Genomic DNA, 229,121 nt, shown 5'->3' with positions numbered 1-229,121 from the left:
AGTTTATGCGCGCGCATGGCGTGGTGATTTATCTCAACGTACCGGTTGAGGTACTGGCGCAGCGGCTTGAAGCCTTCCCGGAAGCGGGGCAGCGCCCGACGCTTACCGGCAAGCCGGTGACGGAAGAGATCGCTGACGTGCTGGCGGTGCGCGATGCGCTCTATCGCGAGTGCGCCCATCATGTGATTGACGCCGCCGATGCGCCCGCGGTCATTGTTGCCCGTATTATTGACGCGCTGCAGGTTGCCCACGCCAGCTAACTGACGGGATTGTCTATACTTAACGCTTCTGACCGATAAACAAGGAAGCGCTATGCCGACCAGACCCCCTTATCCGCGCGAAGCGCGCGTGGTTCCCGTTGAAAAAGGCGTGCCGGGCAAAACCGTCACCAGTTATCAGCTCCGTGCCGATCACCCCGAGCCTGATTCGCTTATTAGTGAACACCCTACCGAGCAGGAAGCGCTGGACGCCAAGCGCCGTTACGAAGACCCGGACAAATCCTGACCCCGACCAGCGGAAAGCGCGCGCGTTACGCTGCGCTTTCCGCCACTCCGAAAATGAGTCGTTACCGCTTTGCATCACACCTTTCATCCAAACCTAATGTTAACGATACGTTATGATTATTGTTAAGCGGCAGAGGGCTTTTTTCTCCGGATAAGGCCCGGAAGCTGCTACGCTTTGTGATCCATCTTTCGCTTGCGCTCAAGTTCCGGGCGAAAGGTGTCGTTAACTGTTTGAGAAGCTGTAAACCAAGGCGATAAAAATGCGTGCGACTCTGGCCATACTTACCATCGGCGTAGTGCCCGTCAGTGAGATTCTCCCGCTGTTAACCGAACATATCGACGAACAGCACATCACCCATATCAGCCTGATGGGGAAACTGTCGCGCGCCGAGGCGATGGACGATTATGGCGCGTCGGGCCATGAAGAGACGATCATCACCATGCTCGCCGACGGTGAAAAAGCGACGGTATCGAAAGCCAAAACCGAAAGGGCGCTGCAAAGCGTGATTGAAGTGCTCGATAACCAGGGTTATGACGTCATTTTACTGATGAGTACGCAGCGTTTTTCGGGGCTTCGCGCGCGCAACGCGATACTGCTGGAGCCCGAACGCATTATTCCGCCGCTGGTCGCTTCCATTGTTGACGGGCACCAGGTGGGCGTGATTGTGCCGATCCCGGAGCTTATGGATATCCAGGCGCAGAAATGGCAGGTGCTGGAAAACCCGCCGCTGTACGCGCTGGCGAACCCGTTTTACGGTACAGAAGGTGAGCTGGTTGGTGCCGGGCGCGATCTGCTCGCGCGTGGCGCGGATGTATTGCTGCTCGACTGCCTCGGCTTTCATCAAAAACACCGCGATCTGCTGCAAAAAGCGCTGGATGTGCCGGTATTACTCAGTAATGTCCTGGTGGCGCGTCTCGCTTCCGAACTGCTTATCTGAGCCGTTGTCACAATTTGCGTGACAGCGCTCCAGCTGGCCCTCTATATTGTTTTTCCAACCATTTTTTCAGTAAGGGCCTGCTTATGCTTCAGAGTAACGAATACTTTTCCGGTAAAGTGAAATCTATCGGCTTCACCAGCAGCAGCACGGGCCGCGCAAGCGTCGGCGTGATGGCGGAAGGGGAGTACACCTTTAGCACGGCCCAGCCGGAAGAGATGACGGTGGTCAGCGGCGCGCTGCATGTGCTGCTGCCGGGCGAAACCGAATGGAAAACGTATGAAGCGGGGCAGGTGTTTCACGTGCCTGGGCACAGCGAGTTTCACCTGCAGGTGGCCGAGCCGACATCCTATCTCTGCCGCTACCTGTAAGCGCGCCGCCCCGGGCGGGGCGACGCGAGCGTCTTAACGCTGGGCTTCGCCGCCCAGCGCTTCCACTAAGTTCTGGATCAGCGCCGCCAGTTCGCCGGTCATCAGCGTGAAATCGGCGTCAAAGCGTTGCGCCACATCTTCACGGGCGATGTCGTCGTTCTGATCGCGAAGCTCATCGGCAAATTTCAGGCGTTTCAGCGAGCCGTCGTCGCACAACATAAACTGCACGCGCTGCTGCCAGTCGAGCGCCAGTTTGGTGACCACTTTCCCTGCTTCGATATGCACCGCGATTTCGTCGCTCACCAGCTCCTGCTTTTTACAGCGGATCACGCCGCCATCTTCCAGAATGGCCTTAAGCTCCGCTTCGTCCAGCAGCTGAAAACCCTGCGGCACGTTATTGGCGCGCACCCACTCGGTGAGCGTCAGCTCAATCGGGTTTTCCAGCGTCAGCGGCACCACCGGCAGCGAGCCGAGGCTTTTACGCAGCAGCGCCAGCGTATCTTCCGCTTTTTTGGCACTGGCGCAGTCCACCACGATAAGTCCGCTGGTGGTATCGATCCACATCATGGTCTGGCTGAAGCGGCTGAAGGCGCGCGGCAGCAGCGAATGCAGCACTTCATCTTTCAGCGAATCTTTTTCCGTCTTTTTAAGCTTGCGGCCCTGATCGGCCTCCAGACGGGCGATTTTCGCCTCCAGCGCCTGTTTGATTACCGGCGCAGGCAGGATTTTCTCTTCTTTGCGCGCGCAAATCACAATCTGGCCGTTGGCGGCGTGGGTAAGCGCGTCGCTGCCGCCGCCCATGGGCGGCACCCAGCCGGTTTTCGCCATATCCTGGCTGCCGCACGGGGTGAAGGTAAACGCAGCTAACTGTTTTTCCATTTCATCCGCACGCAGCGCGGCGTCGCGGTTTAAACGGTAAACCATTAAATTTTTGAACCACAGCATGTTAATTTCCACGGCCTGGTAGTTAAACGCAGCGGGCATGATAACGAATCAGCCGCGGCGTTTCATTGCCTTTCACGGGCAGGTTATCTACTCTCCTGGTAAGTCATTGAATATGAGGAAGCAGACGTGCGTATTGGGATCGATTTAGGCGGCACCAAAACCGAAGTGATTGCGCTTGGCGATGACGGCGAGCAGCGTTTTCGCCACCGCGTGCCGACGCCGCGTGACGACTACCCGCAAACCATCGAGACGATAGCCGGTCTCGTGGAGCTTGCCGAAAAAGAGACCGGCGAGCGCGGCACTGTCGGCGTCGGCATTCCGGGCACGCTCTCGCCGTATACGGGCGTCGTTAAAAACGCCAACTCCACGTGGCTGAACGGTCAGCCGCTGGATAAAGACCTCAGCGCGCGGCTTTCTCGTGAGGTGCGGCTTGCCAACGATGCTAACTGTTTTGCCGTGTCGGAGGCGGTCGATGGCGCGGCGAAGGGCGCGCAGACGGTCTTTGCGGTCATCATCGGCACCGGCTGCGGCTCCGGCATCGCGCTTGGCGGCATGAGCCATATCGGGGCCAACGGCAACGCGGGCGAGTGGGGCCATAATCCGCTGCCGTGGATGGATGAAGACGAACTGCGCTACCGGGAAGACGTGCCGTGCTATTGCGGCAAGCAGGGCTGTATCGAAACCTTTATCTCCGGCACGGGCTTTGCGACCGACTATCATCGCTTAAGCGGTCAGCCGCTTAAGGGCAGCGAAATCATCCGGCTGGTGGAGGCGCAGGACGCGCTGGCGGAGCTTGCGCTCAGCCGCTACGAGATGCGGCTGGCGAAATCGCTGGCGCATATCGTCAATATTCTCGACCCGGATGTGATTGTGCTGGGAGGTGGCATGAGCAACGTCGACCGACTCTATAAAACCGTGCCGCCGCTGATGAAACACTGGGTGTTTGGCGGCGAGTGCGAAACGCCGGTGCGCAAAGCGGTGCATGGCGATTCGAGCGGCGTGCGCGGTGCGGCGTGGCTCTGGCCGGTGGTACGTTAATATAAAAAGAAAGGGGCGCAACGCCCCTTTTTATCGGCCTTAATCGACCTGATACTCGCGCGCCAGGCGGCTCACGCCAAGGCCGTTAATCTTTCTGACCTTGATCTGCACCGGGATACGCTCTTTCATCGCCTCCACATGGCTGATGACGCCGATGGTTTTGCCGCTGGCGTTCAGCGCGTCAAGGGCATCCAGCGCCGTATCAAGCGTCTGGGCGTCCAGCGTGCCGAAGCCCTCATCCAGAAACAGCGAATCGATGCGGGTTTTATGGCTCACCAGATCCGAGAGCGCCAGCGCCAGCGCGAGACTCACCAGGAAGCTTTCGCCGCCGGAGAGCGTGCGGGTGTCGCGCACCGCGTCCGCCTGCCAGGTGTCGACGACTTCCAGCTCCAGATCCTCACTCAGCTTGCGTTTAAGCAGGTAGCGGCCATGCAGGCGCGTCAACTGGTTATTGGCCAGCCAGACCAGATTATCCAGCGTCAGCCCTTGTGCGAACTTACGGAATTTATCGCCTTTCTGCGAGCCGACCAGATGGTTTAGCTGGCCCCATTCGTCGGCCTCGCGCCTGGCCTCGTCAATCTGCCCAAGAAGCGCTGCCAGTTGCGTACGGCTCTCTTCATCCTGGCGTAACTGCTGGCGCAGTTCCCCCTGGCGCGTGGTGTTATCGCGCAGTTGCTCCGTGACCGCCGCGAGCGCGGCTTCGCTCTGCTGAGCATCAGCCTGTTCATCCAACGATTCCGGGCGCGCGCCCAGGTGGCGCTCCAGCGCCTGCTGTGCCTGCGCAAGCAGCGTGTGCTGCGTTTCGCGCTCGCGCTCCAGCCGCTGTTTTTGCGCTTCGAGCTGGCTGCGGGCGGCGTCGTCCAGCAGGGCGGCGAGAAACGCCGCTTTGTCCGCAAACGGGCTTGCGGCGAGCGCCGCCTCAAACGCCTGCACGGCGCTCTGGTAGCGCGCGCGCTCCTGGAGAAGCTGCGCGCCGAGCGTCTGCCACTGCGCTTCCAGCGATAAACAGCGCGTATGGATCTCCTGGCCCGCGCGCGGCAGGTCGTCTGCAGCGAGCGACGCCGCCTGCGCATCACCCTCCTGCGGCAGCAGGGTCAGCAGCGCTTCACAGGCGGCAAGCTGTTCGCGCAGGCGCTGCTGACGCTCGTGATTTTGCTGCCAGCGGCGCGCCTCTTCTTCACGTTCGGCGAACCACGGCGCGGGGTTGTCGTTATCCGGGGCGGGCAGGGCGAAGGCGTCAAGCTGGTCGCGCAGCGCCGCCTGCTGCGTCTGCCAGGCCGCTTCCAGCGATGTGACCTGACGCTGCGTGCCTTCAAGCGTGGCCTCCAGCATCTGACGCTCGCGCAGCAGGTGTAACTGCTGTTCGCGGCGGGTCTGCTCGTCAAGCCAGGGGGTGAGATCGTCGCCCGGTGTCTGGGTGAGCCCTGCCGCCGCGCAGAGCGTCTGCCATTGTGAGGTGAGCGCTTGCTCTTCTTCCAGCAGGCTTGCCGCTTCGCTTTCCTGCTGCTGGCGCTGTTTCATCAGCGCATCGAGCTGGCCGCGCAGCGCCGCGCCCTCGGTGCCGAGCTGCTCTTTCTCCTGCTCCAGTTGCGCAAGACGCAGGCGGCTCGCGTCGGGCTTCAGCGCCTGATACGCCTCCACGGCCGGGTGCTCGGTCGCGCCGCACAGCGGGCAGGGGCTGCCGGGTTGCAGGCGCGCGCGCTCCTCAACGAGGCTTGCGATACGCTGTTCCAGATCGCAGATCGCTTTCGCGCGCTCCACCTCCTGTTGTTTGGTTTTGTAATCCTGACGCTTTTTCGCCAGCTGCTGTTCGGCGTGCTGAATTTGCGTTTGCAGCGCGCTGTTCGTCTCCTGCAGGCGCGTTTTACGGCGCGTCAGGGGCGCAAAGGATGACTGGAGCGTTGCAAGCTTCTGGCGCAGCGGGCGCTGCTCGTTAAGCTGCGCCAGCGCCTGCGCGGCGTCCTCCGGCGAAAGCGTAAGCCCGGCGTCCGGCAGCGCGTCGCGCTTGCGGCGGGTGGCGTCGAGCGTCTCGTTCAGCGCGCGTAGCTGGTCGCGGTCGCGTTTCTGCTGCGCCAGCACCGCGCGCCAGCCCGCGAGCTCGCTGCTCCAGAGGCGAAAGCGGTCATGCTCCGTCAGCCACTGACCGAGTTGCGTGAGTTCTGCCGTCTGCGCCTGCGCCTGTTGCGCGGCGGCCTGGCGGATTTCCCGGCGGCGCTGCTGGCTTTCCTGTAAGCGAACGCTTACTTCTTCATGCTGACGACCGGTGGCGGTAAGGGCGGTTTCCAGCTCCTGACAGCGCAGCCAGGCCGGGCGCAATTTTTCCGCCGGTAGCGCCGCTTCAAGCCGCGCGAGGTCCGGCGCGGCGGCCTGTAGCGCTTGATCTGCCGCCGCTGCGGCATGGCGCGCCGCGTCGAGCGCGCTGGCAAGCGCGGTACGCTGCGTCAGCCACAGGTGTTCTTGCTGTAACTGGCGCTGGCGGGCAAGCAGCGTTTTTTCCTCGTCAGTAAGCGCCTGCAAACCTGTGGTTAAGCTTTCCCGTTGCGCTTCGTCCAGCAGCCGCACACCCTGCGCCTGCGATTCAAGCTTCTCAAGCTGGCTACGGGCTTCTTTATGCTGTTCGAAAATACGCGCCGAGACCTGGCCGTAGATTTCGGTACCGGTCAGCTCTTCCAGCAGTTCGGCGCGCGCTTTGGCTTCGGCATTGAGAAACGCGGCAAACTGCCCCTGCGAGAGCATCATCGAACGGGTGAAACGGTCGTAATCCAGCCCCGTCAGCGCGGCAATTCTGTCGAGTTTGTCTTTGATTTTATCGGCGACGATTTTGCCGTCTTCGCAGCGCGCCAGCTCCACGCGCGGCGCCTGCAAGTTACCGTCCGGCTGGCCGCGCGCGCGGCTCTGGCTCCAGAAGGCGCGCCAGGCGACGCCTTTGACTTCAAACTCCACTTCCGCCAGACACTCGGCGGTGTCGCGCGTCATCAGGTCATTCTGGCTTTGCGACAGCGCGTTCAGGCGCGGCGTGCGGTGGTAGAGCGCAAGGCAGATGGCGTCGAGCAGCGTGGTTTTGCCCGCGCCGGTCGGGCCGGTAATGGCGAAGAGCCCGTTGCTCGCGAACGGTTCGGCGGTAAAGTCGATTTTCCATTCGCCTTTAAGGGAGTTCAGGTTTTTTAGCCGCAGGGTTAAGATTTTCATGCCTCGTCCTCCTCGTGCAGGCTCTCCAGGGTGCGGGCGAAGAGCGTGCGCAGGCGCGCTTTCTCCGGCTCCTCAAGCGCCTCCAGCTCCATGCGGCGTTCAAACACCTCTTCCGGCCCCAGCTCGCTGAGCGTTTCGGTGCTGAGCGTGCCGAGCACTCGCTCGCGCATTTCGCGGCTGCGACGCAGAAGGACGACTTCCACCGGCAGGCTTTCGGTGAGCTGGCTTATCTGACGGTGCATATCATGCAGAAATTCAGCGGTGTCGATTTCGATATCGAGCCAGACTTTCGGCTCATCCGGCGCGTCGCGCCACTGTTCGAGCTGCGCGGTAATGGATTCCAGACTGCCTTTCAGCACCGCCAGCGGCTGGCTGACCGGTACCGGCAGGGCCGTGACGTCGCGCAGTTTGCCGTCTGCAAACTCCACCAGATAAACGCTTTTCTCTTTGCCGGTTTCATCAAAGCTCAGCGCAATCGGCGAGCCGCTGTAGCGGATATGCTCGCAGCCCGCCACTTTCTGGGCGCGGTGAATATGTCCGAGCGCGATATAATCGGCGGGCGGAAAGCGGTCCGCCGGAAAGGCGTCGAGCGTGCCTATATAGATGTCGCGCACCGCGTCACTTTTGGTCACGCCGACGGTGGTCAGATGGCCGGTCGCGATAATCGGCAGGTTACGCTCGCCGCGAAGCGCGCACGCGGCCTCATAGCTCTGCTGGTAGTGCAGGCTGATGGCTTCCAGCAGTTGCTGCTGCTTTTCACGGCCTGACTGCCCGCTGAGGCTTCGCAGTACGTCGCGCGGGCGTAAAAACGGCACCGGGCAGAGCACGGCACCTGGCTCGCCGTCGCGGCGGTACAGGAGCGTGGCCTGCGTTTCTGGCGTAAGCTGCGCGCTCGCGATAACGTGGGTATTGAGGCAGGCCAGCAGTTCGCGGGATTCATTGAGCGTCGCGACCGAATCGTGGTTGCCGCCAAGCACGATAAGCGGGCAGTTCGCCGCCTGGAGTTTGACCACAAAGCGGTTGTAGAGCTCACGCGCATAGCTTGGCGGCGCGCCGGTATCGAAGATGTCGCCCGCGACGATAATCGCATCCACCTGATGCGCTATCGCCGCCTCCAGCAGCCAGTCGAGAAAAGCTTCATGTTCGGCGGCGCGGCTTTTGGCGTAAAAATTTTGTCCAAGATGCCAGTCTGAGGTATGCAGAATACGCATGGAATGCCCTGTGGCGAAAAAGCGAGAAGGGGATTATAAACATCCAGTACGGCGGGTGTCCTGTTTCGTCGCGCCGCCAGGTTTAACCGCCTGCGCTGACAGGTCATCTAACGGTCATCTTTTTCATAAATCTGTCATAAATCTGACGCATAATGGCGCCGCATAACATACTGTTTACTTTATTTAACAGGGCGAATCATGGCGAGACGTATTCTGGTCGTTGAAGATGAAGCACCTATCCGCGAGATGGTGTGTTTCGTACTGGAACAAAACGGCTTCCAGCCGGTGGAAGCGGAAGATTATGACAGTGCGGTGAATCAACTCAATGAGCCCTGGCCCGATCTGATTTTGCTGGACTGGATGCTGCCCGGCGGATCGGGGATCCAGTTTATTAAACATATCAAACGCGAAGCGCTGACCCGTGAAATTCCGGTCGTCATGCTGACCGCGCGCGGCGAAGAAGAAGACCGCGTGCGTGGCCTGGAAACCGGGGCTGACGATTACATTACCAAACCGTTCTCCCCGAAAGAGCTGGTGGCGCGTATTAAAGCGGTCATGCGCCGTATCTCGCCGATGGCCGTTGATGAAGTTATCGAAATGCAGGGCTTAAGCCTCGATCCGTCATCGCACCGCGTGATGACCGGCGAAAATCCCCTTGATATGGGGCCGACCGAATTCAAGCTGTTACACTTCTTTATGACGCACCCGGAGCGCGTTTACAGCCGCGAACAGCTGCTGAATAACGTCTGGGGCACCAATGTGTATGTCGAAGATCGCACCGTGGATGTGCATATCCGCCGCCTGCGTAAGGCGCTGGAGCAGAGTGGTCATGACAGAATGGTTCAGACGGTGCGCGGCACGGGTTATCGGTTCTCAACCCGTTTTTAAACCCAAAACAGGAGTGTGACGCGTGCTGGAACGGCTGTCATGGAAAAGACTGGTGCTGGAGCTGTTGCTCTGCTGTATTCCGGCGCTGGTGCTCGGGGCGATATTCGGCTATCTGGCATGGTTTTTACTGGCGGCAGTGACCGGATTGCTTATCTGGCATTTCTGGAATCTGCTGCGGCTCTCCTGGTGGCTGTGGGTGGATCGCAGCATGACGCCGCCGCCCGGCAGCGGGAGCTGGGAGCCGCTGCTCTACGGCCTGCACCAGATGCAGTTGCGCAATAAAAAACGCCGCCGCGAACTGGGCAATCTTATCAAACGCTTTCGCAGCGGCGCGGAATCCCTGCCGGACGCCGTGGTGCTGACCACGGAAGAGGGCGTCATCTTCTGGTGTAACGGCCTTGCGCAACAGCTTCTCGGCCTGCGCTGGCCCGACGATAACGGCCAGAACATTTTAAACCTGCTGCGCTACCCGGAATTCACCAGTTATCTGCGCGGCAAGGAGTTCAACCGGCCATTGCATCTGGTGCTCAATAACGGGCGTCATCTTGAGTTTCGCGTGATGCCGTACAGCGAAGATCAGCTGTTAATGGTGGCGCGCGACGTCACGCAGATGCATCAGCTCGAAGGCGCGCGGCGCAACTTCTTCGCTAACGTCAGCCATGAGTTGCGCACGCCGCTCACCGTGTTGCAGGGGTATCTGGAGATGATGCACGAGCAGACGCTCGAAGGGCCGCTGCGTGAAAAAGCGCTGCACACCATGCGCGAGCAGACCTTCCGCATGGAAGGGCTGGTGAAACAGCTACTCACGCTCTCGAAAATCGAGGCGGCGCCCGCGATGCAGCTTAACGAAACCATCGACGTGCCGATGATGCTGCGGGTGGTGGAGCGCGAGGCGCAGACGCTGAGCCAGCAGAAGCATACCTTCACGTTTGAGGTCGATCCGCAGCTTAAAGTGCTTGGCAACGACGAGCAGTTGCGCAGCGCGATTTCAAACCTGGTGTATAACGCGGTCAACCATACGCCTGCCGGGACGCACATCACGGTGCGCTGGGAGCACGTGGCGAACGGGGCGCGCTTTAGCGTGGCCGACACCGGGCCGGGGATCGCCGCGGAGCATATCCCGCGCCTCACCGAGCGTTTCTATCGCGTGGATAAGGCGCGTTCGCGCCAGACGGGTGGGAGTGGGTTAGGGCTTGCGATTGTGAAACATGCGCTGACGCACCACGACGCGCGTCTGGAGATTGAAAGTACGCCTGGCAAAGGCACGACGTTTTCCTTCCTCCTGCCGGAGCGATTAATCGTCTCCGCGCCTGCCAAAGCGCTTTCTGACGCTTAATTCGTCAACCTTTCTTTCCAGGGCCAGCCATAAGCTGGCCTTATTCATTTTTTCTCCATCTCTGAACGCTTTTTACAGCGTTTGACGCTTTTTTGCTCGCGCGAATCGCCGGAGGTTTTTTACGATTTTAGATTTTATCACTGCTCTGAAACTTAGATCTGGCATAAAGGTCTGGTTTTACGATCCCGTCTTGCCTTTAAACGTTATAAGCGTTTAAATTGCGCCCCTGCTATTGCCAGACCGACTGTTTTTACCTGGTAAATCGAAAAACAATTCTTCGCCAGCGTAATCGGGAAGCATATCCCGCTGTCAGCTCTGCAAATAGCCGCGTTTTCGTCAGGTGACTGGCGATAAAAAATTAGTCAATTTCAACACCACATCCACAGGCAGTAAATCTTATGACCCATCGTTTAAAATCGCGCGACATTATCGCACTGGGGTTTATGACCTTTGCGTTGTTTGTCGGCGCGGGCAATATCATTTTCCCTCCCATGGTTGGTTTGCAGGCCGGTCCGCATGTCTGGACGGCGGCGATCGGCTTTCTTATTACCGCCGTGGGTCTGCCTGTGCTGACCGTGGTGGCGCTAGCGAAAGTTGGCGGTGGCGTCGACAGCCTGAGCCATCCGATTGGCCGCGTGGCGGGCATTCTGCTGGCGACGGTGTGCTATCTGGCCGTCGGGCCGCTGTTCGCGACGCCGCGCACCGCGACCGTGTCGTTTGAAGTGGGCATTGCGCCGCTCACCGGCGACGGCGCGCTGCCGCTGCTCATCTACAGCCTGGTCTATTTCGCGCTGGTGATTCTGGTGTCGCTCTATCCGGGCAAACTGCTGGATACCGTGGGTAACTTCCTGGCCCCGCTGAAAATCATCGCGCTGGTGGTGCTGTCGGTGGCGGCGATTGTCTGGCCGGCGGGTGATATCAGCGTGGCGACAGATGCCTATCAGAAAGCGGCGTTTTCTAACGGCTTCGTGAACGGGTATCTGACGATGGATACGCTCGGCGCGATGGTGTTCGGGATTGTTATCGTCAACGCGGCGCGTTCGCGCGGCGTGTCTGATTCTCGTCTGCTGACGCGCTACACCATTTTCGCGGGCCTGATGGCGGGCGTCGGCCTGACGCTGCTCTACCTGGCGTTGTTCCGTCTGGGCTCTGACAGCGCGACGCTGGTGGATCAGTCCGCCAACGGCGCGGCGATTCTGCATGCCTATGTTCAGCATACCTTCGGCGGCGCGGGCAGCTTCCTGCTGGCGGCGCTGATCTTCCTCGCATGCATGGTGACGGCGGTCGGCCTGACCTGCGCCTGCGCCGAGTTTTTCGCGCAGTATCTGCCGCTCTCTTACCGCGCGCTGGTGTTTATCCTGGGTCTCTTCTCGATGGTGGTGTCGAACCTTGGCTTAAGCCAGCTTATCCAGTTCTCCATTCCGGTGCTGACGGCCATCTATCCGCCGTGTATCGCACTCGTTGTGCTGAGCTTTACCCGCGGCTGGTGGCATAATTCGGGCCGTGTTATCGCCCCGGCGATGGCGGTCAGTCTGCTGTTTGGTTTGATTGATGGGGTGAAAGCCTCCGCGATAAGCGGTATCCTTCCGGCCTGGACTCAGAAACTGCCGATGGCGGATCAGGGGCTGGCCTGGCTGCTGCCGACCGTCGCGATTACGCTGGCGGCGGCGCTCTGGGATCGTGCGGCCGGACGGAGCGTGACAACCACCGCTCACTGATCGTCGGTTGATTGTTGAACCACGGGGCCTGGCTCCGTGGTTTTTTATTGTATGACGTGGTACTGGAAAGATGGAAAACGAGAACAAGCTCAAGCGCGGATTGAGTACAAGACACATCCGCTTTATGGCGCTGGGTTCAGCGATTGGCACCGGCCTGTTTTACGGCTCGGCGGACGCCATCAAAATGGCGGGTCCGAGCGTACTGCTGGCTTACATTATCGGCGGCGTGGCGGCGTATATCATCATGCGCGCGCTTGGCGAAATGTCGGTGCATAACCCGGCGGCGAGCTCATTTTCTCGCTACGCGCAGGATAACCTCGGCCCGCTTGCAGGCTATATCACCGGCTGGACCTACTGCTTTGAAATTCTGATTGTCGCCATTGCCGACGTCACCGCGTTCGGCATCTATATGGGCGTCTGGTTCCCGACGGTGCCGCACTGGGTCTGGGTGCTGAGCGTGGTGCTTATCATCTGCGCCATTAACCTGATGAGCGTGAAAGTCTTCGGCGAGCTGGAGTTCTGGTTCTCGTTCTTTAAAGTCGCCACCATTATCATCATGATCGCGGCCGGTATCGGCATCATTGTCTGGGGTATCGGCAACGGCGGTCAGCCGACCGGCATCCATAATCTCTGGAGTAACGGCGGCTTCTTCGCGAACGGCTGGATTGGCACCGTCATGGCGCTGCAAATGGTGATGTTCGCCTACGGCGGCATCGAGATTATCGGCATCACCGCCGGTGAAGCGAAAGATCCGGCCAAATCCATTCCGCGCGCCATTAACTCTGTGCCGCTGCGTATTCTGGTGTTTTACGTCGGCACGCTGTTCGTGATTATGTCTATTTACCCGTGGAATGAAGTCGGCACCAACGGCAGCCCGTTTGTGCTCACTTTCCAGCATATGGGGATCACCGTTGCGGCGGGCATTCTGAATTTCGTGGTGCTGACGGCCTCGCTGTCGGCGATTAACAGCGATGTGTTTGGCGTGGGCCGTATGCTGCACGGCATGGCCGAGCAGGGCAGCGCGCCGAAAGTGTTCGCCAAAACCTCGCGGCGCGGCATTCCGTGGGTGACGGTGGTCGTGATGTGCTTTGCGATGCTGCTGGCGGTGTACCTCAACTACATCATGCCGGAAAACGTCTTCCTGGTGATTGCGTCACTCGCGACCTTTGCGACCGTCTGGGTCTGGATAATGATCCTGCTCTCGCAGGTGGCGTTCCGTCGTCGCCTGAGCGCGGATGAAGTCAAGGCGCTGAAATTCAAAGTGCCGGGCGGCGTGGCGACGACTATCGTCGGCCTGATTTTCCTGGCGTTTATCATCGCGCTGATTGGCTATCACCCCGATACCCGCATTTCGCTCTACGTCGGTTTCGCGTGGATTGCGCTGCTGCTGGTGGGCTGGGTGTTTAAACGCCGCCGCGACGCCCGACTTTCCGCATAACGCGCCCTCTCATCCCCGCCGCCTGGCGGGGATGTCATTTTCGCTCTACGATCAACGTCGTTTCTCCGCCTCCCGTCTCCTCCCCCAATAAAATCCAGAATGAGGAAGGCGCGCGGTTGCCCGTATGGAAAGATGCGCCTGTTTTCTGTCGATTAAGGATCAAAGTGTATGTTGAATGCCTGGCATCTCCCCGTTGCGCCCTTTATTCACCGGCAGGGGGAGAAATTACTGATCACCCTCTGGCTTGCGGGCGACGCGCTGCCGGAAAAGGTCGTACTGCGTTACGAGCGCGATAACGAAGAAACGCCATTTGAGATGAAGCGCCTGGCCGCCGCGCCGCATCCTCAGGTCAGCGCGTGGCAGGCGAGCATTCCGCTCGGCGATGGCCAGCCGCGTCGCCGCTACTGCTTTAAGCTATTATGGGGCGATCGCCAGCAGTGGTTCAGCCCGCTGGGGCTGAGCGAGTTTCCGCCCGCCCGGCTGGCGCTCTTCGCCATCGACGCGCCGGATGACGGCCCGCAGTGGGTGCAGGATCAGGTCTTCTACCAGATCTTCCCTGACCGCTTCGCCCGCAGCACGCCGCGCGGGGCGCAGCAGGACAACATCTACTATCACCACGCTCAGGGGCACGACATTATCCTGCGCGACTGGCACGAGCCGGTAAGCGCAGAGGCAGGCGGGTCGACGTTTTATGGCGGCGATCTCGACGGGATCGGTGAAAAAATCCCCTACCTCAAAAAGCTGGGTGTCACGGCGCTCTACCTTAACCCCATCTTTAGCGCGCCGAGCGTGCATAAGTATGACACCGCCGATTATCGCCATGTCGATCCGCAGTTCGGCGGGGATGAAGCGCTGCTGCGCCTGCGTGAAAAAACGCGCGAGGCGAATATGCGCCTGATTCTGGACGGCGTCTTTAACCACACCGGCGATACGCATCCGTGGTTCGATCGCCACAATCACGGCACGGACGGCGCCTGCCACCACCCGGATTCGCCGACGCGCAACTGGTATAGCTTTACCGATGACGGTCACGCGTTCTGCTGGCTCGGTTACGACAGCCTGCCGAAACTCGATTTCGCCGAGCGCGGCGTGGTGGAGGAGATCTATCAGGGCGAAGAGAGCGTGGTGAAGCACTGGCTGAAAGCGCCGTGGAGCATCGACGGCTGGCGGCTTGATGTGGTGCATATGCTCGGTGAAAACGGCGGCGCGAAAGCAAACCTGCGCCACGTTGAGGGGATTACCCGCGCGGCAAAAGCCGTAAACCCGCAGGCGTTCGTCTTCGGTGAGCATTTCGGCGACGCGCGCCAGTGGCTGCAAAACGACGTGGAAGATGCGGCTATGAACTACCGCGGCTTTACGACGCCGGTGTGGAGCTTTCTTGCGGGCGTCGATCACGGCCTTGAGCCACAGCAGCTTGACGCCGCCGACTGCGCGCGGTGGATGGATGAGTATCGCGCCGCGCTCTCGCACGAGCAGCAGTTGCGAATGTTTAACCAGCTCGACAGCCATGACACCGCGCGTTTTAAAACGGTCGCCAAAGGCGACCCGGCGCGCATCAGGGCGGCGGCGGTGTGGCTTTTCTGCTGGCCCGGCGTGCCGTGCGTTTTCTATGGCGATGAAGTGGGCGTGGAAGGCGGTAACGATCCGTTCTGCCGCCAGCCGTTCCCGTGGGATAAAACACAGCAGGACGGCGAGCTGCTGGCGCTCTATCAGCGGCTCGCGCGCCTGCGCCACCGCAGCCGGGCGCTGCGTTCCGGCGCATGCCAGGTGGTGTATGCGAAAGGCGACGTCTTTGTGTTTACGCGTGTCTTCCGGCAGGAGCGGGTGCTGGTGGCGCTGAACCGCGGCGCGGCTTGTGAAATCACACTGCCGTTCTCGCCGCTCCTTGATGACCGGGCCTGGACGCGTGAAGAGGGCGACGCCGCGCTGGAAGGGCAGACGCTGCGGCTCGCCGCAGGCGCGGCGGTGATTCTGCATTCGCGATAAGCGTAACGAAACGCGGTAAAGGAATACCGCTTTTCATTCAGATATGGGAAAGTAGCCGCACTTCTGCCGCAGGGTCTGAAATCAATGGATGAGATTTTTGTATTTGCTGCTCTGATTGCGCTCTTCTGCGTGGTTGTGGTGCCGGTGATAGCCATCATGGCGCTAAAACGCAGCGCGCGTAACGAAACCGAACTTCATCGCCTGCGTAATCGCATAGAGACGCTGGAAGCGCGGCTTGCCGCGGCGTCTGCGCCGCCGGGTGTGGAAACCGCGCCAGTGGCAACGCCTGCGCCGGAGCCTGCGCCCGTGTTTGTCGCGCCAGAACCTGAACCGGTGCCTGAAACCGCGGCAGCGCCGGAGCCTGAACCGCAGCCGCCTGCGGACGCGCCGCCGGTCTGGTCGCAGGCGGTGCGCAACGCGGCGAAAGCGCCTGCATCCGTCGCCACGCCGCGCCGCGAGGAACCCGCGCCGGAACCACGCCATGCCGCGACGTCAGGCGGGCTTATCACCAGCCTGACGCGCTGGTTTATGCAGGGCAACCCGCTCGCCAAAATCGGTGTCATTCTTCTCTTTTTAGGGATTTCCTTCCTGCTGCGCTACAGCGTTGAGCGCGATCTGCTGCCGCTTGAGCTGCGCGTGGCGGGCGCGGGCGTCGCCGCGCTGGTGCTGCTGGCGTTCGGCTGGCGGCTGCGCCACAAAACGCCGGTCTATGCGCTCATCCTTCAGGGCGGCGCGGTGGGCGCGCTCTATATCACGATTTTCGGCGCGTTCCGGCTCTGGCAGATGCTGCCGATGCCGCTCGCCTTCGGCCTGATGCTGGTGGTGTGCGCCGCGAGCGTCGCGCTGGCCGTGCTGCAACGGGCGTTAAGCCTCGCGATGCTGGCGAGTCTCGGCGGCTATCTCGCGCCGCTGCTGCTCTCAACTGGCGGCGGCAATCACATCGCGCTTTTCTCGTTCTATCTGCTGTTGTCGGTGGGCATCGCCGCCGTCAGCGTCTGGCAGCACTGGCGCGAGCTTAATCTGCTTGGCCTGCTGTTTACCTTTGGCGTGGCGGGCCTGTGGGGCATCAACGGCTATCAGCCGGACGAGTGGCTCAGCTGCCAGCTCTTTCTCATCGCCAATGTTCTGCTCTTCGGCGTGGTCTGCGTGGCGCTGTCGCTGCGCGCGCAGGGGCGCAAGAAAATCGTCGACGGCGTGATGCTGTTTGCGCCGCCGCTGGTCGGCTTTGGGATGCAGTATGCGATTACCCGCCACTGGACGTATGGCCCGGCGTTTTCGGCGCTCGGCTTCGGGCTGGTCTATTTGCTGCTCGCGCGCGCCGCGCTGCGTCACTATCCGCAGGAGGGGCGGATACTGGCGCTGGGCGGGCTGGCGCTCGGCGGTACGTTTGTCACGCTCGCTATTCCGCTGGCGCTGTCGGCCCGCTGGACGGCGCTTGCCTGGGCGCTGGAAGGGCTGGGGCTGCTGTGGTTTGGCATGCAGCAGACGCAGCGTCGGATGAGCTACAGCGGCAGCGCGCTGCTGACGCTTGCGGCGGCCAGCGCTGTTTACGCATGGGTTGATGGTATTACGCTGCTTAACGCGGCGTTTATCAGCGCGGTGCTGGCGCTCTGTTGGCTGGCGGGCGGCTGGCTGTGGCGAGAACCGCAGCGGCAGGTGAGCCGGGCGCATCTTGGCGCGGGCATCGCCTTCTGGCTGGTGGCGCTGCTGCAGACTGCCCGCTGGGCGTTTACGGATATCTCCACCGGGCTTGCCCTGGCGCTTGCGCTGCTGACGCTCTCCGCCTTGCTGTGGCGCGCCGCATCGCGCAAAGCGGCGTGGCCGGAGCTCGCTTACGCCGTCTGGCTGCTGTGGCCGGGCATGGCGCTGATGCTGGCTTGTCACATCGTTATTGACGGTGCGCTGGTGCTGGCGGGCTGGCACAGCCTCGTCTGGTGTCTGGCGCTGCCGTGCGCGCTCTGGCTGCTGCGCCGTGATGCCAGCGCGTTGCCGGTTCGCCTTCAGCAGGCGCTGCATCTGTCGCTGTTCTGGATGCTGCTCCTTGCCGCTGGCGCGGAAACCTGGTGGTTTACCGACAGCCTGCCGTGGGGCAGCGAGGCGTGGCAGACCGGCATTATCCTCGCCGTCAGCGCCGCTATTGTGTTGCTGGTGAACGGCGCGATCCGGCGCGGCCTGTGGCCGTGCGCGCAGTGGCCTGCGCTTTACAGCGGGCCGGGGCTGTTGCCGGTCGCGCCCGTACTGGTGTTCTTACTGCTTGCGGGCAACCTGATGAGGGGCGTAACAATCGACTGGCCATACCTGCCGCTGATCAACCCGCTTGAGCTTGGCGCAGGTTTCGCGCTGCTGGCGGTGCTGGGCTGGTGGCGGCGGCTTACGCGCTTCTGGTCGCCGCTGTTACAGCAGGCGCAGCCGTGGGCGCCGCTCGTCTGGTATGCGCTGCTGTTCTGGTGGGGCAATGGGCTGGTGCTGCGTACGCTCGCGTGGATCGGGGATATTCCGTGGCAGTTCGACGCGCTGTGGGATTCTCGTCTGGTCCAGACCACATTTGCGCTGCTCTGGATGCTGCTGGCGCTGCTGGTGATGGTGAGCGCCACGCGTAAAGGCGCGCGTCAGGGCTGGTTCTGCGGCGCGGGCCTGCTCGGCGTGGTGATTGTGAAGCTGATGCTGGTGGACAGCGCAGGCGGCGGTGGTCTTGCGCGCGCCGTGGCGTTTATCGGCGTCGCGGTGCTGGTGCTGATTGTCGGTTATTTCTCACCGCTGCCGCCGAAAGCGGCGCGGCCAGTTAACGCCCGTCAGGGAGAGGCAGAATGAAACAGTTATGGGTGGCCCTTGTCTGGGCGTTTGCCGCAACGTGCGCGGCCAGTGACGACACTTCTCGCGCCGAGCGTCCGCAGGATTATGCGCGCGGTGTGGAACTTGCGGTGGAAGGGCAGTCGCCGTGGTATCGACTGCCGCTGCCGGAGGCCGTCTATTCGCAGAGCGCCTGGCCGGATCTGCGCGATATTCGCGTGTTTAATGCGCAGGGCGCAAGCCTGCCTTTTGCGCTCGACACCACCACGCCGCCCGCGCCTGCGCCGCAACGCGCGCCGCTGACGGTCTACAGGCTTGACGCACAGCCGGTTAAAACCAGCGAAGAAGAGCAGCGCACGGTGCTGTTAACCTCGCCGTCCGGCGTGCAGATCCGCATGGAAAACGCGCCGGTAGAGCAACTGAGCGCCAGCTGGCTGATCCCGCTTGGCGAGAACAACGGCGAGCGCGCACTGACACAGCTGCAACTGGCGTGGCCACAACAGGTTAACGGCTGGCAGGCGCGCGTGGACGTGCTCGCGAGCGAGACGATGCGTGACTGGCAGCCGATCATCGCGGATGCGCCGCTGCTGGATTTAGCCTCCGGCAATCAGCGGCTGTTGCAGAACACGGTGGATTTCAGCGGTGCGCCGTCGCTCTTTGGCGCGAAATACCTGCTGGTAGTGGTGAAAAACGCCAGCGCGCCGATTGATTTTACCTCGGCTACCGGGCTGTGGCAGGCACCGCACGTACAGCCTCGGCGCGTCACGCTTGCCGCGCATGGCGAGAAAGAAAACGATAACACCGCCGTCTATCGCTGGGCGCGGCCACAGCCATTCGATGCCCTGACGCTGCGCCCGCAGCTTGAGAACGCCGTTGTGCCGGTGGAGATTGACTATCGCAGCGCGGATAACATGGCGTGGCAGCCGCTCGCCCGCACGGTTATTTATCGCCTGCCGGAGAGCCCGGCGGTGACGCTGCCGCTGCACGGCGAGCTGATTTCCGCGCTCCGCGTGCGGGCGGTGAACCAGCGCTTTGGCGACACTTTCCCGGAAGTGACCGGCGAGCGCGACGAAAAAACGCTGGTGTTTAATGCCCAGGGCAGCGGTCCGTTCCTGCTCGCCTGGGGCAATGGAGCCGCTAAAACGCAGGCGCTGGAGCTACAAACGCTGGTGCCGGGCTCTCACGATCCGGAGATGCTGCCTTACGCGCAGGCGGTAAAAGCGGTGACGCTCGGCGGCGACGCGCGGCTGACGGCCAAAGATGCCAGCGCGCAGCGCAACGCGTTCTATACCTGGATTATCTGGGCTGTGCTGTTGGCGGGCGCCGCCGGGCTGCTGCTGCTCGCCTGGCGGCTGTGGCGCGAGATTCGCGGCGAAAAAGCGGCGTAATCAGAGCGTTTGCTCGCGCGCCATCGCCATCATGCGCGGATAAAAGCGCCAGAACTGGCGCTCCAGCGCGGCGTAATGGGTATTGAGATCGTCCCAGGAGTCGCGCAGGGCCGCGAGTTTCGGCCGTCGGGTCGCCATGCCGTTAAGCACGCGGGCGATGTAGTCCATTTCGCGGTAGCGCTCCATCCAGCGCTCGCGCCAGAGGTAGTTGTTAAGGTTCACAAAGCGCTCCGGCGCGTCGGGCAGCGTCGGTAAAATCTGGGCGTGCGCGTGCGCGATAAATTCCGCAAGCGGGATCTCCGGTGAGATTTGCGGCCAGTGGCGCGAGAGAAAGTGATCCCACATGACATCCAGCGTGACCGGTGCCACGCGGCGGGTTTCCGGGCGGAACCACTCGCGCGCCTCGCGCACTTCCGGCAGGTTATCGGTCAGCACATCCACGCGCCGGTGCATGTAAATTCCCGCCACGACATCCGCCGGGTAGAGCTCATCCGGTTTGCCGCGCACGAAGTCCGCCATCAGATTGCCGGGCAGCGAACTTTGCGCCAGATGCGCCAGATGCAGATGGGCAAGAAAATTCATAACGATCCTTTCCTTAAAGAGAGATAAAGCGGCTTATCAGTTGCAGGGAGCGCGCCCCGGCACTAGACTAGCCGCCTGTTTTTTAAGTCAGAGTTCCAGCCATGCGTTTGACCGATTTCTCCTTTGAATTACCCGAATCCCTGATAGCTCACTATCCGCAAGCCCAGCGTAGCGCCTGTCGCCTGCTGTCGCTCGACGGGCCGACGGGAGATCTCACGCACGGCACTTTCACTGATTTGCTCGATAAGCTCAACCCCGGCGATCTGCTGGTGTTTAACAATACCCGCGTGATCCCGGCGCGCCTCTTTGGCCGCAAGGCGAGCGGCGGCAAAATTGAAGTTCTGGTAGAGCGTATGCTCGACGATCATCGCGTGCTGGCCCATATCCGCGCCTCTAAAGCGCCGAAGCCGGGCGCGGAACTTCTGCTGGGCGATGATGAAAGCGTAAACGCCACGATGACCGCGCGCCACGACGCGCTGTTCGAAGTGCAGTTTAATGACGCGCGCCCGGTGCTGGATATTCTGAACAGCATCGGCCATATGCCGCTGCCGCCTTACATTGAGCGCCCGGATGAAGAGGCTGACCGCGAGCTTTATCAGACCGTTTACAGCCAGAAACCGGGCGCTGTCGCGGCACCGACCGCAGGCCTGCATTTTGATGAGCCGCTGCTTGAGCGCCTGCGCGCGAAAGGCATTGAGATGGCGTTTGTCACGCTGCACGTCGGCGCGGGGACGTTCCAGCCGGTACGCGTTGAGAGCATCGAAGATCACGTGATGCACTCTGAATACGCCGAAGTGCCGCAGGAGGTGGTCGACGCGGTGCTGGCCGCGAAAGCGCGCGGTAATAAAGTCGTCGCCGTGGGCACGACATCGGTACGATCGCTTGAGAGCGCCGCGCAGGCAGCGCAAGACGCGCTTATCGCGCCGTTTTTCGGCGATACCCAGATCTTTATCTATCCGGGCTATCAGTACAAAGTGATCGACGCGCTGGTGACCAACTTCCACCTGCCGGAATCGACGCTAATCATGCTGGTGTCTGCGTTCGCGGGCTATAAGCACACCATGAACGCCTACCGCAAAGCGGTAAAAGCGGAGTATCGCTTTTTTAGTTACGGTGATGCGATGTATATCACGTACAATCCGCAGGCCATTAACGAGCGTCCGGGCGAATAACCGGGCGCTTGCCGCTTTTTTCTCTCTCCTTAACGGGAGAGGGCCGGGGTGAGGGGCGCCCTCACTCTGTAACATTAATCATCAGACTGTCTCTCTGATGTGGAGAAAAACGTGAAATTCGAACTTGATACGACCGATGGCCGCGCGCGCCGCGGCCGCCTGGTATTTGATCGCGGCGTCGTGGAAACCCCGGCGTTTATGCCCGTGGGCACCTACGGCACCGTCAAAGGCATGACGCCGGAAGAAGTGGAAGCCACCGGCGCGCAGATTATCCTCGGCAATACCTTTCACCTCTGGCTGCGTCCAGGCCAGGAGATCATGAAACTGCACGGCGACCTGCACGATTTTATGCAGTGGAAAGGCCCGATCCTGACCGATTCCGGCGGCTTCCAGGTCTTTAGCCTGGGCGATATTCGCAAAATTACCGAGCAGGGCGTGCATTTCCGCAACCCGATCAACGGCGATCCTATCTTCCTCGACCCGGAAAAATCGATGGAGATCCAGTTCGATCTCGGTTCTGACATCGTGATGATCTTCGATGAGTGCACGCCGTACCCGGCAGACTGGGATTATGCGAAGCGCTCTATGGAGATGTCTCTGCGCTGGGCGAAACGCAGCCGCGACCGCTTTGACAGCCTCGGCAACAAAAACGCGCTGTTCGGCATTATTCAGGGCAGCGTTTACGAAGATTTACGCGATATCTCCGTGAAAGGTCTGGTAGAGATAGGCTTTGATGGCTACGCTGTCGGCGGCCTGGCTGTCGGTGAGCCGAAGGAAGATATGCACCGCATTCTTGAGCATGTCTGCCCGCAGATCCCGGCGGACAAGCCGCGCTACCTGATGGGGGTGGGCAAGCCGGAAGATCTGGTCGAAGGCGTGCGTCGCGGCATCGATATGTTCGACTGTGTCATGCCGACGCGCAACGCGCGTAACGGCCATCTTTTCGTCACCGAAGGCGTAGTGAAAATCCGCAACGCGAAGTACAAAAGCGATACGGGGCCGCTGGATCCTGAGTGTGATTGCTATACCTGTCGCAATTATTCACGCGCCTACTTGCATCATCTTGACCGTTGCAACGAAATACTGGGCGCGCGGCTCAATACCATTCATAACCTTCGCCACTATCAGCGCTTAATGGCTGGTTTACGCAAGGCTATCGAAGAGGGTAAATTAGAGCACTTCGTCGCGGATTTCTACCAACGCCAGGGGCGGCCGGTGCCACCGTTGAACGTTGATTAATTTAATAATGAGGGAATTTGAATGAGCTTTTCTATTTCTGACGCGGTAGCCGCTGGCGGTGCGCCGGCGCAGGGCAGCCCGATGTCTCTGATCCTGATGCTGGTCGTGTTTGGTCTGATTTTCTATTTCATGATCCTGCGTCCGCAGCAGAAGCGTACCAAAGAGCATAAAAACCTGATGAACTCCATCGCTAAAGGGGATGAAGTGCTCACTAACGGTGGTCTGGTGGGTCGCGTGACCAAAGTAGCGGAAAACGGCTACATTGCTATCGCTCTGAACGACACCACCGAAGTGGTTATCAAGCGTGACTTCGTCGCAGCCGTCCTGCCGAAAGGCACCATGAAGGCGCTGTAATTCATTGTTTTCCCAAAGGGAACTGCCGTGTTAAACCGTTATCCTTTGTGGAAGTACCTCATGCTGGTCGCCGTGCTTATCGTCGGCCTGCTTTATGCACTTCCCAACCTGTATGGTGAGGATCCGGCTGTTCAAATCACTGGCGCGCGCGGCGTCGCCGCCAGTGAGCAAACGCTGATCCAGGTCCAGAATACGTTACAAAAAGAAAAAATTTCCGCGAAATCTGTGGCTCTGGAAGAGGGCGCAATTCTTGCGCGCTTTGACTCCACCGATACTCAGCTGCGCGCTCGTGAAGCGCTGATGAGCACGATGGGCGATCAATTCGTCGTCGCGCTTAACCTCGCGCCTGCCACCCCACGCTGGCTTACCGCTATTTCCGCCGAACCAATGAAACTGGGTCTCGACCTGCGCGGCGGCGTTCACTTCCTGATGGAAGTGGATATGGACACCGCGCTTGGCAAGCTCCAGGAACAGAATATGGACAGCCTGCGCAGCGATCTGCGCGAGAAAGGGCTGAGCTGGACGAACGTGCGTAAAGCCGATAACTACGGCGTGACGATTCAGTTCCGTGACAGCGATATCCGTGACGCCGCGGTCTCTTACCTGACGAGCCGCCACCGCGACATGGTTATCTCAAGCCAGGGCGATAACAGCCTGCGCGCGGTGATGTCTGATGAGCGTCTGCGCGAAGCGCGTGAATACGCTGTTCAGCAGAACATTAACATCCTGCGTAACCGCGTGAACCAGCTGGGCGTAGCCGAGCCGCTGGTGCAGCGTCAGGGCGCTGACCGCATCGTGGTTGAGCTGCCGGGTATTCAGGATACCGCTCGCGCGAAAGAAATCCTCGGCGCGACCGCGACGCTGGAATTCCGTCTGGTTAACAGCTCTGTTGACCGTTCTGCCGCCGCGGCAGGCCGTGTTCCAGGCGATTCTGAAGTGAAGATGACCCGTGAAGGCCAGCCGGTTGTGCTGTACAAACGCGTTATCCTGACCGGTGACCATATTACCGATTCCACCTCCGGCGTTGACCAGTACAACATGCCGCAGGTGAATATTTCGCTCGACAGTGCGGGCGGTAATATCATGTCCAATTTCACCAAAGACAACATCCATAAACCGATGGCGACGCTCTTTGTGGAATATAAGGACAGCGGTAAGAAAGACGCCAACGGCCGCAGCATCCTGGTAAAACAGGAAGAAGTGATCAACGTTGCGACGATTCAGGCGCGTCTGGGTCAGAACTTCGTGATTACCGGCATCGACAACCCGAACGAAGCGCGTCAGCTTTCGCTGCTGCTGCGTGCGGGCGCGCTGATTGCGCCGATTCAGATTGTGGAAGAGCGCACCATTGGCCCGACGCTGGGTATGCAGAACATCACTCAGGGTCTGGAAGCATGTCTGGCGGGCCTCGCGGTCTCCATTCTGTTCATGATTCTGTTCTATAAGAAGTTCGGTCTTATCGCCACCACGGCGCTGCTGGCAAACCTGGTGCTGATCGTCGGCATTATGTCGCTGCTGCCGGGCGCGACGCTCACCATGCCGGGTATCGCGGGGATTGTGTTAACCCTTGCGGTCGCGGTGGATGCGAACGTGCTGATAAACGAGCGTATTAAAGAAGAGCTCAGCAACGGCCGTTCGGTGCAGCAGGCGATTGACGAAGGTTACCGTGGGGCGTTCAGCTCGATTTTCGACGCCAACGTCACGACGCTGATTAAGGTCATCATCCTGTACGCAGTGGGGACCGGCGCGATTAAAGGGTTTGCTATCACGACCGGTATCGGCGTGGCGACCTCCATGTTCACCGCTATTGTCGGTACCCGTGCCATTGTGAACCTGTTGTACGGCGGCAAACGCATCAACAAGCTGTCTATCTGAGGAGTGCGTTGTGGCACAGGAATATACTGTTGAACAATTGAACCACGGCCGCAAAGTCTATGACTTTATGCGCTGGGACTACTGGGCCTTCGCCATTTCCGGCCTGCTGCTTGTCGCCTCTATCGTGGTGATGGGCGTACGCGGGTTTAACTGGGGTCTCGATTTTACCGGCGGTACGGTTATCGAGATTGGCCTGGAAAAACCGGCGGATCTGGATGTAATGCGCGAGTCGCTGGTAAAAGCGGGCTTTGAAGAGCCGCTGCTGCAGAACTTCGGCAGCAGCCGCGACATCATGGTTCGTATGCCGCCTGCCCAGGGGGAAACCGGCGGTCAGGCACTCGGCACCAAAGTGGTGAACGTCATTAACCAGGCCACTGGCCAGAACGCGGCGGTGAAGCGTATCGAGTTTGTCGGCCCGAGCGTAGGCGCTGACCTCGCTCAGGCGGGCGCGATGGCGCTGCTGGTCGCGCTGCTCTCCATTCTGGTTTACGTCGGGTTCCGCTTTGAGTGGCGTCTGGCAACTGGTGTGGTTATCGCGCTGGCGCACGACGTCATTATCACCATGGGCGTGCTGTCGCTGTTCCAGATTGAGATTGACCTGACCATCATCGCCTCGCTGATGTCAGTTATTGGTTACTCTCTCAACGACAGCATCGTGGTTTCTGACCGTATTCGTGAGAACTTCCGCAAGATCCGCCGCGGAACGCCTTACGAAATCTTTAACGTGTCGCTGACCCAGACGCTGCAAAGGACGTTAATCACATCCGGTACGACGCTTGTCGTGATCCTGATGCTTTATCTGTTCGGTGGCGCGATGCTGCAGGGCTTCTCGCTGACCATGCTTATCGGTGTCTCTATCGGTACGGCGTCGTCAATTTATGTCGCTTCCGCTCTGGCGCTGAAGCTTGGCATGAAGCGTGAACATCTGTTGCAGCAGAAGGTGGAAAAAGAGGGCGCGGATCAACCGTCTCTTCTGCCGTAATCGCGCAGCAGCGTTACACGTTAATAAAACCGTAGGTTCAGGCCTGCGGTTTTTTTTCGCCTTGATAAGGGATAAAGAGGGCAGAAGAGGCGGTGCGCGTACATCTGTGGCGTAACAGCAGGGCGCGATAATCAACGCCCATAAAAAAAGCCAGCAGAGGCTGGCTTTTTTACACGTTCACCGGGGTAAAGCTTAGAAGTTGTAACCTACCACCAGGTAACCACCCCAGCCCGTAGTGCGGGTGTTGTAGTTGGTGAAGGCTAACTGCGCATCATCGTTCCACTGACCGCCGTTGTGCCAGTAACGCGCGACCACGGAGTAGTGCCAGTGATCGTAATTCAGCGCCAGAATATGGCTGGAGGCGATGGAATCGTTAGTGCGGGATTTCACGCCATTGAGCGCATAACCGCTCTTATCGCCGAGGTCTGAACCCCAGTCAAAGTTGGTGAAACCGATATAGCTCAGGTTGCCGCCCCACAGCTGGGTGATCGGCACGAAGTATTTCACTTTAAAGCGGTAGCCATCCCATTCGTTCTGGTTTTCTGCACCGTAGTTCTGCCACTGGTATTTAGCGTACACGTTCAGGGAGAGGCTCATCGGCAGGCCGGTGTCGATATCGGTACCAAGACCCATATACCAGGTGCTCTGACGGCCAGAAGCGTTGCGGCCCATATCGTAGATATAGTTATTTGCGAAATACCACTCTTTGAACGGGCCAAACGCCAGGCTGGTGCCGGTCAGCTTATCGATAGAGAAGCGCGGTTCGATCTCCACAAACAGCGGGGAACCGTGGTTCCAGATCCCTTTGGCATCGGTGTTACCCCCGAAGAAGACCGGGGCATCAGCGTAGCCGTAGAAATCAAACCAGTCTTTTTTGGCGAACGCTTCATATTCCAGATAGGTATCGTTGCGGATGGTCGGTCCGAAGCGCGTGTGGTAGCTGCCCACCACGTTAACGCTCTGGTGCCACCAGTCGGAAACAAACTCACTATTGCTGGTTTCTGCCGCGCCGGCAGTAAAAGAGGTGGAGAGCGCCAGGGCTGCACCGGCAGCTAAAACAATTTTTTTCATAATAGAGCCACTGTTTTCAGGAAATCCCCATTTCTGGGTGGAGTAATGCTTTCGCGCAACGCGGATAATCCGCCGCCGCATAAATTGTGCTGCCTATTATAAGTATCCAGCCTCACAAAAATATGTGGCGTTTCACATTCTTGTCATGTACGTAATCGATTGCGTTCACGTTTGCGTACATCGGAACGCGGATTCTAGCGGCATAAGGGAACTAAGCCAACTCCTGTTACACCATTTTTGCGAAGCGGCAGGGATGAAATGAAGAATTTACGACGCGAGAAAAGCAAGAAAAGCGAGCGGCGCGAATGTAACAAACCCCGCGCCGCAGATGGTGAGGCTCTCAGGGCGTGACGACGGCGTCACCAGCGATAAGCGGCTGAATATCATGCACGCGGATAAAGCCCAGTTGTTCTGGCGTAATGCCGGTCAGCGTCAGGGGAATGGAAACATCACTCGGTGCCAGCGTGCTGGCGGGTGCGCTGAACGGCTGGTTCTGCACGTTCACTTCCTGATAATTTTCGGTGGTGCCCTGTAACTGGCCCCATTCGACGGTGCCGGTAAAGGCGGGCAGCGCCTCGCTGGATTCGCTCTGGATAAACAGCGTCGCCTGTGTGCCGTTTGCGCCCGCCGTGACGTTACGCAGCGACATTTTCAGCATACCGAGCTGGCTGCTTAAGCGAGCGGGCGTGTTGGAGCCCGGCAGCAGGTAAACGCCGCTTTTCGATTTCACATTCAGCGCGTTCTGTTGCGTGATTTTGACGGTCTCCTGCTTGAGCTTCGTCATCTCCTGATTGAGCGTGCTGACATTCTGGTGCATCTGGCGTACTTCGCTTTGCGGGGCGCAGGCGCTCAAAGCCAGCGCGCTGGCGACGATAGACCATTTCAGATAACGTGTTGTCATTGTTCGCTTTTCCTGAAAGAGTGGCGGTCTTTTTATGGTAGAGCGTAACGGCGCGTCCGGCATAGCGCCTTTGTCTCAAAAAGGTTGCGTCTTTGTAGTCCTGCCAGTTCAGGGTAAACTGTTGTTCAGTTAACTTTTTCAGTCAGGAAGCGCTATGCATTGCCCGTTCTGTTTCGCCGTTGACACTAAAGTGATCGATTCCCGCCTGGTGGGAGAGGGCTCCTCGGTGCGCCGCCGCCGCCAGTGCCTGGTGTGTAATGAACGTTTCACGACCTTTGAAGTCGCGGAACTGGTCATGCCGCGCGTGGTGAAAAGCAACGACGTGCGCGAGCCTTTTAATGAAGACAAACTGCGCAGCGGCATGCAGAAAGCGCTGGAAAAACGCCCGGTCAGCTCCGATGACGTGGAGATGGCCATCAACCATATCAAATCCCATCTGCGCGCGACCGGTGAGCGAGAAGTGCCGAGCAAACTTATCGGCAATCTGGTGATGGAGCAGCTTAAAAAGCTCGATAAAGTCGCCTATATCCGTTTTGCGTCGGTCTACCGCAGCTTTGAAGATATCCGCGAATTCGGCGAAGAGATCGCCCGCTTACAGGATTAACTGATGTCTGACGAATTTTACATGGCGCGCGCGCTTAAGCTCGCGGGCCAGGGACGTTTTACCACGCATCCGAATCCGCGTGTGGGCTGCGTGATTGTTAAAGAGGGCGTAATCGTCGGCGAAGGCTTTCATCTGCGCGCTGGCGGGCCGCACGCCGAAGTGCATGCGCTGCGTATGGCGGGCGACAAGGCGCGCGGTGCTACCGCGTATGTCACGCTTGAACCCTGTAGCCACCACGGACGCACGCCGCCATGCTGCGATGCGCTGATTAACGCGGGCGTCGCGCGCGTTGTCGCGGCGATGCAGGATCCGAACCCACAGGTGGCGGGCCGCGGTTTGTATCGTCTTCAGCAGGCGGGAATTGAGGTCAGCCACGGTTTGATGATGAGCGAGGCCGAAGCGCTCAATAAAGGCTTTCTCAAGCGCATGCGCACCGGTTTTCCGTTTATTCAGCTCAAGCTCGGCGCGTCGCTTGACGGCCGCACGGCGATGGCGAGCGGCGAAAGTCAGTGGATAACCTCGCCGCAGGCCCGCCGCGACGTGCAGCGTCTGCGCGCTGAAAGCCATGCTATCCTCACTACCAGCGCCACGGTGCTGGCCGACGATCCGTCAATGACCGTGCGCTGGGACGAACTCGGCGAAGAAACGCAGGCGGTTTATCCGCGTGAAAACCTGCGCCAGCCGCTGCGGATCGTGCTCGACCGGCAGAATCAGGTCACGCCCGCGCATAAGATTGTCAATCAGCCCGGCGAGACCTGGCTTGCCCGCGCCTGCCCGGACGACACCGTCTGGCCAGAGGGCGTGGAACAACTGCCGACGCCAGTGCACAACGGCAAGCTCGATCTGGTATTGCTGATGATGCAGCTTGGCAAACGCCAGGTGAACAGTCTGTGGGTTGAAGCGGGCCCGCAGCTCGCCGGTGCGCTCCTGCAGGCGGGGCTGGTGGATGAGCTGATTGTTTATATGGCGCCGAAACTGCTCGGCAGCGAGGCCCGCGGGCTATTTGCGCTGCGAGGACTTGAGCGGCTCGCCGACGCGCCGCGTCTGGAATTTCGCGATGCCGTTCAGGTCGGCCCCGATTTGCGCCTGCGCCTGACGCTCGCCTGACTGGCGGGATGTAAAACGTAAGCAGTGCGCGAAAGAGTATGATAAAATCCGCCCCCCTGCGGGGGCTACATAACCCTAAGGTAAGAGTATGAACATTATTGAAGCTACCGTTGCTGCCCCGGACGCTCGCGTCGCCATCGCCATTGCGCGTTTCAACAACTTCATCAACGACAGTCTGCTGGAAGGCGCTATCGACGCCCTGAAACGCATTGGTCAGGTAAAAGATGAAAATATCACCGTCGTGTGGGTGCCGGGCGCTTACGAGCTGCCGCTGGCGGCTCAGGCGCTGGCGAAAACCGCAAAATATGACGCGGTGATTGCGCTCGGTACGGTGATTCGCGGCGGCACCGCGCATTTCGAATATGTTGCCGGCGGTGCCAGCAACGGTCTGGCCCACGTGGCGCAGCACAGCGAAATCCCGGTAGCTTTTGGCGTACTCACCACTGAAAGTATTGAACAAGCCATCGAACGCGCTGGCACTAAAGCCGGGAACAAGGGCGCCGAAGCGGCGCTGACCGCGCTTGAAATGATTAATGTCCTGAAGGCTATCCAGGCCTGATTTTTTTGTAAGGGGAATTCCGTGAAACCTGCTGCTCGTCGCCGCGCCCGTGAGTGTGCCGTCCAGGCGCTTTACTCCTGGCAGTTGTCCCACAATGACATCGCCGATGTTGAATACCAGTTCCTGGCGGAACAGGATGTCAAAGATGTGGACGTGATGTATTTCCGCGAACTGCTCTCCGGGGTGGCGACCAACAGCGGCTATCTCGACGGCCTGATGAAGCCGTACCTGTCCCGTCAGCTCGAAGAGCTGGGCCAGGTGGAGAAAGCGGTGCTGCGCATCGCGCTGTTCGAACTCTCAAAACGTGATGATGTGCCGTACAAAGTGGCCATCAACGAAGCGATTGAGCTGGCGAAAGTCTTCGGTGCTGAAGACAGCCATAAGTTCGTCAACGGCGTGCTCGATAAAGCCGCGCCGCACATCCGCCCTAACAAAAAGTAATTTCCGCCTGCCATCGGCAGGCGAGACCTGACGCTCGTTTTCTTTTACCGTTCTGTGCTTAAGGCAGACGAAAAGCTGGCGATTGTCTACTATGGTCATCAATACGAAGAAACTGCGGTTCTTCTTCTGCTTTCTGAGGCCGGGATCCCGGCCTTTTCTTCTTCTTATCTGTTGAGGCGTAACCTTATGTCATGCGGTGAGTTTTCCCTGATTGCACGTTACTTCGATCGGGTCAGAAGCTCTCGTCTTGATGTCGAGACCGGCATTGGCGACGACTGCGCGCTATTGACCGTGCCGGAGAAGCAAACCCTGGCTATCAGCACCGACACGCTGGTGTCGGGTATTCACTTTTTACCGGATATCGATCCGCGCGATCTCGGCTATAAGGCGCTGGCGGTGAATGTCAGCGATCTGGCGGCGATGGGTGCCGATCCGGCGTGGCTGACGCTGGCGCTGACCCTGCCGGAGGTGAACGAGACCTGGCTTGAAGCGTTCAGCGACAGCCTTTTTGAACAGCTTAACTATTACGATATGCAGCTTATCGGCGGCGATACCACCCGCGGCCCGCTCTCCATGACGCTCGGCATTCACGGCTTTGTTCCCGCCGGACGGGCGCTGAAGCGCTCCGGCGCACGGCCTGGCGACTGGGTGTTTATCACCGGCACGCCGGGCGACAGCGCGGCCGGGCTCGCGATTTTGCAAAAGCGGCTTCACGTCGAAGATACCAGCGACGCAGGCTATCTGGTCAAACGCCATCTGCGCCCGACGCCGCGCGTGCTGCATGGTCAGGCACTGCGCGGGCTCGCCAGCGCCGCTATCGATCTCTCGGACGGGCTGATTTCCGATCTCGGGCATATCCTAAAGGCGAGCGACTGCGGCGCGCGCATTGAGCTTAACGATCTGCCTTACTCCGACGCGCTCTCCCGCCATGTTGATCCGGAGCAGGCGCTGCGCTGGGCGTTGTCGGGCGGTGAGGATTATGAACTCTGCTTTACGGTATCGGAGCTTAATCGCGGCGCGCTGGAGGTGGCGGTGAGCCATCTTGGCGTGCCCGTAACCTGCATCGGCCAGCTGACCACGGCGTCGGAAGGCATGGTATTTTTACGTGATGGCGCGCCGGTAACGCTCGACTGGAAAGGATATGACCACTTCGAAACGCACATTTAATAAGGATGTTGCTAAAAGCCGCTTAAATTTACGCAATCCGTGGCATCTGCTCGCCACCGGCTTTGGCAGCGGTTTAAGCCCGTGGGTACCGGGCACGATGGGGTCGCTTGCGGCGATCCCGTTCTGGTACCTGATGACTTTTTTACCCTGGCAGCTCTACTCGCTGGTGGTGATGTTTGGCATTAGTCTTGGCGTCTATCTCTGTCATCAGACCGCCAAAGATATGGGCGTACATGACCACGGCAGTATTGTCTGGGATGAGTTTATCGGCATGTGGATTACGCTGATGGCGCTGCCGACGAATGACTGGCAGTGGGTCGCTGCCGGGTTTGTGATTTTCCGTATTTTCGATATGTGGAAACCCTGGCCTATCCGCTGGTTTGACCGTAACGTTCACGGCGGTATGGGGATCATGGTGGATGATATCGTCGCGGGGATTATCTCGGCGGGGCTTCTCTACTGGATTGGGCATCACTGGCCCATCGGCCTGATTTAACGAAAACAGCCCTCTGCGACGAGGGCTGTTTTTTTACTGGCTTATTTAAAACCCACCACCGGGTGCGCTTTGTAAGGCGTCTCCAGCTCGGCCATCTCTTCACGGGTGAGCGTCACGTCAACCGCCTCAATCAGCTCCTGCAACTGCTCTTCGCGCGAGGCACCGATAATCGGTGCGACAACGCCGGGTTTGCTTAAAAGCCAGGCCAGCGCCACCTGGGCGCGGCTCACGCCTTTATCTTCAGCGATGAACGCCAGCCGTTCAGCGATTTTCGCATCGTTCTCTTCGGTTTCGCTGTAGAGCGTTTTGCCGAACTCATCGGAAACCAGACGTGCCGTGGTTTCGCCCCACGGGCGGGTCAGACGCCCGCGCGCCAGCGGGCTCCACGGAATTACGGCCACGCCCTCGCGATAGCAGAGCGGCAGCATCTCCTGTTCTTCTTCACGGTAAATCAGGTTGTAGTGGTTCTGCATGGTGACGAACGGCGCCCAGCCGTTCTCTTTTTGCAGCCGCAGCGCCTGTTCAAACTGGTGCGGGTGCATGGACGACGCGCCGATATAGCGCGCTTTACCGGCTTTCACCACTTCGTTCAGGGCTTCCAGCGTCTCTTCAATGGGCGTGTCGTAGTCCCAGCGATGGATTTGCAGCAGGTCGACATAGTCCATACCGAGGCGGCGCAGGCTGTCGTCAATCGAGCGCAGGATCAGCGGGCGGGAAAGCCCCTGCGGCAGGTCGCCGACCTGGTGATAAACTTTGGTGGCGACGACGACCTCTTCACGGCGCGCGAAATCGCGCAGCGCGCGGCCAACAATCTCTTCGCTGCTGCCGTCGGAGTAGCTGTTGGCGGTGTCGAAGAAGTTAATGCCGCCGTCAATGGCGTGTTTGATGATAAGGCGGCTGCTTTCTTCGGGGAGAGTCCAGGCGTGATTACCGCGGTCCGGCTCGCCAAAAGTCATACAGCCCAGGCACAGACGGGAAACCTGAAGGTCGGTTTTTCCTAATTGCTTGTATTGCATGGTTCCGCTCCTGCTTTAGGGTCACAAAGGTCACCGTTAAGCATAGCAGGAGCGGAAACAGAGCAGGGATCAGGCGAGCCAGTCCCGCACGCGTTGTTCGATGCCCGACGCGGTCAGGCCAATTTCGGCGCGCGCTTCGTCCTGCGTACCCTGTGGAATGAAGTGATCCGGCAGGCCAATATTCAGCACCGGCACCGGTTTGCGCTTCGCCATCAGCACTTCGTTTACGCCGCTACCGGCACCACCCATCACGGCGTTTTCTTCGATGGTGACCAGCGCCTCGTGACGCCCGGCGAGCTCCATAATCAGCGCTTCATCAAGCGGCTTCACAAAACGCATATCCACAAGCGTGGCGTTCAGCGCTTCAGCGGCCTGCGTGGCCTCCGGCAGCAGCGTACCAAAGTTGAGCAGCGCTACTTTTTCACCGTGGCGTTTCACCACGCCTTTGCCGATGGGGAGTTTCTGGAGCGGCTCCAGCGTCACGCCAAGCGCGTTGCCGCGCGGATAGCGAACGGCGCTCGGGCCGTCGTTGTAGTGATAGCCGGTAAACAGCATCTGGCGGCACTCGTTTTCATCGCTCGGGGTCATGATAACCATATCCGGGATGCAGCGCAGATAGGAGAGATCGAACGCGCCCTGGTGCGTCTGGCCGTCAGCGCCGACGATGCCTGCGCGATCGATAGCGAACAGCACCGGCAGCTTCTGGATAGCGACGTCGTGGATAACCTGGTCATACGCGCGTTGCAGGAACGTGGAGTAAATCGCAACGACCGGCTTATAGCCGCCAATCGCCAGCCCCGCCGCGAAGGTCACCGCATGCTGCTCGGCGATCGCCACGTCGAAGTATTGCGCCGGATATTTGCGGGAGAACTCCACCATGCCGGAGCCTTCGCGCATGGCGGGCGTGATAGCCATCAGCTTGTCGTCTTTGGCTGCGGTTTCGCACAGCCAGTCGCCGAAAATCTTCGAATAACTCGGCTGACCGCCGCTGCTTTTCGGCAGCGTGCCGCTTTCCGGATCGAATTTCGGTACGGCGTGGAAGGTGATCGGATCTTTTTCCGCTGGCTCATAACCACGGCCTTTTTTGGTCATGATGTGCAGGAACTGCGGGCCTTTCAGATCACGCATGTTTTTGAGCGTATTCACCAGCCCCAGCACGTCGTGGCCATCCACCGGGCCGATATAGTTAAAGCCCAGCTCTTCAAACAGTGTGCCCGGCACGACCATGCCTTTGATGTGCTCTTCGGTACGCTTGAGCAGCTCTTTGATGGGCGGAACGTTAGAGAACACGCGCTTGCCGCCTTCGCGAAGCGTCGAATAGAGCTTGCCGGAAAGCAGCTGCGCCAGGTGGTTATTAAGCGCGCCCACGTTCTCGGAAATCGACATCTCGTTGTCGTTCAGGATAACCAGCATATCCGGGCGAATATCGCCCGCGTGGTTCATCGCCTCAAACGCCATCCCTGCGGTGATAGCGCCATCGCCGATCACGCAGACGGTGCGGCGGTTTTTCTCTTCGCGCGCCGCGGCGACGGCGATGCCGATACCGGCGCTGATGGAGGTGGACGAATGGCCGACACTCAATACGTCATATTCGCTCTCGCCGCGCCACGGGAACGGGTGCAGGCCGCCTTTCTGGCGGATAGTGCCGATGCGGTCCCGGCGGCCAGTCAGGATTTTATGCGGATACGCCTGATGACCCACGTCCCAGATAAGCTGGTCGAACGGCGTGTTGTAGACGTAATGCAACGCCACGGTGAGTTCCACCGTGCCAAGCCCGGAGGCGAAGTGTCCGCTGGAGCGGCTTACGCTGTCGAGCAGGTAACGACGCAGCTCGTCGCACAGCTTCGGCAAACTCTCTTTTGGCAACAGGCGAAGCTCCGCAGTGGAGTCCACCAGCGCCAGGGTCGGGTATTTGGCAGTATCAAAACTCATCAGAGACTCATCGTGGTGTTATACGTTTATTTATCACGTTGGATTATGAAATTCGCTAACGCTTCCAGTGTCGCGGTATCCAGCGCTTGTGCTTTCAGCGGCGCCAGCGCCGCCAGGGCGTCATCGCACAGACTGCGCGCTTTCGCCTGGGCTTGCTCAAGACCCAGCAGGGCGGGGTAGGTGCTTTTGCCAAGTTGCTGATCGGCCCCCTGGCGTTTTCCAAGGGTTGCAGTATCGCCCACCACATCCAGAATGTCATCCTGTACCTGGAAGGCAAGGCCGATGCTGTCTGCATAGCTGTCGAGATAAACCAGCGCGTCGCGGCCTTTATCGCCCGCGCACAGCGCGCCCATTCGCACGGCGGCGCGAATAAGCGCGCCCGTTTTATGGCGATGAATACGCTCAAGCGCGTCGAGATCCACCTGCTGGCCTTCGGCTTCGAGATCGAGCGCCTGGCCGCCGCACATGCCTGCCACACCGCTGGCTTTCGCGAGCTCAGACACCATCGCGAGCCGGTCGCGCAGCGCCACGTTTTCCATCGGCGCGTCGCTTAAAATCGAAAACGCCAGCGTTTGCAGGGCGTCGCCCGCAAGAATAGCGCTCGCTTCGCCAAAGCGAATATGGCAGGTCGGCTGTCCGCGACGCAGATCGTCATCGTCCATGGCGGGCAGATCGTCATGCATCAGCGAATAGGCGTGAATACACTCAATCGCTGCCGCCGGGGCATCCAGCGCGGTCGGGTTAACCCCAAACATCTCGCCAGTGGCGTACACCAGAAACGGGCGCAGGCGTTTACCACCTAATAATGTGCCGTAGAGCATCGCCTCAACCAGTGGACTCTTCTGAAACGGCAGCTCGCCGATAAAGTGCTGTAACGCGCGATTGGCCCGCTCGGCCTGCGCCTGAAGCTGTTGACTGAAATCCATGTTTACTCGGCGTCCGGCGTGAAGGGGGTAAGAGGCGCGTCCTCATTCTGAGACAACAGGATCTGAACGCGCTGCTCAGCCTGCTGCAGTTTTACCTGGCCCTGGCGCGCGAGCTGCACGCCGCGCTCAAATTCATTCAGCGCTTCTTCCAGCGGCAGGTCGCCGCTTTCCAGACGGGTGACTATCTGCTCAAGCTCCGTCAGGGCCGTTTCGAAACTGGCCGGCTGTTCATTTTTCTTCGGCATAGTAAATATCTGACTCTATGGGTTAACGGTCATGTTAGCGACACTGCATGGTAGCGGAGACGCAAAGATTAGCAAATAACGCCTTGTGGGTTGGTAATAGGCGCAGTGACATCGCGATGATGATATACTGCCGGGCTCACGATGCAGGCGCGGTTCTGCCTGCTGTACCATTTTCTAAGCCCCGGTGGGCTTGCCAACGAATCATAGCCACCATGAAGTTTATCATTAAATTATTCCCGGAAATCACCATTAAAAGCCAGTCTGTGCGCTTGCGCTTTATAAAAATCCTGACCGGGAATATTCGTAACGTCCTGAAACACTACGATGAAAATCTTGCCGTGGTCCGCCACTGGGACCATATCGTGGTGCGTATTAAAGATGAAACTCAGCACGACGCGGTGCTTGACGCCCTGACCCGTATTCCCGGCATTCACCATGTGCTTGAGGTGGACGACGTCCCGTTCACGGACATGCATGACATTTTCGAGAAGGCGCTCGCCAACTGGCGTGAGCAGCTCGAAGGGAAAACGTTCTGCGTGCGCGTTAAGCGACGCGGTCAACATGAGTTTAGCTCGATTGAAGTGGAGCGCTACGTCGGCGGCGGTTTAAATCAGCATATTGAATCTGCCCGCGTCAAACTCAAACAGCCTGACGTCACCGTGAATCTTGAGATTGAAGATGACCGCCTGCTGCTTATCAAAGGCCGCTACGAAGGCATCGGCGGTTTCCCGATCGGCACCCAGGAAGATGTGCTGTCGCTGATCTCCGGCGGTTTCGATTCCGGCGTCTCCAGTTATATGCTGATGCGTCGCGGCTGCCGCGTGCACTACTGCTTCTTTAACCTGGGCGGCGCGGCGCACGAAATCGGCGTGCGTCAGGTCGCGCACTATCTGTGGAGCCGCTTTGGCAGCTCGCACCGCGTGCGTTTTGTGGCGATTAACTTTGAGCCGGTCGTCGGCGAAATCCTTGAGAAAGTGGACGATGGCCAGATGGGCGTGGTGCTCAAGCGTATGATGGTGCGTGCCGCCTCGAAAGTGGCGGAGCGCTACGGCGTGCAGGCGCTGGTCACCGGCGAAGCGCTGGGCCAGGTCTCCAGCCAGACGCTGACCAACCTGCGTCTTATCGATAATGTCTCCGATACGCTGGTGCTGCGCCCGCTTATCTCTTACGACAAAGAGCACATCATCGATATCGCCCGTAAAATCGGCACCGAAGATTTTGCCCGCACCATGCCGGAATATTGCGGCGTGATTTCAAAAAGCCCGACCGTGAAGGCCGTGAAAGGAAAAATCGAAGCCGAAGAGGCGAATTTCGATTTCTCTATCCTCGACCGCGTCGTGGCGGAAGCCACCAATGTGGATATCCGTGAAATCGCCGAGCAGACCGAACAGCAGGTGGTGGAAGTGGAAACCGTTAACGGTTTCGGCCCGAACGACGCGATTCTGGATATCCGCTCCGTCGATGAGCAGGATGAGAAACCGCTGGTGGTTGAAGGCGTTGAGGTCGTTTCGCTGCCGTTCTACAAGCTCAGCACGAAATTTGGCGATCTCGACCAGAGCAAAACGTACCTGCTGTGGTGCGAGCGCGGCGTGATGAGCCGTCTGCAGGCGCTTTACCTGCTGGAGCAGGGCTTTAAGAACGTGAAAGTCTACCGTCCGTAACGTTATGGCGTTGCGCTGAGACAAAAATCCCCTCGACCGAGGGGATTTTTTTGCGGCAATTCAGCACTAACGCCGATTCAGCGCTAATCCTTAGTAATCGCGATAGCTGTAAATACCCGCGGCCAGCACCAGTTGCCCGGCCACCTCATGCGCTTTTTCGCGCCCGACCAGTAGATCGATAATCTTGAGCGCGAAATCAATCGCGGTGCCCGGCCCCTGGCTGGTGAGCAGGTTGACGCGCGGATCCCAGACCACGCGCTTATCCTGCCACTGATCGTCCGGGATCGTCTCTTTCAGCGCCGGAAAGCCGGTCATATTGCCGATCGGGAAGAGCTCGTGCGGCACCAGTACCGTGCCCGCCGCCGCGCAGATGGCCGCGACAATCCGCCCTGAGAGATGAAACTGGCGCACGGTTTCCACCAGCAGCGGGCTGTCGCGAAACGCTTCGGCACCTTTCAGGCCGCCCGGCAAAACAATCACATCGAAATCGCCGTCGGCGACTTCCACCAGCGGCGCATCCGCCAGCAGGCGGACGCCGCGCGAGCAGGTGATCGTCAGATTGCCGTCGCTGGCGACGCTCGCGGTGGTGACATTAATCCCGCCGCGCACCAGCAAATCGATGGTGGTGACCGCTTCGGTCTCTTCAGTGCCAGGGGCGAGGCATACCAGTGCCGATGCGCTCATACTCATTCTCCTTGCGTTTAATCTGTTCATACAGACGGCTGTTAACCGGCAGCGTCAGGCCATGCGCTCTGGCGCGGCGCAGCAGATAGCCGGTGATGTAATCTATCTCGGTGTGACGCTGCTGGCGGATATCCTGCAGCATCGAGGAAATATTGGCGGCGGTGCTCTCGATCACCTGATTAATGTAATAGAGCAGGCTATCCGGCGACGTATGGTGTCCTTCACGCTGCATCACCAGGGCGACTTCGGCGCAGATCTCGCGTACCTCGTCCTGGCGCATGCGCAGGTCGCCGTTCGGGCAGTTATAGAGCGCCGTCAGTGGGTTAATCACGCAGTTGGCCGCGAGCTTTATCCAGCGCGAGGCATTGACGTTATCGTGCCACGCGACATCCGGCAGCGCCTGCTGAAGCAGCTCCGCCAGCCGGGAGTCATCCTGCGCGCCGGGCGTAACCGGGCCAATGTGCGTAGTACCGCAGGCGACATGAATCACCTGATTGCCCTCGCGCCGCGCCGCGTGGGTCGTCACGCCCGCCAGCAACGGCTGTTGCACGGCGCGCAGCTCATCAAGCGTGCCCATGCCGTTATGCAGCAGCAGAATCGGGCTGGCGGCCGGTAGCCGTGTCGCCAGCATGCTTACCGCATCTGAAACCTGCCAGGCTTTCAGCGTCACCAGTAACAGCTCACTTTCTGCCAGAAATCCGGTGTTGTTAGTCGTAAAGGTGTGCTGGAACACGCTATTGTCGGTTTCCAGCAGATTCACGCTGTATGACGATTGCGGCACCCGCAGCCATCCCTGCACCTCGTGACCTTGTTTATGCAGCGCGCTCATCCAGAGCTGGCCTAACGCGCCGCAGCCAAGCACGGTAATTTTCATGGTTCCTCCTCGCCCGCAACAGCGCCGGGCGTTATGTCATACGTCTATTATAACGTGAGCGCTTAGGCTTTCGCCTGCCGCCGGTTTCCGGGTTGTGTTATGCGCCTTTGCGGGTATTATGCAACGCACATACTGTGAGGGAGATAGAAAACATGCCATCTTTTGACATTGTCTCTGAGGTCGATATGCGCGAAGTGCAGAACGCGGTAGAGAACGCGACGCGCGAGCTCGAGACCCGTTTCGACTTTCGCAACGTGACCGCAAGCTTCGAGCTGAACGAAAAAAATCAGACCATCAAAGTGACGAGCGAATCCGATTTCCAGGTGAACCAGCTGCTGGATATCCTGCGTGCGAAGCTGCTTAAACGCGGCATCGAAGGCAGCTCTATTGAGGTGCCGGAAGAGTTCGAGCACAGCGGAAAAACCTGGAGCGTGGAAGCGAAGCTTAAACAGGGCATCGATTCCGCGATGGCGAAGAAAATCGTGAAGCTGATTAAAGACAGCAAGCTGAAAGTCCAGGCGCAGATCCAGGGCGAGCAGGTGCGCGTCACCGGTAAAGCCCGCGACGATCTCCAGCAGACCATTGCGCTGGTGCGCGGCGGCAATCTTGGCCAGCCGTTCCAGTTCAATAACTTCCGCGACTAAGCGGTAAGTTGAACCGACGGCACAAAAAAGGGCGGGTTTTCCGCCCTTTTTCTTTGTTCATGACTTAAACGCCGAGCATTCGCTGCTCTATCTCAACGCGGTTCGTCACTTTGGTGTCGATTTTCAGATACGCGCTACGCTCATCGGCCACCACAATCGCTTCGCTGACGCCCAAGCTTTCACGTAAACGCTGCGCGAGCGCCTCATCGGCGGCTACTTCAGGCGGGATTTCCACGCGAATACTGCTGACATAGGGCGGCTCTTTCATGGTCGTACTCACCAGCAGCCAGACGGTCGCCAGCAGCGCGCCCACCAGAAACACGGTTTGCGAGTCAAACAGGCCATCGACCCAGCCGCCGAGCGATCCGCCAATGGCCACGCCCAGGAACTGACTGGTGGAATAGACGCCCATCGCGGTGCCTTTATAGCCCGCCGGCGACTCTTTACTGATAAGCGACGGCAGCAGCGCTTCCATCAGGTTAAACGCCACGAAAAAGAGCTGAACGCCGACGATAAGCTCCCAGAAGTGCGGGCCCGCGCCCCACAGCACGATTTCCGCAATCAGCAGCAGCGCCACGCAGAAGAGAAACACGCGTTTCATTTTGCGCTTCGCTTCGGCGTAGATGATAAACGGCACCACCGAGACAAACGAAATCAGCATCGTGCAGAGATAGACTTTCCAGTGCGCCGCCGCCGGAAAGCCTGCCGCTTCAAGCTGGCCGGGCAGCGCGACGAAGGTCGACATCAGCAAAATATGCAGACACATGATGCCGAAGTTAAGCTTCAGCAGCGTCGGCTCCGCCAGCACTTTACGAAAGCAGCCCTTCACCATGCCGGAATCGCGGTTCAGCACGTGATTGCTGCTGTCAGGCACGACCCAGAGCGTAATGATGATGCCTGCGGTGGCGAGCACTGCGATCATCCAGAACAGCGCATGCAGGCCGAGCGCGTGGGTGATAATCGGCCCGAGCACCATCGCGATGGCGAACGTGATGCCAAAGCTGACGCCAATAAACGCCATCGCTTTGGTGCGGTTCTGTTCGCGGGTGAGATCGGAAAGCAGCGCCATCACGGCGGCGGCAATCGCGCCGGAGCCCTGCAGCGCGCGCCCGAGAATAATGCCCCAGATGGAGTCGGTCAGCGCGGCGACCAGGCTGCCGATAACGAATATCGCCAGGCCCCCGACAATCAGCGGCTTGCGACCGATGCGGTCAGAGAGCAGGCCAAACGGCACCTGGAAAATCGCCTGCGCGAGGCCGTAAATACCGATAGCCAGGCCAATCAGCGCTTCGCTTGCGCCCTGTAGCGCCATTCCGTAAGTAGTAATGACCGGCAGTACCATAAACATACCGAGCATGCGCAAAGAAAAGACCGTCCCTAAACCCCATGTCGCGCGCAATTCGACTGGCGTCATTTTGTTATCGTTCATTACCACCTCAGATAAAAAGCAGGTCTTAGTGTAGTGCGAGGGCAGGGGAGGGTAAATGCCGGGTTATTTAGAAAATATTTCAAGGGTTAACTATTAATGCTGCCAATAAAACGAGCGCCAGATTGCAGCAATAAAAAAGGGTGCCGCAGCACCCTTTTTCGCATCGATGACTTACCAGACGTAAGTCAGCAGATTATGTGAATCCGGCACCATGAAATCGACGGACATCATCACGCTCAGCGAGGTGATGGCGACAATCGAGAACACAAACAGCTTACGCGCCCAGACTTTGTCGTTTTCAGCCTTATAGCCACGCAGGGCCATGCCAAGCCACCAGACGCTGACCGCTGCCGCCACCACCAGGTATTTATACCCGGCATAACCACCCAGCGAGAGCATCAGGGTCGCCACGGCGAAGGCGATGATATAAAGGGTGATGTGGTTTTTCGCCACAGAGATCCCTTTAACCACCGGCAGCACCGGAATATTGGCGGCCTGATAATCCTTAAAGCGGAAGATAGCAATCGCATAGGAGTGCGGCATCTGCCACAGGCTGAAAATCGCAAGCAGGATCAACGCGCCGGTATCGAACTCGTTGGTCACCGCGCAGTAACCGATAACCGGCGGCGCGGCGCCCGACAGCGAGCCAATCAGCGTGCCATAGACCGAGTGGCGTTTCATGTAGAGGCTATAGACCCCGACATACACCACAAAGCCCATGACCGCCAGCCACATCGCCAGCGGGTTCGCGCCGAACCAGAGCAGCATAAAGCCAGCAATACCCAGCAAGGTGGCGTACACCAGCGACATTTTCGGCGAAATCAGTCCCTTCACCAGCACACGGTTTTTCGTGCGCTCCATTTTGCGGTCAATATCACGGTCGATGTAGTTGTTGAACACACAACCGGACGCCACGACCAGCGACACCCCCACGAGGGTGAAAAGGAACAGGGGATAGTCGATGCTGCCTTTGGAAGCCAGCAGGAATCCCCCGATAACCGATATCAGGTTGCCGAAGATGATGCCTGGTTTCGTTACTTGCAGGTATTGCTTAATCATACTCGCCGCTCTTAGTGAACCATCATGTTGTAATTCAGGTTCCACATAATCCAGATTGAGCCTACCACTACTATCGCGATAATCAGCAACGTAAAGACAAAGGCTACCAGGTTCCAGCGCTCCTCAGAGGAGGCGTTCATGTGCAGGAAGCACACCAGGTGAACCAGAATCTGTACGACTGCGGTTGCCACGACCACACCCAGCAGGGTGCCGTGAGACGCGGAGCCGTTCATGACCATCCAGAACGGGATTACTGTCAGAATGACCGACAGGATAAACCCGATCAGGTACGTCTTGACGCCACCGTGGTGGGCGCCGTTGTGATCGGTTGAATGACTCATTACATCGCCCCCATCAGATAGACTACAGAGAACACACAGATCCACACGACATCCAGGAAGTGCCAGAACATGCTCAGGCACATCAGGCGCGCGCGGTTATTGTGGGTCAGACCGCGGCGGGAGACGTGAATCATCATCACCACCATCCAGATAAGGCCAGAGGTCACGTGGATACCGTGGGTGCCGACCAGGGTAAAGAATGCGGACAGGAAGCCGCTCTTATCCGGGCCGAAGCCTTCGGCGATCAGATGATGGAATTCATAGATTTCCATCGCCACGAACCCTGCGCCAAACAGGAAGGTCAGGGCGAGCCAGGACATCACCTGGCTCTGTTTGTTGTTGTTCATGGCGATCATCGCCATGCCATACGTGATGGAGGAGAACAACAGCAGGAAAGTTTCAACCAGCACAAACGGCAGTTCGAAAATGTCTTTCCCGGTCGGGCCCCCCGCCGTGCCGTTCACGAGAACGGCATAGGTGGCAAACAGACATGCAAAGAGAATGCAGTCGCTCATCAGGTAGATCCAGAAGCCAAAGACCTTATTGGCTCCTGCATCGTGGTGCCCATGCTCATGGCTGCCATGGGCAAGTTCGTGATTAATGCTCTCAGTTGACATTTTTCAGCCCTGCTTTGGTGATTTCTTCGAAGTGCTGGTTTTCCAGTTTCTCAACGGTGGCTACCGGTACGTAGTAATCCACGTCTTCATCGAAGCTCTTCGCAATCCAGGTAATAACGATACCCGCGAAGCCCACGATAGCCAGCCACCAGATGTGCCAGATCATCGCGAAGCCAAAGATGGTGCTGAACGCGCCAATGAAAATGCCTGCTGCGCTGTTCTTCGGCATATGAATTTCTTCATAGTGCGCCGGCTGTTTGTAAGCTTCACCTTTGTCTTTCATTTCCCAGAACGCGTCGCGCTCGTGGATTTCAGGCACTACTGCGAAGTTATAGAACGGCGGCGGAGAAGAGGTTGCCCACTCCAGCGTACGGCCGCCCCACGGGTCGCCAGTCAGGTCACGGTTCAGGTGACGGTCACGGATACTCACGTAGATCTGCAGGATGATGCACAGGATACCGCACGCGATCAGCAGCGCACCGATTTCCGCGACAATCATCAGCGGCTGGAACATCGGGTCGATGTTCTGGCTCACACGACGCGTCATACCCATGAAGCCCATGGCGTACAGCGGCATAAAGGTTACGAAGAAGCCGATGATCCAGAACCAGAACGCACGGATGCCCCAGGTTTCGTTCATCTTGTAGCCAAAGGCTTTCGGCCACCAGTAGCTCATCCCTGCGAAGCAACCAAATACCACGCCGCCGATGATGACGTTATGGAAGTGCGCAATCAGGAACAGGCTGTTGTGCAGTACGAAGTCTGCGCCCGGTACCGCCAGCAGAACGCCGGTCATACCACCGATGGAGAAGGTGATGATGAAGCCGATAGTCCACAGCATGGAGGAGTGGAACTGAATGCGGCCCTGATACATGGTAAACAGCCAGTTGAAGATCTTCACCCCGGTCGGGATGGCGATAATCATCGTGGTGATACCAAAGAAGGCGTTAACGTTCGCGCCACTACCCATGGTGAAGAAGTGGTGCAGCCACACGATGAACGACAGCACGGTAATCGCGATGGTCGCCCAAACGAGGGAGGTATAACCAAACAGACGTTTCTTCGAGAAGGTGGAGGTGATTTCAGAGAACACACCAAACACCGGCAGAACCAGGATGTACACTTCCGGATGGCCCCAGGCCCAGATCAGGTTCACGTACATCATCATGTTGCCACCCATATCGTTGGTAAAGAAATGGGTGCCCAGATAGCGGTCCAGGGTCAGCAACGCAATAGTGACGGTCAGGATCGGGAAGGAGACGATAATCAGGACGTTAGTACACAGCGACGCCCAGGTGAATACCGGCATTTTGAACATGGTCATGCCCGGCGCACGCATCTTCAGGATGGTCACGAAGAAGTTGATACCGGTCAGTGTCGTACCAATACCGGAGAGCTGGAGACTCCAGATCCAGTAGTCCACCCCAACGCCCGGACTGTACTCAATACCCGAGAGCGGCGGATAAGCCACCCAACCGGTCTGAGCAAATTCGCCCACGCCCAGAGAGACGTTCACAAGAATTACCCCGACAACGGTGAACCAGAAGCTCAGGTTGTTCAGGAAGGGGAATGCCACGTCGCGCGCGCCGATCTGCAGCGGAACCACCAGGTTCATCAGACCGATAACGAACGGCATCGCCACGAAGAAGATCATGATAACGCCGTGGGCGGTAAAGATCTGATCGTAGTGATGCGGCGGCAGGAACCCGGCTTCGCCGGAGGCCGCCAGCAATTGCTGGGTACGCATCATGATGGCGTCCGCGAAGCCGCGAACCAGCATCACGATAGCCACGAGGATATACATTACCCCCAGACGTTTGTGGTCCACAGACGTGAGCCACTCGTTCCACAGATAAGACCACTTACCGAAGTAAGTGATAGCTGCAACTAGCGCCAGACCCCCGACGATAATGGCAGCCACCGTAACCATGATAATCGGCTCATGGTACGGGATTGCATCCAGTGTAAGTTTTCCGAACATCGTATTATTCCTCGGCCCCTTAGTGAGAGGTTTCCGCGTGATTCATGTCCATGCCTTCCATGCCTTCGTGGGCGTTATGCTCCCCTTCAGACTGAGTCATATCCATGCTCTTCCCAGGTCCCATGAATTTGTTAATGACATCTTTAAACAAATCCGGTTTTACGCTGGAGAAGTATTCGACTTTGTTGTATTCGCTCGGGGCCGCCAGCTTGTCGTAGGTCGCCATATCGTTAATGGTTTTGCCAGACTGCTTCGCTTTGGCCACCCACTGGTTGAAGGTCTCGTTATCCGGCGTGGCGATTGCCTTGAACTTCATGCCGGAGAAACCTGCACCACTGTAGTTAGCAGAAATACCGTCGTAGGTGCCGGCTTCGTTCGCAATCAGGTGCAGTTTGGTCTGCATACCTGCCATTGCGTAGATCTGGCTACCCAGGCGCGGAATAAAGAAGGAGTTCATCACCGAGTTGGAGGTGATTTTGAATTCCACAGGCGTGTTCGCCGGGAACGCGATTTCATTGACCGTTGCGATACCCTGCTCCGGATAAATGAAGAACCACTTCCAGTCCATTGCGATAACTTCGATGGTCACCGGCTTCGCATCGTGATCCAGCGGACGGCTGGGTTCGAGCGAGTGCGTGGTTTTCCATGTCAGTACTGCAAGGAAAATGATGATAAGGATCGGGATGGTCCAGACAACAGCTTCAACTTTATTGGAGTGTGACCAGTTGGGGCTGTATTTTGCGTCCTTATTGGTTGCCCGATATTTCCAGGCGAAGCCAATAGCCATCAAGATGGCTGGAATCACGACAATCAACATCAGCCCGAGGGCGGTCAGTATCAGTGAACGTTGCTCCAGTCCAATCTGTCCTTTGGGGTTGAGAAGCGCAGCATCGCAACCACTGAGTAAAACAGTGCCTGCGAATAATGACAGCAGTCCCAAACTTTTATTGTATTTCCTGAGTCTCATTTAACGACCTCAATTCAGGGGGATCTGGTGGCGGTTAAAGTGTGCCGGGCATTTTACGGGAAGGTTACATTACTGTAAACACGAATGGCGCACTGTCTGCGGGGTGTAACCGGGTTCTGTCGCAACCGTCACAGCCAATGCAACAAAATGTAAAATGTAAGCCATGACAGCCACATGGCAAGGGTTATAACAAAATCCTATGTAAAGTAAGGTCAAGGCGGGAATTGAGTATATCGGGGAGAAAATAACATACAATAAATTAACAAGGCGGTTTCAAATGAGAAACAATAACGGCGCGGAAATAATTATTCCCGGTGCTGAATCGTTAAAAATAATGTCGCACAGAATGATAAACGAAATTATTTAAAGTCTCTGCTACCAAATTTCGATAAATATATCTAAGCAAATCAGATGCTATTTTATTGACCAGTAAATTGGAACACTTTCTTCGTTGTGCTTTTTTTCTGGCGATAAAAGCAACAAAAAAACAACAATTATTCAGGGTAAAGGATTGATACACATGGAAACAGCAACGCCGCTCGTCGGCATCGATCTGGGGACATCCAACAGCGCGGTGGCCTGGTTTAATGAAGGGCAGGCCACATTGATTGCCGATGGTCAGAAGCGCGTCCTCACGCCGTCGGTGGTCGGGCTGGATGACGACGGCCATTTGATTGTGGGCGAGGCGGCGAAAGCGCGGCTGGTGAGCCATCCGGCACTCACTCATGCGAGCTTCAAGCGCTACATGGGCACCGATAAAATCTTCGCGCTCGGCGAACACCGCTTTCGCGCCGAAGAGCTGTCTGCCTTAGTGCTTCGCAAGCTGAAAGCCGATGCGGAAGTGGCGCTTGGCTCTCCAGTTACCCGCGCGGTGATCACCGTGCCGGCCTGGTTTAACGATATCCAGCGTAAAGCGGTGAAAGCCGCCGGGCATCTGGCCGGGCTTACGGTTGAGCGGCTGGTGAATGAACCTACGGCGGCCTCGCTCGCCTACGGCCTTGCCGATAACCGCGAGCAAAAGTTTCTGGTTTTCGATCTGGGCGGCGGCACGTTTGACGTTTCCATCGTCGATATGTTTGAAGGCGTGATTGAAGTGCGCGCCAGTAGCGGCGACGCCAGACTTGGCGGCGATGACTTTACCGACATCATCCGCCAGTGGATGCTCTCGCGTTACCCGCACTACCAGCCGTCCGGTGCGCAGGCAGAGGCGCAACTGGTGGACGCGGCGGAAAGCCTCAAGCGGCAACTGACGCACCAGGCGCAGGCGACCGCCACGCTCAGCGCCGGTGGCGAGGAGATGACGTGGACGCTCGACAACGAGACTTTAACGGAGATCTGCCAGCCGCTGCTGGCGCGCCTCAAACAGCCGGTTATTCAGGCGCTGCGCGACGCCCGCTTTGATATCAGCGATCTGGACGATGTGATTCTGGTGGGCGGCGCCACGCGTATGCCGGTGGTGCGCCAGCTGGCCGCGCGTATGTTTGGCCGCTTCCCGCGCGCCGAACTCAACCCGGATGAAGTCGTCGCGCTCGGCGCGGGCATCCAGGCCGGGCTTGCCAGTCTTGACGCTGCGCTCGATGACATCGTGCTTACCGACGTCATGCCGTACTCTCTTGGCATCGAAACGGCGCGCCGCAACGGCGAACGCTATGACAGCGGGTATTTTCTCCCCATTATTGAGCGCAACAGCTTTGTGCCGGTCAGCATGTTCCGCTCGATTTCAACCGTTTACGATAACCAGCGCCAGCTTGAGATCGCCGTGTTTCAGGGCGAAGCGCGCCGCGTCGCGGAAAATATTCTGCTCGATAAATTCACGCTTGATATTCCCCCGCGCCCGGCGGGCGAGGTAACGGTAGACGTGCGCTTTACCTATACCCTCGACGGCATTCTGGAAGTGGAGTGCAAAGTGGACGGCCAGGAGAGCGCGGCGTCGCTGGTGATTGAGCGCGCCCCCGGCAGCCTTAGTCCGGAAGAGATCAAACAGCGTCTGGCACAGCTCGACGCCCTGAAAATTCACCCGCGTGACCGCACGGAGAACCGGCAACTGCTGGCGCAGGCGAGCCTGCGTTATGAGCAAACGCTCGGCGAAAGACGCCATCTTATCGATCACTACAGCGCGCAATTCGAGCAGGCGCTGGAGAGCCAGGATCTGCGTGAGATCGCGCTCGCGCGCCAGGCGCTGGAGCAGATCCTCGCGCAATTTGACGACGGATTACGCTAATGGACGCCTGGACGCTTCTTGGCCTTGAGCCAACAAAAGACAAAGGCGCGCTGCGCCGCGCGTGGGCAAAAATCGTTAAGCAACACCGCCCGGATCAGGATCCGCAAAAGTATCAGCAGTTGCGGGAAGCCTATGAGGCGGCGCAGCGCTATCAGGAGTATGACGAGGAAGAAGAGGATGAAGAGGGTGATGATGAAAGCGTCATTACCTACCGCTTTACGCCGCAGACTTTGTTGACGCCGCAGGACGAGCCTCTGCCGCAGGCTGAAACCGTGACGCTGGCTGACTGGGATGCACAAACGCTTAACGAACAAGCGCAGGCGCTCGCCACCTCGATTGTGGCTGACGAGATGGCGGGGTGTCAGCAACTGGAGACGTTTCTCGCAACCGGGCTGCCGGATGCGCTGGCGGCACGCCGTTATTTCAGCGAGCGGCTTGCCGATGCGCTCTCCCGGGAGCAGTGGCTGACGCGCGGCATGCTGGAGCATGTGGGCAGAATCATGGGCTGGGAGCTTGATCACTACCGCAGCACGGCGCTTCCTGACGTGCTGGTTTGGGCGCTTGAAGCGCGTATCGCCACGACGGAAGAAGAGTACCGGATGGTGGTGGAGCGCGGCCAGCATCAGGCGAACTGGTTGTCGAAAGCCCGCTGGCGGTTGATCAGCGAACCGCAGGCGCCGCTGCCCTGGTGGGGGCGTTTCTGGCCCGGTTTTCTGGAGGAGGCACGCCAGCGCGCGCGCGCGATGTGCAGCGAGCATCCGGGGCTGTGGCAGCGTCTGAATCCGGTCATGGTTGAGCTTTTATCTGCGCCTGGCTGGGCGCTGTCACTCTATATCTTTATGGCTGTGCTCTTCTGGGGCAGCGTGCTGGGTTTCCTTGCAATCGACCCGCAGGTGACGGCGGTGGATGTCGGTATCGTCGGCGTGATAGTGGTGGTTTACCTGTTCGGCATACCTTATCTCTGGAACCGCTATCCGGAAGGCAGTCGTCAGCGGATCGGCATTCGTGTCGGGTACGTGCTGTTATCCGTCGCGTTACTTGCCCTTCCGGTGGGAGAGCTTGCGCGATATACCGTCGGGTTTTACCACAAAAACCATGAAATCACGCCGCTGCTGTATGTGGTCGTCATTATCGTGGCGGTGCTGGTGGTGTGTTTAAGGCCGCGGATGCGGGTCTGGTGGCGCTTGCCCATTGATATTATCTCCGGGCCGTTAGGGTTCCCTGTAAACCTTATCAGTCAGCTTCCGTGGATAATCAACCTGCTGTTGATTCCGTTCGGCAGCAAAGTCTACAGCGCGATAATAAGCAACATGATGACGTTGCTACGCTTAGGGCTCTGAACGCGCGGAACTGTTGCGCAGCGCCAGATAATCCAGCAGGCAGCCGAGCACGATACCGGCAAGCGCCAGCACGATGCCCGCTTCAAGCAGCATGACGCCGAAGGTCAACGCGCTCAGACCGAGCGCATTGCTGATGATAATCAGCAGCCAGACGCCTGCCAGCACGCAGCCGAGCAGCAGCAGACGCAGCGCAAACCGGTAGCCCGCCGGGTAGGCCTGGCGGCGCAGGAACTTGCCAGTATCGCCCATATATTCCAGCGTTCCCTTGCACAGCTGTAAAAGCAGAAGGCCCGGCACGGCCGCCGCGACCGAGAAAAGATAAAACGCGGGCCAGCCGTAGGCTTCCACAAACCAGCCCGCGACCGGGCCGACATAGACGCGGCCCACGGCCGAGAGCGCAGAGAGCAGGGCGAACTGTGTGGCGGAGAACGACTTATTACAGAGCGTCATCAGCAGCGCCACGAACGCGGCGGTGCCCATGCCACCGCACAGGTTTTCAAAAAAGACCGCACCGGCCATGCTCAGCAGATGTTTATCTGTCACCGACAGCAGCCAGTAACCCGCGTTTGAAACCGCCTGCAAAATCCCGAAAATCATCAACGCGCGAAACAGTGAGAGCCGCTGCATCAGCGCACCGCCGAAAAGCGCGCCAATGATAGTGGCGAGCAGCCCCAGCGTCTTGTTCACCATCCCCACCTGACCGGCGTCAAAGCCGACGCCGCGAATTAAAAAGGTGGTGGTGAGGCTCATGGCAAACGCGTCGCCAAGTTTATAAAGCACAATCAGCAGCAGGATAAGCCAGGCGTTGTTGCGCCCGAAGAAATCGCGCAGCGGTGCGACCACCGCCTGCTCCAGCGTGCGCGGCGCGGGGATCGCGTCGTCCGGTTCGGGCGCAAGCCAGGTGGCGATAATGCAGGGGATCAGCAGCGCAGCCATCAGCCAGTAGGTGGCCTGCCAGCCAAGCCAGCGGTCCGCTATCCAGAGCGCAAGCCCGCCAGACACCAGCATCGCCAGCCGGTAGCCCAGCACGCTAATCGCAGCACCCGTTCCGCGTTCGTCTGCGGGCAGCACGTCCGTTTTCCAGGCGTCAAACACGATATCCTGCGATGCCGAGCAGAACGCAATCAGCACCGCCAGCGCCGCCATCCAGCGCAGATGCGTTGAGGGCTCTAAAAAGCCCATCGCGGCGATGGCGATCAGTAATAACAGCTGTGTGATAAACAGCCAGCCGCGGCGTCTGCCAAGAAACGGCGGCGTATAGCGGTCCATCACCGGCGACCAGAGAAATTTAAAGACGTAAGCCTGACCGACGAGGGAGAAAAAGCCGATGGTTTTGAGATCGATATTCTCGACCGTCATCCAGGCCTGGAGCGTGCCGGAGGTGAGCGCCAGCGGGAGACCAGAAGCGAAGCCGAGGATCAGTAAAATGGCGGATTTCGGCTGCTGGAAAAGACGTAAGTAAGAACTGTGCATGGGCGGCCGTAAAAAAAGCGGCCCGGCGAACCGGGCCTTTAACAACAAGGATGATTAACGCGCGTTCTGTTTGATGAACTCGTGAATGCTGGTGTCCTGCGCCATATCGGCGATGGTGTCGCTCAGCACGGAGTTAACGGCGTCAGCGATGTTTTTGTTGCTCGCCTGGAAAGCGCCTTCAACAGAATAGCTGGCGCGGTAGTTTTTGGTCATCTTATTGCCGGTCTTCGCGGTGGCGATGATAGAGATATCCGCTTTGGTAGCGATGTTGTAGCGCACGTTGCCCTGCGAGACGTCAGCATAGAGCTGGTTGACGATAATTTGCAGATCCACCGCGCCGCTTGGGCCAATCATATAACCGCGGGAGGTCATCTGTTTTTCCAGCACTTCCTGGAGCAGGAAACGCAGATCGCGAGAGGCGGTCAGCGTTACCAGCTGGTTGTCGCGGGTGACTTTCGCGAGCGCCTGATCCTGACGCTGGTCAGCGCCGTTGATGCTGACGGTCACGCCCATCAGGCTCGGGTCTTGCTGCGGCAGGGTGATTTTCGGGGAGACTTCAATCGTCGTCGGCGGTGTGGCACATCCGGCCAGCATAAAGAGGGCGACGAGCGGGAAGAGTACTTTTTTTAACATGTTCAGGCTCTCAACGGTCCATGGGCAATAAAGAAGAAAATTCCCGCCATCATAGCATCGCCATGCGCGAGGGGAAGAGGCCAGTCGACTGAAAATAACGCAATGTCTTTTTTATGACCGTCGCCTGGCTTCGCACCGTAACAGATTCCCGTAAAACGGCGCGACCGGGCGCACAGCCTGCCATAAAGCGAAGCGGCTGCAAAAGTTAAAATTGTGTTGTTTTTTGACAATGGAAACGGTAAAAGCGGCTAACCTTTAAAGTGATGGCTGCCATCGCAGCGTGGTCGAGGAGAGTTTTATGATGATACGCGAGCAGATCGAAGAAAAACTGAAAGCAGCGTTTGAGCCTGTCTTTCTGGATGTAGTGGATGAAAGCTATCGTCATAACGTACCGGCAGGCTCTGAAAGCCATTTTAAAGTCGTGCTGGTCAGCGATCGCTTTGTAGGCGAGCGTTTTCTGAATCGTCACCGCCTCATCTACGGCATCCTTAGCGAAGAGCTGGCCTCGACGGTGCATGCGCTGGCGCTGCATACTTACACGCTTAAAGAGTGGGAAGGGCTACAGGATACGGTCCTGCCTTCTCCGGCCTGTCGGGGAGCCGGCACGCTGGCCTGATCAATCACAGTTGCAACGTCGGGAGCTTTTCCAGTATGTTGCGCCAGCGGTAAGAAAACGAAACGGCCTGCGTGGCCGTTTTTGTTTTGCCTGAATTTTGCACGGTATGTGCATTTTTCAGTCGTAATTTTGCCGGGAAGTGTGAAAAGTGCCGCAATGCCTCGGCTGGCTTTTCTCGACTCCCCAAGGGGATGCCGCTATAATGCTGCGTCTTATTTTTCGGAATGTCTTCGGGACGATTCTGGCGACAGGGATAGTGTTTCTGCTAAAGAAGACGTCCCGGTTCTGCGAAGCGAATACCATAGGGCTTCCAGAGTTGACCGAGCACTGTGATTTTTTGAGGTAACAAGATGCAAGTTTCAGTTGAAACCACTCAGGGCCTTGGGCGCCGTGTAACGATTACTATCGCTGCTGACAGCATCGAGAACGCTGTAAAAAGCGAGCTGGTCAACGTGGCAAAGAAAGTGCGTATCGACGGCTTTCGCAAAGGCAAAGTACCGATGAATGTTGTTGCTCAGCGTTATGGCGCTTCCGTGCGTCAGGATGTGCTGGGCGATCTGATGAGCCGTCACTTCGTTGACGCCATCATCAAAGAAAAAATCAATCCGGCTGGCGCGCCGAACTACGTTCCGGGCGAATACAAACTGGGCGAAGACTTCACCTACGCGGTAGAGTTCGAAGTGTACCCGGAAGTTGAGCTGAAAGGCCTGGAATCTATCGAAGTGGAAAAACCGGTTGTTGAAGTGACCGACGCTGACGTAGACACCATGCTGGACACCCTGCGCAAGCAGCAGGCGACCTGGAAAGACAAAGACGGCGCTGCTGATGCAGAAGACCGTGTGACCATCGACTTCACCGGTTCTGTAGACGGCGAAGAGTTCGAAGGCGGCAAAGCGACCGACTTCGTACTGGCGATGGGCCAGGGCCGCATGATCCCGGGCTTTGAAGAAGGCATTAAAGGCCATAAAGCGGGCGAAGAGTTCACCATCGACGTGACCTTCCCGGAAGAGTACCACGCAGAAAACCTGAAAGGTAAAGCGGCGAAATTCGTCATCAACCTGAAGAAAGTTGAAGAGCGCGAACTGCCGGAACTGACCGAAGAGTTCATCAAACGTTTCGGCGTTGAAGATGGTTCTGTTGCTGGTCTGCGTGCTGAAGTGCGTAAAAACATGGAGCGCGAACTGAAAGGCGCCGTGCGTAACCGCATCAAGTCTCAGGCTATCGAAGGTCTGGTGAACGCGAATAACATCGACGTTCCGGCTGCGCTGATTGACGGCGAAATCGACGTGCTGCGCCGTCAGGCTGCACAGCGTTTCGGCGGTAACGAGAAACAGGCTCTGGAACTGCCGCGCGAACTGTTCGAAGAACAGGCTAAACGCCGCGTTGTTGTTGGCCTGCTGCTGGGTGAAGTGATCCGTACCCACGAGCTGAAAGCTGACGAAGATCGCGTGAAAGCGCTGATCGAAGAGATGGCTTCCGCTTACGAAGATCCGTCAGAAGTAATCGAGTTCTACAGCAAGAACAACGAGCTGATGGACAACATGCGCAACGTGGCGCTGGAAGAGCAGGCGGTTGAAGCGGTACTGGCGAAAGCCAAAGTAACCGAAAAACCGACCTCTTTCAACGAACTGATGAACCAGCAGGCGTAAGCCCTTTCATCGTTTCACGACGAGGCACATGGGGCCCGTCACCGCAGGGTGACGGGCTTTTTTGTCACTTTTCCTACCCAAAAATGGCGGGTCAGGCGTGTTTCGGTGTTAGCGTAACAGCAAAAGATTGTTATGCTTGAAACAGGGCATCATTATCCCCATTAATGAAACAGTAAAAAGTGAACGACTGGCTGATAATCCGTCCGTAAGGTGTTTACCGGCAGGAGCATAGTCATCCTGTACGGTCTCAAGTAGAATCAGTGCAGCAGGTTACTCAGAATATTTATCCAGGAGACGGATATGTCATACAGTGACGAACGTGATCAATTTGCACCCCATATGGCTCTGGTGCCGATGGTTGTTGAACAGACCTCGCGCGGCGAGCGTTCTTACGATATTTTCTCCCGTCTGCTCAAGGAACGTATCATTTTTCTGACCGGCCAGGTCGAAGACCAGATGGCCAACCTGATTGTCGCGCAGATGCTGTTTCTGGAAGCGGAAAACCCAGAGAAAGACATCTATCTTTACATTAACTCGCCGGGTGGGGTAATCACCGCCGGGATGTCTATCTACGACACCATGCAGTTTATTCAGCCGGACGTCAGCACCATTTGTATGGGCCAGGCGGCGTCAATGGGCGCATTCCTGCTGACCGCGGGCACGAAAGGGAAACGTTTCTGCCTGCCCAACTCGCGCGTAATGATCCACCAGCCGCTGGGCGGCTACCAGGGGCAGGCGACGGATATCGAAATCCACGCCCGCGAAATCCTGAAAGTGAAAGCACGCATGAACGAACTGATGGCGCAACATACGGGCCAGCCTCTTGAACAAATCGAGAGAGACACCGAGCGCGACCGTTTCCTCTCTGCAGGTGAAGCAGTAGAGTATGGTCTGGTTGACTCCATCATGACCCACCGTAACTGACGCCCGCCACGCGAGGGCCGCTATACTCATTAAGAGGTGGTCCTCGGTATCCTGGCGGCAGGCGCTGGTATTGGCATGGCGTTGTCGCGTGCGGCACTAAGAACAGAAAAGAGGTTTTGACTCATGACAGATAAGCGCAAAGACAGCTCAGGCAAACTGTTGTACTGCTCTTTTTGCGGCAAAAGCCAGCATGAAGTGCGCAAGCTGATTGCCGGGCCGTCCGTGTATATCTGCGACGAGTGTGTCGATCTGTGTAACGACATTATTCGCGAAGAGATTAAAGAAGTGGCTCCGCACCGTGAACGCAGCGCTCTGCCGACGCCACATGAAATTCGTAGCCATCTTGACGATTACGTTATCGGTCAGGAAAAGGCCAAAAAGGTGCTGGCGGTTGCGGTCTATAACCACTACAAACGTCTGCGCAATGGCGACACGTCTAACGGCGTTGAGCTTGGCAAAAGTAACATTCTGCTGATTGGCCCGACCGGTAGCGGTAAAACGCTGCTCGCCGAAACGCTGGCGCGCCTGCTGGATGTGCCGTTCACCATGGCTGACGCCACCACGCTGACCGAAGCCGGTTACGTGGGCGAGGACGTGGAAAACATCATTCAGAAACTGCTCCAGAAGTGCGACTACGACGTGCAGAAAGCGCAGCGCGGCATCGTGTATATCGATGAGATTGATAAAATCTCCCGGAAATCCGATAACCCGTCTATCACGCGTGACGTTTCCGGCGAAGGCGTTCAGCAGGCGCTGCTGAAGCTTATCGAAGGCACCGTGGCTGCCGTACCGCCGCAGGGCGGTCGCAAGCATCCGCAGCAGGAGTTCTTGCAGGTGGATACCTCCAAGATCCTCTTTATCTGCGGCGGCGCGTTCGCGGGCCTCGATAAAGTTATCGCGAACCGCGTAGAAACCGGCTCCGGCATTGGTTTTGGCGCGACGGTCAAAGGCAAATCGCAGAAAGCGACCGAAGGCGAACTGCTCTCTCAGGTGGAGCCGGAAGATCTTATCAAGTTTGGTCTGATCCCGGAATTCATCGGTCGTCTGCCGGTGGTGGCCACCCTGAACGAGCTGAGCGAAGACGCGCTGATCCAGATCCTGAAAGAGCCGAAAAACGCCCTGACCAAGCAGTATCAGGCGCTGTTCAATCTGGAAGGCGTGGAGCTTGAGTTCCGCGACGAAGCGCTGGAAGCCATCGCGAAGAAAGCGATGTCCCGTAAAACCGGCGCGCGTGGCCTGCGCTCTATCGTAGAAGCGGCGCTGCTTGAGACCATGTACGATCTGCCGTCCATGGAAGAAGTGGAAAAAGTGGTCATCGACGAGTCGGTGATTGCCGGCCAGAGCGAGCCGCTGCTGATTTACGGCAAGCCGGAAGCCCAGCAGGCATCCGGCGAATAATTCGCCCGTTCCGACAATCAGTTAACAATAAATGGGGGAAATATTCCCCCATTTATTTTTCCTGCTTCCGTGCCGTTGAATGTCCGGGAAACATCCCCATATACTGATTTACTTAATTGGTGATGCCGTGAAGTGCGTTCACATGCGCCCCATCACCAGGCGGAAACTAAACTAAGAGAGAGCTCTATGAATCCTGAGCGTTCTGAACGCATTGAAATCCCCGTATTGCCATTGCGCGATGTGGTGGTTTATCCGCACATGGTTATCCCTTTGTTTGTGGGACGGGAAAAGTCTATTCGTTGTCTTGAAGCCGCCATGGATAATGACAAAAAAGTCATGCTGGTGGCGCAGAAAGAAGCCTCAACGGATGAGCCGGGCGTGAACGATCTGTTTACCGTCGGTACCGTGGCGTCTATTTTGCAAATGCTGAAACTGCCGGACGGCACCGTCAAAGTGCTGGTCGAAGGTTTGCAGCGCGCGCGTATTACCACGCTTTCCGACAACGGCGACCATTTCGCGGCGAAAGCGGAATACCTCGAATCGCCGGCTATTGACGAGCGCGAGCAGGAAGTGCTGGTGCGCACCGCGATTAGCCAGTTCGAAGGCTACATCAAGCTGAACAAAAAAATCCCGCCAGAAGTGCTGACGTCGCTTAACAGCATCGACGATCCGGCGCGTCTTGCGGATACCATCGCCGCGCACATGCCGCTGAAGCTCAGCGACAAGCAGTCGGTGCTGGAGATGTCCGACATCAACGAACGTCTGGAATACCTGATGGCGATGATGGAATCGGAAATCGACCTGCTGCAGGTTGAGAAACGCATTCGTAATCGCGTCAAAAAACAGATGGAAAAAAGCCAGCGCGAGTACTATCTGAACGAGCAAATGAAAGCCATTCAGAAAGAGCTCGGCGAAATGGACGACGCGCCGGACGAAAATGAAGCGCTGAAGCGTAAAATCGACGCGGCCAAAATGCCGAAAGAGGCGAAAGAGAAAGCCGAAGCCGAGCTGCAGAAGCTGAAAATGATGTCCCCGATGTCCGCCGAAGCGACCGTGGTGCGCGGTTATATCGACTGGATGGTGCAGGTGCCGTGGAACGCGCGCAGCAAAGTCAAAAAAGACCTGCGTCAGGCCCAGGAGATCCTGGATACCGACCACTACGGCCTTGAGCGCGTCAAAGACCGCATTCTGGAATACCTCGCGGTTCAGAGTCGTGTTAACAAAATCAAAGGGCCGATCCTCTGCCTGGTGGGGCCGCCGGGGGTAGGTAAAACCTCGCTCGGTCAGTCCATCGCCAAAGCGACCGGTCGTAAATATGTCCGTATGGCGCTCGGCGGCGTGCGTGACGAAGCGGAAATCCGCGGTCACCGCCGCACTTACATCGGCTCCATGCCGGGTAAGCTGATTCAGAAAATGGCTAAAGTGGGCGTGAAAAACCCGCTGTTCCTGCTCGATGAGATCGACAAAATGTCGTCTGACATGCGTGGCGATCCGGCTTCCGCCCTGCTGGAAGTGCTCGATCCGGAACAGAACGTGGCCTTTAACGATCACTACCTGGAAGTGGATTACGACTTAAGCGACGTCATGTTCGTCGCGACGTCTAACTCCATGAACATTCCGGCGCCGCTGCTGGATCGTATGGAAGTGATCCGTCTGTCCGGTTACACCGAAGATGAAAAACTCAACATCGCGAAGCGCCACCTGCTACCGAAGCAGATCGAGCGTAACGCTCTGAAAGAGAATGAGATTAACGTCGATGACAGCGCCATTATCGGCATCATCCGTTACTACACTCGCGAAGCGGGCGTGCGTAGCCTTGAGCGTGAAATCTCTAAACTGTGCCGTAAAGCGGTAAAACAGCTGCTGCTGGATAAATCGCTCAAACGCATCGAAATCACCGGTGAAAACCTGAAAGATTTCCTGGGTGTGCAGCGCTTCGACTATGGCCGCGCCGACAGCGAAAACCGCGTAGGGCAGGTAACGGGCCTGGCGTGGACGGAAGTGGGCGGCGATCTGCTGACCATCGAAACCGCGTGCGTGCCGGGCAAAGGCAAACTGACTTACACCGGTTCACTGGGTGAAGTGATGCAGGAATCTATCCAGGCGGCGTTAACGGTCGTTCGCGCGCGTGCTGAGAAGCTTGGCATCAACAGCGACTTCTACGAGAAACGTGATATTCACGTTCACGTGCCGGAAGGTGCCACGCCGAAAGATGGCCCGAGCGCCGGTATCGCGATGTGCACCGCGCTGGTCTCCTGCCTGACCGGCAACCCGGTGCGCGCCGATGTGGCGATGACCGGTGAAATCACGCTGCGTGGTCAGGTGCTGCCGATTGGCGGCCTGAAAGAGAAACTACTGGCGGCGCACCGTGGCGGCATCAAAACCGTGCTGATCCCGGATGAAAACAAACGCGACCTGGAAGAGATTCCGGAGAACGTGATTGCCGATCTGGATATCCACCCGGTTAAGCGCATCGAAGAAGTGCTGACGCTGGCGCTGCAAAACGCGCCGTACGGCATGCAGGTCGCCACCGCAAAATAGTGACCTGACGCAAGCGCGCTGAGAAAAACAGGGCTGGTAAGTGCTTTCGTACTTGCCAGCCTTTTTTTGTATAGCTAATTTAGATTGCCGGTCTGGGGTGCCATCAACAACTCCTGTTGTAAGGGCATGTGAGGACTGTTATAACTGCTGCGCGGTCGCACCCTGAAGGATCCCGGTGCGATATAAAATATAAAGAGAGGAAGAGAAGAGTGAATAAATCTCAACTGATAGACAAAATTGCCGCAGGTGCCGATATTTCTAAAGCAGCGGCTGGACGTGCGTTAGATGCTTTGATTGATTCCGTGACTGAATCTCTGCAGTCCGGGGATGAAGTCGCGCTGGTTGGCTTTGGTACTTTTTCCGTTCGTGAACGCGCTGCCCGCACTGGCCGCAACCCACAGACGGGCAAGGAAATCACCATCGCGGCTGCGAAAGTTCCGGGTTTCCGTGCCGGTAAAGCGCTGAAAGACGCGGTTAACTGATCCTGTGGCTGGCGTCAGCACAGCCAGAGGATAAAAAAACAAGGCGCATCATAAGATGTGCCTTTTTTCTTTCTGGATGAGTAATCTGCGGATATGGGCTGACAACCGCCCCGGTTTCTTGTCACAATACGCCTTTGCGCGCAGCGGCCCAGCGGATGTCGCCATGTTTCTGTGCGAGTTCTACCTGTCATTCTACAGCGGAGTGTTGTTACACCATGATGGACAATTTACGCGCGGCGGCGAATCACGTCGTGCTCAAGATCATTCTGGGTTTGATTATCCTGTCATTCGTACTGACTGGCGTGAGTAACTACCTGATTGGCGGTAACAGCAACTATGCCGCGAAAGTTAACGACCAGGAAATCAGTCGGGCCCAGCTTGAAAACGCGGTCAACATCGAGCGCAACAACCTTGAGAGAAGACTGGGCGACCGTTTCTCTGAGCTCGCGTCCAATGAACAATATATGGCCGAGCTGCGCCAGCGCGCGCTGCAGGGGCTGATTGACGAAGCGCTGATTGATCAATACGCGCGTTCGCTGCATCTCAACATCAGCGATGAGCAGGTGCGCCAGTCGATTTTCAAAAACCCAGCGTTCCAGAGCGACGGTAAATTCGATAACGCGCGCTACAACGCTATTATCACCAGCATGGGCATGAGCGCCGATCAGTACGCGCAGGCGCTGCGTAATCAGCTCACGACTGACCAACTGGTCAGCGCCGTGATGGGCAGCGACTTCATTCTGCCGGGCGAAAGCGATCAATTTGCTGCGCTCTTTGCCCAGCAGCGCCAGGTTCGCACGGCGACCATCGCGGTCGATGCGCTGGCTCAGAAGCAGCAGGTTTCCGAACAGGAAATCAAAGACTACTACCAGCAGCACACCAATAATTTCCAGTCGCCTGAGCAGTTCCGCGTAAGCTACATCAAGCTTGATGCCGCAGCCCTCGCTGAGAACGCCAGCGAAGATGAAATCCAGGCGTACTACGACAAACATCAGGATGAATTTGGTCAGCCGCAGCGCAACCGCTACAGCCTGATCCAGACTAAAACCGAAGATGAAGCGAAAGCCATTCTCGCGCAGCTCAAACAGGGCGCGGATTTCGCAACGCTTGCCAAAGAGAAATCGGTTGATGTCATCACTGCCCGCAACGGCGGCGACATGGGCTGGCTGGAGCCTGGCACCACGCCGGATGAGTTCAAAAACGCCGGTCTGAAAGAGAAAGGCCAGCTTTCTGACGTTATCAAATCCTCCGTGGGCTTCCTGATTGTACGTCTTGACGACATCACGCCAGCCACCGTGAAGCCGCTTTCTGAAGTGCATAACGACATCAGCGCGAAAGTGAAGCAGGAGAAAGCGCTGGACGCCTTCTTCGCACTGCAGCGTAAAGTGAGCGATGCAGCGAACAATGATAACGAATCGCTGGCCAGCGCCGAGAAAGCCGCGGGCGTGAAAGCGGTGGAAACCGGCTGGTTCAGCCGTGACGCGGTGCCTGAGGAAATTAACTTTAAGCCAGTGACTGACGCTGTGTTTGGCGGCAACCTGCTGGGTGAAAACGGCACGCCGGGCAGCAACTCAGACATCATCACCGTTGATGGCGATCGTGCATTCGTGCTGCGTATTACCGATCACAAACCGCAGGCGGAAAAACCGCTGGCAGAGGTGAAAGATCAGGTGACGGCACTGGTGAAACACCAGAAGGCGCTGAAAGCGGCAAATGAAGAAGCGCAAAATCTGCTGAGCGCGCTGAAAGCGGGCAAAGGTGACGAGGCGCTGAAAGCGGCAGGCATTGCTTTCAGCCCGGTGAAAACCTTTGAGCGCACCACGCAGGATACGCTGACGCAGCCGGTGTTCGCTCTGCCGCTGCCAGCCAAAGATAAACCGAGCTATGGCATCGGCAACGACATGCAGGGCAACGTGGTTCTGCTGGCGCTCGATGAAGTGCGTAGCGGCACCATGCCGGACGCTCAGAAGAAAGCGATGGCGCAGCGTCTGACCCAGAACAATGCGGAGATTGCCTTCGACGCGCTGCTGAAAGGCCTGCGTAAAGACGCCAAAATCAAACTTGGCGATGCGGGCGCACCGCCGCAGCAATAACGAGACGTCTCGCACCATTTCTGCAACTCACTGCAAATACCAAAGGCCGCTTTCGCGGCCTTTTCCATTTTTGAAATCTGACATTTGAGCCTGTTTCTCTCTCCGCTTAAGGTGGCGAGGCTGTTAACAAACAAGGAGAACACAGCATGAAACGTGGAATCAAAGCCTTATGTCTCGCCGTCGCGCTGGCTGGCGGCACTTTTTGCACCGCAGCTATCGCGGCACCATCAGCAGGAAAAACCCAGGCGGAGCCGGTAAAAGAAAAAACCGCCGCCACTACGCCACAGGCGAAGCCGGAAACCACGGCGGATGCGCCAGAAGAAACCGTTAGCATTAACACCGCGACGGCGGATGAACTGGCACAGGCGATGAACGGCGTGGGTAAAAAGAAAGCGCAGTCTATCGTCAGCTATCGCGAAGAGTATGGTCCGTTTAAGTCTATTGAGGATTTAAAACAGGTGCCGGGAATGGGGAATTCGCTCGTCGAACGTAATCTTTCCCGGATCCGCCTCTAATCGTTAGTCATCCACGCTTGCAGAGTTGAAAAACTTTGCCAGACTAAAGAGGTCATACCAGTGGTGTAACCTCTGTTTTTATATCACTCTGTATCCCTTACAAAAAGAAAAGGTTCAAGCGCTATGCAGACTCAAATCAAAGTGCGCGGGTATCACATGGATGTTTATCAGCACGTGAACAATGCGCGTTATCTGGAATTTCTTGAAGAAGCCCGCTGGGATGGGCTGGAAAACGATGAAAGCTTTAAATGGATGATGGCGAACAACATCGCGTTTATTGTCGCCAATATCAATATCAACTACCGTCGGCCCGCCGTGCTTGGCGATCTGCTGACTGTGACGAGCCAGGTGAAGCAGCTTAACGGTAAAAGCGGGGTCTTAAGCCAGGTCATTACGCTTGAGCCGGAAGGCGAAGTGGTCGCCGATGCGCTGATCACCTTCGTGTGTATCGATCTGAAAACGCAGAAAGCCTTACCGATTGAGGGCGAGCTGCGTGAAAAACTGGAAAAAATCACAGGGTAAATTCTGCAATAGTGGCGCTTGTGCTGGCAATCATGGATTTATCACCGCACAGGGTGAACAATCCGGTAGATGTTAACAGCCCACAAGCGTCGCGAAAAAACGCCTTCAAAATCAACAGGGCAGCCGTTCTTTAACAAGATGGGTTGTTGTAAAAATGTTGGTAGGATGTGGAAGGCGAAAAAATGCCATTCAGTACAAAGGGTTACTTTTAGTCTGTTCCCCGCGCGAGCGGGGATAAACCGCAATCGAGGAATTAGTGACTAAACAGGCAGCCCTGTTCCCCGCGCGAGCGGGGATAAACCGACATCTTCATCCTAGCCGGTAACTATCTGCAACTGTTCCCCGCGCGAGCGGGGATAAACCGCCAACTCAAACGCCGAGCCGATTCACGTATCTCTGTTCCCCGCGCGAGCGGGGATAAACCGCCTGCCGTTGCGCGCGGGTGGCGGCGCGATACCTGTTCCCCGCGCGAGCGGGGATAAACCGTCGGTTTTTATGCCGTAATAGCGCCACTCTATCTGTTCCCCGCGCGAGCGGGGATAAACCGCGCGTAGACGGTGCGGGGAGGTGTTCAGTTACCTGTTCCCCGCGCGAGCGGGGATAAACCGCATCTACCACCCGGCGCGGTGGTCGTGATTGTCTGTTCCCCGCGCGAGCGGGGATAAACCGGAGTCGGTTCCGCGCTTCAACGCAAGGAAAAACTGTTCCCCGCGCGAGCGGGGATAAACCGAGCTTTACCGCGCTCAAGGATTTCCCGAATGGCTGTTCCCCGCGCGAGCGGGGATAAACCGAATCTCGCGTCTGCATTGTCGCGCCAGTTATCCTGTTCCCCGCGCGAGCGGGGATAAACCGGACTTTGCCACGATACCGAATGCGATCATGTCCTGTTCCCCGCGCGAGCGGGGATAAACCGTATGACATACTATGAGAGCGCAGCGGGCGAGGCTGTTCCCCGCGCGAGCGGGGATAAACCGAATCGACACCTTCTTACCGTCCACCAGCGTATCTGTTCCCCGCGCGAGCGGGGATAAACCGCCTGGAGTCGGGCGAAGTCGCGTTATATACCGCTGTTCCCCGCGCGAGCGGGGATAAACCGCTGCGTTCGTCGTCGAGCTGCAGCACGTTGTTCTGTTCCCCGCGCGAGCGGGGATAAACCGGTTCGCGCAACTCAGCGAGCGGCGGCAGCCGACTGTTCCCCGCGCGAGCGGGGATAAACCGGCAGGCTCAGTGGTCAGAAGCTGAATGGTCGACTGTTCCCCGCGCGAGCGGGGATAAACCGCAGCCAGCGCCGGAAATAAACGTTCATATCGACTGTTCCCCGCGCGAGCGGGGATAAACCGAAACTGACTCTACAACACCTGGATACCTGGGTCTGTTCCCCGCGCGAGCGGGGATAAACCGGACGCTTTGACGGAATGACGGACATGTATGAACTGTTCCCCGCGCGAGCGGGGATAAACCGTGCTGCAAAAAGAATTACTTGGCACCGATGATCTGTTCCCCGCGCGAGCGGGGAGAAACCGATCCGCGGGGAGGAAACACTGACGGTACATACCTGTTCCCCGCGCGAGCGGGGATAAACCGGCCATGAGAGAGACGGCATAGACCTGAATCAGCTGTTCCCCGCGCGAGCGGGGATAAACCGGCTGACGTTCTGCAGCCATGCGCCTACGTGATCTGTTCCCCGCGCGAGCGGGGATAAACCGATCCAGCGTGAGTAATATATAGCTATGTTATTCTGTTCCCCGCGCGAGCGGGGATAAACCTGAAACGGCGGTTACCCTGCCGGGAACGTGGCGCTGTTCCCCGCGCGAGCGGGGATAAACCGCAGTCTCTGGCAACCTCCCAGCATTCGCTACTCTGTTCCCCGCGCGAGCGGGGATAAACCGCGGTCCATTTTCTTACCAAAACCGTATGTTTTCTGTTCCCCGCGCGAGCGGGGATAAACCGCAATTCTCCCGCCGCGGGTATACCGCGGCAAACTGTTCCCCGCGCGAGCGGGGATAAACCGCTGGTCAGCGTAAACGCCGCAAATACGACAAACTGTTCCCCGCGCGAGCGGGGATAAACCGTAGGGAATCAGCGCCAGCATTTTGCGCTTGTCCTGTTCCCCGCGCGAGCGGGGATAAACCGAAGTGATAACAGTGCTATTGCCGTTTTTTGAACTGTTCCCCGCGCGAGCGGGGATAAACCGGCTAGCCAGGTCGTTGCCAGCTTCATGCCCTCCTGTTCCCCGCGCGAGCGGGGATAAACCGACAACTGGCAACTGGTGGATATCGAGACCACTCTGTTCCCCGCGCGAGCGGGGATAAACCGTGCGTGCCACGGGTAAGGAATACGCCAGCTTTCTGTTCCCCGCGCGAGCGGGGATAAACCGGGGTGGCATTTAACCCCAAATACCCGCCGCCACTATTCCCCGCGCGAGCGGGGATAAACCGGCAGATCCAGGTAACGTTGCGCTGGCGCTGGTCTGTTCCCCGCGCGAGCGGGGATAAACCGAATGCGATCATCGATATCGGGCAGGCTGTCATCTGTTCCCCGCGCGAGCGGGGATAAACCGGTGTGAGACTTTTGCGCCGCCTAACTTGATCGCTGTTCCCCGCGCGAGCGGGGATAAACCGCAGGAGATCGCCAAATCAACGCCCAGCCAGACCTGTTCCCCGCGCGAGCGGGGATAAACCGCCGCGGCGGTATTCCCTGCAGGCCTGGTTATTCTGTTCCCCGCGCGAGCGGGGATAAACCGGCCATCGGACGCTTCTGCCAATCTTAACAGGACTGTTCCCCGCGCGAGCGGGGATAAACCGGCGCGACGTATCGCACCGTTGCGCAGGATACCCTGTTCCCCGCGCGAGCGGGGATAAACCGGTTATCATCTGAATGCCTAAAATTGAGGAATTCCGTTCCCCGCGCGAGCGGGGATAAACCGGCGGTTGCACTCCACCGCGAAACCCTCGAACCCTGTTCCCCGCGCGAGCGGGGATAAACCGTTTTCGAAATTGAGCATATTTAACCTATGATTCTGTTCCCTGCACGAGCGGGGATAAACCGATTTTCGAGCAAAGAGGCAACAGGTCTTCATCCTGTTCCCCGCACGAGCGGGGATAAACCGATCGCCAGTATTTTCAACGTGCCGGCGCACATCCGTTCCCCGCGCGAGCGGGGATAAACCGAACGCTCGCAGCAGGTACGCTGCAGCAACCAGCCCGTTCCCCGCGTGAGCGGGGATAAACCGAACGCTCGCAGCAGGTACGCTGCAGCAACCAGCCCGTTCCCCGCGCGAGCGGGGATAAACCGAACGCTGACCTGGCGAACACGCTGCAAAATCTCCGTGCCCCGCCAGCCGTAATAAACCGCCCAAGCTCTTCGCGCCTGTCAATCACCGCCCCCTTTCCCGCCACAATCTTCAGCAACGTTTATACTTCAAAGCCCTTATTAAATTTTGAACACTGCGCAACGAAGGAGAGGCTATGCGAGTACACCATCTCAACTGCGGTTGTATGTGTCCTTTGGGCGGCGCGCTGTACGATGGCTTCAGTAAAGGGCTGCATGCGCACCTCATCTGCCACTGCCTGCTGATTGAAACCGACCATCACGGGCTGGTGCTGGTGGATACCGGCTTTGGCTGTGACGATATGCGCCATCCGCGCCGCCGTTTACCACTCTTTTTCCGGGCGCTGAATAATATCCAGTACCGGGAATCATTAACGGCGCTGCACCATATTAAAGCGCTCGGCTTTAAGCCGGAGGACGTCCGACACATTGTGCTGACGCATCTGGATTTCGATCATGCGGGTGGGCTGAGCGATTTCCCGCAGGCGCAGGTGCATCTGATGCAGCGTGAAATGACGGCTGCAGAAGGGCGCGGCATGTGGCTTGACAGCGCGCGCTATCGTCCGGGGCAATGGGGAAATCGTTCCGGCTGGCATGGCTATCATCCGCATGGCGAGGCGTGGTTTGGTTTCAGCGCGGTGCGCGCGCTCGATGGTTTGCCGCCAGAAATTCTGTTGATCCCGCTACCGGGGCATACGGAAGGGCACGCAGGTGTGGCGATTGATACGCCGCAGGGCTGGTTACTGCACGGCGGTGATGCGTGGTTCTATCGCGATGAAATGGCGGCAGACCCGCACTGTACGCCGGGCCTGCGCTTTTATCAGTGGATGATGCAAAAAGATAAAGCCGCGAGGCTTGCGAACCAGAAGCGCCTTCGGCTTCTGGCCGCTGACGCCAGCGCGGGCGTGACGCTGTTTTGCAGCCACGACGCCCGCGAATTTGAACGCCTGAGCGGGAAAAACCTGGCTATTTAAGCCCGGTTTTCTGTTTCATGGCCGCCATGATGGCAGGCTTATCGGCCTCATACTGGCTAAGGCCGTTGGCGCGCAGGTGGCAGGCCGCGCATTCGCCGCAGCCATCGCCCTGAATACCGTTATAGCAGGTCAGGGTCTGGCGGCGGATGACATCAAGCTTGCCCCAGTAATCGGCGAGCGCCCAGGTTTCGGCTTTGTTAAGCCACATCAGCGGCGTTTCAAAACGCACGTCGCGCGCCATGCCGAGCGCGACGGCATGATTCAGCGCTTTGACAAATTCATCGCGGCAATCCGGATAGCCGGAGAAATCGGTCTCGCACACGCCGGTAATCACCGCCTCCGCCTGCACCTGATACGCGTAAATCGAGGCCAGCGTCAGGAAGAGAATATTGCGGCCAGGCACGAAAGTGCTCGGCAAGCCTTCGGCGTCAGGATCGTAATCCGGCACCGGGATGCTGTCGCGCGTCAGGCTGCTGACCGCGAGTTCGTTAAGCAGCGTCACATCCAGCACTTTATGCGCCCGTGCGCCCAGCGATGCGGCAAGGGCGCTGGCGACATCAATCTCCGCGCGATGACGCTGGCCGTAATCGAACGTGACGCAATGCACTTCATCATATTGATGTAACGCCTGAATCAGGCAGGTGGTGGAGTCCTGGCCTCCGCTGAAGACCACAACGGCACGTTTCATAAAGCCCCTGTCATTGAGTAGCAAAACCGTTATGGTAGCGCCGCACCGTCGCGTCCACCAGCTTCTTGCGGCGGCGGCAGCCACGCGCGGCTAAAATCAAACCAGCCGAGCGCGTTCAGTTCGATGCCGTTCACGCCCGGCGGCGCGCTTATCTGGTAGCGATAATTAAAGAGCGGAATGATAACGGCGTCGTGCATCAGCGTCTGCCATACTTCGCGCAGCGCCGCGTGACGGCTCTGTTCATCAGGGTGGCTTTGCACCGCGTCAAGAGTGGCTTCCAGATGCGCCCGCTGTGGGCCTGTTAACAGATGCCGCCAGAGCGGATCGCAGCGCAGCCACTGCTCCAGCGTATATTCCGGCGCTTCGCCAATCAGCCTGTCACCCATGACGATATCCGCCTGCGCCAGTTGCGTACAGCCGTCCCAGTTTTTCGCGTTATGAAAATGCAGCGTGAGCGTGCATCCACGCTGTGCCAGCTCATGTTGAAGCTGGCGTGCCATTACCGGCAGTTCCACCGGCAGATGATAGACCAGCGTCAGCGATGGCGGCAGCGGTGGCGGAGGCTCGTCGGGCCATTGCGGCAGATGCCAGCCCGGCAGCAGCTCACTGCTTGGCGTAATCAGATGCTCATCAAGCGGCAGGGAATCTATCATGCCGCTGCGGTGAACCCGTTGCATCAGCCAGCGCGCCTGCGCGTGTGAGAGCCGTCCGTTTTGCCGGATGCCGAGATAACAGAACCCGAGGCTGATGCTGTTGCTGACGGGGCGCAGATGCACGAGCTCTTCCTGCTGCCCGATGGCTATCTGTACCGGGTGCCGACAGCTGGTGCCGAGCGCGCTGTCGAAGAGTCCGGGCGTTATCCAGTATTCAATCGCGTTCAGCAACGGATGCCCGAGATGACAGCGATCGTGGTTTTCGATGCGCACCAGCTCAGGCGTAAACGTGGCGAGCCGGAACGGCCCGCTGCCGATGGTCGTATCTTCCGGGTGCGCCAGATAACAGCCGTGGCTGGCAAGACGCCATGCGAGCCAGTGATCCGGGCGCGTGAGTTCAAAACGCAGGCAGTGTTTGTGCTCCACCGTAATCTCGCTGACGCTCGCGAACAGCTGGCGCAGCGTCTCCAGCTCAAGCAGGTGTTGCAGCCGCTGGCGGAGTTGCCAGGCGTCTATTGACTCGTGATTGTGCCAGTGCAGGGTAGGGCGCAGATAAAACCACCAGCTGAGCCCGTCCGGCGAAACGCGCCAGTGGTGGGCTAAATCGCCTTCCGGGCGCGCGGTGTCGGGGTTAAAACGCGTCAGGCCGCTGAAAATCTGGCGGGCGAGATGCTGCTCGGCGCGGCCGGGCAAAAAGCCAGGCTTTAGCGTCTCCAGCGGGCGGTAGTAGGGAATGCGCAGCGTCGGCGTGTCGTTATGCCACTGGCCGCCCAGAAACGGATGCAGTAACTGGCGCAGTTGCCCGGACGCCAGTTGTGCGAGCGCCAGCGCATTATGCGTCTGCCCCTGGCTTAACACCGTTTCCATCATGCTGGCGCGCACGGTGTGCGGCGATACCAGAAAGATCAGCTCGCCCCGCTTGCCGCGTCCCGACTGCGCGCGCCAGCGCAGCCAGCCGTGCTGTTCAAGCTGGCGAAGCAGCGTGCGCATGTGGCGTTCACTGCAAAAACAACGCGCGGCGAGCTCGCTGATGGTCACGGCCTGCGGCGCGCCCTCAGAAGGCTGCCACAAACGCTGAAATTGATTAAGTCGGTTCAGAAGGCGCATATAAACCCGGAACGATTTTTCCTAACTCTTCACTATTAGTTCCGTATATGCCAGGCAATACTGCAAGTCAACCGACAGAGGGAGACGAACCATGGCGCGACTGGCTGCTTTTGATATGGATGGCACGCTGCTGATGCCTGACCATCAGCTTGGTGAAGCCACACAGATGGCGCTGCACCGTTTGCATCAGCGCGGCGTGACGCTGGCGTTTGCAACCGGTCGCCATTTGCTGGAAATGCGGCAGATGTTGCAAAAAATCGCGCTGGAGGCGTTCCTCATTACCGGCAACGGTACGCGTATTCATGCGCCGTCGGGCGAGCTGCTGTTCGCAGAAGATTTATCGCCGCAGGTCGCGGAAGCGGTGCTGCATGGCCACTGGGATACATCAGCCAGCCTGCACGTGTTTAACGACAGCGGCTGGCTGACGGATAACGACGATCCGGCGCTGCTGGATGCGCACGCCTGGAGCGGGTTTCGCTATCAGCTCACCGATCTGAAGCGGCTTCCCGCCCATCAGGTAACGAAAATCTGCTTTGTCGCCGATCACGACGCGCTCTGTGAGCTGCGCGTTAAGCTTTCTCAGGCGCTTGGTTCGCAGGCGCATATTTGCTTTTCCGCGCTCGACTGTCTGGAGGTGCTGCCGCCGGGGTGTAATAAAGGCGCGGCGCTGCAGGCGTTGAGCCAGCATCTGGGCATTACGATGGCGGATTGTATGGCGTTTGGTGACGCCATGAACGACCGCGAAATGTTATCGCTGGCAGGGAAGGGGCTGATTATGGGCAACGCGATGCCGCAGCTTCTGGCAGAGCTCCCGCATCTGCCAGTGATCGGGCACTGCAGCAGACAGGCGGTCGCCCACTATTTGACGCATTGGCTGGACCATCCACACCTTGATTATTCCCCCGAATGATGAGGCATTCCAGCAAGCCGGGGTAACCCCCGGCTTTTTTTATTTCCCACCGCTGATAGTGACCGTCAGCTTCATCAGTGAATAGTTGAAGAGATCCGGCGGCATGGTATCCGGGTTATAGAGATCGCCTGCGAAGCAGTAAACCTCCATCACACCGCCCCGTTTACCGAGCTCCAGCGCCTGCTGGAAGATATACGGCAGGTTTTCGTCATAGGTGACCGGCACATTGGCGTTATTGTTGATCACGCGGCCTTCATACGTTGCCTCTTTAAACGTGACGTTAACGGTCTCGCCCGGCGCGATGGCTTTTTTGCCAGCCTTCGCCTGCACAAAGAACAGCGATTTATTACGCTTGAGCAGTTTTTTCTTCGCGGTGGCTTTTTCAAGCTGATCAATACCCGCCTGATACTTTTTCTCTTCGCGACTCGAAAGCTCTTTCAGCATCGACTCATGCAGCGACAGCAGCGTTTTTGGCTCGACCGCGACTTTTTGCGCCAGGCCGTCTTTAATGCCTGCCAGCAGGATGGGGAGATTGGTTTTAATGCCAAGATCAGCCATCTGATCCATGCTCTTTTGCACCAGCCTTGAGAACATCACGCCGTTCGCATAGGACTGCTTATTGGCTTTATCCTTAAGCGCCGCGGCGCTGACTTCCGCTTCAGATTTCGTCGCCGCCACTGTTTGCGCCTGCGTTGCCGCGTCGGCTTTCAGTTTTTCCGCCTGCGCCAGCAGCTCTGCTTTTTCTTTCTCGGCCTGCGCTTTTTGCGCCGTGTTTTCCGCACTCAGGCTGGCCAGTTTAGCGTTAAGTTCTTCATTCGCGTGTTTAAGGGCTTCCAGCTCAGCCTGTGTTTTTTGCTGGCTGGTAGCGGAGGCGGTAGTTAGCGCTTTGGCCGACTGCGCCTCTTCTTTCAGCGCGAGCAGCGCTTTATCCGACTGCTGTAAACGGTTCTCTTTGTCTGCCAGCGACTGCTTCAGCGTAGCGATATCTGCCTGGGCGGTAGCAAGGTGCTGAGTGAGCGCTTCTTTCGCCGCAGCAATCTGCGCGGCCTGCTGTTGCTGGCTCTGCAGCGCCTGCGCTTTTTCGCTCTGGCTGCCTTTCAGGGTGGCAAGCTCAGTGGCAAGGGCCGCGACTTTTTCCTGCGAGGTGGCGGCAAGTGTTGTCGAGGCGTTGAGTTTTTCCGTAAGAGCGGCTATCTGCGCCTTAAGCGCGGCTTCTGCCGCCTGATTTTTCTCAAGCAACGCGGTCTGCTCCGCCTGCGCTTTTTGCAGTTTCGCTTTCTCTTCTTTGCTAAGCGAGCTGTTCTTCATCAGCAGGCTGTTCTGCTCGGTGAGCGAGGCTTTCTCTTCCTCAAGCTGCGCGAGCTGTTTGTTCAGTGCACCGATGCTCTTCTCATTTTGCGCCGTCAGCGCCGTTTTCTCGCGCTCCAGTTGTGCAAGCTGTTTTTCCAGCGCGCTCTGGCTCTTCTCGTGCTCGCTGCCTGTCTTCTGGAGCGCGGCGAGTTCGGCGGTGCGTTTATCGAGCTCCGCCTGCAGCGCCTGCGCTTTTTTATTTGCGGCATCGATGCCCTGCGCACTTTGCGCCGTCAGCGCCGTTTTCTCTTTTTCCAGCTGCGCCATCTGTTTTTGCAAATCGCTCTGGCTCTTCTCGCGCTCACTGCCTGCCTTCTGGAGCGCGGCGAGTTCGGCGCTGCGTTTATCAAGCTCTGCCTGCAGCGCCTGCGCTTTGTTATTCGCTTCTTCAGAGAGTTGAGCGTTTTGCGCCGTCAGCGCCGCTTTCTCTTTCTCCAGTTGCGCCAGCTGTTTTTGCAACGCGGTCTGGCTCTGCGCGCGTTTATCGCCCGCATTTTTCAGCGCCACCAGTTCATCAGCGCGCTTATTAAGTTCATTGCGCAGTGCCTGCATATCGTGGTTAAAACGCGCGGTGTCTTTCGTATTACGCTCTGCGATGGCGACTTTTTCTGTTTCAAGACGCGCAATCTGTTTTTGCAGTGCGCTTTCGCTCGCCGCCTGGCTGTTGCTTGATTTTTTGAGTTGCGCCAGTTCTTCGGTTTTGCTGGCAAGCGACGCCTGAAGCTCCGCGGTTTTCTGCTCCAGCGCTTCAATGCGCGCGGCCTGTTGCGTGCTGGTAGCACCTTGTTCGCGCTGCGCGTTTTGTAGGCTGCGGGAGAGGCGGTCGTTCTCTTTCGCAAGCGCGCTGTTGTCTTTCAACAGTTGCGTATTTTGCGCCTGAAGATCGCCGGGGGCGCTGAGGCTTTTCTTCTCTTGTTCCGCAGCTTTAAGCTGTTTTTTCAGGCGAGCGATCTCCTGCTGGAGATCGTTAATTTGCGCCCGGGAAGCGGATGGCGTTTGTTGACGATGGGTGGGGGCAGGGAAGTCTATCTGCTTCACTTCGATTTGCTGTATTGACGACAGAAAATCATTTCCCTGAACGGCAGCGCTATTTTGCGCAGCCCAGGACGACTGTCCGCTCAGTGCGAGCGCCAGTAAAACAGCGATCGCGCTTTTATGGCTTTTGATGCTTCCCTTCATCCCATCACCTCTCATTTAGCAAGCCCTGCGCCTTTTTTCAGTTCGGCCAGAAGAGACTGCGAAATTGTATTGCAGGCGTCATTGACGCGGAATTGATACAGCGGAGTGATGGTTTCCACCATAATATTGGACAGATCGTTACTGATAGAGGCGTAATATTGTGTCGCTTTAATGCTGTGGTACAGCGTGTCGATCTGCTCACGATATTTTTCATGGTTAATATCTGAAAGGTGTTTAGTCTCCGCGAGGCAGCGTTCAAGACGCAGTTTGGTATCACTGCTGACGGGGGCTAACTGATTCATGGATTCAACCGGCGTCGGGGCAGGCTGTGCGGGGACGACAGGCGTCTGCGACACATTGCTTTTTACCGGGGCGCTTTCTTTTAGGGGCGGTGGTACAGGCGCTTAAAGACATCATCATCGCAGCGATATAAAGGATTTTTTTGTCCAACATATTATCTCTTATGTGTCTGATTACAGAATGCCAGCAATCCCTGCGCAATCTGGCCGGGATGATCCGAAATATGTCCAGTAATAGACTGGCTAACCACAAACAGCGCGCTGCATTAGGCCAGCATACCGGGAGAAAGAAAGGTGATTTTATACAGAGTTTATCAAGATAGATTTTAATAAATTCTTAAAAGTGATTCTTCGCTATTTCAAAAGTATGAAAATTAATAATTACGATGGAGTTGTATTGTTTTATTTTATCAATAAATTATATGCATAGATTTCAGGAATGTTTTTATTTTATATTTTTGGAATAAACAGGGCGTGACATAAATTTAAAAGCATGATGCATATAAAAAGCGGCGAAGGTTCGCCGCTTTGATCTTCACCTTTCCATCTTAACCCACGAGTTCCTGAATGGCTGCGCGCCAGGGCGTGATATCGCCAATCGAGGCCGCCACCCATTCCGGGTTGTGATAAGTTTCCAGATACCGCTCGCCGCTGTCACACAGCAGCGTAACGATAGCGCCGCTGCGGCCTTCTTCACGCATCCGCGCGGCCAGCTGCAGCGCGCCCCACATGTTGGTGCCGGTGGAAGCACCCACTTTGCGGCCCAGCAGTTCGCTAAGCCATTGCATCGCCGCCACGCTCGCGGCATCCGGCACCTGCAACATTTCATCGATAACATCAGGAATAAAAGAGGGCTCAACGCGCGGACGGCCAATGCCTTCGATGCGGCTGCCTACATTGCTTTTCAGCTCGCTGTCGCGCTGCTGCCAGTAATCGTAAAACACCGAGTTCTCAGGGTCGACCACCATCAGGCGCGTGGCGTGCCCCTGATAACGCAGATAGCGGCCAATGGTGGCCGATGTACCGCCGGTACCGGCGCTCATCACGATGTAATCAGGAACCGGGTGCGGCTCGCCTGCCATCTGCCGGAAAATACTGTCGGCGATATTGTTGTTGCCGCGCCAGTCGGTCGCGCGCTCGGCGTAGGTAAACTGATCCATATAACGGCCACGCAGCTCGCGGGCGAGCACCTCGGAGGCCTCGTAAATTTCACAGGCGCTCTGCACGAAGTGGCAGCGGCCGCCGTAAAACTCAATCTGTTCCACTTTGCGCCGTGCGGTACAGGCGGGCATCACGGCGATAAACGGCAGGCCCAGCATGCGGGCAAACCAGGCTTCCGAAACCGCGGTTGAGCCGGAAGAGGCCTCGATAATAGGCGTGCCTTCGCGGATCCAGCCGTTGCTCAGGCCGTATAAAAACAGCGAGCGCGCCAGGCGGTGTTTCAGGCTGCCGGTAGGGTGCGTGCTTTCATCTTTCAGATAGAACCAGATGCCCGGAAAGGCGGGCAGGGTAAAGCGGATCAAATGGGTATCCGCGGATCGCCGGGCGTCGGCGTGGATCTCATTAATGGCGTGGTGAACCCAGGTGCTGGACATGATACGTTCCGGTTTATCAATTTGTGCCCAGCGTAAAGCATCTTTCAGGAAAATAAGTTGCCATTTAGCCTGCCTGTTGCTGATATGAGAGGAAAATTTTCTACAGGAATCGGGAATGTTAGATAAAATTGATTGCAGACTGCTGGCGCTGCTTCAGGAGGACGCGACGCTCTCTTTGCAGGCGCTCGCCGATGCCGTTAATCTGACGACGACGCCCTGCTGGAAGCGGCTCCGGCGGCTTGAAGATGACGGCTATATTATTAAGCGCGTCGCGCTGCTCGACCCGGAAAAACTCGGCCTCGGCCTCACCGCTTTTATGCTGATCAAAACGCAGCATCACAGCAGCGACTGGTACAGTCAGTTTGTCGCGGTGGTGGAGGAGATGCCGGAAGTGCTCGGTTTCTGGCGCATGGCGGGCGAATACGACTACCTTATGCGGGTACAGGTGGCCGATATGAAAAGCTATGATGACTTTTATAAACGTCTGGTCAACCGGGTGCCGGGGCTGTCAGATGTCACCTCGAGCTTCGCCATGGAGCAGATAAAATACACCACGGCCCTGCCGCTTAAGCGCTGAACCGTCTGGCTTGCCACGACGCCCGCGCTTTATCATCAGACCAATCAGGAATTTCGCGTGCGATTATTTGCTCAGTTAAGCTGGTATTTTAGCCGGGAGTGGCGTCGCTACCTCGGCGCGGTTGCCCTGCTTATTGTTATCGCCATTCTGCAACTGGTGCCGCCAAAAGTGGTGGGCTACGTTGTCGATGGCGTCACTCAACACCACTACACCACGCGCCAGGTGCTGCTGTGGGTGGGCCTGCTGGTGGTGATTGCGATAGTGGTTTATCTGCTGCGCTACGTCTGGCGTGTGCTGCTTTTTGGCGCGTCCTATCAGCTTGCCGTTGAACTGCGGCGCGATTTTTACCGCCAGCTCAGCCGCCAGCATCCGGAGTTTTATCTGCGTCACCGCACCGGTGATTTGATGGCGCGCGCCACTAACGATGTTGACCGCGTGGTCTTCGCCGCTGGCGAGGGCGTGCTCACGCTGGTCGATTCGCTGGTGATGGGCTGCGCGGTGCTGGTCATCATGTGTACGCAGATCAGCTGGCAGCTCACGCTGCTGGCGCTGTTGCCGATGCCGGTGATGGCGATTGTCATCAAGCGCTACGGCGATCAGCTACATCACCGCTTCAAAGCCGCGCAGGCGGCGTTTTCGTCGCTGAATGACAGAACGCAGGAGAGCCTGACCAGCATCCGCATGATTAAAGCGTTCGGCCTGGAAGACAGACAGTCGGCGCTGTTTTCTGAAGACGCGCGCGATACCGGCGTGAAAAACCTGCGTGTGGCGCGCGTGGACGCCCGTTTCGACCCGACGATTTATATCGCGATTGGCATGGCGAACCTGCTGGCTATCGGCGGCGGCAGCTGGATGGTGATGAATGGCACGCTGACGCTCGGCCAGCTCACCAGCTTTACGATGTATCTGGGCCTGATGATCTGGCCAATGCTGGCGCTGGCGTGGATGTTTAACATTGTCGAGCGCGGTAGTGCGGCGTACAGCCGCATTCGCGCGCTGCTGGCGGAGGCGCCGGTAGTGAAAGATGGCCAGGCATCGCTGCCCGCCGGGCGCGGTGTGCTGAACGTGGCTATCCGCGAATTCCGCTATCCGCATGCCGCCCGCGATACGCTGCGTAACGTGCAGTTCACGCTGAAACCCGGCCAGATGCTGGGGCTGTGCGGCCCGACCGGCGCCGGGAAAACCAGCGTGCTGTCGCTTATCCAGCGCCATTTCGATCTCGACGCAGGGGAGATTACGTTCCATGACGTCTCGCTTGACCGCGTGCATCTGGATGACTGGCGTGGACGGCTTGCGGTCGTCAACCAGACGCCGTTCTTATTCTCCGATACGGTCGCCAGCAATATCGCGCTTGGCAAGCCGGACGCCACGCAGGAAGAGATAGAACAGGCGGCGAAACTCGCCTGCGTGCATGACGATATTCTGCGTCTGCCGCAGGGGTATGACACCCAGGTCGGCGAGCGCGGCGTGATGCTCTCCGGCGGGCAGAAGCAGCGCATCTCTATTGCCCGCGCGCTGCTGCTGGAGGCCGAAATTCTGGTGCTGGATGACGCGCTCTCCGCCGTTGACGGGCGTACTGAACACCAGATTCTGCATAACCTGCGCCAGTGGGGCGAAAACCGTACTGTCATCATCAGCGCGCACCGGCTCTCGGCGCTGACCGAAGCCAGCGAAATTCTGGTGCTGCAACACGGCCAGGTGGCGCAGCGCGGGCGTCATGAGGCGCTTGCGGCACAGCCCGGCTGGTACCGGGATATGTATCGCTATCAGCAGCTCGAAGCGGCGCTGGACGACGCGCCGGAAGAGCACGATGAGGAGGCGCTGAATGCGTAATACCGTAAAAAGCTGGCCGACGCTGAAACGTCTGCTGGCGTATGGCTCGCCGTGGCGTAAACCGCTCGGCGGCGCGGTGCTGATGCTGTGGGTGGCTGCCGCCGCGGAAGTGACCGGCCCCGCGCTCATCAGCTATTTCATCGACAACCTGGTCGCGAAAAACCAGCTGCCGCTGGGGCTGGTGGCCGGGCTGGCGTTCGCCTACGTGCTGCTGCAAATTCTCGCCGCCGGGCTGCATTACTGGCAGGCGCTGCTGTTTAACCAGGCGGCGGTGGGCGTGGTGCAACAGTTGCGTACTGATGTAATGGATGCCGCGCTGCGCCAGCCGCTCAGCGCGTTCGACACGCAGCCGGTGGGGCAGCTGATTTCGCGCGTCACTAACGATACCGAGGTGATCCGCGATCTCTATGTCACGGTCGTGGCGACGGTGTTGCGCAGCGCCGCGCTTATCGGCGCGATGCTGGTGGCGATGTTCAGCCTCGACTGGCGCATGGCGCTGGTGGCCATCACTATCTTCCCGGCGGTGCTTATCGTCATGATGATTTATCAGCGCTACAGCACGCCGATTGTGCGCCGGGTGCGAACTTATCTGGCGGACATCAACGACGGCTTTAATGAAGTCATCAGCGGGATGAATGTCATCCAGCAGTTCCGCCAGCAGACGCGTTTTGGCGAGCGCATGAACGCCGCCAGCCATTCGCACTATCTGGCGCGAATGCAGACGCTGCGCCTGGACGGCTTTCTGCTGCGCCCGTTGCTGAGCCTCTTTTCCGCGCTGGTGCTGTGCGGCCTGCTGATGCTGTTCGGCTTTACCGCCATCGGGACGATTCAGGTGGGGGTTCTCTACGCGTTTATCAGCTATCTGGGCCGTCTTAACGAGCCGTTGATTGAGCTCACCACCCAGCAGTCGATTTTGCAGCAGGCGCTGGTGGCGGGCGAACGTGTGTTCGAGCTGATGGACAGGCCGCGCCAGGATTACGGCCACGACGAGCGCCCGCTGACGAGCGGCGCGATTGAGGTGGATAACGTCTCTTTCGCCTATCGCGACGATCAGCTGGTGCTGAAAGATATTTCGCTCTCGGTGCCGTCCCGTCACTTCGTGGCGCTGGTCGGTCATACCGGCAGCGGCAAAAGCACGCTCGCGAGCCTGCTGATGGGGTATTACCCGCTCAGCAGCGGCGAAATCCGCCTTGATGGCCGTCCGCTGGCTTCGCTCAGCCACGGCGTGCTGCGTAAAGGCGTGGCGATGGTGCAGCAGGATCCTGTCGTGCTGGCCGATTCATTCTTCGCGAACGTCACGCTCGGGCGTGATATCGACGAAGCGCGCGTCTGGGAAGTGCTGGAAACGGTACAACTGGCCGAGCTGGCGCGCGGCATGATCGAGGGCATTCATACCCGCCTTGGCGAGCAGGGCAATAATCTCTCCGTCGGGCAGAAACAGTTGCTGGCGCTGGCGCGCGTGCTGGTGGACGCGCCGCAAATCCTTATCCTTGATGAGGCGACGGCGAATATTGATTCCGGCACCGAGCAGGCGATTCAGCACGCGCTGGCCGCTATCCGGCCGCACACGACGCTGGTGGTTATCGCGCATCGTCTCTCAACGATCGTGGAAGCCGACACCATTCTGGTGTTGCATCGCGGGCAGGCGGTAGAGCGGGGCAGCCATCAGGCGCTGCTTGAGGCGCGCGGACGCTACTGGCAGATGTATCAGCTCCAGCTTGCGGGTGAAGAGCTACAGGCCGCCGCCAAAGAGGAGCCGCTCAGCGCCTGATGCACCAAAATCAGGCGTTCTGCTAACACGCATCGTTAGTGGTGCAAAAATGTAACGCACCGTGCACTCGCATGGTGCGTTTTTGTTTTCTGCTTTGCGATCCCTTCGTTTCATCCCGCTTCCTTGCCTCTGTTTATGCCATCGCCGTGCGCTTTTCTATTTCTGGCACGCCGCTTGCTTTATCAGATCATCTTCGCTGCCGCATTACCCATTTCTGACTGGAGGGGATCTATGAAGCTGGTTACCGTGGTAATCAAACCGTTCAAACTGGAAGACGTGCGTGAAGCACTCTCCACCATTGGCATTCAGGGGCTTACCGTCACCGAGGTGAAAGGGTTCGGGCGCCAGAAAGGCCATGCCGAGCTTTACCGCGGCGCCGAATACAGCGTGAACTTCCTGCCGAAAGTAAAAATCGACGTGGCAATCGCCGACGATCAGCTGGATGAAGTGATTGAGGTGGTCAGCAAGGCCGCGTGGACCGGAAAAATTGGCGACGGCAAAATTTTTGTCGCCGAACTGCAACGCGTGATTCGTATTCGTACCGGCGAAGCCGACGAAGCGGCTCTCTGATTTCTGGCCAACCGTTACAGGAATGCACAAGATGAAACACACAGCTTTCAAATCGGGTTTCGGCCTGCTTGCTCTTCTGCCGGGTATCGCCCTGGCGGCGCCCGCGGTGGCGGACAAAGCCGATAACGCTTTTATGATGATCTGCACCGCGCTGGTGCTGTTTATGACCATCCCGGGGCTTGCGCTGTTTTACGGCGGTCTTATCCGCGCGAAAAACGTGCTCTCAATGCTGACGCAGGTGTCTGTCGCGTTCGCGCTGGTCTGCGTTCTCTGGGTGGTCTATGGCTACTCGCTGGCGTTCGGCAGCGGCGGCAGCTTCTTTGGCAACGTCGACTGGCTGCTGCTGAAGGGCATTAAAATTACCGACCTGATGGGCACCTTCTATCAGTACATTCACGTCGCGTTCCAGGGCTCTTTCGCCTGTATCACCGTGGGGCTTATCGTCGGCGCGCTGGCGGAACGCATCCGCTTCTCGGCCGTGCTTATCTTCGTGGCGGTGTGGCTCACCTTCTCCTATGTGCCGATTGCGCATATGGTATGGGGCGGCGGCCTGCTGGCCTCTGACGGCGCGCTGGATTTCGCGGGCGGTACCGTGGTGCACATTAACGCGGCGGTAGCGGGTCTGGTGGGCGCGTATCTGGTTGGCAAGCGCGTTGGCTTCGGCAAAGAAGCGTTTAAACCGCATAACCTGCCGATGGTCTTTACCGGCACTGCAATCCTTTATTTCGGCTGGTTCGGCTTTAACGCCGGCTCCGCCAGCGCCGCCAACGAAATCGCGGGTCTGGCGTTTGTGAACACGGTTGTTGCAACGGCGGCGGCTATCCTTGCCTGGGTCTTTGGCGAATGGGCGCTGCGCGGTAAGCCGTCGCTGCTGGGCGCGTGTTCCGGCGCCATTGCCGGTCTGGTGGGCGTAACGCCTGCGTGCGGTTACATCGGCGTGGGCGGTTCGCTTATCGTGGGTATCGCGGCAGGTCTGGCGGGCTTGTGGGGCGTCACGCTGCTTAAACGCTGGCTGCGCGTTGACGACCCGTGCGACGTATTCGGCGTGCATGGCGTCTGTGGGATTGTGGGTTGCATCCTGACCGGTATTTTTGCCTCAACATCGCTTGGCGGCGTGGGTTACGCCGCGGGCGTGACGATGGGGCATCAGGTGCTGGTGCAGCTTGAGAGCATCGCCATCACCGTTGTCTGGTCTGCGGTGGTCGCGTTTATCGCCTATAAAGCGGCAGATCTGACCGTCGGCCTGCGTGTCTCCGAAGAGCAGGAGCGCGAAGGGCTGGACGTCAACAGCCACGGCGAGAACGCCTACAACGCCTGATAGCGGCGTTATCTCCGGAGCAAAAAACCTCCCGCATGCGGGAGGTTTTTTTATGGGGGCGAGTGGCAAGGTGGGTGCGCTGCGCTTACCCACCCTACAAAGACGCTCACAATTACCGTAGTAAACCGTAGGGCGGGTAAGCGCAGCGCACCCGCCATGAAAGGGGCTATGAATGTAAAGGTGGGTGCGCTGACGCTTACCCACCCTACAAAAGACGCTCACGTATACTGTATTAACCGTAGGGCGGGTAAGCCACGCGCACCCGCCGGGTCGCAAAAAAATTACCCGCGTTTTCTCATCACGCCTTCCTGCACTGTCGAGGCGACCAGCACGCCGTCCTGCGTATAAAACTCACCGCGCACAAAACCGCGGGCGCTGGAGGCGGACGTACTCTCCACGCTGTAAAGCAGCCACTGGTTCATATCAAACGGGCGGTGGAACCACATCGAATGATCGATGGTCGCCACCTGCATCCCCGGCTCCAGGAAGCCAACGCCGTGCGGTTGCAGCGCCACCACCAGAAAATTGAAATCCGATGCATAACCGAGCAGCGACTGATGCACGCGCACCTCGTCCGGCATCTGCCCGTTGGCGCGCATCCACACCTGACGCTCCGGCTTCGCCGTGTGGCCTTTTAACGGGTTGTGAAACTCTACCGGACGGATCTCCAGCGGCTTATCGCACAGGAATTTGTCCTTCACCTGCGGCGGCAAAAGGTGCGCCAGCGAGCGGGCAATCTCCGTTTCCGATTTTAGCCCGTCAGGCGCGGGCGCAGGCGGCATGGGTTTCTGATGCTCGAAGCCGCTTTCCGGCGCCTGGAACGACGCGGTCATATAAAAAATCGGTTTACCGTTCTGGATAGCCGCCACGCGCCGCGCGCTAAAACTATTGCCGTCGCGCAGCACTTCCACGTCATAAACGATGGGTTTCTGGCTGTCACCGGGGCGCAGAAAATAGCTGTGGAATGAATGCACCAGACGCTCTTCCGGCACCGTTGCTTTGGCGGCGTACAGCGCCTGCCCGACGACCTGGCCGCCGAACACCTGCCGTAAGCCGAGGTCTTCGCTTTGGCCGCGAAAGAGCCCTTCTTCAATTTTTTCCAGATTTAATAACGCGAGTAAGTTGCTCAGCGCCTGACTCATAAAGGGTCCTCTACATACCGGGAAATGCACAGCCGTGCGAATGAATATATCCCGATTATAACGCAGAACGGCAACTGGTCAGAGGGGTTAAATAATCTTAATAGCGCCCCGTTTCCAGGCGAAAATTAGTGATATGTGCCACACTTAGCACGACAAACATGTTGTAACAGCTCACGCTGGTGAGTGCCTGGCGCTTACTGGTGGAATGAAAATAAGGAGAACGCCATGAAACTCGTGCACATGTTAAGTGGTTTAGCCGTTGCCGTTGCTCTGGCCGGTTGCGCGCAGGATAAAAGTGCTGATATTGCTGTTCCAGCCCCGAACCCGAATACTTCCGGCGTCGCGACCAAGCCGGTGATTAAACAGCCGAACGTTTCCGGTACCGTCTGGATCCGCCAGAAAGTGGCTCTGCCGCCGGATGCCGTGCTGACCGTGACCCTTTCTGACGCCACCCAGGCGAACGCGCCGTCGAAAGTACTGGCGCAGAAAGTGGTGCGTACCGAAGGTAAACAGGCGCCGTTCAGCTTCGTACTGCCGTTTAACCCGTCCGACATTCAGCCGAACGCCCGCGTTCTGCTGAGTGCGGCGATTACGGTTAAAGATAAGCTGGTGTTTATCACCGACCGCGTCCAGCCTGCGGTGAACGAAGGTGGCACCAAAATCGACCTGACGCTGGTGCCGGTGCAGCAGACCGCGGTGCCAGTACAGTCTGGTGGCGGTGCGGTGACAAGCGTGCCGTCAACCTCGCCGACGCAGGTCACGCCGTCCTCCGCCGTTCCGGCGCCGACGACGTACTAAACCCGCACAAGCGCCTCTTCGGAGGCGCTTTTCAGTAGCGCCACCCGTAGCGCGCCAGATCGATCTCTCCTTTCCCTGAGACCTGCACCCCCTCCGCGAGCAACGCCTGCCTCTGGCGCTGTAAATCCGGCCCGGTCAGCGAAATTTCCCCGTGACGATTCACCACCCGATGCCACGGCAGCGTGCTGCCTTCCGGCAGACGCTTTAGCACGCCGCCTACCTGACGCGCCGCCCGCGGCGAGCCCGCCAGCCGCGCCACCTCGCCATAGGTCGTGACGCAGCCTTCCGGGATGGCGGCGACAATCTGATAAACGCGCTGTGGAAAGGTGTCGTGGTGGTTCATAGAGGCTCCTTGATTTCAGGCGTTAAGCATAAGAAAGCGCGGGCGAAGGGCGCAACTGTGGAGTGTTTTTTATCAGTTATTTAAATATTAATCCTTTACATATCAGTGAATTATATGTTTTCAGGGAAAAGGAAATACGCTTGCGCTCACGGTACGATTCCGGCGAGCGCCGCAGAATAGGCGGAATTTTGCAAAGGACTGATTTATGAGCGGATATTTACACTGGGGTAAGTCACGAAAGGGCGAAAACCATCGGGGCGATGAATACCACCTGCTGCAATGGCATTCACTCGACGTAGCCGCGTGTGGTTACGTGATGGTGATGGAAAACCACTTTAACGCCGCGTCTCTCTTTGCGACGCTCGGGATAGACGATCGCGAAACGGCGGCCACGTTTTTCGCCTGGCTGCTCTGCTGGCATGACATCGGCAAATTTGCGCGTCTGTTTCAGCAACAATACCGCTGCGACGCGCTGGCGTGCGGCCAGCGCGATGTTAACGACAGCCGCCATCACCATACCGTCACCGGCACGTGGCTGTGGCAAAACCATCTTGGTGATTGCGTGGCGCAGGGCATGACAGGCCCGCTGTCGGCGCGTGAGCGTAAACGCGTGCTGGACCGCTGGATGCCTGCGGTGCTCGGCCATCACGGCAAGCCCGTCTCCTGTGAAAACTGCCATAACGATTTCCTGCCGGAAGATATCGCTGCCGCCAGAGCGTTTGCGGGCGCGGTGAATGCACTCTTCCCGGCGGTTGCGCTGCCGGCGCAGTGGAAAGACGATAGCTGGCGGGAGGCGTTCCCGGAGAAAAGCTGGCTGGTCTCCGCGCTCACGGTGCTGGCGGACTGGACAGGCTCCGCGAATCTGCACTTCCCCTGGGTGGCGCAGGCGATGCCGTTTGAAGATTACTGGGCGCGCGCCGTTGCACAGGCGCAACGGGCGCTGCGCCTGTTGCCGCCAGCAAGCGATGTCGCGCCCTTTAACGGCATCGAAACGCTTTTTCCTTTTATCACCAGGCCGACGCCGCTTCAGCAAAACGCGCTGGAGATGGATATTCACGAGAAAGGCCCGCATCTCATCATTCTTGAAGATGTCACCGGGGCCGGAAAAACCGAGGCGGCGCTGGTGCTGGCGCATCGCCTGATGGCGGCGGGGCAGGCGCGCGGGCTCTATATCGGCCTGCCGACGATGGCGACGGCGAATGCCATGTATGCGCGGATGTCGCAGGCCTGGCTGCGGCTCTATCGTGAAGGCAGTCATCCGAGCCTCGTGCTGGCGCACAGCGCGCGCAAACTCTCTGCGGGATTTAACGCCTCCATCTGGGCGCGTGAATTACTGCCGAACGACTCCGGCGATGAGGCCGCCGCGTATGAAGGCTGTGCCGCCTGGTTTGCGCAGTCGCCTAAAAAGGCGCTGCTCGCTGAAACCGGTGTCGGCACGCTCGACCAGGCGATGATGGCGGTGATGGCGTTTAAGCACCAGAATCTGCGCCTGCTGGGCCTGAACGATAAAGTGCTCATCGCCGATGAAATCCACTCTTACGATGCGTACATGTCTCATGTGGTGGAAAAGCTTGTCGAGACGCGTGCCCGCTACGGCAACGCCACGATTTTGCTTTCCGCCACGCTTTCGCAGGCGCAGCGCGACCGCCTAATCGCCGCTTTTTATAAAGGGCTTAATACCACGTGTGAATCGCCGCGCCTCGGGCCTGACGACTACCCGTGGATAACGCATCTCCACGCGCAGGGCATTGACGGGCAGCGCGTCTCCACGCGTGCGCAGGTGCAGCGGCGCGTCGGCATCGGCTGGATGGAGGATGACGCTGCGTGCTTTGATAAGATCGAGACGGTAGCGCGCGAGGGCGGCTGTATCGGCTGGATACGAAATTCCGTCGACGATGCGGTGAACAGCTACCGGGAATTAATTCGCCGGAGGAATATCCCGGAAGAGAATATTATTTTATTTCATAGCCGTTTCGCGTTTATCGACCGTAATGATAAGGAACAAAAAACGCTGGAATGGTTCGGAAAACAAAATACGATTAATCGAAGCGGTAAGATAATTATATCTACTCAAGTAATAGAACAATCTATCGATATCGATCTGGATTATTTAATTAGCGACCTCGCGCCGGTCGATTTATTAATTCAGCGCGCCGGACGTTTGCAGCGGCATAGTCGTGATAAACAGGGGCAGCTTAAATTAACCGGCGCAGATGAACGCCCCGCGCCACGTCTGGATATTCTGGCTCCGCGCTGGGAGGCGCAGCCGGATGAGAAATGGCTGACCTCCGCCATGCGTAATACCAGTTACGTTTATCCGGCGCATTCGCGGCTCTGGCTGACCCAGCGGATATTGCGCGAGCAGGGCGAAATACGGATGCCCGAAGCAGCGCGCCTGTTAATTGAAGCCGTGTATGGTGAAGAAATCGACGTGCCGGAAGGCATGAAGCGCTCAGAAGACGCCGCGCTGGCCGACTATTACAGCCAGCGCGCCATTGCGAGCAAGTATGAAATTTCCCTCGACGTTGGTTACAGCGTTGAGAGCGCGGAGCTATGGGGGCCGGACGTCTCGACCCGTATTGGCGAACTCACGATCGATCTCTGGCTGGCCAGGGACACTCCGCAGGGCATAACGCCCTACGCGCAGGGCGATAACGCCTGGGAGATGAGCGCGCTGCGCGTGCGCAAAAGCTGGTGGGACAAGCACCGCGACGAGTTCACGCTGCTTTGCGGCGAGGCGCTCTCTCAGTGGTGCAGCGAGCAGCGTAAACCAGAGGCGGTAGTGATTCTGCTGCCGGGCGGTTATTCAGCCAAAGAGGGGCTTATCGGCGAGGCGTAGCTTAGTCAACCCCAGGGCACTTGCCCTGGGATTTTATCCCCGCGACAGCGGGGAACGGTTAAACACCAGGAGAAAAAATACACCGGTTTATCCCGGTTAATATCGACGGGAACGAAATAAGGGTAATAGATAAGAAATAAAATAAAAGGTGTAATTTTTCTTTTGATGTTTTTTTAGTGCTATGTCACTTTTTATTTGAATCTTCAGGCGTATTTTTCAATGAGTTCGATCGAGGTGATTGAATTATTTTTGATATGAATTAATTGTTTTTATTAATTGCTACTATCCATTATTTAAACCTTTAAAGGACGCATGCCTGCGGGATATCTGTCAGGCAAGGGAGGGATATGTTTTGAGTTCATTAATCACCACAAAATGGCTCCCCGTTATTTACCGCGACGGCACCCGTGGGAAAATCGCGCCGCTGGATCTGGCCGATGAAAACATTCTGGACCTGATTTTGCCGCGTCCGGATTTTCAGGGCGCGGCCTGGCAGTTTCTGCTCGGGCTGCTGCAAACGTCGCTCGCCCCGAAAGACGCCGAAAGCTGGGAGGATATCTGGGAAGACGGCTTAACGGCGGAGGCTATCCGCAACGCCCTGACGCCGCTGGAGAAACTGTTTGAATTTGGCCCGGATACGCCCTCGTTTATGCAGGATTTCGAGCCGCTCAACGGTGAAAGCGTCGCGCTGGCGCTGCTGCTGCCGGAAACGCCGGGGGCTCAAACACTAAAGCTCAATAAAGATCATTTTATTAAGCGCGGCACTACCGAAAAACTCTGCCCGCACTGCGCCGCGCTGGCGCTCTTTTCGCTGCAGCTAAATGCGCCATCAGGTGGGAAGGGTTACCGCACCGGGCTGCGCGGCGGTGGGCCAATGACCACGCTGCTGGAACTGCACCGCTATCAGGGCGAGCACCCGGCGCTGTGGCGCAGGCTGTGGCTTAACGTATTGCCGCAGCGCGAGGGGCGTCTCCCGCGCCCGGCCAGCTACGACGCCCGCGTCTTCCCGTGGCTCGCGCCGACCCGCACCAGTGAAAAAGCGAGCGATATCATTACGCCGGAGCAGGCCGATGCGCTGCAGGCGTACTGGGGCATGCCTCGGCGCATTCGCGTGGATTTCTCCACTACACAGCCGGGCACCTGCGATCTCTGCGGCGAGCCGGGCGACGCGCTGCTGACGTCCATGACCGTCAAAAACTACGGCGTCAACTATGTGGGCTGGATGCACCCTTTAACGCCGCACCGCATCCCTAAAAAAGAAGGCGGGGAGATGTTCTCCGTGAAAGGGCAGCCGGGCGGCCTGCTGTGGCGCGACTGGCTGGGGCTGATGATGGAAAGCGAAAGCGACAACAACCAGGAGCAGCCTGCCCGTATCGTCAAAATCCGCCAGCAAAAACCGCTGCCCGGCGCGGAAACCGGGCTCTGGTGCTTTGGCTACGACTTCGACAACATGAAGGCCCGCTGCTGGTATGAGCATCATCTGCCCTTCCTGCAACTTCTCGAATCGCAACAGCCGTTTATCCGCCAGACCCTGAGCGACGCGGCGCGAGTCGCCACCCTGATGCTCAGCAAATTACGCAGCGCGCTGAAAGAAGCGTGGTTCGGCGAAGGCGCGACCGTGCGCGGTGATTTCAGCTTTATCGACGTTGATTTCTGGCAGCAGACGCAATCGCGGTTTCTGGAGCTGGTCGAGGCGGTTAAAGCCGATACCTCCGGCGACAACCGCGCGCTGCTCAGCGCCTGGAATAGCGATATCTGGCGGTATACGCGTCGCTATTTTGACGACCACGCCCTGACCAACCCGCAGGAGCGCACGGAATTCGCAGACATCATGAAAGCCCGCAAAAAGTTTTTCACGCAGACGAAAACGAAGCCTGCAGCGAAAGGCGCGCGGGCGAAAAAACCGCAGGAGGCAAACTAAGTGAGCATCTTATCGCAGGCGCACCGTGAGTCTTTACTCAAATGGCATGCGCTACTTAATGAACAGCAGGGACGGCGGTTACGCGCCAGCCTGCGCCGCAGCCATACGCTGAACGAGGTGCGGCTCAGCGAGGGGTTTAACTCACTCGCGACGCGCGTGCCAACGCTCTGGAACGTGGAGGGGCGCGAATGGCGCTTCTATGCGCTCGGCATTGTCGCGGCGCTGGTCGCCCATATCAAAACGGTAGATACGCGCGCCTCTTTTGCCGAACAGCTCGGCCACAAAGAGGGCAACCATGCGGTGATGTCTGAATTGCGCTTCCGGCGGCTCAGCCAGGCGCGCACCCAGGAGGAGCTGTTCCGCCAGCTACGCCGCGCGGTGCAGTTACTCGGCGGCGTGGCCAATTTGCCAGATTTGGCGGAGGGCGTTTTCCGCTGGTGCAAAGAAGAAGACGAACGCGAGCGCCGCGCGGCGCGCAGGCGTGCCCCGACCGATTATATCCGCGTGCGCTGGGCGCTGGACTATTACATGGCGGGTAACCCTTCCGACGCCCCGGACGCAGAAAACACCAATTTACCGGTCGACACGGCCACCACTCAGGAATAAGGAACATTCACATGACAACGTTTATTCAGCTTCATCTGTTAACCGCTTACCCGGCCGCTAACCTGAACCGCGACGACACCGGCGCGCCGAAAACCGTCACCATCGGCGGAGCGTCGCGCCTGCGTGTCTCCTCGCAAAGCCTCAAGCGCGCCTGGCGCACCTCGGAGCTCTTTGAGGCGGCGCTCGGCGGGCATATCGGCACCCGCACCGCGCGCATCGGCCGCGAGGCGGCGGAGATCATGCTGGCGGGCGGCGTCGCGCAGGCCAAAGCCATTGAGTGGGGCGGCGCGATCGCAGCCTGTTTCGGCAAAGTGAAAAGCGAAAAAGATAAAAACAGGCTGGAAAAAGATCCGCTGATCAACACCGAAACCGAGCAGCTCGCCCATGTCAGCCCGAAGGAAAGAGAAAGTGTGCATGCGCTGGCACACACGCTCGCGCAGGAGAAACGCGCACCGACAAAAGAAGAACTGAATTTCCTGCGCAAAGACGCGATGGCGGTGGATATCGCCTTGTTTGGCCGCATGCTCGCGTCCACGCCGGAGCATAATATTGAAGCCGCCTGTCAGGTCGCCCACGCGTTCGGCGTTGGCGAAACCCTGATGGAAGATGATTTCTTCACGGCGGTGGACGATCTGCGCCAGGCCGCGGCGGAAGACGCCGGCGCCGGACATATTGGCGAGCTGGGTTTCGGCTCGGCGCTTTTTTACACCTATCTGTGCATCGACCGCGATCGCCTGCTGGAAAACCTCAACGGCGACGAACAGCTTATGGCGCAAACGCTGCGGGCGCTGGGCGAATGTACGCTGAAAATCTCCCCCACCGGCAAACAGAATAGTTTCGCCTCCCGCGCGTACGCCAGCTGGGCGCTCGCCGAGAAAAGCACAGAGCAGCCGCGCTCGCTGGCCGCCGCGTTCTGGGAGCCAGTGACCGGCCACGATCAGCTTGACGAGGCGGTGCGCCGCATCACCACGCTTCGCGACAATATGAATAACGTCTATGGCGGCGAGGCGACGCCGTGCGCAGTGCTGTATGGCGATAAAGGGGAAGGTTCCGTCGCGCAACTGCTGGATTTTATCAGCGCATAAGGAGCGACGATGAACCGCTATCTTATTTTTCAGCTTCAGGGGCCGATGGCCTCCTGGGGAGAAATTGCCGTCGGCGAGGTGCGCCATACGCGCGCGCTGCCGGGGCGCTCGGCGCTGCTCGGGCTGCTTGCCGCGGCACTCGGCATCCGGCGTGACGACGATGCGGCGTTAAACGCGCTGAATCCGCATTATCAGTTTATCGTCTGCGCCGGGAAATCAAGCGCCTGGGCGCGTGACTACCACACGGTGCAGGTGCCGCGTGAAGCCCGCAAAGTGCGCTATTTCACCCGTAAAGATGAACTGCGCGACGCGCAAATGCTCGAAACGACGCTTTCGCGCCGCGATTACTACGCCGATGGCTACTGGCTCGTCGCCGTCGCGGCGACGTCTGGCGCGCCTTACACGCTTGAAGCCTTACAGACGGCGCTGCGCGCGCCGGTTTTTCCGTTATACCTCGGCCGTAAAAGCCATCCGCTCGGGCTGCCGCTCTGGCCGCATCTGTGCGAAGGCGAGGCCGCCTCGCTGCTGAGTGAAGCACAGGCGCGCTACGGCGCGGCATTAAGCGAGCTTAACCCGGCGCTGAGCGCGCTCGCGCAGTTTCATCCGCACCTCTGGTGGGAGGGCGAGCACGACGGCCTCACGGCGGATGAAATTCAGATCTGGCGTGACCAGCCGCTCAGCCGCCGGCGCTGGGATTTCGACATCCGGACGGTGCAGCAAGGACGACTGACGCAGGAGGCGACATGTATCTCTCAAAAATAACGCTCCCCACCGCCAGGCTCACGCCGGAGCGGCTGATGGAGATGATGGCGCGCGGCGAATATGTCATGCACCAGTGGTTGTGGGAGCTGTTTCCGGGCGTGGCGCAGCGGCAGTACCTCTATCGGCGCGAGACGCTGCAAAATGGTTTCTGCTTTTATCTGCTTTCAGCAAGCGCGCCCGAGTGCACGCACCCGCTGTTTGAGATTCAGACGCGCCCGTTCGCGCCAGCGCCTGATGAAGGCACCACGCTGCGTTTTTCGCTGCGGGCTAATCCGGTCGTCACCCGCAATGGTAAACGGCACGATGTGCTGATGAACGCGAAACGCGAATGGCAGCTTAATCAGAAGCAGGGCGCGCTCTGGACGATGCAGGAGCAGGCGGCGCTGGCGTGGCTCGACGCGCAGGGCGAGAAAGGCGGCTTTCGTCTCTCGCAGGCGTGCGTGGCGGCATACCGTCAGCAGCAGGTCGTGAAGAAACGCGGCGAGTTGATTCAGTTCAGCACGGTCGATTATGAAGGCGCGCTTATCGTGACCGATCCGGCGCGGTTTATCGCCCGGCTTCACGAAGGCTTTGGCAAATGTCGCGCTTTCGGCTGCGGACTGATGCTTATCAAGCCGGGCGACGGGGTATGAGCTTTGTTCCTCTCAACCCGATTCCGCTTAACGATCGCACCTCGATGATTTTCCTCCAGTACGGTCATCTCGACGTACTGGATGGCGCGTTCGTGCTGGTGGATAAAACTGGCGTGCGCACGCATGTGCCGGTGGGGGCTATCGCCTGCATTATGCTGGAGCCGGGCACGCGGGTGTCTCATGCCGCGATCAGGCTGGCGTCGCAGGTCGGTACGCTGCTGGTATGGGTGGGCGAAGCAGGCGTGCGCCTGTATGCTTCCGGTCAGCCGGGCGGCGCGCGGGCTGACAAGCTGCTGTACCAGGCGAAGCTCGCGCTCGACGAGACGCTGCGCCTGAAAGTGGTGCGCAAAATGTATGAGCTGCGTTTTGGCGAGCCGCCGCCAGCGCGCCGGTCGGTCGAACAGCTGCGCGGGATCGAAGGCGCGCGCGTGCGCCAGACCTACGCGCTGCTGGCGAAACGCTACGGCGTGAAGTGGAACGGGCGCAGATACGATCCGAAAGACTGGGAAAAGGGCGATGTAGTGAACCAGTGCATCAGCGCGGCGACCTCCTGTTTATACGGCATCAGCGAGGCGGCGATACTGGCGGCGGGTTACGCGCCCGCCATCGGTTTTATCCACAGCGGCAAGCCGCTTTCGTTTGTTTACGACATCGCGGACATCATTAAATTTGACGCCGTGGTGCCGAAAGCATTCGAGATAGCGGCCCGTCACCCGGAACAGCCGGATCGCGATGTGCGTCTGGCGTGCCGGGATATTTTTCGTAGCGAAAAGCTGACCGGCAAGCTTATCCCGCTGATTGAAACCGTGCTGGCCGCCGGTGAAATCGAACCACCGCAGCCCGCGGCGGACATGCTGCCGCCCGCGATACCGCAAGCCGATTCGCTGGCGGAAGCCGGTTTCAGGAGCCGCTGATGAGCATGCTGGTCGTCGTGACGGAAAGCGTCCCGCCCCGGCTTCGCGGACGGCTCGCCATCTGGCTGCTGGAGCTGCGCGCCGGGGTTTACGTGGGTGACGTATCGCGTCGGGTGCGTGAAATGATCTGGCATCAGATAACCGAGTTAGCGGAGGAGGGCAGTGTGGTGATGGCCTGGGCCACCAATAATGAATCCGGTTTCGATTTTCAGACGTTCGGCGTTAACCGTCGTATCCCGGTGGATTTAGACGGCCTGCGCCTTGTCTCGTTTTTACCGCTTGAAAATCAGTAGGTTATTCGCTCTTTAACAATGCGAGATTGTGAACCAAACGTTGGTAGGATGTTGTTGCACGAAAAAGTGTAATAGATACAAGTATATAGTTTTAGAGTGTTCCCCGCGCGAGCGGGGATAAACCGCGAGAGGTAGTAAGCAGCTTCTGTAAGCTCATGTGTTCCCCGCGCGAGCGGGGATAAACCGCCCGCACCAGTTCTTACAACCGAGGGACGCCTGTGTTCCCCGCGCGAGCGGGGATAAACCGGAAACAGCCAATCAATGATGCCTACATCCGGTGTGTTCCCCGCGCGAGCGGGGATAAACCGCCCCCTCTGGTTTTGAGGAAGAAAATGATGGCGTGTTCCCCGCGCGAGCGGGGATAAACCGACCTTCGACACCGGGTTTCAGACTGACCAGCCGAGTTCCCCGCGTGAGCGGGGATAAACCGATATCGTCCGCGTTATCGCCGTTTTCTTCGCAGAGTTCCCCGCGTGAGCGGGGATAAACCGATATTGACCGCCACGTATGACGCCGAGGCAGACGAGTTCCCCGCGTGAGCGGGGATAAACCGCTCGTCATACAGGGCATTTGCAAGACGGGTATGAGTTCCCCGCGTGAGCGGGGATAAACCGTGAAGTTATCATGCCAACGCCATCTTGACGATGAGTTCCCCGCGTGAGCGGGGATAAACCGCATCTTGTTAAAGTCGTCGTGATCGGGCCAGCGAGTTCCCCGCGTGAGCGGGGATAAACCGAGATCCTGAATGAGACCGAGCAGAACACCATCGAGTTCCCCGCGTGAGCGGGGATAAACCGATTTCATTGGTAACTGAGTTGACTGACGAGGAGAGTTCCCCGCGTGAGCGGGGATAAACCGGATTACCGCCATCTCGTCACGCAACTTTTCATGAGTTCCCCGCGTGAGCGGGGATAAACCGTGGGAACGCATTCTGAAGGAAGACCCGGCATCGAGTTCCCCGCGTGAGCGGGGATAAACCGGGCCACATCATCAAACTGGATACCGTGTTTACGAGTTCCCCGCGTGAGCGGGGATAAACCGGCCGCATTGCAGGAACCACTTATTTTAAACTGGAGTTCCCCGCGTGAGCGGGGATAAACCGCGCTGCAATGCATTCTCAGAGCTGATTTTATTGAGTTCCCCGCGTGAGCGGGGATAAACCGCGTCGTCACTCGTTGGTAGTGCCAGCGCCGCAGAGTTCCCCGCGTGAGCGGGGATAAACCGCTCAGCGATACGCGCGTCTTTCTCCCTGCAATGAGTTCCCCGCGCGAGCGCGGATAAACCGGCACCAGCATTAACGCCGAATACATAATTATGGTGTTCCCCGCGTGAGCGGGGATAAACCGTTATTGAGTAGAATCGTCTGCCTTGGTGGCTGCGCTTCGCTTACCCACCTTACATATAAACTGGCGGGCCTGCCCTTAACCGATCCACAAAAACTTCCCGCACCTGCTCTCGATTGCGCAATAAACCGGCATACGGCGCGCGTTGGGTTGCAATCGCCGGGGGCAACAGACATAATGCGCCCTGCGCGTTTAACGACGCTCTCAATGGGGGCCCTGTTGGTTCTCCCGCAACGCTACTCTGTTTACCAGGTCAGGTCCGGAAGGAAGCAGCCAAGGCAGATGACGTGTGTGCCGGGATGTAGCTGGCAGGGCCCCCACCCATTTCTGCCCTAAGTCCTTTTTTCAGCTTTATCCTGGTGATGAAACATCATAAGAGGTGTATTAACTCATCCTGGATACGAGCGGCCTTTGGCTGCTAATATCAGGTGCGGTTATTTAATATAACGTTTATGTTTTCATTTATGAGCACTCAGAAATGGATAATTCACTCAGGCGATTACCTCCGTTATTAAAAAGCGCAGTAGGCACACCCGGTAAAGCAAGCAATTTCCAGCGCGACGTTATTATCGTTCAGTATTTGTTTAATTGTATTAAACCTATTATCCAATATGAGATTCCCGAAGATGGGCTAATTTCTCCAGCACTCATCAGAACTATCAGTCAGTTTCAGTCCATTCATTTGCGTTTCCAGCACCCCGACGGGGTTATTGAACCTGAAGGAAAAACATTCCGTGGCTTAATTGCGGCGGCTATGAAATATCCTGTCGCGACTCACCAACCCTCTTTTGCACCTAAATTTTTTACGCATACATCCGGTAATGAAAATAGCCTCCGTCAGCTAGTCAACAATTATCTGAGAAAAGAGCGCTATAACGTGGCAGATGACGCCCTTGAGCGCAGCAAGCTGATGGCACCTGGCATTGATGGTGCGCTATCGCTGACGGAGCAGGATTATACCGATGCCTGGGAAAATCTAAACCGACGGGTAGAGTTGAACATCATTAAAGCGTTTTCTATTGTGGAGTCAGGCGGACGGTCTGGTTTTAACGCCTTAAATTTACCCATCATTGCTTATGAAGGACATATCTTTCGTAAATATACTAAAAGGAAATACGATCAAACCCATCCGTTATTGTCGTATAAGTATGTAAAAAAAGCAGGCCCGGAATGGAAGAAAAATAATATCGACCAGGCTTCTGCATGGGATACACTGGCGAAAGCTTACGCACTGGATGCGGATGCTGCAATAAAAGCGTGTTCATGGGGTATGTTCCAGATAATGGGCTTTAATTACGAATCGTGCGGTTATAACGATCTCAGCTCTTTTTTAAAAGATATGAAGGCAAGTGCCGGGAAGCAGTTAAATGCATTTTTACATTTATGCAAGAAGAATAGTGCTCTGCTGACGGCAATGGTTAATAAAGACTTTTACAATATGGCCTACAACTATAATGGCAGCGATTTTGGCGATTATGACGTTAAAATGCGCAGAACCTATGAAAGCCTGGAGAAGAGACAGTGATGAAAACGAACATAGCGCACATAATGTGCGGCTTTTCACTTTTAATAGCGGCGTGTTCCTCATCTGCCACACCATTGCAGTCTGGCGTGTATGAGGGCTTGCAGCTTGCGGTCTCACCGGCAGGAAAAATCACCGGTTATTACTCCGAGTCGGCTGATGATAGCGTAAAACGTACCTGTACTTTCTTTTTGACAGGTGAGGTGTCAGCGCAGCAGTCGGATACCATCAAGTCCTGGTCATCTTCTGTGCTTGCGGGCCATATTGCCGCAACTGATTCCGGTGTCATATTAACCATACCTGACGGGCAAAGCCACGCGGGTTGCATGAATGTGTTAATGCCTGAAATAGCGACAGGCCTTGAGCTGGAGACGACGCAGCAGACACACTGGCAAACGCTGATGCAGGTTACCAGCCAGCGGGCCTGGCTCAGCGCCACACCTGATATCGCGACCCGCCGTAAAGCCTGGATTGTCAAAGGTGACGTGGTAGGGGTAATTCAAACTCAGGGGAACTGGGCAGAGATAGAATACGTCGGTGACAGTGGAAAAACGACACACGGCTGGGTAAATAGCAATGACATTCAGCCGTTAACTCCTCCAGCGTCATAAGCGGTGTATCTCTTCTCTCAACGAAAATTGCCGGGCGGTACTTTCGCTCTGGCAATTTTTTGTACTACAGCATTATGTGTATTCTGGTTACTTACCGTCATGTCCGGATGTGAGACTAACACTCCAGCCACAGCACTGGTAACAGGTTATCACCATAAGAGGAAGCCTCAGCACGCCTTCCTGTGGCAGATGTGTCCCAGGCGACGTAATTTGGCTCAGAAAGAGAGAGTCATTCCACCCATTTCTGCCATCCTCCACCGCGATAACCTACTTCTACTGTGCTGCTTTTAAGCATCCGCTTCTGCGTTTTCCCGTTCTTCCCACAGCTATTTATTTCCGCGTTGCAAACCGCTTTATTTTATTCTGTCGTTTAAATTTAATTATATTGTCATATATTTGTCATCTTATTGTCATAATCGCTGAACCGATATCTCATTTTTAAAACGTCTTTTTATAAGTAAGAGCTTAACGCTGGATCTTAATAATCAATTAAGGTATTAAATAGCTCTCATCTGAAAGGAAAGGAATTTTCTATGACTGCTGCGGTGCTTAATGTAAAAATAGATACCGATCTCAAAGAAAAGCTTCGTCAGTATGCTGAGCAGCACGGTGAAACGCTCAGCGCCGCCACAGAAAAGCTGTTGCAAAAGGCGCTGGTGCTGGGCGAGGAAGACGACGTGGTGAACAGCGAAGAGATCGACAGCCAGCACACTGAAGAAGATGTATCCCCACTTTCTGTAAAAGAAATCAAAGCGCTACGTAAACTGCTGAAGAAAAGAAAATGAAAGACGCGTCTTTATCCACTACGGCTGCAACCTACCGGGAAGCCTGTGAGCTGTTGCGTTCAGGCTATGTCAAACACGTCCGTCTGGGCTGGGATGTCGGCAGCGATGAGTTTTTTCGCATTGCGTCCGACTGGTGCGATGCAGGTGCAAAAATAAAAAAAGAGGGCGATGCGTTTGTCATTTCCCTGAAAGGTTTTCCGGTTCCCCGCCAGCATTAATTCCCTCCTGCTACACGCGTCATGAATATATCATCTGCGTGACACGGCGCTGTTACAAAGCGCCGTCATTATCCTCGCATAATAAAATGATACGCCTCACCATCTCAAATTATGTGCAGTCATGGATGACCGTTTTTTTATGGCGGGCCGGAAGGCTCGTCGTCTGTTTTTCTCGCCATTATTAAAACTCGATGCTTCTTTGTAACTTTTGCTTCAGGTTCACCTTAATGACAGAGGTGTGCAATGATACCTAAGTTATTGCTCGTGGCAGGCCATATCGCCAGCGTGGTTATCTCTCTCTGGTGCGCGTATGTGGTAGCGATTGTCGGTGTCTTTTTGCTGCGCATTACCTGGCCTGTTCTGAATATGTAATATTCACACCAGCCCACGGGCAGTCGACGCGCGCGTCTCCATCAGCTGATGCCAGAGCGGCTGTAACCGGGCAAACGCTTCTTCCAGGCGTTCGGTCTCAAGCGTAAACGGCATTCGCAGAAAGCGCTCAAAGGCTCCTTCCACGCCAAACCGGTTGCCCGCGCCAAGATGAATCCCGAGCCCTTCGGCGCTGGCCGCGAAACGTGTCGCCAGCGGGCGCGGCAGCTCCACCCAGAATGATAATCCCCCTTGCGGCAAGCTCGTGCGCCACTGCGGAAAATAGCGCTGCATGGCGTCCAGACACGCATCGCGGCGCGCTTTTAACGCCGTGCGTCGCGGCGGCAGAAAATGCGGGGCATCCTCAATCAGCGTGGCGACGGCGAGCTGTTCCAGCAGCGGCGAGCCGAGATCGAGCGTATCGCGCATCTGGATCAGCGATGCGATAGTGCGTGTGCTGGCGCGTATCCAGCCAAGCCGCAGCCCACCCCAGAAACTCTTGCCTGCCGAGCCGAGCGTAATGACCGTATCCTGGGCATCAAACGCGGCGAGCGGCGGCGGCGGAGCCTCTTCATACCAGAGATCCACCATCGTTTCGTCGACGACCAGCATTGTGCGGCTGGCGGTGGCCGCGGCGGCGATGCGCTCACGGGTGGCGGCGTCCATGCAGTAGCCGGTAGGGTTGTGGTAATCGGGAATGAGATAGGCAAGGCGCGGCGACGTCTGGGCGAACGTGGCCGCCAGCCCGTCCGGATCCCAGCCCTGGCTTGCCAGCGCCACCGATACCGGACGGCATGATGCGCCACGAATGGCGGCGATGGCGAGCGGATAGGTTGGGTTATCGATAACCACCCGGTCGCCGGGGCCGGTCAACAGCCGCAGGACAAGCGCGAAACCACTCACCGCGCCGTTGACGAGCATCACCTGATCGGGGCTGGTGGGCAGACCGCGCGCGCTATAGCGGGCGGCGAGGGTTTCACGCAGGCGCAGCAGCCCCTGCGGATCGTAGCCCGTATGGCCGAGATAATCCGGCAGTTGCGCCACGGCGCGCTGGCAAGCCGCTAACACCTCCGGGCCTGCGCTCAGCGCTGCGGTAGAGAGATCGAGCGCGCCGCCGCTGCCGGTGAGCGTTGGCACCGAGGCGCTGGCGGGCAGGGCGATTTCCGAACCTGCGCCGTGGCGGCTTATCAGAAAACCTTCGTCGCGCAGTAGCCCCAGCGCGCTGGCTATGGTCGTGCGGCTGACGCCCAGCGCGCCGGCCAGTTCACGCTCGCCCGGCAGACGGCTCGCGAGCGGCAGGCGACCATCCAGAATGATCAGGCGCAGCGCCTGCGCCAGCTGACGATAAACCGGCAGGCGGGAATGCGCCTGCTGCCAGTGGCCGAGCAGGCGCAACAGCGAGGCTGTGCCGGTACGACGATGATTCATAAGCAGTCCACTTTGTTGAAACTGGACCTTAATCTTACGTCCACTGGCCTTAAAGTAGTAGCCAGATGACGGATGAGGGAAAAAATATGTGGCGTCGTTTGGTGCAGTTGTATGTCGGGCTTTCGCTGTATGGCGTATCGACCGCAATGTTCGTCCGGGCCGATCTCGGTACCGATCCGTGGAACGTGTTTCACGTGGGGCTGGCGCGGCTGCTGTCGCTGAATCTCGGTGCGGTGATTATCGGCGTCGGCGCGCTGGTGCTGCTGTTGTGGGTGCCGCTGCGCCAGAGGCCGGGCCTTGGCACTATCAGTAACGTTATTATGATTGGGCTGGCGGCAGACGCGGCGCTGGCCGTGCTGCCTGCGCCGTCGTCGCTGGCGCTGCGTGGCGGGCTGCTCGTTGCCGCCGTGGTGCTGAATGCGCTGGCAACCGGCATGTATATCGGCGCGGGCTTTGGCGCAGGGCCGCGCGATGGCCTGATGACCGGCATTCACGCTCGTACCGGCTGGTCGGTGCGAAGTATTCGTACTGCGATTGAAATCACCGTCCTGCTGGCGGGCTGGGCCATGGGCGGCACGCCCGGAATTGGCACCGTGGTGTATGCGCTTGCCATCGGGCCGCTTATTCAGCTCTGCCTGCCGTGGTTTCTGGTGCGGCGCGTAAAGCCTGCCGCACCGGCCGTGGCAGCCGCTGAAAAAGGATAGGTCGTCTTTTTGCCGCGCTGCGTTATGCTGGGTGTTTTCGCCGATGAGGAATGGTCATGTCGAACCCTGCAGCCTTACACGCGCGGCCAGCGCTGCACTGGAGCAGCGAAGCGCTGGCCTCAATACTGTGCCGCTGTTTTGATGGCTATCTGGTGCCGTTTCAACTGGATGGCGCCGCGTTTGCGTACCGTTTCGGCGCGGAAAATGTCTGCCTGAACGCGAGTCGCGTCTGGCTTGCGGGCGAGCAGGTCGTCGCGCTGGCGCTCATCGCCCGGCGCGGCTGGCGCAGCCGTCTCGCGGCGTTCGCCATTCACCCTGACTGGCGCGGTAAAGGCGTGGGTAAAACGCTGATGATGCAGTTGCTGGATGAAGCCCACGAGCGCGGCGAAAAAAGCATGACGCTTGAGGTGATTGTCGGTAACGACGCCGGTCAGGCGCTGTATGAGCGAGTGGGGTTTACCTGCGAGAAAACGCTGGTGGGTTTTCAGGCTCACAGCCCGGCGGCGTTTGTAAATACGCAGGCGCTAATGCCCTGCGATCCGCATGACATCGCACAGCGTATGGCAGCGCAGGCGGAAGACCTGCCGTGGTTAATGGCTCCGGAAACGGCGCAGGCGCTGCCGGGCACGGGGTTTTCGCTGGATGATAAGGCGTTTGCCATTATTGCGACCGGTTTTGCTCAGCCGCAACTGCGCGCGTTGTGGGTTGCGCCGCAGGCGCGGCGTGAAGGGCACGCCCGGCAGTTACTGTCGCTATTGCATGAGCGCTTTGCGGGTTTAATGACGCCCGTGGCGGTTGATCAGCGCCTGGCGCCGCTCTTTGAACAGAGCGGTTTTCGCATTCAGCCGGTGCGCCAGTATGAGATGCGGCATCGGCTTAACTGACGCCGTGCCGCCCGCACCAGGCGATAAACTCCCTGGCGGGCAGCGCCTTGCTGTAGAGCCAGCCCTGCGCGTACTGCACGCCATGTTCCCGCAGCCACAGCGCCTGGCTTTGATTTTCCACGCCTTCGGCCACCATCTCCAGCTTCAGCGTTTTCGCCATTTCGATAATGTGCGGCGTGACGGTTTTGTACTCCAGCGCATCGACGAACGATTTATCGATTTTCAGGATATCGACATCCAGATCTTCGAGATAACTCAGGCTGGAGTAGCCGGTGCCAAAGTCATCAATATAAATTTTGTGGCCCGCCGCGCGCAGGCGCGCGATGATTGGCCCGCTTAGCGCCGGGTCGGCGAAGCCGCGTTCGGTTATCTCCAGCGCGAGCTGGTGCGGCGCGACGCCGTGTTGCGCCAGCGCCTGGCTGAACATATCGACAAACTGCGGATCGTGCAGATCGAACGCGGAAATATTGATGGAGATATGCTGTTGCGGATGCGTACGCAGCCAGTCGCCAAGATCGTCCAGCACGTTATGAACAATGCGGCGCGTCAGCGGGCCGATAAGCCCGGTCTGCTCAGCAAGCGGAATAAAAATATCCGGCGTTAACATGCTGCCGTCAGGCTGCGGCCAGCGGATGAGCGCTTCAGCGCCGGTGGGCTGGCCATTGGACAGACGAATGATCGGCTGATAGTGCATCACCAGTTCATTATTGGCGATACCGTCCTGCAGGCGATAGCGCGGCGACTGCAAACGCCGCAACAGGCGCAGCAGCCAGAACGCTAATGCGAGGCTGATAAGGATACCCGCCGGGAGCCAGATAAGCTGGAGTTTACGGATTTCTGCCGTCTGCGGTGCCTGAGACGCCCACGCCACCACGGCAATCCCGGAGCGCGGCTCGCGGTGAATCAGATAGATATTGCCCTGATACTCAATTTTTCTGGCACCGCTTTTACGCGCCATGTTCCAGACCGTTTTATCAAACGGGCCGCTACTTGCCAGCACGCGGTTGCGCGGCAGCCCAATGATGGCGGTGTTAATCGGCCAGGCGCTGAACGGAATTAAATCGATAAACGAGCTGGGATCGATAAGCACCATATGTGGCCCGTGAGCAACCATTACCATGGATATCGACAATCCCACATCGTTTTGCGTGCTGAACCAGATCTTGTAATTCTCATCGTTAACCCATGTTGGCGTCGGCAGCGGTTTTGACGTGCTGCGCCCTACCAGCGAGGAGCAGACCGGCGTCATATCTTTTAAGTAGACCACTTCCTGAACATGGCGGAACACAAACGACGTGCGCCGCATCGCCTGTAAATGCGCCTCGCTGCACGGCTCGCCGGTAAAGCTGTTGATTTTGGCGAGCGCGGCTTTCGCCTGCTGCATGATGTCATTGGTACGGATAAGCGTGCGTTCGGTATAGGCGTCCAGCTCCACGACAAAATGCTGTTCGGCCTGATGACGGGCGAGCCAGAAACTAAACGCGACAGGCAGCAAAACGCTGAGTAACAGCACGCCTGTTACTATTTTTATCCGTCTTGTGATGGTCACGATTGCTGCCTGCCCTGAAGAAGAAATGAGTGCCGGAGTACTTCTAGCGTAGTGGGGGATAATGGCTTTTGCGACGGCTCGGCGCATTGATTTTGCGTAGGGTTAGGGCAAAAAAAGTGTGTAACGCGGGCGCAGCAATGACGGCTGCGCCGCGAGTGTGGATTTTAGCGCCGGTGCGCGAGACGCCGCACCAGCCGGTCGCCGAGCGTCTGTACGCCCTGAACGAGCGCCACCAGAATCAGCACCGTGGCGGCCATCACTTCATTATTAAAACGCTGATAACCGTAGCGAATGGCGAGATCGCCAAGCCCGCCGCCGCCGATAACACCGGCCATAGAGGAAAAGCCTATCAGCATCACCACAGTAAGTGTCACGCCAGAAAGCAGCGCAGGCAGCGCCTCCGGCAGCAGCGCTTTGCTTATCACATGCCAGGCGTTGCCGCCCATAGCAATAATCGCCTCGGCGCGCCCGCGGTCCACTTCATCCAGCGCGTTTTCCACCACGCGCGCAAAGAACGGAAATGCGCCGATGGTAATCGGCACGACGGCAGCGGTGCTGCCAAGCGTTGTGCCGATAATAAGACGCGTCAGCGGGATTAACGCAATCAGCAGCACGATAAACGGCAGCGAACGCCCGACGTTAATCACGCTGCCCAGCACGCTGTTGAGCTGCGGTTGTGGCAGCACGCCGTCGCGGCGGGTGATAAACAACACCACGCCGACCGGCAGGCCGATAAGCACCGTAAAGAGCGCCGCCAGGCCGACCATGTAGAGCGTCTCCAACGTGCCCTGCGCCAGCAGCGGCCAGAGATCTTCAAAACTCATGCCACTTCGCACCATATTCTCTCCTCCACGCCATGACGGCGTAAAAACGCCTGCCAGGCGGCGTTGTCGCGCACCAGCGTCTGACGCAGCACCGACCAGGGCGCGGTGAGTAAATCCGCGAGTCTCCCGCTCTCCACCAGACGCCCGTTCTCCAGCAGCGCCGCGTGGTCGCAGATGGCTTTAACCACCTCAAGATCATGCGTAATCAGCACGATGGTCAGCCCGAGCTGGCGGTTGATATCGGCAAGCAGCGCAAGAATGGAGGCGGTGGTCTCCGGGTCGAGCGCGCTGGTGGCTTCATCGCACAGCAGCACGTCCGGGTGCGCGGCAAGCGCGCGGGCAATGCCGACGCGCTGTTTCTGCCCGCCGGAAAGGCGCGAAGGAAACGCGTCGGCTTTATCGGCAAGCCCGACTAACGCGAGCAGTTCCGCCACCCGTTCGCGCCGCGCCGCGCGCGGCACGCCCGCGATCTCCAGCGGTACTGCTACGTTATCCGCCACCGTGCGCGCATGGAGCAGATTAAAATGCTGAAACACCATCGCGGTGCGCTGCCGGTGCTGGCGCAGCGCGCGGTCGTCGAGGCGGGTAATATCCACGCCGTTCATCAGGATGCGGCCCGACGTTGGCCGCTCCAGCAGGTTAAGACAGCGCAGCAGCGTACTTTTGCCCGCGCCGCTGCGCCCCAGAATGCCGTACACGGCACCCTGTGGAATGGCGAGCGAGACGTCGTCCAGCGCCGGGTGGCCCTCTCCGGCGTAAGTTTTGCTCAGCCCGTCAAGCGTTATCATGACTGCGGAGCCGCGACCGGGATCACCGAGCCGTTGTAATGCTGGCGAATAAATTCCGCGACCTGCGGCGACTGTAAATCTTTCGCCAGCGCTTTGATGCGCGGATCGCCTGCCAGCGCGGGCGTGGTCACCAGGAGATTGGCGTAAGGGTTATGATCGGCGCGCTCCAGCCCCAGCGCGTCTTTGGCGGGCGTCAGCCCCGCTTCCAGCGCGTAGTTGCCGTTGATCACAGCCAGATCCACATCGTCAAGCGAGCGCGGGATCTGCGGCGATTCAATTTCGAGGATCTTCAGCTTTTTCGGGTTATCGCGGATATCCTTCGGCGTGGCGAGACTGCTCGCCGGATCGTTAAAGCCCGCCTTGAGTGTAATCAGCCCCTGGTTTTGCAGCAGGAACAGCGCGCGGCTCAGGTTGGTGACGTTATTCGGCACCGCCACGGTTGCGCCCTCCGGCACGGCTTTGAAATCTTTATATTTACGCGAATAGATGCCGAGCGGCTCAACATGCACCGTGGCGGCGACCGCAAAGGTTTTGCCGAGCGCTTTTTCCTGATCCTTCAGGTAGGGCAGATGCTGAAAATAGTTGGCGTCCACGTCGCCGTTCGCCAGCAGCTCGTTGGCGTTGACGCCGCTGGTGAGCTCCACGACATTCAGGTCGAGCTTCGGATCGAGTTTTTTAATGTAGTTAAGAATTTCGGCGTGCGGCACCGGATCGGCGGCGACACGCAGCGGCTCGGCGGCCTGTAAGCCTGCGGAAATAAGCAGCGCCAGCCCGGCCAGCGTCATAGTGGCTTTTTTCATTTTGCTTTCCTTAGTAAGGGATCAGGCGATCAGTTCGTGGCTTTCGCGCAGCACGTCACGGTAGTAGCGCTCGGCGACATCAGGGTGTGAGCGCAGGCGGCCTTTTAAATAGTTCCAGCCGACATCACGCAAAAGCGGGTTGCGCGGATCGCTCTGCGGGCCATGCGCCTCGCGCGCCAGCTCCGGCGGCAGCGGATAGACCGGCACCACGCCGTCGAGCCGCGCGCCGAGGAAAAAGGCGATGGAGAGGCGTTCGTTATCCGCGGGCGGCGAGACGACGCGATGCACCGTGGCGCGCAGATAGCCGTTGGTGGCAAGCTCCAGCAGTTCGCCGATGTTCACCACAAAGCTGCCCGGCAGCGGGGCGGCGTCAATCCACTCGTCAGGCGCCACTTCCACCTGTAAGCCTTTTTGCTGATCCTGTAACAGAAAGCTTAAAAACCCGGAATCTTTATGCGCGCCGACGCCCTGGTCGCTGCCGGTGCGCTGCTGGCCGGGGTAGCGGATGAGCTTAATGTGCTCGTTGGGCTGCTCGCCGTAGAGCGTGTCGAAGGCGTCGGGCGAAAGTTGCAAAGCTTCGGCGAACGCGCGCAGCAGCCGCAGCGCCATCTGCGCCATGTCGCGCTGAAAGCGCAGCAGCGTTGGCCTGAGCGACGGCTGCGCGGCAGGCCAGAGGTTCGGCCCCTGCAAGCGACGCCACGAGGGCGCATTCGCTGAAAGCGCGAGCGCCGGGCGCTCGGCACCGATATCAAACTGCTCGCGCCAGTCCGGCTTGCCGCGCGTCAGTTCCGCCGCCGCGCGGTTATAGCCGCGAAAATGCGGAGAGTGGATCATTGCCACCTGCGCTTTTTCTTCTTCCGGCAGGGCAAAGAACTGGCGCGCCTCGCGCTGGACATCCTCCAGCAGACGGGTGTCGACGCCGTGGTTAACCACATAGAAAAAACCGATATCGCGCGCGGCGTAGCGCAGATGATCGAGAAACGCGGCGCGATCGGCCGGGCCTGCATTGAGTCTCGCGAGATCGAGAATTGGCAGGGTAGAGGGTAATGCTGTGCTCATGGGGCGCTCCGTTAGCAAAAGAAAATCACAGTCGGTTATCTGCAAACAGACAGGCACAACAACAGCGCTGGCGCATGGGTGTCTCCTTCATTTGTTGCCATACCGCCACACTGCCCGAAAGACGCCTGCGCGCCCAATATCGTTCTTTTCTGATTTATAACGTCATGGGGTAAAAAGGATTTCTGGCTGACGCATAAGTAATTATTTCAAAATGTTTCCATGAAAAATGGATTTGTTTTATCCGTCAATGAGTTAATTTTTTGTTAATTTTCTAACATGCATTCTGCCTTCAAGTTTAGCGCTGCGCTGCCGTTGTCCTGAATGAAGAACCCTCTGATCCTTCCAGGTGAACAATAATGCTAAAAACAACGCAGGCCAGATTTATCTTTTTACTCTGTCTCTTTCTTGCTGCCCTGAGCGGCATTACCGCTCTGGTGATCCACTTTTTCGTCACGCCGGAAATTAAACGCACCGAGACGCGGATTATCCGTTATGAAGTGGATAACGTGGCGTTCAGCATCGTTGAGCAGATGAACCGCGTGCAGGCGCAGATGCGCAGCGTGACGCAGAGCGTCGCGGCGATGCAGAGCGATGAAATCGACCGGCTGTTACCGGCGCTGGTGGACCAGTACCAGGATGTGAATGTATTTGGCGGCGGCGTCTGGCCGCTGCCGGAAAAACGCGAGGCGGGGCGTAATAAATTCAGCACCTTCTTTGCGCGTAACGCCAGCAATCAGCTCGAAGTGAATACCTACTGGAACTCCGACGCGGCACCAAATTACTACGAACAGGTCTGGTATAAAGCGGGTCTGAATTCGCCTGCCAGCCACTGCGCCTGGGCAAACGCGTATCAGGATGACGCGAGCCCGCAGCCGCGCACCAACTGCGCGATGGTCATTACCAAAGATGGCCAGCCGTGGGGAGTTGCGACCATCGACGTGACGCTGGGCTTCTTTAATCAGCTCGCGAAACAGATGAACGACGCCATCTCCGGGCGCGTGCTGATTGTGGAAGCGGACGGCAAAATTGTCGGCGACGCCGCTCAGGTCGGTAAAACCGCGAGCCTGAAGAAACTGGCAGACCTCGGCGACGATCCGATGGCGCAGACGGTGCAGAAAGCGCTTTCCACTTTCCGTCCCGGCGAGAAAACCGAGCAGGAGTATGATCAGGACGGCGATTCGCATACCGTGATGCTGCAATCCATTAAAGGCAGCCCGTGGATTATCGCAGTCGATCTGCCGACCGCGCTGTTAACCGCGCAGACCGATACGATCCTCGCGCGCCTGAGCATGGTGCAGATCCCGATGCTGCTTCTGCTGCTGGGCGTACTGGTGCTGTTTATCCGCTCAATGATGGGCAAACTCGCCGATCTTAACCGCAATATCAGCCGGCTCTCCGCAGGTGGGGCAGATCTGACGCAGCGCCTGGAGCCCACCAGCAGCCCGGAATTTAACGCGATTATCAACAGCTTCAACGGCGTGATTGATTACCTGAAAACTATGCTGCGCCAGGTGAGTGATAGCGCCCGCGCGCTGTCGTCGGCGTCGCAGCAGATCTCAGGCGGCAACCAGGATCTCTCGGCGCGCACGGAAGATCAGGCAAGCTCGATTGAAGAGACGGCGGCGTCAATGGAACAGCTCACCAGCACCGTGCGCCAGAACGCCGATAACGCCGCACATGCCAACGAGCTGGCGCACCAGGCGTCGCAGGTGGCGGAGCGGGGCGGTAATGTGGTGCGCGAAGTGGTCAGCACCATGAGCGCTATCCAGAGTTCGTCCGGCAAAGTGGTGGATATTATCGCGGTGATCGACAGCATCGCCTTCCAGACTAACATCCTGGCGCTGAACGCGGCGGTGGAAGCGGCGCGTGCGGGTGAGCAGGGCCGCGGCTTCGCGGTGGTTGCCTCGGAAGTACGCAGCCTGGCGCAGCGCTCCGCGCAGTCGGCTCGCGAAATCAAACAGCTGATTGAAAACTCCGCCAGCAACGTTGAAGTTGGTACGAAGCTTGTGAATGAAGCGGGCGCAACGATGGATGAACTGCTGAGCGGCGTGCGCAACGTCACCACGCTGATGGGCGAAATCATGTCCTCCAGCCGCGAGCAGAGCGCGGGTATCTCGCAGGTAAACCTGGCGATTAACCAGCTCGACAGCGCGACGCAGCAGAACGCGGCGCTGGTGCAGGAAGTCTCGGCGGCATCGCACTCGATGACCGAACAGACGCAGCAGCTTGACCGCGTAGTGGCCGGTTTCCGCCTGTAAGTTTTTACTCACTTCTGAAAAGCCGACGCCTGATGCGTCGGCTTTTTCTTTTCAGTCGCCCCGTGATAGCGCCGCTTGCAATTTCAGCGGCGTCGTTTTACGATATTGTTATGTTATAACATTTAAAAGGGGCGAATGATGAAAGCTGATATCCATCCGCATTACCGTACCGTGGTGTTTCACGACACCAGCGCCAATGAATATTTCAAAGTTGGTTCGACCATTAAAACCGAGCGCGAAATTGAACTTGATGGCGAAACCTATCCGTATGTGACCATCGACGTGTCGTCGGCGTCGCATCCGTATTACACCGGGCGCCAGAAGACCATTACCACCGAGGGCAGCGCCGCGCGCTTCCAGCAGCGTTTTGGTCGCTTCTTTAACGATAAAAAGGCGTAAATCATGCAGGTGCTGAATTCACTGAGGAGCGCGAAGGCACGTCATCCTGACTGTCAGATAGTGCGACGCAAAGGACGGTTGTATGTGATTTGCAAAACGAATCCGCGGTTTAAAGCGGTACAGGGAAGGAAGAAAAGAAAATAAGCATCGCCCTCGCAAGAGGGCGATTTTTTTAGTGCGCCTGTGAGGCGGTTGCGGTATTCACCGGCGAGCGGGCAGGGCCGTTATTTTTATCCAGCGAGTAGATATCGTAAAACGATAAGGCTTTCTTACGAGTCAGCATCTTCTCAAGCTGCGCTTTTTGTTCAGCGCTCACGCGCGGGGACGCCTGAATTTCTTCTATCAGACTCTCCGGCACGTCGCGGGTGTTATACCATTCGCCGTTATAGCACACGCGCAGATCCAGCACGTCGATATCTTCGTAGCGGTAGCGTGGATTCACGTCAAAAAAGAAAAAGCCGTTTAACAGCACAAACAGCACGACCAGCAGCCAGACTGAGCCTGCCAGCGTTTCTGACTGTAACATCACCGCAAGCGTTGCCAGCCAGCCCAGATACATAGCGATAAACAGGCCAGGGTGCTTACGGATAAAGCTGATGCTAAAGCGTGGACGGTTGTCGCGCTTCTCTTCTTTGTTGAGTCGGTCAATGGTGGCCGTCAGCAGTCGCTGGATTTCAGTCATGCAAAACCTTCAGAATCGGTGTCGCGCGTGCGCGGGAATGGGCATTTTATGAGGCCGCCGTTCACGAAAAAAGTAACAGACGGCCAACAAAAAACCATAACAGTTAACCGAAGCGGCGCTCAAAGGCGGCGAATCACCCGCGCCGGATTGCCGGCGACCACGCAGTTGGCTTCCACGGAATGCGTCACCACGGCACCGGAACCGACCACCACGTTATCACCAAGCGTCACGCCCGGATTAATAATCGCGCGCCCGCCAATCCAGACGTTATCACCAAGGGTGACGGGTTTTGCAAACTCCAGCCCGCTGTTGCGCTCGGTCGGATCCAGCGGATGCGTGGCGGTATAAATATGCACGCCGGGTGCCAGCATAACGTTCGCGCCGATATGCACCGGACAGACATCCAGAATCACGCAGTCGAAATTGGCGTAGAAATTCTCGCCCAGGTAAATGTTATAGCCGTAGTCGCAGCGGAAGGTGGGCTCTATGTACGCGTTGCCGGCTTCCCCCAGCAGAGATTTGAGGATCGCCTGACGCTGTGCCTTCGCATCCGGCGCGCTGTGATTGTATTCATGCAGCAGATGCCGCGCGCGCAGGCGGTCCTCACGCAGCTCCGGGTCGTTCGGGCGGTAAAGCTCGCCCGCAATCATCTTGCGTTTCTCTTCGCTCATGGTGGTTTCGCTCCGTGAATGGAAACTCTGATAGTAGCGACTAAACGCGCGGCTGACCATTCACTGCATTTGAGGGGAAGAGAACAGGAGAGAGAAGCCATGCTAATGGAGGACATATCCGGTGTGGCACCCACAACGCGAATCGCTCGACACTAACATGGCGTCGACAATATCAAAGCCAGATAATCACATACAAAATAGCGGGAGATTAACGAACGAACTTCCACACGGCGGTCGGAATTTTATCGTAGAGCTTATTCATCGTCAGTTCAGCCAGACGATGATCCGCCGCTGAATAAAATACCGCCAGTTCGTTGTCGGATAATTCATATTTATTTTTTTCAATAACGCGCTCAAGCGTGTCAATTGTCTGACAACGTCTCAGTCGCATTAAATAATCGGTTTTGGTTAATGGTTTGGTCGTCATAATACACCTAAGTAGTTGTTCTATTTTTAAAAAGACAAGCTTACAGGGTTTTCTTTGCTGGCGTTTACGAAACACCGGAAAAGCCTGTTTCCGGACTTGCGCCATTTTTGTAAATCTTGCGCATTGATACCGTAATTGCTGAACAGCATAAAGGTATCATCCAGATATTCATCTAATTGCTCAATGAGAGCTGCGTCATCTTCATGCTTAATTTTATAATTCAGGCCGAAGCTGGCAATATGCTCAATCAAGTCGTTGAGTTGCAGGTTAACGGCGGAAGTGGGGTCGTTAACCCAGCCATGCTGGTTTTCGCCGAGCGTGGCAAGGCAATCATGATACAGGCTTTCGCAAAGAAATTTAAGCTGCGCTATATCATGCCGTTTTGGTGAGTATTCGTCCATAACGTATCCCCTTTTTAGCGAAAAATTTTAGTCAACAGCACCGCAGGGGCAGATACACAACCAGTGTCTGGAGCCGTGGCGCTCCATTTTTAATCTACTGTTACTATAAAACACCCTGGGGATTTTTTCCTGGCACGATTACGAAAAATTACATTTCCGCGGTTAATCGCACATCGGCGCAGACTCTTTTACGCGAATCAATAAAGGCAAGGCACGCAGACGCATTCAGAAAGAAAACTTAACCTTTAAGTCTTAGTTTAACCTTAGTTTAAAACGTTTATTTATTCACGCCTGAAGAATATTCTGTAATAAAGGTTTTTTCTGCATCAGATTAATCCCAATAAAATATTTATAGCGAAAAAAAGAGAAACGAAAGGCGCGAGTGATGTTTTTTTGCGCGAAGCGTTAAAACACGTATGCAGGGAAGGGGTAAAAAAAAGGCCGCATCTGCGGCCTTTCTTATTAGTGATGCTCAACCGGATGGCTGTGCTCGATATCTTCACTCTTACGGCTGAAGCGGCGGCGAACCACCACAAAGAACACCGGAACGAAGAAGATAGCCAGAATGGTTGCGGTCACCATCCCGCCCATTACGCCGGTACCGACGGCGTTCTGCGCGCCGGAGCCTGCGCCCGAGCTAATCACCAGCGGCATTACGCCGAGGATGAACGCCAGCGAGGTCATCAGGATAGGACGCAAACGCATACGTACCGCTTCAAGCGTCGCCTCGATAAGACCTTTACCTTCTTTTTCCATCAGATCTTTGGCGAATTCCACAATCAATATGGCGTTCTTCGCCGACAGGCCGATAGTGGTGAGCAGACCCACCTGGAAGTAAACGTCGTTGTTAAGGCCACGCAGCGAGGCTGCCAGCAGCGCACCGATAACCCCAAGCGGGACCACCAGCATGACCGAGAACGGGATTGACCAGCTTTCATACAGCGCCGCCAGACACAAGAACACCACGATAAGCGAAATGGCGTAAAGCGCAGGCGCCTGGTTGCCGGACAGACGTTCCTGATAGGACATGCCGGTCCAGTCGTAGCCGATACCGGTCGGCAGCTTGCTGGCAAGCTGTTCCATCATCGCCATCGCTTCACCGGTACTCTTACCCTGCACCGCCTGGCCCTGGATCTGCATGGACGGCAGGCCGTTATAACGCTCCAGACGCGGTGAGCCATATTCCCAGTGAGACGTCGAGAAGGCAGAGAATGGCACCATCTGGCCGTTTGTCCCACGCACATACCAATTGTTGATATCACCTGGCAGCATACGGTATTGCGCCTGCGACATGACGTACACTTTCTTCACGCGACCGCGGTCGATGAAGTCGTTGACGTAGCTGCCGCCCCACGCAGAAGCAAGCGTGGTGTTGATATCGCTGATAGAAACGCCCAGCGCCTGTGCTTTTTCCTGGTCGATGTCGATTTTAAATTGCGGCGTATCTTCCAGACCGTTCGGACGCACCTGCGAGAGCAGATCCGGGTGCTGCGCCGCTTCGCCCAGCAGCTGGTTACGGGCCTGCGTCAGCTTGTCATGCCCAAGGTTGCCCTGGTCGATAAGCTCGAAGTCAAAGCCGGTCGCCGTACCGAGTTCCACAATCGCCGGCAGGTTAAAGGCGAACACCATCGCATCTTTAATCTGCGAGAAACGGCCCATCGCACGGCCGGTAATAGCCGGAACTTTGTTTTCCGCACCCGGACGCTCATCCCAGTTTTTCAGCGAGACGAACGCCAGACCGGTGTTCTGGCCGCGACCGGAGAAGCCAAAGCCGTTAACGGTAAAGACGGAGTTAACGTTGTCTTTCTCCTGGGTGAGGTAGTAGTCGGTCACCTCATCCAGCACCTTCTGGGTACGCTCCTGGGTGGCACCCGCTGGCAGCTGCGCCATCGTCAGGAAGACGCCCTGATCCTCATCCGGCAGGAACGAGCTTGGCAGACGGATAAACAGGAACGCCATCGCCACGACAATCAGCAGATAGAGCAGCAGATAACGACCGGTGCTGCGCAGAATGTTGCCTACGCTGTCGGTGTAATGGTGCGTGCTCTTGTCGAACATGCGGTTAAACCAGCCGAAGAAGCCTTTTTTGCCTTCGCCGTGATCGCCTTTCGCGACAGGTTTAAGCATGGTGGCGCACAGCGCTGGCGTCAGGATCAACGCCACGATAACCGACAGCACCATCGCGGAAACGATAGTAATGGAGAACTGACGGTAAATCGCACCGGTCGAGCCGCCAAAGAACGCCATCGGGATAAATACCGCCGAGAGCACCAGCGCGATACCGACCAGCGCGCCCTGAATCTGACCCATCGATTTGCGGGTCGCTTCTTTGGGCGGCAGGCCTTCTTCAGCCATCACACGCTCGACGTTCTCAACCACCACGATGGCGTCATCCACCAGCAGACCGATGGCGAGCACCATCCCGAACATGGTGAGGGTGTTTATCGAGTAACCGAAGGCCGCCAGTATCGCAAACGTACCGAGCAAGACGACTGGCACCGCAATGGTCGGGATAAGCGTCGCGCGGAAGTTCTGGAGGAACAGATACATCACCAGGAACACCAGCACGATTGCTTCGACCAGCGTTTTCACCACTTCGAAAATAGAGATTTTAACGAACGGCGTGGTGTCGTACGGGTAAACAACTTTCAGACCGCTTGGGAAGAACGGCTCAAGACCGGCAATGGTCTTGCGCACCGCTTCAGCGGTATCCAGCGCGTTCGCGCCGGTCGCGAGCTTGATACCGAGACCCGCCGCCGGCTGGCCGTTATAGCGTGCGATAATGTCATAGTTCTCGCCGCCGAGCTCAACCTTCGCCACGTCTCGCAGCAGCACGCGCGAACCATCCTGATTGACTTTCAGCAGGATTTTGCTGAACTCATCGGCAGACGTCAGACGGGTCTGCGCGATAATCGAGGCGTTCAGCTGCTGGCCTTTCACCGGCGGCGTACCGCCAAGCTGACCGGCCGCCACCTGGGCGTTCTGCGCTTTAATGGCGCTGATAACGTCCACTGGCGTTAACTGGAAGTTGTTCAGTTTGTTCGGGTCGAGCCAGATACGCATCGCGTACTGAGAACCGAAGAGCTGTACGTCGCCCACGCCCGTGGTACGGCTGATCGGGTCTTTAATGTTCGCGCCCGCGTAGTCCGCGATATCTTCCTGCTTCATCGAGCCGTCGGTGTTAATAAGGCCTAACACCATCAGGAACGAGCTGGAGGATTTCTCAACGCTCACGCCCTGTTGCTGCACTTCCTGCGGCAGGAGCGGCATAGCGAGCTGCAGTTTGTTCTGCACCTGTACCTGCGCGATGTCCGCGTCGGTGCCGGATTCGAACGTCAGCGTGATCTGCACGGTGCCCGAAGAGTCGCTGGTGGAGGACATGTACATCAGGCCATCGATACCGTTCATGTTCTGTTCGATAACCTGCGTCACGGTATCCTGCACCGTTTTCGCATCCGCGCCCGGATAGGTCGCGTTAATCGTCACCGCTGGCGGCGCAATCGACGGATATTGCGCCACGGGCAGTTTCATAATGGACAAGCCACCTGCCAGCATGATGATGATGGCGATCACCCACGCGAAGATGGGGCGATCGATAAAAAACTTAGCCATGTTTTAACGGCTCCTGTTAACTCAAGACTGCGGTTGCTGTGACTGCGTCTGACCAGCGGCGCCGGATTGCTTTTGTTGCTGCTGGTTGTCAGTCACTTCCTGCGCTTTGACCTGCGCGCCCGGGCGAACCTTCTGCAACCCGGTGACGATCACGCGATCGCCGGCCTTCACGCCGTCCGTCACGACCCATTTGTCGCCCATCGCCTGGCCGACCTGCACCGGACGCACTTCCACTTTGTCGCCTTCGCCCACGACCATGACGGTCGCGTCACCGCGCGGAGTACGGGTTACGCCCTGCTGCGGTACCAGAATCGCGTTCGGGTTAACCCCTTCTTCGAGACGCGCGCGGACAAACATGCCCGGCAGCAGCGTGTGGTCAGGGTTCGGGAAAATCGCGCGCAGCGTGATGGAGCCGGTGGTCTGATCCACAGTCACATCGGAGAACTCCAGCGTGCCGTCCTGCGGATATTTCAGGCCGTCAGCGGTTGAGAGTGTGACTTTCGCTTTCCCGTTTTCCTGTTTCAGCTGACCGCTCGCCAGTTCCTGTTTAAGGCGCAGGAAATCGTTGCTGGACTGAGTCACGTCAACATAGATAGGGTCAAGCTGCTGAACGACGGCGAGCGCGGTGGTCTGGCCGTTCTGCACCAGCGCGCCTTCGGTCACGTTCGATTTACCGATACGACCGCTGATAGGGGAGGTCACTTTGGTGTACGCGAGGTTGATACGCGCGGTTTCAACCGCCGCTTTCGCCGCGACCACGGCGGCGTTTGCCTGCTGGGCTTCGGCCTGCGCATTGTCATAATCCTGCTTGCTGATGTACTGCGTGCCGAGCAGTTTCTGATAACGGCTGAGCGTCACCTGCGCGATATTCGCGCTGGCCTGGGCTTTCGCCAGATCGCCTTTCGCGCTTTCGTAAGAGGCCTGATAAGGTGCCGGGTCGATTTGATAAAGCGACACGCCAGCCTTGATCTCGCTGCCTTCTTCAAAATTACGCTTGAGAATAATGCCGCTGACCTGCGGACGAACTTCCGCCACACGATAAGCGAGGGTGCGGCCCGGGAGTTCAGTTGTGATTTGCAGAGGTTCGCTTTTCAGCGTCACTACACCCACTTCGGGCGCCTGTGGCGCTTGTTGCTGAGCCTGTTCACCGTCACATCCTGTTAGCGCAAAGCTGCCTGAGAGCATCAGAACGACCGCCAGAGGCGTGAACCCTCTGTTTTTGTTCATATCTAAACCTCGAGTGTTCGATTCCAAAAAATGACCAATGGATCAAAAGTCCGCAAACCCATTGCTGCGTTTATAGTGTCGTCATGCTATGGTACATACATACAAAAATGTATGTAAGTCTGACTCCTGTAAATTCACCGACCTATGGCACGAAAAACCAAACAGCAAGCCCTGGAGACGCGTCAACACATTCTGGATGTGGCGATTCGCTTGTTCTCGCAACAGGGTGTGTCAGCCACGTCCCTTTCAGATATTGCTCAGGCGGCGGGCGTAACGCGAGGCGCGATTTACTGGCATTTCAGGAACAAGTCGGATTTGTTTAGTGAAATCTGGGAATCATCAGAGGCCAGCATTGGCGATCTTGAAAATGAGTATCGGGCAAAATTCCCAGACGATCCACTCTCTGTTTTACGGGAGATTCTCGTTTATATACTTGAAGCTACGGTGACAGAAGAGCGCCGTCGCCTGATGATGGAAATAATTTATCACAAATGTGAGTTTGTTGGAGAAATGGCTGTGGTGCAACAGGCGCACCGCAGTTTGTGCTTCCAGAGTTACGACCGTATCGAACACACATTAAGGCAGTGCATACAAAGCGGCATGCTGCCGGAAAACCTGCAAACCCGCCGCGCCGCTATCCTGATGCGCAGCTATATTTCAGGCCTGGTGGAAAACTGGCTTTTTGCGCCACAGACGTTTGATCTTAAAAGCGAAGCGCGCGAACTGGTGGCGATTTTACTGGAGATGTATCAGTTTTGCCCGAGCCTGCGCCGCGCCCCGGATGCCGCGCCCGCACAAGACGCCTGCTAAAATATTCTTAAAGCCCGGCGGGCCGCTATTCCATGCGCGAGAGCCGTGGTATTCTCAGCGCCGTTCCAGTATCCCCGCAGGCATTCCGCGTGCGGTCCGGCCATGACTTCATTCAAATGATTATGCAGCACACAATCCTTTCGCGACGCCTGGCGTCCGCTGTACTTTTTGCCGTTCTGCTGGTGTTCGGCGCGCTGTTGTCCGTTGCGGCGCAGGCGGCTCCTGCGAGCGGCGATCTTCCGTCACGCGCTGACGTGCAGGCGCAGCTCGACGCGCTCGGCAAACAAAAAAACCACTCCGCGCAGGACAAACTGACAACCGAAGATTTGACGGCGACGCTTGAGACGCTGGATAAAATCGAGCGCATCAAACAAGAAACCGTGCAGTTGCGCCAGCAGGTCATGCAGGCGCCCGAGAAAATGCGCCAGGCGACAGACAACCTCAGCGCGCTGCAAAACCAGGACAGCGACGAGGTGGTGCGCCAGACGCTGAAAAACCTGTCGCTGCGCCAGCTGGAGTCGCGCGTCACCTCCGTCCTTGACGACCTGCAAACCGCACAAAACGATCTCGCGACGTACAACAGCCAGCTGGTCTCGCTACAGACCCAGCCGGAGCGCGTCCAGAACGCGATGTACAACGCCTCGCAGCAGCTTCAGCAGATCCGCAATCGCCTGAATGGCACCGCACCTGGTGAAGAGGCACTGCGCCCGTCGCAGCAGACGCTCCTGCTCGCGCAACAGGCACTGCTCAACGCCCAGATAGAACAGCAGCGTAAAAGTCTTGAAGGCAACACGGTTCTGCAGGACGCGCTGCAGAAACAGCGCGACTACACCACCGCGAATATCAACCGTCTTGAGCATCAGTTACAGCTGTTGCAGGAGGCGGTGAACAGCAAACGTCTGACGCTGACCGAGAAAACCGCGCAGGAGGCGATAGCCCCGGAAGACGCTTCCAGCATTCAGAACAACCCGCTGGTACGCCAGGAGCTGGAGTTCAACCACCAGCTCAGCCAGCGCCTGATCGACGCGACCCAGAGCGGCAATACGCTGGTGCAACAGAATATCCGGGTGAAGAACTGGCTCGACCGCGCGCTGCAATCTGAGCGCAACCTCAAAGAGCAGATCTCTGTGCTGAAAGGCAGCCTGTTGCTGTCGCGCATTCTGTATCAGCAACAACAAACGCTGCCCTCCGCCGATGAGCTGGAAGATATGACCAACCGCATTGCGGATCTGCGTCTTGAACAGTTCGAGGTGAACCAGCAGCGCGACGCCCTGTTCCAGAACGACGCCTTCGTCGAGAAGCTGGAAGAGGGGCACAAAAGCGAAATCAACGACGACGTACATGACGCGCTGTTACAGGTGGTCGATATGCGCCGTGAGCTGCTGGATCAGCTCAACAAGCAGCTCGGCAACCAGCTGATGATGGCGATTAACCTGCAAATCAATCAGCAGCAGTTAATGAGCGTCAGCACCAACCTACGGGAAATGCTCACTCAGCAGATCTTCTGGGTGAACAGTAACAAACCGATGGACTGGGAGTGGGTAAAAGCCTTCCCGCAGGCGCTGCACGATCAGTTGAAGTCGATGAAAATCACCTTTAACTGGGAGAAAGCCTGGCCTGCGATGTTAAAAGCGCTGCTGGCGGGGCTGCCGCTGTTGCTGATTGCCGGGCTTATCCGCTGGCGTTTCGGCTGGCTGCGTCAGTACCTCAATACGCTTGCGGGCGAAGTCGGTCAGCTGCGCAACGACAGCCAGTTGCACACGCCGAAAGCGATACTGATTAATCTCGTCCGCGCGCTACCGGTTTGCCTGATTATTCTGGCCGTCGGGCTCATCCTTTATGTGATGCAGCTGAACATCAGCGATCTGCTCTGGGCGTTCAGCAAAGAGCTGGCGGTGTTCTGGCTGGTCTTCGGCCTCTGCTGGCGTGTGCTGGAAAAAGACGGTATGGCGGTCAGCCACTTCAATATGCCAGCCACGCTGACCAGCCACTGGCGTCGTCAGATTGTGCGCGTCAGCCTGGCGCTGTTGCCACTGCTGTTCTGGTCGGTACTGGCAGAACTCTCACCGCTGCATCTGATGGACGACGTGCTCGGCCAGAGCATGATTTTCCTGAATCTGCTGTTAATCAGCGCCCTGGTGTGGCCGATGTGCCGCGACAGCTGGCGTGATAAAGAGTCGCACACCATGCGGCTGGTCACGGTCACTGTGCTCTCGATTGTACCGGTCGCGCTGCTGGTGCTCACCGCCACAGGCTATTTCTATACCACGCTGCGTCTCGCCGGGCGCTGGATAGATACCGTCTATCTGGTGATTGTCTGGAACTTGCTCTATCAGACCGTGTTGCGCGGCCTGAGCGTCGCGGCGCGCCGCATTGCGTATCGCCGTGCGGTGGCGCGACGCCAGAATATGGTGAAAGAGGGTGCCGAAGGGGCCGAGCCGGTAGAGGAAACGTCGCTGGCGCTCGATCAGGTGAACCAGCAGACGTTGCGTATCACCATGCTTTTGATGTTCGCGCTGTTCGGCGTGGTGTTCTGGGCTATCTGGTCTGATTTAATTACCGTCTTCGCCTATCTCGACAGCATTGTGCTGTGGCACTACAACGGCACCGAGGCCGGAGCGGCGGTCACGAAGAACGTGACGCTCGGCAGTATTCTGTTCGCGGTGGTGGCGTTTATGGTCGCCTGGGCGCTGATTCGCAACTTACCAGGCCTGCTGGAAGTGCTGGTGCTCTCGCGCCTGAAAATGCGTCAGGGCGCGTCGTACGCCATTACGACCATCCTGAACTATGTGATTATCGCGGCGGGCGCGATGACCGTGTTCGGCTCGCTCGGCGTGTCGTGGGATAAACTGCAATGGCTGGCGGCGGCGCTGTCGGTCGGTCTCGGTTTCGGCCTCCAGGAGATCTTCGGTAACTTTGTTTCTGGCCTGATTATCCTGTTTGAGCGCCCGGTGCGTATCGGCGATACCGTCACCATCGGCACCTTCTCGGGCACGGTCAGCAAAATCCGCATCCGCGCCACGACCATTACCGACTTTGACCGTAAAGAAGTGATTATCCCGAACAAAGCGTTTGTGACGGAGCGTCTCATCAACTGGTCGCTGACCGATACCATCACCCGCGTGGTGATCCGCCTTGGCGTGGCGTATGGATCGGATCTCGACAAAGTGCGCGAGATCTTACTGAAAGCGGCGATGGATCACCCGAAAGTGATGCACGATCCGGAACCGGCGGTGTTCTTCACCACTTTCGGGCCAAGCTCGCTGGATCACGAACTGCGCCTGTATGTGCGTGAACTGCGCGACCGCAGCTATACCGTGGATGAGCTGAACCGCACCATCGACAGACTGTGCCGTGAAAATAATATCGATATCGCCTTCAACCAGCTGGAAGTGCATCTGCATAACAACAACGGCGAGACGCACACCGAAGTGAAACGCGATTTACGCAGTGACGATAACGGCGAGGCGAACGCCGCCAAAGCCTGACGCCGGTTCTCGCCCTTTCCCCACCAGGGGGAAGGGCGATTACTGTTCTGCTTCGGCAAGCTTTCGCAGATAGTCGTTACGCACAATCTCCAGCGCCGCCAGCACCGTCTGCGGCGCAATGTCATGATTCTCCAGCAGCATAATCAAATCGACCGCGAGCTTGACCTCATCAGGGGCTTGTTCCAGCGACATCGTTTCTCTCCTCGTCATTGATTCAGCGCGTAATGCGCTCAAGCGCGCGCTCGGTGCGGGCGATAGCCGTGCGACAGCGCGTAAGGCGCTCGTCAAGCGCGGTGATTTCACGCGCCAGTTGCGGGTCATGGCGTTCCGCATAGCGTTGCTCGCGCTCGTTTTTCATTGCCAGCAGGCGACGTTCATATTCCTGATACTCCGCAAGCCGCGCGTGGAGCCGACCGCCGGGCAAATGCGCGTTCTCATGACGGCGCAGCGTGGCGGTGGCCGCCTCGCGCTGTAACGCCTCGATTTGAGCCGCGAGCCGTTCGGCAAGCCACGCCACGCGCGTCGCGTCACCCTGATTCACCGCCGCTTCCAGGTGCGTGAGGCTCTCTTCGGCTTCCGTCAGATAATCACCGAGCCGCGCGCCGCGGCATGCAAACAGCTGTCTGTCGAAGCGCGGTGAAAAGTGACGCTGCGAGGCGAGCGGCCCGATAAGCGTATGCAGCGCGGCGACACGGGTCTTCAGCGATTGTAATAATAGGGGCGTTCTCATTTTACTCCGGGCGTCTGGCCATGCGGGCTGTGCTACAGTACATCACCAGCTTTCGCGAGTACGATTATGCAAAGGACTATTTTACTCATCCTGGGGTGGCTGGCGGTAGTGCTGGCGACGCTCGGCGTGGTGCTGCCGCTTCTGCCGACGACGCCGTTTCTGCTGCTGGCCGCCTGGTGTTTTGCGCGCTCATCGCCGCGTTTTCACCACTGGCTGCTCTACCGCTCGTGGTTTGGCGGTTATCTGCGCCACTGGCAGCAGCACCGCGCAATGCCGCCCGGCGCGAAACCGCGCGCGATGCTTTTTATTCTCGCCACGTTTGCTATCTCACTGTGGCTGGTGAAGATTTTCTGGGTGCGTATTCTGCTGTTGGTCATCCTTTCCGGGCTGTTGATTTTCATGTGGCGCATCCCGGTGATTGATGAAAAACAACAAAACGGGTAAAGCCTGCCCGCAGTGGTTGCATTTACCGCGCGCAGCCAGTAAATTCGAGCGTTTTCGAGTACAGGGGCCGTTGATTAAAGGGTGAGCAAATTCGCCTTTCAGTCGTGTCCGGCAACCTGTGAGTAATACCGTTTTTATCAGGCATACATTCATGACCGCAACTGCGCAGCAGCTTGAATATCTTAAAAATAGCATCAAAAGCATTCAGGATTACCCGAAGCCGGGCATTCTCTTTCGTGACGTCACCAGCCTGCTGGAAGACCCTAAAGCCTATGCGCTGAGCATCGAACTGTTAGTGGAGCGCTATAAAAACGCGGGCATCACGAAGGTGGTGGGCACCGAAGCGCGTGGTTTCCTGTTCGGCGCGCCGGTCGCGCTGGCGCTGGGCGTGGGTTTTGTCCCGGTGCGCAAGCCGCGTAAGCTGCCGCGTGAAACGATCGCAGAAAGCTACGAGCTGGAGTACGGCACCGATCAGCTGGAGATCCACGTTGACGCGATAAAGCCTGGCGACAAAGTGCTGGTGGTCGACGATCTGCTGGCGACCGGCGGCACCATTGAAGCCACCGTGAAGCTTATCCGTCGTCTGGGCGGCGAAGTGACCGACGCGGCGTTTATCATTAATCTGTTCGACATCGGCGGCGAAGAACGCCTCAACAAGCAGGGCATTACCTGCTACAGCCTCGTGCCGTTCCCGGGCCACTGATCTTCCTTCCCGGCAGCCTCGCCCATCGGGTGGGGCTGTGTTAGCATTACCCCTTCAGAATCCACCACTCAAGCGTTTCAGAGCCTGCCCATGAGTTATCAGGTCTTAGCCCGAAAATGGCGCCCACAAACCTTTGCTGACGTCGTCGGCCAGGAGCACGTGCTCACCGCCCTGGCGAACGGTTTATCGCTGGGCCGAATTCACCACGCCTATCTGTTTTCCGGTACGCGCGGCGTCGGCAAGACTTCTATCGCCCGTCTTCTGGCGAAGGGGCTGAACTGTGAAACCGGCATCACCGCCACGCCGTGCGGCGTGTGCGACAACTGCCGTGAAATCGAGCAGGGGCGTTTTGTCGATCTGATTGAAATCGACGCCGCCTCGCGCACCAAAGTGGAAGATACCCGCGACCTGCTGGATAACGTCCAGTACGCGCCCGCCCGCGGCCGCTTTAAAGTTTATCTGATTGATGAAGTGCACATGCTCTCGCGCCACAGCTTCAACGCGTTGTTGAAAACGCTGGAAGAGCCGCCTGCGCATGTGAAATTCCTGCTCGCGACTACCGATCCGCAAAAGCTGCCGGTGACTATCCTCTCCCGCTGTCTGCAGTTCCATCTGCGGGCGCTGGATCCGGATCAAATCCGCCAGCAGCTTGAACATGTGCTGACGCAGGAAGGCATCGCGCATGAGCCGCGCGCGCTGCAACTACTGGCCCGCGCCGCCGATGGCAGCCTGCGCGACGCCCTGAGCCTGACCGATCAGGCCATCGCCAGCGGCGACGGGCAAGTCACCGCCCAGGCGGTAGGCGCGATGCTCGGCACGCTGGATGACGATCAGGCGTTAAGCCTCATTGAAGCGCTGGTTGCCGCCGACGGCGAGCGCGTCATGCAGCAGATTAACGACGCTGCCGCGCGCGGCGTCGAATGGGAAGCGCTGCTGGTCGAAATGCTCGGCCTGCTGCACCGCGTCGCGATGGTGCAGCTCTCGCCGTCCGCGCTCGGCGCGGATATGGCCCCGCTGGAGCCGCGCCTGCGCGAACTGGCGCGCGTCGTGCCGCCGGGTGATATTCAGCTCTATTACCAGACGCTGCTTATCGGGCGCAAAGAGCTGCCGTGGGCGCCGGAGCGCCGGATGGGCGTGGAAATGACGATGCTGCGCGCGCTGGCGTTCCACCCGCGCGCGCCGCTGCCGGAACCCGAGCGCGAGGTACAGCCTGCCGCCGTACTGCCGGTGGTGAACGCGCCTGAAGCGCCGGCAATGCCTGCCTCTCAGCCCGCTTATCAGGCTCAGGCGCAGCAGCCCGTTTCGCCAGCTGTTTCTCAACCGCAGCCAGGCGCGCAGACGCCGCTGCCCGACACGACCAGCCAGCTTCTACAGGCGCGCAGTCAGTTGCAGCGCGCGCAGGGAGCGGCCAAAACAAAAAAGAATGAACCGGCAGCGCCAGCCACAGCGCGGCCGGTGAATAACAGCGCGCTGGAGCGGCTGGCGTCCGTGACCGAGCGCGTGCAGTCCCGGCCCGCGGCGGTCAAAGAGGACGCCCCGGCCAAAAAAGAGGCGTATCGCTGGAAAGCGAAAAATATTGTGCCGCAGGCGCAGCAGGCCCCTGTCGCCACGCCGCGGGCGCTGAAAAAAGCGCTGGAGCATGAAAAGACGCCGGAGCTTGCCGCCAAACTCGCCGAAGAGGCGATTGCCCGTGACGAATGGGCCGCCGAGGTCAGCCGCCTGCAGGTGCCGAAACTGGTGGAGCAGGTGGCGCTGAATGCCTGGAAAGAGCAGGACGGGCAGACGGTTCGCCTGCATCTGCGCCCGTCGCAGCGTCACCTTAACTCGGCGTCGGCACAGAAAACGCTCGCTGACGCGCTCGGCGTTTTGTACGGCGCGCCGGTTGAACTGACTATCATTGAAGATGATAATCTGGCGCACCGGACGCCGCTGGAGTGGCGGCAGGCGATTTACGAAGAGAAACTCGCCCAGGCGAGAGAAGCGATTATCGCGGATACCAATATTCAGACGCTGCGTCGTTTCTTCGATGCGGATCTGGATGAAGAGAGTATTCGCCCCCTTTGACAGGCAGTGCCGCTGCCTGTTGTAACCCTTGGCCTCGCTGTCGGCACTGCCGTCAGCGACCTGAAGCAAAAGAGAGAAGCTTATGTTTGGTGGTAAAGGCGGTCTGGGCAACCTGATGAAACAGGCCCAGCAGATGCAGGAAAAAATGCAGAAGATGCAGGAAGAAATCGCCCAGCTGGAAGTGACGGGCGAATCTGGCGCTGGCCTCGTTAAAGTGACCATCAACGGCGCGCACAACTGCCGTCGTGTGGAAATCGATCCGAGCCTGCTCGAAGACGATAAAGAAATGCTGGAAGATCTGGTTGCCGCCGCGTTCAACGACGCCGCGCGCCGCATCGAAGAGACGCAGAAAGAGAAAATGGCGTCTGTCTCTTCTGGCATGCAGCTGCCGCCAGGCTTCAAAATGCCGTTCTGATGTCCCCCGGACGGCAGGCTCCGCCTGTCGTCCCGCTTTTCCCCTCTAAATCTCTTCTATATCTTTGATTCTGGCCGGAACGCCGGTTCTGAAGACGCCAGTAAAACTCTCTTTAAGTATTCGTTAATTGTATGAATTACCCATGATTATTACTATGCGTGAATATTATTCCCCTCCTGAATTTATATGGTTCAGAGAGGTGTAATAATAATGGCCGGTTTTATCACGGCTTTTCAGGTTGGGAAATACCGCCATTCAACAATGAGAGTAAAAAGGAGTTAATTCTCGATTTAGTAATGCGAATGGAATTAATAAAGTCACAGGAATGCTTTGTTAATTTATCTAAAGGAATAAATCAAATTATGATGCAATTAACGAAAGGCGGTTGCGGTGTTATTGCCGTGCTTGCAGCGCTGTGTGCTTCTGAAGCGGCGCTCGCCAATAGCCAAACCATCACATTCAACGGAAAAGTGCTTGATGCCGCCTGTACGGTAACAGTAGGCGACGGCAGTTCCACTGTTGAATTAGGTGAAACCGTTAAATCGGATCTGGTAAATAAAGGCGATACGGGTGCGCCTAAACTTTTTACCATCACCCTTTCTTCCTGCCCGGCAGGCAGTCCTGCGAAAGCCAATATTAAATTTAACGGCGAAACCGATGGCGATGACAGTTATTTCAAAAACATCGCCACGACCGATGCCGCGACAAATGTTGGTGTGCTTTTGAAACAGTATGGCACCGACACGGTATATGTGAACGACGGTAATACGGATATTACGTTACCGGCGGAAGGCGGCGACGTCACTGTGGATTATACCGCGCAACTGGTGGCGACCGGCACCGGCGTCACGAAAGGGAATGTGGTTAGCACATTAACGTACAGCATCAGTTACCAGTAATCAAAGGAGGGGCAACCCTCCTTCTATCCGGAGTTTTCTATGAAACCGTTAGTAATCGCGCTGCTTTGCGCACTTTCTGTCAGCGCTGCACAGGCGAGTGTTGTCGTCGGCGGCACGCGTGTCATCTTCGATGGTCAACAAAAAGCGGCGACATTATCCGTACAGAATAAAGACAAAACCGCCAACCTGGTGCAGTCCTGGATATCGCCTGTCTCGGCAGATTCCGCAGCAAAAGACACGATGATTATTACGCCGCCGCTGTTTCGTCTGAACGCCGGTGAAAAAGCCTCTGTGCGTATTGTTCGCTCCGGAAAAACGTTGCCTGACGATCGCGAGTCTATGTTCTGGCTGAATGTCAAAGGGATTCCGGCAATGGAGGGAATACCTGCCAAAAATGAAGTGCAAATTGCCATTAACTCGCGCATTAAATTAATTTACCGCCCGGCTAGCCTGTGTGGCAATGTGCCCGAATCCGTCGCCGATAAATTAACGTGGAGCGCTGACGGTAATGCAGTAAAAGTAAATAACCCCACGCCGTATTATATGAATTTATCCACCGTCACGGTGAATAATACACCGGTGAAGAGTGCCACGTTTGTCGCGCCTTTTTCCAGCGCCGATTTTTCACTGCCCAAAGCGCAAAGTCATGGTGAGGTAAAATGGCAGATAATTAACGATTTTGGCATGCGTGGAAACGAACACACCGCCAGATATTAATTTTTGCATTTATGACCGGGCATCGCGCAATGACATCATTAACGAAAATACGGCCAGTGATTACCCTCGGGATAATCTGCGCAGCGTTTTCTGCAATGCGAGTAGCCCGGGCAAATGAATATTTTAATCCGCATCTGCTGGAGACCAGCGAAACGTCAGCCTCAGCGCTTGATCTGAATTTATTCAGCGAGGAGCAAACTCCGGCGGGGGATTACAACGTCGATATTTATATCAACGGTGAATTAGTCGATGCCGGTACTTTTACTTTCCGTTATGTCGACACGGCGGAGAATAAACGCCTGCTGTTGCCGTGCCTCACGCTGGAACAGCTACGCCAATGGAACATCAAGGTTGAAAATTATCCGGATCTGACAAAACAGGGTGAGACCTGCGCTAACCTGCTGGCTATCCAGGGCGTGTCCGCCCGGTTAATACTCAATCAGCAACGTTTTGAACTCTCCATTGCGCAACTGGCGATGACGCATCGCGCGCGCGGTTATGTGCCCGAAGAAAAATGGGATGACGGCATCACCGCCGGGCTTTTGAATTACAGTTTTTCCGGGCAGACCACCACGTCGCGCGTGAACGATGCTGTGCGTCACAGCCAGTTCGTCAGCCTCCAGCCGGGGTTTAACTTCGGGGCCTGGCGACTGCGTAACTACTCAACGCTTAACATCAACGATGGAAAACATCAGTGGCATTCGGTCTACAGCCACGTCTCCCGTGATATTCGTCCGCTGAAAAGCCAGCTGATGATAGGCGAAGGAAATACTGACGCCAAAGTCTTCGACAGTGTCGCGTACACCGGCGTGTCGCTGGCGTCCGATAATGACATGCTGCCGGACAGTCAGCAGGGCTTCGCGCCTGTGGTACGCGGTATTGCCCGCAGCGACGCAGAAGTGACGGTTTATCAGAACGGCAACAGCATTTACAAAACCTCTGTGCCGCCGGGGCCGTTTGAAATCGATGATATCTACCCGACCGGTAGCGCCGGTAACCTGAACGTGACGGTGAAAGAGTCAGACGGCAGCGAGCAGAATTTTGTCGTGCCTTTTGCGTCGCTGGCGGTGTTACAGCGCGAGCATCAGTTAACGTATTCGCTGGTTGCCGGCACGACCCGCAACGATGGCGATGCAAAAAACGCGCTGGATTTTATCCAGTCTGACGCGGCCTGGGGGCTATCCAACGCGCTCACGTTCTACGGGGGTATCACTCAGGCGCAGGATATCTACTCCAGCTATGCGCTGGGGATTGGCGCGAATCTCGGGAATTTCGGCGCGCTGTCGGTAGATGTGACACAGGCCAAAGCGCAACTCGCCGATCGATTAACCCCCGGCAATATGAAAAGCAGTACCGGGCAGGCCTGGCGTATGCGCTATAGCAAAACGTTGCAGGAAACCGGCACGGATATTTCCGTCGCCAGTTATCGCTACGCGACGCGCGGCTTTTACTCTTTTCAGGATCTGATTAACGCCCGCGACACCGCTGAAGAGATCGATAACACCGACCATGCGCAGCACCGCTTTGACGTCACGTTATCGCAAAGTACCAAAGTGGGCTCGCTTTCGTTATCGCTGATGAAAGAGCGCTACTGGAACCAGTCGCAAATGACCTCAATGAACCTGGGATATGGCAATAACTGGGGGCAGATTACTTATTTTATTAGCTATGCCCGGAACATGAACGTTACCGGCAGCGATGACACTAAGCGAACCAACGATAGCCTTATTGCGTTGACTGTCAATGTGCCCTTCAGTGCGTTCGACCATAAGGGGGAACTCGCCTCCGCCTCAATGAACTACGCCATGAACAGCAGCGCGCACGGTGCCACAATGCACAGCCTTGGCATGAGCGGTTCGGCGCTTGCCGGCAATAGCCTCAACTGGCAAGTGCAGGAAGGCTATAACGCCACCAATAAGAAAACGAACGGCAACGTCAGTCTTAACTATCAGAATTCATGGGGCGAAATGTCCGGCGGCTACGGTTATGACAATTTTACCAGCCGCTATAACTATGCGCTGCGGGGCGGAATGGTCGCGCACGCCGATGGCCTGACGTTCTCCCGCACGCTAAATGAGAGTGTCGCGATCGTCACGGCACCAGGCGCGAAGGATATTCCGGTCAATGGGCAGAACAATGTCCACACCGATGCACACGGCAACGCCGTCGTGCCTTATGTTCGCCCGTATCACGAGAATGCGATTTCGCTCGATGACAGCGGGCTTGCGCAGGAAAGCGATACCGACATTGAAAATATCACCAAAAAAGTGGTGCCGACGCGCGGTGCCGTGGTGAAAGCGCGCTACCAGACCTTTGCCGGGCTGAAAGCGATGCTGACGCTCACCTTTCATGGCAAACCCGTGCCTTTCGGTGCGCTGGTCACAACATCGGATAACCCGGACCCGACAGCGCACATCGATATCGTCGGCGAGGACGGGCAGGTTTATCTGGCCGGGCTGAGCCCGAAAGGGCAGTTGCAGGTCAGGTGGGGGGCGGAGAGCGCGCAGCAGTGTCGGGTTGACTATACGCTGCAACCGGCTTCAACCGCTGGCGGGATTATTTTTCAGCAGGCGGCGTGTGAGTAAGCACCGCCTCTTTCACGGGAGTGAACAAATGATGAAGTCGTGGTTGCGCGACGTTTTTTCTGGCCGCTGGCGTCGAATGGCGTTAGCGCTGCTTATCAGCAACGCACTGATTCCCGTACCGGGGCTGGCGGCAGGCAGTCAGGATACGATTAACTTTTCCGTCACCGGCACGATTATTCGGCCTTCCTGCAACATCGAAGCGCCGAGCGTGGTGAAGCTTGGCACGTTCAACCGACAGGATTTGTCTATCGCCGGTGCGAATAGCGCCAGCATTCCTGTGCTCGTTAAGTTAACCGGCTGTACGGCTGGCCTGAGCGAAGCGACGGCACAGTTTAGCGGTCAGCCCTATGACAATGGTGCGATGGGAACCGCGATTTACGCTAATCAGGCGGAAAATGGCGCGGGCGATCTTGGGCTGCAATTAATTAATTTCGACGGCAAACCGCTGGTGAATCTCGCCAACGGTGTCAGTTACAGCGTGCCCATTAAGGCCGATACCCATAGCGGCATGTTAAGCCTCATTGCCCGCATGTACTCGCCCCTGGGGAAACCCACCGCCGGGGATTTCAGCAGTTCCGTCACGATTAATTTTATTTACCCGTAACCTTCACTGAATAACGCTTAAGAGTTTGATATGCGCTGGCCTGTTTTGATGTTCATGTTTTTTTTCTCGCTTCTTTCTACCACGACCCACGCCGCGTGCCAGCGTGACCGCAGTGACGATATTTCCGTCTCGTCGGTGCATTTGCCGGAGCATATCGTGGTGGAAAGCGGCTCTTATGCGCAAGATACGGTGTTATATGACTCCGGTTATATTGCGGGTAGCGATGATAAAGTGACGATACATAACTGTAACATGGGCTATTTTGTTGGCTTTATCTATCTGAATGCGCCGCAAACGGGCGACTCGCTGGGCGGGCATATTTACCCCACGAACCTGGACGGCGTTGGGGTGCGCGTATTTACCCTCAACCAGGCCGGGCCGTATGACGATGAAACCACTATTGATAACGACTGGCGCAATGGCGACGGCAGCCTGTTTGGTAGCAGCCATACGCTAAATGGCTCCGCGTACCGTTTACAGCTGGTGGCAACGGGCGGGAAAATCAGCAGCGGCCGCCTGATTTTGCCATCCCCGCTGGCGCGCGTGGATTTCCGCGAGCGCGAAAATATAAGTTCGAACGGCGATATCGCCTCGCAGCTTGATGTCTCTTCCTCTGCGGTGGATGTAAAGGCGATGGGATGCACCGCAGACACGGCCTCGCTGAATTTTGTGATGGGTGATATCGACGCGGCAGCGTTTGATAACAACCCACAGGTGGGCGAGGCGCAAAAAACGGTCACGCTCTCGTGCGAACCGGGCACCAACGTCACGCTGGAAGTCCAGGCGCCTCAGGCCAGCGGCGACACGGCGAATAATACGGTTATCGCGCTCTCGGATACCGGCGCGTCAGACGTGGCGACCGGCGTCGGCGTTCAGTTGAATCTGAAACTCGCGTCTGGCGGCTACGACAGCGGGAAAGCGGGTCTCCCCATCGGCACGCCGATCCCGCTGCTCACGTCTCAGCGCACCTATGATGCGGAACGGCGCTACAGCTATTTTACCGATCCGGCGAATCCCGGCGGCGCAGGCGCATCGGAAACGCTGCTCTTTACAGCCAACTACTACAAAACCGGCGCTGAGGTCACGCCTGGCAAAGCCAACGCGGCCGGAACGCTTACGCTATCCTATAACTAAGCAGGTTTAGGGTGCGTGCATAAAGGCGCAAGTGGTAATCTACACGCTTTGTTTTTGGTTAAGGAATTTCACTGATGCAGACCAGTCCTCTGCTGACTCAACTGATGGAAGCGTTGCGCTGCCTGCCGGGCGTGGGCCCGAAATCGGCGCAGCGCATGGCGTTTACGCTGCTGCAACGCGATCGCAGCGGCGGGATGCGGCTTGCTCAGGCGCTGACCCGCGCCATGTCGGAGATAGGCCACTGCGCCGACTGCCGCACCTTCACCGAGCAGGAAAAATGTAATATCTGCACCAATCCGCGCCGTCAGGAAAACGGACAGATTTGCGTAGTGGAAAGCCCGGCGGATATCCACGCCATCGAGCAGACCGGCCAGTTCTCGGGCCGCTATTTCGTACTGATGGGCCATCTTTCGCCGCTCGACGGTATCGGCCCGGACGATATCGGGCTTGATCGCCTGGAGCAGCGCCTCGCCGCCGAGCCGTTAAAAGAGATTATTCTCGCGACCAACCCGACGGTGGAAGGCGAGGCGACGGCCAATTACATCGCCGAGCTTTGCGCCCAGTATGGCGTTGACGCAAGCCGTATCGCGCACGGTGTGCCGGTGGGCGGCGAGCTCGAAATGGTCGACGGCACCACGCTTTCGCACTCGCTTGCCGGGCGGCATAAAATGACGTTTTAAGCGTCAAACGATTCTACTTACGAAAGCCGCATTGTGCGGCTTTTAACCAGTCAGCGTTCCCCGCTTTGCCTGCCGCTTGAAAAATTTCTCCGCTATCCCCATCTCTGCCTCAACCGTTTTTGTTCACTGTGGCCTGTTTTGTTGAGGTATCACCATTATGAAAGGACAAGAGACCCGTGGTTTTCAGTCAGAGGTAAAACAGCTTCTGCACCTGATGATCCATTCTCTCTATTCGAATAAAGAGATTTTCCTGCGTGAGCTTATCTCCAACGCCTCGGATGCGGCGGACAAACTGCGCTTCCGTGCGCTTTCCAGCCCCGATCTCTATGAAGGCGACGGCGATCTGCGCGTGCGCGTGTCGTTTGATAAAGACAAACGCACCCTGACCATCGCCGATAACGGCATCGGGATGACCCGCGATGAGGTCATCGACCATCTTGGTACCATCGCGAAATCGGGCACCAAAGCATTCCTTGAATCGATGGGCTCTGACCAGGCGAAAGACAGCCAGCTTATCGGTCAGTTCGGCGTGGGCTTCTACTCGGCGTTTATCGTCGCCGATAAAGTGACTGTGCGCACCCGCGCGGCAGGCGTCAGCGCCGATGAAGCGGTGTTCTGGGAATCAGAAGGCGAAGGCGAATATACCGTTGCGGATATCAGCAAAGCGGATCGCGGCACCGAAATCACGCTGCACCTGCGCGAAGGCGAAGATGAGTTCTTAAACGACTGGCGTGTGCGTTCGATCATCAGCAAATACTCCGACCATATCGCGCTGCCGGTTGAGATTGAAACCCGCGAGGAGAAAGACGGCGAAACCATCGTCTCCTGGGAGAAAATCAACAAGGCACAGGCGCTGTGGACCCGCAGTAAAGGCGAAGTCAGCGACGACGAATATAAAGCGTTCTATAAACACATCGCGCACGACTTCACCGATCCACTGACCTGGAGCCACAACCGCGTGGAAGGGAAGCAGGAGTACACTAGCCTGCTGTACATCCCGTCCCAGGCGCCGTGGGATATGTGGAACCGCGATCATAAACACGGTCTGAAACTCTACGTGCAGCGCGTGTTTATCATGGACGACGCCGAACAGTTCATGCCGAACTACCTGCGCTTTGTGCGCGGCCTGATTGACTCCAACGATCTGCCGCTCAACGTATCGCGCGAGATTCTTCAGGACAGCTCCATCACCCGTAACCTGCGCAGCGCGCTGACCAAACGCGTGTTGCAGATGCTGGAGAAACTGGCTAAAGACGACGCCGAAAAATACCAGACCTTCTGGAAACAGTTCGGCCTGGTACTGAAAGAAGGCCCGGCGGAGGACAGCGCCAACCAGGAAGCGATTGCCAAGCTGCTGCGTTTCGCCTCCACGCATACCGATTCCGCCGCGCAGACCGTGTCGCTTGCAGATTATGTCTCCCGTATGAAAGAAGGGCAGGAGAAGATCTACTACATCACCGCCGACAGCTACGCGGCCGCGAAGAGCAGCCCGCATCTGGAGCTGCTGCGTAAGAAAGGCATCGAAGTGCTGCTGCTTTCCGATCGCATCGACGAATGGATGATGAGCTATCTCACCGAGTTTGACGGTAAAGCGTTCCAGTCTGTGGCGAAAGCCGACGAATCGCTGGAGAAACTGGCGGATGAAGTCGACGACAGTGCCAAAGAAGCGGAAAAAGCCCTCGAGCCGTTCGTTGAGCGTGTGAAAACCCTGCTGGGCGATCGCGTGAAAGAGGTGCGTCTGACGCACCGTCTGACCGACACGCCAGCGATTGTCACCACCGACAACGACGAGATGAGCACGCAGATGGCGAAACTCTTCGCCGCGGCGGGCCAGGCGGTGCCGGAAGTGAAATACATTTTTGAGCTGAACCCGGATCATCAGCTGGTGAAACGCACCGCCGATACCCAGGATGAGGCGCAGTTTAAAGAGTGGGTGGAGCTGCTGCTCGATCAGGCGCTGTTCGCCGAGCGCGGAACGCTGGAAGATCCTAACCAGTTTATCCGTCGTATGAACCAGCTGCTGGTCTCCTGATAGCTGTCGGGATAGGGCAGGAATGGTGGGTGCGCTAACGCTTACCCACCCTACAGCCAGGGCATTGTATTAACGTAGGGCGGGTAAGCGTTAGCGCACCCGCCGTCGTAAAGCGGAGCAGGCAGTCTGTAGGGCGGGTAAGCAACGCGCACCCGCCATCGTAAAACGTTTCCTCATCCCATCACTTATAAAAAGGCGGACACCTCGTGTGCCCGCCTTTTTTATACCGCATACCCCATTTTCTGCCCGTCACGCCCCGGTGAAACCATTCACCCTCCGCCGCGTTTGTTGTCGGCATAGCGCCTTTAATGGTATGGTTTTCGCTTCAATCACGTAGTGAAAATGCAAACGTATGGAGAATTACGCAATGCGTATTATTCTGCTCGGCGCTCCGGGCGCAGGAAAGGGGACTCAGGCACAATTCATCATGGAGAAATACGGCATTCCGCAAATCTCCACCGGTGACATGCTGCGCGCGGCAGTGAAATCTGGCTCTGAGCTGGGTAAACAGGCTAAAGACATCATGGACGCCGGCAAGCTGGTTACCGACGAGCTGGTAATTGCGCTGGTCAAAGAGCGTATCGCTCAGGAAGATTGCCGCAACGGTTTCCTGCTGGACGGTTTTCCGCGCACCATTCCTCAGGCGGACGCCATGAAGGAAGCGGGCATCAACGTTGACTACGTGCTGGAATTTGACGTGCCGGATGAACTGATTGTTGACCGTATCGTTGGCCGCCGCGTTCACGCGCCGTCTGGTCGCGTTTACCACATCAAATTCAATCCGCCGAAAGTGGAAGGCAAAGACGACGTGACCGGCGAAGCGCTGACCACCCGTAAAGACGATCAGGAAGAAACCGTGCGTAAGCGTCTGGTGGAATACCATGAGATGACCGAGCCGCTGATCGGTTACTACCGCAAAGAAGCGGAAGCGGGCAACACCCGTTACGCCAAAGTCGACGGCACCAAAGCCGTTGGCGACGTGCGCGCCGAACTGGAAAAAATCCTCGGTTAAGCCGAAGAGATATGACCAACGCCGGGCTCTGCCCGGCGTTTTGCTATCTGTGCCTCACATCCTTGCCGCCTGCGCCTTAAATTTTCCTGCCTGAGGGCGTATAACGTTTGCGGATCAACACACAGGAAACCCGCATGTTCAGACAGACTCCGCTCCTGGATGAGTCCACCGCCCGGCTGATTGTCCGGCGCGCCATGAGCATCATCGATTACCCGGTTAACGTCATGGACAGCCACGGCGTCATCATCGCCTCCGGCGATCCGCAGCGCCTGATGGAGCGTCACGAAGGGGCGCTGCTGGCGCTCGCCGAGAGCCGCGTCGTGGAGATAGACGCCGCCACCGCGCGTCATCTGAAGGGCGTGCGCCCTGGCATCAATCTGCCGTTCTGTTTTCGCCAGCGTCAGATTGGCGTTATCGGTATTTCCGGCGAGCCCTCGCAGGTGCGCGCCTGTGGCGAACTGGTAAAAATGGCGGCCGAACTGATGGTCGAACAGGCGGCGCTGCTTGAGCAAAACCAGTGGGAGAAACGCTACCGCGAAGAATTGACGCTACAACTGCTGGCAGGCGGCGGCGACACAGAGGCGCGCGAATCGATGGCCGCCTGGCTTGGCGTTGCGCTCTCGGTGCCGCGTATCGCGTGGATAATCGAACTGCGCGACGGCAACCCGCAACAGATGCGCGAACTGCTCGCGGAGCTTGAGCGCGAGGCGCGCGATGCGCTGTTCGCCATGACCGGTTTTAGCGAAATGGTCATGCTGCGCCCGGCGAGCATGGAAAACGGCCAGTGGAGCCCGCAGCAGGAACGTCACCAGGCGCAGCATCTGCACGCGCTCTGGCAGGGGCGGTTTAACGTGCGGTTGATCCTGGGCGGCTTTTACCCCGGCGACGCGGGGCCGTCCCGTTCGCTGCGCGCGGCGCGGGCCACGCAGTCGATGGCGCGCCGTCTTAAGCTTCGCCACAAGACGCTGGTTTATGATGAAAATCCGCTGGCGGCGTTGCTTTGCGATCTCGGTGACGACTGGCGCGCCGAAGAGCTTGGCGCGCCCTGGCGCAGGCTGGCGGAACACGATGATAAAGGCGTGCTGCGCCAGACGCTGCGCCACTATTTTTCCCGAAACTGTGAGCAGGCGCAGACGGCGAGCGCGCTGCATATTCACGTCAACACCCTGCGCTATCGGCTACAGCGTATCGAGGCCATCACCGGCCTTAAAATCAACCAGTTATCTGACTGCCTCCAGCTTTATGTCGGGATGCTGACACAGGCGTGAGTTGTAGAAACCCACAAACGCAGGCGGGCGGCGGCGCGCTTTCTTTGTGGGTTTCGCTCAGGCTTTCCCCGCAGCGCGACGCTATGTTGTCCTGACCCTTACCTCAAAGAGAAAACAATAATGACAACGGTATCCACTCTCGGCGCGCTGACGGCGCTGGTCGTCGCGATTGTATTAATTCTGCGTAAAGTGCCTCCGGCTTACGGCATGCTGGCGGGCGCGCTGGCAGGCGGCCTGGTCGGCGGCGCGGATCTCGTCCATACGGTCAGCCTGATGATTGAAGGCGCGCAGGGCATCACCAACGCGGTGATGCGCATTCTGGCGGCGGGCGTGCTGGCAGGCGTGCTGATTGAGTCCGGTGCGGCGCACACCATCGCGGAGACCATCGTGCGCAAGGTCGGCGAGAAGCGCAGCCTGCTGGCGCTCGCCATCGCGACGCTTATCCTGACGGCGGTCGGCGTGTTTATCGATGTGGCGGTGATCACCGTCGCGCCCATCGCGCTCTCTATCGCTCAGCGCGCGGGCATCTCGCGTATCGCTATCCTGCTCGCCATGATTGGCGGCGGCAAAGCGGGTAACGTGATGTCGCCAAACCCGAATACCATCGCCGCGGCGGATAACTTCCATGTGCCGCTCACCTCCGTGATGCTCGCGGGCGTCATTCCGGGGCTGTTTGGTCTGGCGATGGCCTGTTTTCTGGCGAACCGCTTAAGCAATAAAGGCAGCCGGGTCACCGAGCAAGAGCTACCGGTACAGGATACCGGCCCGCGTCCGGGTTTCGCCGCGGCCATCAGCGCGCCGCTGGTAGCGATTCTGTTGTTGTCGTTGCGCCCGATCGCGGGCATCGCCGTTGACCCGTTAATCGCGCTTCCGGCGGGCGGGCTTGCGGGCGCGCTGCTGATGGGGCGGCTGCGCCAGTGCAATACGTTTATGGTTTCAGGCTTAAGCCGCATGGCGCCGGTGGCGATTATGCTGCTCGGCACCGGCGCGCTGGCGGGCATCATCGCCAATTCGGGGCTTAAAGATGTGCTGATCGACACGCTGACCCACACCGGGCTGCCCGCGTGGCTGCTGGCACCGCTCTCCGGCACGCTGATGTCGATGGCGACGGCGTCCACGACCGCAGGCACCGCCGTGGCGTCCGCCGTCTTCAGCCATACGCTGCTGGAGCTTGGCGTCAGCGGCATTGCCGGGGCGGCGATGATCCACGCGGGCGCGACGGTGCTCGATCACCTGCCGCACGGCAGCTTTTTCCACGCGACCGGCGGCAGCGTCGGGATGACCGTGCATGAACGACTTAAACTCTTACCGTATGAAACGCTGGTGGGCTTTACCATTGCCACCATTTCAGCGCTGATGTTCGGCGTACTGGGTGTTGCTGCTTAAGGAATAAACTATGACAACCCTGAAAAAAATCGTTATCGCACCGGATTCATTTAAGGAAAGCCTGAGCGCAATGGATGTCGCGAAGGCTATCGAAGCGGGCTTTCGTGAGATCTACCCGCAGGCGAGCTACGTCTGCGTGCCGATGGCGGACGGCGGCGAAGGCACCGTCGAGGCGATGGTCGCCGCGACCGGCGGGCAGATCATCACCACGCCCGTTACCGCGCCGCTCGGCAACAAAGTCGACGGTTTTTTCGGCCTGCTGGGCGACGGTGAAACGGCGGTGGTTGAAATGGCGGCGGCCTCCGGTCTGCATCTGGTGCCAACCGCGCAGCGCGATCCGCGCATCACCACGAGTTACGGCACCGGCGAGCTTATCCTCGCGGCGCTGGAGCGGGGCGTGAAGGCGATTATCATCGGCATCGGCGGCAGCGCCACCAACGATGGCGGCGCGGGCATGATGCAGGCGCTGGGCGCGCGGTTTCTCGACGGCGAAGGGTGTGAGCTGGCACCCGGCGGTGCAGCGCTGGCCAGGCTGGAACGGCTTGATCTCTCGGCACTCGACCCGCGCCTCGCGCAGGTCAGCGTGACCGCCGCCTGCGACGTCGATAACCCGCTCTGTGGTGAGAAGGGCGCGTCGGCGGTGTTTGGGCCGCAAAAAGGTGCCACGCCTGCCATGGTGACAGAGCTGGACGCCGCGCTCAGGCGCTTCGGCGAACAGCTCGAAGCCGCGACGGGCAAAGCGATTATCAGCGCGCCGGGTGCGGGCGCGGCGGGCGGCATGGGGGCCGCGCTGCTCGGCATGCTCAACGCAGAGCTGCGTCCCGGCATTGAGATTGTTATTGAATCATTAGGGCTTGCGCAGGCGGTGCGCGACGCGGATCTGGTGATTACCGGCGAAGGGCGGCTCGACAGCCAGAGCATCCACGGTAAAACGCCTGTTGGCGTGGCGCGCGTGGCGAAACAGTTTCAGCGCCCGGTGGTGGCGATCGCAGGCAGTCTGACGCCCGATTATCAGATAGTGCATGAGCACGGCATTGACGCCGCGTTTTCGGTGATTGACCGCATCGTCACGCTTCAGGAGGCGCTGGATGACGCCGCACGCAATCTGCGCGTCACTGCCCGCAACGTGGCGGCGCTCTGGCGTCTGGCGGAAAATCGTCACTAACGCCTTTTGCTGTTATCGGTTCCGGTGAATAACTTTTACGTTACAATGATTTTCATTCGCAGCGGTGCGGCAGGTTTCCTGAGGCGCACCGTTCGCGCCGGACATCAATGAGGAACCGTGATGCAGTCAGTAAAAAGCGGCGTTTTATTAGTCAATCTCGGCACCCCGCAGGCACCAACGCCAGCAGCCGTTAAGCGTTATTTAAAACAGTTTTTGAGCGACCGGCGCGTCGTGGATGTGCCGCGTTTTATCTGGTGGCCGCTGCTGCGCGGCGTCATTCTGCCGCTGCGTTCGCCGCGCGTGGCGAAACTCTACAAATCCATCTGGATGGAAGAGGGTTCGCCGCTGATGGTCTATAGCCGTCGCCAGGAGAAAGCGCTGAGCGCGGCGCTTGGCGATGTGCCGGTGGCGCTCGGCATGAGCTACGGCCAGCCGTCGCTCGACAGCGCCGTGCAGAAGCTCCTTGACCAGCATGTCGATCACATCATTGTGCTCGCGCTCTATCCGCAATACTCCTGCTCCACCGTGGCGGCGGTATGGGACGAGTTGGCGCGCATTACCGCCCGCTACCGTAAGCTGCCGTCCATGACGCTTATTCGCGATTACGCCTGCGAACCGGCTTACATCAGCGCGCTGGCGCAGTCAGTACAGCGCTCGTTTGAAAAACATGGCGAGCCGGATCTGTTACTGCTCTCTTACCACGGCATTCCGCAGCGTTACGCCGATGAAGGCGACGACTACCCGCAGCGCTGCCGCGACACCACACGCGAGCTGGTGTCGGCGCTTGGCATCGCGCCGGAAAAAGTGATGATGACCTTTCAGTCGCGCTTTGGCCGTGAGCCGTGGCTGACGCCGTACACCGACGAAACCATGAAGATGCTGGGCGAGAAAGGCGTGAAGCATATTCAGGTGATGTGTCCGGGCTTCTCCTCGGATTGCCTGGAGACGCTCGAAGAGATCGCCGAGCAGAACCGCGAGATTTTTATCGAGGCGGGCGGTGAAAAATACGAATACATTCCGGCACTTAATGATGAGCCTGCGCATATCGCGATGATGAAGGAACTGGTCGACCGTTACCGTTAATCGCGCGCGGGGCGGGGAGTGTGCTACCATTCCCCGCCTGATTAGCTACCCGCACGCAATACCATGAAATTTCCCGGCAAACGTAAGTCCAAACACTATTTTCCCGTCAGCGACCGCGATCCGCTCCTGCAACAAATTCAACCTGAATCCGACGTCAGCGCCTCCTGGGTGGTGGGTATCGACCAGACGCTGGTGGATATCGAAGCCCGCGTGGATGACGCCTTTATCGAACGCTACGGGCTGAGTCTCGGCCATTCGCTGGTGATTGAAGACGATGTCGCCGAAGCGCTGTATCAGGAGCTGGTGCGTGAAAATCTCATCACCCATCAGTTTGCCGGCGGCACCATTGGTAACACGATGCACAACTACTCCGTACTGGCGGACGACCGCTCGGTGCTGCTGGGCGTCATGTGTAATAACGTGCAGATTGGCAGCTACGCCTACCGTTATCTCTGTAACACCTCAAGCCGTACCGATCTGAACTATCTCCAGGGCGTCGACGGCGCGATTGGCCGCTGCTTCACGCTGATAAGCGAGCAGGGCGAGCGCACCTTCGCCATCAGCCCAGGCCAGATGAACCAGCTGCGCCCTGAGAGCATCCCGGAAGAGGTGATTGCCGGCGCGTCGGCGCTGGTGCTGACCTCCTATCTGGTGCGCTGCAAACCCGGCGAGCCGATGCCGGAGGCCACCATGACCGCCATTCGTTACGCCAAAAAGCATAACGTGCCGGTGGTGCTGACGCTCGGCACCAAATATGTGATTGCCGATAACCCGCAGTGGTGGCGCGATTTCCTGAAAGAGCACGTGTCGATTCTCGCGATGAACGAAGAAGAGGGCGAGGCGCTGACGGGCGAAAGCGATCCGTTGCTGGCGTCGGATAAGGCGCTCGACTGGGTGGATCTGGTGCTCTGCACCGCCGGGCCGGTCGGGCTTTATATGGCGGGCTTTACCGAAGAGGAAGGCAAGCGCAAAACCCAGCATCCGCTGCTGCCGGGGGCTATCGCCGAGTTTAACCAGTATGAATTCAGCCGCGCGATGCGCTTTAAAGATTGTGAAAAGCCGCTGCGTATTTTCTCCCATATCGCCCCGTACATGGGTGGGCCGGAGAAGATAATGAATACTAACGGTGCCGGCGACGGCGCGCTGGCGGCGCTGCTGCATGATATTACCGCCAATAATTATCACCGTACCAACGTGCCGAACTCCAGCAAGCATAAGTACGCCTGGCTGACTTATTCGTCGCTGGCGCAGGTGTGTAAATACGCGAACCGCGTGAGTTATCAGGTGCTGAACCAGCATTCGCCGCGCCTGACGCGCGGCCTGCCGGAACGTGAGGATAGCCTCGAAGAGGCGTACTGGGAGCGTTAACCGTTACGTTATGGCGGGTGCGCATTCGCTTACCCGCCCTACGGTTAACGGTCTGTTTTTTGTAGGGGGGGTAAGGCGCAGCCGCACCCACCTTTTTTTCTGGAGACGATAACCGTTAATGTTATGGCGGGTGCGCTAACGCTTACCCGTCCTACGGTTAACGGCCTGGCTTTTTGTAGGGTGGGTAAGGCAAAGCCGCACCCACCTTTTTTTCTGGAGACGTTAACCGTTAACGTTATGGCGGGTGCGCTCACGCTTACCCGCCCTACGGTTAACGGCCTGGTTTTGTAGGGTGGGTAAGGCAAAGCCGCACCCACTTTTTTTCTGAAGACGTTAACCGTTAACGTTATTGCGGGCGCGCTAACGCTTACCCGCCCTGCGGTTAAACGGCCTGTTTTTTGTAGGGTGGGTAAGGCAAAGCCGCACCCACCTTTTTCACCGTCACGCACGCCTTCCCGCCCATCAACTGTGGCTCAAAATCTCCTGCGCCTGCTCGGGCTTATCGAGCATACGCAGCATCGTGCTCGCGATTTCCCGCTCGCCCATCACCACCTCATTCGCGCCGCGCTCGGTGATGTAATCCACCTCGTCGTCATAATGCGCGCGGGCGATGATTTCGATATCCGGGCGCTTCTCACGCGCGGCAGCGACGATTTCACCCGCTTCATAACCGTTCGGGATGGTCAGCAGCAGCCAACGCGCGCAGTCGAGATGCGCCAGCGTCATCGTCTGCTCGTTGGCGGCATTGCCAAGCACCGCGCGAACGCCGCGCTCGCGCAATGCCTCGACGCGGGTGCGCGAGGTTTCCACCACCACCAGCGGAATGCCCTCGGCGATAAGCTTCTCGCCAAGCAGGCTGCCGACGCGGCCATAACCCACCAGCAGCGCGTGATTGCAGATATCCACCGGGTTCTGCTGTTCCTCTTTCATCGCCTCTTCCAGCGTCTGCTCCTCCAGCTCGTCGTGGCGCGACAGGAAACGCTCCAGCAGCACAAACAGCACCGGGTTAAGCATGATGGACAGGATCGCGCCCGCCAGCACCAAGTTCTGCCCGTCCTGCGGCAGCAGATCCAGCGCCATGCCAAGCCCGGCCAGGATAAACGCGAATTCACCAATCTGCGCGAGGCTCACCGCAATCGTCAGCGCGGTGCGGCGCGAGTGGCCGAACAGTTTCACCAGAGCAAACGCGGCGATCGATTTGCCGAACAGGATAATCAGCAGCGTACACAGCACCGCCAGCGGTTGCTGAATCAGAATCATCGGGTCGAACAGCATCCCGACCGAGACAAAAAACAGCACCGCGAAGGCGTCGCGCAGCGGCAGCGTATCGTGCGCGGCGCGGTGGCTCAGCTCCGATTCGTTCAGTACCATGCCTGCGAAGAACGCGCCCAGCGCGAACGAGACGTCAAACAGCTCGACCGCGCCGAAGGCAATGCCGAGCGCCAGCGCCAGCACCGCAAGCGTAAACAGCTCCCGCGAGCCGGTGGCGGCGCTGCGCGCCAGGATCCACGGCACCAGGCGGCGGCCCACCAGCATCATCAGCGCGATAAACGCAATGACTTTGCCAAGCGTAATGCCCATATCGAGGCTCAGCGTTGCAAGACCAAGATCGCCTTTCTCCAGCATCCCGGCGACGGCAGGCAGCAGTACCAGCGTCAGCACCATCACCAGATCTTCAACGATAAGCCAGCCGATGGCTATCTGCCCGCGCTGGCTCTCTATCAACTGCCGCTCTTCAAGCGCGCGCAGCAGCACCACGGTACTGGCGGTAGAAAGACACAGACCGAACACAATGCCGGTCATCAGCGACCAGCCGAGGAAGGTGGAGAGCCCGGCGCCCAGCAGCGTCGCCACGGCTATCTGCAAAATCGCGCCGGGAATGGCGATAGACTTTACCGCCATCAAATCCTTCAGAGAAAAATGCAGACCCACGCCGAACATCAGCAGGATCACGCCAAGCTCCGCCAGCTCCGGCGCAAGCTTTGTATCCGCGACAAAACCGGGCGTAAATGGCCCGGCCACCACGCCTGCGAGCAGGTATCCCACCAGAGGTGAGATGCGCAGCCGGTTGGCGAGCATACCGAGAATAAAGGCCAGAACAAGGCCACCGACAAGTGTGGTGATAAGCGGTGTGGCGTGATGCATTCCGTCTCCTTTCGTTGAATGTGATACACCGGATGTTTTGCGTGCAACTCGTAACAGTTTATGACAATTTTCGGCAGCGCGGGGCAGTTTATTAGCGAAAACTTTCTGAAATCGCTCATTAAGAGCAAAAAATGCGAACCGGACGCAGAAATCCATATTATCAGGAACAAACCGAGAAGATATGCGGATAACAGGTCGGGCCATTTTGTGCTTTCACTGACAAAAGTACGTGTTTTACGAAAGGAAAAATTAAACGACGCTTTGATAACGCTGCCCAGATGAAAAATGGCGCTTTTTTGACGAGAAGATGAACGTAAGGTGATAGCAATTCAGTGAATTTGCCGTGCAGAGACCTTTTTTTGTTTGTGAGCCATTAAATCGCCGCTTTTGTAACAAGGCATAAACCTTGCTTGCCGTTACGCTGTGGTTTTGAGGAAAGTCGCAAATCTGAAAACAAAGTTGAGTATGTTCGGCAGGCGCTGTAATTTCAGCATTCACGTTAAGGATAGGGAGAGTTGTCATGGGGTTAGCCAGAAAAGGGTTGGCTGTCGCGCTGCTGGCGGGGCTTAGCCTGCTGAGCGGCGGGGCATCCGCCTGGGAGCAGGATAAAACGTATAACATCACCATTTTGCACACCAACGATCATCACGGTCATTTCTGGCGCAACGAATATGGCGAATATGGTCTGGCGGCGCAGAAGACGCTGGTGGACAGCGTGCGGCGTGAAGTCACCGCGCAGGGCGGCAGCGTGCTGTTGCTCTCCGGCGGCGATATCAACACCGGTGTGCCGGAATCTGACTTACAGGACGCCGAGCCCGATTTTCGCGGCATGAATCTGATTGGTTATGACGCGATGGCCGTCGGCAACCATGAGTTCGACAACCCGCTGAGCGTGCTGCGCCAGCAGGAAAAGTGGGCCAAATTCCCGCTGCTCTCCGCCAACATCTATCAGAAAAGCACCAATGAGCGCCTCTTTAAACCTTGGGCGATTTTTAAACCGCAGGGCATTAAAATCGCGGTGATCGGGTTAACGACCGACGACACCGCGAAAATCGGCAATCCGGAATATTTTACCGATATCGAATTCCGCAAGCCTGCCGACGAAGCGAAGCTGGTGATTCAGGAATTGCAGCAGAATGAAAAACCGGATGTCATCATCGCCGCCACCCATATGGGTCATTACGATAACGGCGACCACGGCTCTAACGCGCCGGGGGATGTCGAGCTGGCGCGCGCGCTGCCGGCAGGCGCGCTGACGATGATTGTGGGCGGTCACTCACAAGATCCGGTCTGTATGGCGTCAGAGAATAAAAAACAGGTGGATTACGTGCCGGGCACGCCGTGCGCGCCGGATCGGCAGAACGGCACCTGGATTGTGCAGGCGCATGAGTGGGGCAAATATGTCGGCCGCGCGGATTTCCAGTTCCGCAATGGCGAAATGAAGCTGGTGCGCTATCAGCTCATCCCCATCAACCTGAAGAAAAAAGTGACCTGGGATAACGGCCAGACCGAGCGCGTGCTCTATACGCCGCAGATCCCGGAGAATCCGCAGATGCTCTCGCTGCTGACGCCATTCCAGAAAAAGGGCCAGGCGCAGCTGATGGTCAAAATCGGCAGCGTCAACGGGCGGCTTGAAGGCGATCGCAGCAAAGTGCGTTTTGTGCAGACCAGTATGGGCCACTTAATTCTTAACGCCCAGATAGCCCGCACCGGCGCGGATTTCGCGGTGATGAGCGGCGGCGGCATTCGTGATTCCATCGAAGGCGGCGACATTACCTATAAAGACGTGCTCAAGGTCCAGCCGTTCGGCAATACGTTGGTGTATGTCGATATGACGGGTAAAGAGGTGCTGGAGTACCTGACCGCTGTCGCGCAGAAAAAACCGGATTCCGGCGCTTATCCGCAGTTCGCCAACGTGAGCTTTACGGCCTCGGGCGGCACGCTGAATGACGTCAAAATCAAAGGCGAACCGGTCGATCCGGCGAAAACCTACCGTATGGCTACGCTCAGCTTTAACGCGACGGGCGGCGACGGTTATCCGCCTATCGATAAAAAGCCGGGTTACGTGAATACCGGTTTTGTGGATGCCGAAGTGCTGAAGCAGTACATCCAGCAGAGCTCGCCGCTGGATGTAAACACTTTTGAGCCGAAAGGCGAAGTGAGCTGGCAGTAACTCAGTCGCGGCGGGCGATATCGGCGAACTGCGCATTCAGCAGCGTCGCTAAATCCGCCGCCGCCAGTTCGATATCCAGCCCGCGCTTGCCGCCGGAGATATAAATGGTCGGGAAGTCGCGGGCGGACGCGTCAATCAGCGTCGGCAGGCGCTTTTTCTGCCCGAGCGGGCTGATGCCGCCTACCAGATACCCGGTGGTGCGCTGCGCTATCATCGGGTCCGCCATTTCCACTTTCTTGGTGCCGAGCGCTTTCGCGACCTTTTTCAAATCCAGCTGTGTGGCCACCGGCGTGACGGCGACGGCCAGATGTTTCATATCGCCATTCACCGCCACCAGCAGCGTTTTATAGACCTGCTCTGCATTAAGGCCGAGCTTGCGCACCACTTCATCGCCGAAGTTGGTTTCATTCGGGTCGTGCTCATAGGCATGCAGCGTAAAAGCTATCTTATTTTTTTCGAGTAGATTAACTGCGGGCGTCATGTTTCCTTTCCCATTTCTGTGACCTGTCGGCACAGCATAGCGCCAGACAGGGGCGAAAAAATTGTATCAGCTTGCGGGATTATATTGGCAGCGTGGATGGTTTGCGCGACAATCGCCGCAACCGTCCGCCGTCGCGGGCGGCATAACGACAATAACGAAAAGTTCCTCTTTGACGGGCCAGTAGCGATACTGGCCTTCTTTTTAAGAGGCGTGAAACATCGCCGGCAGGTTATCTTCGCCGTAAAGATGCAGCGCGCCGACGGCTACTACATAACGCCCCGGCGGCAGCGAGAGCAGGTAGTGATGCCACTGCCGGTTACGCTGCTGCATCAGCATATCGCCAAGCTCGGCGCTGAAAGTGTTCGGCAGCGCGACGCTGCCTGCCGCCTCGGGCGGACGCGCCATCCACCAGCCCATCATAATCTGCAACAGCCGCGCGTTGGTGTGCCAGTGGGTCAGTGTGTCTTCAAGCAGCGCCAGACCGTCCTGCGGCAGGCGACGCAGCAGCTCCACCTGACTCTGTGCGCCCTCCAGTTCGCTCACTTTCACCTGGTGCGTCTGCGCGGCGTTTAAGAGCTGATAATCGATGCCGAAATCGGGCCGCAGGCCGAGGCGCTGCGCCTGGTGCGCCTGTAAAATCAGCGCCACCTGCCAGAGCGGCAGCGTATCGAGCCGGGAGAGCGGCAGCGCCAGATCGTCGATAAGTTTTTCAAGCTGGAGAAACAGCGCCTCGTCGAGACGCTCGCAGAGCGGCGGGCAGGGCGGCGGATCGCCGAAGGGCGAGCTATCGCCGCGAATATCGGCTTCGACAATCAGCGCGTCGGCGCGCCGCAGTTTTTCCACGAGACGCGCGGGGAGCGGCGCCATATCCGCGGTGCCCATATGAATACTGCCGACCAGGTGCAGGTAGCGCCCGCCGGGTAGCGTAATATCCACCGCCGGCCACGGATAACCGGGGCGCAGCGTGTCAAACCAGGTGCGCAGACGACGTAACAGGCCCATAACCACTTCCCCTGACGTAAAAAGCCATGCTAACGCGCAGGCGGGGCGGGTGCAAACGAGAGGGGGTCAAACCCTCCGGGCGGAGCGTTCACCGGCAAGCAGGCGGCTGTGGTGCAACACGGCGAGCACGATAATGCCGGGCTCAGGTGAGGTGTAATAAATACTATGGCTGGCGCAGGGGAAACGGCGTAGCAGGCAACCTGGCTGGTTTTCCGAATCTGCATCACTGTGTTGCGGCCATAAAAAAGCCCGCCGGAGCGGGCTTGCGCTTATTTTTTCGGGTTAAACCGCAGCAGCCGGTTGGCGTTACTGACGACGGTAATCGATGAGAGCGCCATCGCCGCGCCTGCGACCACCGGGTTCAGCAGGGTGCCGGTCAGCGGCCACAGCACGCCTGCCGCCACGGGAATGCCGAGTGCGTTATAGATAAAGGCACCGAGCAGGTTCTGTTTCATATTGCCAAGCGTCGCTTTGGAAATCGCCATCGCGTCGGCGACTCCCGTCAGGCTGTGGCGCATCAGCGTGATCGCGGCGGTTTCAATAGCCACATCGCTGCCGCCGCCCATCGCGATCCCCACTTCCGCCTGGGCCAGCGCCGGGGCGTCGTTAATGCCATCGCCAATCATCGCCACTTTGCGGCCCGCCTGCTGAAGCTTCTGAATCGCCTGCGCTTTGCCATCCGGCAGGACGCCTGCAATCACTTCATCAATGCCCGCCTCGCGGGCGATGGCGTTTGCGGTGACGGCGTTGTCGCCGGTCAGCATCACCAGCCGGTAGCCTTCACGGTGCAGGCGCGCCAGTGCATCGGCGCTGTCTTCACGCAGCGGGTCGCGAATGGCGAAGAGGGCCGCCAGCGTACCGTTCACCGCCAGCAGCACCGGCGTGGCGCCGAGGCTTGCCTGACGCTGCGCCTCATCGCGCAGCGCGTCGGTTGAAATACCGTTTTCCTCCAGCAACGCCTGATTACCAAGCAGCAGCGTTTTGCCCGCCGCCTCACCGCTGACGCCCAGCCCGCGCAGCGTGCGAAAACCACGGACGGCGGGAAGTTCTGCGCCGCCGGCACGTTCGATAATGGCGCGCGCCAGCGGGTGGCTGGAGCCTTGCTCCAGCGCGGCGGCGAGGCGCAGCGCGTCCGCTTCGGTGATGTCGCCCGTGGTGGCGATGGCCGCCACTTGCGGTTTGCCTTCGGTTAACGTACCCGTTTTGTCGAACACCAGCGTGTCAACGTCGCTCGCCCGTTGCAGCGCGTCGGCGTCACGCACCAGTACGCCAAACTCCGCCGCGCGCCCGACGCCAGAGATAATCGACATCGGCGTGGCAAGGCCCAGCGCGCAGGGGCAGGCGATAATCAGCACCGTGGTGACAATCACCAGCGTATAGACGATCTGCGGGGCCGGGCCTGCGAAATACCAGACCGCGCCGCTGAACAGCGCAATCAGCACCACGACTGGTACAAAAACCGCGGAGATGCGGTCGGCCAGCTTGCCGATTTCCGGCTTGCTGCTCTGCGCCTGGCGCACCATGCGAATAATGCGCGACAGCGTGGTATGGTTGCCCACCGCGGCGGCGCGGAACAGCACGCTGCCATCCTGCACAACGGTGCCCGCGTGAATGGCATCACCCGCCGCTTTCTGCTGCGGCACCGGTTCGCCTGTCAGCATCGCTTCGTCAAACCAGCCTTCGCCGTCGGTAATGTCGCCATCCACAGGGACGCGATCGCCGGTGGTGAGGCGCAGCGTCATGCCCGGCGTCACTTCCGCCAGCGGTACGCTTTTTTCGCCTTCCGGCGTGACGACGCGCGCAACCGGCGGTGTCAGATCCAGCAGGCGCTCCAGCGCCTTCGATGAACGCTGGCGCGCGCGCGCCTCCAGCATATGACCAAGATTAATCAGACCAATAATCATGGCGCTGGCTTCGTAATAGAGATGGCGCGCTTCCATCGGAAAATGCTGCGGCCAGAGGTTGACGCTCATGGAGTAAAGCCAGGCCGCGCCGGTGCCGAGCGCCACCAGCGTATCCATCGTCGCGCTGCGGTTGCGCAGGCTTTTCCAGGCGCTGGTATAGAAATGACCGCCAGCGAAAACCATCACGCCGAGCGTGATAAACCCAATGACCAGCCAGAGCGAACGGTTGGCGTCAGTGACCATCATGTTGTCGCCGAACATGCCCCAGATCATCACCGGAATGCCGACGGAGAGCGCCAGCGCCGCCTGCCAGCGAAAGCGTTTCATAGCCGCCTGCGCGGTCTGCTGCTGGCGTTCCCGGCGTTCGGCGTCGTCATCGATAGCCTCTGCGCCGTAGCCCGCTTTTTCAACCGCCGCGATTAAATCAGCGGCGGAGGCATGACCCATTACCAGCGCAGTGCGCTCCGCCAGATTCACCCGTGCCTGCGTGACGCCCGCCACCCCTTGCAGGGCGTTCTGAACGCGGCTCACGCAACTGGCGCAGCTCATGCCGTTGATAAGCAGCTGTCGGCTGTCGTCATCGTCGGCGTTATCCGCTGCCGGAAGCTCAGGTTGCGCCGCTGTCAGTGCTTCCGACGGGGTTGATGACTCTGTCAGCGGATTAGCCTTTGGGTATGCGAGCGTCGCGTCGTAACCGGCCTGTTTCACCGTCTCAATCAGGGCGTCCGCAGGCGCAGTGGTGGTGACGCTTGCATGTTCAATCGTGACATCCGCGCGTTCAACGTCCGGGCGCTGCTCCAGGCTCTCTTTCACCCGTTTTACGCAGTGTCCGCAGGAAAGCCCGTCCAGGGCCAGTTCTATGGTGTTTGACATACGTTGTCTCCTCAGTAAGCGGTCAGCCTCGGGTTGACCGGAAAACGAAATGCTTTCGACTGTGGTTAAGCGTAAACCTTCCATCAAGGGGAAGGTCAAGGTTTTAAATCACGGATGGAAAGCCGCGTGTAAAAAAGTGTCCAGATAGCGCCAGAAAGGTGGGCAATATGTCCGGTTCGCACCGCAGAAGAGAGCGAAAGCGCAGGGCGTTTCTGTTAACGTGGTTCGCTGATAACTTCTTGTACACGCGCAAGAATTTAGATTCTGGAAAATGTTATGAAACTTCTGAAATTATCGCTTTTTGCTGCGATCGGGGCGGTATGCGGCGCAGCGCTGATGCTGCTGATCTTGCCGGTGGTGTGTCGCGTAGTGGTGGGGCCGATACAGGGTGAAGATCAAATGTCGCAAAACTTTGTCATTTTCCTGGTGGGAACGCCGTTACTGGCTGCGATCGGTGCCTTCGCTGGCTGGTTTCTCGGCACAAAAGTGATTCAGAAGCATTAACCTGGCCTGTAAACTTTCTGCCAGCCTTTACGGGACGTCGTGCGTTATAATCCCTTAGCGAAATGCCGGGATTACCGCGGGAAATCGCATTCATGGCAATGTATGCGTAATCTGGTGGAGTAACACCGGGCTTTACGGCACGGCGTCATTCAAACGCCTGAAGGGGGAAACGTGAATATCAGCGATGTGGCAAAAAAAACCGGGCTGACCAGCAAAGCGATTCGTTTTTACGAAGAGAAAGGGCTGGTGACGCCGCCGCTGCGCGGCGATAACGGCTACCGTACCTATTCGCAGCGGCATATAGATGAACTGACGCTGCTGCGCCAGGCGCGGCTGGTGGGGTTTAACCTGGAAGAGTGTCGCGAACTGGTGCATCTGTTTAACGATCCGGCGCGCCACAGCGCGGACGTGAAAGCGCGCACGCTGCAAAAGGTGGCGGAAATCGAAAGCCATATCGAAAGCCTGCGGGCGATGCGCCAGCAGTTGCTGGATCTCGCCGCCGCGTGTCCTGGGGATGACAGCGCCGACTGCCCGATTATCGATAACCTTTCCGGCTGCTGCCACCGACGCGCTGACGCGTAAGATCAGCGCTCGCCGTTCATCACGAAAATCACCACGCCGCGATACCAGGGCGATGCCGCAAGGGTTTTCTCCTGCGCCTTATCCCACTCGCCATTCTGCGCGATGCCAATTTTAAACGGAATGCGCAGGCCGAGCAGGGCGGGTAAATAGCGCGCGTAGCCCGGCACCGTGTGTCGCCCCTGATAAGTCTGCACCACCAGTTCATCCACCGGCAGGGCGTTAAGCTGCGCGACGCTGCCGGTCTGCGCCCAGTCGAGCAGCCCTGTCACGCCGAGCGCGAAACGGCCATCCAGCCGCGCCCGCAGCCGCGTTAAAAACTGGCCATAATCCCCGATGCGGCGGGTCGCTGCGTCAAAATCAATCTGTAACCCGGTCACCGGATTTCCCGCCTGCGCCCAGCGCACGGGCAGGCGGGCCAGCGTGTCGAGCATCTCATCGCTGAGATCGAGCCGCTCAAGCCGCACGGTAAGCCAGAGGGCAGGCGCGCGCAGGCGGGCGACCGGCTGGCCGAGGCGCACAAACGCGGGCTTGCCCTGGCGCGTGACCACATCGCCCTGATGCAGATAGATAACCTCAGCCTGACGCAGCGCCGCAGACGGCCTGACGCCAGACCAGAGCCAGAAGGCCCGGTAGTTGGCGTCATTCGCCCGCGTCGTCTGCGCCCACGCGCTCGTTGTTGCCAGCAGCAGGCTTACCAGTAATATTTGAGCTGCTGCGCCCATGGGCTTCCCGGCCAGTTTTTCTTAAGCTGCCCGAACCAGGCTTTGCGCGTCGCTTTATCGACATCCTCACCGCCGCAGTCGTTATACCCTGACGGCGCATAGCACATCACGGCGCGGTACAGCGCGTAGCTTTTATCTTCCGGCTCGGCTTTCGGGTTGGCGATGACCTGCTGGTAATAGTGCTGACGATTCGGCAGCCCGACCGGGTGTTCGGTGCGGGTCACGGTATCGAGCGTACTGTTGCCGCCGCTATCGCCCCACGGGTTGACCTGCGCGCCCGTCAGGCGGAAAAACTCGCCGAGACAGTTCAGCGCGTGGCTGTCGTCTGGGTGAGCCGCCAGCGTTTTCGCGGTCTCGTCGAGCGGCCTGCAGGCGTAGCCTTTCGCCACGTCGTCGCCTTTCCAGTTGAAAATGGTCAGGCTGACGTCACCGTATGCCTTCTCATCCAGCGGTTTGAGATCGCCAGCCAGCGCTTTGTCCTGGAGATAATCCTGATAACGGCCTTCGGTCAGATGGCGTGTAAGCAGCGTGTGCAGCGCAATGGTGCGCTCTTCGTTGTTCATGCCGTGCAGCGCCTGATCTTTAAGAAGATCCAGCGGCGCTCTGGTTTTCAGCACCAGCGAGCGGTAGCGCAGGCCCGTCACCAGACTTTGCGGCGCGAAAATCGCCGCCGTTTCGTTGTTTTCAACCAGCGCGGCCGCCAGTTTCATCTGCAATAGCTGCTGTTCAGCGCCCGGTTTGGCGGATTTCAGCAGGCGCTGCCAGTGGTCGCGCGCGGCGGCCCACTGCTTTTGCGCGCCCAGCGCGTCGCCGTACAGCACCTGCTCGCTGAAGGCGAGAATATCGTTCTGCGGCACGCTGTCGGCAGGCTTAATCGCCGCCACGACGGCCGCGTAATCCTGCTGCTGCCAGAAGAGCCAGGCGTTTTGCAGGTAATTCCACAGCGGCATCAGCCCCGCTTTTTCATAGATGGGTTTGTAATCGTCGAGCATCTGGCGCGTCACGTGCGGGTTTTTGTCGGCTTTACGTTCATTTTCGCGCAGCCAGCGCAGCGTCTGGGTAAAGGTGAGCAGCGGCGCGTCCGGGCTGCTGACAAAAAAGGTGTCGCCGCTGGCGTCTTTGCTTTGCAGTTTGGTGTCGTTCTCTAAAAGCAGCGCGCGCAGGGCGTCGGCGTCCGGTGCCGCTTTCAGCGCCTGCTCGTAGCGCGGGGCCAGCGCGTCCCAGTCCTGGAGATACCAGTAGATGCGTCGCTGCATACCGCGTGCGGAGTCAGCGTAGTCGCCCTCCGGCCAGGCTTTCAGGTACGCCTCAGAATAAGCGAGCGCCTGGCGCGCGGCGTTTTTGTCGATTTTAGTGGTATCAAACAGGCCGTAATCATCGTCCACCGCCGCGGCGCTGCTCTGGTTAAGCGCCACGCGCATCAGCATATAGGCGGCGGTCTGCGCCACCCACGGCTGGCTGCTGGTTTTAAGCGCGCTAAAGCGTTCCGTCGCGGCGGGGTAGTCGCCCTGATAAAACGCGCTCGCCGCGCCAAGATATTCATCGAACGCAGCGGCGGCCGATCCCTGCGGCGCGTTGAGGCTGTCGGGCGTGCTGTCAGGTGCCTGATAGATACTCAGACGCGCCTGCGCCAGGTGTTGACGCTGCGCGTCGGTCAGCGATTTCTCATTATTCAGCGCGGTCAGAAACGCGATGACGCTCTGCGAATTATTGGAGACAAAACGGTTTTCACGGTCGGCGTCGCTCTGCGTCGCGGCAGCCGGGTCAAGATGCATGCTGGTCAGCAGCGTCGCCAGCGGGTCCGGCGCATCGCCTGCCGCGGTGCCGGGCGTGGCAGTTTCCGTGACGTCTTCTTCGTGATAGCCGAAGTGGTAATCGCGGGTAGTGCGCGTGTCGGCGGGCAGCGGCCAGACCGGCAGCGCGAAATGTTTCTGCTCGCTGATAAGGCCAATCAGGTTGTCGCGGGTGTCGTTATTCACATTAAGCCATGGCTCGCCTTGCAGAACGCAGCCCGGCGTGCCCCACGTGCAGTCTTCAATATCAGAAGAGGCCTGCGCGCAGAGCGTGGGCAGCGTCAGCAGCGCGAGGGCGATCCCTGTCAGTCGTAGCGTCATAACGTCGTTTCCTTGTGAATATTTTGTAAAAAAGCCTGTCCGGATCATGCCCGAACAGGCTTTTATTGAACAGTGCTGTCTTGCAAGAATCGGCTATTGCGTCCGGCTCGCCTGCACGCGCAGGCGAATGCCGTCGAGCGCGACCACTTCCACGACTGTACCTGCCGGTAAATCGCTGCTCGCCACGACCGGCCAGACGCTGTCACCGACGGTAATTTGCCCGCGGCCATTCTCCAGCGACTGCGTCAGCGTAAAGCGCTGGCCAATCAGCTGCTGACCACGCTGGTTCAGCGCGTTGTCAGGCCGCGGCTGCGCGCGACGCGACAGCCAGCGCCACCAGAGCCAGACGGCGATAAGCATGAACAGCGCGAAACTCACGCCCTGCCACTCCCAGCCCAGCGGCAGAAGCCAGGTCAGCAGCCCGGTCGCTACCGCCGCCACGCCGCTCCAGAGCAGAAAGCCATTGCCGCCGAGCATTTCCGCCGCCAGCAGCAGTCCGCCCAGGCAGAGCCAGAAGACGTGAGGGTGAGAGAGGATAAGGGTCATCATGGGCGTTTACGCTCGTTGCCGCTCTCTTTCATGAGTTCGGCGATCCCGGCTATCGAACCCATCAGGCTTGAGGCCTCCAGCGGCATCATCACCACTTTGCTGTTGCTGGAAGAGCCAATCTGCTGCAGCGCGTCGGTATATTTCTGCGCCACAAAGTAATTCACCGCCTGAATATCGCCCGCGGCGATCGCTTCGGAAACCATTTTCGTGGCGCGCGCTTCCGCCTCGGCCGAACGCTCACGGGCTTCCGCCTGCAAGAACGCCGACTGGCGATCGCCTTCCGCTTTGAGGATCTGCGACTGTTTTTCGCCTTCGGCTTTGAGGATCTCCGCCTGGCGCACGCCTTCGGCCTCCAGAATATAGGCGCGTTTGGTACGTTCGGCTTTCATCTGGGCGTTCATCGAGGCGATAAGCTCGGCGGGCGGGCGCACGTCGCGGATTTCGATACGCGTGACTTTGATGCCCCACGGGTTGGTGGCTTCATCGACAATATGCAGCAGGCGGGTGTTGATGCTGTCACGCTGCGACAGCATTTCGTCCAGTTCCATCGAGCCCAGCACGGTACGGATATTGGTCATCGTCAGGTTGATGATGGCAAGCTCCAGGTTGCTCACCTCATACGCCGCGCGCGGCGCGTCGATCACCTGAATAAAGCAGACGGCGTCGATAGTGACGTTGGCGTTATCTTTAGAGATAACCTCCTGCGACGGGATATCGAGCACCTGCTCCATCATGTTGATTTTGCGGCCCACGCGATCCATAAACGGCACCACAAGATTCAGGCCAGGCTGAAGAGTTTTGGTATAGCGGCCAAAGCGCTCCACTGTCCACTGGAAACCCTGCGGCACGATTTTGACGCCAGCCATAACGATAACCAGCGCGACGAAAATAAGTACGGGAATAATAAACAGCATCGAACCAACCTCCTGTTGTGTGCAATAGCGACTATTCTACCGCCTGCCAGCGCCGGGCGCAGCGCCCGAATCTGGCAGGGGAACGTCACGGCATCCTTGCCGGTGGGGATCAGTAGAGCAGGGAGTAGAGCTGACGGCGATATTTCGACGCCAGCGCGTCACCGGTGCCCAGCGCGGCCAGGATTTCCTGGAACATTTTACGCGCCTGACCGTCGGCGGCGCTAAGATCTTTCTTCAGGTGGTCGAAAAGCAACTCCAGCGCCTCTTCGTTACGCCCGACCTGATGCAGTTGCAGCGCAAGCTGGCTGGCGAGCTGCGCGTCATCCGGGTGTTGCTCCACCTGTTGCTGCAGCTGCTGGATCTCCGGCGTGTCCGCCGCCTGTTTCAGCAGGTCTATCTGCGCCACCAGGCCCTGATAGCGGGTGTCCTGATCCTGCAACGGAATGGTTTTCAGCACCGCTTCGGCGTCTTCGGAGCGGTTAAGCGCTATTTGTGCCTGCGCCAGCAGCAGGCCGATTTCGCTCGCCTGGTTCGACATCTGCCAGGCCTCTTTCAGCAGCGGCAGCGCTTCAAGATGTTTGCCTTCCTGCATCAGCGCCATCGCTTCCTGCGCTTTCAGCTCTTCTTCACGCGGCAGCACTTTGTCCAGCAGCGCGCGAATCGCTTCTTCCGGCTGCGGGCCCTGGAAGCCATCCACCGGCTGCCCCTGGCTGAACAGATAGACCGTCGGGATGGCGCGCAGGCCAAACTGCGCGGCGATGGCCTGTTCGTTATCGCAGTCCACTTTCGCGAGGATAAACTGGCCCTGATACTGGTTCGCCAGTTTTTCCAGCACCGGCGTCAGCTGCTGGCAGTGCTGGCTGCGATCGGACCAGAAATAGAAGAGCACCGGCACCGTCATGGATTGCTCCAGGATCTGGTGCAGGTTCGCTTCGCTGAGGTTAATAATATTCTGTTCGGACATGAGTCACTCTCTGTTGTCGATTTCCTTTTTACATGGGGGCAGGGCGCTCGCCTTCAACTTACCCGTGTAAAATTTTGTCCATGATTCGCGTCGGCAGTAGCCGTTTGAGTATGCCTACCGCATGCGTCACCAGCGTGACCGGATAGCGAATACGCGGATTCGGGCTCTCAAAAGCATGGCGCACTTTGGCGACGACCGCCTCCGGGCCGAGTGTAAAACGCGCGGCGATGCCGGGGTTTTCGACCGGTTTATCCGCCTGCGTCTGGTTGACGTTTTCCGTAAAGCGCGTGCGAATAGGGCCGGGCTCAATCAGGCTCACCTTCACGCCGCTGTAGCGCAGCTCCATGCGCAGCGCGTCAGACCACGCCTCCAGCGCGTATTTGCTGGCGGCGTAGGCGCCGCGTCCGGGGGTTGAAATTAACCCCATGACCGAGCTGGTGTTGACGATGCGCCCTTCGCCGTGCGGCAGCATCGCGGGCAGCAGCAGCATGGTGAGCTGATGCGCGCCGAAAAAATTCGTCGAGAACTGCTGTTCCATCTGCGCGCGGCTGATGGTCGAGAGCGGCCCGTACACGCCATAGCCGCCGTTATTGAAAATCCCGTACAGGCGATTGTTCGTCAGGCGAATCACCTCCTGCGCGGCGGCCTCCACGCTCTGCGGGGAGTCGAGATCGAGTTCAATGCCGGTAAAACCCAGCGTATTCATGCGCGCCACATCGCCCGGCTTGCGGCAGGCCGCAAGGATTTGAAAGCCCTGACGGCGCAGCTCATGCGCGCAGGCAAGACCAATACCGCTGGAACATCCTGTAATTAAGAGTGATTTTTGCATAACTTTACCCGCTCAGCGCCCCGCAGGGTTATGAGTCGTGTTTAACTAAAGGGGCCAGTCGCTGCGCCATCCAGTCGGCAATAAACGGCTGGGCGTCGCGATTGGGATGAATGCCATCGTCCTGCATCCACTGCGGTTTGAGGTAAACCTCTTCCATAAAAAAGGGCAGCAGGGGGATGGAAAAAGATTGCGCCAGTTCCGGGTAAATCGCTTCAAACGCCTGATTGTAGCGGCGTCCGTAGTTCGCTGGCAGGCGGATCTGCATCAGCAGCGGCTCCGCGCCCGCGGTTTTAACCTGTTCTATGATTTTCCTGAGCGTGGCGGAAAGCGTATCCGGCGGAAAACCGCGCAGGCCGTCATTCCCGCCAAGCTCTATCAGCACCCAGCGCGGCTGATGCTGTTTAAGCAGCGCAGGCAGGCGCGAGAGCCCCTGCTGAGCGGTGTCGCCGCTGATGCTCGCGTTGACCACGCGCACGTCGCGCTGCTGCCATTTATCGTTGAGCAGCGCAGGCCAGGCGGCGTCCGCCGCCATACGATAGCCGGCGCTCAGGCTGTCGCCCAGCACCAGCAACGTGTCCGCCGCGGCGGCGCGAAAGCTTAATAACGCCAGTAACAGGAAAGGGAAATGCCAGCGGAAAACATTCTTGAAGTTCATCATCTTAATAAATCCGTCGGTCAGGGGGAACACGCCCTGTCCATCCTTACCGGAGTTGAACTGGTTGTCAAACCGGGCCAGAGCATTGCGCTGGTGGGCGAGTCCGGCTCCGGCAAGTCAACGCTGCTGGCAATTCTCGCCGGGCTGGACGACGGCACCAGCGGCGAGGTGCGCCTGCTCGGCGAGCCGCTGCATCAGATGGACGAAGAGGCGCGTGCCCGGCTGCGCGCGCGGGACGTCGGCTTTGTGTTTCAGTCGTTCATGCTGATCCCGACACTCAACGCGCTGGAGAATGTCGAGCTGCCCGCGATGCTGCGCGGCGAAACCAGTAAGGCCAGCCGCCAGCAGGCGCAGGCGCTGCTGGAACAGCTCGGGCTTGGCAAACGCCTCGATCACCTGCCCGCGCAGCTCTCCGGCGGCGAACAGCAGCGCGTGGCGCTGGCGCGCGCGTTTAACGGTCGCCCGGCGGTGCTGTTTGCCGATGAACCGACCGGCAATCTGGATCGCCAGACGGGCGATCGCATTGCCGATCTGCTCTTCTCCTTAAACCGCGACAGCGGCACGACGCTGATCCTCGTGACGCACGATCCTGAACTGGCGGCCCGCTGCGATCGCACGCTGCGGCTGCGCGACGGCAAGCTGTGGGAGGAAGCATGACGGCCCGCTGGTTCTGGCGCGAATGGCGCTCGCCGTCGCTATTAATCGTCTGGCTGGCGCTGAGCCTGGCGGTCGCCTGCGTGCTGGCGCTCGGCAACATCAGCGACCGCATGGAGAAAGGCTTAAGCCAGCAGACCCGTGAGTTTATGGCGGGCGACCGGACATTACGCAGTTCCCGCGCGGTGCCGCAGGCATGGCTCGACAAAGCCGGGGAAGACGGCCTGACGCTCTCCCGGCAGCTCAGTTTTTCCACCATGACGTTTGCCGCCGACCGCCCGCAGCTGGCGAGCGTTAAGGCGGTGGATACGCGCTACCCGCTCTACGGCACGCTGCAAACGCGCCCGCAGGGGCTGCTGCCCGCGCCAGGCACGGTGCTGCTGGCACCGCGCCTGATGGCGCTGCTTGGCGTGAAACCCGGCGATCCGGTGGACGTGGGCGACGCGACGCTGAAGGTGGCGGGCGAGGTGATCCAGGAGCCGGACAGCGGCTTTAACCCCTTCCAGATGGCCCCGCGACTGCTGATGAACCTGGCGGATGTCGAACAGACCGGTGCGGTGCAGCCCGGCAGCCGTCTCACCTGGCGCTATAAATTCGCCGGCACGCCTGAGGCGCTCGCGCAGTATGAACGCTGGCTGCTGCCGCAGCTTCAGCAGGAACACCGCTGGACCGGCCTTGAGCAGGACGACAGCGCGCTCGGTAAATCGCTCCAGCGCTCGCAACAGTTCCTGTTGCTCTCGGCGCTCCTGACCCTGCTGCTGGCGGTGGCCGCGGTGGCGGTGGCGATGAACCACTACTGCCGCAGCCGCTATGATCTGGTGGCTATTCTGAAAACGCTCGGTGCTGGGCGCGCGGCGCTGCGCAAGCTTATCATCGGCCAGTGGCTGATGGTGCTGCTGCTGGCGACTGTCACCGGCGGGGCGGCAGGACTGCTTTTTGAGGCGATCCTGATGCGGTTGCTCGCACCGGTGCTGCCCGCAGCGCTGCCGGAAGCGAGTGTCTGGCCGTGGCTGTGGGCCGTGGGCGCGATGGTGGTGATTTCGCTGCTGGTGGGGCTGCGGCCTTACCGGCTGCTGCTTGCGACACAGCCGCTGCGGGTGCTGCGCCGCGACGCCGTAGCGAATCTCTGGCCGCTGAAAATCTATTTACCGGTGATGGCGCTGATTGTGGTGGCGCTGCTTGCCGGATTAATGGGCGGCCGGATGCTGCTCTGGGCAGTGCTCGCGGGTGCCGTCGTGCTGGCGGCGCTGTGCGGGTTCGCGGGCTGGGCGCTGTTGTGGGCGATGCGTCGTCTGCGGTTGCGCTCGCTGGCGCTGCGTCTGGCGGTCAACCGCCTGTTGCGCCAGCCGTGGCAAACCCTGAGCCAGCTTGCGACGTTTTCGCTCTCTTTCATGCTGCTGGCGCTGCTGCTGGTGTTAAGAGGCGATCTGCTCGACCGCTGGCAGCAGCAGTTGCCGCCGGAAAGCCCGAACTTTTTTCTGATTAACATCGCACCGGAGCAGCGCGACGCGGTGAAAGCGTTTCTGGCGGAGCATCAGATTATCCCGCAGGCGTTTTACCCCATCGTTCGCGCGCGGCTGACGCAGATTAACGGCAAGGCCACCGTGGGCAACGAGGATGAGGCGCTCAATCGCGAACTCAATCTCACCTGGCAGGCGGAACGTCCGGAGCATAATCCGCTCACTGCAGGACGCTGGCCGCCGCGCGCGGGCGAAGTCTCGATGGAAGAGGGGCTGGCGAAACGCCTGAACATCGCGCCTGGCGACAGCGTGACCTTCACTGGCGACACTCAGGCGTTTACCGCGAAAGTGACCAGCCTGCGTAAAGTGGACTGGGAGAGCCTGCGGCCAAACTTTTTCTTTATCTTCCCGCCGGGCGCGCTGGACGGGCAGCCGCAGAGTTACCTGACCAGTTTCCGCGCTGACAAGGCTGATACTATGCTGACACAGCTTAACCGGGAGTTTCCGACGGTGAGCGTGCTGGATATCGGGGCGATACTCAGACAGATAGGCCAGGTGCTGGAGCAGGTGAGCCGCGCGCTGGAGGTGATGGTGGTACTGGTGACCGTCTGCGGCGTGTTGCTGCTGCTGGCGCAGGTGCAGGTGGGCATGCATCAGCGCCGCCAGGAGCTGGTGGTCTACCGCACGCTGGGTGCCGAGAAAAAACTGCTGCGCGCCACGCTCTGGAACGAGTTCGCGCTGCTTGGCCTGGTGGCGGGGCTGGTGGCCGCCATCGGGGCGGAAGTGGCGCTCGGCGTGCTGCAAACCCGGGTGTTTGACTTCCCGTGGGAGCCGGACTGGCGGCTATGGGCGATGCTGCCGCTCTGCGGCGGGTTGTTATTGTCGCTGTGCGGCGGCTGGCTCGGCGTGCGGCTTTTAAAAGGCAAAGCGCTGTTTCGCCAGTTTAACGGCTAGCGCAGTAGCGGTGACGCAGCCAGGCGTCCACCTGCTGGTAGTCGCCGCGAAACGCGATGTGCTGCGCTTTTTTCTCTAACTGATAGCGATACATCGGGTCGTAATAGCCCTCCAGCAGCGGCGCAAGCCAGGCGAAATGCGCATGGGTTTCACCGGTGCGCTGCTGGCGGGCGAGCGCGGCCTCCTGAAGCGCCGCCAGCTCGGCGTAGCGCGCAAGCCCCAGACGGCGGCGGATGGCGTAAAGCCCGTGGTGCAGGTAGTCGCCATAAGCGCGCCAGCCTCCGGCTTCATCGCCGAGCGCTGCCTGAAACGCGGCCTGCATCTGCACAAAATACTCCTCACGCAGCCGCTCCAGACGGCGTTCCAGCGGCTCTTCGACCACCGCAACAGGTGCCTGTAGCATCTGTTCGCGCAGTACGGCGGGCAGATGGTTGGCACCTATCATTTTGCCTTCATCTTCCAGCACCCAGAACGGGTTGCTGAGCGTCGTCCAGCGGGCGTGATGGTTAAGCATCGCGGCGGCGAGATGGTTTTCAAAACTGGCCTGCGCCCGTTGCGGCGTCAGCGTCCGGCCAAAGGACGAGCCGCGGTGATGCGCCAGCCCTTCCAGATCGATACCCGTCGGCAGCGCTTTCACCAGTTGCGTTTTGCCGCTGCCAGTACAACCGCCGATAAGCACCATCGGCAGGCGGCTTAAGCGATCCGTGGCGTCCATCGCCGCCTGGCGCAGCCGTTTATAACCGCCTTCCACCAGAGGATAGTCGATGCCGCGCTCACGCAGCCACTGCTGAACGATATGGCTGCGCATGCCGCCGCGGGCGCAGCAGAGATAGCCCTCGGGATGACGCTCGCAGGCGAGACGCCATGCGTTAAGCCGGGCTTCGCGCACCTCGCCGCACACCAGCCGGTGGCCGAGCGCCAGTGCGGCCTGCTGGCCGTGCTGCTTGTAACAGGTGCCGACCGCCGCGCGCTCGTCGTTATTCATCAGCGGCAGATTAATCGCCCCTGGCATCGCGCCCTGCGCAAACTCCACCGGCGCGCGAACGTCAATCAGCGTGACGCCGCGTGTAATAAGCGCCAGCGCATCGTCGCTGTCTGGCCGCCGTTGTGCATCCTTTTGCATGTTGTTCTCATCTTTTTTAAAACGCCGCCATTGTACGCCGCTCACTCTTGCCGGGGTATACGGAAAACATCCCGGGCGGCTTCGATAAATTCCGGCAATCCAAATGCGCAAACTGGCAAAAGCGGGCGTCTGTATAAGAAAAAACGGTGAAAATGGCAGCAAAAATGCCTCATTCAGCCATCGATATTTCCGGACGACTTTACCGCTTTCCTTCTTTACCGCCAGAACAGCAGAGAATATTCCATCTGGTTCTAAAGAGCCGCGAATGATTCTTTAACCGCCAAAAAACGCAGCTCTATCATTTGGCCATTCTCTGATGACTGGATAAACCGACCATGTCGATAGTCGATTCTGTAACCTCTCTTATCGGGCAGACGCCGCTGCTGCGCCTCGCAAAGCTCGATACCGGCCCGTGTGAGCTGCTGCTCAAACTGGAAAACCAGAACCCCGGCGGCTCGATTAAAGACCGCGTGGCGCTCTCGATGATTAACGAGGCCGAACGCCTGGGACGGCTTGCACCCGGCGGCACCATAATTGAAGCCACGGCGGGCAATACCGGCCTTGGCCTTGGGCTTATCGCCGCGCAAAAGGGTTACCGGCTGATTCTGGTGGTGCCAGACAAAATGAGCCGCGAGAAAATTTATCACCTGCGCGCGCTGGGCGTGGACGTGCGGCTCACCCGCTCGGACGTGAACAAAGGCCACCCGGCCTATTATCAGGATTACGCACAGCGCCTCGCCGATGAAACGCCCGGCGCGTTTTACATCGACCAGTTTAATAACCCCGCCAACCCGCTGGCGCATCAGACCACCACCGCGCCGGAGCTTTTTGCGCAGGCGGAAGGGCGCATTGACGCTATCGTGGTGGGCGTTGGCTCCGGCGGCACGCTCGGCGGGCTTCAGGCCTGGTTTCGCGAGCACTCTCCCCACACTGAATTCGTGCTCGCCGATCCGGCAGGATCGATCCTGGCCGATCAGGTTGAAACGGGGCGCTATCATGAGGCGGGATCGTGGCTGGTGGAGGGCATTGGCGAGGATTTTATTCCGCCGCTCGCGCATCTGGAGGGCGTCCGGCAGGCTTTTCGGGTGACCGACGCCGCCGCGTTCGCTGCCGCGCGCGATCTGCTGAAAATCGAAGGCGTGCTGGCGGGCTCCTCCACCGGCACGCTGCTTGCCGCCGCGCTGCGCTACTGCCGCGCACAGACCACGCCGAAACGCGTGGTGACGTTCGCCTGCGACAGCGGCAATAAATATCTCTCGAAAATGTTTAACGACGACTGGCTGCACCAGCAGGGGCTACAGACGCGGCCCACCGTGGGCGATCTGCGTGATTACATCGCGTTTCGCCATGATGAAGGCGCAGCCGTGACCGCGGCCCCTGATGATTCGCTCGCGACGGTGCTCGCCCGGATGCGGCTTTACGATATCTCGCAGCTTCCGGTGCTGGCGCAGGGGCGCGTGGTGGGCATTGTCGATGAGTGGGATCTGCTGACGTTTATCCGCGGCGACAGCCAGCGCTTTCTCACGCCCGTCTCGGCGGCCATGAACCGCGAAGTGGTGACGCTCGATAAAAGCGCCAGCGAGCGGGAACTGTTTGAGGTTTTCGAACGCGGTCTGGTGGCGGTGATTACCGACGAGACGCGCTTTCTCGGGCTTATCACCCGTACCGATGTGCTGAACCGCTGGCGCAACCAGCTTGAATCTTAAGGAGTTTTATCATGGATAAATTCGCAACGCTCAGCGTGCACAGCGGCACGCATCACGATCAGCATGGCGCGGTGATGCCGCCGATTTACGCCACCTCCACCTACGCGCAGCCCGCGCCCGGCGAGCATACTGGCTATGAATATTCGCGCAGCGGCAACCCGACGCGCCATGCGCTGGAGCGCGCCATCGCGGAGCTTGAAGCGGGCAGCCAGGGATTTGCGTTTGCCTCCGGGCTGGCGGCGATTTCCACGGTGCTGGAGCTGCTCGACAAAGAGAGCCATATCGTGGCGGTGGACGATGTGTACGGCGGTACGTACCGGCTGCTGGAAAATGTGCGTAAGCGCACCGCGGGGCTGACCGTTTCCTGGGTGAAGCCGGACAATCTCGCGGCGCTGGAGGCGGCGATCCGCCCGGAAACCCGGATGATCTGGGTCGAGACGCCGACCAATCCGCTGCTGAAACTGGCGGATCTCGAAGCGATTGCCGGGCTGGCGCGCAGGCGCGGGCTGATAAGCGTGGCGGATAATACGTTCGCCTCGCCCGCCATTCACCGCCCGCTGACACTCGGGTTTGATATTGTCGTGCATTCAGCCACCAAATACCTGAACGGCCACTCCGACGTGGTGGCCGGGCTGGCGGTGGTGGGCGATAACCCTGAACTGGCGCAGCAGCTGGCCTATTTGCAGAACGCCGTCGGCGGCGTGCTCGACCCGTTCAGCAGCTTTCTGACGCTGCGCGGCATTCGCACGCTGGCGCTGCGTATGGAGCGCCACAGCGCCAGCGCGCTGAAGATTGCGCAGCGGCTGGCGCAGCATCCGCAGGTGGAAAAGGTGTTTTTCCCGTGGCTGGAAAGCCATCCGCAATATGCGCTGGCGCGCCGTCAGATGGCGCTCTCAGGCGGCATGATTTCCATCGTGGTGCGCGGCGATGACCAGCGTGCGGCACAGGTGATTAAAAAGCTGCGGCTCTTTACGCTTGCCGAAAGCCTCGGCGGCGTGGAGAGCCTGGTGAGCCAGCCGTTCAGTATGACGCACGCCTCGATTCCGCTTGAGCAGCGGCTGGCGAATGGCATTACGCCGCAGTTGATTCGGTTGTCGGTCGGGATTGAAGACGCGGAGGATTTGCTCGCGGATCTCGAGCAGGCGCTGGAGGCGTAATTTCTGGCCCGGCGGGTGCGCTGCGCTTACCCGCCCTACGATAATTCTGCCTTATGCCCGGCGGGTATGAGCGACGGTGAGTGGCAGGGTGGGTAAGCGCAGCGCACCCACCATTGAAGCACCACCCACACCCAATAAAAAAGCACCCCGCAGGGTGCTTTTCTTATCGCAAATGCGCCTGCGCCCAGGCGATGCCGCTCGCGTATTCCGGCGGCAGCAACGGGGCGAGGGCTTCCAGAGTGGCGTCGATGAGCGTCGCTTCGGCATCGCTCAGATTGAGATGCCCGACTTTACGGCCTTCACGCACCTCTTTGTCATACCAGTGCAGATGCACCAGCGGCAGCTTCAGCCAGTCGTAATTCAGATCGGTGCCGATCAGATTCACCATCACCGACGGGCCGCTCACTACCGGCTGCGGCAGCGGCAGATTGGTGACGGCGCGCAGGTGCAGCTCAAACTGGCTGATGGACGCGCCGTTCTGCGTCCAGTGGCCGCTGTTATGCACGCGCGGCGCAAGCTCGTTAATCAGCAGCCCTTGCGGCGTGACGAAACATTCCATCGCCATCACGCCCACATAGTTAAGCTCGTCCATAATCGCGCGCAGCATCGCTTCGGCCTGCTTCTGCTGCGTGGCGTTCGCCTGCGGGAAGGCCACGCTGGTGCGCAGAATGCCGTCCTGATGCAGGTTGTGGGTCAGCGGGTAAAAGACCGCGCTGCCGTCATGCGCGCGCGCGCCCACCAGCGACACCTCGCCGGTAAAGTTAATGCCCCGCTCGACGATGCATTCGCCGTAACATTCTGCGGGCAGCGTCTCCGTCTCGTTTTCGCGAAGCCGCCACTGGCCGCGTCCGTCGTAGCCGCCGGTGCGGCGCTTGACGATAGCCAGATCACCGAGGCTCTCAAAAATCTGCGGCCATTCGTCGCTGCTTGCCAGCAACTGCCACGGCGCGGTGGGGAGATTGAGCTTATCGAGCAGCTGTTTCTGGGTGAAACGGTCGGCGATAAGCGGGAAAACATCGCGGTTAACGAACGCGTTGTGGCGCGCCAGCTCGCGGGTCAGGGCGGTTTCCGGCCAGCGTTCAATTTCCGCCGTGATAACGCTCTGTGCGAACGGCACCGCCTGCGGATCGGCGTCCAGCCCTACCGGCCAGACGCGTATGCCAAGCGGTTCGCCCGCCTGGCGCAGCATTCTGCCAAGCTGGCCGTTACCCAGCACGCAAACCTGCTTCATGCCTCACCCCGCGGGTCCGGATTCTCCAGCACTTCCTCGGTTTGTTTCTGACGCCAGTGTTCAAGACGCGCCAGCAGCGCGCTGTCGTGCTGCGCCAGGATCTGGGCGGCCAGCAGAGCCGCGTTCGCCGCGCCCGCTTTACCGATAGCCAGCGTGCCGACCGGAATGCCGCGCGGCATCTGGACGATAGAGTAGAGGCTGTCCAGCCCGCTTAACGCCGCGCTCTGTACCGGCACGCCCAGCACCGGCACCAGCGTTTTCGCGGCAATCATGCCCGGCAGATGCGCCGCGCCGCCTGCGCCCGCGATGATCACCTGAAACCCGTTCTCCTGCGCGCGCTCGGCGAAGCTGAAGAGTTTATCGGGCGTGCGGTGCGCGGAGACCACTTCAACGTGGTGAGGGACATCCAGAGCATCGAGAATTTCTGCGGCAAACTGCATGGTGGCCCAGTCGCTTCTGGAACCCATGACGATGGCGATACGCGCCGGGGTGTGGCTGGAAGACATACGTCTCAAAACTCCTGTGGTCAGGCGGCAAAATCAACGGGGTCGCCGTTACGAGGGCCTTGAGAATATCACGGAAAACCGGCAAGGAAAACGGTTGCGTAGGCGCGAGCGCGGCAAAAAGTACCGCGCGGATCAGAACGGAAACGCTACCAGTTCCACGTTGTCGGGGGTGACTTTGATCATTGAGCCTTCGCTGTGCCAGGCACCTAACACCACGCGGTGCGCGGGCTTGCCGTTCGCCTGAAGCGTATGGACGGCAGGGCGGTGGGTGTGGCCGTGAATGAGCCACTGTACCTGCTGGCGTTCCATGGTATCGACCACTGCCTGCGGGTTGACATCCATGATGGCGAGATCTTTCTGGCTGTTGGAGGCTTTACTGCCGGCGCGCATGCGGGCGGCGATGCGGCGGCGCAGCCGCAGGGGTAATGCGAGGAAAAGGGTTTGCAGCCACGGCTTATGGACTTTGGCGCGAAACGCCTGGTAACCGGCATCGTCCGTACATAGCGTATCGCCATGCATAATCAGCACGCGTCTGCCGTAGAGATCCAGCACCTGCTCTTCGGGCAGCAATTGCATACCGCTTTCGCGGGCGAAGCGACGGCCAAGCAGGAAATCGCGGTTGCCGTGGATGAAATAGCAGGGGACGCCGGATTGCACGAGCGCGCGCAGCGCGGCAGCTATCTCGCGGTGCAGCGGTTCCGGGTCGTCATCGCCTATCCAGGCCTCAAAGAGATCGCCCAGGATGTAAAGGGCGTCCGCTTCACGCGCGGTACCGGCTAAAAAACGCAGAAAACCGGCGGTAATCGCCGGTTCTTCTGAGCACAGATGAAGATCTGCAATAAAGAGCGTCGCCACGAATTACTCGCTGACGGTTACGCGCTCGATAATCACGTCTTCTTTCGGCACATCCTGATGCATGCCGCTGCGGCCGGTGGAAACGCCTTTGATTTTATCAACCACGTCCATACCTTCGACCACTTCTGCGAACACGCAGTAGCCCCAACCCTGCAGGCTTTCGCCGCTGAAGTTCAGGAAGTCGTTATCCACAACGTTGATGAAGAACTGGGCCGTCGCGGAATGCGGCGCCTGGGTGCGCGCCATGGCCAGCGTACCGCGGGTGTTCTTCAGACCGTTGTTGGCTTCGTTTTTGATAGGATCTTTAGTGCTTTTCTGTTTCATGCCCGGCTCAAAACCGCCGCCCTGAATCATAAAGCCATTGATTACACGATGGAAAATGGTGTTGTCGTAGAAACCTTCGCGGCAATAGTCCAGAAAGTTTTTTACCGTTTCCGGCGCTTTGTCATCGAACGTCTTGATTACGATGTCGCCGTGATTGGTGTGAAAAGTAACCATGTCTGCATCCTGTTTTGTTTCAGTGGTGCTTCGGCTTCCGAAAGAAGCCACAGTAGGAGGCTGTTATAGCATAACTCACCGCTTGCTTCACCTTGCAAAGTGGGGTGCTTGCGCTTTCAATTATGGGTAATATAGGGGTTTTATCTGCTTACCACACACTGACACGGAAACTTCTGATGTTAAAAATCTTCAATACCATGAGTCGCCAGAAAGAGGAATTTAAGCCTATCCATGCCGGGGAAGTCGGCATGTATGTGTGTGGTATTACCGTTTACGACCTCTGTCACATCGGCCATGGCCGCACGTTTATCGCGTTTGACGTTGTGGCGCGCTACCTGCGTTTTCTCGGCTATAAGCTGAAATATGTGCGCAACATTACCGATATTGACGACAAAATTATTAAACGCGCGAACGAGAACGGCGAAGATTTCGTGGCGCTGGTGGACCGTATGGTCGCTGAGATGCACAAAGATTTCGATGCGCTGAATATTCTGCGCCCGGACAGCGAGCCGCGCGCGACGCAGCACATCCCGGAAATTATTGAAATCGTTGAGCAACTGATCGCACGCGGCCATGCGTATGTCGCGGGCAATGGCGATGTCATGTTCGCGGTGGAGAGCGACGCGGATTACGGCAAGCTTTCGCGCCAGGATCTGGAACAGTTGCAGGCGGGCGCGCGCGTGGAAGTGGCCGACAGCAAACGTAACCCGATGGATTTCGTGCTGTGGAAGATGTCCAAGCCGGGTGAGCCGAGCTGGCCGTCACCGTGGGGCGACGGGCGTCCAGGCTGGCATATCGAGTGCTCCGCGATGAACTGCAAGCAGCTCGGCAGCCATTTCGATATTCACGGCGGCGGTTCGGATCTGATGTTCCCGCACCATGAAAACGAAATCGCCCAGTCCACCTGCGCGCATGACGGCGAGTATGTGAATTACTGGATGCACTCGGGCATGGTGATGGTCGATCGCGAGAAGATGTCCAAATCGCTCGGCAATTTCTTTACCGTGCGTGACGTGCTGCAACACTACGACGCCGAGACTGTGCGCTACTTCCTGATGTCCGGCCATTACCGCAGCCAGTTGAACTACAGCGAAGAGAACTTGAAGCAGGCGCGCGCCTCGCTTGAGCGTCTCTACACCGCGCTGCGCGGCACCGACGCCAGCGCGACCGCCGCAGGCGGCGAGGCGTTCGAAGCGCGTTTTGTCGAGGCGATGAACGACGATTTCAACACGCCGGAAGCGTATTCCGTGCTGTTCGATATGGCGCGCGAAGTGAACCGCCTGAAAGCGGAAGACAGCAGCGCGGCGAACCAGTTAGCCGCGCATCTGCGTAAGCTTGCTGCCGTGCTGGGCCTGCTGGAGCAGGCGCCGGAGCAGTTCCTGCAATCCGGCGCGCAGACTAACGACGATGAAGTGGCGGAAATCGAAGCGCTGATCGTTAAGCGTCTTGAAGCGCGTAAAGCGAAAGACTGGGCGGCAGCGGACGCCGCGCGCGATCGTTTAAACGAGATGGGCATTATTCTCGAAGATGGCCCGCAGGGCACAACCTGGCGACGTAAATAAGAAAAAGCGGCGAAAGCCGCTTTTTTTATGGTTGTGGTTTAAATGGTTGCGGTAGTTTCGGCAGGTGCGCTGCGCTTACCTGCCCTACGAAACGATGCGACATCCGTTGTAGGGTGGGTAAGCGAAGCGCACCCACCGCAAAAGCAAACGTAAAACATGTAGGGTGGGTAAGCGAAGCGCACCCACCACAAAAGCAAACGCGCGCCCACCGTCATCCATCACGCCGATCCGCGCGCAATCAACTGGCCCGAGAGCGTAATCCGCTGCGCGGGCAGGCCCGGCTCGCGGATAAGCCGCACGATCAACCCCGCCGCTTGATGCCCGGTCTCTTCACTGGCGGAAGAGACATAGGTAAACGAAGGCGACGTCAGATTCACGTGCATCATGTCCTCAAAGCCAATCAACGACACCTGCTGTGTCAGGAACACATCTTTCCCCACCGTGCGGCCCACCTGATGAATCGCTTCCAGGCAGCCGACAATCGCGTGCGGCGAATGGCACAGCAGGGCGGTGATTTTGTTGTTCGCCTCAAGAAGCTGTCGCACCGTCTGGCTCACCGCCAGCGTCTCCTCGGCGCAGGCGGGCGCGAACTCATCACGCCACGGCAAGCCGTATTGCGACAGCGCCGCGCGGTAGCCGTAAAGCCGCTCCTCGCGGATAAGACATCCCGCCGTACCGCCGATATAGGCAATATTACGGTGGCCGCGCTCAATCAGATAACGCGTGGCGAGCCCGCCCGCCTGGCGGTTATCGCGCACCACGCTGTTGCGCTTTTCTTCTACTGGCGACTGTGACACCACCACCAGCGGCAATGTGCTCTGCACGACCGGCGTGGGCAGCGCGCGGTGGCGGGAATCCGCGGTGAGATAAACCACCCCCGCCACGCCCTGACGGGTAAAGGAGACAAAACAGCTCTCAAGCCGGCTTGTGTCGCGCCCCGGCTGGGTGAGGAACACCATGAAACCCTGCGCTTCCAGCGCCTGCACCAGGCTTGCCGTCACGCGCGTTGAAAAGGGATCGTTCAGATCCTCAACGACCAGGCCAATCAGGTTCGAGGTTTTACCGCGCAGGTTAGCGGCCGCGACGTTATGCACGTAGCCCAGCGCCTCAATGGCGGCATGCACCTTTTCGATGGTCGCGGCAGAGATTTTTCCCTTCTCGCGCAGCACCAGCGAGACCGTCGAGACCGACACACCCGCCTGGCGCGCCACATCGATAATGCTGACCTTTTTCATCTGCCCTGATTTATCCTTTTATCGCTGATGTCGCGGGCCTGACGTGAGGCCCGCGCAGGCACTGCTATTTCCCCGTCATGCCTGACAGGCTTTGCGCGATGAACTGCGCGCGCGCGCCGAAAATCACCTGAATACCGTTATCGCCCACAAACACCACGCCGCGCGCGCCAAGCCCGTTCAGCCCGTCTTTATCGACAAGATCCGGGCGCGCCACTTCCAGACGCAGGCGCGTAATACAGGCACCGACGCTGGTGATGTTCTCTTTACCACCCAGCAGGCCCACAATATTGCCCGCGAGCTCCGCATCGGTTTTATCATCCGCACTGGCGGTGACATCCACGCGGCCCGGCGTTTTCACATCAAAACGGCGGATAACAAAGCGGAAGGTGAAGTAGTAAATAATCGCCATCGGAATGCCGACGATAACCGCGTTCAGATAGTGCGTCTGATAGCCGTTAAAAGAGGGCAGAATGCCGAACGAAATATAGTCGATAAGCCCGGCGGAGAACGATTTAGCGATATGCGCGTCCAGTAAATACATGGACATATACGCAAGCCCCGCCATGATGGCGTTAAATACATACAACACCGGCGCGACAAAAATAAAGGTAAATTCAACCGGCTCCGTGATCCCCGTCAGAAAACAGGTCAGCGCGGCGGAGAAAAGAATACCGGAGGCGATTTTTTTATTCTTCGTGCTGGCTTCGTGATACATCGCGAGACACGCCGCCGGCAGCGCGAACAGCATCAGCGGGAACTCGCCCTGCATAAATTTACCGGCGTTCTGGTAGGTATTACTGCTGAAGCTTTTCACGCCTTCTTCCAGCATTTTGAACCAGATGGTCTGATCGCCGTGGATAACCTGGCCGCTCTGGGTGGTGTAATCGCCAAACGAATACCAGAACGACGGATACCAGATATGGTGCAGGCCCAGCGGGATAAGCGCGCGCTCTACCAGCCCGAAGATAAACGTTGAGGCGGCCTGGTTATCGCCGTTGACGATAACCGACAGTGCGTCGATGCCCGCCTGAATATGCTGCCAGACATACGGCAGCGCCAGGCCCAGCAGGAAGGAGAGAAACGCCGCGGCAATCGCCACAAACCGTTTGCCGGAAAAGAACCCCAGGAACTCCGGCAGTTGCAGCGTGTGGAAGCGGTTATAACACCACGCGGCAAGAATGCCTGAAATCAGCCCGCCGAACACGCCCATCTGTAGCGTGGGAATGCCGACCACCATCGCATATTTGCCGCCGCTCGCCGCCATTTCCGGCGTGATGCCAAGCTGCGTGCTGATGGTGATGTTAATGATAAAGACCGAGACCGCCGCCGAGAGCGCCGCGATGCCGGATTCCGACGCCAGTCCGACGGCAGAGCCGATGGCGAACAGCAGCGGCAGGTTATCGAAAATAACCCCGCCCGCGTTCATCATCAGCGGCAGATGGAACTTATCGCCAAACGCCAGAAGTAGACCAGCAGCGGGCAGCAGCGAAATAGGCAGCATCAGCGCGCGGCCTATCATCGACAATTTTGACAGCGATTTAACCAAACCTGTTATCAGACTCATACCGATCCCCCGAGTGGAACAACCGGGCTTTTTGTGCCCTGTTTTATAGTTGGTAGAACGTTCTAGTAGAACGTTCTACCTATGCTGTAGGATCGCAGCCTTTTCGCGCAACATCTATTTAACGTTTCGCCAGAAGATTTGCTGATTCTTTGAAGTCGGTTAGAAAACGGGCCGGGCAGGTGTTAAGCGTAAACTGGATGAGAGGGTGGGGAAGGGGCAATAAGAAAAGGTTCTGAAGGGGGAAATTCACGCCCTCTCATCAAGAGGGCGTGGGGCGTTACGCCGTGACCGTGACGCTCTGACCGTCGAAGCTGACGGTTTGTCCGGCGACGATTTTGCAGCGCTTGCGGGTTTCCACCGCGCCGTCGACGGTCACCAGACCTTCAGAAATCACGATTTTCGCCTGCGCGCCGCTTTCGCTCCAGCCTTCAAGCTTCAGCAGGTCGCACAGTTCGACGTGAGGGTGTTTACCTAAAGAAAATGTTGCCATGTTATGCCTCCTCGCCGTCATGGTATTCAACGCACGCCTGGAGCGTGTTCTCAATAAGCGTGGCGACGGTCATCGGGCCCACGCCGCCCGGCACAGGCGTAATGTAGCTGGCGCGCTTGGCCGCCTCTTCAAACACCACGTCGCCGACCACTTTGCCGTTTTCCAGACGGTTGATGCCGACATCAATCACGATGGCGCCTTCTTTGATCCACTCGCCCGGAATAAAGCCCGGCTTGCCGACCGCGACGATCAGCAAATCGGCATTTTCTACATGCTGACGCAGATTTTTGGTGAAGCGGTGGGTCACTGTGGTGGTGCAACCCGCCAGTAATAACTCCATGCTCATCGGGCGGCCGACGATATTGGACGCGCCGATCACCACGGCATTCAGGCCATAAGTGTCGATGTTGTAACGCTCAAGCAGCGTGACGATACCGCGCGGCGTACACGGGCGCAGACGCGGCGCGCGCTGGCACAGGCGGCCAACGTTATACGGATGGAAGCCGTCCACGTCTTTATCCGGCGCGATGCGCTCCAGCACCTTCACGTTATCGATACCGGCCGGCAGCGGCAGCTGAACCAGAATGCCATCAATCGCGGCGTCGGCGTTCAGCTCGTCAATCAGCGCCAGCAGCTCAGCTTCGCTGGTGGTTTCCGGCAGATCGTAAGAGCGGGACACAAAGCCCACTTCCTCACACGCCTTACGTTTGCTGCCGACATAAATCTGCGATGCCGGGTTCGCGCCAACGAGCACAACCGCAAGCCCGGGAGCGCGTTTTCCGGCCGCCACGCGCGCTTTCACTTTTTCGGCAACTTCAAGCCGCACCTGCTGCGCAATCGTTTTACCGTCAATTATCTTTGCTGCCATCAGAGAGAAGATTCCGTCTGTAATCAAAAGAAGAGGGGATGAGGATATTCTGTCAGAAGCGCGCCGTGCTGTCAGTTTTCGTTTATGTCTTTCGCTCAATTGTCCAGCAGGCGGTTCGAAAGCCATTGACTCACCTGGTACTGACCGTATAATTCCAGGCGTTTCACACTGCTACCGGCAGAGAAAACGTGAAACGCCTCTTCACGAGGCGCCCTTAGCTCAGCTGGATAGAGCAACGGCCTTCTAAGCCGTGGGTCGCAGGTTCGAGTCCTGCAGGGCGCGCCATTTTAGATCAGTTAGTTACGCTATCTTGAGCCCAGCCTGATTACCCTCCTGTGTCGTATTTGTGTCGTTGTTACCAAAAATCTCATCAATTTTGCGTGCATGCTCGGTCAGGTGGTTTGGTGCCAGGTGCGCATAACGGCGAACCATTTCGATGCTCTCCCAGCCGCCCATTTCCTGCAGCACGGAAAGTGGAACGCCCGACTGAATAAGCCAGCTTGCCCATGTATGGCGCAGATCATGAAAGCGGAAGTTTTCAATGCCTGCCCGCTTTAATCCCAGTTGCCAGGCGCGGGAATCATCCACGCGCATTTTCCGTCCCGGTGCTTTAACGCTACCATCAGGGCAAAAGCCCGGTCGGGTATGCACAAAGACATAGCGCTGATGTTTTCCAATCTGATCCCTTAGCACTTTGCATGCGGTATCATTCAGAGCGACGCCGATAGCCTTGCCCGCCTTCGCGTTCTCCGGATTTATCCATGCAACTCTTCTGTTCATATCGACCTGTTGCCACTCCAGATCAAGGATGTTGGAGCGGCGCAGGCCGGTAGCCAGCGCAAAAATCACCACCGGCCTGAAGCTTTCCGGCATGCACTCGATCAGCCTTGCAGCTTCTTCACGGGTTAAAGGGTTTGCACGTCTTCCCACCACTCTGGCGCGCCGTCAGGTGCAGGTTCTGGTGCCTGATATGACCGATTACCAGTGGTACAGCGGGTTTGCTGACGTCATTAACCTGCTGGTGACGAAATGCTGGCAGGAAGAAACATTCGCGGAAAAAATGCTGCGAGAAGTCACACGTTAGAAGCCTGATTAAACATTTTAGCGACTTGATGCTTGCTAAATTCAAAAAAATTGGGTAGGATTTTTCTAACGATGGGCGTTGTGTATCCACCGTTCAGAACCCGCTCGCTGCAGCGGGTTTTTTATATGACCTGTCTGTTCCTTTAACTGGTAATAAATTTCCAAAGTGTCATGGCAAACCTGTACGCAGGTACCTACGCTGTAAAGGTACTCGTGAGATAAGGATGCCTATGCTGTGGATTGAACAAGGTCTTTATATCAGGATTCAGGAACTCGATAACGGACCCACACCAATGCCGTTAAAGAGCGGGTTTAATATGGAAACGGCTTATCGGGTGCTGGGTTGTTTTAACCCATCTGAAACGTCAGATGCATATTACATACTGGCTAATGATCGGGATGAAACGTGGTTTATATGTAACCGACATGTTCGCGTTGTATGTGTGGATAATAAACGGAAAGAATTCCGTTACCCGATCTCTGTCCTGAACCTTCACTGAACAAATAAAGCAAAACTCAAACTGGCTGCCTGCGGGCGGCCTTTTTCATTTCCCCTCGCTCAGAGAGGATGCACAGCAATAGAGGGGGATACATGTCCGATCCGGTTTCAGGAACTGTCGCAGCAGGTGCTGCGCTTACTGGTGCAAGTATCTATGGACTGCTGACCGGCACAGATTATGGCGTAATTTTTGGCGCGTTTGCCGGCGCGGTCTTTTATGTTGCCACCGCGGCAGACCTGACCCTGATCCGGCGCGCAGCCTATTTCGTTGTTTCGTACATCGCTGGCGTTTACGGTGCCGGGCTGGTGGGCTCCAAACTTGCCAGCTGGACGGAATACAGCGACAAGCCGCTTGATGCACTGGGGGCCGTTATCCTCTCTGCGCTGACGATTAAAATCCTGACGTTCGCCAGCCAGCAAGACCCCGCGCAGTGGTTCCAGCGGTGGAGAGGAGGGGCCAATGGTAATAAGTGATCCGCTGGTGCTTACCAACGTAGCGACGTGTTCAGCCATTGTGCTGCGCCTGATGCTGTTCCGTAAGCCCGGCGCCCGCCATCGCTGGTGGGCATCATGGCTGGCATACCTGATTATTCTTGCTTATGCCTCCGTCCCGTTCCGCTACTTCTTCGACTTCTACGCCCACGTTCACTGGGCGTCGGTCATCATCAACTTAATCATCTGCGCCGCGGTGTTCCGTGCCCGGGGTAATGTGGCGCGTCTGTTCCAGGTACTGAGGCCAGAATGAACCAACAACAATTTCAGAAGGCGGCTGGTCTTAGCGCCGGGTTAGCTGCGCGCTGGTTTCCGCATATTGACGCAGCGATGCGTGAATTCCGCATTATTTCACCGGTTGACCAGGCGATGTTTATCGCGCAGGTAGGCCACGAATCGACGGGATTTACCCGGCTTGTGGAGAGCATGAATTACAGCGTCGCAGGCCTGGCGGATTTCGTCAGATCCGGGCGGCTTACACAGGACCAGGCGAATATGCTTGGCCGCAAGACGTATGAAAAGGCACTGCCTCTGGAGCGCCAGCGCGCCATTGCGAATCTGGTTTACAGCAAGCGCCTCGGCAATAACGGACCCGGCGACGGCTGGAACTACCGCGGGCGCGGCCTGATTCAGATTACTGGCCTGGCGAATTACCGCGACTGTGGCGCGGCGCTGAAGCTTGACCTGGTTAGCACGCCTGAGCTGCTGTCTGAAGACATTCACGCGGCCCGCTCGGCGGCATGGTTCTACGCCAGCAAAGGCTGTCTGAAGTATCCGGGCGACGTTATTCGCGTAACGCAGATCATCAATGGCGGGCAGAACGGGCTGGACGACCGGCGCGAACGCTTCGCGAAAGCGCGTAAGGTGCTGTGATGTTGACTATGCTCCGGGCCTGGTGGAAACCTCTCGTGCTGCTGGTGGTAATGCTGGCGCTCGCGCTGGCAGCCTTCCACTTCTACGGCAAAGCGGAAGATGAAACGCAGCGCGCCGACGCCGCCGAGCATAACCTGAAGCTGGCGAACGACACGATAATCGACATGCAGACGAGACAGCGTGACGTAGCGGCGCTTGATGCGAAATACACCGGAGAACTGGCAGATGCCAAAGCCGAAATTAATCTGCTGCGTGGTGATATTGCTGCTGGGCGTAAGCGGTTGCAGCTCAAAGCAACCTGCCCAGGTTCGACAGACTCCACCAGCTCCACCAGCATGGATGATGGCGCCGCCCCCCGACTTACAGGGGATGCTGAGCAGAATTATTTCAGTCTCAGGGACGGAATCGCCACCGTCACCAAACAACTAACAGGCCTGCAAGCGTATGTGCGCGAGCAGTGCCTGAAGTAACGAACCTTTTTACAGGTGAACAAATGAAGAAGTTTTTATTTAAGGCTGTCGGTGAACTGGTGTCATGGGGCCTGATTTCCCTGCTTGCGTACTCGGCCTGGGTGGGCAGAAACTCTCTGGCAGGTATCGCAGCGGCATCTTATTGGGTGGTGATCATCCTGGCTATCTTTATCGCGGCTTTGGCTTACATCGGTGTCCTTGCCCTGGGTGAAGAGAAAGACCCCGAGAAGCGAAAGAAGGGGCTGGATCTGCTTAAGGATACTTATAAGCGGGTCGGGTTCTTCCGCAAATGCATTAACTGGCTATGTCTGGTGCTTATTGTCGGCCTGCTGGCTTACACGGGCTGGGTCTTTACTGCCGTAAGTTACGCGCTAATCGCTCTTCTCTTCCGTTTCGTTATTGCAATCGGGCGGGATAAGTATGAAGAGCTAACGCAACCCATGCAGGCGTAAGCATCACAAGGCGCTTTCACAGCAGAGCGCCTGATGATGTTCTCTCCGCTGCACAACAACCTAAACATTCTGCTACATTAGAACAACTAAAGCAGGGGACAGCTTGGCACAATGCTTTGTGATGTAGAAGGCATTAAAAGGGATATACTAGTCAAAGAATGACAATGTATAATCGCCCAACTTTCTTTAGCTTGGATTTTTTATGGCCCAGACAGCACCAATAACCGAACAACTAGCAAGCGATTTGTTAGATCTCCTTGAAAAAGGTGACACTCTCGGTGAGATGGAAGCTGCACATAAGATGCGTCAGGCCAAAAACATTGATTCTCCATACTTTAGAATCGTTGTGCAGGCTCTGGTTACAGCAGCTAAGGGTGACCGAGAAGCAGCAGAAACGCAGTTCAAAAAGTACTTTTCAGATTTTCATAGCGCTGTGATCGGCATTGGTTACGCTGCATATCTGTTTCGTATTAGAAAATTAAGCGTTTATATGGATCTATGCCTACGCTTAGTGAGTGAGTTTCCATTCGATGCGGAAGTAATCCAGAAGTGCATCCCTATGCTTTATCTTTCTGGTAATGCGAAAGAATGCAAAGCCAAAGCAAAGATTGGCGCAGGGCAGATGAACAATGAGAAGCTAGCAGAGGAGTTTCGGATGGTTGGAGAAAAATGGGCTGCTAACATCGTAGCGGCTCAGGATGCGTCCGGCGCTTCTGAAGCGGAGCTGAAAGAGCTTTCTAAGACTGTTATGGAAATTCTGGAACAATACAAAAGCTACGCTGCTAACTTCTATTACTATCCTATGGCTAGTGACGGAACGGCCGCTCTTGTCGCGATTACCGACGTTGTAGATCCCGAAAAAATCGCTGAGATGAATTTTGATCTGGCGATGGCGATAGCTGATAAAGATGAGCTTCAAGAGTCTCGCCTTACTGCGTGGTTTGAGTGCGATAAATCAGAACGAGTAAATAAGGAAGCATAAATGGCTGTAAATAGTCAGAATTTCCTTGACTTTGCTAAAAATATTATATCATCCGGTGATGAGATTTCTTGCCGTAATAGTATAAGCCGTGCTTACTATGCTATGTATCATGAAGCCCGAGACACCATGACAGCGGTTCCAAGCTTTGTGCAAAGTCCACATGATGGTTTGATAAAATACTTACGTGGAAGTGCCTGTCGTGGTGATGAGCCTTTTGATGCAGGTAAGCTTCGTGCTTTAGCAGCCTTGTTGGAACAACAGAAAGGGAAAAGGCATAAAGCAGACTATTATCTTGGTGAAAGTGTGGATATAAGTATGGCAAAAGAAGCCATTTTTTTTGCTGAAAAGCTCTTTAAGATTTGCCAAGAAATGAAAAGTAATTAATAAATCTATCCAAATATAGTCAGTTTCTTTTTTTATAAAGCCTCGCATCCGCGGGGCTTTTTTATGCGCTTCGCACGCGTACATCTAAGAAAGTCTTTCAGCTGTGAGCCTGGACAAACCGATTGCTTTCGGCGGCTTTGCCGTGCGACAGGCTCACGTCTAAAAGGAAATTTAAATGAGACTGACCGTTTTAGATGACGATCCTGGCAGGAAAATTAATCCCGCTCAGGAGCGATATAAAGTCTATATCGATGGCGTTGAAGTTAAGCATGTATTCACTGCTGATGATGAAAAAGACGAGGTGATTGCAGCAGTACCCGATGAGCGCGGATACATGACGGCGGAGAACGGCGTGGTTAAGCAACAAACGCTTTACGGAAAAGTCACCATTAAGCGCCAATAACCCCCCCCACAGGAGAAGTTATGCAGGTCACTATTGACGGCGTTCAGTATGTGCCCGCCAGTCAGCAGCAATCCCGCATCGGCATCGCAATAACCACGCACAACCGTCCTGACGTTCTGAAGCAAGCCATTGAGCAACATCTGAAGCATTTGCCCGCCGGCGCGCTGGTGGTTGTGGTGGATGATGGTTCCAGTCCTGCCGCTGTGGTGCCTGACGGCATTCGCTTAATCCGGCATGAAACCTCTCTTGGTATCGTGGCATCGAAGAACGCCAGCCTTGAAGCGCTGATGGATGCTGGTTGCGAACATCTTTTCCTGTGGGACGATGATGCCTGGCCGATTGCCGATGAATGGCATCTACCTTACATCGAATCACCGGAGCCGCATCTGGCTTATCAGTTTCTCGATCTGGCGGGCCCGCGCAAGCTGAATGACCTCTCCGTCCTGTACCGCGATGATAACCACATCGCCTACACCGGGCAGCGCGGCGTGATGCTCTACTACCACCACAGCGCTATTGAAAAGGTTGGCGGATTCGACCCCATTTACGGGCGCGGGATGTACGAGCACAGCGATTTAGCCCTGCGCATTCATAACGCGGGACTGACCACATGGGCCTATGCCGATGTTGTTGGTTCTGAAAAGCTGATTCATTCCCTCGATGAACATGAAGCCATTGAGCGTTCGGTACCTAAACCGGACCGGGTAGCGCTGGTGGAACGTAACGTGAAGATCCACAACGAGCGCCGTGATAACGGGTTTACTGGTTACGTTGACTACCGGCGACAGCGTGACGTGGTCATCACTACTCTGCTTACCAGTCAGCCAGATCCGCAGCGAGGCACCAAAATTGCTGCCTCGCCTGACATGCTGGTCAAATGGGCGGCCTCGCTTCGGGAGTGTATACGTATCGCGCTGGTGGATGAATTGCAGACCGCCCCGGCAGACGTTGAACTGTGCCGTGTTCCTGACGTAAAGATGAATATCTACTTCCGGCGCTGGCTGCATATCTGGCAGCACCTCCGTGACCATCCTGAATATCGGTTCGTCTGGTGTACAGATGGCACTGATGTCGAGATGCTTCGCGCACCGTGGGAAGAAATGCAGCCCGGTAAGGTTTATGTCGGTTCTGAGCCGAAGACTTATTCCGATGAATGGGCCATCAAAAATCATCCTGAGCGCGTATATCAGTCATTCCTGAAGCAGTATGCCAGTGACACTATGCTGAACGCCGGATTACCCGCCTATTGCTGTTTATGACGCCGACGACCTCGAAATCGTCGGCGTTGTCATTTGCGTTATAAATACCCTGCACCGCAATGTTCGCGCTGGTTGATATGAACTCGTTTTACACGAGCTGCGAGACGGCATTCCGTCCCGATCTTGTCGGTCAGCCGATCGTGGCGCTTTCCAATAACGACGGCTGCGTGATAGCGCGCAGCCGCGAAGCCAAAGCGCTTGGCATAAAAATGGGCATGCCCTGGTTCCAGTTGCGCGAGATGCAGTTCCCTCAGCGGATCATTGCCTTTTCCAGCAACTATGAACTTTACGGTGATATGAGCCAGCGGGTGATGACGACGCTTGAGGAAATGTGTCCGCGCGTTGAGATATACAGCATCGATGAGGCTTTCTGCGACCTGACGGGAGTGCGGAACTGCAGGGACCTGGCTGATTTTGGCCGGGAGATACGCGACACCGTCCGGCGCAACACCCGGATCCATTGTGGTGTCGGTATCGCCCAGACAAAGACGCTGGCTAAACTCGCTAACCGCGCGGCCAAAGAGTGGCCGCAGACAGGCGGGGTGGTGGACCTTTCAAACCAGGCGCGCCAGCGGCGGCTGATGGCGCTGATGCCGGTGGAGGAAGTCTGGGGCGTCGGTCGGCGTATTGCCAGAAAGCTGGAGGCAATGAGTATTAAAAATGCACTGCAGCTATGCGATACCGACATCCGCTTTATCCGCAAACATTTTAACGTCGTGCTGGAGCGCACCGTGCGCGAGTTGCGCGGCGAACCCTGTCTGGAAATCGAGGAGTTTGCCCCGGCGAAACAGGAAATCGTCTGCAGCCGGTCATTCGGGGAGCGAATCACCGACTATGAAGCGATGCGCCAGGCTATCTGCAGCTATGCGGCGCGCGCGGCGGAGAAGCTCCGCGGCGAACATCAGTTCTGCCGGTACATTTCGGTGTTCGTGAAAACGTCGCCGTTCTCTGCTGAACCGTATTACGGCAACCACGCCGGGACTAAGCTGCTGACGCCCACACAGGACACGCGCGACATAATTGCCGCGGCGACGTGCTGCCTCGATGCGGTCTGGCGCGACGGCCACCGGTACCAGAAAGCGGGCGTTATGCTGGGTGACTTTTTCAGCCAGGGCGTGGCGCAGCTGAATCTGTTTGACGAGAACGCGCCGCGCGCGAACAGCGAGGCGCTGATGTCACTGATGGACAAATTGAACCAGCAGGGCCGGGGAACCCTGTATTTTGCGGGGCAGGGTATCCAGCAGTCGTGGCAGATGAAGCGGGAAATGCTGTCACCGTGCTATACGACACGGCTTGCAGATGTGCCAGTTGTACGAGCTAATTAGGGAAAAAGCTGTGTCGCTTTTGTGTCGTAAATGTGTCGTGACTGGCCGCCAAGAGCAGTTCCAGAATGACAAATAACGACACTTTACGACACAGTGAGCGATGCGAACGCGGAAAAACAGTGTATTTACAATGCGTTAAAAATAGACCTACGTTCTTCTAAGCCGTGGGTCGCAGGTTCGAGTCCTGCAGGGCGCGCCATGATTATTCAGTCATTTACTCTTTACCTTTTGCCTCCTGTTTTTCCATGTGGGACAGACTTGGGACGTTAACGTCAAAAGGGGTTTTCATATCCACGCGTGTGCGCAAAGAGCGTTTGGTTATGGCGCGGCAGATGACAGAACCGCTGTTACGCTTTCAAACCAGCCCGTCGGCTGGTTTGATATCTTTCCTCGTTAGATCCAGACATCGTTCTCTGCGGTGCGCGCTCCTCCTTCGTGCCCGGTATTGAGCACCCCGCAGGGTTCGATCATCATCATTTTTACCGCCGCCTCAGCAGAGGTTTTATGCTCGATGCCTTTGGGTACAACGTACATTTCACCCGGGCCGACGAACACGTGGCCGTCCCGAAAATCAATCCGTAATACGCCTTCAATTACAATAAATGCTTCGTCGGTTTCAGGATGCGAGTGCCATATAAAATCGCCTTCGATTTTCACTACCTTGAACTGGTAGTCATTCATTTGGGCGATGACTTTCGGCTGCCAGTACGTATCGAAGAGAGAAAATTTCTGTTCAAGATTAATGGGATAATACATTGTCATGCTCCCTGTGGTTGAGAAGCATCGAGGATAGAGTAAGGCTACAGCAATGGTCTTGAACGATCGTGCAACTTAGCGCTGGCTGTTTTGTATAAATTTTTGCCAGCGTCCCGGCGAGAGACCAAACGTTTTAATAAACTGGCGAGTCATATGGCTTTGATGGGAAAACCCGGCTTCCGTCGCGGCTTCAGCCAGCGTCAACCCTGCCTGAATCTGCCGCCGACAATATTCAAGGCGGCGCATCGTCACATATCGATAAGGACTCGTGCCATAAAGCGCCCGGAAATCCCGGCTCAGGCTCCAGCGATCTTTGCCACTGACGGCGGATAACGTCTCCAGCGTAATATTTTGGGTAAATTCTGTTTGAATATATTCGCGTGCGCTTTCCGCAGAACGGTAATCCACCAGACACCGGCGAAAACGCTGCCCTCCGATACTCGCCATCGTCCGGGCAAGATCATAGAGCGCATCCTCTTCTTCCAGTGCATCAAAAGATTCTTCAGGGGCTTTTAACAGAGGTTCCGTCGCCGCATAAAGCCGGGGATCGGATGAGATCCCACCTGGAATAAAGGGCAAGGGTTTTCCACCGAGGATTTTCTGAATTAATGCAGGATCGATATACAACATCCGATACTGAAAGCCTTCGGTTGTCCCCGCTTCGCCATCATGAATTTCGTCCGGATGTAAGACCATCGTCCCACCGGGCAGGCTGTGCTTTTTACCGTCCCGATAATGAAAGCGCTGCACGCCGGATAATGTTCTGCCGATGGCATAGGTATCATGCCGATGTGGTTCATAGCCATGTCCACTGAAATAGGCTTCAATGCGTTCTATTTTTCCCGGCGTTTGTGCGAGTTTGACCCAGTCTTTATTCTCTTTTTCGCCAGGCATAGGTAACCTTATTTTCACCGGGAATGGATATTTACCATAAACGGATGAGAGGCATTTTTGAAAGAATTAAATAAGCCGCAAGAAGATAAATCATCAGCAAGCCGTGTTGAATGCAGTGTACGCGTTAAATACTCTGGCCTTTACTCTGCTCCTGCATGGCCTGAAAGAAAAACCAGCCTTTGAGATATCATCACCTCGCCTCAGTAAATCCTTAATGGATAACATTGTGTCCAGTTGTAGTTAACCTTCGCTAATATCAATTCGCCGGTGACATCGCCGAAATCCATGTCCTGACGCTTAAGAAAAAATTGACGTAGCGTGGCGGGTAAAAACGCGGCGTTATAGCGCAGAAGCGTGCTGTGCCAGAATGGCGCGGGTAACGCGCTGCCGTGATGACGCCGCAGTAACTCATTTTTCCAGTCAGTTTCCAGCACCTTTTCGCAGAATGACTGACGCAGGGCTATCGCCGGGTTTTCAGGAATGCCCGCCAGCAGTAACTGACCGGGCAGCGCCACTAACTGAAGATTTCTGATAATAATTTTTTTCGCATCAAACTGAGTCCAGAGCGTGGTCAATTGCTCCACGTTGGCTGGCAATGGCTCGTTTATGTTATAGAGCGGTAGCGTCAGGGGTAAGAAAGTAAAATGTAAACCGTGTGCGGGAAGAATATCGGCAAGCGGATCATCCTGTGTGAGCTGTTGTAGTTCGCACAGCAGGCGTGAAACCTTCACGGGCACGGTCGGTTGTATGCCAGTGGCGAGCGCGAGCTTTACCGGATCGTAGTAGTTTTCTTTTCTGATTTCCCCGATGCCTGCGTTTTTCGACCAGATCGCGAGAGTATTTTCGTTCGCGGTACGGTACATCTCTTGCAGGTTTATAGTATTCATGGCTGACCTTATAGCATGGGGGTTAATACAGGGTATTTATTATGAAACGTATTGCTATCAGATTCGCCGCCTTTATCGCGCGCTGCCTAAATCGCGATCGTGCGCTTTACCCTTAAGTAGTAGCGTCGTTTCCTCAATGCGGGTGAAGCGTCCCTTGTCGTCGGTTTCGGCGAACATATAGACCTCCATCACCACCTCTTCTCCGTCGCGCTTTGTACACTGAACACGGTGCCGGGTGGCGTAGCGTCTCCCGTCGCGCAGTTCATCAAGCACATCGATGCTGGCGAACGAAATGAGTTCCCTCAGTTTACGTGCATGATGAGCGAACCCCTGACGGTCGTCCCAGGCACCATCGGTGCGCTGCCGGTAGTCAGGGCTAAAGTAACTATCAAGCACGTCTTCAAGCGGGCGTTCCTGCTGGTTAAGCAGGGCATTCAGAACGGTATCAATGGTAAAAGTTTGCATGGGAGTTCCTCTGTGTGGTTTGCAGGCAGTTTACCGTTGAGGAGGGTGGCTTCAGTACGCTATAAAAGACATCTGATAATCTTTTGACGCCACGGATGACTGATTCGCTAATCCCCTTATCCCTTGCTTCATCGACAGACGGACCCGTGTTAATGGCCGTGTTGCGCCGATCGGGGGCGATACGGGAAACGCCCCTGCATCAGCACGCGCGTGGACAGCTCCTTGGCGCCGAACAGGGCCTGCTGACGGTTGATGCCGGGAATGCCCGTTGGGTGGTGCCTGCAACGCATGCGGTCTGGATACCTCCGGCAACGCCACACGGTTTATGTTCACATGGCCCTTATTCAGGATGGAATGTGTATATCGCGGCGGCGGCCTGCGATGCCTTACCCGATGCCCCCTGTATTCTCACCCTTTCCGGCCTGTTAAGAGAGGCGGTGACACGCGCGGCAACCTGGAAGGAAAATCATCTTACAGCATCGCAGCAACGGCTCGCTGGCGTCATTCTTGATGAGATAGCGTCACTGCCCCAGGTTAACCTCGGGCTGCCCATGCCGCAGGATGCGCGCCTTATCAGGATCGCGCGGGCGCTTTCAGCCAGGCCAGATGACGCTCGCAGACTGGAGGAGTGGGCCGCATGGGCCGGGCTATCCTCACGCACGCTGACGAGACGATTCAGTGCCGAAACCGGATTCAGCTTTACGCAGTGGCGACAGCGCGTGCGGTTGCTAAAAGCGCTCGAACTTCTGGCGGCGGGTAAACCTGTCACTGCGGTTGCGCTGGATTTGGGTTACGACAATGTCAGCACGTTTATTGCCTTATTTCGCCGGGTGTTTGGCACGACGCCTGGCCGGTATCAGATTTGATTTCTGGCGGCCTGAACAAACAACCTTGAGCCACTCTTACGCCCGTGCTTCGCTAATCCCAGACACCGCTTGCGTATAAAGATGCCGCTAACGCAGGCGTCACTGGTGAGTGATGACAGCGCATCCGGAGATACGCGCGCCGGTTTTTCTGCCACCGGCGCGCGGTACCTCAACGAATGCCGTTTACGCCGTCATTCCGCCATCAATAACCAGCTCCGCGCCGCTGATATACGTGCTTTCGTCCGAGGCAAGGAACAGGGCGGCGGCGGCCACTTCGTCGGGGTGGCCTAAGCGCCCGGCCGGGATGCGCGCGTTCATCATTTGCCTGAACTCATCGCTCACTTTGTCAAACATCGGCGTATCCGTGGAGCCGGGACTTAGCGTATTCACCCTGATGCCGCGCGGCGTAAGCTCCGCGTTCCACGTGCGGGCATAGGAGCGCACCGCGGCTTTAGTGGCAGAATAGGTGCCATAACCGGCATTGGCCATGGAGCCTGCGATCGAGCCGAGCAACACGATGGCTCCACCATCGTTCATATGCCGGACCGCGCGCTGCGTCGTTAACACCATAGCACGCACGTTGAGGCCAAAAGCGTGGTCGAGATGCTCCTCCGTGGTCTCTTCAAGGCTCGCTGGCTCGGAGACGCCGGAGGAATAGACCAGAATATCGAGGCGTCCGGCTTTTGTCTGAATGGTGTCAAAAAGGCGGGTGAGGTCGTCGGTCTTTGTGAGGTCGCAGGGAATGGCGTCGATCTGACCGCCGATGTCAGCCACTGCATCGGCGAGCTGCGCTTCGCGTCGGGCGGTGATAAACACATGCGCGCCTTCCTGCACAAAACGGCGCGCGATAGCAAGCCCGATACCGCTGTTGCCGCCTGTCACCAGGACGGTCTTTCCTTCAAGTTTCAACATGGCTACTCCAGAAAGAGGGGGTGGAAGCCAGATGATACATTTTGTATATTTACGGTCAATTACGCACCTGATGTACACCAGATATAGAGAAGGTAACCACATGTCGACGGATATCGCTGCCCAACTGGCTGAAATCAACAGCACCCGCCCTGTTCTGGAACAGGTGGCCAACAAATGGTCGGTATTGATTCTGACCGTACTGTGCACCCAGCCCGCGCGCTTTAACGCCATTAAACGCAGGCTGGATCCGATCACGCATAAGGCTCTTACGGAAGCGCTGCGTCGCCTTGAGCGCAACGGTCTGGTCAGCCGTCGCGTCATTGCGTCATCGCCCGTGGCGGTTGAGTATTCGATTACGCCGCTCGGGCGAACGCTGCAGGAACCGTTTGTGGCGCTGGTGGGCTGGGCCAGGCAGCATGGCGCGGCTATCGAACAGGCGCAAATGGCTTACGACGAGCGTCTTGCTGCCGATGAAGTGGTCTGACGAATAAGGTCTGGCAGGCATCACTTCTTACCCAATATGGCGGAGAATTTATGGATATCACCCCTTTTTACACCCGCATTGAAGGCGTTTTTTATCGGGCGATCGATCCGGCGTACCGGGACTTTGCGCTGTCAGGCTCCAGGGCACCGGGGCGATATTCACGGGGCGATCAACCCACGCTGTATTTGAGTTCTTCACCGCAGGGCGTTGAGGCGGCCATGCAAGCGCATCGCGATAACAGAGCCAGCCTGGAAATCGTCAACGTCAGCGTGGTGGCCGAGAAGATTTTTGATCTGCGCAATACTGACGCCGTTATTGCGGCCGGGATCGACATCAATGACGCGATTGCGCCGTGGCAGGAGACGGTGAAAGCAGGCGGCATTTCGCCGTCATGGCAGGTGCGCGCGCGCCTTGAATCGCTGGGAATGAACGGGCTGATTGACCCTTCACGCAAAGCGCCTGGCCTCTGGCATCTGGTGCTGTTTTCATGGAATGAAAACAGCCACGCTCAGGTGCGAATGATTGAATGAGGCCTTACAGCCCCATCCACAACGCGATTAACGCCAGCAGCGCGGGCAGCGCCTGAACATACAGTATTTTCCTGCTGGCGGTAATTGCACCAAAAATCCCGGCAATCAGCACGCAAACCAGAAAGAAAAACTTAAATGGCAAACCGCTGTCGCCGAGCCATAGCCCGCAGAATAACCCCGCCGCTAAAAAGCCGTTATACAGCCCCTGATTGGCGGCCAGCACCCGGCTGTCGCGCGCGAAGTCGGCGCTCAGATTAAACGCCTTACGGCCTGTTTTCGTATCCCATAAAAACATTTCGAGCACGACGATATAGACATGAATAATGGCGACAAGCGCAATAAGAATGGTGGCTACCATAAGCAACTCTCATCAGGAAGAATGCAATAACAACAGTATACGCGCGGCTGGCCCGTACGGATGCGATCAGGCCGTCGCCGATACCCGCTCGCCCGCACGCCACCAGACGATGAGCGCGCCCAACGCCACGACGCCCAGCGCGGCAAATGCCATGCGCCACGACGAGTGCGCGACGATACTGCCCGCCAGCGCCGGGCTGAACGCCGCGCCCGCGCCCTGCATCAGCATAATGACGCTTTGCCCGGCATTGACGTGCCCGGAGCCGCGCAGCGCGTTAACGATATAGCCCGGCACCGCGACGCCTAAAATCCCGGCAGCAACGCCATCAAGGATTTGCACCGGTATCACGGACAGCGGCCCGGCAAAGCTTGCCGCGAGCGCGGCGCGGACTGGCAGCACGATCAGCGCAATCAGAATAAGCCTGCGATAGCCATAGCGCTGTGCCTGCGAGGCGGTGAAGAGCGCGACCGGGATCATGACGCACTGCGAAATCACCACTGTCGCCGCGGCGTAAAGACCGGGGCTCCACAGGCTGCTGCCCGTAGACGCCACGCGCATGCTCAGCATCGGCAGCAGCGCGGCATTGCCTAAGTGAAACAGCAGCAGCGTAAGCCCGGTTGTGATAAGCACCGGGTTACGCAGCAGTACGGAGAGTTGCGGTACGGCATGGGCCTGGTCATTTTTTTCAATGCCGCGCGCCACATCGTGATCGATATCCTGTTCACGGATCGCCAGTACGCAAAGCGCGGTGAAAACGGCCATGCCGGTCATCAGAATAAATACGGCACCGATACCCCACAGCCACATCGCGACGCCTGCCAGCACCGCCGCCACCATATTGCCGCCGTGGTTGAATGCTTCGTTGCGGCCCATCTGCCGGGTGAAGCCGTGCTGGCCGGTCAGGCCGAGCGTGATCCCGGCGACAAGCGGCCCAATCAACGCGGCGGCAAGCCCGGAGACGATTTGCGACACCACGGCGACGCTGTAATGCGTGCTGTACCAGAGCAGCAGCGTCGCGAGCGTCACCAGTGCGCAGCAAGCCAGCAGTAACAGGCGCTTTTTACGGGTGGCGTCGATCATAATCCCGGCTGGCACCGTCGCCAGCAGCGCGGCAATCCCGCCCGCCGTCATCACAAAGCCAATGTCATCCGGCCGCCAGTGCCGCTCCGTCAGAAAAATGCCCAGAAAAGGCCCCAGCCCATCGCGCACATCCGCCAGAAAAAAGCTCATCAGGCACAGTGCCTGTAGCGATCGCAGCATCGGTTTGATCTCCCTGTGATCCTTGAAGGTACGTCATAGCGTTATCGTGTTGTTATCACAAAAGTATGAAGGCAATAGAAAAAGTCACACAACGTTAACGTAACCAAATGAAACGAGCGAGGCGGGGGAGAACAGCCGCGGAGATTGACAGTCATGCTTTTATTTTAGTATTTTCTAAATTTATATAAATCTAAAGTATTAAACCATGACCGATCTGAATGCGTTACACAGGCAGGCCGCCAGTGCCGCCGCGCTTCTCAAAACGCTGAGCCACCCGCAGCGATTGCTGATTTTATGCGTACTCATAGAAAACCCCGGCACCGAAGCCGGAGAGCTTTGCAAAATGAGTGGCCTCAGCCCTTCGGCAACCTCTCAGCATCTGGCGCGGATGAAAGCGGAAGGGCTGATAGAAGGCATTCGCGAGGCACGGTACATCCGTTATCACATTAAAAATGAGGCGGTTGTGGCGGTGGTGCACACGCTTAAAACTATTTATTGTCCGGGAGAATAAAATGTCATCAATATTTATCACCCCTGAGGAAGTGCACGCGCTTTCCGGGCAGAAGATCATGCTGATCGATATCCGGGGGCAGGATGAGTGGCGGCGGGAACATCTGGCTGATGCCCGCGCATTACCGCTGGAGCAGATCCAGCCCGGCTGTCTTGATAAAGACGCTCTGGCGCAAACCGACATGGTTATCTTCCACTGTCAGAGCGGAATGCGAACAGAGAAAGCCCAACAGCAACTGATAGCGGCGGCGCATCCGGCAAACGTGCGGATAATGCAGGGCGGCCTGAACGCGTGGAAAGCGGCGGGACTGCCGGTCATTACCGACCGCCGCCAGCCCTTACCGCTGATGCGCCAGGTGCAGATTGTCGCCGGTGCGCTGGCGCTTGGCGGCACTATTGCGGGCGCGGTAGTGACGCCTGCGTTTTATATTATTCCGGCTTTCGTCGGCACCGGGCTGATGTTCGCTGGCATCACCGGCTGGTGCGGGATGGCGAAACTGCTGGTCGTGATGCCCTGGAATCAGCACCGGGTTTCGTGAACCACACTTGCAAAAGCGGTCCTGATATAGTTGCATAATACAACTATATCTTTGTGGGCACTGTGAATGATTATTGAACCGCAACTGGTTGAAAATATCCGCGTGGCTTCGCGTCTGATGGTCCGTGAGCTCGGCTTTATGAATCAGACGCTGGCGGCAACCAATTACTCGCCTTCCGTCGTTCATACCCTGCTCGAAGCAGAGCGCTGCGGCACGATCACAGCAGCGCATCTGGTACAGGTTCTGGGGCTTGAGAAATCGAGCGTCAGCCGCATGCTGGCAAAACTCGTCACGGCCGGGGAATTACAGGAAACGGGGTCTGCCGGGGATGCAAGAAGCAAGTTGCTTCGCCTGACGGCGCAAGGCAAAACCACGGTCGCAAAGATTAACCACTACGGTAACGAGCGCGTTATTGCCGCGTTAAAAAACCTGTCTGCACCCCAGCGCGAGCTGGTGTCGCAAGGGCTGACGCATTATGCCGGGGCGCTGCAGGCATGCCGCCACGGTGTGGAAACCGGCGAAAAGGAAAATTTGCACATCGTTACCGGCTACCATCCGGGCATGATTGGCCGCATTACGGAAATACATGGCCGTTATTACGCCAGAGAGCATGCCTTTGGCGCTTTTTTTGAAAGCAAAGTGGCCGCGGGGCTGGCTGATTTTGCCAGGCGTCTGGATAACCCCTGTAACCAGATTTGGCTTGCGATGCTCGACGGGCGCATTGTCGGCTCTGTGGCCATTGACGGGGAAGATCTCGGGAGCGGAGAAGCGCATCTGCGCTGGTTAATCCTAGATGATGGCTGTCGTGGCAGCGGCGCTGGCAGAACGCTGATGGCAGAAGCCATGCGGTTTTGCGATGAAAGGCAATTTCCGGCCGTTCAGTTATGGACATTCAATAAACTGACCGCGGCGAGACGCCTGTATGAGTCGTTTGGTTTTACCCTGACAAAAGAGTGGGTGGGCTCTCAGTGGGGAAGCACGATTACGGAACAGCAGTTCACCCGCAAATGTCCTGAATAAATGCATACAGAAAGAGAAAATGAGGCCGGTGCGCCTCATTTTCTTTGGGCTTTGCGTAAAAGCCTATTCCACCAGCGGTGATACGTTCGGATTAAAACTATTAATGATCTGCACGTAGTGCTTACGCTGATACTCGGTGAAGTCAGCCTCGGCGTAAAGCGTAAAAATAATGACTTCCCGGTTCAGGGGATTGGTAACTGCGTCAAAAGGCAACTGAACCAGCGTTTGCACCTGACGAATGGTTTTTCCTTCCTGTAAATAGCGGTTCGCGATCTGCACGACCGGCAGCCGCGACGGGCCGGTTTCGTGGCGGAGCATTTTTCCTTCGAGCTGAAAGCCGGGGAGTTTGTTGCGCAGAATGTCCATTTGCGACTCGCAAAACGCTTCCGGCGTCTGGTCTTCATCCAGCGTCGCGCGATTAATTATCAGGCTATATTCCTGATTATCCGGGTCGCGAAACATCAGCACATTAACGCTTCTGTCGAGCACCGGCGCGGTGGTCAGAAAATTTCCCTCATAAAGCGAATAGGGCTGCACTTTATTACTCATTTTTGAATTTCCTTATTTCCATTGAGTCGGCGGGCAGCGCGATGGCTTCAACCCGCCGGTTAAGCTCTCTGCCCGTTTCATTGTCATTACCGGCGACAGGCTCGCTGGCGCCGAGACCGTAAATATCAAATTGGATCGCAGGCCTCTTTGTAGTTTTCACAAGCCATTCCCGCACCGCGATCGCCCGGCTCACGGAAAGCTGCTGGTTAACCTCAGGGCTGCCGGTGTTATCCGAGTGGCCAATAATCAGAAAACGCTTTTCCGGGTGTTGATTCACCAGCGTGAACAAAGGCTGCAGTGCGTCCGGGCCGTGCGGCCGCAGACGGGCGCTGCCCGATGAAAAGAGTGACACCGGTGCCTGCGAGCTGAAATAAGGTAAATTCCTGTAGCGCCCGATGACGGCCTGCGCTTCCTGTTGCAGACGTGAGCACGGCGATAAACCCCAGTCAGTGAGCCGCGGTTTTTCCGCGCACGCTAAAAGACGCTGTTGCTGCGCTTCAAGTGCCGCCAGTGCGGCGCGCCGGGCGCGTATTCGCCACGGTTCGAGGGCTTCGGTATGCGCAATCAGGGATGTTGTCAGCTGGATTTGTTCACGCGCGCACTGAAATGCAGTGAGCAGCGAGGCGGCAAGCAGGATGAAAACGGCGGTAACGCTCAGTAACGTTCCTGCGGTGCGCTGGTTTTTCACGGTGTCATGTGAGAGCGAGACAGCTTTTAATGCTGGCGGCAGCGGCGGCAACAGCAGCGCGGAAGAGAGCGGCGGAAGCACGCCATACTGATTTTCCAGAAAGCGCGCCCATGCCCCGTGGCGCGTAAAACCCTGACCGTCATCGGCCACCACAATGCCACTCAGACATAGCGTGGGATGTGTCGTGAGTGGCATCAGCGCTTCACGTAACGGCGTGGTCTGCAGCCAGTTCAGCAACGGTTTGCCCATGAGGCTTCGCTGACGCGTTTCGATGTTGTTCGACGTGCCCATAGCATCGAAAGCCTGTGCAAGCGTTTCAAAGGGTGTGGTCGTTGGTGTTTCAGTCCAGGGAGAAAGACAGTGCAAACCGGTCCAGTAAACGCTATCGGTGTTGCTTAGCCTGGCGTAAATAGCAACACAGCAGGGCAAAGGATGCGCCAGGCCCAGGGCTGCGACGGAACGTTGCCACTCCTCCAGTTGCGCCGCGAGCGTTGCGACATCGTCATAACCGTCCGGCAGCAGAGGAAGCCAGAGCCGGATCTGTGCCTGTGGGTGCTGCAGGCGCACCTTTTCAACGCGGGTCTGAAGTACCTCCACTGTGGCGGTGAGCAACCACAGGGTGTCCTGCTCTGTCCGTAAGTCCGAAGCATAGCCGGTGCGGTTAAACCAGCGTGCGGCAAAGGGCCCGACGATAAGAATGACCTGTTGGTGGTTCGCTGGCTTCGCGGCTTTCAGCGTTCGCTGTCTGGCAGGTAATAATTGTTGGCCAATGAAACACAACCCAGCCAGCAGCGCCACTATCGCACAAGCGTTGTTGAGCCCTGCAGGGCCGGGCATCAGTTGTGTGGCGATAAACGCCAGCAATGCCGTGGTGCCCGTCAGCCTGCGAGCGGATCTGCGATGTAATGCCGACATTTACTATTGCTCACTTAGGCGCTGTACGCACCACCACCACACACCCGAAAGCGCGGCCATCAAAAGAATGACAAAGGCGATAAGGGCTCTCTGACGAATGATCCCGTTGCCGGCAGGACGCATGACAGGGGAGGCGACAAGATTTTCGCAAGTTAGAGATGGGATTGCCGTTTCATACTGAAAGCGCAGCGTGCGCAGTGCGCTGTCGGTCGGGAAAAGCGCCGCCAGTAAAAACAGAAGCCGTTTCGCGTAGAGATCAAGATGACAGGCTGGTTGTTGCAGCAGGGGCGAAAGCACCTCTGCGACGATGACAGGTTCCTCGTGATAGCCATAATAATGATGGGTCAGCGCATGGCCCTCCCAGCTTAGCCCTTGTCGTGCAAGCATCGTGTGTGCGCGCGCATCTATACAGAGGCAGAGAATTTTACAAAGCCTGTCGACATCCTCTTGCGGCGCGCCTGCCGTCATCAGCGAATGGCAGAATCTGTCAAGCGTTGTTGTCAGCCTGAGTTTTAACTCTGAAAACGAAGGAATAATGCCATCCATAGACAGCAGAATTTCTATCGTGAGTATTTTTTCAAATAATACGTCGGGCGTTACCATGGCTTTTGCAACACCTCGCCCCAGCCCTGACTGTCGCTGAATGAAGACAAGCGCACCCACACCGGTGCTACGGCCGCCGGGCTCGTAAATTCGACGACAATATCCAGATTATCCTCAGCGACGATCACTTTTTTCGCCAGCGCGTCGGGTGTCAGCTCCTGTCGGTAAATCAGGGTGTTATTCTCATCATAAATACCGAGATGCCACCAGCTCACATCTGAGCGCTGATAATCCAGCTCCTTTTTAGAGAATTTAACGACTTTCCTGAAAGGGTAAATTAACGCGATATCTTGCTGTGGTTCTTCCGATTTATCCGCTGAGAAAAAACTGACTTTATTCTCACCCACGACCGACGGATGTACCGCCCGCTTACCGAAATTCACACCGATGGCCTGCTCAAAGGAGTGAAAATCTCTCACGCTTCCGAGGCCATATTTCCCCATTTCACATGGCGGTTGTTCCAGCCCCAACAAAGTCCGAACGCGTTGTTTCGCAACCTGGTCTCGTTCCCACCACGCAAGCGCGACGCTTCCCGTCGCCTTCGCCTGATTACTGTGGTCTGCCCAGACTTTGGGGTGTTGCCTGCGGCCATAAAAATGCCAGAGCAGGATCTTATGCGGGCAATAAATATCGTAGCCATTGGTCCATGCGCGTGCCGCCATGGCTATCTCTTCACCCGCGAAGAAAATATGCGGATCGTTGGGCACTTCTTTGACAAAACTGCCATCAGCAAAAATAAAACCGCCAGCCAGATAGCCGCAGCGTAAAGGCGATGGCGACGTTACCGTTCGGGAAGAGAGCATGACAATACCCTGTGGGGTAAACTCACGGAAAATAAGCCGACTGATGTAACGCTTTCTGTCTTCACTATTATCCGGGTCATAAGGCGGCGGGTAAGTTGATAACACAGGCTTAGAGCTCGATGAGCGCAATTCTTCGACTGTGTTAATCATTTCCTGATCCCAGTTTTCAATAAAACGGCAGTGGGAATCGATTTGCAGGAAATAGTCTTCGTCGTTAAATCGCGTTTCGGCCATATGACGCGCCCAGCACGCCCCCTGGCTGGTGTAGTAGTGCAGGCTTATTACATCAATCACTACGCCTGCGAAACTGAGTTTATACAACGCGCCGTTATCCATCCCTTCCACAAATACGACGGTAAATCCTTGATTAAGAAACTGCTTAATATCGTTATCGTCCTGCCAGCATACCGAAATATGTAACCGTTCAGGAAAAGCCGCCGTTTGCAGCATATCTTTAAGCGTCGGGATCAGTTCAGGATCCCGGTAACTGGCAATACTAACGAACAGGGTTGAAAGCGAATGATTCATAGGGCAGGCCGCTACTTTGTTTGCAGGATAATTTCAGCCTGAGCGGTAAAATCGCCGTTCGCCGGATGGAGAACGCCTGCCGTGGGCTTAAGGTGCGCCTTCCAGTGAAAGGTCGCCGGGGTATTGGCCACGATATTCGTCAGTTGCTCGCGGGTACTGCCATCTAACAACATCAGTTGCCCTTGGCTGTCTTTGATTTCTATGCCAAGCCTGTCGCTGTTACCGGCGCTATCTTTGACTTTAATATATTGATTGTCCGCAGAGGGCGTATTTGTTGAAATGGCGGCTGTTGCGGAATAATTCCCATAATCAGACTGACAAGTAATGTCAAAATTGAGATCTTTTTCGATGCCGCCTGCAGCCAGGTCCGCTGCGGTAACAAGGCCGAAGTCCACCACTTTATTATTGTTGAAAGTGCATGCGGGTGTACTCACCACCAGTATCTGTCCGATATTAAGTTTTTGAGCATAGTGGCCGATGTTATTTATCAAAACCCAGTTATAAGCAATGTCGCCGGGTGGCAAAAGAATATCACCATCGGGGTTTTTCAGAGAAACGGTTGGCTGTGTTTTATAAAGCTCTATACGGAAGTAAGAGCCTACAGAATAAATAAATCGCCCCATGGGTGACGGGAAACTCATGGCACCTTCGGAGGGAAAATCACCGAAAGCGGAGGCATTATTCCAGCGCAATTTTAGCCCAATGCCCGGCACAGACGTTGGGTAAAGTTTTGTGCTGGTATCCTGTGGGCCAAGATTATAAGGGCTTTTACCGAATGGTGTGCCGTTCAGGCAGTTAATATAAGAAATCCGCGTGCTTTGCAATGAGGAGTCATAGCTGTAAACAGGCACTGTCGTGCTGGTTTGCGCCGCGGCATCAATAGTAATGGTCTGGGATGGAATGGATAACGTCGTGGGGCCGACGCCGTCGCTCAGGTCAACCTCACAGGCCTGAGCTTTTACAATAGTAATAACAAATAGCGCCACAATGGAAAGCCATTTTTTCATTTTTTTAATCCTTTTCTGCGTCCAGTCGGGAAATTAATTCCGCCGGGATAAACTTTAATAACTCATTGAAGTGCATTCCGATGGTCCGCTCGGTAAAAGCCAGTAGCGGTATAACGGGGCTACTTGGCTCGGCATGAATAAACCAGGCGCGGATTTCTTTAAGCCGGGAAAGCGCCTCCGTTCGACTATTAATAGTGTGCGGTTGCGCTGTCATTGTTACTTGCGCAGATACCTCTTCTGGCATCAGCACAGGCACTATTGACTCCTCTCCTGACGCGCCCGGTTGAGGGGGAACAACCGGAGTTTCGCAATAGACCGCTGACTCTTCATCCTCTGAGAGAAACAGGCTCAAAAGCTGGCTCATTTGAGGAAAATCAGGCATATCGATATTGGTTTTCTGCGGGATTATATTTTTTATTTTATCGAGCCATGCCTTTGCCACTTGTAAGGAGCGGATTACAGGATCATTCCGCGTTTTCCATTCGAGACGTAAGGCGGAAAGCATTATTTCAGGCAATGCATCGCTGTCGCGCGGGAGAGCATGCGATTTTTCGAATGTTTTAAGTGTGATCTGCGTACCGGCGGCTTTGGGCAACAATTGATTACGCAAATCGCCAATGATGCCATGAATATCTTCCAGCTCATTTAGCGCGTTAATACGCATCAGGGGATCGAACTCCCCTTCGTCATAAAGCTGTGGATGAATATCTTCAGACCAGCGCGTGAGAAAAAAAGATAGCGCAATGAGCCCTTCCTCAAGCGCCGTCAGTCCTGTTTGTCGCAAGCGGCACCGCATAAGAATAATCAGCAATCTGATATCTTTACTGCGGTTGAACAGGGCTAAACTGTCACGTTCAATTTCCGCCCAGTTTACGGGTTCCGCGGCCTCGATAAACTGACCATATTCCGCATCAAGCCTCGGCTGTAATCGTGACAGCAGTAAAATGAAATCGGAGTCATATTCGAGGTTTACACCGCACGGAAATGCACCTGGGAGAGGCATCGTGAGTGGTTGATAATATTCCGATATCTGCAGAGTATCGATGTCCATAAGTTATTCATCCTTTACGGCAAGCATTATTGCGCCAGGGCGTGGTGAGGAAATTCAGCCATGTTGGTTAAGTTCAGGCTCAAAACACATGCCATAGAGCGGTTTCATAGACTCTTCTCTGGGAAGCCAGCTGGCGTAGCCGAGTTGATGTGTGCCGTCCAGCGAGGCATGCGGCACCGCCTGCGCGTTAAGAAGCAGTTGTACTTCCCATGCGTATTCAAAGCCGACAAAATTGCGCACCCATTCTTTCAGGATGGGAAGATCCTGACCCCACGGGCTAAAACGCAGGTATTGCTCAAGACTGAGCGGCCCGATGATGAGCTGAAATTTATGCTGGCGATCCAGTACGGTTTCACCGAGTATCGCGCCTTTACCGAGTAACATCGCGGCGTCGTTACTGCCTAACTGTGTTTGATCACAGCGTTCAAGAACGATCCACTGACCGACAAACTCTTTGATATTGACGGGTACCTGGAAATAGTCCTGGATAGCGCCAAGCAATCCCTCCGGGTTTCGCGCCTCCCGCACAAGATGTGCAGTTGATCTCAGCCTTGCGTGAGAGGGCAGCGCGAAGGCGGTGATCTCCTGAAGATCCAGCCCGGCCAGACTCCCTACATAAAAGGCGAATTTTTCGTCATCGGTTCTGTCAAGCGTCGCGGAATCCTGTGAAATAAACCAGGCACGATAAAAAAGAGAAAGCGCGCGGTGATGAAAGAGATCGACAAAATCCGCCAGCGCGTGATCGTGATTCTCCATTCGGCTGTAGACGAGTTCGGTAAAATGGAGTGGCATTGCCCCTTGCGCGCCCCATACGCCGGTTCCAAAAACCTGCAGATTCACCTTGCCGTTGCGCCAGTCCATGCAGGCGATTTCACGTGGCGCAAATGCCATATACGCGCGCTGTCCAATTCTGAACGCTTCCTCTGAAGGCAGGGCGGCGCGCCCGACCGGTGGCCGGTGAGAATATCGTGCCGCGATAGCACGTAATACGCTGATGAACCCTGATTGCCAGGGGGCTTCATGTTGATACCACGCTTCCAGGCAAGCGGGCAGCGCCGTTTTCTCTGGGGTTTCGGGAAACATTACAAAACGCCTCGCCTTCCCGGGCGCGCTTTCCAGCGACTGATGCGTCCACGTTGCATGGAGACTAATTCTGTTTCGGTGAACACATTAATCGCAGCATGTCGGGCGATGTAATTTTCCATAATGAGACCGAAGAGATACGGACTAATGCCTGAGAAACCTGCCTCGTCTACCGTCAGGGTACAGCGCACGCCTCTGCCATAAATAAGCAGACCATCATCGGGTAAGCGGCGGACAATGGGCTCGCTTTTACATCCCACCAGGGCATCTATCTGGGTACTTGCCTCATGATCAGAATGGCTGATGAACAACCGCAGCATCTTGCGTAGCGCTTCTCCACCCGTGCTGTGATCCATGTCTGCCAGCGGCTGATAATTGAAACTGAGCTGTCGTATCAGTCGCCAGGCGGATTCGCCTTCTGCAAAAGGAGTGTGTGGAAAAGAGGGCGCGCAGACAAATCGTGCGCTTTCAACCGGTGCGGCGTCGGTCATGGTGAGATCAAAATGGCCAGAACGAGAAAGCAAAACGGGCAGATCGCGATTAGTGACCAGCGCATCGACCGATAAATAACGCAGATCGTCGCTGAAAGGCGCCTCATGCTGGTCAACCAACGAGATAAACACTTCGGTGCCCCGATACGAGGTGCGTGTTTCATAATGACGCACGTTTTTGTCCAGCGTTCTGGGGCGTCGGGTATGAGAAAAATAACGTCCGGCATTCCCATGATGGTAATGACGCGTCTGGAAAAGAGGACTGAACGTGACTTCGTTGCTGCTTTCAGCCTGCTGTCCTGCCACTTTACTTATCGAAAAAATTTCGTAATCCAGCGGGCGACTGCGATCGGCAACAACATGAAACTCATTCAATGCCCGGTTAATTTCGATTCTGTCCATCTGTTTGGGAAACAGATTTATCACCGGTGTACAAAAAAGCAGAAAGCGCGCAGCCGTGATATGGGCCACCAGATCCTGAGGCGCGTTATCAAGCAAGATAATGATTTCAGCTTCGTTGCTGTCTATCTTTTTTAGCCCTTCACTCAGTTGTGTGAGCGTAAAAAAGTAGAAGCGCTTGCGGCAGGTAAAATATTCCTGAAGAAGCGTATGCCCATGAAAGATGTTCCACTGCGCAGGCAGTAAGGACTGTTCAGGATTTAACCCCTCAAAGGTAAGCGGCATCTCTGTGACTAACGTGTCGACATTCCCGGCAGACGTCTTACCGTGAATCATCATAGCGACATGCGCAGTATGGATGAGTTCAAAAATGTGCGAAACGACACGCTCATCACCGTCAATATAAACAGGCAGTTGTTCAAGCCCGGCTAATTGCGAAAAACGTAAATTCTCATGCAGCTTTAGCTTAATACGCAGTGCGCCTTTAAGGCGCTGAACAGGCAGAACGAATTTTGCTGTCGAAGGAATGTCAGGCGGTAAAGAAGTTAACCTTGCCTCGGTAATCTCCAGTGGCCAGAGCGTGACCGCGTGACCGTTGCGGAATTCACAGCGGGTTGCCTCACCCGGTGCGATGGGGGAATAAAAAGCGCTGTGACGGGCAACGGTATACCCGTGAGTTAAATCTCCCTCTTTGAAATCGGGCTTCAATTGCACTACCCCCATAGAGGGAACCGGAGAAGTATAATTAGGATAAATAATATCTAACAGGCGCTGTGTAAACCGCGGAAAGCCGGCGTCCAGTTTAATCTGGACTCTGGCAGACATAAAACAAAACGCTTCTATCAAACGTTCCACGTAAGGATCGGCAATTTCAATTCCATGCATACCCAGGCGCGCAGCAATTTTGGGATGCTGCAATGCAAACTCCTGCGCCATTTCTCGCATGTAAGTGAGTTCTTTATTGTAATAATCAAGAAATTTATTATCCATGCCATGTCCTGATTAAGTGCTTGCCATTCCATTCAGCTTAGAAAGGACGGTTTAAAACGCTGAGCATAACGCTGTTATTCAATTTTGAATTTTGATTGATAACCTGTATCGGCTTTTCTACAGCGAGAGCTTGTCCTTTGCGTTTTTTATAAAGAAAATTATGAGAATCATTCATTGAATGTATAAAAAAAGTTCCATTAATGCACTAACCAAAGGTCGTAAAGCCGCTCAGGCGAATAGGTTATCTGATAAAAGTATGTCATGACAAAAGGACAGGCTCAACGCCCGAGGTTGACTGGTAGCGTTTTAGAAAAATGTTCTGGAAAGATATTTACTTAAAAAACAGTTTGTTACGCTGGGTGTTCGTTTCAATTTAGGAATTGTGCTTGGATTGCTTTCTTAAAACGTTCCTGTAACTGGATTACATATTTATCTTTCCTCTCTTTTTGTCTAATTTCTAAAAAAAGAAATGGCGCAATCGCGTAATCAGGCTGCAGTTCTTTTCGGAAACTATGTTAAGAGAAAACATAAAGTGGCTATCTCAAGGAAGAATCTTTTTTCAAAGCTGGGTGACACGCTCTTCAGAAGTATTGAAAGCGCAACGACGCTCTGTAAGTTACGCGGTAATCCTTATGTGGAGCTGGTCCATTGGATTAATCAGCTCTGGCACCAGGAAGATAACGATCTCAAACATGTCGCACGTTATTTCAACGTTGACTGCGAATCCCTGGAGCGTGAGTTAGCGCGTTCTCTTAATCATTTACCTGATGGCGCAACAGCGGTCGCAGATTTTTCTTATCTTATTGAGCTGGCGATTGAACGGGCCTGGATGTATACCAGTCTTGAGCATTCTGAAAGTAAAATACGTAGCGGACATCTTTTAATAGCGTTGCTGACGTCTGTAGAGCTTCGCCGTGCTTTATTAGCGATTGCTGCGCCACTGGAGAAAATTGTACTCGAGCAATTCAATCGCGATTTCAACTATATCACCCGCAATTCACCTGAAGTAAAAGAGAGCGAATCGACGGTATTTCTTAGCAGCCAGAATGCTATTCCAGGTGAAGCCAGCGGCGCTATCAAATTACAAGGCAGTGGCAGCCTTGCTCAATATGCAACCGACCTCACCGCGCTTGCCAGAGAAGGAAAGATTGACCCTGTGCTGGGCCGCGATCGCGAAATCAGCACAATGATCGATATCCTTCTGCGGCGCCGTCAAAACAATCCCTTACTGACCGGAGACGCTGGCGTTGGCAAAACGGCTGTCGTCGAAGGACTGGCGCTCGCCATTAGCGCAGGTGAAGTGCCTCCCTCGCTCGCTGAGGTGCGCTTAATGAGCCTGGATATCGTGGCGCTTTCTGCAGGGGCCAGTATGAAAGGCGAATTCGAAGCGCGTCTTAAAGCTGTGCTGGAAGAAGCGGCCTCTTCTGAGCAACCGGTGATTCTATTTATTGATGAGGTTCATAATCTGGTCGGCGCGGGAAATACCGCAGGAAACGGCGATGCGGCAAATTTACTGAAGCCAGCGTTAGCCCGTGGTCAGTTAAGGACAATCGGAGCAACGACCTGGAGTGAATTTAAACGACATATCGAAAAAGATCCTGCGCTGACACGTCGTTTTCAGGTGTTGCAGGTAGAGGAGCCTGATGAGGACAATGCCACGGAAATGTTGCGTGGTCTGGTGCCGGTGCTGGAAGCGCATCATAACGTCTGGGTTTTAGAAGAAGCATTACGCGCAGCCGTAAAACTCTCGCATCGCTATATCCCCGCCAGGCAGTTACCTGACAAAGCGATCAGTTTGCTGGATACGGCCTGCGCCAGAGTTGCCGTAGGGCAATATGCGCCCCCGCAAATGTTGCAGGATTTAAAATACCAGACGGAATCTGCAAAAAGGCAGCTTTCGCTGGCCGTTAAAGCCAGTACGCTTGGTAAAGGTAATGAGGCATCTGTTAATGCATTAAAGCGCGTTATCACACAGAAGATTAAAGAAGCCGATTCGTTTGAATCGCGTTGGCTGCAGGAAAAAAATATTGTTAGCGAAATTAATGCGCTGCGAGCCACGCTACAGAATCATTGCCAGCAGGAAAACGTCGATGACGAACAGCAAGCAGCGTTAAAAAAGGCACTTTTACAGGCAGAGAGTCATCTTAATCGGGTTCGTGGTGAACAGGCGATGATTCACACGGAGGTTAGCGCAAATGTCGTTGCCGCTATTGTAAGTGAATGGACAGGTGTTCCGATTGGCCAGATGCTTCAGGATGAGATGAATATTGTCCGCGAACTTCCTTTGCATCTTGCTGAACGTGTCACCGGCCAGCCTTTTGCGCTTAAGCAAATCAGTGAGCGTATTTTAATGGCCCGGGCAGGCCTGGCGGATCCTGGCCGTCCGACAGGCGTCTTTATGCTGACAGGGCCGTCCGGGACCGGTAAAACGGAAACTGCGCTGGCCATTGCGGAAAAAATGTATGGCGGCGAGCATAATCTCATTACTATTAATATGAGTGAGTATCAGGAAGCGCATACTGTATCTGCTTTAAAAGGATCACCGCCGGGATATATTGGTTATGGTGAAGGAGGCGTTCTTACCGAAGCGGTTCGCCGTAAACCTTATAGCGTTATTTTGCTGGATGAGATTGAAAAAGCCCATCCTGATGTGCATGAGTTGTTTTTCCAGGTTTTTGATAAAGGACGGATGGAAGATGGCGAGGGTCGATTAATTGATTTTCGTAATACCATCATCCTGTTAACAAGCAACGTGGGTAGTGAAAAGCTAATCTCGTTATCGCGTGATGAAAATACACTGCCTGAAGAGAAAATGCTGGCAGAACTACTGCATACTGAGTTATTAAATTTTTTCCCTGCTGCATTTCTCGGCCGGCTAACGGTAATTCCTTATCTCCCTTTGAGGAGAGAAGCATTAGGATTCATTATAAATACTCAGCTTAAGCGGGTGGCAAAGCGTCTTTATGAAAATCATAAAGTAACGCTTGAATATAGCGATGAAGTGATTAACTACATTATTGACCAATGCCACGTATCCGATACCGGCGCGAGAGTGTTAATTCGTTATATCGAGCAGAATATTTTACCCCAGATAGGAGGGATTCTTATGAATAACGCCCAAAAAGCGAAGCTTTCAGGCGTGACGATCTCAACGGGAACAGAATGTCTTCTGGTAGCACCTTATTGCGAGGATGACATAGCAGAAAAAAGCACTACTGTGCAATAAACGGGAACCATACAAGGATGGTTCGTTTTCGAAAGCTATTATGTGAATAAATGAAGGATTATCATGCGTAAATTACGTTTTGCATACTGCGCTCTGGCGCTTGGCTTAATTTCTGGTTATGCCAGCGCAGCTTCGCAAGGGACCGTTACTTTTAACGGAAAACTGATTGCTGAAACATGCGAAATCGACACCAATGATGTGGATAAAACTGTCACGCTGCCGACGATATCCACACAAACCCTTGCAAAAGCGGGAGATGAAGCAGGTAGCACGACATTTACGATTAAAGCAGTCAGTTGCCCTGCTGCCATTACTAAAGTGGCTGCGCATTTTGAAGCCCTGGATTCCACAGGATTCGATCCGGTTACAGGTAACCTGACAAATGCTGCTGCAACGGGAGGCGCTAAAAACGTAGAGGTACGGTTATATAATACCGACTCAAGTGTTATTGCCGTTGGTGAGACTGGTGCTGCGTTTGATGTACAGCCTGACCAGACAGCTTTAATGCGTTATATCGGTGGCTATTATGCTACTGCCGCCACCGAAGCGGGTGATGTCACGGCTAAAGTAAATTATACCTTAAGTTATCCCTGATATTTAAATATGGCGACTCTGAAAAGGGTCGCCATTACCGAGTGCTATATCATCATTTCATAAAAATAGTTAATTAGGGTTTTGCTATGTCTTTCAAACTTTTAAAGATAATGGCTGTTTTTTTGTGCGGCATTTCTGTTTGCTCAGCGTCAATGACAATCAGCGGTACGCGAATAATATTTCCTGGTAATGAAAAAGATGTCAGTGTACGCACGAATAACAAAGGCAGCCAACCTGCTCTGGTACAAGTATGGGTTGATGATGGTCAAACGGATTACCCTCGCTGACGGGCACTTTCAGGGCTATATCCCGGCTCGCTACCCGCTGACGCCGCAAGCGACGCAGGAAACCCGCCTCGGCAGCCTGACCGACTGGCAGCCGGTCAGCGAGTCGCTCTGTATCGGGCTTGGCAGAAAGATGCTGATTACCGATAACGCGGACTATGCGCTGCCGGATCTGCGTGAGCTTCGGTTTTATTAAGGCTGGGCGATGGAGAGAAAAAAACAGTTCGCGCCGACGCTACTTGACCGGCTGCTGGACGAGGAGCCAAAAGCCCGCCACGAAGCGCATGACGCGAGTTTTATTAATGCGCGTCGCTACCGGCAGTTAGTGCTGCGCGATATTGATGTGTTACTCAACAACACCAATATTGAAGCGCTCATCGACCCGGTGCGACACCCGGCGGTGGTTAATTCGGTGATTAATCACGGCCTCGCGCCGCTCTCCGGGAAATATGCGACGCCGCAAAGCTGGACGATGGTAGAGCAGGCTATCCGCAACGCATTATTGCGCTTTGAGCCGCGTATTATCCCGTCATCGCTGGTGGTAAGTCCGAAGCGGCAGTCCGCGCCGGGTACAACGCTGTGGTTTGAAATAGCGGCGTTGCTTTACTGGCAACCGGAACCCGTCGGGTTTGCGGTTAGCGGCAGTTATGATACCGAAACGGAAAAAACGACGCTGACGGCGTTATAGAAAAAAGATGCGTCGCGCCTCTTTTTCATTACCGTATAACAACGGTGGAGAATAAAGGTGCCAAATCCATCTGGCGAGGGTAATAATCCGTTACGGTCAATGCTGTTATTTACAGCGCGCCATTAATTAATGCGCAAACGGAAATAACAAACACGCTGATTTGCGAAAGGATAAAAAATTTCGCACCGAAACTATATTCCATGTTTTGCTCTCCCGGAGCAGGTCAGAGGCTGTATTTCGTCAGAATGTCATTAGTTGCGGAACGTTATAATTACAGTGCCTTAATGGCGCGATATCCCGTCAACGATGACTGCAATGCAAATAATAAAAAAGCCGCGGGGCGAGTGCGGCTTAAAACCTGTATTCAGGTGGCTGGGGATAGTAGGAAATAACCCAACCTTAATCAAGCGATGGGTCAATATTCCCTGAAAAACCACTATATTTTGTAGCCGTACTCCTGCGGCGACGTTATGGTTTTTACGCCACCACGAACCGGTTAACCAACTGCGACATGGTTTCAGACTGATTATCCAGCGTCTGGCTGGCCGTCGCGGCCTCGGAAACCAGCGCGGCGTTCTGCTGCGTCACTTGTTCCAGCTGGTTTAGCGCCTCGTGCACCTGAGATACGCCAAGCGACTGTTCCGCCGCTGCGCGGGCGATATCGCTGATAAACGTCCGCATCCGGGCAGTATTGGCGACTGCGCCATCCAGCGCCTTGCCGGAAGCATCGACATGTTCCACGCCTTCGCCGATTTTCGCCATGTTGTTCGCCACCAGCTCGCGGATAAGCCCTGCCTCGCGGGCGCAGCGCTGCGACAGCGTGCGCACTTCGGAAGCCACTACCGCAAAGCCGCGCCCCAGTTCTCCGGCACGCGCCGCTTCCACCGCGGCATTGAGCGCGAGCAGGTTAGTCTGGAAGGAAATGTCGTCAATCGAGCCGACAATCCGCGAGATCTGCTCGCTGGAGGCCTGAATATCCGCCATGCTCTGGCGGGCAGCGTGCGCCACCGCGCTCGCGCTCTGCATCTCTTCTTCCATCAGTCGCGTCAGGCGCTCCGCCTCATGGGCGTTATCGGCCGTCTGGGTAATAACCGTCGTTATCTGCTCCATGCTGGCGGCAGTTTCCACCAGCGATGCCGCCTGTTCATCCGTGCGCTGCGCCAGATCCTGATTGCCCGCGGCGATATCGGCGCTGGCGTGACGCAACACGACCGCACCGGTTTTTATTTCAGCGACGATCCGCTGAATATCTTCAATGGCGCGGTTGTAGGCGCGGTTCAGGGCGGAGAGTTCATCGCTGCCCGGCACGTCCAGACGGCGCGTGAGATCGCCCTCCATGCCGTCAATGGCGGTGAGCGTCGCATGCAGCTGACGATGGATGCTGCGCGCCACCACGACGGCGAAACTCACCGCCACGATAAGCGCCAGCAGGGTAATGGCGAGAAAGCGCTGCCAGCCTGCGCGTGCGTCGCTTGCAAGCTGGCCTGCTGTGGCGAGAAGCTGCGCGGAAGCGGCGTTCTCCAGCGTGCGCAGGGTATCGATACGCTGCGTCTGTGCGGTAAACCAGCTCGCCGGTGACACGCCAAACCCACCGCTCGCGGCTTTCCCGAACGCTATCTGACGCAGCGCCAGCGCGCGGGTCGCTGACGGCAGCGCGAGTGCGGCGTCAATCCGCTTCACGCCCTCAGCGTCGGAAAGCTGGCGCGAGGCGGCGAGCCACGCCTGCTGTTTGCCCACCACTTCGCTCAGGCGCGCCAGCTGGTCATCTGCAAAACGATCGGCGAAGAAAATGCCGGAAAGGAGCGCGCGCTCAACGCCCGCCTGTTCTTTCATACTGAGCAGGCTGTAGTAAACCACCATCTGATTCACAATCACTCCGGCGTGGCTTAAGCGCGTACTGCGGCCCACCAGCTCCAGCACGGTGCTGATGGTGTCGGTATAAAACGCAACACCCTGCGGGGCGGGAAGGGAAAGGGCGGTTATCTGCTGGCGCGTGTCGTCAAGCATCGACACCCGCTGGCGGAAGGCGCGGATGGCCTCGCCCACGCTGCCTTTCAGGCTCTCTTCATCGGTGTTTTTCATGGCGGCGTTAAAGGCCGCCAGCGCGCTGTCCGTCCGGGCGCGCTGTGCGGTGAGCTCACGGCTGAACTGCGCGCCGCGGCTGCCCAGATAACCGGCGCTCAGGCCGCGTTCTTTTTGCAGCTCATGCACCACATCACCGGCGCTTTTCGCAAGGCGCGTCACTTCTTCGACGTTGCGCATCTGCCGTTCGGTATCGATGCGCGACAGCATCCCGGCACCCGCCAGCCAGAGCAGCGCAATTAATAACGGTAAAAGCGCGATGGCTAATTTGGTTTTCATAGAGAGGCGATATATCCATGACATTAGCGTCATTCCTGTGTTGCGATAGAAATCGTTATATTTCCTATCGGTAAGACAAATTAGATGCTTTAATCGCTGCCGCTGCGTTTGAGGCCAAAAAATAACTCAAAAGAGTTATTCTGATGATCCAGAATAAAAAAAGACGAGTTATTGTTTTCAGAAAAGATAAAAGCCAGCGATAAATGGCTGGCTTTTACAGGCAGGTGGTTCCTTGTTTAAGGTAAATTCCCTTAATCAGTCAGGAGCCGGTCAGGCGTAACGCGGTTTTCAGGCGGCCCAGATTTCTCCATTCAGGCGCACCAGTTCAGAGAGCGAGCCGCCATCGGCGGTAAATTCACGAATGCGGTGTACGTCGCTGTCGTTATTCTTCACATATCGGTGGATCGCCTCCAGCGCGCTGCTGGCGTTCAGCGGGCGGGCATAGCGCTCAAGCTTGTCGAGCAGGCGCAAAATATCCTCCCCGATGGTGCGTTGCTCGCCAGTGCTAACATCCGTCAGCGTACCTTCCAGCCCATAACGGCAGGCCTGAAAACGGTTAAACCGGTAAATCAGGTAATCCTCAGCCTTATGTTTATAAGGCCGCTCATCCAGCAGCCAGTGGGAAATCGCCTGAATAAATCCGGCGATATTAATGGCGCGCTCAAGCGTTAATGGCGTATCCATCACGCGCACTTCCACGGTGCCAAATCCGGGGCTTGGGCGAATATCCCAGTGCAAATCTTTAATCGACTCCACTACCTTCGTGCCTTCGAGACGCGCATACATATTCTCGAACTGCGTCCAGTCGGTGGCAAATGGGGCCGGGCCGTTATCCGGGAAGGCCGAGAAAATATTGAGTCTTGAGGAGGCAAAGCCGGTATCTGCGCCCTGCATATACGGCGAAGACGCCGACAGCGCGACAAAATGCGGCACGAAACGCGACAGCCCGTGCAGCAGATACATCGCTTCTTCTCCGTTGCGACAGCCCACATGCACATGCTGACCGAAGACGGTGGCCTGCTTGATGAGATAACCGAACAGCTCCAGCGTGCGGGCGTAACGCTCGCTGGAACATACTTCCTGGCGCTGCCATTTCTGAAACGGATGCGTGCCGCCGCCGCTTATCATCAGGTGATATTGCTGGGCGCAGGCGAGAATTTCACGCTGCATGGCAGCGAATTCTGCGGCCACCTGGTTGATATCGCGACAGACGCCGGTCGCGATTTCCAGCATGCTTTCGGTGATATCGTGCTTCACTTCACCCGCCGTGACGCGGCTCTCCAGCGCGCTGATCAGCGTTGAGGAATCCTGGCTTAAGTTAAAGCCGGGCGGGCTGACCACCTGGAGCTCCAGTTCAACGCCCAGGGTGTAGGGTTCGGAAGGGGCAAACGGTTTAAGGGGCATGGGCAGCTCGCTTATCAGTAAAGGGTTTTCTCCAAGTATAGTCATGCAAAATCATCCAGTTGCGGTGAAAACGCTCAGATAAAACCGAGTTCCTGTGCGCGGTTTTCCCGCTGCGTTATCGCTATCTTCCTGGTTTCACTCCTGATATAAATTTTTATTAACAACCATCAGGAGGAGTGCTTGTGGCTTATTTCAACCATTACGATCAGCAGGTCGGCGCGCCAGTGCCGGACTGGAAAGGCGCACGGATGCCTGAGCGCACAACGCTTGCAGGGCGCTACTGCACGCTGGAACCGCTGAATGCCGACGCGCACGCCGCCGCGCTGCTGGCGGCCTATCAGGACGCGCCGGACGATCGCGACTGGACATGGCTTGCAAGCGATCGCCCCGATACGCTCGCGCAGTGCCATGAATGGGTGGCGCAAAAAGTGATGGATCCGTCGCTGGTGCCTTTCGCGGTGATGGATAACGCGCGCGGCGAGGCGGTCGGGCTGGTCTGTTTTATGCGCATTGATAAGGCTAACGGCGTGCTGGAAATAGGCCACGTAACCTGGTCGCCGCGCATGAAAAACCGCGTTACCGGCACCGAGGCGCTGTGGCTGTTGATGCGCGACGCCTTTGAGCACGGTTTCCGCCGCGTGGAGTGGAAATGCGATTCGATGAACACCGCTTCGCGCCGCGCCGCTGAACGGCTTGGCTTCACGTATGAAGGGCGACTGCGTCAGATGATAGTGCGTAAAGGGCGCAACCGCGATTCCGAATGGTTTTCGCTGCTCGACAGCGAATGGCCACAGGCCGATGCCGCGCTGCGCGCCTGGCTGTCGCCGGAGAATTTTACCGCCGACGGTATACAGAAACAGCCGCTCAGCCACTTCCGGGCGCGTTCACCAGCGTGAGGATCTGCTGCGCCTCCTGACGCCAGTGCAGTGTAAAGCACTGCGTTTGTGCGAACGGCCCGAGCGGGCAGGCGAGGCGCAGCGTTAACTGATGGTCGTCCAGCGCGACGACTTTCGCGCATTCGAAACCGAACCAGTCGCCCACCTGCGGGAACAGCGCTTTAAAAAGACTCTCTTTAGCGGAAAACGCGAGCGTCAGGGCGCTGGCGAAGGGCAGCGGCGTACGGGCCAGCAGCGCGCGCTCTTGTGTGTCGATAATACCGGGCGCCAGCTCGCGCGCCGTCTGCGCGTCCATCAGGTTTTCAACGTCGATCCCGATGCCGCCCGGCGTGGTGATAACCGCAGCCCAGGCGCGGTGGCCGGTGTGCGTAATGCTGCCGGTGAAACCCGCAGGCCAGCGCGGCTCGCGGTGCGCGCAGATGCCGGGCGGGGAGAATGGCGCGCCCGCCGCCTTCAGTGCGGCGACGGCGGCGATACGGCCCGCCAGATGCTCGGCCTGACGTGACGCGACGGCATTCGCCAGCATGGCGTGGTGCGGCAGCCACAGCAGATCGGCAGGTGTGAAAGTGTCGGGAGCGAAATCAACGCGCCAGAGCGGGTGTCCGGCGAAGGTGAATGAAGTGAGGGTGGTCTGCATCGGAAAAAGGCGGGCATCGCTGCCCGCCGTTGTCATTATCAGAAATGAGTGTTAATGCCCATGAACCAGGTCCGGCCCGATTCGTTATAGGTTTCCGCCCCCGCGCCATACATCCAGGCGTTGGTTTTGGCGTTACCGGTGGTCTGGGCGTTGCCCGCGCGCCAGTGACGCTTGTCGAAGACATTATCAACGCCCGCCGTCAGGCTGACGTTTTTGGTCACATCCCAGGTGCCGCTGAGGCCGACGATGCTGTAAGGGCTGACTTCATTGGTGCCGCTGTCGGTCACGCGCTCGCCCTTATAGTTGTACATCTTCGGCTTCTGACGGCCATACCAGGTGAGCGTGCTTTGCAGCGACAGATCGTCTCGCACCTGCCAGCTCAGCGTTGAGTTCAGCGTAAATTCCGGGATGATCGACAACCGATCGCCGGTGGTTTTGTTCTTACTCTGCAACATCCAGGTCAGGTTATTGCTCCACTGAACGGTATCGGTCACCGGCAGGTTTAGCGTGCCCTCAAGCCCTTCCACCACGGCTTTCGGCACGTTCTCCCATTGGTAGAGATCCGTTTTATTGCTGATGGCCGTGACGCGGGTATAACCGGCTTCGATCTTGTCGTGGTAATCATTACGGAACCAGGTCAGGCCCGCCTGATAGCCATCCTGCTTATACTCAAGGCCAATCTCTTTGTTGACGCTGGTCTCCGCCTTCAGGTCTTCATTACCCATCAGGTAGCAGCCGGTATTGGTGGCGCTGGCGTAGCAACCCTGGCCACGGCTGTAGAGAATATAATTTTCGTTGGTCTGATAGAGGCTCGGCGCTTTGTAGGCGCGCGCGATGCCCATTTTCAGCGTTACCGCGTCGGTCAGCGCCTGCGTCAGGTTCAGCGCCGGGCTCCAGTTATTGCCAACGATAGTATGGTGATCGAAGCGCAGCGACGGGGTCAGCGTGGTGCTGTCGGTGAGCTGCATATTGTCTTCCGCGAACAGCGAGAAGATCTCCGCTTTGGCATACGGGCTACGGTTAGTGGAATCGACGCCAGGGATAGCGCCGCCGCTGGTGGAGCCGGTCAGCGCCTGCGCGGTAGAGGTGCCATCCTTCATACGCTGCTGATTCCACTCGGTGCCGAGCGTCAGGTTCTGGTTCACCAGCCAGTCGAAGGGAATGCTCACTTCGCTGTGCAGCAGCACGTCGCTCAGGTTGATATCGGAGAATTTCTCGCTGTTAAACAGCCCCTCCAGGCCGCCCGTCAGCCCTTCGCCAAGACGCGAGTTGCGCGTGTGTTCATACTGGGCGTAAGTGTTGGTGGTTACGCCGTTATCCCAGCCGCCGGTCCAGGTGACCGCATAGTTCTGGCGATAGAGACGGTTGGTCTCCTTGCCGTAGTATTTTTTCACCAGTCCGTTGGTGCTGTTGTCGTTGTTGGTGTTCTGAGTGTCGCCCGCGTAGAGATTGCCCTGGCGGCTATAGCCCGCTTCAAACTCCAGCGCCTGCATCGGCGCGAATTCCCAGCGTACCTGGCCGTTAATATCTTTATTCACCACCCCTTCGCGCCCGGCGGGCAGGGTATCAGCGTAGCTGCCGGTGCGCAGCGATTCATGCCCGGCGTTGATGTCCTGCGCGTCGGCCTGGGTTTTCGCCAGGTTCCCGTACAGGCGGAAACTGACGCTGTCGCCAAGCGGTCCGGTGAGGCTGAAGTTGGTGCGTTTGGTGGCGCCTTCGGTTTTGTGTTCCGGCACGTCGAAGTAGCTGTTCCAGCTGCCGTGCCAGTCGTTGCTGCTGCGTTTGGTGATGATATTCACCACGCCGCCCGCCGCGCCGTTGCCGTAGCGTGCGGCGGCAGGGCCGCGCAGCACCTCGATACGCTCGATCATCTCCGGCGGCACCCAGGCGGTATCGCCGCGGCTGTCGCGCTCGCCGCGCCAGCCCTGACGCACCGAATTACGGCTGCTGACCGGTTTGCCATCAATCAGGATCAGCGTGTTTTCCGGGCCCATCCCGCGGATATCGATCTGGCGGTTGTTGCCGCGCTGGCCGCTGGTGGAGTTGCCTGTCAGGTTGACGCCAGGCATGGTGCGGATGATTTCCGACACATCGCGCGCCGGCGGGTTTTTGCGTATTTCATCGGCGGTAATGGTCGAGACGCCAGGTGCCTGAAGGTTTTGCTGTGCGGCGGTGACGACTATCGTGTCATCGCCATCCGTTGCGTTGCCATCCACGGGAGCGGTGCTCTCCTGCGCCCAGGCGGGCAGCGCAGCGCCATACATCCCAAGATTAATCAGCATCGCCAGAGAAAGAGGGAGCTTTTTATTCATTTTGTATCCTGCTGTCTGTGCTGCGGCCCGTAAGTCCTTCCCCAGTGGGGCAGGGCGCAGCAGGGAATAGGCCAGAGCCGCTATACGCAAACCCCGCTCGTCCCGGAGCGGCAGCGCGCAAACGTCTGGCTGGGTTAATGTTTTTTGAGTGAAAGACGCGCTTCCCACAGCGCGCCAATACGCTATTGCAAATGCAAATAATTATCAATAATATTATCATCAAATTATCGGGATTGACGTCATTCCATGATATTTATCAACACTAACAAGGAGTTGGGCAGTGGCGGAGCACGCGGCGGGAAGTGATGCCTGGTGGCAGGCGAAGCAGGCGCAGGGCATTCCGGAGATTTCCGGCACGGCGTCGGGCACCTGCTGCGTGACGTTCTGGTGGCGCGATCCGGCAGGGGATGAAAGCACGTCTGATACAAAGCGCGTGTGGATTTACCTCACCGGTATCACCGATCACCACAAGTCCTCCGCGCCGCAGTCGCTCACGCGTCTGCCGGGCACCGACGCCTGGTACTGGCGCACCGAATTAGACGCCGCCTGGCGCGGCAGTTACTGTTTTATCCCTTCCACAAAGACCGATGATTTCGCCCCCGACGCCTTTGCTGACGTTCCGGCGCGCCACGCGCTGCGCGAAGGCTGGCGCGCACTGCTGCCGCAGGCCGTTCCCGACCCATTTAACCCGCACCACTGGCGCGGCGGCCGCGGCCATCCGGTCAGCGCGCTGCATCTGCCAGACGCGCCCGCGCAGCCGGGCTGGGAGGAGAGCGACGTGGCTTACACGCCCGCGCGGGAATTTCTCTGGCAAAGCGAACGGCTCGGCAACGCGCGTCGCGTATGGCTGTTTACTACCGGCGGTGATGACGCGCCCCTGACGCGCCCGCTCGCTATTTTGCTGGACGGTCAGTTCTGGGCGCACAGCCAGCCGGTTTGGCCCGCGCTCCAGTCGCTCACCGATCGCGGCGTTCTGCCGCCTGCTGTTTATCTGCTGGTGGATGTGATTGACACCGCGCACCGCAGCCGGGAACTCCCCTGCAACGCCGCCTTCTGGGAGGCGCTGTGGGAGGAATTACTGCCGCAGGCGCGTCATTACACGAGATGGCGTGACGCGCCGGACACCACCGTGATTGCCGGGCAGAGCTTCGGTGGGCTCGCCGCGCTCTATGCGGGGCTGCGCTGGCCGGCGCGCTTCGGTTGCGTACTGAGCCAGTCCGGCTCTTTCTGGTGGCCAACGCGCGAGGCGAGCGGTGAGGGCGGCTGGCTGGTTGAAGAGCTGGTCGCAGGCCGCTTCGATCCGCGCGGGTTGCGCATTTTTCTTGAAGCGGGCCTCCATGAACCGCTCATTTTGCAGGCCAATCAGCGCCTGGTTTCTGTATTACAACGGACACAGCAGCCGCTTTTCTGGCGTCAGGTGGAGGGCGGCCACGACGCGCTTTGCTGGCGCGGCGGCCTGACCGACGGTCTCGCCGCACTCTGGGCCGCTACACCCGCCCCGACGCCTTTTTCAGGACAGGAGTGACGTATGGAATTCAGCAATCCCTTCGATAATCCGCAGGGCCGTTTCTGGCTGCTCGAAAATCACGAAAAACAGATAAGCCTCTGGCCGGAGCCGTGCGCGCTGCCGCCGGGCTGGCGTGTGGTGGCCGCGCCGCAGCCTTTTGAGGTTTGCGAGGCGTGGCTCAATGAGCACGGGCAGGCGCTGCAGCCCGCCCATTTCGCACACCAGAACGCGGCGCGAGGTTAATGTGACGGATATAACTCTTTCCCCTGTGGAGCAGGCCACCGCCGCGCTGCCGCTGGTGGCGGCGCAGCCGGGTATCTGGATGGCTGAAAAACTCTCCCGCCAGGCCAACGCCTGGAGCGTGGCGCATTACGTCGAGCTGAACGGCACGGTTGACGCGCCGCTGCTGGCGCGCGCTATCGTGGCGGGCATGATGGAAGCCGACACGCTGCGAATGCGTTTTGAGGAACGCGACGGCATCGTCACGCAGCGGTTTGACGCATCGCTCACCTTTGCCACGCCTGAAATCATCGATCTGCGCCACGAAGCCTGCCCGCTGACCACGGCCCAGCGCCTGATGCATGCCGATCTGGAGCAGGATCTGCGCGTCACCCACGGCACACCGCCGGTGCACCATGCGCTGCTGCGTGTCGGCGAGACGCGCTGGTTCTGGTATCAGCGTTATCATCATCTGGTGGTGGATGGTTTCAGTTTTACGGCGATTACCCGCCGTATCGCCGATATTTACGGCAGCCTGCGCCGGGGTGAGCAACCCGACGCGTCGCCATTTGTCTGCTTTAACGAGGTGGTTGATGAATACGCGCGCTATCAGACGTCAGACGCCTGCGCGCGCGACGCCGCCTTCTGGGCGCAGCAGGTGCGCGAACTGCCGCCGCCGGCGACGCTCTCTGACCAGCCGCTTACCGGGCAATCTTCCACCACCTCGCTGATCCGCCGCTCGCTGCGCTTTAATGACGCGCATTTCGCTGCGCTTATGGCGAACAGCGGCGGGCTGACCGCGCCGGATATGGCGCTGGCGCTGGTGGCGCTCTGGCTTGGCCGCCTGAGCGGGCGTGACGCCTACAGCGCCGGTTTCATCTTTATGCGCCGCATCGGCTCGGCCGCGCTGTGCGCCACCGGCCCGGTGCTGAACGTGCTGCCTTGCCCGGTGCGCATTGCGCCTGAGCAGACGCTGGCGCAGTTCGCCGCCGCCTTTGCGAAGACGCTCAAAACGCTGCGCCGTCATCAGCGCTATGACGCCGAGCAGGTGCTGCGCGACGCGGGCAGAGTGGCGCAGCAGACGCCGCTCTATGGCCCGGTGCTGAACCTGAAAATGTTTGATTACCGGCTCGATTTCGATGGCGTGGAGGGGATAACCCATCAGCTCGCCTCGGGGCCGGTGAAAGATCTCGAAATCGCGCTCTATATCGACGAACAGGGCGGCGTAACGCTGGAACTGCTCGCGAATCAGCAGCGCTATGACGCCGCGCAGATTGAGCGCCATCTCGCCCGTCTGCCGCATCTGCTCACACAGTTTGCCGCTGATCCTGAGCTTGCGTGCGCGCAGGCGGATCTGCTGGATGATAACGACTACGCACTGATTGCGCGTGTGAACCAGACCGCCGTGCCACTGCCGCAGGAGACGCTCAGCAGCCTGCTGGCGAAACAGGCGCAGGCGACGCCGCAGGCCCCGGCGCTTGCGGATGCGCGCTATGCCTTTACCTATCGTGAAATGCGTGAGCAAGTGCTTACGCTTGCGTCAGAGCTGGTGCGTCGCGGTGTTAAGCCGGGTGATATCGTGGCCGTCGCGCTGCCGCGCTCGGTCTTTCTCTCACTGGCGCTACAGGCGATTGTGGAAACGGGCGCGGCCTGGCTGCCGCTCGATACGGGCTACCCGGACGATCGCCTGCAAATGATGCTGGAGGATGCCCGCCCGGCGCTGCTGATTACCGCCGCGTCAGAGCAGGGGCGTTTCGCGCATCTCCCGAGCCTGCCCGTGTTCTGCTACGACGCGCCGCTGCCGGCAAGCGATCCGCAGCCGCTTTTGCGCTCGCGCCCGGCGCACACCGCCTATGTGATTTTCACCTCTGGCTCCACCGGGCGGCCGAAAGGCGTCATGGTCGGTCAGACCGCTATCGTTAACCGGCTGCTGTGGATGCAAAGCCAGTATCCGCTCGGCGCGGATGACGTGGTGCTGCAAAAAACGCCGTGCAGTTTTGATGTGTCGGTATGGGAGTTTTTCTGGCCGCTTATCGTCGGCGCGCGGCTGGTGATGGCACCGCCACAGGCGCACCGCGATCCGCAGGCGCTTCAGACACTGTTTGCGCGCTGGCGGGTGACGACGACGCATTTTGTGCCGTCGATGCTGGCGGCGTTTGTCGGCGCGCTCACTTCTGAAGCGGCGATCGACGCCTGCGCGTCGCTGCGCCAGGTGTTCTGTAGCGGCGAGGCGCTGCCGACGGCACTGTGTCGCGACTGGGAGCGGCTCACCGCCGTGCCGCTGCATAATCTCTACGGTCCGACGGAGGCGGCAGTGGACGTGAGCGGGTATCCGGCTTTCGGTGCGGCGCTTTCGCAGGTGACGGGGGCCAGCGTGCCGATTGGCTTCCCGGTCTGGAATACCGGCCTGCGCATTCTCGATGGCCGGATGCGTCCGGTGCCGCCGGGCATGGCGGGCGATCTCTATCTCACGGGCGTTCAGCTGGCTCAGGGCTATCTTGGCCGCCCGGATCTGACCGCCAGCCGCTTTATCGCCGATCCGTTTGTACCCGGCGAGCGGATGTACCGCACCGGCGACGTGGCGCGCTGGCTGCCGGACGGCGCGGTGGAATATCTCGGGCGCAGTGACGATCAGCTGAAAATCCGCGGCCAGCGTATTGAGCCTGGCGAGATAGACCGCGTGATGCAGCGCCTGCCGGACGTGGCGCAGGCGGTGACGCACGCCTGCGTGCTGAATAGCCATGCCGAAACGGGCGGCGATGCGCGCCAGCTGGTGGGTTATCTGGTTTCCGCCTCCGGCGCTACGCTGGATGTGGCCGCACTGCGCGCGCGCTTAAGCGAATGGCTGCCCGCGCATATGGTGCCGGTGACGCTTGTTCAGTTGCCTGCGCTGCCTCTCAGCGCCAACGGCAAGCTGGATCGCAAAGCGCTGCCGTTGCCGCAGCTTGCGGTGCGTGAGCCGGGCAGAGCCGTAGCGCCGGGCAGCGAGACGGCAATCGCCCGCGCTTTTTCGGAACTTTTAGGTGTGGAAGTGACCGACGCGCAGGCGGATTTCTTTGCGCTCGGCGGCCACTCGCTGCTGGCGATGCGCCTGGCGGCAAGGCTCACGCGTGAGCTGGAACGTCCTGTTACGGTCGGACAGGTGATGGTGGCGTCGACGGTGGAAAAACTCGCGGCGGCCGTGGCGGAACAACGCGACGCGCAGGCGGGCTTTGGCGCTATTTTGCCGCTGCGTGAAGGCAACGGGCCGACGTTGTTCTGCTTCCATCCGGCGTCGGGCTTCGCCTGGCAGTTCAGCGTTCTGCAACGCTGGTTGTCGCCGCGCTGGGCGATAACGGGCATTCAGTCGCCGCGCCCGGATGGGCCGATGCAACAGTGCGCCTCGGTGGATGAACTGTGCGACCACCATTATGCGACGCTTCGCGAGCAGCAGCCGCACGGGCCGTACTGGCTGTTTGGCTATTCGCTCGGCGGGACAATCGCGCATGGCGTCGCCGCACGGTTACAGGCGGCGGGCGAGGAGGTGGCGTTCCTCGGGTTGCTCGACACCTGGCCGCCGGAAACGCAAAACTGGCAGGAGAAGGGCGGGCGCGAGCTCGACCCGGAAGTGCTGGCGGAGATAGAGCGCGAGCGGGCGGCGTTTGTGAGCGCGCAGCAGGGGCAGGGGTCGACGAGGTTATTTGAAACCATCGAAGGCAATTACGCCGACGCGGTGCGGCTGCTTTCTACCGCGCGCAGTACGCGCTTTGAAGGTGACGCGACGCTGTTTGTCGCCGAACGCACCGTAACGCCGGGCCTTAACCCTTACGAGGCGTGGGCACCGTGGACGCGGGCGCTTGATGTGTACAGTGTCGATTGCGCGCATGTGGAGATTATCTCCCCGCAGGCGTTCGAGGTGATAGGCCCGGTGTTGCGGGAAATTCTCGGGTAGGTTTTGTGTAATTGGGTGGGTGGGTACATCGGTGGGTGCGCTTCGCTTACCCACCCTACGCACATGTTGTGAGTGTTGTAAAAAGGTGGGTGCGCTTCGCTTACCCACCCTACGTACATGTTGTGAATGCCGCTGAAAGGTGGGTGCGCTTCGCTTACCCACCCTACAAACGACGAAGACGGGTGCCTGAATGGATGTAGGGCGGGTAAGCGAAGCGCACCCGCCATGCCGCCTCTACAGGCACCCACTACATTCAACCGCCACCCGCACGCTACGCCAGACGCGGGTACGCTTCGGCTATCGTGCTGCCGGTGAAATTCGCAATCCAGCCTTCCGGGTTATCGAAAATGCGGATCGCCGTGAAATGCGGCTCAGAACCCATATCAAACCAGTGCGGTGTGCCGGCGGGCACCGAAATCAAATCATTCTTCTCGCACAACACCTGATACACCTTGTCGCCGATGTGCAGACAGAACAACCCGGCACCTTCCACGAAAAACCGCACTTCATCTTCGCCGTGGGTATGCTCATTGAGAAATTTGTCGCGTAGCGCCTCTTTCTGCGGGTTATCGGCGCGCATGCTGATGACATCCCAGCTCTGGTAGCCTTTTTCCGCCACCAGCAGGTCAATCGCGTGCTGATAGGCGGTCAGCACCGTCTCCGGCGTTGGGTTATCACCGAGCTCGCGGTCGGCCTGCCAGCGTTCGAAACGCACGCCCTGCGCGTTAAGCTGTTCGCGGATAGCGTCGGCATCGGTGCTCTGCCACAGCGGTTCGCTGGCACCGTTATCGGCAAAAATCGTCAATGCGCTCATGTGGGGATCTGCTCCGGGTGAATATCATCGAAACTGGACACCTGGCGGTGGGTGCTTTGCGTATCGGGCTCGCCGCGGATGAGCTGGACAGTTTTCCAGCCCGCTTCGCGCGCGGCGTCCAGCTCCTCGCGGATATCCGAGAGAAACAGCATCTGATGCACCGGCACGCCGGTTTTCATGGAGATATTGCGGTACGACGATACCTGACGTTTGGCACCGACGTGCGTATCGAAAAAGCCGCTCAGAAGCTCCGTGACGTCGCCCTCATCGCTGTGGCTAAAGAGCAGCTTCTGCGCCGGTACGGAGCCTGAGGAGTAGATGTAAATATCGATATCCTGAGCGCTCCAGCGGCGCAGGGCGGGCACAACATCCGGGTAGAGATGGCCGGTGAAATCGCCGTTCACGTAGCCTTCGCGCCAGATATAGCCCTGAATCGATTTCAGCGCGGGGGATTTGCGGTCTTCATCCATAAATTTGAAGAGCGTTTCAATCAGCTGATCCACCGACGCGGCGGGCGCGTGGATCTCACCGCGCAGCTCGTTAAGCAGTAGATTCACCGGCTCGCGCTGTTCGCCCGAGCGGATAAAGCGCTCCAGACGCTCGCGCGCATAGGGGAAAAGGACGTTATGAACGAAACGAATATCGGTCGTGGTGCCTTCAATATCGGTAACTATGGCGCGGATCATGCTCTCTCCAGCAGGCGTCGCTGCATTTCACATTCAAACAGAAATTCGAGCCCCTCCAGATGGCGACGCGCGACGGCGACATCGCTCCCCCAGCAGGTCAGCCCGTGGCCGCGCAGCAGAAATCCGTAGCGCAGCGGGAACTGGCGGTGGTGACGCGCAATGCGCTCCGCCAGAGCATCAATATCCTGATCGTTATCGAAAATGGCAACAGGCACATCATCAAGATGCGTTATTTGTCCCGCCAGCGATTTCTGCATCTCGTAGCCGGACAAATGCAGCGCGTCGCTTTTCTCCACGCGTGACAGCACCGTCGCGTTAACGGTATGCACGTGCAGCACGCAGTTCGCCTCCGGGAACAGGCGATAAATCAGAGTATGCAGCCCGGTTTCGGCGGAGGGCTTACGGCCGGACGGCGCGAGGTTAGTGGCAATTTCCACCTGCAGAAAATCGTCTGTCGTCAGGCTGCCTTTATCTTTGCCGGATTCGCTCAGCCAGCACCAGCGCGCGTCTTCGCGCAGCGACATATTGCCGCCGGTGGCAGGCGCCCAGCCCTTCGCGCCAATCCAGTGACAGGCGGCCACCAGCGCTTCCAGTTGGCTCTCTTTACTCATCGCATCCCCGCAGGCATATCGTTAGCGTTTAGACGTCTAAGCGTCTTGATTGCCAGAGAGTAGCATCGTGTTATAGTGTCGGCAACAGACAGATAACATCAAAACAACACGACACCGCGCGAAAGGATCAGCCGTTATGAGCCAAACCCCGTTGACGCCAGAAAGCAAATTGCCAGCGCTGGGCACGACCATCTTTACCCGCATGAGCGCGCTGGCGCAGCAGCATCAGGCGATTAACCTGTCGCAAGGATTCCCGGATTTCGACGGCCCGCGCTATTTACAGGAGCGACTGGCGCACCACGTGGCGGCGGGCGCAAACCAGTACGCGCCCATGACCGGCGTGCAGGCGCTGCGCGAGGCGATCGCCGATAAAACCGAGGCGCTCTACGGCCACCGTCCGGATGCCAACAGCGATATTACCGTCACGGCGGGGGCCACCGAGGCGCTCTATGCGGCCATTACCGCGCTGGTGCGCCCCGGCGATGAAGTGATCTGCTTCGACCCGAGCTACGACAGTTACGCGCCCGCGGTGGCGCTTTCGGGTGGTGTGCTCAAGCGCATCGCGCTGACGCCGCCGCATTTTCGCGTGGACTGGGCGCAATTCGCCGCGCTGCTCTCTGAGCGCACCCGGCTGGTTATCCTCAACACGCCGCATAACCCGTCCGCCACCGTCTGGCGTAGCGCGGATTTCGCCGCGCTCTGGCAGGCCATCGAGGAGCGTGAAATTTACGTGTTGAGCGATGAAGTTTATGAGCACATCTGTTTTGCCGAAGAGGGCCACGCCAGCGTGCTGGCGCATCCGCAACTGCGCGAGCGGGCAATTGCGGTGTCGTCATTCGGCAAGACCTATCACATGACCGGCTGGAAAGTGGGCTACTGCGTGGCGCCCGCCGCGCTCAGCGCGGAACTGCGCAAAGTGCATCAGTATCTGACGTTCTCCGTCAACACGCCTGCGCAGCTGGCGCTGGCGGATATGCTGCGCGCCGAGCCTGCGCACTATCTCGATTTGCCGGAATTTTACCGCGCGCGCCGCGATCGCTTTATCCAGGCGCTCGGTGACAGCCGCTTTAAAATCCTGCCCTGTGAAGGCACCTATTTTCTGCTGGCGGATTACAGCGCTATCTCAACGCTTGATGACGTGAGTTTCTGCGAATGGCTGACCACGGAAGCGGGCGTCGCGGCTATTCCTTTGTCGGTATTTTGCGACGCGCCGTTTCCGCACAAGCTGATTCGCCTCTGCTTCGCCAAGCAGGAGGCGACGCTGCTCGCCGCCGCGGAGCGTCTGGCGCGGTTATAAGGTGGGCTGATCGGGTGAAGCCGTGCTGCGGCTCTGCGCCTGTGGCACATCGCGCAGGAAGTGCTGTTCGATGAGCGACACAAAGCTTACGAACGACGCATTCGTTAACGATGAGCGGTTATAAATAAGGTAGTAATCATACTGCGGCAGGCTGAAGTTCAGCTTGACGGGGCGTAGTCCAAAGAGCTGACGATAACGGCGCAGCACGGGGGCAGGCAGAATGCCAACAAAATCGGTGCTGCCAATCACCGCCATGATCGAGGAAATCGAGTTACTGGTAAAGGCTATCTGCCGCTCGCCGAAAAGCTCCGCCGACTTCACGTGAAACTGTTTCTGGCCTTCCGCAGTGCCGTTAAACAGCGTGAATTTCTCCTGGGCGAGCGCGGCTTCATCGGCGTGCTCGCCAAGCCGCGGATGGTTTTCACTGCATACCAGCACGGTCTCTTCGCTAAAGCAGTGTTTGCAAATCAGCGAGTGACTGGCAACCGGTGCCATACCGATAATCAGATCCGCCTTGCGATAGGCCAGCAGATCTTCCACGGTCTCGCTGGCAAGCGTGGTGTCGTAATGCTCCAGTTCAAAATCGTAATGCTCGCGAAACGCGCTGACTAACGCCGGCAGATGATCGGCGGCGAGAGCGGGCGGGCAGTAGAGCACGAAGTTTTTGCGCAGCGGCGCGCCCTGCATGATGTTAATGGTCTGCTCAAGCTGGTTCAGGTTGTCTTCCAGATAGTGATGCAGATTAGTGCCTACGGTTGTCGGCGTAATGCCTTTGCCGGAGCGCACGAAGAGCGGGTCATTGAGCTGGTTGCGCAGCCGCTGTAACGACTGGCTTATCGCTGACGGCGTCAGGAACAGGGCTTCCGCCGCCTTGCTGACGCTGCGATACAAATAAATGCACTCGAAAATCACCAGAAGATTGAGGTCAAACTTTTTCAAATCCTGCAAATTTGCCATGACAGCCTCGCAACGAGACGAAAAGGGGATTTTTATGGTTTATCTGTTCTCAGTAAATGATAGATAAGGAATATGTTTTTGCGCAGGCGAGACGGGGCATAATCCGAAAAAATGGCGCAGCCTCACACATCAGAGAGATGATGAATTTTGCAAAGCGCTCCCTATCACAGCCATAGGCACGAATAATCTTCACGTGCGTTGCCCTTTAGGCAGGGGAGTGTTCTAATCGAAGGTACGTCTGCGTCGCAAAACACCGCGCGCAACGCTTTCGCCAGCACGCTGGCTCTGCTGTGGCCTGCGGGTATCTCAGCGCTCAGGCCGCCCGTTGAGGTGGCTTTTTTATTTTTTCGCGAGACGGCGAGAAACGTTCACTAAGGTTGGCCCGGATCGGTTGTTAGCTATTGCTTATTGATTTGATAACGCAAACGCATTGGCCTGGGTTACGAAAATTCGATACCTTACATCCCATCGAAAACACGGAGGAAGTATAGATGTCCTTGATTAATACCAAAATCAAACCTTTCAAAAACATGGCGTTCAAAAACGGTGAGTTCATCGAAGTTACCGAGAAAAACACGGAAGGCCGCTGGAGCGTATTCTTCTTCTATCCTGCTGACTTTACCTTCGTATGCCCGACCGAACTGGGCGACGTGGCTGACCACTACGAAGAACTGCAGAAACTGGGCGTAGACGTTTACTCCGTTTCTACCGATACCCACTTCACCCACAAAGCGTGGCACAGCAGCTCCGACACCATCGCGAAAATCAAATACGCGATGATCGGCGACCCGACTGGCGCCCTGACCCGTAACTTCGAAATCATGCGTGAAGACGAAGGTCTGGCTGACCGCGGTACGTTCATCGTTGACCCGCAGGGTGTTATCCAGGCTATCGAAATTACTGCTGAAGGTATCGGCCGTGACGCATCTGACCTGCTGCGTAAAATCAAAGCGGCTCAGTATGTAGCCTCTCACCCAGGCGAAGTATGCCCGGCTAAGTGGAAAGAAGGCGATGCGACCTTAGCGCCGTCTCTGGACCTGGTTGGCAAAATCTAATTTTTCTGTCGTCTTTCACGCCACAGGTGCATTGGCTGCGCTTACTCACCCCGGTCACTTACTGAGGTAAGCTCCCGGGGATTCCTAAGCCTGCCGCCTTCCTGTAACGCGAAATACTCGGAAAAAGGCATTATCACGGGTGCAGTCTTGCACCCGTTTTTTTGAAAACGCTTTTACGCGCTCTCATTTAAGTTGCATCGCGGCGGCGCGGCACTGAGGCGGCTTAAATGAGGAAGCGTAAGCTCAGGAGAAAATTATGCTCGACACAAACATGAAAACCCAGCTCAAGGCCTATCTTGAGCGTCTGACAAAGCCTGTTGAGTTAGTGGCCACGCTGGATGACAGCGCGAAATCGGCAGAGATTAAAGAACTGCTGCTGGAAATCGCCGAGCTGTCTGACAAAGTCTCCTTCAGGGAAGACAACACGCTCGCGGCGCGCAAACCTTCATTTTTGATTACCAACCCGGGTTCCACGCAGGGGCCGCGCTTTGCAGGCTCTCCGCTGGGTCACGAATTTACGTCGCTGGTGCTGGCGCTGCTGTGGACCGGCGGTCATCCGTCGAAAGAAGCGCAGGCTCTGCTTGAGCAGATCCGTGACCTGGACGGCGATTTCGAGTTTGAAACCTACTACTCGCTCTCCTGCCACAACTGCCCGGACGTGGTGCAGGCGCTGAACCTGATGGCTGTGCTGAACCCGCGCATCAAACATACGGCGATTGATGGTGCGGTGTTCCAGAATGAAATCACCGAGCGCAACGTGATGGGCGTTCCGGCGGTCTTCATGAACGGTGTGGAATTTGGTTCTGGCCGTATGACCCTTGCCGAAATCGTCGCGAAAGTGGATACCGGCGCGGAAAAACGCGCGGCGGAAGAGCTGAACCAGCGCGACGCTTACGATGTACTGATTGTCGGCTCCGGCCCGGCGGGCGCGGCGGCGGCGATTTACTCCGCACGTAAAGGCATCCGTACCGGCCTGATGGGCGAGCGTTTCGGTGGTCAGGTGCTGGACACCGTTGATATCGAAAACTACATCTCTGTGCCGAAAACCGAAGGCCAGAAACTGGCAGGCGCGCTGAAGGCGCACGTGGATGATTACGACGTTGACGTTATCGATACTCAAAGCGCAACGAAGCTGATTCCGGCGGCGAGCGAAGGCGGTCTGCATCAGATTGAAACCGCCTCCGGCGCGGTGCTCAAAGCGCGCAGCGTGATCGTGGCGACCGGTGCGAAATGGCGCAACATGGGCGTGCCGGGTGAAGATCAGTATCGCACCAAAGGCGTGACTTACTGCCCGCACTGCGACGGCCCGCTGTTTAAAGGCAAACGCGTGGCGGTCATCGGTGGCGGTAACTCCGGTGTGGAAGCGGCTATCGACCTCGCGGGGATCGTTGAGCACGTAACGCTGCTGGAATTCGCGCCAGAAATGAAAGCGGACCAGGTGTTACAGGATAAACTGCGTAGCCTGAAAAATGTCGACATCATCCTGAACGCGATGACCACTGAAGTGAAAGGCGACGGCACGAAGCTGACCGGTCTTGATTATCAGGATCGCGTAACAGGCTCGGTGAAGCACCTGGAAGTGGCGGGGATTTTCGTTCAGATCGGTCTGCTGCCGAACACGACCTGGCTTGAAGGCGCTGTCGAGCGTAACCGCATGGGCGAGATTATCATCGACGCCAAATGCGAGACCAGCGTGAAAGGCGTATTCGCCGCGGGCGACTGCACCACCGTGCCGTACAAACAGATTATTATCGCCACCGGTGAAGGCGCCAAAGCCTCCCTGAGCGCGTTTGATTATCTGATTCGTACCAAAACCGCATAAGAAGAAAGTAAGATACCTGCGTAAAAGCCGCCCTCAGGGGCGGCTTTTTTATTGGTGGATTGGGTGGATGATCTGTTGTAACTGGCGGGTGCGCGTTGCTTACCCGCCCTACGTTTAACGTCACAGATAGAGGTAGGGCGGGTAAGCGCAGCGCACCCGCCGACCCGAGATTCAGCATCATCGTTGCCAGCCTTGTAGGGCGGGTAAGCGCCAGCGCACCCGCCAATACTGCCCAAAACTTAACGCACCACAAACACCGGCACATGCGCGTGGCGTACCACGCTTGACGCGTTCGAGCCTAACAGATGCGTGCTGATCGACGGATCGCGCGAGCCGATCACCACCACATCGGCGTGTAACTCTTTAGCCATCGCGTTAACTTCATCACGCACGCTGCCAAAACGAACGTGACTGCGCAGGCGCGATTCCGGCAGGGTGAAATGCTGCTTCAGGGTTTGCAGGCGCTGGTTCGCCTCGGCCTCTAAATGTTCTTCAAAACGGCGGATATCGGCGGCGAAGCGGTGCAGACTCAGGTTGGCAGATCCAGGCAACACATGCAGCAGATGAATAATTCCCTCCTCCTGTGCCAGAAACTCCGCGTGGCGGATCGCCTTGTCGCTCAGCTCCATTTCAAACACATCTACAGGCATCAGAATGGTGTTGTACATCGTCACTCCTCCTTTAGCGGTTATCAACGTGCTTATTAAACCCTGTTTTTGTCAGGGATACTTTTATTGACCCGACAAATTTGTGTTTTTTTGCGCAGCCGCATTCGCCAGGAAAACTCTCAAAGCCGCCACACTGGCGGCGGATCCGGCGGCTCGCGGCCCATCCCGACTACCCTTGGTGTAGACCAGATGAACTTTCGCACTGGAACCTGTCTCTTTTTACCGACTGCCAGGAGGTCGTAATGAAGGCGTTAACCTACCACGGGCCGCATAACGTTAAGGTCGAAAATGTTCCGGATCCGATTATCGAGGCGCAGGACGATATTATTCTGCGCGTCACCGCGACCGCGATTTGCGGCTCCGATTTACACCTCTATCGCGGCAAAATTCCGCAGGTTCATCACGGCGATATTTTCGGCCATGAGTTTATGGGGGAAGTGGTGGAAACCGGCAGCGCGGTGAAGGATATCCGTAAAGGCGACCGCGTGGTGATCCCGTTCGTTATCGCCTGCGGCGACTGCTTTTTCTGCAAACTTCAGCAATATTCCGCCTGCGAAAACACCAACAAAGGCACCGGTGCGGCGCTGAATAAAAAGCAGATCCCGGCCCCCGCGGCGCTGTTTGGCTACAGCCATCTCTATGGCGGCATTCCTGGCGGCCAGGCGGAGTATGTGCGCGTGCCGAAGGGCAATGTCGGGCCGTTTAAAGTGCCGCCAGTGCTTTCTGACGATAAAGCGCTATTCCTCTCCGATATCCTGCCGACGGCCTGGCAGGCGGTGAAAAACGGCCAGGTACAGAAAGGCTCTCAGGTAGCGATTTACGGCGCAGGCCCGGTGGGGCTGCTCAGCGCCGCCTGCGCGCGACTGCTCGGCGCAGAACAGATCTTTATGGTCGACCACAACGATTATCGTCTCGCGTTTGCGAAAGAGCGTTATGGGGTTATCCCGATCAACTTTGATGAAAACGACGATCCGGCGGCGTTTATTATCGAAAACACGCCGGGCAACCGCGGCGTGGATGCCGTTATCGATGCGGTCGGTTTTGAGGCCAAAGGCAGCCTGACGGAAACCGTGCTGTCAAATCTCAAAATCGAAGGCAGCAGCGGCAAAGCGCTGCGCCAGTGCATCGCGGCGGTGCGTCGCGGTGGCGTGGTGAGCGTGCCGGGCGTCTATGCGGGCTTTATCCACGGCTTTCTCTTTGGCGATGCGTTTGATAAAGGCATCAGCTTTAAGATGGGCCAGACGCACGTGCACGCGTTCCTGCCGGAGCTGCTGCCGCTTATCGAGCAGGGTTTGCTGACGCCGGAAGAGATAGTCACGCACTATCTGCCGCTGGAAGATGCCGCGCGCGGCTACAAGATTTTCGAGAAGCGCGAAGAGGAGTGCCGCAAGGTGATTCTGGTGCCGGGTGCCGCGACGCCTGAAGCCGCGCGGGAGAAAGTCACCGCGCTGATGAACGCGCCGTTACAGCCGTTGCAGCCGTAATTTTCAGCAACTAAAAACAGAAAGAGGATGCCCTGGCATCCTCTTATTTTTTGCCGCAGACAGGCGGTTAAAGGCGGTATTCGCCCGCCGCTTCCGGCTGGTAGAGCAACTCAAGCACTTCGATATGAGTTTCGCTGCCGTCCGGCAGCGGCCACCGAATAGCATCGCCCACGCGCAGGCCAAGCAGCGCCGCGCCCACCGGTGCCATGACTGACAGCGCTTCCGGGCTGCTGCCCGCATTTTGCGGATAGACCAGCAGGCGCTCGTAAGTTTCGCCGCTCGCCAGATCGCGGAATTTCACCCGGCTGTTCATTGTCACCACATCTTCCGGCATCGCCTGCGGGCTAACCATCCGGGCGCGATCCAGCTCATCGTTCAGCGCGTCAGCCACCGGCAGACGCGCGAACGCCGGCTGCTCCAGCAGGCTGTCGAGACGTTCAGCATCGAGTTCGTTGATGATAAGGGCAGGTCGGGACATTTCTTACTCCATGTCATTGAATCAGGCGGCATTTCGCCGCTAACAAGCGTCCAAAGAAAAACCCTCACCGTCAAAACGATGAGGGTCCGCGTCAGGGGATGATACTCAGCCTTGCGCGCCGTTTGAAGTGAGCCAGCTCACGAAACGGGGCTTAAAGCAGAATGCTCCCCACGGCTGCCAGCAGGAAGGCGATGGTGCCCAGCAGGGTTTCCATCACGGTCCAGGTTTTCAGCGTGGTTTTCTCGTCCATTTCAAGGAAACGGCCTACCAGCCAGAAACCGGAGTCGTTGACGTGTGAGAGCACCGTCGCGCCGCCCGCGATGGCGATAACAATAAAGCAAAGGTCAAACTGGCTTAAGCCCGGCGTCGCCTGCACCATCGGCGCGACCAGCGCGGCGGTGGTCGTCAGCGCGACCGTCGCCGAGCCCTGCGCCACGCGCAGCGCGGTGGAGATAACAAACGCCGCGAGAATCACCGGCATGCCGGTGTCTGAGAGCACGCCCGCCAGCGCGTCGCCGATGCCGCTGGCGCGCAGCACGCCGCCGAACATGCCGCCTGCGCCGGTCACCAGAATGATGCCGCAGATAGGGCCAAGCGCGCCGTCGCAAATTTTCTCCAGATGCTGGCGGCTGTGGTTGCGGCTGAACACCATCAGCGCGAAAAAGACGGTAATCAGCAGCGCGACCGGGGTTTTACCGAGCATACGCAGGAAGTTCGCCACGCTGTTATCGGCGCTGACCCAGCCCAGCACTTTGGCGGTATTGAGGCCGGTATCAAGGAAAATCAGCAGCAGCGGCAGCAGCAGGATGGTGATCACCATGCCGAATGACGGCGGGCGGTGCGTCGGATCGGCCTCCACTTCGCCAAGGAAAGAAGAGGGCAGCTTAATGTCGAATTTTTTACCGGCGTACTGACCATACAGATAGCCGCCGAAATACCAGGTCGGGATAGCGATAATCAACCCGACAATCACCAGCAGACCGATATTCGCCCCCAGCAGTTCGCTGGCGGCAACCGGGCCGGGGTGCGGCGGCACTAACGCATGCATGGCCGCAAACGCGCCCGCCGCCGGGAAGGCGTATTTCAGCGTCGAGCCGCCAAAGCGTTTCGCCACGCTGAAGATAATCGGCAGCATGACGACAAGACCCGCGTCAAAGAAGATAGGGAAGCCAAACAGCAGCGAGGCGACGCCGAGCGCGAAGGGCGCGCGGTGTTCACCGAATTTGTTAATCAGCGTATCGGCCAGCACTTTCGCGCCGCCGGACACTTCCAGCAGACGACCAATCATCGCGCCGATGCCCACCAGCAGAGCAACGCCCGCAAGCGTACTGCCAAAACCGGTCAGCAGCGTAGGCACGACTTTATCAAACGGCACTTTGGTCAACAGCGCCACCACGATACTGACCAGGGTAAGCGCAAGAAAAGCATGCACTTTAAAGCGCATGATAAGTACCAGCAGCAGTACGACGGCACCGGCAGCAATGCCAAGCAGCGTACCGGCGCTATAAGCGAAAGTGGTTTCTGTCATCGTTATTATCCTCAACATGGGTACAGTGAAACCGTAGCCTGGTCGGCGGTTTTCTCACTGATACCGGTAACATGATACCGATAACATGTGGCGGCTTGTAAACAGGGTCTGTCATATTTATTAACATTTTGAGATCACCGTCAAACTCCCGCGCGACGCGGGCTTCTCGCTTGCGGTTGCATATATCGCCTCGCGGATCTGTCAAATTTTCCGATGCGTTTTTTTCACAAAATCACCAGATTTGTTGGCGATATCCAGCTTTTTTGTTGTGAAGTCGCCGCAAAGTTGCCGCTATTCCATAACGTTAACTAGCTTAGGATCGTGATGATTTGCCGTACATCGCGCTGTGGGCGGCGGCGCAACGCCTCCGCACCCTGTTCAGTGCATAAGAGGACATCATGAAAAAGCTCACCTTCACTTTTCTGACCGTCGCGCTGGCGGGCGCAAGCTCACTGGCGTTTGCCGATACCCTGCGCATGGAGTGCCCCGTGTCGCCCGGTGGCAAACAGTATTGCCAGTACATCAAAGAACGCTTCGAGAAGCAGACCGGCAATCAGCTGGAGTTTATCGAGTTCCCGGCGGCCTCCGATGAAAAGCTGGCGCTGCTGCAACAACTCTTCGCCGCTAAAGATGAAAAAGCAGTGGATGTGTTTCAGTCCGACACCATCTGGATAGGCCTGCTGGACAAGCAGACGCTCGATCTCACCGACGCGATGGGCGGGATGGAAAAAGACTTTTTCCCCGGCCCATGGAAAAACAACACCGTCAACGGACGCCTGAAAGCGGTGCCGTCGTATATCGACACCGGCGTGCTGTTCTATCGCAAAGATTTACTGGAGAAATATAAAGAGCAGCCGCCAAAAACGTGGGAC

General features: G+C 57.6%; 205 protein-coding genes, 1 tRNA gene, 1 other RNA gene, 5 pseudogenes, 2 CRISPR repeat arrays and 1 other annotated feature (2 of these 215 running past the window's edge). Of the genes and pseudogenes, 124 read left to right on the top strand and 88 right to left on the bottom strand.

The genetic code is table 11. From position 1 onward, the window contains the following. The 4 genes from aroL to ppnP all read left to right on the top strand — a co-directional run. Positions 1–260, top strand: the end of a protein-coding gene (aroL, locus tag G9X48_RS11215) for a shikimate kinase AroL (protein ID WP_085661818.1). The gene continues 265 nt to the left of window position 1, outside the view; 260 of the gene's 525 nt are visible here — the last part of the coding sequence; its start codon lies off the left edge, out of view; its stop codon occupies positions 258–260. A 52-nt stretch (positions 261–312) separates the two neighbouring features. Further along, positions 313–504 carry a protein YaiA gene (gene yaiA / locus G9X48_RS11210; protein WP_004386841.1) on the top strand — a complete coding sequence of 64 codons (192 nt, stop codon included), beginning with the start codon at positions 313–315 and terminating at the stop codon, positions 502–504. Positions 505–763: 259 nt separating this feature from the next. Then, entirely contained in the window at positions 764–1,441 is a 678-nt protein-coding gene (locus G9X48_RS11205; RefSeq protein ID WP_097640799.1) for an AroM family protein, read from the top strand. Positions 1,442–1,524: 83 nt separating this feature from the next. After that, positions 1,525–1,809: a pyrimidine/purine nucleoside phosphorylase gene (gene ppnP, locus G9X48_RS11200; protein WP_004386838.1), complete on the top strand. Its 285-nt coding sequence runs from the start codon at positions 1,525–1,527 to the stop codon at positions 1,807–1,809. A 33-nt stretch (positions 1,810–1,842) separates the two neighbouring features. On the opposite strand, the gene rdgC is transcribed toward ppnP, so the two are convergent. Continuing rightward, positions 1,843–2,754, bottom strand: coding sequence for a recombination-associated protein RdgC (gene rdgC, locus G9X48_RS11195; protein WP_004386837.1), 912 nt, complete (start codon positions 2,752–2,754; stop codon positions 1,843–1,845). Positions 2,755–2,880: 126 nt separating this feature from the next. Here rdgC and mak point away from each other — a divergent pair, with 126 nt between their 5' ends. Beyond that, entirely contained in the window at positions 2,881–3,792 is a 912-nt protein-coding gene (gene mak / locus G9X48_RS11190; RefSeq protein ID WP_097640798.1) for a fructokinase, read from the top strand. A 39-nt stretch (positions 3,793–3,831) separates the two neighbouring features. Here the strand turns inward: mak and sbcC are convergent, their stop codons facing one another. Both sbcC and sbcD read right to left on the bottom strand, forming a co-directional pair. Continuing rightward, positions 3,832–6,981 (bottom strand): exonuclease subunit SbcC, encoded by a 3,150-nt coding sequence (gene sbcC / locus G9X48_RS11185; RefSeq protein ID WP_097640797.1) that lies wholly within the window; start codon positions 6,979–6,981, stop codon positions 3,832–3,834. Next, positions 6,978–8,192: an exonuclease subunit SbcD gene (gene sbcD / locus G9X48_RS11180; protein WP_097640796.1), complete on the bottom strand. Its 1,215-nt coding sequence runs from the start codon at positions 8,190–8,192 to the stop codon at positions 6,978–6,980. Before sbcD ends, sbcC begins: the two co-directional genes overlap by 4 nt. Positions 8,193–8,390: 198 nt before the next feature. Here sbcD and phoB point away from each other — a divergent pair, with 198 nt between their 5' ends. The 7 genes from phoB (at position 8,391) to G9X48_RS11145 (ending at position 19,736) form a co-directional block, all read left to right on the top strand. Next, on the top strand, positions 8,391–9,080 hold the full coding sequence (gene phoB, locus G9X48_RS11175; RefSeq protein WP_004387771.1) for a phosphate response regulator transcription factor PhoB: 690 nt from the start codon (positions 8,391–8,393) through the stop codon (positions 9,078–9,080). Positions 9,081–9,102: 22 nt separating this feature from the next. Then, positions 9,103–10,416 carry a phosphate regulon sensor histidine kinase PhoR gene (gene phoR / locus G9X48_RS11170; RefSeq protein WP_007902237.1) on the top strand — a complete coding sequence of 438 codons (1,314 nt, stop codon included), beginning with the start codon at positions 9,103–9,105 and terminating at the stop codon, positions 10,414–10,416. A gap of 398 nt (positions 10,417–10,814) precedes the next feature. Further along, complete coding sequence (gene brnQ / locus G9X48_RS11165; RefSeq protein ID WP_004387769.1) at positions 10,815–12,134, top strand: branched-chain amino acid transporter carrier protein BrnQ; 1,320 nt, start codon at positions 10,815–10,817, stop codon at positions 12,132–12,134. A gap of 70 nt (positions 12,135–12,204) precedes the next feature. Further along, positions 12,205–13,572, top strand: a complete 1,368-nt coding sequence (proY, locus tag G9X48_RS11160) for a proline-specific permease ProY (RefSeq protein WP_007791389.1) — start codon at positions 12,205–12,207, stop codon at positions 13,570–13,572. A 168-nt stretch (positions 13,573–13,740) separates the two neighbouring features. After that, complete coding sequence (gene malZ / locus G9X48_RS11155) at positions 13,741–15,558, top strand: maltodextrin glucosidase (RefSeq protein ID WP_097640795.1); 1,818 nt, start codon at positions 13,741–13,743, stop codon at positions 15,556–15,558. Between the two features lie 84 nt (positions 15,559–15,642). Further along, positions 15,643–18,369, top strand: coding sequence for a DUF2339 domain-containing protein (locus tag G9X48_RS11150; protein WP_097640794.1), 2,727 nt, complete (start codon positions 15,643–15,645; stop codon positions 18,367–18,369). Then, positions 18,366–19,736, top strand: coding sequence for a DUF3999 family protein (locus tag G9X48_RS11145; protein ID WP_097640793.1), 1,371 nt, complete (start codon positions 18,366–18,368; stop codon positions 19,734–19,736). Before G9X48_RS11150 ends, G9X48_RS11145 begins: the two co-directional genes overlap by 4 nt. Here G9X48_RS11145 and acpH read toward each other — a convergent pair whose 3' ends face one another. Further along, a complete protein-coding gene (acpH, locus tag G9X48_RS11140; protein ID WP_097640792.1) occupies positions 19,737–20,318 on the bottom strand; it encodes an ACP phosphodiesterase in 582 nt (193 codons plus the stop codon). A gap of 101 nt (positions 20,319–20,419) precedes the next feature. On the opposite strand from acpH, the gene queA reads away from it, so the two are divergent. The 5 genes from queA to secF all read left to right on the top strand — a co-directional run bounded on the left by queA (position 20,420) and on the right by secF (position 25,940). Further along, positions 20,420–21,490, top strand: coding sequence for a tRNA preQ1(34) S-adenosylmethionine ribosyltransferase-isomerase QueA (gene queA / locus G9X48_RS11135; RefSeq protein WP_097640791.1), 1,071 nt, complete (start codon positions 20,420–20,422; stop codon positions 21,488–21,490). Positions 21,491–21,601: 111 nt separating this feature from the next. Beyond that, complete coding sequence (gene tgt / locus G9X48_RS11130) at positions 21,602–22,729, top strand: tRNA guanosine(34) transglycosylase Tgt (RefSeq protein ID WP_004387763.1); 1,128 nt, start codon at positions 21,602–21,604, stop codon at positions 22,727–22,729. Between the two features lie 21 nt (positions 22,730–22,750). Then, positions 22,751–23,083 (top strand): preprotein translocase subunit YajC, encoded by a 333-nt coding sequence (gene yajC, locus G9X48_RS11125; RefSeq protein ID WP_004387762.1) that lies wholly within the window; start codon positions 22,751–22,753, stop codon positions 23,081–23,083. A gap of 27 nt (positions 23,084–23,110) precedes the next feature. After that, positions 23,111–24,958 (top strand): protein translocase subunit SecD, encoded by a 1,848-nt coding sequence (secD, locus tag G9X48_RS11120; protein ID WP_004387761.1) that lies wholly within the window; start codon positions 23,111–23,113, stop codon positions 24,956–24,958. 10 nt (positions 24,959–24,968) lie between these two features. Then, the gene (secF, locus tag G9X48_RS11115) at positions 24,969–25,940 is read left to right on the top strand and encodes a protein translocase subunit SecF (protein ID WP_088275777.1); all 972 of its coding nucleotides are present in this window, start codon (positions 24,969–24,971) and stop codon (positions 25,938–25,940) included. A gap of 192 nt (positions 25,941–26,132) precedes the next feature. Here the strand turns inward: secF and G9X48_RS11110 are convergent, their stop codons facing one another. Both G9X48_RS11110 and G9X48_RS11105 read right to left on the bottom strand, forming a co-directional pair. Continuing rightward, complete coding sequence (locus tag G9X48_RS11110) at positions 26,133–27,011, bottom strand: nucleoside-specific channel-forming protein Tsx (protein ID WP_012125503.1); 879 nt, start codon at positions 27,009–27,011, stop codon at positions 26,133–26,135. Positions 27,012–27,351: 340 nt separating this feature from the next. Continuing rightward, positions 27,352–27,912 carry a DUF3251 domain-containing protein gene (locus G9X48_RS11105; protein ID WP_007865183.1) on the bottom strand — a complete coding sequence of 187 codons (561 nt, stop codon included), beginning with the start codon at positions 27,910–27,912 and terminating at the stop codon, positions 27,352–27,354. Positions 27,913–28,066: 154 nt separating this feature from the next. Here G9X48_RS11105 and nrdR point away from each other — a divergent pair, with 154 nt between their 5' ends. The 6 genes from nrdR (at position 28,067) to pgpA (ending at position 32,286) form a co-directional block, all read left to right on the top strand. Beyond that, a complete protein-coding gene (gene nrdR, locus G9X48_RS11100; protein WP_004387756.1) occupies positions 28,067–28,516 on the top strand; it encodes a transcriptional regulator NrdR in 450 nt (149 codons plus the stop codon). Positions 28,517–28,519: 3 nt separating this feature from the next. Then, positions 28,520–29,623: a bifunctional diaminohydroxyphosphoribosylaminopyrimidine deaminase/5-amino-6-(5-phosphoribosylamino)uracil reductase RibD gene (gene ribD, locus G9X48_RS11095; protein ID WP_097640790.1), complete on the top strand. Its 1,104-nt coding sequence runs from the start codon at positions 28,520–28,522 to the stop codon at positions 29,621–29,623. A gap of 88 nt (positions 29,624–29,711) precedes the next feature. Beyond that, positions 29,712–30,182, top strand: coding sequence for a 6,7-dimethyl-8-ribityllumazine synthase (gene ribE / locus G9X48_RS11090; RefSeq protein WP_004387754.1), 471 nt, complete (start codon positions 29,712–29,714; stop codon positions 30,180–30,182). 21 nt (positions 30,183–30,203) lie between these two features. Further along, a complete protein-coding gene (gene nusB, locus G9X48_RS11085; RefSeq protein WP_004387753.1) occupies positions 30,204–30,623 on the top strand; it encodes a transcription antitermination factor NusB in 420 nt (139 codons plus the stop codon). Between the two features lie 186 nt (positions 30,624–30,809). Next, a complete protein-coding gene (thiL, locus tag G9X48_RS11080; RefSeq protein WP_032989266.1) occupies positions 30,810–31,790 on the top strand; it encodes a thiamine-phosphate kinase in 981 nt (326 codons plus the stop codon). Beyond that, positions 31,765–32,286, top strand: a complete 522-nt coding sequence (gene pgpA / locus G9X48_RS11075) for a phosphatidylglycerophosphatase A (protein ID WP_004387751.1) — start codon at positions 31,765–31,767, stop codon at positions 32,284–32,286. The genes thiL and pgpA overlap by 26 nt, the downstream gene beginning before the upstream one ends. Before the next feature lie 41 nt (positions 32,287–32,327). Here the strand turns inward: pgpA and G9X48_RS11070 are convergent, their stop codons facing one another. From G9X48_RS11070 to xseB, 4 genes are all read right to left on the bottom strand, one after another. After that, positions 32,328–33,302: an aldo/keto reductase gene (locus G9X48_RS11070; protein WP_032989171.1), complete on the bottom strand. Its 975-nt coding sequence runs from the start codon at positions 33,300–33,302 to the stop codon at positions 32,328–32,330. A 69-nt stretch (positions 33,303–33,371) separates the two neighbouring features. Beyond that, positions 33,372–35,234, bottom strand: a complete 1,863-nt coding sequence (gene dxs, locus G9X48_RS11065) for a 1-deoxy-D-xylulose-5-phosphate synthase (protein WP_012125497.1) — start codon at positions 35,232–35,234, stop codon at positions 33,372–33,374. A 26-nt stretch (positions 35,235–35,260) separates the two neighbouring features. Then, positions 35,261–36,160, bottom strand: a complete 900-nt coding sequence (gene ispA / locus G9X48_RS11060) for a (2E,6E)-farnesyl diphosphate synthase (RefSeq protein WP_004387748.1) — start codon at positions 36,158–36,160, stop codon at positions 35,261–35,263. A 2-nt stretch (positions 36,161–36,162) separates the two neighbouring features. Further along, complete coding sequence (xseB, locus tag G9X48_RS11055; protein ID WP_004387747.1) at positions 36,163–36,405, bottom strand: exodeoxyribonuclease VII small subunit; 243 nt, start codon at positions 36,403–36,405, stop codon at positions 36,163–36,165. 212 nt (positions 36,406–36,617) lie between these two features. Here xseB and thiI point away from each other — a divergent pair, with 212 nt between their 5' ends. After that, positions 36,618–38,066 (top strand): tRNA uracil 4-sulfurtransferase ThiI, encoded by a 1,449-nt coding sequence (thiI, locus tag G9X48_RS11050; protein ID WP_032989172.1) that lies wholly within the window; start codon positions 36,618–36,620, stop codon positions 38,064–38,066. A gap of 90 nt (positions 38,067–38,156) precedes the next feature. Here the strand turns inward: thiI and yajL are convergent, their stop codons facing one another. After that, positions 38,157–38,750: a protein deglycase YajL gene (gene yajL, locus G9X48_RS11045; protein WP_004387745.1), complete on the bottom strand. Its 594-nt coding sequence runs from the start codon at positions 38,748–38,750 to the stop codon at positions 38,157–38,159. Then, positions 38,710–39,624, bottom strand: coding sequence for a 2-dehydropantoate 2-reductase (panE, locus tag G9X48_RS11040; RefSeq protein WP_087600718.1), 915 nt, complete (start codon positions 39,622–39,624; stop codon positions 38,710–38,712). Before panE ends, yajL begins: the two co-directional genes overlap by 41 nt. A 152-nt stretch (positions 39,625–39,776) precedes the next feature. On the opposite strand from panE, the gene G9X48_RS11035 reads away from it, so the two are divergent. Then, positions 39,777–40,268, top strand: coding sequence for a YajQ family cyclic di-GMP-binding protein (locus G9X48_RS11035; protein ID WP_097641901.1), 492 nt, complete (start codon positions 39,777–39,779; stop codon positions 40,266–40,268). 64 nt (positions 40,269–40,332) lie between these two features. Here the strand turns inward: G9X48_RS11035 and G9X48_RS11030 are convergent, their stop codons facing one another. The 6 genes from G9X48_RS11030 to cyoA all read right to left on the bottom strand — a co-directional run bounded on the left by G9X48_RS11030 (position 40,333) and on the right by cyoA (position 46,662). After that, positions 40,333–41,697: an MFS transporter gene (locus G9X48_RS11030; RefSeq protein ID WP_097641902.1), complete on the bottom strand. Its 1,365-nt coding sequence runs from the start codon at positions 41,695–41,697 to the stop codon at positions 40,333–40,335. Between the two features lie 171 nt (positions 41,698–41,868). Continuing rightward, positions 41,869–42,756, bottom strand: coding sequence for a heme o synthase (cyoE, locus tag G9X48_RS11025; protein ID WP_007705361.1), 888 nt, complete (start codon positions 42,754–42,756; stop codon positions 41,869–41,871). 11 nt (positions 42,757–42,767) lie between these two features. After that, a complete protein-coding gene (locus tag G9X48_RS11020) occupies positions 42,768–43,097 on the bottom strand; it encodes a cytochrome o ubiquinol oxidase subunit IV (RefSeq protein ID WP_004387740.1) in 330 nt (109 codons plus the stop codon). Further along, on the bottom strand, positions 43,097–43,714 hold the full coding sequence (locus tag G9X48_RS11015; RefSeq protein WP_004387739.1) for a cytochrome o ubiquinol oxidase subunit III: 618 nt from the start codon (positions 43,712–43,714) through the stop codon (positions 43,097–43,099). The genes G9X48_RS11020 and G9X48_RS11015 overlap by 1 nt, the downstream gene beginning before the upstream one ends. After that, on the bottom strand, positions 43,704–45,695 hold the full coding sequence (gene cyoB / locus G9X48_RS11010) for a cytochrome o ubiquinol oxidase subunit I (protein WP_004387738.1): 1,992 nt from the start codon (positions 45,693–45,695) through the stop codon (positions 43,704–43,706). Before cyoB ends, G9X48_RS11015 begins: the two co-directional genes overlap by 11 nt. A 19-nt stretch (positions 45,696–45,714) precedes the next feature. Beyond that, positions 45,715–46,662 carry a cytochrome o ubiquinol oxidase subunit II gene (gene cyoA, locus G9X48_RS11005; protein WP_004387737.1) on the bottom strand — a complete coding sequence of 316 codons (948 nt, stop codon included), beginning with the start codon at positions 46,660–46,662 and terminating at the stop codon, positions 45,715–45,717. A 520-nt stretch (positions 46,663–47,182) separates the two neighbouring features. Between cyoA and G9X48_RS11000 the strand changes: the two genes are divergently transcribed. Together G9X48_RS11000 and G9X48_RS10995 are read left to right on the top strand one after the other, a co-directional pair. Further along, positions 47,183–48,883 (top strand): molecular chaperone HscC, encoded by a 1,701-nt coding sequence (locus G9X48_RS11000; protein ID WP_097641904.1) that lies wholly within the window; start codon positions 47,183–47,185, stop codon positions 48,881–48,883. Further along, the gene (locus G9X48_RS10995) at positions 48,883–50,223 is read left to right on the top strand and encodes a J domain-containing protein (RefSeq protein WP_097641905.1); all 1,341 of its coding nucleotides are present in this window, start codon (positions 48,883–48,885) and stop codon (positions 50,221–50,223) included. Before G9X48_RS11000 ends, G9X48_RS10995 begins: the two co-directional genes overlap by 1 nt. On the opposite strand, the gene ampG is transcribed toward G9X48_RS10995, so the two are convergent. Then, positions 50,212–51,696 (bottom strand): muropeptide MFS transporter AmpG, encoded by a 1,485-nt coding sequence (ampG, locus tag G9X48_RS10990; protein WP_097641906.1) that lies wholly within the window; start codon positions 51,694–51,696, stop codon positions 50,212–50,214. The two genes, G9X48_RS10995 and ampG, sit on opposite strands and share 12 nt — an antisense overlap. Before the next feature lie 54 nt (positions 51,697–51,750). Then, positions 51,751–52,329: a lipoprotein gene (locus G9X48_RS10985; RefSeq protein WP_004387734.1), complete on the bottom strand. Its 579-nt coding sequence runs from the start codon at positions 52,327–52,329 to the stop codon at positions 51,751–51,753. Positions 52,330–52,627: 298 nt separating this feature from the next. Here G9X48_RS10985 and bolA point away from each other — a divergent pair, with 298 nt between their 5' ends. From bolA to G9X48_RS10935, 10 genes are all read left to right on the top strand, one after another. After that, a complete protein-coding gene (bolA, locus tag G9X48_RS10980) occupies positions 52,628–52,945 on the top strand; it encodes a transcriptional regulator BolA (protein ID WP_004387733.1) in 318 nt (105 codons plus the stop codon). A 350-nt stretch (positions 52,946–53,295) separates the two neighbouring features. Continuing rightward, positions 53,296–54,594 carry a trigger factor gene (tig, locus tag G9X48_RS10975; protein WP_004387731.1) on the top strand — a complete coding sequence of 433 codons (1,299 nt, stop codon included), beginning with the start codon at positions 53,296–53,298 and terminating at the stop codon, positions 54,592–54,594. A 300-nt stretch (positions 54,595–54,894) separates the two neighbouring features. Next, positions 54,895–55,518, top strand: coding sequence for an ATP-dependent Clp endopeptidase proteolytic subunit ClpP (clpP, locus tag G9X48_RS10970; RefSeq protein ID WP_004387730.1), 624 nt, complete (start codon positions 54,895–54,897; stop codon positions 55,516–55,518). A gap of 123 nt (positions 55,519–55,641) precedes the next feature. Next, positions 55,642–56,916 (top strand): ATP-dependent protease ATP-binding subunit ClpX, encoded by a 1,275-nt coding sequence (gene clpX / locus G9X48_RS10965; RefSeq protein ID WP_004387729.1) that lies wholly within the window; start codon positions 55,642–55,644, stop codon positions 56,914–56,916. A 186-nt stretch (positions 56,917–57,102) separates the two neighbouring features. Further along, positions 57,103–59,457 carry an endopeptidase La gene (lon, locus tag G9X48_RS10960; protein WP_004387728.1) on the top strand — a complete coding sequence of 785 codons (2,355 nt, stop codon included), beginning with the start codon at positions 57,103–57,105 and terminating at the stop codon, positions 59,455–59,457. Positions 59,458–59,666: 209 nt separating this feature from the next. Continuing rightward, on the top strand, positions 59,667–59,939 hold the full coding sequence (gene hupB, locus G9X48_RS10955; RefSeq protein WP_004387727.1) for a nucleoid-associated protein HU-beta: 273 nt from the start codon (positions 59,667–59,669) through the stop codon (positions 59,937–59,939). 215 nt (positions 59,940–60,154) lie between these two features. Continuing rightward, positions 60,155–62,032 carry a peptidylprolyl isomerase gene (gene ppiD, locus G9X48_RS10950; RefSeq protein WP_014729438.1) on the top strand — a complete coding sequence of 626 codons (1,878 nt, stop codon included), beginning with the start codon at positions 60,155–60,157 and terminating at the stop codon, positions 62,030–62,032. 146 nt (positions 62,033–62,178) lie between these two features. Continuing rightward, positions 62,179–62,547, top strand: coding sequence for a helix-hairpin-helix domain-containing protein (locus G9X48_RS10945; RefSeq protein ID WP_004387725.1), 369 nt, complete (start codon positions 62,179–62,181; stop codon positions 62,545–62,547). A 123-nt stretch (positions 62,548–62,670) separates the two neighbouring features. After that, positions 62,671–63,069: a YbgC/FadM family acyl-CoA thioesterase gene (locus G9X48_RS10940; protein ID WP_007902862.1), complete on the top strand. Its 399-nt coding sequence runs from the start codon at positions 62,671–62,673 to the stop codon at positions 63,067–63,069. A 213-nt stretch (positions 63,070–63,282) separates the two neighbouring features. Then, a CRISPR array of direct repeats spans positions 63,283–66,422; the repeat unit is 29 nt; unit sequence CTGTTCCCCGCGCGAGCGGGGATAAACCG. A 114-nt stretch (positions 66,423–66,536) separates the two neighbouring features. Further along, positions 66,537–67,373, top strand: a complete 837-nt coding sequence (locus G9X48_RS10935) for an MBL fold metallo-hydrolase (RefSeq protein WP_165770544.1) — start codon at positions 66,537–66,539, stop codon at positions 67,371–67,373. Here G9X48_RS10935 and queC read toward each other — a convergent pair. Together queC and G9X48_RS10925 are read right to left on the bottom strand one after the other, a co-directional pair. After that, positions 67,366–68,061 (bottom strand): 7-cyano-7-deazaguanine synthase QueC, encoded by a 696-nt coding sequence (queC, locus tag G9X48_RS10930; protein ID WP_032989188.1) that lies wholly within the window; start codon positions 68,059–68,061, stop codon positions 67,366–67,368. The genes G9X48_RS10935 and queC overlap by 8 nt on opposite strands. A 29-nt stretch (positions 68,062–68,090) precedes the next feature. After that, positions 68,091–69,821 carry an SgrR family transcriptional regulator gene (locus tag G9X48_RS10925; protein WP_097640864.1) on the bottom strand — a complete coding sequence of 577 codons (1,731 nt, stop codon included), beginning with the start codon at positions 69,819–69,821 and terminating at the stop codon, positions 68,091–68,093. A 91-nt stretch (positions 69,822–69,912) separates the two neighbouring features. On the opposite strand from G9X48_RS10925, the gene cof reads away from it, so the two are divergent. Next, positions 69,913–70,731 carry an HMP-PP phosphatase gene (cof, locus tag G9X48_RS10920; RefSeq protein WP_007865237.1) on the top strand — a complete coding sequence of 273 codons (819 nt, stop codon included), beginning with the start codon at positions 69,913–69,915 and terminating at the stop codon, positions 70,729–70,731. Between the two features lie 39 nt (positions 70,732–70,770). On the opposite strand, the gene G9X48_RS21480 is transcribed toward cof, so the two are convergent. The 3 genes and pseudogenes from G9X48_RS21480 to G9X48_RS10905 form a co-directional block, all read right to left on the bottom strand. After that, positions 70,771–73,260, bottom strand: coding sequence for a hypothetical protein (locus tag G9X48_RS21480; RefSeq protein ID WP_237728406.1), 2,490 nt, complete (start codon positions 73,258–73,260; stop codon positions 70,771–70,773). Positions 73,261–73,271: 11 nt separating this feature from the next. Beyond that, a pseudogene (locus tag G9X48_RS10910) lies at positions 73,272–73,713 on the bottom strand (hypothetical protein). 394 nt (positions 73,714–74,107) lie between these two features. After that, positions 74,108–75,154 (bottom strand): PLP-dependent cysteine synthase family protein, encoded by a 1,047-nt coding sequence (locus tag G9X48_RS10905; protein ID WP_097640862.1) that lies wholly within the window; start codon positions 75,152–75,154, stop codon positions 74,108–74,110. Positions 75,155–75,269: 115 nt separating this feature from the next. Here G9X48_RS10905 and G9X48_RS10900 point away from each other — a divergent pair, with 115 nt between their 5' ends. The 5 genes from G9X48_RS10900 (at position 75,270) to amtB (ending at position 81,223) form a co-directional block, all read left to right on the top strand. Further along, positions 75,270–75,731, top strand: a complete 462-nt coding sequence (locus tag G9X48_RS10900) for an Lrp/AsnC family transcriptional regulator (protein WP_004387554.1) — start codon at positions 75,270–75,272, stop codon at positions 75,729–75,731. Positions 75,732–75,788: 57 nt separating this feature from the next. Beyond that, complete coding sequence (locus G9X48_RS10895; RefSeq protein ID WP_097640861.1) at positions 75,789–77,564, top strand: SmdA family multidrug ABC transporter permease/ATP-binding protein; 1,776 nt, start codon at positions 75,789–75,791, stop codon at positions 77,562–77,564. After that, a complete protein-coding gene (locus tag G9X48_RS10890; RefSeq protein ID WP_097640860.1) occupies positions 77,557–79,335 on the top strand; it encodes a SmdB family multidrug efflux ABC transporter permease/ATP-binding protein in 1,779 nt (592 codons plus the stop codon). The genes G9X48_RS10895 and G9X48_RS10890 overlap by 8 nt, the downstream gene beginning before the upstream one ends. A gap of 231 nt (positions 79,336–79,566) precedes the next feature. Beyond that, the gene (glnK, locus tag G9X48_RS10885) at positions 79,567–79,905 is read left to right on the top strand and encodes a P-II family nitrogen regulator (RefSeq protein WP_004387552.1); all 339 of its coding nucleotides are present in this window, start codon (positions 79,567–79,569) and stop codon (positions 79,903–79,905) included. 31 nt (positions 79,906–79,936) lie between these two features. Continuing rightward, the gene (gene amtB, locus G9X48_RS10880; protein WP_004387551.1) at positions 79,937–81,223 is read left to right on the top strand and encodes an ammonium transporter AmtB; all 1,287 of its coding nucleotides are present in this window, start codon (positions 79,937–79,939) and stop codon (positions 81,221–81,223) included. A gap of 281 nt (positions 81,224–81,504) precedes the next feature. Here the strand turns inward: amtB and tesB are convergent, their stop codons facing one another. Further along, positions 81,505–82,365: an acyl-CoA thioesterase II gene (gene tesB / locus G9X48_RS10875; RefSeq protein ID WP_004386082.1), complete on the bottom strand. Its 861-nt coding sequence runs from the start codon at positions 82,363–82,365 to the stop codon at positions 81,505–81,507. Positions 82,366–82,590: 225 nt separating this feature from the next. Between tesB and G9X48_RS10870 the strand changes: the two genes are divergently transcribed. Further along, entirely contained in the window at positions 82,591–83,163 is a 573-nt protein-coding gene (locus G9X48_RS10870) for a YbaY family lipoprotein (protein ID WP_004386081.1), read from the top strand. 31 nt (positions 83,164–83,194) lie between these two features. On the opposite strand, the gene G9X48_RS10865 is transcribed toward G9X48_RS10870, so the two are convergent. After that, entirely contained in the window at positions 83,195–83,506 is a 312-nt protein-coding gene (locus G9X48_RS10865) for an MGMT family protein (RefSeq protein ID WP_012125473.1), read from the bottom strand. Positions 83,507–83,711: 205 nt separating this feature from the next. On the opposite strand from G9X48_RS10865, the gene G9X48_RS10860 reads away from it, so the two are divergent. From G9X48_RS10860 to G9X48_RS21605, 14 genes are all read left to right on the top strand, one after another. Then, entirely contained in the window at positions 83,712–86,345 is a 2,634-nt protein-coding gene (locus G9X48_RS10860) for a CRISPR-associated helicase/endonuclease Cas3 (protein ID WP_097640859.1), read from the top strand. A gap of 352 nt (positions 86,346–86,697) precedes the next feature. After that, positions 86,698–88,266, top strand: coding sequence for a type I-E CRISPR-associated protein Cse1/CasA (gene casA, locus G9X48_RS10855; protein WP_097640858.1), 1,569 nt, complete (start codon positions 86,698–86,700; stop codon positions 88,264–88,266). Further along, positions 88,267–88,872 carry a type I-E CRISPR-associated protein Cse2/CasB gene (gene casB, locus G9X48_RS10850; RefSeq protein ID WP_015386949.1) on the top strand — a complete coding sequence of 202 codons (606 nt, stop codon included), beginning with the start codon at positions 88,267–88,269 and terminating at the stop codon, positions 88,870–88,872. It abuts the gene before it with no gap. Between the two features lie 11 nt (positions 88,873–88,883). Next, positions 88,884–89,957, top strand: coding sequence for a type I-E CRISPR-associated protein Cas7/Cse4/CasC (cas7e, locus tag G9X48_RS10845; protein WP_097640764.1), 1,074 nt, complete (start codon positions 88,884–88,886; stop codon positions 89,955–89,957). Between the two features lie 9 nt (positions 89,958–89,966). Beyond that, the gene (gene cas5e / locus G9X48_RS10840) at positions 89,967–90,719 is read left to right on the top strand and encodes a type I-E CRISPR-associated protein Cas5/CasD (protein ID WP_097640763.1); all 753 of its coding nucleotides are present in this window, start codon (positions 89,967–89,969) and stop codon (positions 90,717–90,719) included. Next, a complete protein-coding gene (gene cas6e / locus G9X48_RS10835; protein ID WP_076728938.1) occupies positions 90,701–91,351 on the top strand; it encodes a type I-E CRISPR-associated protein Cas6/Cse3/CasE in 651 nt (216 codons plus the stop codon). The genes cas5e and cas6e overlap by 19 nt, the downstream gene beginning before the upstream one ends. After that, positions 91,348–92,265, top strand: coding sequence for a type I-E CRISPR-associated endonuclease Cas1e (gene cas1e / locus G9X48_RS10830; RefSeq protein WP_007865291.1), 918 nt, complete (start codon positions 91,348–91,350; stop codon positions 92,263–92,265). The genes cas6e and cas1e overlap by 4 nt, the downstream gene beginning before the upstream one ends. Next, positions 92,265–92,558, top strand: a complete 294-nt coding sequence (cas2e, locus tag G9X48_RS10825) for a type I-E CRISPR-associated endoribonuclease Cas2e (protein WP_097640762.1) — start codon at positions 92,265–92,267, stop codon at positions 92,556–92,558. Before cas1e ends, cas2e begins: the two co-directional genes overlap by 1 nt. Before the next feature lie 96 nt (positions 92,559–92,654). Beyond that, positions 92,655–93,904: direct repeats of the CRISPR family, unit length 29 nt; unit sequence GAGTTCCCCGCGTGAGCGGGGATAAACCG. 214 nt (positions 93,905–94,118) lie between these two features. After that, positions 94,119–94,215: signal recognition particle sRNA small type (gene ffs / locus G9X48_RS10820), an RNA gene on the top strand. Between the two features lie 164 nt (positions 94,216–94,379). Continuing rightward, complete coding sequence (locus G9X48_RS10815) at positions 94,380–95,426, top strand: N-acetylmuramidase family protein (protein WP_097640761.1); 1,047 nt, start codon at positions 94,380–94,382, stop codon at positions 95,424–95,426. Further along, positions 95,426–96,034 carry a hypothetical protein gene (locus G9X48_RS21475; protein WP_015386946.1) on the top strand — a complete coding sequence of 203 codons (609 nt, stop codon included), beginning with the start codon at positions 95,426–95,428 and terminating at the stop codon, positions 96,032–96,034. Before G9X48_RS10815 ends, G9X48_RS21475 begins: the two co-directional genes overlap by 1 nt. 533 nt (positions 96,035–96,567) lie before the next feature. Beyond that, positions 96,568–96,819 (top strand): DUF6364 family protein, encoded by a 252-nt coding sequence (locus tag G9X48_RS10805; RefSeq protein WP_004386923.1) that lies wholly within the window; start codon positions 96,568–96,570, stop codon positions 96,817–96,819. Then, on the top strand, positions 96,816–97,037 hold the full coding sequence (locus tag G9X48_RS10800; protein WP_007781449.1) for a hypothetical protein: 222 nt from the start codon (positions 96,816–96,818) through the stop codon (positions 97,035–97,037). The genes G9X48_RS10805 and G9X48_RS10800 overlap by 4 nt, the downstream gene beginning before the upstream one ends. Positions 97,038–97,280: 243 nt before the next feature. Continuing rightward, complete coding sequence (locus G9X48_RS21605; RefSeq protein ID WP_007865308.1) at positions 97,281–97,409, top strand: hypothetical protein; 129 nt, start codon at positions 97,281–97,283, stop codon at positions 97,407–97,409. A 3-nt stretch (positions 97,410–97,412) separates the two neighbouring features. On the opposite strand, the gene G9X48_RS10795 is transcribed toward G9X48_RS21605, so the two are convergent. After that, positions 97,413–98,834, bottom strand: a complete 1,422-nt coding sequence (locus G9X48_RS10795; RefSeq protein ID WP_097640760.1) for a PLP-dependent aminotransferase family protein — start codon at positions 98,832–98,834, stop codon at positions 97,413–97,415. A gap of 86 nt (positions 98,835–98,920) precedes the next feature. On the opposite strand from G9X48_RS10795, the gene G9X48_RS10790 reads away from it, so the two are divergent. Then, on the top strand, positions 98,921–99,538 hold the full coding sequence (locus tag G9X48_RS10790) for a membrane protein (RefSeq protein WP_015386945.1): 618 nt from the start codon (positions 98,921–98,923) through the stop codon (positions 99,536–99,538). A gap of 56 nt (positions 99,539–99,594) precedes the next feature. Further along, positions 99,595–100,422 (top strand): GNAT family N-acetyltransferase, encoded by an 828-nt coding sequence (locus G9X48_RS10780; protein ID WP_097640759.1) that lies wholly within the window; start codon positions 99,595–99,597, stop codon positions 100,420–100,422. Here the strand turns inward: G9X48_RS10780 and G9X48_RS10775 are convergent. The 5 genes from G9X48_RS10775 to G9X48_RS10755 form a co-directional block, all read right to left on the bottom strand. After that, positions 100,415–101,971 (bottom strand): EAL domain-containing protein, encoded by a 1,557-nt coding sequence (locus G9X48_RS10775; RefSeq protein WP_104676690.1) that lies wholly within the window; start codon positions 101,969–101,971, stop codon positions 100,415–100,417. The two genes, G9X48_RS10780 and G9X48_RS10775, sit on opposite strands and share 8 nt — an antisense overlap. Before the next feature lie 164 nt (positions 101,972–102,135). Then, positions 102,136–102,795, bottom strand: coding sequence for a methionine ABC transporter permease (locus G9X48_RS10770; RefSeq protein ID WP_012125458.1), 660 nt, complete (start codon positions 102,793–102,795; stop codon positions 102,136–102,138). Next, on the bottom strand, positions 102,792–103,583 hold the full coding sequence (locus G9X48_RS10765; protein WP_097564396.1) for an ATP-binding cassette domain-containing protein: 792 nt from the start codon (positions 103,581–103,583) through the stop codon (positions 102,792–102,794). The genes G9X48_RS10770 and G9X48_RS10765 overlap by 4 nt, the downstream gene beginning before the upstream one ends. Next, a complete protein-coding gene (locus G9X48_RS10760; protein WP_097582265.1) occupies positions 103,580–104,383 on the bottom strand; it encodes a MetQ/NlpA family ABC transporter substrate-binding protein in 804 nt (267 codons plus the stop codon). Before G9X48_RS10760 ends, G9X48_RS10765 begins: the two co-directional genes overlap by 4 nt. A gap of 21 nt (positions 104,384–104,404) precedes the next feature. Next, a complete protein-coding gene (locus G9X48_RS10755; RefSeq protein ID WP_012125455.1) occupies positions 104,405–105,442 on the bottom strand; it encodes an isopenicillin N synthase family oxygenase in 1,038 nt (345 codons plus the stop codon). Between the two features lie 356 nt (positions 105,443–105,798). Between G9X48_RS10755 and G9X48_RS10750 the strand changes: the two genes are divergently transcribed. The 3 genes from G9X48_RS10750 to ykgO all read left to right on the top strand — a co-directional run bounded on the left by G9X48_RS10750 (position 105,799) and on the right by ykgO (position 108,243). After that, a complete protein-coding gene (locus tag G9X48_RS10750; RefSeq protein ID WP_166499929.1) occupies positions 105,799–107,700 on the top strand; it encodes a methyl-accepting chemotaxis protein in 1,902 nt (633 codons plus the stop codon). Positions 107,701–107,838: 138 nt separating this feature from the next. Then, complete coding sequence (locus G9X48_RS10745; protein WP_004386912.1) at positions 107,839–108,099, top strand: type B 50S ribosomal protein L31; 261 nt, start codon at positions 107,839–107,841, stop codon at positions 108,097–108,099. Between the two features lie 3 nt (positions 108,100–108,102). Then, positions 108,103–108,243 carry a type B 50S ribosomal protein L36 gene (ykgO, locus tag G9X48_RS10740; RefSeq protein WP_004386911.1) on the top strand — a complete coding sequence of 47 codons (141 nt, stop codon included), beginning with the start codon at positions 108,103–108,105 and terminating at the stop codon, positions 108,241–108,243. Positions 108,244–108,271: 28 nt separating this feature from the next. Here ykgO and G9X48_RS10735 read toward each other — a convergent pair whose 3' ends face one another. The 6 genes from G9X48_RS10735 to acrA all read right to left on the bottom strand — a co-directional run bounded on the left by G9X48_RS10735 (position 108,272) and on the right by acrA (position 115,119). Continuing rightward, positions 108,272–108,781: a YlaC family protein gene (locus tag G9X48_RS10735; RefSeq protein ID WP_007891920.1), complete on the bottom strand. Its 510-nt coding sequence runs from the start codon at positions 108,779–108,781 to the stop codon at positions 108,272–108,274. A 119-nt stretch (positions 108,782–108,900) separates the two neighbouring features. Continuing rightward, positions 108,901–109,452, bottom strand: a complete 552-nt coding sequence (maa, locus tag G9X48_RS10730; protein WP_038881336.1) for a maltose O-acetyltransferase — start codon at positions 109,450–109,452, stop codon at positions 108,901–108,903. 208 nt (positions 109,453–109,660) lie between these two features. Beyond that, on the bottom strand, positions 109,661–109,879 hold the full coding sequence (locus G9X48_RS10725) for an HHA domain-containing protein (RefSeq protein ID WP_004386909.1): 219 nt from the start codon (positions 109,877–109,879) through the stop codon (positions 109,661–109,663). 26 nt (positions 109,880–109,905) lie between these two features. Then, complete coding sequence (tomB, locus tag G9X48_RS10720; protein WP_004386908.1) at positions 109,906–110,280, bottom strand: Hha toxicity modulator TomB; 375 nt, start codon at positions 110,278–110,280, stop codon at positions 109,906–109,908. Between the two features lie 462 nt (positions 110,281–110,742). After that, positions 110,743–113,892, bottom strand: a complete 3,150-nt coding sequence (gene acrB, locus G9X48_RS10715) for a multidrug efflux RND transporter permease subunit AcrB (protein ID WP_007848020.1) — start codon at positions 113,890–113,892, stop codon at positions 110,743–110,745. Positions 113,893–113,913: 21 nt separating this feature from the next. Further along, positions 113,914–115,119: a multidrug efflux RND transporter periplasmic adaptor subunit AcrA gene (gene acrA, locus G9X48_RS10710; RefSeq protein WP_007848022.1), complete on the bottom strand. Its 1,206-nt coding sequence runs from the start codon at positions 115,117–115,119 to the stop codon at positions 113,914–113,916. A 144-nt stretch (positions 115,120–115,263) separates the two neighbouring features. Here acrA and acrR point away from each other — a divergent pair, with 144 nt between their 5' ends. Both acrR and mscK read left to right on the top strand, forming a co-directional pair. Beyond that, the gene (gene acrR, locus G9X48_RS10705) at positions 115,264–115,929 is read left to right on the top strand and encodes a multidrug efflux transporter transcriptional repressor AcrR (RefSeq protein ID WP_007848023.1); all 666 of its coding nucleotides are present in this window, start codon (positions 115,264–115,266) and stop codon (positions 115,927–115,929) included. A gap of 116 nt (positions 115,930–116,045) precedes the next feature. Then, a complete protein-coding gene (mscK, locus tag G9X48_RS10700; protein WP_171964809.1) occupies positions 116,046–119,417 on the top strand; it encodes a mechanosensitive channel MscK in 3,372 nt (1,123 codons plus the stop codon). Positions 119,418–119,456: 39 nt separating this feature from the next. Here the strand turns inward: mscK and rsmS are convergent, their stop codons facing one another. Beyond that, entirely contained in the window at positions 119,457–119,609 is a 153-nt protein-coding gene (rsmS, locus tag G9X48_RS10695; RefSeq protein ID WP_007781495.1) for a pleiotropic regulatory protein RsmS, read from the bottom strand. Between the two features lie 22 nt (positions 119,610–119,631). Further along, complete coding sequence (locus G9X48_RS10690) at positions 119,632–120,147, bottom strand: primosomal replication protein (RefSeq protein WP_012125448.1); 516 nt, start codon at positions 120,145–120,147, stop codon at positions 119,632–119,634. A 66-nt stretch (positions 120,148–120,213) separates the two neighbouring features. On the opposite strand from G9X48_RS10690, the gene G9X48_RS10685 reads away from it, so the two are divergent. From G9X48_RS10685 to G9X48_RS10605, 17 genes are all read left to right on the top strand, one after another. Beyond that, on the top strand, positions 120,214–120,591 hold the full coding sequence (locus G9X48_RS10685; RefSeq protein WP_012125447.1) for a DUF454 family protein: 378 nt from the start codon (positions 120,214–120,216) through the stop codon (positions 120,589–120,591). 151 nt (positions 120,592–120,742) lie between these two features. Further along, a complete protein-coding gene (apt, locus tag G9X48_RS10680; protein ID WP_004386902.1) occupies positions 120,743–121,294 on the top strand; it encodes an adenine phosphoribosyltransferase in 552 nt (183 codons plus the stop codon). Positions 121,295–121,384: 90 nt separating this feature from the next. Next, positions 121,385–123,358, top strand: coding sequence for a DNA polymerase III subunit gamma/tau (gene dnaX / locus G9X48_RS10675; protein WP_032989219.1), 1,974 nt, complete (start codon positions 121,385–121,387; stop codon positions 123,356–123,358). Next, positions 122,691–122,755: a sequence feature (DnaX frameshifting element), on the top strand. Its footprint overlaps the gene before it by 65 nt. 82 nt (positions 123,359–123,440) lie before the next feature. Next, a complete protein-coding gene (locus tag G9X48_RS10670) occupies positions 123,441–123,773 on the top strand; it encodes a YbaB/EbfC family nucleoid-associated protein (RefSeq protein WP_004386900.1) in 333 nt (110 codons plus the stop codon). A gap of 158 nt (positions 123,774–123,931) precedes the next feature. After that, complete coding sequence (locus G9X48_RS10665; protein WP_260602226.1) at positions 123,932–124,672, top strand: fimbrial protein SthA; 741 nt, start codon at positions 123,932–123,934, stop codon at positions 124,670–124,672. Between the two features lie 39 nt (positions 124,673–124,711). Continuing rightward, complete coding sequence (locus G9X48_RS10660) at positions 124,712–125,389, top strand: fimbrial assembly chaperone (RefSeq protein WP_097640756.1); 678 nt, start codon at positions 124,712–124,714, stop codon at positions 125,387–125,389. A gap of 95 nt (positions 125,390–125,484) precedes the next feature. Then, positions 125,485–127,974, top strand: a complete 2,490-nt coding sequence (locus tag G9X48_RS10655; RefSeq protein ID WP_097640755.1) for a fimbria/pilus outer membrane usher protein — start codon at positions 125,485–125,487, stop codon at positions 127,972–127,974. Positions 127,975–128,002: 28 nt separating this feature from the next. Beyond that, a complete protein-coding gene (locus G9X48_RS10650; protein WP_076728395.1) occupies positions 128,003–128,578 on the top strand; it encodes a fimbrial protein SthD in 576 nt (191 codons plus the stop codon). A gap of 48 nt (positions 128,579–128,626) precedes the next feature. Further along, positions 128,627–129,712, top strand: a complete 1,086-nt coding sequence (locus tag G9X48_RS10645; RefSeq protein WP_237728405.1) for a type 1 fimbrial protein — start codon at positions 128,627–128,629, stop codon at positions 129,710–129,712. A gap of 74 nt (positions 129,713–129,786) precedes the next feature. Beyond that, positions 129,787–130,392: a recombination mediator RecR gene (recR, locus tag G9X48_RS10640; RefSeq protein ID WP_004386895.1), complete on the top strand. Its 606-nt coding sequence runs from the start codon at positions 129,787–129,789 to the stop codon at positions 130,390–130,392. Positions 130,393–130,549: 157 nt separating this feature from the next. Further along, positions 130,550–132,424, top strand: coding sequence for a molecular chaperone HtpG (htpG, locus tag G9X48_RS10635; protein ID WP_097640753.1), 1,875 nt, complete (start codon positions 130,550–130,552; stop codon positions 132,422–132,424). A 367-nt stretch (positions 132,425–132,791) separates the two neighbouring features. Further along, positions 132,792–133,436 carry an adenylate kinase gene (gene adk, locus G9X48_RS10630; protein WP_007891936.1) on the top strand — a complete coding sequence of 215 codons (645 nt, stop codon included), beginning with the start codon at positions 132,792–132,794 and terminating at the stop codon, positions 133,434–133,436. 134 nt (positions 133,437–133,570) lie between these two features. Continuing rightward, positions 133,571–134,704: a sugar diacid recognition domain-containing protein gene (locus G9X48_RS10625; protein WP_012125440.1), complete on the top strand. Its 1,134-nt coding sequence runs from the start codon at positions 133,571–133,573 to the stop codon at positions 134,702–134,704. A 120-nt stretch (positions 134,705–134,824) separates the two neighbouring features. Further along, positions 134,825–136,090 carry a GntP family permease gene (locus G9X48_RS10620; protein WP_004385034.1) on the top strand — a complete coding sequence of 422 codons (1,266 nt, stop codon included), beginning with the start codon at positions 134,825–134,827 and terminating at the stop codon, positions 136,088–136,090. A 10-nt stretch (positions 136,091–136,100) separates the two neighbouring features. Continuing rightward, positions 136,101–137,255: a glycerate kinase gene (locus G9X48_RS10615; protein ID WP_097640752.1), complete on the top strand. Its 1,155-nt coding sequence runs from the start codon at positions 136,101–136,103 to the stop codon at positions 137,253–137,255. 120 nt (positions 137,256–137,375) lie between these two features. Continuing rightward, the gene (hemH, locus tag G9X48_RS10610; RefSeq protein ID WP_004387931.1) at positions 137,376–138,338 is read left to right on the top strand and encodes a ferrochelatase; all 963 of its coding nucleotides are present in this window, start codon (positions 137,376–137,378) and stop codon (positions 138,336–138,338) included. Positions 138,339–138,401: 63 nt separating this feature from the next. After that, a complete protein-coding gene (locus G9X48_RS10605; protein ID WP_004387930.1) occupies positions 138,402–139,706 on the top strand; it encodes an inosine/guanosine kinase in 1,305 nt (434 codons plus the stop codon). Positions 139,707–140,168: 462 nt separating this feature from the next. Here the strand turns inward: G9X48_RS10605 and ybaL are convergent, their stop codons facing one another. Further along, the gene (gene ybaL, locus G9X48_RS10600) at positions 140,169–141,851 is read right to left on the bottom strand and encodes a YbaL family putative K(+) efflux transporter (protein ID WP_105629518.1); all 1,683 of its coding nucleotides are present in this window, start codon (positions 141,849–141,851) and stop codon (positions 140,169–140,171) included. 520 nt (positions 141,852–142,371) lie between these two features. Between ybaL and ushA the strand changes: the two genes are divergently transcribed. Then, positions 142,372–144,024 (top strand): bifunctional UDP-sugar hydrolase/5'-nucleotidase UshA, encoded by a 1,653-nt coding sequence (ushA, locus tag G9X48_RS10595; protein WP_032989230.1) that lies wholly within the window; start codon positions 142,372–142,374, stop codon positions 144,022–144,024. A gap of 1 nt (position 144,025) precedes the next feature. Here the strand turns inward: ushA and ybaK are convergent, their stop codons facing one another. The 3 genes from ybaK to copA form a co-directional block, all read right to left on the bottom strand. Further along, positions 144,026–144,505 (bottom strand): Cys-tRNA(Pro)/Cys-tRNA(Cys) deacylase YbaK, encoded by a 480-nt coding sequence (gene ybaK / locus G9X48_RS10590; RefSeq protein ID WP_097641165.1) that lies wholly within the window; start codon positions 144,503–144,505, stop codon positions 144,026–144,028. A gap of 201 nt (positions 144,506–144,706) precedes the next feature. Then, positions 144,707–145,507: a TraB/GumN family protein gene (locus tag G9X48_RS10585; RefSeq protein ID WP_097641166.1), complete on the bottom strand. Its 801-nt coding sequence runs from the start codon at positions 145,505–145,507 to the stop codon at positions 144,707–144,709. 269 nt (positions 145,508–145,776) lie between these two features. After that, positions 145,777–148,284, bottom strand: coding sequence for a copper-exporting P-type ATPase CopA (copA, locus tag G9X48_RS10580; RefSeq protein WP_097641167.1), 2,508 nt, complete (start codon positions 148,282–148,284; stop codon positions 145,777–145,779). Positions 148,285–148,560: 276 nt separating this feature from the next. Between copA and G9X48_RS10575 the strand changes: the two genes are divergently transcribed. Together G9X48_RS10575 and cueR are read left to right on the top strand one after the other, a co-directional pair. Then, positions 148,561–148,788 (top strand): hypothetical protein, encoded by a 228-nt coding sequence (locus G9X48_RS10575; protein ID WP_097641168.1) that lies wholly within the window; start codon positions 148,561–148,563, stop codon positions 148,786–148,788. 171 nt (positions 148,789–148,959) lie between these two features. Further along, positions 148,960–149,370, top strand: a complete 411-nt coding sequence (gene cueR, locus G9X48_RS10570) for a Cu(I)-responsive transcriptional regulator (RefSeq protein WP_004387263.1) — start codon at positions 148,960–148,962, stop codon at positions 149,368–149,370. Positions 149,371–149,372: 2 nt separating this feature from the next. Here the strand turns inward: cueR and G9X48_RS10565 are convergent, their stop codons facing one another. The 7 genes from G9X48_RS10565 to tesA form a co-directional block, all read right to left on the bottom strand. Next, positions 149,373–150,092 carry a DUF3142 domain-containing protein gene (locus G9X48_RS10565; protein WP_097641169.1) on the bottom strand — a complete coding sequence of 240 codons (720 nt, stop codon included), beginning with the start codon at positions 150,090–150,092 and terminating at the stop codon, positions 149,373–149,375. Further along, positions 150,062–152,206: a hypothetical protein gene (locus G9X48_RS10560; protein WP_105629519.1), complete on the bottom strand. Its 2,145-nt coding sequence runs from the start codon at positions 152,204–152,206 to the stop codon at positions 150,062–150,064. The genes G9X48_RS10565 and G9X48_RS10560 overlap by 31 nt, the downstream gene beginning before the upstream one ends. A gap of 93 nt (positions 152,207–152,299) precedes the next feature. Then, complete coding sequence (locus G9X48_RS10555) at positions 152,300–152,755, bottom strand: NfeD family protein (protein WP_014729397.1); 456 nt, start codon at positions 152,753–152,755, stop codon at positions 152,300–152,302. Next, positions 152,752–153,669: an SPFH domain-containing protein gene (locus G9X48_RS10550; protein WP_004385479.1), complete on the bottom strand. Its 918-nt coding sequence runs from the start codon at positions 153,667–153,669 to the stop codon at positions 152,752–152,754. Before G9X48_RS10550 ends, G9X48_RS10555 begins: the two co-directional genes overlap by 4 nt. A gap of 109 nt (positions 153,670–153,778) precedes the next feature. Further along, on the bottom strand, positions 153,779–154,633 hold the full coding sequence (locus G9X48_RS10545; protein ID WP_097641171.1) for a co-chaperone YbbN: 855 nt from the start codon (positions 154,631–154,633) through the stop codon (positions 153,779–153,781). A gap of 58 nt (positions 154,634–154,691) precedes the next feature. After that, positions 154,692–155,462: an SDR family oxidoreductase gene (locus G9X48_RS10540; RefSeq protein ID WP_088275576.1), complete on the bottom strand. Its 771-nt coding sequence runs from the start codon at positions 155,460–155,462 to the stop codon at positions 154,692–154,694. A gap of 28 nt (positions 155,463–155,490) precedes the next feature. Further along, complete coding sequence (tesA, locus tag G9X48_RS10535; protein ID WP_004385476.1) at positions 155,491–156,120, bottom strand: multifunctional acyl-CoA thioesterase I/protease I/lysophospholipase L1; 630 nt, start codon at positions 156,118–156,120, stop codon at positions 155,491–155,493. Here tesA and ybbA point away from each other — a divergent pair. Both ybbA and ybbP read left to right on the top strand, forming a co-directional pair. Beyond that, positions 156,088–156,774 carry a putative ABC transporter ATP-binding protein YbbA gene (gene ybbA, locus G9X48_RS10530; RefSeq protein ID WP_004385475.1) on the top strand — a complete coding sequence of 229 codons (687 nt, stop codon included), beginning with the start codon at positions 156,088–156,090 and terminating at the stop codon, positions 156,772–156,774. The two genes, tesA and ybbA, sit on opposite strands and share 33 nt — an antisense overlap. After that, a complete protein-coding gene (ybbP, locus tag G9X48_RS10525) occupies positions 156,771–159,185 on the top strand; it encodes a putative ABC transporter permease subunit YbbP (protein ID WP_097641172.1) in 2,415 nt (804 codons plus the stop codon). The genes ybbA and ybbP overlap by 4 nt, the downstream gene beginning before the upstream one ends. Here ybbP and mnmH read toward each other — a convergent pair. Beyond that, positions 159,175–160,308, bottom strand: coding sequence for a tRNA 2-selenouridine(34) synthase MnmH (gene mnmH, locus G9X48_RS10520; RefSeq protein WP_097641216.1), 1,134 nt, complete (start codon positions 160,306–160,308; stop codon positions 159,175–159,177). The genes ybbP and mnmH overlap by 11 nt on opposite strands. Positions 160,309–160,411: 103 nt before the next feature. Between mnmH and G9X48_RS10515 the strand changes: the two genes are divergently transcribed. Genes G9X48_RS10515 through G9X48_RS10505 form a run of 3 tightly spaced genes read left to right on the top strand, consistent with a single transcriptional unit; the run spans position 160,412 to position 163,171 of the window. Next, the gene (locus tag G9X48_RS10515) at positions 160,412–160,585 is read left to right on the top strand and encodes a hypothetical protein (RefSeq protein WP_165770229.1); all 174 of its coding nucleotides are present in this window, start codon (positions 160,412–160,414) and stop codon (positions 160,583–160,585) included. A 58-nt stretch (positions 160,586–160,643) separates the two neighbouring features. After that, on the top strand, positions 160,644–162,014 hold the full coding sequence (locus G9X48_RS10510) for a pyridoxal-phosphate dependent enzyme (RefSeq protein WP_097641173.1): 1,371 nt from the start codon (positions 160,644–160,646) through the stop codon (positions 162,012–162,014). An 11-nt stretch (positions 162,015–162,025) separates the two neighbouring features. Beyond that, positions 162,026–163,171, top strand: coding sequence for a PLP-dependent aspartate aminotransferase family protein (locus tag G9X48_RS10505; RefSeq protein WP_097641174.1), 1,146 nt, complete (start codon positions 162,026–162,028; stop codon positions 163,169–163,171). Positions 163,172–163,334: 163 nt separating this feature from the next. Here G9X48_RS10505 and purK read toward each other — a convergent pair whose 3' ends face one another. The 4 genes from purK to ppiB all read right to left on the bottom strand — a co-directional run bounded on the left by purK (position 163,335) and on the right by ppiB (position 166,261). After that, the gene (gene purK, locus G9X48_RS10500) at positions 163,335–164,402 is read right to left on the bottom strand and encodes a 5-(carboxyamino)imidazole ribonucleotide synthase (RefSeq protein ID WP_097641175.1); all 1,068 of its coding nucleotides are present in this window, start codon (positions 164,400–164,402) and stop codon (positions 163,335–163,337) included. After that, entirely contained in the window at positions 164,399–164,908 is a 510-nt protein-coding gene (purE, locus tag G9X48_RS10495; protein ID WP_004387147.1) for a 5-(carboxyamino)imidazole ribonucleotide mutase, read from the bottom strand. The genes purK and purE overlap by 4 nt, the downstream gene beginning before the upstream one ends. Before the next feature lie 132 nt (positions 164,909–165,040). Then, positions 165,041–165,763, bottom strand: a complete 723-nt coding sequence (gene lpxH / locus G9X48_RS10490) for a UDP-2,3-diacylglucosamine diphosphatase (RefSeq protein WP_097641176.1) — start codon at positions 165,761–165,763, stop codon at positions 165,041–165,043. A 3-nt stretch (positions 165,764–165,766) separates the two neighbouring features. After that, a complete protein-coding gene (gene ppiB / locus G9X48_RS10485; protein ID WP_004387145.1) occupies positions 165,767–166,261 on the bottom strand; it encodes a peptidylprolyl isomerase B in 495 nt (164 codons plus the stop codon). 176 nt (positions 166,262–166,437) lie between these two features. On the opposite strand from ppiB, the gene cysS reads away from it, so the two are divergent. Next, positions 166,438–167,823, top strand: coding sequence for a cysteine--tRNA ligase (gene cysS / locus G9X48_RS10480; protein WP_097641177.1), 1,386 nt, complete (start codon positions 166,438–166,440; stop codon positions 167,821–167,823). Between the two features lie 218 nt (positions 167,824–168,041). On the opposite strand, the gene malI is transcribed toward cysS, so the two are convergent. The 4 genes from malI to folD form a co-directional block, all read right to left on the bottom strand. Continuing rightward, a complete protein-coding gene (malI, locus tag G9X48_RS10475) occupies positions 168,042–169,058 on the bottom strand; it encodes a Mal regulon transcriptional regulator MalI (protein ID WP_097641178.1) in 1,017 nt (338 codons plus the stop codon). Between the two features lie 64 nt (positions 169,059–169,122). Next, entirely contained in the window at positions 169,123–170,622 is a 1,500-nt protein-coding gene (locus tag G9X48_RS10470; protein WP_012125419.1) for a PTS transporter subunit EIIC, read from the bottom strand. A gap of 277 nt (positions 170,623–170,899) precedes the next feature. Then, complete coding sequence (gene ybcJ, locus G9X48_RS10465) at positions 170,900–171,112, bottom strand: ribosome-associated protein YbcJ (protein ID WP_004387141.1); 213 nt, start codon at positions 171,110–171,112, stop codon at positions 170,900–170,902. A 1-nt stretch (position 171,113) separates the two neighbouring features. Continuing rightward, positions 171,114–171,980 carry a bifunctional methylenetetrahydrofolate dehydrogenase/methenyltetrahydrofolate cyclohydrolase FolD gene (gene folD / locus G9X48_RS10460; protein WP_007865396.1) on the bottom strand — a complete coding sequence of 289 codons (867 nt, stop codon included), beginning with the start codon at positions 171,978–171,980 and terminating at the stop codon, positions 171,114–171,116. 208 nt (positions 171,981–172,188) lie between these two features. On the opposite strand from folD, the gene G9X48_RS10455 reads away from it, so the two are divergent. Then, positions 172,189–172,265: transfer RNA gene (locus G9X48_RS10455), tRNA-Arg, on the top strand. 15 nt (positions 172,266–172,280) lie between these two features. On the opposite strand, the pseudogene G9X48_RS10450 reads toward G9X48_RS10455, so the two are convergent. Next, a pseudogene (locus tag G9X48_RS10450) lies at positions 172,281–172,889 on the bottom strand (site-specific integrase); the annotation flags it as partial. Between the two features lie 4 nt (positions 172,890–172,893). Here G9X48_RS10450 and G9X48_RS10445 point away from each other — a divergent pair. The 12 genes and pseudogenes from G9X48_RS10445 to G9X48_RS10390 form a co-directional block, all read left to right on the top strand. Then, positions 172,894–173,064: pseudogene (locus tag G9X48_RS10445) on the top strand (antitermination protein); the annotation flags it as partial. 229 nt (positions 173,065–173,293) lie between these two features. Continuing rightward, a complete protein-coding gene (locus G9X48_RS21470; RefSeq protein ID WP_032970507.1) occupies positions 173,294–173,563 on the top strand; it encodes a hypothetical protein in 270 nt (89 codons plus the stop codon). 92 nt (positions 173,564–173,655) lie between these two features. After that, a complete protein-coding gene (locus G9X48_RS10435; RefSeq protein WP_007747946.1) occupies positions 173,656–174,036 on the top strand; it encodes a phage holin family protein in 381 nt (126 codons plus the stop codon). Further along, complete coding sequence (locus G9X48_RS10430; protein ID WP_029591902.1) at positions 174,023–174,307, top strand: phage holin family protein; 285 nt, start codon at positions 174,023–174,025, stop codon at positions 174,305–174,307. The genes G9X48_RS10435 and G9X48_RS10430 overlap by 14 nt, the downstream gene beginning before the upstream one ends. Beyond that, positions 174,304–174,927: a glycoside hydrolase family 19 protein gene (locus tag G9X48_RS10425; RefSeq protein ID WP_084999917.1), complete on the top strand. Its 624-nt coding sequence runs from the start codon at positions 174,304–174,306 to the stop codon at positions 174,925–174,927. The genes G9X48_RS10430 and G9X48_RS10425 overlap by 4 nt, the downstream gene beginning before the upstream one ends. After that, entirely contained in the window at positions 174,927–175,397 is a 471-nt protein-coding gene (locus G9X48_RS10420) for a lysis protein (protein ID WP_239981923.1), read from the top strand. The genes G9X48_RS10425 and G9X48_RS10420 overlap by 1 nt, the downstream gene beginning before the upstream one ends. Positions 175,398–175,420: 23 nt before the next feature. Further along, positions 175,421–175,849, top strand: coding sequence for a hypothetical protein (locus G9X48_RS10415; protein WP_105629521.1), 429 nt, complete (start codon positions 175,421–175,423; stop codon positions 175,847–175,849). A 202-nt stretch (positions 175,850–176,051) separates the two neighbouring features. Then, a complete protein-coding gene (locus G9X48_RS10410; RefSeq protein WP_105629522.1) occupies positions 176,052–176,831 on the top strand; it encodes a hypothetical protein in 780 nt (259 codons plus the stop codon). After that, positions 176,832–177,215 (top strand): hypothetical protein, encoded by a 384-nt coding sequence (locus G9X48_RS10405; protein ID WP_105629523.1) that lies wholly within the window; start codon positions 176,832–176,834, stop codon positions 177,213–177,215. Positions 177,216–177,390: 175 nt separating this feature from the next. Next, on the top strand, positions 177,391–177,618 hold the full coding sequence (locus tag G9X48_RS10400; RefSeq protein WP_007851404.1) for a hypothetical protein: 228 nt from the start codon (positions 177,391–177,393) through the stop codon (positions 177,616–177,618). A gap of 20 nt (positions 177,619–177,638) precedes the next feature. Continuing rightward, the gene (locus G9X48_RS10395) at positions 177,639–178,877 is read left to right on the top strand and encodes a glycosyltransferase (RefSeq protein WP_243760751.1); all 1,239 of its coding nucleotides are present in this window, start codon (positions 177,639–177,641) and stop codon (positions 178,875–178,877) included. 59 nt (positions 178,878–178,936) lie between these two features. Then, positions 178,937–180,202: a Y-family DNA polymerase gene (locus G9X48_RS10390; RefSeq protein WP_014728471.1), complete on the top strand. Its 1,266-nt coding sequence runs from the start codon at positions 178,937–178,939 to the stop codon at positions 180,200–180,202. A gap of 393 nt (positions 180,203–180,595) precedes the next feature. Here G9X48_RS10390 and G9X48_RS10385 read toward each other — a convergent pair whose 3' ends face one another. The 4 genes from G9X48_RS10385 to G9X48_RS10370 form a co-directional block, all read right to left on the bottom strand. Beyond that, complete coding sequence (locus G9X48_RS10385) at positions 180,596–180,958, bottom strand: cupin domain-containing protein (protein WP_097641179.1); 363 nt, start codon at positions 180,956–180,958, stop codon at positions 180,596–180,598. 75 nt (positions 180,959–181,033) lie between these two features. Then, positions 181,034–181,852, bottom strand: coding sequence for an AraC family transcriptional regulator (locus tag G9X48_RS10380; protein WP_166499928.1), 819 nt, complete (start codon positions 181,850–181,852; stop codon positions 181,034–181,036). 200 nt (positions 181,853–182,052) lie between these two features. Next, on the bottom strand, positions 182,053–182,739 hold the full coding sequence (locus G9X48_RS10375; protein ID WP_097641181.1) for a hypothetical protein: 687 nt from the start codon (positions 182,737–182,739) through the stop codon (positions 182,053–182,055). Positions 182,740–182,811: 72 nt separating this feature from the next. After that, entirely contained in the window at positions 182,812–183,204 is a 393-nt protein-coding gene (locus G9X48_RS10370) for a nuclear transport factor 2 family protein (protein ID WP_097564422.1), read from the bottom strand. 356 nt (positions 183,205–183,560) lie between these two features. Here G9X48_RS10370 and G9X48_RS10365 point away from each other — a divergent pair, with 356 nt between their 5' ends. Further along, the gene (locus G9X48_RS10365) at positions 183,561–184,070 is read left to right on the top strand and encodes an AraC family transcriptional regulator (RefSeq protein ID WP_007865408.1); all 510 of its coding nucleotides are present in this window, start codon (positions 183,561–183,563) and stop codon (positions 184,068–184,070) included. A 183-nt stretch (positions 184,071–184,253) separates the two neighbouring features. Here G9X48_RS10365 and G9X48_RS10360 read toward each other — a convergent pair whose 3' ends face one another. Beyond that, complete coding sequence (locus G9X48_RS10360; RefSeq protein WP_105629525.1) at positions 184,254–184,982, bottom strand: SDR family oxidoreductase; 729 nt, start codon at positions 184,980–184,982, stop codon at positions 184,254–184,256. A gap of 100 nt (positions 184,983–185,082) precedes the next feature. Here G9X48_RS10360 and G9X48_RS10355 point away from each other — a divergent pair, with 100 nt between their 5' ends. Beyond that, a complete protein-coding gene (locus G9X48_RS10355; protein WP_097641183.1) occupies positions 185,083–185,466 on the top strand; it encodes a helix-turn-helix domain-containing protein in 384 nt (127 codons plus the stop codon). A gap of 50 nt (positions 185,467–185,516) precedes the next feature. Continuing rightward, on the top strand, positions 185,517–185,996 hold the full coding sequence (locus G9X48_RS10350; RefSeq protein ID WP_097641184.1) for an RES family NAD+ phosphorylase: 480 nt from the start codon (positions 185,517–185,519) through the stop codon (positions 185,994–185,996). 4 nt (positions 185,997–186,000) lie between these two features. Here G9X48_RS10350 and G9X48_RS10345 read toward each other — a convergent pair whose 3' ends face one another. Together G9X48_RS10345 and G9X48_RS10340 are read right to left on the bottom strand one after the other, a co-directional pair. Next, positions 186,001–186,354, bottom strand: a complete 354-nt coding sequence (locus G9X48_RS10345) for a DUF1304 domain-containing protein (protein ID WP_097564441.1) — start codon at positions 186,352–186,354, stop codon at positions 186,001–186,003. 66 nt (positions 186,355–186,420) lie between these two features. Continuing rightward, positions 186,421–187,614, bottom strand: a complete 1,194-nt coding sequence (locus tag G9X48_RS10340) for an MFS transporter (RefSeq protein WP_088275551.1) — start codon at positions 187,612–187,614, stop codon at positions 186,421–186,423. A 205-nt stretch (positions 187,615–187,819) separates the two neighbouring features. On the opposite strand from G9X48_RS10340, the gene G9X48_RS10335 reads away from it, so the two are divergent. From G9X48_RS10335 to G9X48_RS10325, 3 genes are all read left to right on the top strand, one after another. Beyond that, a complete protein-coding gene (locus G9X48_RS10335; RefSeq protein ID WP_007865434.1) occupies positions 187,820–188,125 on the top strand; it encodes a metalloregulator ArsR/SmtB family transcription factor in 306 nt (101 codons plus the stop codon). A gap of 1 nt (position 188,126) precedes the next feature. Further along, positions 188,127–188,663, top strand: coding sequence for a rhodanese family protein (locus G9X48_RS10330; RefSeq protein ID WP_097564443.1), 537 nt, complete (start codon positions 188,127–188,129; stop codon positions 188,661–188,663). Between the two features lie 66 nt (positions 188,664–188,729). Beyond that, positions 188,730–189,683 carry a helix-turn-helix domain-containing GNAT family N-acetyltransferase gene (locus tag G9X48_RS10325; protein WP_097564445.1) on the top strand — a complete coding sequence of 318 codons (954 nt, stop codon included), beginning with the start codon at positions 188,730–188,732 and terminating at the stop codon, positions 189,681–189,683. A gap of 63 nt (positions 189,684–189,746) precedes the next feature. Here the strand turns inward: G9X48_RS10325 and G9X48_RS10320 are convergent, their stop codons facing one another. The 8 genes from G9X48_RS10320 to tssF are packed head-to-tail and all read right to left on the bottom strand — an operon-like array spanning position 189,747 to position 198,790. Beyond that, positions 189,747–190,232, bottom strand: a complete 486-nt coding sequence (locus G9X48_RS10320) for a DcrB-related protein (protein ID WP_069682540.1) — start codon at positions 190,230–190,232, stop codon at positions 189,747–189,749. Then, positions 190,225–191,835: an OmpA family protein gene (locus G9X48_RS10315; RefSeq protein ID WP_165770545.1), complete on the bottom strand. Its 1,611-nt coding sequence runs from the start codon at positions 191,833–191,835 to the stop codon at positions 190,225–190,227. Before G9X48_RS10315 ends, G9X48_RS10320 begins: the two co-directional genes overlap by 8 nt. Before the next feature lie 3 nt (positions 191,836–191,838). Next, the gene (locus tag G9X48_RS10310; RefSeq protein ID WP_014729372.1) at positions 191,839–192,438 is read right to left on the bottom strand and encodes a DotU family type IV/VI secretion system protein; all 600 of its coding nucleotides are present in this window, start codon (positions 192,436–192,438) and stop codon (positions 191,839–191,841) included. Continuing rightward, on the bottom strand, positions 192,432–193,769 hold the full coding sequence (locus G9X48_RS10305; protein WP_097564447.1) for a GlcNAc-transferase family protein: 1,338 nt from the start codon (positions 193,767–193,769) through the stop codon (positions 192,432–192,434). Before G9X48_RS10305 ends, G9X48_RS10310 begins: the two co-directional genes overlap by 7 nt. A gap of 11 nt (positions 193,770–193,780) precedes the next feature. After that, the gene (locus G9X48_RS10300) at positions 193,781–194,776 is read right to left on the bottom strand and encodes a fimbrial protein (protein ID WP_097564449.1); all 996 of its coding nucleotides are present in this window, start codon (positions 194,774–194,776) and stop codon (positions 193,781–193,783) included. A gap of 4 nt (positions 194,777–194,780) precedes the next feature. Then, positions 194,781–195,827, bottom strand: coding sequence for a type VI secretion system ImpA family N-terminal domain-containing protein (locus G9X48_RS10295; protein ID WP_097641185.1), 1,047 nt, complete (start codon positions 195,825–195,827; stop codon positions 194,781–194,783). A 54-nt stretch (positions 195,828–195,881) separates the two neighbouring features. Continuing rightward, positions 195,882–196,910 (bottom strand): type VI secretion system baseplate subunit TssG, encoded by a 1,029-nt coding sequence (gene tssG, locus G9X48_RS10290; RefSeq protein ID WP_097641186.1) that lies wholly within the window; start codon positions 196,908–196,910, stop codon positions 195,882–195,884. After that, a complete protein-coding gene (gene tssF, locus G9X48_RS10285) occupies positions 196,910–198,790 on the bottom strand; it encodes a type VI secretion system baseplate subunit TssF (RefSeq protein WP_097641187.1) in 1,881 nt (626 codons plus the stop codon). Before tssF ends, tssG begins: the two co-directional genes overlap by 1 nt. 532 nt (positions 198,791–199,322) lie before the next feature. On the opposite strand from tssF, the gene tssH reads away from it, so the two are divergent. The 5 genes and pseudogenes from tssH (at position 199,323) to G9X48_RS10260 (ending at position 203,582) form a co-directional block, all read left to right on the top strand. Beyond that, positions 199,323–202,016 carry a type VI secretion system ATPase TssH gene (gene tssH, locus G9X48_RS10280; protein ID WP_097641188.1) on the top strand — a complete coding sequence of 898 codons (2,694 nt, stop codon included), beginning with the start codon at positions 199,323–199,325 and terminating at the stop codon, positions 202,014–202,016. A 63-nt stretch (positions 202,017–202,079) separates the two neighbouring features. Beyond that, positions 202,080–202,610 (top strand): fimbrial protein, encoded by a 531-nt coding sequence (locus G9X48_RS10275; RefSeq protein ID WP_007848124.1) that lies wholly within the window; start codon positions 202,080–202,082, stop codon positions 202,608–202,610. Positions 202,611–202,696: 86 nt separating this feature from the next. Continuing rightward, positions 202,697–202,885 (top strand): annotated as a pseudogene (locus G9X48_RS10270) (fimbria/pilus periplasmic chaperone); the annotation flags it as partial. Further along, a pseudogene (locus G9X48_RS10265) lies at positions 202,881–203,090 on the top strand (type VI secretion system accessory protein TagJ); the annotation flags it as partial. The pseudogenes G9X48_RS10270 and G9X48_RS10265, both read left to right, overlap by 5 nt. Positions 203,091–203,099: 9 nt before the next feature. Then, positions 203,100–203,582, top strand: coding sequence for a GPW/gp25 family protein (locus G9X48_RS10260; RefSeq protein ID WP_007848162.1), 483 nt, complete (start codon positions 203,100–203,102; stop codon positions 203,580–203,582). Positions 203,583–204,059: 477 nt separating this feature from the next. Here G9X48_RS10260 and G9X48_RS10255 read toward each other — a convergent pair whose 3' ends face one another. Together G9X48_RS10255 and G9X48_RS10250 are read right to left on the bottom strand one after the other, a co-directional pair. Next, positions 204,060–205,967: a methyl-accepting chemotaxis protein gene (locus G9X48_RS10255; protein ID WP_097641189.1), complete on the bottom strand. Its 1,908-nt coding sequence runs from the start codon at positions 205,965–205,967 to the stop codon at positions 204,060–204,062. A 264-nt stretch (positions 205,968–206,231) separates the two neighbouring features. After that, positions 206,232–207,347 carry a YbdK family carboxylate-amine ligase gene (locus tag G9X48_RS10250; RefSeq protein WP_097641217.1) on the bottom strand — a complete coding sequence of 372 codons (1,116 nt, stop codon included), beginning with the start codon at positions 207,345–207,347 and terminating at the stop codon, positions 206,232–206,234. Between the two features lie 182 nt (positions 207,348–207,529). Here G9X48_RS10250 and G9X48_RS10245 point away from each other — a divergent pair, with 182 nt between their 5' ends. After that, entirely contained in the window at positions 207,530–208,243 is a 714-nt protein-coding gene (locus G9X48_RS10245) for a GNAT family protein (RefSeq protein ID WP_097641190.1), read from the top strand. On the opposite strand, the gene entD is transcribed toward G9X48_RS10245, so the two are convergent. After that, positions 208,212–208,880, bottom strand: coding sequence for an enterobactin synthase subunit EntD (gene entD, locus G9X48_RS10240; RefSeq protein ID WP_165770546.1), 669 nt, complete (start codon positions 208,878–208,880; stop codon positions 208,212–208,214). The two genes, G9X48_RS10245 and entD, sit on opposite strands and share 32 nt — an antisense overlap. A 38-nt stretch (positions 208,881–208,918) precedes the next feature. Then, entirely contained in the window at positions 208,919–211,192 is a 2,274-nt protein-coding gene (locus tag G9X48_RS10235; RefSeq protein ID WP_085661934.1) for a TonB-dependent siderophore receptor, read from the bottom strand. 280 nt (positions 211,193–211,472) lie between these two features. Between G9X48_RS10235 and fes the strand changes: the two genes are divergently transcribed. Genes fes through G9X48_RS10220 form a run of 3 tightly spaced genes read left to right on the top strand, consistent with a single transcriptional unit; the run spans position 211,473 to position 216,849 of the window. After that, a complete protein-coding gene (fes, locus tag G9X48_RS10230) occupies positions 211,473–212,717 on the top strand; it encodes an enterochelin esterase (protein WP_097641193.1) in 1,245 nt (414 codons plus the stop codon). A 3-nt stretch (positions 212,718–212,720) separates the two neighbouring features. Further along, complete coding sequence (locus tag G9X48_RS10225) at positions 212,721–212,942, top strand: MbtH family NRPS accessory protein (RefSeq protein WP_097641194.1); 222 nt, start codon at positions 212,721–212,723, stop codon at positions 212,940–212,942. 25 nt (positions 212,943–212,967) lie between these two features. Next, a complete protein-coding gene (locus G9X48_RS10220; RefSeq protein ID WP_097641195.1) occupies positions 212,968–216,849 on the top strand; it encodes an enterobactin synthase subunit F in 3,882 nt (1,293 codons plus the stop codon). A gap of 271 nt (positions 216,850–217,120) precedes the next feature. On the opposite strand, the gene G9X48_RS10215 is transcribed toward G9X48_RS10220, so the two are convergent. The 3 genes from G9X48_RS10215 to G9X48_RS10205 are packed head-to-tail and all read right to left on the bottom strand — an operon-like array spanning position 217,121 to position 218,960. After that, positions 217,121–217,663: an acireductone dioxygenase gene (locus G9X48_RS10215; RefSeq protein ID WP_085045908.1), complete on the bottom strand. Its 543-nt coding sequence runs from the start codon at positions 217,661–217,663 to the stop codon at positions 217,121–217,123. Next, positions 217,660–218,349 carry an acireductone synthase gene (mtnC, locus tag G9X48_RS10210; protein ID WP_004388199.1) on the bottom strand — a complete coding sequence of 230 codons (690 nt, stop codon included), beginning with the start codon at positions 218,347–218,349 and terminating at the stop codon, positions 217,660–217,662. Before mtnC ends, G9X48_RS10215 begins: the two co-directional genes overlap by 4 nt. After that, a complete protein-coding gene (locus tag G9X48_RS10205; RefSeq protein WP_007865534.1) occupies positions 218,346–218,960 on the bottom strand; it encodes a methylthioribulose 1-phosphate dehydratase in 615 nt (204 codons plus the stop codon). The genes mtnC and G9X48_RS10205 overlap by 4 nt, the downstream gene beginning before the upstream one ends. A gap of 136 nt (positions 218,961–219,096) precedes the next feature. Between G9X48_RS10205 and G9X48_RS10200 the strand changes: the two genes are divergently transcribed. Further along, positions 219,097–220,257, top strand: coding sequence for a pyridoxal phosphate-dependent aminotransferase (locus tag G9X48_RS10200; protein ID WP_097641196.1), 1,161 nt, complete (start codon positions 219,097–219,099; stop codon positions 220,255–220,257). Here the strand turns inward: G9X48_RS10200 and G9X48_RS10195 are convergent. Further along, positions 220,252–221,214: a LysR substrate-binding domain-containing protein gene (locus G9X48_RS10195; RefSeq protein ID WP_004388196.1), complete on the bottom strand. Its 963-nt coding sequence runs from the start codon at positions 221,212–221,214 to the stop codon at positions 220,252–220,254. The genes G9X48_RS10200 and G9X48_RS10195 overlap by 6 nt on opposite strands. 491 nt (positions 221,215–221,705) lie before the next feature. Here G9X48_RS10195 and ahpC point away from each other — a divergent pair, with 491 nt between their 5' ends. Both ahpC and ahpF read left to right on the top strand, forming a co-directional pair. After that, a complete protein-coding gene (gene ahpC, locus G9X48_RS10190; RefSeq protein WP_007893639.1) occupies positions 221,706–222,269 on the top strand; it encodes an alkyl hydroperoxide reductase subunit C in 564 nt (187 codons plus the stop codon). Positions 222,270–222,525: 256 nt separating this feature from the next. Continuing rightward, the gene (ahpF, locus tag G9X48_RS10185) at positions 222,526–224,091 is read left to right on the top strand and encodes an alkyl hydroperoxide reductase subunit F (RefSeq protein ID WP_004388194.1); all 1,566 of its coding nucleotides are present in this window, start codon (positions 222,526–222,528) and stop codon (positions 224,089–224,091) included. 239 nt (positions 224,092–224,330) lie between these two features. Here the strand turns inward: ahpF and uspG are convergent, their stop codons facing one another. Continuing rightward, positions 224,331–224,759 (bottom strand): universal stress protein UspG, encoded by a 429-nt coding sequence (gene uspG / locus G9X48_RS10180; RefSeq protein ID WP_007781716.1) that lies wholly within the window; start codon positions 224,757–224,759, stop codon positions 224,331–224,333. Between the two features lie 242 nt (positions 224,760–225,001). On the opposite strand from uspG, the gene G9X48_RS10175 reads away from it, so the two are divergent. Beyond that, positions 225,002–226,243 (top strand): zinc-dependent alcohol dehydrogenase, encoded by a 1,242-nt coding sequence (locus G9X48_RS10175; RefSeq protein WP_007897560.1) that lies wholly within the window; start codon positions 225,002–225,004, stop codon positions 226,241–226,243. Positions 226,244–226,310: 67 nt separating this feature from the next. Here G9X48_RS10175 and rnk read toward each other — a convergent pair whose 3' ends face one another. Then, complete coding sequence (gene rnk, locus G9X48_RS10170; RefSeq protein WP_004387228.1) at positions 226,311–226,721, bottom strand: nucleoside diphosphate kinase regulator; 411 nt, start codon at positions 226,719–226,721, stop codon at positions 226,311–226,313. A gap of 151 nt (positions 226,722–226,872) precedes the next feature. Further along, on the bottom strand, positions 226,873–228,249 hold the full coding sequence (locus G9X48_RS10165; RefSeq protein WP_041460576.1) for a GntP family permease: 1,377 nt from the start codon (positions 228,247–228,249) through the stop codon (positions 226,873–226,875). Between the two features lie 398 nt (positions 228,250–228,647). Between G9X48_RS10165 and G9X48_RS10160 the strand changes: the two genes are divergently transcribed. Continuing rightward, positions 228,648–229,121, top strand: the 5' portion of a protein-coding gene (locus G9X48_RS10160; protein ID WP_088275491.1) for an ABC transporter substrate-binding protein. The gene runs 792 nt beyond the window's last position; the window shows 474 of its 1,266 coding nt (coding positions 1–474); its start codon is at positions 228,648–228,650; its stop codon lies beyond the right edge, outside the window.

The sequence above is a fragment of the Cronobacter sp. HA18006 genome, from assembly GCF_011605445.1.
GTDB classification, from domain to species: domain Bacteria; phylum Pseudomonadota; class Gammaproteobacteria; order Enterobacterales; family Enterobacteriaceae; genus Cronobacter; species Cronobacter sakazakii.
This window is presented reverse-complemented; position numbering and strand designations above follow the sequence as displayed.

Excerpts from the sequence above, each read along its gene's own strand:
- yaiA (WP_004386841.1), top strand. The coding sequence starts at position 313 with ATGCCGACCAGACCCCCTTATCCGCGCGAAGCGCGCGTGGTTCCCGTT.
- G9X48_RS11205 (WP_097640799.1), top strand. The coding sequence starts at position 764 with ATGCGTGCGACTCTGGCCATACTTACCATCGGCGTAGTGCCCGTCAGT.
- ppnP (WP_004386838.1), top strand. The coding sequence starts at position 1,525 with ATGCTTCAGAGTAACGAATACTTTTCCGGTAAAGTGAAATCTATCGGC.
- rdgC (WP_004386837.1), bottom strand. The coding sequence starts at position 2,754 with ATGCTGTGGTTCAAAAATTTAATGGTTTACCGTTTAAACCGCGACGCC.
- sbcC (WP_097640797.1), bottom strand. The coding sequence starts at position 6,981 with ATGAAAATCTTAACCCTGCGGCTAAAAAACCTGAACTCCCTTAAAGGC.
- sbcD (WP_097640796.1), bottom strand. The coding sequence starts at position 8,192 with ATGCGTATTCTGCATACCTCAGACTGGCATCTTGGACAAAATTTTTAC.
- phoB (WP_004387771.1), top strand. The coding sequence starts at position 8,391 with ATGGCGAGACGTATTCTGGTCGTTGAAGATGAAGCACCTATCCGCGAG.
- brnQ (WP_004387769.1), top strand. The coding sequence starts at position 10,815 with ATGACCCATCGTTTAAAATCGCGCGACATTATCGCACTGGGGTTTATG.
- proY (WP_007791389.1), top strand. The coding sequence starts at position 12,205 with ATGGAAAACGAGAACAAGCTCAAGCGCGGATTGAGTACAAGACACATC.
- malZ (WP_097640795.1), top strand. The coding sequence starts at position 13,741 with ATGTTGAATGCCTGGCATCTCCCCGTTGCGCCCTTTATTCACCGGCAG.
- G9X48_RS11150 (WP_097640794.1), top strand. The coding sequence starts at position 15,643 with ATGGATGAGATTTTTGTATTTGCTGCTCTGATTGCGCTCTTCTGCGTG.
- G9X48_RS11145 (WP_097640793.1), top strand. The coding sequence starts at position 18,366 with ATGAAACAGTTATGGGTGGCCCTTGTCTGGGCGTTTGCCGCAACGTGC.
- acpH (WP_097640792.1), bottom strand. The coding sequence starts at position 20,318 with ATGAATTTTCTTGCCCATCTGCATCTGGCGCATCTGGCGCAAAGTTCG.
- queA (WP_097640791.1), top strand. The coding sequence starts at position 20,420 with ATGCGTTTGACCGATTTCTCCTTTGAATTACCCGAATCCCTGATAGCT.
- yajC (WP_004387762.1), top strand. The coding sequence starts at position 22,751 with ATGAGCTTTTCTATTTCTGACGCGGTAGCCGCTGGCGGTGCGCCGGCG.
- G9X48_RS11110 (WP_012125503.1), bottom strand. The coding sequence starts at position 27,011 with ATGAAAAAAATTGTTTTAGCTGCCGGTGCAGCCCTGGCGCTCTCCACC.
- G9X48_RS11105 (WP_007865183.1), bottom strand. The coding sequence starts at position 27,912 with ATGACAACACGTTATCTGAAATGGTCTATCGTCGCCAGCGCGCTGGCT.
- nrdR (WP_004387756.1), top strand. The coding sequence starts at position 28,067 with ATGCATTGCCCGTTCTGTTTCGCCGTTGACACTAAAGTGATCGATTCC.
- ribD (WP_097640790.1), top strand. The coding sequence starts at position 28,520 with ATGTCTGACGAATTTTACATGGCGCGCGCGCTTAAGCTCGCGGGCCAG.
- ribE (WP_004387754.1), top strand. The coding sequence starts at position 29,712 with ATGAACATTATTGAAGCTACCGTTGCTGCCCCGGACGCTCGCGTCGCC.
- thiL (WP_032989266.1), top strand. The coding sequence starts at position 30,810 with ATGTCATGCGGTGAGTTTTCCCTGATTGCACGTTACTTCGATCGGGTC.
- pgpA (WP_004387751.1), top strand. The coding sequence starts at position 31,765 with ATGACCACTTCGAAACGCACATTTAATAAGGATGTTGCTAAAAGCCGC.
- G9X48_RS11070 (WP_032989171.1), bottom strand. The coding sequence starts at position 33,302 with ATGCAATACAAGCAATTAGGAAAAACCGACCTTCAGGTTTCCCGTCTG.
- dxs (WP_012125497.1), bottom strand. The coding sequence starts at position 35,234 with ATGAGTTTTGATACTGCCAAATACCCGACCCTGGCGCTGGTGGACTCC.
- ispA (WP_004387748.1), bottom strand. The coding sequence starts at position 36,160 with ATGGATTTCAGTCAACAGCTTCAGGCGCAGGCCGAGCGGGCCAATCGC.
- xseB (WP_004387747.1), bottom strand. The coding sequence starts at position 36,405 with ATGCCGAAGAAAAATGAACAGCCGGCCAGTTTCGAAACGGCCCTGACG.
- thiI (WP_032989172.1), top strand. The coding sequence starts at position 36,618 with ATGAAGTTTATCATTAAATTATTCCCGGAAATCACCATTAAAAGCCAG.
- yajL (WP_004387745.1), bottom strand. The coding sequence starts at position 38,750 with ATGAGCGCATCGGCACTGGTATGCCTCGCCCCTGGCACTGAAGAGACC.
- panE (WP_087600718.1), bottom strand. The coding sequence starts at position 39,624 with ATGAAAATTACCGTGCTTGGCTGCGGCGCGTTAGGCCAGCTCTGGATG.
- G9X48_RS11035 (WP_097641901.1), top strand. The coding sequence starts at position 39,777 with ATGCCATCTTTTGACATTGTCTCTGAGGTCGATATGCGCGAAGTGCAG.
- G9X48_RS11030 (WP_097641902.1), bottom strand. The coding sequence starts at position 41,697 with ATGAACGATAACAAAATGACGCCAGTCGAATTGCGCGCGACATGGGGT.
- cyoE (WP_007705361.1), bottom strand. The coding sequence starts at position 42,756 with ATGATTAAGCAATACCTGCAAGTAACGAAACCAGGCATCATCTTCGGC.
- G9X48_RS11020 (WP_004387740.1), bottom strand. The coding sequence starts at position 43,097 with ATGAGTCATTCAACCGATCACAACGGCGCCCACCACGGTGGCGTCAAG.
- G9X48_RS11015 (WP_004387739.1), bottom strand. The coding sequence starts at position 43,714 with ATGTCAACTGAGAGCATTAATCACGAACTTGCCCATGGCAGCCATGAG.
- cyoB (WP_004387738.1), bottom strand. The coding sequence starts at position 45,695 with ATGTTCGGAAAACTTACACTGGATGCAATCCCGTACCATGAGCCGATT.
- cyoA (WP_004387737.1), bottom strand. The coding sequence starts at position 46,662 with ATGAGACTCAGGAAATACAATAAAAGTTTGGGACTGCTGTCATTATTC.
- G9X48_RS11000 (WP_097641904.1), top strand. The coding sequence starts at position 47,183 with ATGGAAACAGCAACGCCGCTCGTCGGCATCGATCTGGGGACATCCAAC.
- G9X48_RS10995 (WP_097641905.1), top strand. The coding sequence starts at position 48,883 with ATGGACGCCTGGACGCTTCTTGGCCTTGAGCCAACAAAAGACAAAGGC.
- ampG (WP_097641906.1), bottom strand. The coding sequence starts at position 51,696 with ATGCACAGTTCTTACTTACGTCTTTTCCAGCAGCCGAAATCCGCCATT.
- G9X48_RS10985 (WP_004387734.1), bottom strand. The coding sequence starts at position 52,329 with ATGTTAAAAAAAGTACTCTTCCCGCTCGTCGCCCTCTTTATGCTGGCC.
- bolA (WP_004387733.1), top strand. The coding sequence starts at position 52,628 with ATGATGATACGCGAGCAGATCGAAGAAAAACTGAAAGCAGCGTTTGAG.
- tig (WP_004387731.1), top strand. The coding sequence starts at position 53,296 with ATGCAAGTTTCAGTTGAAACCACTCAGGGCCTTGGGCGCCGTGTAACG.
- clpP (WP_004387730.1), top strand. The coding sequence starts at position 54,895 with ATGTCATACAGTGACGAACGTGATCAATTTGCACCCCATATGGCTCTG.
- clpX (WP_004387729.1), top strand. The coding sequence starts at position 55,642 with ATGACAGATAAGCGCAAAGACAGCTCAGGCAAACTGTTGTACTGCTCT.
- lon (WP_004387728.1), top strand. The coding sequence starts at position 57,103 with ATGAATCCTGAGCGTTCTGAACGCATTGAAATCCCCGTATTGCCATTG.
- ppiD (WP_014729438.1), top strand. The coding sequence starts at position 60,155 with ATGATGGACAATTTACGCGCGGCGGCGAATCACGTCGTGCTCAAGATC.
- G9X48_RS10945 (WP_004387725.1), top strand. The coding sequence starts at position 62,179 with ATGAAACGTGGAATCAAAGCCTTATGTCTCGCCGTCGCGCTGGCTGGC.
- G9X48_RS10940 (WP_007902862.1), top strand. The coding sequence starts at position 62,671 with ATGCAGACTCAAATCAAAGTGCGCGGGTATCACATGGATGTTTATCAG.
- G9X48_RS10935 (WP_165770544.1), top strand. The coding sequence starts at position 66,537 with ATGCGAGTACACCATCTCAACTGCGGTTGTATGTGTCCTTTGGGCGGC.
- queC (WP_032989188.1), bottom strand. The coding sequence starts at position 68,061 with ATGAAACGTGCCGTTGTGGTCTTCAGCGGAGGCCAGGACTCCACCACC.
- G9X48_RS10925 (WP_097640864.1), bottom strand. The coding sequence starts at position 69,821 with ATGCGCCTTCTGAACCGACTTAATCAATTTCAGCGTTTGTGGCAGCCT.
- cof (WP_007865237.1), top strand. The coding sequence starts at position 69,913 with ATGGCGCGACTGGCTGCTTTTGATATGGATGGCACGCTGCTGATGCCT.
- G9X48_RS21480 (WP_237728406.1), bottom strand. The coding sequence starts at position 73,260 with ATGAAGGGAAGCATCAAAAGCCATAAAAGCGCGATCGCTGTTTTACTG.
- G9X48_RS10905 (WP_097640862.1), bottom strand. The coding sequence starts at position 75,154 with ATGTCCAGCACCTGGGTTCACCACGCCATTAATGAGATCCACGCCGAC.
- G9X48_RS10900 (WP_004387554.1), top strand. The coding sequence starts at position 75,270 with ATGTTAGATAAAATTGATTGCAGACTGCTGGCGCTGCTTCAGGAGGAC.
- G9X48_RS10890 (WP_097640860.1), top strand. The coding sequence starts at position 77,557 with ATGCGTAATACCGTAAAAAGCTGGCCGACGCTGAAACGTCTGCTGGCG.
- glnK (WP_004387552.1), top strand. The coding sequence starts at position 79,567 with ATGAAGCTGGTTACCGTGGTAATCAAACCGTTCAAACTGGAAGACGTG.
- amtB (WP_004387551.1), top strand. The coding sequence starts at position 79,937 with ATGAAACACACAGCTTTCAAATCGGGTTTCGGCCTGCTTGCTCTTCTG.
- tesB (WP_004386082.1), bottom strand. The coding sequence starts at position 82,365 with ATGAGTCAGGCGCTGAGCAACTTACTCGCGTTATTAAATCTGGAAAAA.
- G9X48_RS10870 (WP_004386081.1), top strand. The coding sequence starts at position 82,591 with ATGAAACTCGTGCACATGTTAAGTGGTTTAGCCGTTGCCGTTGCTCTG.
- G9X48_RS10865 (WP_012125473.1), bottom strand. The coding sequence starts at position 83,506 with ATGAACCACCACGACACCTTTCCACAGCGCGTTTATCAGATTGTCGCC.
- G9X48_RS10860 (WP_097640859.1), top strand. The coding sequence starts at position 83,712 with ATGAGCGGATATTTACACTGGGGTAAGTCACGAAAGGGCGAAAACCAT.
- cas7e (WP_097640764.1), top strand. The coding sequence starts at position 88,884 with ATGACAACGTTTATTCAGCTTCATCTGTTAACCGCTTACCCGGCCGCT.
- cas5e (WP_097640763.1), top strand. The coding sequence starts at position 89,967 with ATGAACCGCTATCTTATTTTTCAGCTTCAGGGGCCGATGGCCTCCTGG.
- cas6e (WP_076728938.1), top strand. The coding sequence starts at position 90,701 with ATGTATCTCTCAAAAATAACGCTCCCCACCGCCAGGCTCACGCCGGAG.
- cas1e (WP_007865291.1), top strand. The coding sequence starts at position 91,348 with ATGAGCTTTGTTCCTCTCAACCCGATTCCGCTTAACGATCGCACCTCG.
- cas2e (WP_097640762.1), top strand. The coding sequence starts at position 92,265 with ATGAGCATGCTGGTCGTCGTGACGGAAAGCGTCCCGCCCCGGCTTCGC.
- G9X48_RS10815 (WP_097640761.1), top strand. The coding sequence starts at position 94,380 with ATGGATAATTCACTCAGGCGATTACCTCCGTTATTAAAAAGCGCAGTA.
- G9X48_RS21475 (WP_015386946.1), top strand. The coding sequence starts at position 95,426 with ATGAAAACGAACATAGCGCACATAATGTGCGGCTTTTCACTTTTAATA.
- G9X48_RS10805 (WP_004386923.1), top strand. The coding sequence starts at position 96,568 with ATGACTGCTGCGGTGCTTAATGTAAAAATAGATACCGATCTCAAAGAA.
- G9X48_RS10800 (WP_007781449.1), top strand. The coding sequence starts at position 96,816 with ATGAAAGACGCGTCTTTATCCACTACGGCTGCAACCTACCGGGAAGCC.
- G9X48_RS21605 (WP_007865308.1), top strand. The coding sequence starts at position 97,281 with ATGATACCTAAGTTATTGCTCGTGGCAGGCCATATCGCCAGCGTGGTT.
- G9X48_RS10795 (WP_097640760.1), bottom strand. The coding sequence starts at position 98,834 with ATGAATCATCGTCGTACCGGCACAGCCTCGCTGTTGCGCCTGCTCGGC.
- G9X48_RS10790 (WP_015386945.1), top strand. The coding sequence starts at position 98,921 with ATGTGGCGTCGTTTGGTGCAGTTGTATGTCGGGCTTTCGCTGTATGGC.
- G9X48_RS10780 (WP_097640759.1), top strand. The coding sequence starts at position 99,595 with ATGTCGAACCCTGCAGCCTTACACGCGCGGCCAGCGCTGCACTGGAGC.
- G9X48_RS10770 (WP_012125458.1), bottom strand. The coding sequence starts at position 102,795 with ATGAGTTTTGAAGATCTCTGGCCGCTGCTGGCGCAGGGCACGTTGGAG.
- G9X48_RS10765 (WP_097564396.1), bottom strand. The coding sequence starts at position 103,583 with ATGATAACGCTTGACGGGCTGAGCAAAACTTACGCCGGAGAGGGCCAC.
- G9X48_RS10760 (WP_097582265.1), bottom strand. The coding sequence starts at position 104,383 with ATGAAAAAAGCCACTATGACGCTGGCCGGGCTGGCGCTGCTTATTTCC.
- G9X48_RS10755 (WP_012125455.1), bottom strand. The coding sequence starts at position 105,442 with ATGAGCACAGCATTACCCTCTACCCTGCCAATTCTCGATCTCGCGAGA.
- G9X48_RS10750 (WP_166499929.1), top strand. The coding sequence starts at position 105,799 with ATGCTAAAAACAACGCAGGCCAGATTTATCTTTTTACTCTGTCTCTTT.
- G9X48_RS10745 (WP_004386912.1), top strand. The coding sequence starts at position 107,839 with ATGAAAGCTGATATCCATCCGCATTACCGTACCGTGGTGTTTCACGAC.
- ykgO (WP_004386911.1), top strand. The coding sequence starts at position 108,103 with ATGCAGGTGCTGAATTCACTGAGGAGCGCGAAGGCACGTCATCCTGAC.
- G9X48_RS10735 (WP_007891920.1), bottom strand. The coding sequence starts at position 108,781 with ATGACTGAAATCCAGCGACTGCTGACGGCCACCATTGACCGACTCAAC.
- maa (WP_038881336.1), bottom strand. The coding sequence starts at position 109,452 with ATGAGCGAAGAGAAACGCAAGATGATTGCGGGCGAGCTTTACCGCCCG.
- G9X48_RS10725 (WP_004386909.1), bottom strand. The coding sequence starts at position 109,879 with ATGACGACCAAACCATTAACCAAAACCGATTATTTAATGCGACTGAGA.
- tomB (WP_004386908.1), bottom strand. The coding sequence starts at position 110,280 with ATGGACGAATACTCACCAAAACGGCATGATATAGCGCAGCTTAAATTT.
- acrB (WP_007848020.1), bottom strand. The coding sequence starts at position 113,892 with ATGGCTAAGTTTTTTATCGATCGCCCCATCTTCGCGTGGGTGATCGCC.
- acrA (WP_007848022.1), bottom strand. The coding sequence starts at position 115,119 with ATGAACAAAAACAGAGGGTTCACGCCTCTGGCGGTCGTTCTGATGCTC.
- acrR (WP_007848023.1), top strand. The coding sequence starts at position 115,264 with ATGGCACGAAAAACCAAACAGCAAGCCCTGGAGACGCGTCAACACATT.
- mscK (WP_171964809.1), top strand. The coding sequence starts at position 116,046 with ATGATTATGCAGCACACAATCCTTTCGCGACGCCTGGCGTCCGCTGTA.
- rsmS (WP_007781495.1), bottom strand. The coding sequence starts at position 119,609 with ATGTCGCTGGAACAAGCCCCTGATGAGGTCAAGCTCGCGGTCGATTTG.
- G9X48_RS10690 (WP_012125448.1), bottom strand. The coding sequence starts at position 120,147 with ATGAGAACGCCCCTATTATTACAATCGCTGAAGACCCGTGTCGCCGCG.
- G9X48_RS10685 (WP_012125447.1), top strand. The coding sequence starts at position 120,214 with ATGCAAAGGACTATTTTACTCATCCTGGGGTGGCTGGCGGTAGTGCTG.
- apt (WP_004386902.1), top strand. The coding sequence starts at position 120,743 with ATGACCGCAACTGCGCAGCAGCTTGAATATCTTAAAAATAGCATCAAA.
- dnaX (WP_032989219.1), top strand. The coding sequence starts at position 121,385 with ATGAGTTATCAGGTCTTAGCCCGAAAATGGCGCCCACAAACCTTTGCT.
- G9X48_RS10670 (WP_004386900.1), top strand. The coding sequence starts at position 123,441 with ATGTTTGGTGGTAAAGGCGGTCTGGGCAACCTGATGAAACAGGCCCAG.
- G9X48_RS10660 (WP_097640756.1), top strand. The coding sequence starts at position 124,712 with ATGAAACCGTTAGTAATCGCGCTGCTTTGCGCACTTTCTGTCAGCGCT.
- G9X48_RS10655 (WP_097640755.1), top strand. The coding sequence starts at position 125,485 with ATGCGAGTAGCCCGGGCAAATGAATATTTTAATCCGCATCTGCTGGAG.
- G9X48_RS10650 (WP_076728395.1), top strand. The coding sequence starts at position 128,003 with ATGATGAAGTCGTGGTTGCGCGACGTTTTTTCTGGCCGCTGGCGTCGA.
- G9X48_RS10645 (WP_237728405.1), top strand. The coding sequence starts at position 128,627 with ATGTTCATGTTTTTTTTCTCGCTTCTTTCTACCACGACCCACGCCGCG.
- recR (WP_004386895.1), top strand. The coding sequence starts at position 129,787 with ATGCAGACCAGTCCTCTGCTGACTCAACTGATGGAAGCGTTGCGCTGC.
- htpG (WP_097640753.1), top strand. The coding sequence starts at position 130,550 with ATGAAAGGACAAGAGACCCGTGGTTTTCAGTCAGAGGTAAAACAGCTT.
- adk (WP_007891936.1), top strand. The coding sequence starts at position 132,792 with ATGCGTATTATTCTGCTCGGCGCTCCGGGCGCAGGAAAGGGGACTCAG.
- G9X48_RS10625 (WP_012125440.1), top strand. The coding sequence starts at position 133,571 with ATGTTCAGACAGACTCCGCTCCTGGATGAGTCCACCGCCCGGCTGATT.
- G9X48_RS10620 (WP_004385034.1), top strand. The coding sequence starts at position 134,825 with ATGACAACGGTATCCACTCTCGGCGCGCTGACGGCGCTGGTCGTCGCG.
- G9X48_RS10615 (WP_097640752.1), top strand. The coding sequence starts at position 136,101 with ATGACAACCCTGAAAAAAATCGTTATCGCACCGGATTCATTTAAGGAA.
- hemH (WP_004387931.1), top strand. The coding sequence starts at position 137,376 with ATGCAGTCAGTAAAAAGCGGCGTTTTATTAGTCAATCTCGGCACCCCG.
- G9X48_RS10605 (WP_004387930.1), top strand. The coding sequence starts at position 138,402 with ATGAAATTTCCCGGCAAACGTAAGTCCAAACACTATTTTCCCGTCAGC.
- ybaL (WP_105629518.1), bottom strand. The coding sequence starts at position 141,851 with ATGCATCACGCCACACCGCTTATCACCACACTTGTCGGTGGCCTTGTT.
- ushA (WP_032989230.1), top strand. The coding sequence starts at position 142,372 with ATGGGGTTAGCCAGAAAAGGGTTGGCTGTCGCGCTGCTGGCGGGGCTT.
- ybaK (WP_097641165.1), bottom strand. The coding sequence starts at position 144,505 with ATGACGCCCGCAGTTAATCTACTCGAAAAAAATAAGATAGCTTTTACG.
- G9X48_RS10585 (WP_097641166.1), bottom strand. The coding sequence starts at position 145,507 with ATGGGCCTGTTACGTCGTCTGCGCACCTGGTTTGACACGCTGCGCCCC.
- copA (WP_097641167.1), bottom strand. The coding sequence starts at position 148,284 with ATGTCAAACACCATAGAACTGGCCCTGGACGGGCTTTCCTGCGGACAC.
- G9X48_RS10575 (WP_097641168.1), top strand. The coding sequence starts at position 148,561 with ATGAAACTTCTGAAATTATCGCTTTTTGCTGCGATCGGGGCGGTATGC.
- G9X48_RS10565 (WP_097641169.1), bottom strand. The coding sequence starts at position 150,092 with ATGGGCGCAGCAGCTCAAATATTACTGGTAAGCCTGCTGCTGGCAACA.
- G9X48_RS10560 (WP_105629519.1), bottom strand. The coding sequence starts at position 152,206 with ATGACGCTACGACTGACAGGGATCGCCCTCGCGCTGCTGACGCTGCCC.
- G9X48_RS10555 (WP_014729397.1), bottom strand. The coding sequence starts at position 152,755 with ATGATGACCCTTATCCTCTCTCACCCTCACGTCTTCTGGCTCTGCCTG.
- G9X48_RS10550 (WP_004385479.1), bottom strand. The coding sequence starts at position 153,669 with ATGCTGTTTATTATTCCCGTACTTATTTTCGTCGCGCTGGTTATCGTT.
- G9X48_RS10545 (WP_097641171.1), bottom strand. The coding sequence starts at position 154,633 with ATGTCCGAACAGAATATTATTAACCTCAGCGAAGCGAACCTGCACCAG.
- G9X48_RS10540 (WP_088275576.1), bottom strand. The coding sequence starts at position 155,462 with ATGCAAAAATCACTCTTAATTACAGGATGTTCCAGCGGTATTGGTCTT.
- ybbA (WP_004385475.1), top strand. The coding sequence starts at position 156,088 with ATGCCAGCGGAAAACATTCTTGAAGTTCATCATCTTAATAAATCCGTC.
- tesA (WP_004385476.1), bottom strand. The coding sequence starts at position 156,120 with ATGATGAACTTCAAGAATGTTTTCCGCTGGCATTTCCCTTTCCTGTTA.
- ybbP (WP_097641172.1), top strand. The coding sequence starts at position 156,771 with ATGACGGCCCGCTGGTTCTGGCGCGAATGGCGCTCGCCGTCGCTATTA.
- mnmH (WP_097641216.1), bottom strand. The coding sequence starts at position 160,308 with ATGCAAAAGGATGCACAACGGCGGCCAGACAGCGACGATGCGCTGGCG.
- G9X48_RS10515 (WP_165770229.1), top strand. The coding sequence starts at position 160,412 with ATGCGCAAACTGGCAAAAGCGGGCGTCTGTATAAGAAAAAACGGTGAA.
- G9X48_RS10510 (WP_097641173.1), top strand. The coding sequence starts at position 160,644 with ATGTCGATAGTCGATTCTGTAACCTCTCTTATCGGGCAGACGCCGCTG.
- G9X48_RS10505 (WP_097641174.1), top strand. The coding sequence starts at position 162,026 with ATGGATAAATTCGCAACGCTCAGCGTGCACAGCGGCACGCATCACGAT.
- purK (WP_097641175.1), bottom strand. The coding sequence starts at position 164,402 with ATGAAGCAGGTTTGCGTGCTGGGTAACGGCCAGCTTGGCAGAATGCTG.
- purE (WP_004387147.1), bottom strand. The coding sequence starts at position 164,908 with ATGTCTTCCAGCCACACCCCGGCGCGTATCGCCATCGTCATGGGTTCC.
- ppiB (WP_004387145.1), bottom strand. The coding sequence starts at position 166,261 with ATGGTTACTTTTCACACCAATCACGGCGACATCGTAATCAAGACGTTC.
- cysS (WP_097641177.1), top strand. The coding sequence starts at position 166,438 with ATGTTAAAAATCTTCAATACCATGAGTCGCCAGAAAGAGGAATTTAAG.
- malI (WP_097641178.1), bottom strand. The coding sequence starts at position 169,058 with ATGAAAAAGGTCAGCATTATCGATGTGGCGCGCCAGGCGGGTGTGTCG.
- G9X48_RS10470 (WP_012125419.1), bottom strand. The coding sequence starts at position 170,622 with ATGAGTCTGATAACAGGTTTGGTTAAATCGCTGTCAAAATTGTCGATG.
- ybcJ (WP_004387141.1), bottom strand. The coding sequence starts at position 171,112 with ATGGCAACATTTTCTTTAGGTAAACACCCTCACGTCGAACTGTGCGAC.
- folD (WP_007865396.1), bottom strand. The coding sequence starts at position 171,980 with ATGGCAGCAAAGATAATTGACGGTAAAACGATTGCGCAGCAGGTGCGG.
- G9X48_RS21470 (WP_032970507.1), top strand. The coding sequence starts at position 173,294 with ATGCTGTGGATTGAACAAGGTCTTTATATCAGGATTCAGGAACTCGAT.
- G9X48_RS10435 (WP_007747946.1), top strand. The coding sequence starts at position 173,656 with ATGTCCGATCCGGTTTCAGGAACTGTCGCAGCAGGTGCTGCGCTTACT.
- G9X48_RS10430 (WP_029591902.1), top strand. The coding sequence starts at position 174,023 with ATGGTAATAAGTGATCCGCTGGTGCTTACCAACGTAGCGACGTGTTCA.
- G9X48_RS10425 (WP_084999917.1), top strand. The coding sequence starts at position 174,304 with ATGAACCAACAACAATTTCAGAAGGCGGCTGGTCTTAGCGCCGGGTTA.
- G9X48_RS10420 (WP_239981923.1), top strand. The coding sequence starts at position 174,927 with ATGTTGACTATGCTCCGGGCCTGGTGGAAACCTCTCGTGCTGCTGGTG.
- G9X48_RS10415 (WP_105629521.1), top strand. The coding sequence starts at position 175,421 with ATGAAGAAGTTTTTATTTAAGGCTGTCGGTGAACTGGTGTCATGGGGC.
- G9X48_RS10410 (WP_105629522.1), top strand. The coding sequence starts at position 176,052 with ATGGCCCAGACAGCACCAATAACCGAACAACTAGCAAGCGATTTGTTA.
- G9X48_RS10405 (WP_105629523.1), top strand. The coding sequence starts at position 176,832 with ATGGCTGTAAATAGTCAGAATTTCCTTGACTTTGCTAAAAATATTATA.
- G9X48_RS10400 (WP_007851404.1), top strand. The coding sequence starts at position 177,391 with ATGAGACTGACCGTTTTAGATGACGATCCTGGCAGGAAAATTAATCCC.
- G9X48_RS10395 (WP_243760751.1), top strand. The coding sequence starts at position 177,639 with ATGCAGGTCACTATTGACGGCGTTCAGTATGTGCCCGCCAGTCAGCAG.
- G9X48_RS10390 (WP_014728471.1), top strand. The coding sequence starts at position 178,937 with ATGTTCGCGCTGGTTGATATGAACTCGTTTTACACGAGCTGCGAGACG.
- G9X48_RS10385 (WP_097641179.1), bottom strand. The coding sequence starts at position 180,958 with ATGTATTATCCCATTAATCTTGAACAGAAATTTTCTCTCTTCGATACG.
- G9X48_RS10380 (WP_166499928.1), bottom strand. The coding sequence starts at position 181,852 with ATGCCTGGCGAAAAAGAGAATAAAGACTGGGTCAAACTCGCACAAACG.
- G9X48_RS10375 (WP_097641181.1), bottom strand. The coding sequence starts at position 182,739 with ATGAATACTATAAACCTGCAAGAGATGTACCGTACCGCGAACGAAAAT.
- G9X48_RS10370 (WP_097564422.1), bottom strand. The coding sequence starts at position 183,204 with ATGCAAACTTTTACCATTGATACCGTTCTGAATGCCCTGCTTAACCAG.
- G9X48_RS10360 (WP_105629525.1), bottom strand. The coding sequence starts at position 184,982 with ATGTTGAAACTTGAAGGAAAGACCGTCCTGGTGACAGGCGGCAACAGC.
- G9X48_RS10355 (WP_097641183.1), top strand. The coding sequence starts at position 185,083 with ATGTCGACGGATATCGCTGCCCAACTGGCTGAAATCAACAGCACCCGC.
- G9X48_RS10350 (WP_097641184.1), top strand. The coding sequence starts at position 185,517 with ATGGATATCACCCCTTTTTACACCCGCATTGAAGGCGTTTTTTATCGG.
- G9X48_RS10345 (WP_097564441.1), bottom strand. The coding sequence starts at position 186,354 with ATGGTAGCCACCATTCTTATTGCGCTTGTCGCCATTATTCATGTCTAT.
- G9X48_RS10340 (WP_088275551.1), bottom strand. The coding sequence starts at position 187,614 with ATGCTGCGATCGCTACAGGCACTGTGCCTGATGAGCTTTTTTCTGGCG.
- G9X48_RS10335 (WP_007865434.1), top strand. The coding sequence starts at position 187,820 with ATGACCGATCTGAATGCGTTACACAGGCAGGCCGCCAGTGCCGCCGCG.
- G9X48_RS10330 (WP_097564443.1), top strand. The coding sequence starts at position 188,127 with ATGTCATCAATATTTATCACCCCTGAGGAAGTGCACGCGCTTTCCGGG.
- G9X48_RS10325 (WP_097564445.1), top strand. The coding sequence starts at position 188,730 with ATGATTATTGAACCGCAACTGGTTGAAAATATCCGCGTGGCTTCGCGT.
- G9X48_RS10320 (WP_069682540.1), bottom strand. The coding sequence starts at position 190,232 with ATGAGTAATAAAGTGCAGCCCTATTCGCTTTATGAGGGAAATTTTCTG.
- G9X48_RS10315 (WP_165770545.1), bottom strand. The coding sequence starts at position 191,835 with ATGTCGGCATTACATCGCAGATCCGCTCGCAGGCTGACGGGCACCACG.
- G9X48_RS10310 (WP_014729372.1), bottom strand. The coding sequence starts at position 192,438 with ATGGTAACGCCCGACGTATTATTTGAAAAAATACTCACGATAGAAATT.
- G9X48_RS10305 (WP_097564447.1), bottom strand. The coding sequence starts at position 193,769 with ATGAATCATTCGCTTTCAACCCTGTTCGTTAGTATTGCCAGTTACCGG.
- G9X48_RS10300 (WP_097564449.1), bottom strand. The coding sequence starts at position 194,776 with ATGAAAAAATGGCTTTCCATTGTGGCGCTATTTGTTATTACTATTGTA.
- G9X48_RS10295 (WP_097641185.1), bottom strand. The coding sequence starts at position 195,827 with ATGGACATCGATACTCTGCAGATATCGGAATATTATCAACCACTCACG.
- tssG (WP_097641186.1), bottom strand. The coding sequence starts at position 196,910 with ATGTTTCCCGAAACCCCAGAGAAAACGGCGCTGCCCGCTTGCCTGGAA.
- tssF (WP_097641187.1), bottom strand. The coding sequence starts at position 198,790 with ATGGATAATAAATTTCTTGATTATTACAATAAAGAACTCACTTACATG.
- G9X48_RS10275 (WP_007848124.1), top strand. The coding sequence starts at position 202,080 with ATGCGTAAATTACGTTTTGCATACTGCGCTCTGGCGCTTGGCTTAATT.
- G9X48_RS10260 (WP_007848162.1), top strand. The coding sequence starts at position 203,100 with ATGGAGAGAAAAAAACAGTTCGCGCCGACGCTACTTGACCGGCTGCTG.
- G9X48_RS10255 (WP_097641189.1), bottom strand. The coding sequence starts at position 205,967 with ATGTCATGGATATATCGCCTCTCTATGAAAACCAAATTAGCCATCGCG.
- G9X48_RS10250 (WP_097641217.1), bottom strand. The coding sequence starts at position 207,347 with ATGCCCCTTAAACCGTTTGCCCCTTCCGAACCCTACACCCTGGGCGTT.
- entD (WP_165770546.1), bottom strand. The coding sequence starts at position 208,880 with ATGCAGACCACCCTCACTTCATTCACCTTCGCCGGACACCCGCTCTGG.
- G9X48_RS10235 (WP_085661934.1), bottom strand. The coding sequence starts at position 211,192 with ATGAATAAAAAGCTCCCTCTTTCTCTGGCGATGCTGATTAATCTTGGG.
- G9X48_RS10225 (WP_097641194.1), top strand. The coding sequence starts at position 212,721 with ATGGAATTCAGCAATCCCTTCGATAATCCGCAGGGCCGTTTCTGGCTG.
- G9X48_RS10215 (WP_085045908.1), bottom strand. The coding sequence starts at position 217,663 with ATGAGCGCATTGACGATTTTTGCCGATAACGGTGCCAGCGAACCGCTG.
- mtnC (WP_004388199.1), bottom strand. The coding sequence starts at position 218,349 with ATGATCCGCGCCATAGTTACCGATATTGAAGGCACCACGACCGATATT.
- G9X48_RS10205 (WP_007865534.1), bottom strand. The coding sequence starts at position 218,960 with ATGAGTAAAGAGAGCCAACTGGAAGCGCTGGTGGCCGCCTGTCACTGG.
- G9X48_RS10200 (WP_097641196.1), top strand. The coding sequence starts at position 219,097 with ATGAGCCAAACCCCGTTGACGCCAGAAAGCAAATTGCCAGCGCTGGGC.
- G9X48_RS10195 (WP_004388196.1), bottom strand. The coding sequence starts at position 221,214 with ATGGCAAATTTGCAGGATTTGAAAAAGTTTGACCTCAATCTTCTGGTG.
- ahpC (WP_007893639.1), top strand. The coding sequence starts at position 221,706 with ATGTCCTTGATTAATACCAAAATCAAACCTTTCAAAAACATGGCGTTC.
- ahpF (WP_004388194.1), top strand. The coding sequence starts at position 222,526 with ATGCTCGACACAAACATGAAAACCCAGCTCAAGGCCTATCTTGAGCGT.
- uspG (WP_007781716.1), bottom strand. The coding sequence starts at position 224,759 with ATGTACAACACCATTCTGATGCCTGTAGATGTGTTTGAAATGGAGCTG.
- G9X48_RS10175 (WP_007897560.1), top strand. The coding sequence starts at position 225,002 with ATGAAGGCGTTAACCTACCACGGGCCGCATAACGTTAAGGTCGAAAAT.
- rnk (WP_004387228.1), bottom strand. The coding sequence starts at position 226,721 with ATGTCCCGACCTGCCCTTATCATCAACGAACTCGATGCTGAACGTCTC.
- G9X48_RS10165 (WP_041460576.1), bottom strand. The coding sequence starts at position 228,249 with ATGACAGAAACCACTTTCGCTTATAGCGCCGGTACGCTGCTTGGCATT.